At 67.5% G+C, this 211,298-nt stretch carries 203 protein-coding genes, 13 tRNA genes, 3 pseudogenes and 1 riboswitch; of the genes and pseudogenes, 92 read left to right on the top strand and 127 right to left on the bottom strand.

Features of this window, described 5'->3' with window-relative positions; translation table 11 throughout:
* The 14 genes and pseudogenes from WEA29_00255 to WEA29_00320 all read right to left on the bottom strand — a co-directional run.
* A partial coding sequence (locus WEA29_00255; protein MEX2322197.1) for an NADH-quinone oxidoreductase subunit N occupies positions 1 to 1,085 on the bottom strand: 1,085 nt, incomplete at its 3' end.
* Positions 1,086 to 1,167: 82 nt separating this feature from the next.
* A complete protein-coding gene (locus tag WEA29_00260; GenBank protein MEX2322198.1) occupies positions 1,168 to 2,673 on the bottom strand; it encodes an NADH-quinone oxidoreductase subunit M in 1,506 nt (501 codons plus the stop codon).
* 235 nt (positions 2,674 to 2,908) lie between these two features.
* A complete protein-coding gene (gene nuoL, locus WEA29_00265) occupies positions 2,909 to 4,783 on the bottom strand; it encodes an NADH-quinone oxidoreductase subunit L (GenBank protein ID MEX2322199.1) in 1,875 nt (624 codons plus the stop codon).
* Entirely contained in the window at positions 4,780 to 5,082 is a 303-nt protein-coding gene (gene nuoK, locus WEA29_00270; protein MEX2322200.1) for an NADH-quinone oxidoreductase subunit NuoK, read from the bottom strand. Before nuoK ends, nuoL begins: the two co-directional genes overlap by 4 nt.
* A complete protein-coding gene (locus WEA29_00275; protein MEX2322201.1) occupies positions 5,082 to 5,606 on the bottom strand; it encodes an NADH-quinone oxidoreductase subunit J in 525 nt (174 codons plus the stop codon). Before WEA29_00275 ends, nuoK begins: the two co-directional genes overlap by 1 nt.
* A complete protein-coding gene (gene nuoI / locus WEA29_00280; GenBank protein ID MEX2322202.1) occupies positions 5,603 to 6,346 on the bottom strand; it encodes an NADH-quinone oxidoreductase subunit NuoI in 744 nt (247 codons plus the stop codon). Before nuoI ends, WEA29_00275 begins: the two co-directional genes overlap by 4 nt.
* Positions 6,347 to 6,485: 139 nt before the next feature.
* Positions 6,486 to 7,592, bottom strand: a complete 1,107-nt coding sequence (gene nuoH, locus WEA29_00285) for an NADH-quinone oxidoreductase subunit NuoH (GenBank protein MEX2322203.1) — start codon at positions 7,590 to 7,592, stop codon at positions 6,486 to 6,488.
* Positions 7,589 to 9,952 carry an NADH-quinone oxidoreductase subunit NuoG gene (gene nuoG / locus WEA29_00290; GenBank protein ID MEX2322204.1) on the bottom strand — a complete coding sequence of 788 codons (2,364 nt, stop codon included), beginning with the start codon at positions 9,950 to 9,952 and terminating at the stop codon, positions 7,589 to 7,591. Before nuoG ends, nuoH begins: the two co-directional genes overlap by 4 nt.
* Entirely contained in the window at positions 9,945 to 11,231 is a 1,287-nt protein-coding gene (nuoF, locus tag WEA29_00295) for an NADH-quinone oxidoreductase subunit NuoF (GenBank protein MEX2322205.1), read from the bottom strand. The genes nuoG and nuoF overlap by 8 nt, the downstream gene beginning before the upstream one ends.
* Positions 11,228 to 11,842: an NAD(P)H-dependent oxidoreductase subunit E gene (locus WEA29_00300; protein ID MEX2322206.1), complete on the bottom strand. Its 615-nt coding sequence runs from the start codon at positions 11,840 to 11,842 to the stop codon at positions 11,228 to 11,230. Before WEA29_00300 ends, nuoF begins: the two co-directional genes overlap by 4 nt.
* Entirely contained in the window at positions 11,839 to 13,254 is a 1,416-nt protein-coding gene (locus WEA29_00305; GenBank protein ID MEX2322207.1) for an NADH-quinone oxidoreductase subunit D, read from the bottom strand. The genes WEA29_00300 and WEA29_00305 overlap by 4 nt, the downstream gene beginning before the upstream one ends.
* Complete coding sequence (locus WEA29_00310) at positions 13,251 to 13,724, bottom strand: NADH-quinone oxidoreductase subunit C (protein MEX2322208.1); 474 nt, start codon at positions 13,722 to 13,724, stop codon at positions 13,251 to 13,253. The genes WEA29_00305 and WEA29_00310 overlap by 4 nt, the downstream gene beginning before the upstream one ends.
* Positions 13,725 to 13,738: 14 nt before the next feature.
* Positions 13,739 to 14,191, bottom strand: a pseudogene (locus WEA29_00315) (NADH-quinone oxidoreductase subunit B family protein).
* Positions 14,191 to 14,604: an NADH-quinone oxidoreductase subunit A gene (locus tag WEA29_00320; protein ID MEX2322209.1), complete on the bottom strand. Its 414-nt coding sequence runs from the start codon at positions 14,602 to 14,604 to the stop codon at positions 14,191 to 14,193. The pseudogene WEA29_00315 and the gene WEA29_00320 overlap by 1 nt, the downstream one beginning before the upstream one ends.
* A gap of 276 nt (positions 14,605 to 14,880) precedes the next feature.
* Between WEA29_00320 and WEA29_00325 the strand changes: the two genes are divergently transcribed.
* On the top strand, positions 14,881 to 16,116 hold the full coding sequence (locus WEA29_00325; GenBank protein MEX2322210.1) for a geranylgeranyl reductase family protein: 1,236 nt from the start codon (positions 14,881 to 14,883) through the stop codon (positions 16,114 to 16,116).
* Between the two features lie 127 nt (positions 16,117 to 16,243).
* Here the strand turns inward: WEA29_00325 and WEA29_00330 are convergent, their stop codons facing one another.
* Together WEA29_00330 and WEA29_00335 are read right to left on the bottom strand one after the other, a co-directional pair.
* The gene (locus WEA29_00330) at positions 16,244 to 17,458 is read right to left on the bottom strand and encodes a c-type cytochrome (GenBank protein ID MEX2322211.1); all 1,215 of its coding nucleotides are present in this window, start codon (positions 17,456 to 17,458) and stop codon (positions 16,244 to 16,246) included.
* The gene (locus WEA29_00335) at positions 17,455 to 19,386 is read right to left on the bottom strand and encodes a cbb3-type cytochrome c oxidase subunit II (GenBank protein MEX2322212.1); all 1,932 of its coding nucleotides are present in this window, start codon (positions 19,384 to 19,386) and stop codon (positions 17,455 to 17,457) included. Before WEA29_00335 ends, WEA29_00330 begins: the two co-directional genes overlap by 4 nt.
* 150 nt (positions 19,387 to 19,536) lie before the next feature.
* Here WEA29_00335 and WEA29_00340 point away from each other — a divergent pair, with 150 nt between their 5' ends.
* The 7 genes from WEA29_00340 (at position 19,537) to WEA29_00370 (ending at position 24,991) form a co-directional block, all read left to right on the top strand.
* On the top strand, positions 19,537 to 20,151 hold the full coding sequence (locus tag WEA29_00340) for a hypothetical protein (GenBank protein ID MEX2322213.1): 615 nt from the start codon (positions 19,537 to 19,539) through the stop codon (positions 20,149 to 20,151).
* Entirely contained in the window at positions 20,151 to 20,597 is a 447-nt protein-coding gene (locus WEA29_00345) for a 4Fe-4S binding protein (protein ID MEX2322214.1), read from the top strand. The genes WEA29_00340 and WEA29_00345 overlap by 1 nt, the downstream gene beginning before the upstream one ends.
* Before the next feature lie 116 nt (positions 20,598 to 20,713).
* Positions 20,714 to 21,442, top strand: a complete 729-nt coding sequence (extP, locus tag WEA29_00350; GenBank protein MEX2322215.1) for a selenite/tellurite reduction operon b-type cytochrome ExtP — start codon at positions 20,714 to 20,716, stop codon at positions 21,440 to 21,442.
* A gap of 9 nt (positions 21,443 to 21,451) precedes the next feature.
* A complete protein-coding gene (locus WEA29_00355; protein MEX2322216.1) occupies positions 21,452 to 22,141 on the top strand; it encodes a menaquinol-cytochrome c reductase cytochrome b subunit in 690 nt (229 codons plus the stop codon).
* Positions 22,138 to 22,968: a Rieske 2Fe-2S domain-containing protein gene (locus WEA29_00360; GenBank protein MEX2322217.1), complete on the top strand. Its 831-nt coding sequence runs from the start codon at positions 22,138 to 22,140 to the stop codon at positions 22,966 to 22,968. Before WEA29_00355 ends, WEA29_00360 begins: the two co-directional genes overlap by 4 nt.
* 29 nt (positions 22,969 to 22,997) lie before the next feature.
* Positions 22,998 to 24,500, top strand: coding sequence for a cytochrome c (locus WEA29_00365; GenBank protein MEX2322218.1), 1,503 nt, complete (start codon positions 22,998 to 23,000; stop codon positions 24,498 to 24,500).
* Entirely contained in the window at positions 24,497 to 24,991 is a 495-nt protein-coding gene (locus tag WEA29_00370; GenBank protein ID MEX2322219.1) for a hypothetical protein, read from the top strand. The genes WEA29_00365 and WEA29_00370 overlap by 4 nt, the downstream gene beginning before the upstream one ends.
* Before the next feature lie 110 nt (positions 24,992 to 25,101).
* Here WEA29_00370 and WEA29_00375 read toward each other — a convergent pair whose 3' ends face one another.
* From WEA29_00375 to WEA29_00410, 8 genes are all read right to left on the bottom strand, one after another.
* Positions 25,102 to 25,818, bottom strand: a complete 717-nt coding sequence (locus WEA29_00375) for a redox-sensing transcriptional repressor Rex (GenBank protein MEX2322220.1) — start codon at positions 25,816 to 25,818, stop codon at positions 25,102 to 25,104.
* Between the two features lie 189 nt (positions 25,819 to 26,007).
* The gene (locus WEA29_00380; GenBank protein MEX2322221.1) at positions 26,008 to 26,235 is read right to left on the bottom strand and encodes a glutaredoxin family protein; all 228 of its coding nucleotides are present in this window, start codon (positions 26,233 to 26,235) and stop codon (positions 26,008 to 26,010) included.
* Positions 26,236 to 26,330: 95 nt separating this feature from the next.
* Entirely contained in the window at positions 26,331 to 27,167 is an 837-nt protein-coding gene (locus tag WEA29_00385; protein MEX2322222.1) for an SAM-dependent chlorinase/fluorinase, read from the bottom strand.
* A gap of 452 nt (positions 27,168 to 27,619) precedes the next feature.
* Positions 27,620 to 28,051, bottom strand: coding sequence for a type III secretion system chaperone (locus WEA29_00390; GenBank protein MEX2322223.1), 432 nt, complete (start codon positions 28,049 to 28,051; stop codon positions 27,620 to 27,622).
* Entirely contained in the window at positions 28,048 to 29,223 is a 1,176-nt protein-coding gene (locus tag WEA29_00395; protein MEX2322224.1) for a glycosyltransferase, read from the bottom strand. The genes WEA29_00390 and WEA29_00395 overlap by 4 nt, the downstream gene beginning before the upstream one ends.
* Positions 29,220 to 30,104 (bottom strand): GNAT family N-acetyltransferase, encoded by an 885-nt coding sequence (locus WEA29_00400; GenBank protein MEX2322225.1) that lies wholly within the window; start codon positions 30,102 to 30,104, stop codon positions 29,220 to 29,222. Before WEA29_00400 ends, WEA29_00395 begins: the two co-directional genes overlap by 4 nt.
* Positions 30,101 to 31,039 (bottom strand): asparaginase, encoded by a 939-nt coding sequence (locus tag WEA29_00405; protein MEX2322226.1) that lies wholly within the window; start codon positions 31,037 to 31,039, stop codon positions 30,101 to 30,103. The genes WEA29_00400 and WEA29_00405 overlap by 4 nt, the downstream gene beginning before the upstream one ends.
* Positions 31,036 to 31,569, bottom strand: coding sequence for a hypothetical protein (locus WEA29_00410; protein MEX2322227.1), 534 nt, complete (start codon positions 31,567 to 31,569; stop codon positions 31,036 to 31,038). Before WEA29_00410 ends, WEA29_00405 begins: the two co-directional genes overlap by 4 nt.
* A 168-nt stretch (positions 31,570 to 31,737) precedes the next feature.
* On the opposite strand from WEA29_00410, the gene hisC reads away from it, so the two are divergent.
* Complete coding sequence (gene hisC, locus WEA29_00415) at positions 31,738 to 32,817, top strand: histidinol-phosphate transaminase (GenBank protein MEX2322228.1); 1,080 nt, start codon at positions 31,738 to 31,740, stop codon at positions 32,815 to 32,817.
* A 32-nt stretch (positions 32,818 to 32,849) separates the two neighbouring features.
* Here the strand turns inward: hisC and WEA29_00420 are convergent, their stop codons facing one another.
* From WEA29_00420 to WEA29_00435, 4 genes are all read right to left on the bottom strand, one after another.
* Positions 32,850 to 33,830 (bottom strand): MoaD/ThiS family protein, encoded by a 981-nt coding sequence (locus WEA29_00420; GenBank protein ID MEX2322229.1) that lies wholly within the window; start codon positions 33,828 to 33,830, stop codon positions 32,850 to 32,852.
* On the bottom strand, positions 33,830 to 34,660 hold the full coding sequence (locus WEA29_00425; GenBank protein ID MEX2322230.1) for a MaoC/PaaZ C-terminal domain-containing protein: 831 nt from the start codon (positions 34,658 to 34,660) through the stop codon (positions 33,830 to 33,832). Before WEA29_00425 ends, WEA29_00420 begins: the two co-directional genes overlap by 1 nt.
* A gap of 233 nt (positions 34,661 to 34,893) precedes the next feature.
* Entirely contained in the window at positions 34,894 to 36,138 is a 1,245-nt protein-coding gene (gene fahA, locus WEA29_00430; protein MEX2322231.1) for a fumarylacetoacetase, read from the bottom strand.
* Complete coding sequence (locus WEA29_00435; protein ID MEX2322232.1) at positions 36,135 to 37,079, bottom strand: hypothetical protein; 945 nt, start codon at positions 37,077 to 37,079, stop codon at positions 36,135 to 36,137. Before WEA29_00435 ends, fahA begins: the two co-directional genes overlap by 4 nt.
* Positions 37,080 to 37,427: 348 nt before the next feature.
* Between WEA29_00435 and hppD the strand changes: the two genes are divergently transcribed.
* Together hppD and WEA29_00445 are read left to right on the top strand one after the other, a co-directional pair.
* Complete coding sequence (gene hppD, locus WEA29_00440) at positions 37,428 to 38,549, top strand: 4-hydroxyphenylpyruvate dioxygenase (GenBank protein MEX2322233.1); 1,122 nt, start codon at positions 37,428 to 37,430, stop codon at positions 38,547 to 38,549.
* Positions 38,550 to 38,560: 11 nt separating this feature from the next.
* Positions 38,561 to 39,448 (top strand): hydroxymethylglutaryl-CoA lyase, encoded by an 888-nt coding sequence (locus WEA29_00445; GenBank protein MEX2322234.1) that lies wholly within the window; start codon positions 38,561 to 38,563, stop codon positions 39,446 to 39,448.
* Positions 39,449 to 39,564: 116 nt separating this feature from the next.
* Here WEA29_00445 and WEA29_00450 read toward each other — a convergent pair whose 3' ends face one another.
* A complete protein-coding gene (locus WEA29_00450) occupies positions 39,565 to 40,722 on the bottom strand; it encodes a hypothetical protein (protein ID MEX2322235.1) in 1,158 nt (385 codons plus the stop codon).
* Between the two features lie 174 nt (positions 40,723 to 40,896).
* Here WEA29_00450 and WEA29_00455 point away from each other — a divergent pair, with 174 nt between their 5' ends.
* The 4 genes from WEA29_00455 (at position 40,897) to WEA29_00470 (ending at position 43,009) form a co-directional block, all read left to right on the top strand.
* Positions 40,897 to 41,073 (top strand): hypothetical protein, encoded by a 177-nt coding sequence (locus tag WEA29_00455; protein MEX2322236.1) that lies wholly within the window; start codon positions 40,897 to 40,899, stop codon positions 41,071 to 41,073.
* 39 nt (positions 41,074 to 41,112) lie between these two features.
* Positions 41,113 to 41,952: a hypothetical protein gene (locus WEA29_00460; protein MEX2322237.1), complete on the top strand. Its 840-nt coding sequence runs from the start codon at positions 41,113 to 41,115 to the stop codon at positions 41,950 to 41,952.
* A gap of 4 nt (positions 41,953 to 41,956) precedes the next feature.
* Positions 41,957 to 42,232, top strand: coding sequence for a hypothetical protein (locus WEA29_00465; GenBank protein ID MEX2322238.1), 276 nt, complete (start codon positions 41,957 to 41,959; stop codon positions 42,230 to 42,232).
* 66 nt (positions 42,233 to 42,298) lie between these two features.
* Positions 42,299 to 43,009, top strand: coding sequence for a hypothetical protein (locus tag WEA29_00470; protein MEX2322239.1), 711 nt, complete (start codon positions 42,299 to 42,301; stop codon positions 43,007 to 43,009).
* A gap of 95 nt (positions 43,010 to 43,104) precedes the next feature.
* On the opposite strand, the gene WEA29_00475 is transcribed toward WEA29_00470, so the two are convergent.
* Positions 43,105 to 44,319, bottom strand: a complete 1,215-nt coding sequence (locus tag WEA29_00475) for an arginine deiminase (protein MEX2322240.1) — start codon at positions 44,317 to 44,319, stop codon at positions 43,105 to 43,107.
* A 37-nt stretch (positions 44,320 to 44,356) separates the two neighbouring features.
* On the bottom strand, positions 44,357 to 45,949 hold the full coding sequence (locus WEA29_00480) for an amidase family protein (protein ID MEX2322241.1): 1,593 nt from the start codon (positions 45,947 to 45,949) through the stop codon (positions 44,357 to 44,359).
* A gap of 316 nt (positions 45,950 to 46,265) precedes the next feature.
* Here WEA29_00480 and WEA29_00485 point away from each other — a divergent pair, with 316 nt between their 5' ends.
* From WEA29_00485 to WEA29_00495, 3 genes are all read left to right on the top strand, one after another.
* Entirely contained in the window at positions 46,266 to 49,679 is a 3,414-nt protein-coding gene (locus WEA29_00485; protein MEX2322242.1) for a vitamin B12-dependent ribonucleotide reductase, read from the top strand.
* 621 nt (positions 49,680 to 50,300) lie between these two features.
* Positions 50,301 to 50,447 (top strand): hypothetical protein, encoded by a 147-nt coding sequence (locus WEA29_00490; protein ID MEX2322243.1) that lies wholly within the window; start codon positions 50,301 to 50,303, stop codon positions 50,445 to 50,447.
* Between the two features lie 42 nt (positions 50,448 to 50,489).
* A complete protein-coding gene (locus tag WEA29_00495) occupies positions 50,490 to 51,098 on the top strand; it encodes a DNA-3-methyladenine glycosylase 2 family protein (GenBank protein MEX2322244.1) in 609 nt (202 codons plus the stop codon).
* 144 nt (positions 51,099 to 51,242) lie between these two features.
* On the opposite strand, the gene WEA29_00500 is transcribed toward WEA29_00495, so the two are convergent.
* Positions 51,243 to 51,887 (bottom strand): hypothetical protein, encoded by a 645-nt coding sequence (locus tag WEA29_00500; GenBank protein MEX2322245.1) that lies wholly within the window; start codon positions 51,885 to 51,887, stop codon positions 51,243 to 51,245.
* Positions 51,888 to 51,989: 102 nt separating this feature from the next.
* Between WEA29_00500 and WEA29_00505 the strand changes: the two genes are divergently transcribed.
* Together WEA29_00505 and WEA29_00510 are read left to right on the top strand one after the other, a co-directional pair.
* Positions 51,990 to 52,541: a sigma-70 family RNA polymerase sigma factor gene (locus WEA29_00505; GenBank protein ID MEX2322246.1), complete on the top strand. Its 552-nt coding sequence runs from the start codon at positions 51,990 to 51,992 to the stop codon at positions 52,539 to 52,541.
* Positions 52,538 to 53,305, top strand: a complete 768-nt coding sequence (locus WEA29_00510) for a methylated-DNA--[protein]-cysteine S-methyltransferase (GenBank protein MEX2322247.1) — start codon at positions 52,538 to 52,540, stop codon at positions 53,303 to 53,305. The genes WEA29_00505 and WEA29_00510 overlap by 4 nt, the downstream gene beginning before the upstream one ends.
* Before the next feature lie 167 nt (positions 53,306 to 53,472).
* Here WEA29_00510 and WEA29_00515 read toward each other — a convergent pair whose 3' ends face one another.
* Together WEA29_00515 and WEA29_00520 are read right to left on the bottom strand one after the other, a co-directional pair.
* A complete protein-coding gene (locus WEA29_00515) occupies positions 53,473 to 54,594 on the bottom strand; it encodes an AI-2E family transporter (protein MEX2322248.1) in 1,122 nt (373 codons plus the stop codon).
* A 30-nt stretch (positions 54,595 to 54,624) separates the two neighbouring features.
* Positions 54,625 to 55,113: a YbaK/EbsC family protein gene (locus WEA29_00520; GenBank protein ID MEX2322249.1), complete on the bottom strand. Its 489-nt coding sequence runs from the start codon at positions 55,111 to 55,113 to the stop codon at positions 54,625 to 54,627.
* A gap of 92 nt (positions 55,114 to 55,205) precedes the next feature.
* Between WEA29_00520 and WEA29_00525 the strand changes: the two genes are divergently transcribed.
* Positions 55,206 to 56,957, top strand: coding sequence for an acyl-CoA dehydrogenase (locus WEA29_00525; protein MEX2322250.1), 1,752 nt, complete (start codon positions 55,206 to 55,208; stop codon positions 56,955 to 56,957).
* A 357-nt stretch (positions 56,958 to 57,314) separates the two neighbouring features.
* A complete protein-coding gene (locus WEA29_00530; protein ID MEX2322251.1) occupies positions 57,315 to 57,821 on the top strand; it encodes a peptidylprolyl isomerase in 507 nt (168 codons plus the stop codon).
* Between the two features lie 18 nt (positions 57,822 to 57,839).
* On the opposite strand, the gene WEA29_00535 is transcribed toward WEA29_00530, so the two are convergent.
* The 4 genes from WEA29_00535 to WEA29_00550 are packed head-to-tail and all read right to left on the bottom strand — an operon-like array spanning position 57,840 to position 61,113.
* The gene (locus WEA29_00535; protein MEX2322252.1) at positions 57,840 to 58,826 is read right to left on the bottom strand and encodes a lysophospholipid acyltransferase family protein; all 987 of its coding nucleotides are present in this window, start codon (positions 58,824 to 58,826) and stop codon (positions 57,840 to 57,842) included.
* A complete protein-coding gene (locus tag WEA29_00540) occupies positions 58,827 to 59,291 on the bottom strand; it encodes a proteasome activator (GenBank protein ID MEX2322253.1) in 465 nt (154 codons plus the stop codon).
* Positions 59,292 to 59,298: 7 nt separating this feature from the next.
* On the bottom strand, positions 59,299 to 60,096 hold the full coding sequence (locus WEA29_00545; GenBank protein ID MEX2322254.1) for an arginine deiminase family protein: 798 nt from the start codon (positions 60,094 to 60,096) through the stop codon (positions 59,299 to 59,301).
* 3 nt (positions 60,097 to 60,099) lie between these two features.
* Complete coding sequence (locus WEA29_00550) at positions 60,100 to 61,113, bottom strand: NYN domain-containing protein (GenBank protein ID MEX2322255.1); 1,014 nt, start codon at positions 61,111 to 61,113, stop codon at positions 60,100 to 60,102.
* 83 nt (positions 61,114 to 61,196) lie between these two features.
* On the opposite strand from WEA29_00550, the gene WEA29_00555 reads away from it, so the two are divergent.
* From WEA29_00555 to WEA29_00575, 5 genes are all read left to right on the top strand, one after another.
* Positions 61,197 to 62,720 carry a PQQ-binding-like beta-propeller repeat protein gene (locus tag WEA29_00555; GenBank protein MEX2322256.1) on the top strand — a complete coding sequence of 508 codons (1,524 nt, stop codon included), beginning with the start codon at positions 61,197 to 61,199 and terminating at the stop codon, positions 62,718 to 62,720.
* A gap of 99 nt (positions 62,721 to 62,819) precedes the next feature.
* A complete protein-coding gene (locus WEA29_00560) occupies positions 62,820 to 63,617 on the top strand; it encodes an MBL fold metallo-hydrolase (protein ID MEX2322257.1) in 798 nt (265 codons plus the stop codon).
* Positions 63,614 to 64,510: an alpha/beta hydrolase gene (locus WEA29_00565; protein ID MEX2322258.1), complete on the top strand. Its 897-nt coding sequence runs from the start codon at positions 63,614 to 63,616 to the stop codon at positions 64,508 to 64,510. Before WEA29_00560 ends, WEA29_00565 begins: the two co-directional genes overlap by 4 nt.
* An 88-nt stretch (positions 64,511 to 64,598) precedes the next feature.
* Positions 64,599 to 65,273, top strand: a complete 675-nt coding sequence (locus WEA29_00570) for an SOS response-associated peptidase (GenBank protein ID MEX2322259.1) — start codon at positions 64,599 to 64,601, stop codon at positions 65,271 to 65,273.
* A gap of 195 nt (positions 65,274 to 65,468) precedes the next feature.
* Positions 65,469 to 66,884 carry a DHA2 family efflux MFS transporter permease subunit gene (locus WEA29_00575; GenBank protein ID MEX2322260.1) on the top strand — a complete coding sequence of 472 codons (1,416 nt, stop codon included), beginning with the start codon at positions 65,469 to 65,471 and terminating at the stop codon, positions 66,882 to 66,884.
* A gap of 79 nt (positions 66,885 to 66,963) precedes the next feature.
* Here WEA29_00575 and WEA29_00580 read toward each other — a convergent pair whose 3' ends face one another.
* The 3 genes from WEA29_00580 to WEA29_00590 are packed head-to-tail and all read right to left on the bottom strand — an operon-like array spanning position 66,964 to position 69,693.
* Positions 66,964 to 67,809, bottom strand: coding sequence for an ABC transporter permease (locus tag WEA29_00580; GenBank protein MEX2322261.1), 846 nt, complete (start codon positions 67,807 to 67,809; stop codon positions 66,964 to 66,966).
* The gene (locus WEA29_00585) at positions 67,802 to 68,695 is read right to left on the bottom strand and encodes an ABC transporter ATP-binding protein (protein MEX2322262.1); all 894 of its coding nucleotides are present in this window, start codon (positions 68,693 to 68,695) and stop codon (positions 67,802 to 67,804) included. Before WEA29_00585 ends, WEA29_00580 begins: the two co-directional genes overlap by 8 nt.
* 35 nt (positions 68,696 to 68,730) lie before the next feature.
* Positions 68,731 to 69,693, bottom strand: coding sequence for an LLM class F420-dependent oxidoreductase (locus WEA29_00590; protein ID MEX2322263.1), 963 nt, complete (start codon positions 69,691 to 69,693; stop codon positions 68,731 to 68,733).
* A gap of 90 nt (positions 69,694 to 69,783) precedes the next feature.
* Here WEA29_00590 and WEA29_00595 point away from each other — a divergent pair, with 90 nt between their 5' ends.
* Positions 69,784 to 70,638, top strand: coding sequence for an oxygenase MpaB family protein (locus WEA29_00595; GenBank protein MEX2322264.1), 855 nt, complete (start codon positions 69,784 to 69,786; stop codon positions 70,636 to 70,638).
* 52 nt (positions 70,639 to 70,690) lie between these two features.
* Here WEA29_00595 and WEA29_00600 read toward each other — a convergent pair whose 3' ends face one another.
* The gene (locus WEA29_00600) at positions 70,691 to 71,554 is read right to left on the bottom strand and encodes a 5'-3' exonuclease (GenBank protein MEX2322265.1); all 864 of its coding nucleotides are present in this window, start codon (positions 71,552 to 71,554) and stop codon (positions 70,691 to 70,693) included.
* A gap of 65 nt (positions 71,555 to 71,619) precedes the next feature.
* Here WEA29_00600 and WEA29_00605 point away from each other — a divergent pair, with 65 nt between their 5' ends.
* The 3 genes from WEA29_00605 to WEA29_00615 are packed head-to-tail and all read left to right on the top strand — an operon-like array spanning position 71,620 to position 73,396.
* Complete coding sequence (locus WEA29_00605) at positions 71,620 to 72,027, top strand: YbaN family protein (protein ID MEX2322266.1); 408 nt, start codon at positions 71,620 to 71,622, stop codon at positions 72,025 to 72,027.
* A 21-nt stretch (positions 72,028 to 72,048) separates the two neighbouring features.
* A complete protein-coding gene (locus WEA29_00610) occupies positions 72,049 to 72,567 on the top strand; it encodes a hypothetical protein (protein ID MEX2322267.1) in 519 nt (172 codons plus the stop codon).
* The gene (locus WEA29_00615; protein MEX2322268.1) at positions 72,554 to 73,396 is read left to right on the top strand and encodes a sulfurtransferase; all 843 of its coding nucleotides are present in this window, start codon (positions 72,554 to 72,556) and stop codon (positions 73,394 to 73,396) included. The genes WEA29_00610 and WEA29_00615 overlap by 14 nt, the downstream gene beginning before the upstream one ends.
* On the opposite strand, the gene ligD is transcribed toward WEA29_00615, so the two are convergent.
* On the bottom strand, positions 73,393 to 75,204 hold the full coding sequence (gene ligD / locus WEA29_00620; GenBank protein ID MEX2322269.1) for a non-homologous end-joining DNA ligase: 1,812 nt from the start codon (positions 75,202 to 75,204) through the stop codon (positions 73,393 to 73,395). The two genes, WEA29_00615 and ligD, sit on opposite strands and share 4 nt — an antisense overlap.
* 435 nt (positions 75,205 to 75,639) lie before the next feature.
* Positions 75,640 to 75,712 (bottom strand) — tRNA-Lys (locus WEA29_00625).
* 94 nt (positions 75,713 to 75,806) lie between these two features.
* Between WEA29_00625 and WEA29_00630 the strand changes: the two genes are divergently transcribed.
* The 4 genes from WEA29_00630 (at position 75,807) to WEA29_00645 (ending at position 76,548) form a co-directional block, all read left to right on the top strand.
* Positions 75,807 to 76,169: a hypothetical protein gene (locus WEA29_00630; protein MEX2322270.1), complete on the top strand. Its 363-nt coding sequence runs from the start codon at positions 75,807 to 75,809 to the stop codon at positions 76,167 to 76,169.
* Positions 76,170 to 76,306: 137 nt separating this feature from the next.
* A tRNA-Glu gene (locus WEA29_00635) sits at positions 76,307 to 76,379 on the top strand.
* 4 nt (positions 76,380 to 76,383) lie between these two features.
* Positions 76,384 to 76,461, top strand: a tRNA-Asp gene (locus WEA29_00640).
* Between the two features lie 14 nt (positions 76,462 to 76,475).
* Positions 76,476 to 76,548: transfer RNA gene (locus WEA29_00645), tRNA-Phe, on the top strand.
* A 40-nt stretch (positions 76,549 to 76,588) separates the two neighbouring features.
* Here the strand turns inward: WEA29_00645 and WEA29_00650 are convergent.
* Together WEA29_00650 and WEA29_00655 are read right to left on the bottom strand one after the other, a co-directional pair.
* Positions 76,589 to 76,948 (bottom strand): DnaJ family domain-containing protein, encoded by a 360-nt coding sequence (locus tag WEA29_00650; protein MEX2322271.1) that lies wholly within the window; start codon positions 76,946 to 76,948, stop codon positions 76,589 to 76,591.
* Positions 76,938 to 77,705, bottom strand: a complete 768-nt coding sequence (locus WEA29_00655) for a hypothetical protein (GenBank protein MEX2322272.1) — start codon at positions 77,703 to 77,705, stop codon at positions 76,938 to 76,940. Before WEA29_00655 ends, WEA29_00650 begins: the two co-directional genes overlap by 11 nt.
* Positions 77,706 to 77,811: 106 nt before the next feature.
* On the opposite strand from WEA29_00655, the gene WEA29_00660 reads away from it, so the two are divergent.
* From WEA29_00660 to WEA29_00670, 3 genes are all read left to right on the top strand, one after another.
* Positions 77,812 to 78,897, top strand: a complete 1,086-nt coding sequence (locus tag WEA29_00660) for a Glu/Leu/Phe/Val dehydrogenase (protein MEX2322273.1) — start codon at positions 77,812 to 77,814, stop codon at positions 78,895 to 78,897.
* Between the two features lie 7 nt (positions 78,898 to 78,904).
* A complete protein-coding gene (locus WEA29_00665; protein ID MEX2322274.1) occupies positions 78,905 to 80,935 on the top strand; it encodes a thiamine pyrophosphate-dependent enzyme in 2,031 nt (676 codons plus the stop codon).
* Positions 80,936 to 81,018: 83 nt separating this feature from the next.
* Positions 81,019 to 81,888 (top strand): GNAT family N-acetyltransferase, encoded by an 870-nt coding sequence (locus WEA29_00670; protein ID MEX2322275.1) that lies wholly within the window; start codon positions 81,019 to 81,021, stop codon positions 81,886 to 81,888.
* On the opposite strand, the gene WEA29_00675 is transcribed toward WEA29_00670, so the two are convergent.
* Both WEA29_00675 and WEA29_00680 read right to left on the bottom strand, forming a co-directional pair.
* Entirely contained in the window at positions 81,870 to 82,757 is an 888-nt protein-coding gene (locus tag WEA29_00675) for a DMT family transporter (GenBank protein MEX2322276.1), read from the bottom strand. The two genes, WEA29_00670 and WEA29_00675, sit on opposite strands and share 19 nt — an antisense overlap.
* Positions 82,758 to 82,759: 2 nt before the next feature.
* On the bottom strand, positions 82,760 to 83,965 hold the full coding sequence (locus WEA29_00680) for an MFS transporter (GenBank protein ID MEX2322277.1): 1,206 nt from the start codon (positions 83,963 to 83,965) through the stop codon (positions 82,760 to 82,762).
* A gap of 66 nt (positions 83,966 to 84,031) precedes the next feature.
* Here WEA29_00680 and WEA29_00685 point away from each other — a divergent pair, with 66 nt between their 5' ends.
* Positions 84,032 to 87,859 carry an AAA family ATPase gene (locus WEA29_00685; GenBank protein ID MEX2322278.1) on the top strand — a complete coding sequence of 1,276 codons (3,828 nt, stop codon included), beginning with the start codon at positions 84,032 to 84,034 and terminating at the stop codon, positions 87,857 to 87,859.
* 344 nt (positions 87,860 to 88,203) lie between these two features.
* On the opposite strand, the gene WEA29_00690 is transcribed toward WEA29_00685, so the two are convergent.
* Both WEA29_00690 and WEA29_00695 read right to left on the bottom strand, forming a co-directional pair.
* Complete coding sequence (locus WEA29_00690; GenBank protein MEX2322279.1) at positions 88,204 to 89,760, bottom strand: hydantoinase B/oxoprolinase family protein; 1,557 nt, start codon at positions 89,758 to 89,760, stop codon at positions 88,204 to 88,206.
* Complete coding sequence (locus WEA29_00695) at positions 89,754 to 91,691, bottom strand: hydantoinase/oxoprolinase family protein (protein MEX2322280.1); 1,938 nt, start codon at positions 91,689 to 91,691, stop codon at positions 89,754 to 89,756. The genes WEA29_00690 and WEA29_00695 overlap by 7 nt, the downstream gene beginning before the upstream one ends.
* A gap of 44 nt (positions 91,692 to 91,735) precedes the next feature.
* Between WEA29_00695 and WEA29_00700 the strand changes: the two genes are divergently transcribed.
* Positions 91,736 to 91,993: a NifU N-terminal domain-containing protein gene (locus tag WEA29_00700; GenBank protein MEX2322281.1), complete on the top strand. Its 258-nt coding sequence runs from the start codon at positions 91,736 to 91,738 to the stop codon at positions 91,991 to 91,993.
* A 41-nt stretch (positions 91,994 to 92,034) separates the two neighbouring features.
* On the opposite strand, the gene WEA29_00705 is transcribed toward WEA29_00700, so the two are convergent.
* The 6 genes and pseudogenes from WEA29_00705 to WEA29_00730 all read right to left on the bottom strand — a co-directional run bounded on the left by WEA29_00705 (position 92,035) and on the right by WEA29_00730 (position 95,580).
* Positions 92,035 to 92,892 carry a hypothetical protein gene (locus WEA29_00705; GenBank protein ID MEX2322282.1) on the bottom strand — a complete coding sequence of 286 codons (858 nt, stop codon included), beginning with the start codon at positions 92,890 to 92,892 and terminating at the stop codon, positions 92,035 to 92,037.
* Positions 92,885 to 93,121 (bottom strand): hypothetical protein, encoded by a 237-nt coding sequence (locus WEA29_00710; GenBank protein ID MEX2322283.1) that lies wholly within the window; start codon positions 93,119 to 93,121, stop codon positions 92,885 to 92,887. The genes WEA29_00705 and WEA29_00710 overlap by 8 nt, the downstream gene beginning before the upstream one ends.
* A 218-nt stretch (positions 93,122 to 93,339) precedes the next feature.
* Positions 93,340 to 93,918 (bottom strand): GTP cyclohydrolase I FolE, encoded by a 579-nt coding sequence (folE, locus tag WEA29_00715; GenBank protein MEX2322284.1) that lies wholly within the window; start codon positions 93,916 to 93,918, stop codon positions 93,340 to 93,342.
* A 123-nt stretch (positions 93,919 to 94,041) separates the two neighbouring features.
* Positions 94,042 to 94,425: pseudogene (folK, locus tag WEA29_00720) on the bottom strand (2-amino-4-hydroxy-6-hydroxymethyldihydropteridine diphosphokinase).
* Positions 94,422 to 94,793 carry a dihydroneopterin aldolase gene (gene folB / locus WEA29_00725; GenBank protein MEX2322285.1) on the bottom strand — a complete coding sequence of 124 codons (372 nt, stop codon included), beginning with the start codon at positions 94,791 to 94,793 and terminating at the stop codon, positions 94,422 to 94,424. Before folB ends, folK begins: the two are co-directional and overlap by 4 nt.
* A gap of 67 nt (positions 94,794 to 94,860) precedes the next feature.
* Entirely contained in the window at positions 94,861 to 95,580 is a 720-nt protein-coding gene (locus WEA29_00730) for an SDR family oxidoreductase (protein ID MEX2322286.1), read from the bottom strand.
* A gap of 59 nt (positions 95,581 to 95,639) precedes the next feature.
* On the opposite strand from WEA29_00730, the gene WEA29_00735 reads away from it, so the two are divergent.
* Positions 95,640 to 96,302: a hypothetical protein gene (locus tag WEA29_00735; protein ID MEX2322287.1), complete on the top strand. Its 663-nt coding sequence runs from the start codon at positions 95,640 to 95,642 to the stop codon at positions 96,300 to 96,302.
* A gap of 79 nt (positions 96,303 to 96,381) precedes the next feature.
* Here WEA29_00735 and glnA read toward each other — a convergent pair whose 3' ends face one another.
* Positions 96,382 to 97,812, bottom strand: a complete 1,431-nt coding sequence (gene glnA / locus WEA29_00740) for a type I glutamate--ammonia ligase (GenBank protein ID MEX2322288.1) — start codon at positions 97,810 to 97,812, stop codon at positions 96,382 to 96,384.
* A 155-nt stretch (positions 97,813 to 97,967) separates the two neighbouring features.
* Between glnA and WEA29_00745 the strand changes: the two genes are divergently transcribed.
* Together WEA29_00745 and WEA29_00750 are read left to right on the top strand one after the other, a co-directional pair.
* Positions 97,968 to 99,296, top strand: coding sequence for a glutamine synthetase family protein (locus WEA29_00745; GenBank protein MEX2322289.1), 1,329 nt, complete (start codon positions 97,968 to 97,970; stop codon positions 99,294 to 99,296).
* 75 nt (positions 99,297 to 99,371) lie between these two features.
* A complete protein-coding gene (locus WEA29_00750) occupies positions 99,372 to 100,016 on the top strand; it encodes a response regulator transcription factor (protein ID MEX2322290.1) in 645 nt (214 codons plus the stop codon).
* Between the two features lie 27 nt (positions 100,017 to 100,043).
* On the opposite strand, the gene WEA29_00755 is transcribed toward WEA29_00750, so the two are convergent.
* The 5 genes from WEA29_00755 to erpA form a co-directional block, all read right to left on the bottom strand.
* Positions 100,044 to 100,403 (bottom strand): hypothetical protein, encoded by a 360-nt coding sequence (locus WEA29_00755; protein MEX2322291.1) that lies wholly within the window; start codon positions 100,401 to 100,403, stop codon positions 100,044 to 100,046.
* 73 nt (positions 100,404 to 100,476) lie between these two features.
* A complete protein-coding gene (locus tag WEA29_00760) occupies positions 100,477 to 101,481 on the bottom strand; it encodes a L,D-transpeptidase family protein (GenBank protein ID MEX2322292.1) in 1,005 nt (334 codons plus the stop codon).
* A gap of 49 nt (positions 101,482 to 101,530) precedes the next feature.
* Complete coding sequence (locus tag WEA29_00765) at positions 101,531 to 103,051, bottom strand: aldehyde dehydrogenase family protein (GenBank protein MEX2322293.1); 1,521 nt, start codon at positions 103,049 to 103,051, stop codon at positions 101,531 to 101,533.
* 10 nt (positions 103,052 to 103,061) lie between these two features.
* On the bottom strand, positions 103,062 to 103,442 hold the full coding sequence (locus WEA29_00770; GenBank protein ID MEX2322294.1) for a Rid family detoxifying hydrolase: 381 nt from the start codon (positions 103,440 to 103,442) through the stop codon (positions 103,062 to 103,064).
* 97 nt (positions 103,443 to 103,539) lie between these two features.
* Positions 103,540 to 103,902, bottom strand: coding sequence for an iron-sulfur cluster insertion protein ErpA (gene erpA / locus WEA29_00775; protein ID MEX2322295.1), 363 nt, complete (start codon positions 103,900 to 103,902; stop codon positions 103,540 to 103,542).
* 167 nt (positions 103,903 to 104,069) lie between these two features.
* On the opposite strand from erpA, the gene WEA29_00780 reads away from it, so the two are divergent.
* Complete coding sequence (locus WEA29_00780; GenBank protein ID MEX2322296.1) at positions 104,070 to 105,224, top strand: P-loop NTPase; 1,155 nt, start codon at positions 104,070 to 104,072, stop codon at positions 105,222 to 105,224.
* 112 nt (positions 105,225 to 105,336) lie between these two features.
* Here WEA29_00780 and WEA29_00785 read toward each other — a convergent pair whose 3' ends face one another.
* The 6 genes from WEA29_00785 to WEA29_00810 all read right to left on the bottom strand — a co-directional run bounded on the left by WEA29_00785 (position 105,337) and on the right by WEA29_00810 (position 110,845).
* Positions 105,337 to 106,458 (bottom strand): peptidoglycan DD-metalloendopeptidase family protein, encoded by a 1,122-nt coding sequence (locus WEA29_00785; GenBank protein ID MEX2322297.1) that lies wholly within the window; start codon positions 106,456 to 106,458, stop codon positions 105,337 to 105,339.
* Between the two features lie 42 nt (positions 106,459 to 106,500).
* Complete coding sequence (locus WEA29_00790) at positions 106,501 to 107,634, bottom strand: peptidoglycan DD-metalloendopeptidase family protein (protein MEX2322298.1); 1,134 nt, start codon at positions 107,632 to 107,634, stop codon at positions 106,501 to 106,503.
* Positions 107,631 to 108,371, bottom strand: coding sequence for an MBL fold metallo-hydrolase (locus WEA29_00795; protein MEX2322299.1), 741 nt, complete (start codon positions 108,369 to 108,371; stop codon positions 107,631 to 107,633). Before WEA29_00795 ends, WEA29_00790 begins: the two co-directional genes overlap by 4 nt.
* Positions 108,372 to 108,399: 28 nt before the next feature.
* Entirely contained in the window at positions 108,400 to 109,134 is a 735-nt protein-coding gene (locus WEA29_00800; protein ID MEX2322300.1) for a hypothetical protein, read from the bottom strand.
* A 63-nt stretch (positions 109,135 to 109,197) separates the two neighbouring features.
* Positions 109,198 to 109,461 (bottom strand): WhiB family transcriptional regulator, encoded by a 264-nt coding sequence (locus WEA29_00805; GenBank protein MEX2322301.1) that lies wholly within the window; start codon positions 109,459 to 109,461, stop codon positions 109,198 to 109,200.
* Positions 109,462 to 109,588: 127 nt separating this feature from the next.
* Positions 109,589 to 110,845: an NfeD family protein gene (locus WEA29_00810; GenBank protein MEX2322302.1), complete on the bottom strand. Its 1,257-nt coding sequence runs from the start codon at positions 110,843 to 110,845 to the stop codon at positions 109,589 to 109,591.
* 57 nt (positions 110,846 to 110,902) lie between these two features.
* Between WEA29_00810 and WEA29_00815 the strand changes: the two genes are divergently transcribed.
* Together WEA29_00815 and WEA29_00820 are read left to right on the top strand one after the other, a co-directional pair.
* Positions 110,903 to 111,271, top strand: coding sequence for a response regulator (locus WEA29_00815; protein MEX2322303.1), 369 nt, complete (start codon positions 110,903 to 110,905; stop codon positions 111,269 to 111,271).
* A gap of 80 nt (positions 111,272 to 111,351) precedes the next feature.
* A tRNA-Pro gene (locus WEA29_00820) sits at positions 111,352 to 111,425 on the top strand.
* Positions 111,426 to 111,567: 142 nt separating this feature from the next.
* Here WEA29_00820 and WEA29_00825 read toward each other — a convergent pair.
* Together WEA29_00825 and WEA29_00830 are read right to left on the bottom strand one after the other, a co-directional pair.
* Positions 111,568 to 112,578 carry an aspartate-semialdehyde dehydrogenase gene (locus WEA29_00825; GenBank protein ID MEX2322304.1) on the bottom strand — a complete coding sequence of 337 codons (1,011 nt, stop codon included), beginning with the start codon at positions 112,576 to 112,578 and terminating at the stop codon, positions 111,568 to 111,570.
* Positions 112,575 to 113,801, bottom strand: coding sequence for an aspartate kinase (locus WEA29_00830; GenBank protein MEX2322305.1), 1,227 nt, complete (start codon positions 113,799 to 113,801; stop codon positions 112,575 to 112,577). The genes WEA29_00825 and WEA29_00830 overlap by 4 nt, the downstream gene beginning before the upstream one ends.
* A gap of 87 nt (positions 113,802 to 113,888) precedes the next feature.
* On the opposite strand from WEA29_00830, the gene WEA29_00835 reads away from it, so the two are divergent.
* The 3 genes from WEA29_00835 to WEA29_00845 all read left to right on the top strand — a co-directional run bounded on the left by WEA29_00835 (position 113,889) and on the right by WEA29_00845 (position 116,731).
* On the top strand, positions 113,889 to 114,560 hold the full coding sequence (locus WEA29_00835; protein MEX2322306.1) for a peptidylprolyl isomerase: 672 nt from the start codon (positions 113,889 to 113,891) through the stop codon (positions 114,558 to 114,560).
* Positions 114,560 to 115,399, top strand: a complete 840-nt coding sequence (locus WEA29_00840; GenBank protein MEX2322307.1) for a PHP domain-containing protein — start codon at positions 114,560 to 114,562, stop codon at positions 115,397 to 115,399. The genes WEA29_00835 and WEA29_00840 overlap by 1 nt, the downstream gene beginning before the upstream one ends.
* A 126-nt stretch (positions 115,400 to 115,525) precedes the next feature.
* The gene (locus WEA29_00845) at positions 115,526 to 116,731 is read left to right on the top strand and encodes a HAMP domain-containing sensor histidine kinase (GenBank protein ID MEX2322308.1); all 1,206 of its coding nucleotides are present in this window, start codon (positions 115,526 to 115,528) and stop codon (positions 116,729 to 116,731) included.
* A 3-nt stretch (positions 116,732 to 116,734) separates the two neighbouring features.
* Here WEA29_00845 and WEA29_00850 read toward each other — a convergent pair whose 3' ends face one another.
* Entirely contained in the window at positions 116,735 to 116,953 is a 219-nt protein-coding gene (locus tag WEA29_00850) for a hypothetical protein (protein ID MEX2322309.1), read from the bottom strand.
* Complete coding sequence (gene mce / locus WEA29_00855; protein ID MEX2322310.1) at positions 116,950 to 117,357, bottom strand: methylmalonyl-CoA epimerase; 408 nt, start codon at positions 117,355 to 117,357, stop codon at positions 116,950 to 116,952. The genes WEA29_00850 and mce overlap by 4 nt, the downstream gene beginning before the upstream one ends.
* A 124-nt stretch (positions 117,358 to 117,481) precedes the next feature.
* On the opposite strand from mce, the gene WEA29_00860 reads away from it, so the two are divergent.
* Together WEA29_00860 and glpX are read left to right on the top strand one after the other, a co-directional pair.
* Positions 117,482 to 118,651, top strand: coding sequence for an acetyl-CoA C-acyltransferase (locus WEA29_00860; GenBank protein ID MEX2322311.1), 1,170 nt, complete (start codon positions 117,482 to 117,484; stop codon positions 118,649 to 118,651).
* Positions 118,648 to 119,661 carry a class II fructose-bisphosphatase gene (gene glpX, locus WEA29_00865; protein ID MEX2322312.1) on the top strand — a complete coding sequence of 338 codons (1,014 nt, stop codon included), beginning with the start codon at positions 118,648 to 118,650 and terminating at the stop codon, positions 119,659 to 119,661. Before WEA29_00860 ends, glpX begins: the two co-directional genes overlap by 4 nt.
* Here the strand turns inward: glpX and WEA29_00870 are convergent.
* The 3 genes from WEA29_00870 to dnaX form a co-directional block, all read right to left on the bottom strand.
* Complete coding sequence (locus WEA29_00870) at positions 119,625 to 120,737, bottom strand: DUF3524 domain-containing protein (protein ID MEX2322313.1); 1,113 nt, start codon at positions 120,735 to 120,737, stop codon at positions 119,625 to 119,627. The genes glpX and WEA29_00870 overlap by 37 nt on opposite strands.
* On the bottom strand, positions 120,734 to 121,327 hold the full coding sequence (gene recR, locus WEA29_00875) for a recombination mediator RecR (GenBank protein ID MEX2322314.1): 594 nt from the start codon (positions 121,325 to 121,327) through the stop codon (positions 120,734 to 120,736). Before recR ends, WEA29_00870 begins: the two co-directional genes overlap by 4 nt.
* Before the next feature lie 322 nt (positions 121,328 to 121,649).
* Positions 121,650 to 123,401, bottom strand: coding sequence for a DNA polymerase III subunit gamma/tau (gene dnaX / locus WEA29_00880; GenBank protein MEX2322315.1), 1,752 nt, complete (start codon positions 123,399 to 123,401; stop codon positions 121,650 to 121,652).
* 163 nt (positions 123,402 to 123,564) lie between these two features.
* On the opposite strand from dnaX, the gene WEA29_00885 reads away from it, so the two are divergent.
* From WEA29_00885 to WEA29_00910, 6 genes are all read left to right on the top strand, one after another.
* Positions 123,565 to 124,383 carry a basic amino acid ABC transporter substrate-binding protein gene (locus tag WEA29_00885; protein MEX2322316.1) on the top strand — a complete coding sequence of 273 codons (819 nt, stop codon included), beginning with the start codon at positions 123,565 to 123,567 and terminating at the stop codon, positions 124,381 to 124,383.
* A 170-nt stretch (positions 124,384 to 124,553) separates the two neighbouring features.
* Entirely contained in the window at positions 124,554 to 125,675 is a 1,122-nt protein-coding gene (locus WEA29_00890) for a PhnD/SsuA/transferrin family substrate-binding protein (GenBank protein MEX2322317.1), read from the top strand.
* A 151-nt stretch (positions 125,676 to 125,826) separates the two neighbouring features.
* Positions 125,827 to 126,600, top strand: coding sequence for a phosphonate ABC transporter ATP-binding protein (phnC, locus tag WEA29_00895; protein ID MEX2322318.1), 774 nt, complete (start codon positions 125,827 to 125,829; stop codon positions 126,598 to 126,600).
* Positions 126,601 to 126,656: 56 nt separating this feature from the next.
* On the top strand, positions 126,657 to 127,967 hold the full coding sequence (gene phnE / locus WEA29_00900; GenBank protein ID MEX2322319.1) for a phosphonate ABC transporter, permease protein PhnE: 1,311 nt from the start codon (positions 126,657 to 126,659) through the stop codon (positions 127,965 to 127,967).
* Positions 127,964 to 128,920: a phosphonate ABC transporter, permease protein PhnE gene (gene phnE, locus WEA29_00905; GenBank protein MEX2322320.1), complete on the top strand. Its 957-nt coding sequence runs from the start codon at positions 127,964 to 127,966 to the stop codon at positions 128,918 to 128,920. Before phnE (WEA29_00900) ends, phnE (WEA29_00905) begins: the two co-directional genes overlap by 4 nt.
* A gap of 61 nt (positions 128,921 to 128,981) precedes the next feature.
* On the top strand, positions 128,982 to 130,010 hold the full coding sequence (locus WEA29_00910) for a deoxyguanosinetriphosphate triphosphohydrolase (GenBank protein MEX2322321.1): 1,029 nt from the start codon (positions 128,982 to 128,984) through the stop codon (positions 130,008 to 130,010).
* Positions 130,011 to 130,166: 156 nt separating this feature from the next.
* Here the strand turns inward: WEA29_00910 and WEA29_00915 are convergent, their stop codons facing one another.
* Both WEA29_00915 and WEA29_00920 read right to left on the bottom strand, forming a co-directional pair.
* Positions 130,167 to 131,033 carry a hypothetical protein gene (locus WEA29_00915; protein MEX2322322.1) on the bottom strand — a complete coding sequence of 289 codons (867 nt, stop codon included), beginning with the start codon at positions 131,031 to 131,033 and terminating at the stop codon, positions 130,167 to 130,169.
* Positions 131,034 to 131,049: 16 nt separating this feature from the next.
* The gene (locus WEA29_00920) at positions 131,050 to 133,077 is read right to left on the bottom strand and encodes a bifunctional diguanylate cyclase/phosphodiesterase (GenBank protein MEX2322323.1); all 2,028 of its coding nucleotides are present in this window, start codon (positions 133,075 to 133,077) and stop codon (positions 131,050 to 131,052) included.
* A gap of 51 nt (positions 133,078 to 133,128) precedes the next feature.
* Here WEA29_00920 and WEA29_00925 point away from each other — a divergent pair, with 51 nt between their 5' ends.
* Positions 133,129 to 134,061: a diacylglycerol kinase family protein gene (locus WEA29_00925; protein ID MEX2322324.1), complete on the top strand. Its 933-nt coding sequence runs from the start codon at positions 133,129 to 133,131 to the stop codon at positions 134,059 to 134,061.
* On the opposite strand, the gene typA is transcribed toward WEA29_00925, so the two are convergent.
* A complete protein-coding gene (gene typA, locus WEA29_00930) occupies positions 134,024 to 135,847 on the bottom strand; it encodes a translational GTPase TypA (GenBank protein ID MEX2322325.1) in 1,824 nt (607 codons plus the stop codon). The genes WEA29_00925 and typA overlap by 38 nt on opposite strands.
* Positions 135,848 to 135,954: 107 nt before the next feature.
* Here typA and heR point away from each other — a divergent pair, with 107 nt between their 5' ends.
* From heR to WEA29_00955, 5 genes are all read left to right on the top strand, one after another.
* Positions 135,955 to 136,716, top strand: a complete 762-nt coding sequence (gene heR, locus WEA29_00935) for a heliorhodopsin HeR (protein ID MEX2322326.1) — start codon at positions 135,955 to 135,957, stop codon at positions 136,714 to 136,716.
* A gap of 63 nt (positions 136,717 to 136,779) precedes the next feature.
* Complete coding sequence (locus tag WEA29_00940; GenBank protein ID MEX2322327.1) at positions 136,780 to 137,295, top strand: VOC family protein; 516 nt, start codon at positions 136,780 to 136,782, stop codon at positions 137,293 to 137,295.
* Positions 137,296 to 137,346: 51 nt separating this feature from the next.
* The gene (locus WEA29_00945; GenBank protein ID MEX2322328.1) at positions 137,347 to 138,390 is read left to right on the top strand and encodes a GntG family PLP-dependent aldolase; all 1,044 of its coding nucleotides are present in this window, start codon (positions 137,347 to 137,349) and stop codon (positions 138,388 to 138,390) included.
* A gap of 43 nt (positions 138,391 to 138,433) precedes the next feature.
* On the top strand, positions 138,434 to 138,838 hold the full coding sequence (locus WEA29_00950) for a DUF393 domain-containing protein (GenBank protein ID MEX2322329.1): 405 nt from the start codon (positions 138,434 to 138,436) through the stop codon (positions 138,836 to 138,838).
* Positions 138,835 to 139,272, top strand: a complete 438-nt coding sequence (locus WEA29_00955; protein MEX2322330.1) for a nitroreductase/quinone reductase family protein — start codon at positions 138,835 to 138,837, stop codon at positions 139,270 to 139,272. Before WEA29_00950 ends, WEA29_00955 begins: the two co-directional genes overlap by 4 nt.
* Here the strand turns inward: WEA29_00955 and WEA29_00960 are convergent.
* The 4 genes from WEA29_00960 to WEA29_00975 form a co-directional block, all read right to left on the bottom strand.
* Positions 139,247 to 139,864: an isochorismatase family cysteine hydrolase gene (locus WEA29_00960; GenBank protein MEX2322331.1), complete on the bottom strand. Its 618-nt coding sequence runs from the start codon at positions 139,862 to 139,864 to the stop codon at positions 139,247 to 139,249. The genes WEA29_00955 and WEA29_00960 overlap by 26 nt on opposite strands.
* 208 nt (positions 139,865 to 140,072) lie before the next feature.
* Positions 140,073 to 140,399 (bottom strand): hypothetical protein, encoded by a 327-nt coding sequence (locus tag WEA29_00965; GenBank protein ID MEX2322332.1) that lies wholly within the window; start codon positions 140,397 to 140,399, stop codon positions 140,073 to 140,075.
* Positions 140,400 to 140,741: 342 nt separating this feature from the next.
* Positions 140,742 to 143,480: a LuxR C-terminal-related transcriptional regulator gene (locus tag WEA29_00970; GenBank protein MEX2322333.1), complete on the bottom strand. Its 2,739-nt coding sequence runs from the start codon at positions 143,478 to 143,480 to the stop codon at positions 140,742 to 140,744.
* A 334-nt stretch (positions 143,481 to 143,814) separates the two neighbouring features.
* Positions 143,815 to 143,891: transfer RNA gene (locus WEA29_00975), tRNA-Arg, on the bottom strand.
* A 216-nt stretch (positions 143,892 to 144,107) separates the two neighbouring features.
* Here WEA29_00975 and WEA29_00980 point away from each other — a divergent pair.
* Positions 144,108 to 145,397 (top strand): hemolysin family protein, encoded by a 1,290-nt coding sequence (locus WEA29_00980; GenBank protein ID MEX2322334.1) that lies wholly within the window; start codon positions 144,108 to 144,110, stop codon positions 145,395 to 145,397.
* A 3-nt stretch (positions 145,398 to 145,400) separates the two neighbouring features.
* On the opposite strand, the gene WEA29_00985 is transcribed toward WEA29_00980, so the two are convergent.
* On the bottom strand, positions 145,401 to 147,698 hold the full coding sequence (locus WEA29_00985) for a sodium-translocating pyrophosphatase (protein ID MEX2322335.1): 2,298 nt from the start codon (positions 147,696 to 147,698) through the stop codon (positions 145,401 to 145,403).
* A gap of 144 nt (positions 147,699 to 147,842) precedes the next feature.
* On the opposite strand from WEA29_00985, the gene WEA29_00990 reads away from it, so the two are divergent.
* Complete coding sequence (locus tag WEA29_00990) at positions 147,843 to 149,528, top strand: DUF885 domain-containing protein (protein ID MEX2322336.1); 1,686 nt, start codon at positions 147,843 to 147,845, stop codon at positions 149,526 to 149,528.
* A gap of 131 nt (positions 149,529 to 149,659) precedes the next feature.
* Here the strand turns inward: WEA29_00990 and WEA29_00995 are convergent.
* From WEA29_00995 to WEA29_01050, 12 genes are all read right to left on the bottom strand, one after another.
* A tRNA-Ser gene (locus WEA29_00995) sits at positions 149,660 to 149,749 on the bottom strand.
* A 42-nt stretch (positions 149,750 to 149,791) separates the two neighbouring features.
* Positions 149,792 to 151,132 (bottom strand): chromate efflux transporter, encoded by a 1,341-nt coding sequence (chrA, locus tag WEA29_01000; GenBank protein MEX2322337.1) that lies wholly within the window; start codon positions 151,130 to 151,132, stop codon positions 149,792 to 149,794.
* Between the two features lie 52 nt (positions 151,133 to 151,184).
* Positions 151,185 to 151,520 carry a monovalent cation/H(+) antiporter subunit G gene (gene mnhG / locus WEA29_01005; GenBank protein MEX2322338.1) on the bottom strand — a complete coding sequence of 112 codons (336 nt, stop codon included), beginning with the start codon at positions 151,518 to 151,520 and terminating at the stop codon, positions 151,185 to 151,187.
* Complete coding sequence (locus WEA29_01010; GenBank protein MEX2322339.1) at positions 151,517 to 151,780, bottom strand: monovalent cation/H+ antiporter complex subunit F; 264 nt, start codon at positions 151,778 to 151,780, stop codon at positions 151,517 to 151,519. The genes mnhG and WEA29_01010 overlap by 4 nt, the downstream gene beginning before the upstream one ends.
* On the bottom strand, positions 151,773 to 152,270 hold the full coding sequence (locus WEA29_01015; protein MEX2322340.1) for a Na+/H+ antiporter subunit E: 498 nt from the start codon (positions 152,268 to 152,270) through the stop codon (positions 151,773 to 151,775). The genes WEA29_01010 and WEA29_01015 overlap by 8 nt, the downstream gene beginning before the upstream one ends.
* Positions 152,267 to 153,739, bottom strand: coding sequence for a Na+/H+ antiporter subunit D (locus tag WEA29_01020; GenBank protein ID MEX2322341.1), 1,473 nt, complete (start codon positions 153,737 to 153,739; stop codon positions 152,267 to 152,269). The genes WEA29_01015 and WEA29_01020 overlap by 4 nt, the downstream gene beginning before the upstream one ends.
* Complete coding sequence (locus tag WEA29_01025; GenBank protein ID MEX2322342.1) at positions 153,736 to 154,116, bottom strand: Na(+)/H(+) antiporter subunit C; 381 nt, start codon at positions 154,114 to 154,116, stop codon at positions 153,736 to 153,738. The genes WEA29_01020 and WEA29_01025 overlap by 4 nt, the downstream gene beginning before the upstream one ends.
* The gene (locus WEA29_01030; protein ID MEX2322343.1) at positions 154,113 to 154,553 is read right to left on the bottom strand and encodes an MnhB domain-containing protein; all 441 of its coding nucleotides are present in this window, start codon (positions 154,551 to 154,553) and stop codon (positions 154,113 to 154,115) included. The genes WEA29_01025 and WEA29_01030 overlap by 4 nt, the downstream gene beginning before the upstream one ends.
* Positions 154,550 to 156,847, bottom strand: coding sequence for a hydrogen gas-evolving membrane-bound hydrogenase subunit E (mbhE, locus tag WEA29_01035; GenBank protein MEX2322344.1), 2,298 nt, complete (start codon positions 156,845 to 156,847; stop codon positions 154,550 to 154,552). The genes WEA29_01030 and mbhE overlap by 4 nt, the downstream gene beginning before the upstream one ends.
* A gap of 190 nt (positions 156,848 to 157,037) precedes the next feature.
* Positions 157,038 to 157,124, bottom strand: a tRNA-Ser gene (locus WEA29_01040).
* A gap of 104 nt (positions 157,125 to 157,228) precedes the next feature.
* Positions 157,229 to 157,318, bottom strand: a tRNA-Ser gene (locus WEA29_01045).
* Between the two features lie 37 nt (positions 157,319 to 157,355).
* Positions 157,356 to 157,814, bottom strand: a complete 459-nt coding sequence (locus WEA29_01050) for a nucleoside deaminase (GenBank protein MEX2322345.1) — start codon at positions 157,812 to 157,814, stop codon at positions 157,356 to 157,358.
* A gap of 25 nt (positions 157,815 to 157,839) precedes the next feature.
* Here WEA29_01050 and WEA29_01055 point away from each other — a divergent pair.
* Positions 157,840 to 157,930 (top strand) — tRNA-Ser (locus WEA29_01055).
* Between the two features lie 82 nt (positions 157,931 to 158,012).
* On the opposite strand, the gene WEA29_01060 is transcribed toward WEA29_01055, so the two are convergent.
* From WEA29_01060 to WEA29_01080, 5 genes are all read right to left on the bottom strand, one after another.
* Positions 158,013 to 158,639: a class I SAM-dependent methyltransferase gene (locus WEA29_01060; protein MEX2322346.1), complete on the bottom strand. Its 627-nt coding sequence runs from the start codon at positions 158,637 to 158,639 to the stop codon at positions 158,013 to 158,015.
* Positions 158,636 to 159,916 carry a serine--tRNA ligase gene (gene serS, locus WEA29_01065; GenBank protein MEX2322347.1) on the bottom strand — a complete coding sequence of 427 codons (1,281 nt, stop codon included), beginning with the start codon at positions 159,914 to 159,916 and terminating at the stop codon, positions 158,636 to 158,638. Before serS ends, WEA29_01060 begins: the two co-directional genes overlap by 4 nt.
* 74 nt (positions 159,917 to 159,990) lie before the next feature.
* Positions 159,991 to 160,455: a DUF4446 family protein gene (locus tag WEA29_01070; protein MEX2322348.1), complete on the bottom strand. Its 465-nt coding sequence runs from the start codon at positions 160,453 to 160,455 to the stop codon at positions 159,991 to 159,993.
* Positions 160,455 to 161,390, bottom strand: coding sequence for a hypothetical protein (locus tag WEA29_01075; protein MEX2322349.1), 936 nt, complete (start codon positions 161,388 to 161,390; stop codon positions 160,455 to 160,457). The genes WEA29_01070 and WEA29_01075 overlap by 1 nt, the downstream gene beginning before the upstream one ends.
* Before the next feature lie 61 nt (positions 161,391 to 161,451).
* Positions 161,452 to 161,535 (bottom strand) — tRNA-Leu (locus WEA29_01080).
* A gap of 62 nt (positions 161,536 to 161,597) precedes the next feature.
* On the opposite strand from WEA29_01080, the gene WEA29_01085 reads away from it, so the two are divergent.
* The 6 genes from WEA29_01085 to pknB are packed head-to-tail and all read left to right on the top strand — an operon-like array spanning position 161,598 to position 168,754.
* Positions 161,598 to 162,257 carry a DUF3662 and FHA domain-containing protein gene (locus tag WEA29_01085; GenBank protein MEX2322350.1) on the top strand — a complete coding sequence of 220 codons (660 nt, stop codon included), beginning with the start codon at positions 161,598 to 161,600 and terminating at the stop codon, positions 162,255 to 162,257.
* Positions 162,257 to 162,685, top strand: coding sequence for an FHA domain-containing protein (locus WEA29_01090; protein ID MEX2322351.1), 429 nt, complete (start codon positions 162,257 to 162,259; stop codon positions 162,683 to 162,685). Before WEA29_01085 ends, WEA29_01090 begins: the two co-directional genes overlap by 1 nt.
* Positions 162,682 to 163,392, top strand: coding sequence for a PP2C family serine/threonine-protein phosphatase (locus WEA29_01095; GenBank protein ID MEX2322352.1), 711 nt, complete (start codon positions 162,682 to 162,684; stop codon positions 163,390 to 163,392). Before WEA29_01090 ends, WEA29_01095 begins: the two co-directional genes overlap by 4 nt.
* Complete coding sequence (locus WEA29_01100) at positions 163,389 to 164,678, top strand: FtsW/RodA/SpoVE family cell cycle protein (protein ID MEX2322353.1); 1,290 nt, start codon at positions 163,389 to 163,391, stop codon at positions 164,676 to 164,678. Before WEA29_01095 ends, WEA29_01100 begins: the two co-directional genes overlap by 4 nt.
* On the top strand, positions 164,675 to 166,063 hold the full coding sequence (locus tag WEA29_01105; protein MEX2322354.1) for a penicillin-binding transpeptidase domain-containing protein: 1,389 nt from the start codon (positions 164,675 to 164,677) through the stop codon (positions 166,061 to 166,063). Before WEA29_01100 ends, WEA29_01105 begins: the two co-directional genes overlap by 4 nt.
* A gap of 60 nt (positions 166,064 to 166,123) precedes the next feature.
* Positions 166,124 to 168,754: a Stk1 family PASTA domain-containing Ser/Thr kinase gene (gene pknB / locus WEA29_01110; protein ID MEX2322355.1), complete on the top strand. Its 2,631-nt coding sequence runs from the start codon at positions 166,124 to 166,126 to the stop codon at positions 168,752 to 168,754.
* A gap of 30 nt (positions 168,755 to 168,784) precedes the next feature.
* Here the strand turns inward: pknB and WEA29_01115 are convergent, their stop codons facing one another.
* A complete protein-coding gene (locus tag WEA29_01115; GenBank protein MEX2322356.1) occupies positions 168,785 to 169,354 on the bottom strand; it encodes an aminodeoxychorismate/anthranilate synthase component II in 570 nt (189 codons plus the stop codon).
* Between the two features lie 45 nt (positions 169,355 to 169,399).
* Here WEA29_01115 and WEA29_01120 point away from each other — a divergent pair, with 45 nt between their 5' ends.
* Complete coding sequence (locus tag WEA29_01120; GenBank protein ID MEX2322357.1) at positions 169,400 to 169,642, top strand: cell division protein CrgA; 243 nt, start codon at positions 169,400 to 169,402, stop codon at positions 169,640 to 169,642.
* Positions 169,643 to 169,693: 51 nt separating this feature from the next.
* Here the strand turns inward: WEA29_01120 and WEA29_01125 are convergent, their stop codons facing one another.
* From WEA29_01125 to WEA29_01135, 3 genes are all read right to left on the bottom strand, one after another.
* Positions 169,694 to 169,933 carry a hypothetical protein gene (locus tag WEA29_01125; GenBank protein ID MEX2322358.1) on the bottom strand — a complete coding sequence of 80 codons (240 nt, stop codon included), beginning with the start codon at positions 169,931 to 169,933 and terminating at the stop codon, positions 169,694 to 169,696.
* The gene (locus WEA29_01130) at positions 169,930 to 171,087 is read right to left on the bottom strand and encodes a thiolase family protein (protein ID MEX2322359.1); all 1,158 of its coding nucleotides are present in this window, start codon (positions 171,085 to 171,087) and stop codon (positions 169,930 to 169,932) included. The genes WEA29_01125 and WEA29_01130 overlap by 4 nt, the downstream gene beginning before the upstream one ends.
* Before the next feature lie 49 nt (positions 171,088 to 171,136).
* Positions 171,137 to 171,210 (bottom strand) — tRNA-Ala (locus WEA29_01135).
* 71 nt (positions 171,211 to 171,281) lie between these two features.
* Between WEA29_01135 and WEA29_01140 the strand changes: the two genes are divergently transcribed.
* The 3 genes from WEA29_01140 (at position 171,282) to WEA29_01150 (ending at position 172,894) form a co-directional block, all read left to right on the top strand.
* The gene (locus WEA29_01140; GenBank protein MEX2322360.1) at positions 171,282 to 171,428 is read left to right on the top strand and encodes a hypothetical protein; all 147 of its coding nucleotides are present in this window, start codon (positions 171,282 to 171,284) and stop codon (positions 171,426 to 171,428) included.
* A 710-nt stretch (positions 171,429 to 172,138) separates the two neighbouring features.
* A tRNA-Ile gene (locus WEA29_01145) sits at positions 172,139 to 172,213 on the top strand.
* A 249-nt stretch (positions 172,214 to 172,462) separates the two neighbouring features.
* The gene (locus WEA29_01150) at positions 172,463 to 172,894 is read left to right on the top strand and encodes a hypothetical protein (GenBank protein MEX2322361.1); all 432 of its coding nucleotides are present in this window, start codon (positions 172,463 to 172,465) and stop codon (positions 172,892 to 172,894) included.
* A 231-nt stretch (positions 172,895 to 173,125) separates the two neighbouring features.
* Here the strand turns inward: WEA29_01150 and WEA29_01155 are convergent, their stop codons facing one another.
* Positions 173,126 to 174,595: an alpha/beta fold hydrolase gene (locus tag WEA29_01155; GenBank protein MEX2322362.1), complete on the bottom strand. Its 1,470-nt coding sequence runs from the start codon at positions 174,593 to 174,595 to the stop codon at positions 173,126 to 173,128.
* 77 nt (positions 174,596 to 174,672) lie between these two features.
* Between WEA29_01155 and WEA29_01160 the strand changes: the two genes are divergently transcribed.
* Entirely contained in the window at positions 174,673 to 175,665 is a 993-nt protein-coding gene (locus WEA29_01160; protein MEX2322363.1) for a DNA recombination protein RmuC, read from the top strand.
* A gap of 4 nt (positions 175,666 to 175,669) precedes the next feature.
* Here WEA29_01160 and WEA29_01165 read toward each other — a convergent pair whose 3' ends face one another.
* Positions 175,670 to 175,813 (bottom strand): hypothetical protein, encoded by a 144-nt coding sequence (locus tag WEA29_01165; GenBank protein MEX2322364.1) that lies wholly within the window; start codon positions 175,811 to 175,813, stop codon positions 175,670 to 175,672.
* Positions 175,814 to 175,848: 35 nt separating this feature from the next.
* Between WEA29_01165 and surE the strand changes: the two genes are divergently transcribed.
* Positions 175,849 to 176,637, top strand: coding sequence for a 5'/3'-nucleotidase SurE (surE, locus tag WEA29_01170; protein MEX2322365.1), 789 nt, complete (start codon positions 175,849 to 175,851; stop codon positions 176,635 to 176,637).
* Positions 176,638 to 176,639: 2 nt separating this feature from the next.
* On the opposite strand, the gene WEA29_01175 is transcribed toward surE, so the two are convergent.
* From WEA29_01175 to WEA29_01190, 4 genes are read right to left on the bottom strand one after another with little or no spacing between them, the layout of a single operon-like run.
* Positions 176,640 to 177,509, bottom strand: coding sequence for a M23 family metallopeptidase (locus WEA29_01175; GenBank protein MEX2322366.1), 870 nt, complete (start codon positions 177,507 to 177,509; stop codon positions 176,640 to 176,642).
* Between the two features lie 51 nt (positions 177,510 to 177,560).
* Positions 177,561 to 178,337 (bottom strand): ABC transporter ATP-binding protein, encoded by a 777-nt coding sequence (locus WEA29_01180; GenBank protein ID MEX2322367.1) that lies wholly within the window; start codon positions 178,335 to 178,337, stop codon positions 177,561 to 177,563.
* Positions 178,334 to 179,329, bottom strand: coding sequence for an iron ABC transporter permease (locus WEA29_01185; protein ID MEX2322368.1), 996 nt, complete (start codon positions 179,327 to 179,329; stop codon positions 178,334 to 178,336). Before WEA29_01185 ends, WEA29_01180 begins: the two co-directional genes overlap by 4 nt.
* A gap of 41 nt (positions 179,330 to 179,370) precedes the next feature.
* A complete protein-coding gene (locus tag WEA29_01190; protein MEX2322369.1) occupies positions 179,371 to 180,291 on the bottom strand; it encodes an ABC transporter substrate-binding protein in 921 nt (306 codons plus the stop codon).
* A 42-nt stretch (positions 180,292 to 180,333) separates the two neighbouring features.
* Positions 180,334 to 180,475, bottom strand: a riboswitch (adenosylcobalamin (AdoCbl) riboswitch).
* Between the two features lie 396 nt (positions 180,476 to 180,871).
* Between WEA29_01190 and WEA29_01195 the strand changes: the two genes are divergently transcribed.
* Together WEA29_01195 and WEA29_01200 are read left to right on the top strand one after the other, a co-directional pair.
* Entirely contained in the window at positions 180,872 to 180,994 is a 123-nt protein-coding gene (locus WEA29_01195; GenBank protein ID MEX2322370.1) for a hypothetical protein, read from the top strand.
* On the top strand, positions 180,994 to 181,758 hold the full coding sequence (locus WEA29_01200; protein MEX2322371.1) for a hypothetical protein: 765 nt from the start codon (positions 180,994 to 180,996) through the stop codon (positions 181,756 to 181,758). The genes WEA29_01195 and WEA29_01200 overlap by 1 nt, the downstream gene beginning before the upstream one ends.
* 10 nt (positions 181,759 to 181,768) lie before the next feature.
* Here WEA29_01200 and WEA29_01205 read toward each other — a convergent pair whose 3' ends face one another.
* The 7 genes from WEA29_01205 to dnaA form a co-directional block, all read right to left on the bottom strand.
* A complete protein-coding gene (locus tag WEA29_01205) occupies positions 181,769 to 182,305 on the bottom strand; it encodes a DUF3566 domain-containing protein (GenBank protein ID MEX2322372.1) in 537 nt (178 codons plus the stop codon).
* A gap of 89 nt (positions 182,306 to 182,394) precedes the next feature.
* Positions 182,395 to 184,830: a DNA gyrase subunit A gene (gene gyrA / locus WEA29_01210; GenBank protein MEX2322373.1), complete on the bottom strand. Its 2,436-nt coding sequence runs from the start codon at positions 184,828 to 184,830 to the stop codon at positions 182,395 to 182,397.
* Positions 184,831 to 184,865: 35 nt separating this feature from the next.
* Positions 184,866 to 186,782 (bottom strand): DNA topoisomerase (ATP-hydrolyzing) subunit B, encoded by a 1,917-nt coding sequence (gyrB, locus tag WEA29_01215; GenBank protein MEX2322374.1) that lies wholly within the window; start codon positions 186,780 to 186,782, stop codon positions 184,866 to 184,868.
* Positions 186,783 to 186,936: 154 nt separating this feature from the next.
* The gene (locus WEA29_01220; GenBank protein ID MEX2322375.1) at positions 186,937 to 187,260 is read right to left on the bottom strand and encodes a DUF721 domain-containing protein; all 324 of its coding nucleotides are present in this window, start codon (positions 187,258 to 187,260) and stop codon (positions 186,937 to 186,939) included.
* Positions 187,253 to 188,356, bottom strand: a complete 1,104-nt coding sequence (locus tag WEA29_01225; protein MEX2322376.1) for a DNA replication/repair protein RecF — start codon at positions 188,354 to 188,356, stop codon at positions 187,253 to 187,255. The genes WEA29_01220 and WEA29_01225 overlap by 8 nt, the downstream gene beginning before the upstream one ends.
* Positions 188,357 to 188,367: 11 nt before the next feature.
* Positions 188,368 to 189,447 carry a DNA polymerase III subunit beta gene (gene dnaN / locus WEA29_01230; GenBank protein ID MEX2322377.1) on the bottom strand — a complete coding sequence of 360 codons (1,080 nt, stop codon included), beginning with the start codon at positions 189,445 to 189,447 and terminating at the stop codon, positions 188,368 to 188,370.
* 213 nt (positions 189,448 to 189,660) lie between these two features.
* The gene (gene dnaA / locus WEA29_01235) at positions 189,661 to 191,043 is read right to left on the bottom strand and encodes a chromosomal replication initiator protein DnaA (protein ID MEX2322378.1); all 1,383 of its coding nucleotides are present in this window, start codon (positions 191,041 to 191,043) and stop codon (positions 189,661 to 189,663) included.
* Positions 191,044 to 191,512: 469 nt separating this feature from the next.
* On the opposite strand from dnaA, the gene rpmH reads away from it, so the two are divergent.
* From rpmH to WEA29_01275, 8 genes are all read left to right on the top strand, one after another.
* Positions 191,513 to 191,647: a 50S ribosomal protein L34 gene (gene rpmH, locus WEA29_01240; protein MEX2322379.1), complete on the top strand. Its 135-nt coding sequence runs from the start codon at positions 191,513 to 191,515 to the stop codon at positions 191,645 to 191,647.
* 13 nt (positions 191,648 to 191,660) lie between these two features.
* Entirely contained in the window at positions 191,661 to 191,966 is a 306-nt protein-coding gene (locus tag WEA29_01245; protein MEX2322380.1) for a ribonuclease P protein component, read from the top strand.
* Positions 191,963 to 192,244, top strand: coding sequence for a membrane protein insertion efficiency factor YidD (gene yidD, locus WEA29_01250; protein MEX2322381.1), 282 nt, complete (start codon positions 191,963 to 191,965; stop codon positions 192,242 to 192,244). Before WEA29_01245 ends, yidD begins: the two co-directional genes overlap by 4 nt.
* Positions 192,244 to 193,200: a YidC/Oxa1 family membrane protein insertase gene (locus tag WEA29_01255; GenBank protein ID MEX2322382.1), complete on the top strand. Its 957-nt coding sequence runs from the start codon at positions 192,244 to 192,246 to the stop codon at positions 193,198 to 193,200. Before yidD ends, WEA29_01255 begins: the two co-directional genes overlap by 1 nt.
* Positions 193,201 to 194,106, top strand: coding sequence for a R3H domain-containing nucleic acid-binding protein (locus WEA29_01260; protein ID MEX2322383.1), 906 nt, complete (start codon positions 193,201 to 193,203; stop codon positions 194,104 to 194,106).
* Between the two features lie 270 nt (positions 194,107 to 194,376).
* Complete coding sequence (locus tag WEA29_01265; GenBank protein ID MEX2322384.1) at positions 194,377 to 195,033, top strand: RsmG family class I SAM-dependent methyltransferase; 657 nt, start codon at positions 194,377 to 194,379, stop codon at positions 195,031 to 195,033.
* Complete coding sequence (locus WEA29_01270) at positions 195,026 to 195,817, top strand: AAA family ATPase (GenBank protein MEX2322385.1); 792 nt, start codon at positions 195,026 to 195,028, stop codon at positions 195,815 to 195,817. Before WEA29_01265 ends, WEA29_01270 begins: the two co-directional genes overlap by 8 nt.
* Complete coding sequence (locus tag WEA29_01275) at positions 195,801 to 196,691, top strand: ParB/RepB/Spo0J family partition protein (GenBank protein ID MEX2322386.1); 891 nt, start codon at positions 195,801 to 195,803, stop codon at positions 196,689 to 196,691. The genes WEA29_01270 and WEA29_01275 overlap by 17 nt, the downstream gene beginning before the upstream one ends.
* 98 nt (positions 196,692 to 196,789) lie before the next feature.
* On the opposite strand, the gene WEA29_01280 is transcribed toward WEA29_01275, so the two are convergent.
* From WEA29_01280 to WEA29_01310, 7 genes are all read right to left on the bottom strand, one after another.
* A complete protein-coding gene (locus WEA29_01280) occupies positions 196,790 to 197,773 on the bottom strand; it encodes a peptidoglycan-binding protein (GenBank protein MEX2322387.1) in 984 nt (327 codons plus the stop codon).
* 62 nt (positions 197,774 to 197,835) lie between these two features.
* The gene (gene trxA / locus WEA29_01285; GenBank protein MEX2322388.1) at positions 197,836 to 198,159 is read right to left on the bottom strand and encodes a thioredoxin; all 324 of its coding nucleotides are present in this window, start codon (positions 198,157 to 198,159) and stop codon (positions 197,836 to 197,838) included.
* A 37-nt stretch (positions 198,160 to 198,196) separates the two neighbouring features.
* Positions 198,197 to 199,111 carry a thioredoxin-disulfide reductase gene (gene trxB, locus WEA29_01290; GenBank protein ID MEX2322389.1) on the bottom strand — a complete coding sequence of 305 codons (915 nt, stop codon included), beginning with the start codon at positions 199,109 to 199,111 and terminating at the stop codon, positions 198,197 to 198,199.
* A complete protein-coding gene (locus WEA29_01295) occupies positions 199,108 to 199,428 on the bottom strand; it encodes a hypothetical protein (GenBank protein MEX2322390.1) in 321 nt (106 codons plus the stop codon). The genes trxB and WEA29_01295 overlap by 4 nt, the downstream gene beginning before the upstream one ends.
* Before the next feature lie 35 nt (positions 199,429 to 199,463).
* Positions 199,464 to 200,366 (bottom strand): hypothetical protein, encoded by a 903-nt coding sequence (locus tag WEA29_01300; GenBank protein ID MEX2322391.1) that lies wholly within the window; start codon positions 200,364 to 200,366, stop codon positions 199,464 to 199,466.
* On the bottom strand, positions 200,359 to 200,940 hold the full coding sequence (locus WEA29_01305) for a sigma-70 family RNA polymerase sigma factor (GenBank protein MEX2322392.1): 582 nt from the start codon (positions 200,938 to 200,940) through the stop codon (positions 200,359 to 200,361). Before WEA29_01305 ends, WEA29_01300 begins: the two co-directional genes overlap by 8 nt.
* A gap of 57 nt (positions 200,941 to 200,997) precedes the next feature.
* Positions 200,998 to 201,717 carry a GNAT family N-acetyltransferase gene (locus tag WEA29_01310; GenBank protein MEX2322393.1) on the bottom strand — a complete coding sequence of 240 codons (720 nt, stop codon included), beginning with the start codon at positions 201,715 to 201,717 and terminating at the stop codon, positions 200,998 to 201,000.
* 204 nt (positions 201,718 to 201,921) lie between these two features.
* Here WEA29_01310 and WEA29_01315 point away from each other — a divergent pair, with 204 nt between their 5' ends.
* From WEA29_01315 to WEA29_01330, 4 genes are all read left to right on the top strand, one after another.
* Positions 201,922 to 202,929, top strand: coding sequence for a histone deacetylase (locus tag WEA29_01315; protein MEX2322394.1), 1,008 nt, complete (start codon positions 201,922 to 201,924; stop codon positions 202,927 to 202,929).
* A gap of 21 nt (positions 202,930 to 202,950) precedes the next feature.
* The gene (locus WEA29_01320; GenBank protein MEX2322395.1) at positions 202,951 to 204,045 is read left to right on the top strand and encodes a PilT/PilU family type 4a pilus ATPase; all 1,095 of its coding nucleotides are present in this window, start codon (positions 202,951 to 202,953) and stop codon (positions 204,043 to 204,045) included.
* 144 nt (positions 204,046 to 204,189) lie between these two features.
* Positions 204,190 to 205,569, top strand: coding sequence for a CCA tRNA nucleotidyltransferase (locus WEA29_01325; protein MEX2322396.1), 1,380 nt, complete (start codon positions 204,190 to 204,192; stop codon positions 205,567 to 205,569).
* A gap of 97 nt (positions 205,570 to 205,666) precedes the next feature.
* A complete protein-coding gene (locus WEA29_01330) occupies positions 205,667 to 207,613 on the top strand; it encodes a GMC family oxidoreductase N-terminal domain-containing protein (protein MEX2322397.1) in 1,947 nt (648 codons plus the stop codon).
* An 8-nt stretch (positions 207,614 to 207,621) separates the two neighbouring features.
* On the opposite strand, the gene WEA29_01335 is transcribed toward WEA29_01330, so the two are convergent.
* From WEA29_01335 to WEA29_01345, 3 genes and pseudogenes are all read right to left on the bottom strand, one after another.
* Positions 207,622 to 209,274: an MFS transporter gene (locus WEA29_01335; protein ID MEX2322398.1), complete on the bottom strand. Its 1,653-nt coding sequence runs from the start codon at positions 209,272 to 209,274 to the stop codon at positions 207,622 to 207,624.
* Between the two features lie 118 nt (positions 209,275 to 209,392).
* The gene (rimK, locus tag WEA29_01340) at positions 209,393 to 210,307 is read right to left on the bottom strand and encodes a 30S ribosomal protein S6--L-glutamate ligase (protein ID MEX2322399.1); all 915 of its coding nucleotides are present in this window, start codon (positions 210,305 to 210,307) and stop codon (positions 209,393 to 209,395) included.
* A gap of 85 nt (positions 210,308 to 210,392) precedes the next feature.
* A pseudogene (locus tag WEA29_01345) lies at positions 210,393 to 210,731 on the bottom strand (RimK/LysX family protein).
* Between the last annotated feature and the right edge of the window lie 567 nt (positions 210,732 to 211,298).

Below are 211,298 nucleotides of genomic sequence, written 5' to 3' on the forward strand. Positions count from 1 at the left end.
CCCCCCCCCCCCCCCCCCCCCCCCCCCCCCCCCCCCCCCCCCCCCCCCACGACTCCGAAGGCGACGACCACCGAGATGGCGTAGGCGGCGAGATAGAACCACATGGCCTCGATACCGGCACCACTGGCCACCAGGGCGGTCAGTACGAATCCGGCGTGGGTCACCGACGAGTAGGCGAGCATCCGCTTGATGTCGCTCTGGGCAATGGCGAGCAGGGTGCCCACCACCACCGACGCGGCGGCGATCACCGCCAGGGCCGGCACCCAGTCGGCGGCACGGGCATCGAATGCAGTGGTGAGCAGCCGGGCGAGGGCGGCGAATCCGGCGACCTTGGCGGTGGCGGCCATGAAGCCGGTGATCCCCGCCGGCGACCCCTGATACACGTCGGGTGCCCAGGCGTGGAACGGCACCGCCGACACCTTGAAGGCGAGACCCACGATCACCAGCCCGATGCCGACGACGAGGATCCCGGGGCGGAAGATGATCCTCGATCCGAGGAACTCGGCGATGCCGTCGAGGTCGGTGGTGCCGGTCGAGGCGAAGGTGAGCGCCACCCCGTACAGGAAGATGGCCGAGGCGAGCGCCCCGAGCAGGAAGTACTTGAGGGCGGCCTCGTCGGCATCGGGCCGCTCCCGGGTGAAGCCGGCGAGGATGTAAAGGCTGATCGAGAACACCTCGAGGGCGATGAACAGCACGATCAGGTTGCTGGCCGCCGCCATCAGGTGGGCCCCCGCGGCCGCCACCAGCACCAGCGTCACGAACTCGGCGCCGCGCTTGCCCAGCGACCGGGCGAGCGGCCAGGCAGCGACCAGTCCGAGCGCCGACACGGGGAACACGACCAGACCGGCGAATGAAGAGAACCCGTCGATGACGATCATGTCCGTGAAGTAGCGCGCACCGTCGCCGCCGCGGTGGGTGGCCCACTGGAAGGCCGACGCCACGGTCGCCCCACCGAGCCCGATCACCGCGCACGCGGCCCACCAGCGCGGGTTCGGTGTCTTCAGTTGGACGTCGACCATGAGCAGGGCCACCACGGCCACCGTGAGGACGACGACGGGAGCGACCGCGAGGAAGTCCAAGTTCATCGCCGAACCTCCGGTTCGGTGATGAACAGCTTCCAGCTTCCAGCTTCCAGCTTCCAAAAGGGCACGGGTGACGGGTGACGGCTCATCGTCCTGGCTCCGGTTGGCGATAGTCGGTGGTCTGCTCGATGCGCTCGATCAGGTGATCAACCGACGGCTCGATCCGATCGAGCACCGGCTTCGGGTAGAGGCCCATGACCAGCATGAGGATCAGCAGCGGGGCAATGATGAGCCGCTCACGCATGCTCAGATCGCTCAGCCCGCGGTTCTCCTCGACCGTGATCTCGCCGGTGAACATCCGTTGGTACGCCCACAGCAGGTACACGGCGGCGAGCACCACACCGGAGGCACCGACGATGGCGTAGACCGGCAGCGTGAGGAACGAGCCGATGAGCACCATGAACTCGCCGACGAACCCGTTGAGGGCCGGAAGGCCGATCGAGGCGAAAGCGGTGACCAGGAAGGCGGCGGCGTAGAGGGGCATCACAGTGGCCAGCCCGCCGAAGTGGGCGATCTCCCTGGTGTGTCGCCGCTCGTAGATCATCCCGACCAGGAGGAAGAGGGCCCCGGTGGTGATGCCGTGGCTGACCATCAGGATGACCCCACCCTGGAGGCTCGACGTGGTGAGGGCGGCGATGCCGAGCAGCACGAACCCCATGTGGCTCACCGACGAGTAGGCCACCAACCGCTTCACGTCGGGCTGGACGATGGCGACGATGCCGCCGTACACGATGCCGATGACGGCTAGTACGGCCAGCGGCACGACGAACTCCACCGCCGCTTCGGGGAACAGCGTCAGGTTGAAGCGAAGCAAGCCGTAGGTGCCCAGCTTGAGCAACACACCGGCGAGGACCACCGAGCCCGCGGTCGGTGCCTCGACGTGCGCATCGGGGAGCCAGGTGTGGAACGGGAACACCGGCACCTTGATGGCGAACGACAGGCCGAAGGCGGCGAACAGCCACATCTGTGCGGTCCGGGTGATGTCGGCACCGAGCAGCTCGACGAAGTCGAACGAGGGACCGCCCGACCCGCCGACCACGGCCAGGGCGAGGATGCCGGCGAACATCAGCGCCGAGCCCAGCGCCGTGTACAGGACGAACTTGATGGCAGCGTGCACCCGGCGCTCTCCACCCCAGATACCGATGATGAAGTACATCGGGATGAGCATCGCCTCCCAGAACACGAAGAAGACGAGCAGGTCGAGGGACAGGAAGACCCCGAAGATGGCCGCCTGGAGGACCAGCATCGACACCAGGTAGCCGCGCAGCCGGTCGGTGATCGTCGTCGAGGCAGCCAGGGCGATCGGAAACAGCAACCCGGTGAGCACCACCAGGAACAGTGAGATGCCATCGACCCCGAGGTGCCAGGCCACGCCCCACGGTTGGTAGAGGGTCACCCGCTCGACCAGCTGGAACCCACCGTTTCCGGTCTCGAAGGCGACCAGCAACCACACCGTGAGCCCGAACACCACCGTGGTCCCGACCACGGCGGTAGGCAGCAGCAACTGCGGTCGCTGCCGGGGCACCAGCAACACGGCGACGGCCACCACCACCGGCGCCACGACGATCAACGAGAGGAGCGGGAAGTCCATCAGAGCCCACCTCCGGTGGGCGCACCACCTGGGCGCGCGGAGAGGGCTGGGCCAGTCTTCATTTCCTCCCCCGAAGGGGGAGGTGGATCGGCCCGAAGGGCCGAGACGGAGGGGAAGGCCAGACGCGTCGCGAGGCCTCGGGCGCGTTCGCCCTCCCCCCTCCCCTCCGGTCGCTTCGCTCCCTGCGGGAATCCCCCCTTCGGGGGGAGAGAGCGGGTGGCGGGTGTCGGGCGACTCACAACACCCCTCCCCGCACGAGGAACCAGGCGAGCAGAGCAACCGCGCCGAGCACGATGCCTGCCGAGTACGAGCGGACGAATCCGGTCTGGAGGGGGCGCAGCAGCAAGCCGGCGCGGCGGGTGAGCGATCCGGTTCCCTCGACGAGGCGGTCGATGCCACGGGCGTCGAAGCGGAATGCCAGCCAGGCGGCACCCAGCTTGCCGGTACGGGCGAACACCTGGCCGTAGACGTCGTCGACGAAGTAGCCGCGCTCGAGGGTGTGCCACACACCGGTCTTCTCGGCTTGCTCGGTCCGATACCGGGCGATCCCGGCGGCGATGCCGGCGACGGCGACCCCGACGGCGACCGCGGCGAGCACCAACAGCGTCGCCCCCTCCGGGGGATGGGTGAGGTGCACGGCGGCGAACACCGGGGCGAGGAAGTGCTCCAGGCCCAGAAGCCAGGGGGTGTTGATGAGGCCGCCGACCACGGAGAGCACGGCGAGAACGACGAGGGGGATCCTCATGCTCCTCGGCGGATCGTGCGGGTGCACCCCCTCGGCCCAACGCGGCGCCCCGAAGAAGGTTCGCCACATCATCCGGGTCATGTAGAAGGCAGTGAGGAGAGCGGCCAGCATCCCCATCGCCCACAGCACGGTCCAGAGACCCCCGAGTCCGAACACCGAGGCGAGGATCTCGTCCTTCGACCAGAAGCCCGACAACGGTGGGATCCCGGAGATGGCGAGCCACCCCACGGACATCACGGCGAAGGTCACCGGCATCGCCTTGCGCAGTCCACCCATCCGCGCCATGTCCTGCTCCCCGGACATCCCGTGGATGACGGCGCCGGCCCCCAGGAACAGCAGTGCCTTGAAGAAGGCGTGAGTCATGAGATGGAACACCCCGGCGACGTGGGCGGCGGCGCCGACGGCCAGGAACATGAAACCAAGCTGGCTGATGGTCGAGTAGGCGAGCACCCGCTTGATGTCCGACTGGGCGAGGGCGATGGTGGCGGCGAAGAGCGCGGTGGCGGCGCCGACGATGCCGACCGTCGCCGCAGCCACCGGCGCCATCTCGAAAATCACGGCGGTCCGGGCGACCAGGTACACGCCGGCGGTCACCATCGTCGCCGCGTGGATGAGGGCCGACACCGGCGTCGGACCCTCCATGGCGTCGGGGAGCCAGACGAACAGCGGCAGCTGCGCCGACTTGCCGATCGCACCGACCAGGAGCAGCAGGGCGATGGCTGTCGCCGTGCCCGGCGACAGCACCGACGGTGCGGTGTCGAGCACCCCATCGAAGCTGAGCGTGCCGAACGACGAGAACACGAGCATGAGGGCGACGATGAAGCCGACGTCGCCGACCCGGTTGACCACGAACGCCTTCTTGCCGGCGGCGGCCGCCGAGTCGCGCTCGAACCAGAACGAGATGAGCAGGTACGACGACAGACCGACCAGCTCCCAGCCGATGAACATCACGGCGAACCCGTTGGCGAGCACCAGCACGAGCATCGACGTGACGAACAGGTTGAGGTAGGCGAAGAACCGGGGGAACCGGGCGTCGCCGTGCATGTAGCCGATCGAGTAGAGGTGGATGAGTCCGCCGACGCCGGTGACCACCAGCGCCATCAGGGACGACAGCGCATCCCACCGCAGCTCGATGTCGACCCCGAGGGCGGGGAGCCAGGAGAACCAGCGCGCCGTCTCGGCGGTGCCGGTGCCGGTGAAGAAGTCGGCGGACCCGACCAACGCGGCTAGGAATGCGCCGGCAATGCTGAGGGTCCCCACCACCCCGGCAAGCGGTTCTCCCAGGCGACGCCCAAAGGCGAACAGCATCACCGTCCCGGCCAGCGGGAACAGGAGGACCAGCGAGACGAGCAGGTCGGCGCTCATCCGCGCAGCTCCGCCAAGGCATCGACCGAGGCCGTACCCCGGCGTCGGAACACGGCGACGATGATCGCCAGTCCGACCACCACTTCGGCGGCGGCCACCACCATCACGAACAGCACCGAGATCTGGCCCTCGATGACCCGCAGCTCGCGCCCCGCAGCGACGAAAGTTAGGTTGACCGCGTTGAGCATCAGCTCGACCGACATGAACATGACGAGGGCGTTGCGCCGCAGCAGGATGCCCGCCATCCCGATGACGAAGAGCACCGCTCCGAGGGCCATGTACCAGCCGGAAGTGACGATCACGACGACTCCTCCGCCTCGTCGTCACCCCGCCGCCAGAGCGCCAGGGCGACGGTCCCCACCGCGGCGACCACCAGCAGCAGGGCGGTGAGTTCGAACGGCAGCAGCCAGCGCCTGAACAGCGCGTCACCGATCACCTCTGCCGTCCCGGACGGTGCGCCGAGCCCGGGAGGGGCGATCACCCAGGCGGTGCGGCCGGCGAGCAGGATCCCGGCACCGAAAAGGGCGAGGAGCCCGAGGGCCATGGGACGCTGGAGCGGGAGTGTCTCCTCACGACTCACGGCACGATCGACACCGATGAGCATGATGACGAACAGGAACAGCGTCATCACGGCACCGGCGTAGATGATGATCTGGACGGCGGCGATGAAGTGGGCGCCCTGGACCACGTAGAAGATCGCCAGCGAGAACATCGACAGCATCAGCCCGAGGGCCGAGAACACGGGGTTGCGAGCGAGGATCATCACCAGGCCGCCGTACACGGCGGCGGCGCCGAACACGATGAAGAGGGACATCTCGATCATTGTCGGTTACCTGTTTCCCGTTCCCCGTTGCCCGTCCGGCGGCGGCCGGGGAGGGGAAGGCGGTCCAGGAGTCGCCTCAGGCCCTTCGGTTGTGGCTGCGGCTCTTCGAGTTTGGGGAGCAGGGCGCCGGGTTCGGGGTCGGGGTTCTGGCCGGTCTCGGGTGGGCGGGTACCGACCCCTAAGGTCGGGGTCCAGGCGACGACGCCCTCGTACGCCGCCCGTCCTGACGAGGCCGTGGCTCGCATCCAGCCGTCGCCGAGGCGCAGCTCCCCCTTGTCGATGAGGATCGAATCCGGCTGGGGATGCGGGACGGCGCCGTCCTCGTCCATCAGCAGGTCGTCGCGGGTGTAGATGGCGTCACGGCGATTGTCCACCGACATCTCGAAGAGGTGTGTCATGGTGATCGCCTCGGTCGGACAGGCCTCGACGCACAGTGCGCAGAAGATGCAGCGCAGCATGTTGATCTCGTAGACGAACCCGTACCGCTCCCCCGGGCTCACCGGTGCGTCGGGCGGATTGTCCTTGCCGCGAACGTAGATGCATCGGGCCGGGCACACCCCGGCGCACAGCTCGCACCCGATGCATTTCTCCATCCCGTCGGGATACCGGTTGAGCACGTGCCGGCCGTGGAACCGCTGCGGCTTGACCCGCTTCACCTCGGGGTACTGGATGGTCACCTTGCGCTTGAAGATCTGGCGGAAGGTCACACCAAAGCCGGCGAAGGGACCAAGAAGACTCATCGGCGTCCTCTTCGAGGCCGCGGATGGCGGACGGCAGACGGCAGATCGACCATGAGGACACGCCCGCGCGGGGCGACAGTGCCATCTGCCATCCGCCATCCGCCATCGACTGTCTGCCATCTGCGATCTGCCATCTGTCTCAGGACCATGGTGCACCGAACCTTCGCCAGGACTGGAGCAGGGCGAACAACATCAGCCACACCAGGCTGAACGGGATGAGTCGCTTCCAGCCGAACGTCATGAGCCGGTCGTAACGCATCCGGGGAAGCGATGCCCGGATCCACACGAACACGCACACCAGGGCGTAGGTCTTGAGCAGGAACCAGAAGGTTGGCATCGCCCAGGCGATCCACGGCGGGAGCCCGAAGTCCGGCCCCAGCCAGCCACCGAGGAACAGTGTGACCGCGAGGGCGGCGATGTTGAACATGCTGATGTACTCGGCCAGGAAGAACAGGGCGAAACGGACCCCCGAGTACTCCGTGTGGTACCCGCCGACCAGCTCGGACTCGGCCTCGACCATGTCGAACGGTGGGCGGTTGGTCTCGGCCACGCCGGCGATGAAGAACACGATGAACGAGGGAAGCAACCAGAACACGAACCAACCCGGGATCGGCCCGCGGAACGAACCCGCCTGGAGCTCGACGATCGTCGACAGGGACATGGTTCCCACGCCCGCGCTCCCCCCGGCGATCTGAGCCGAGGCGAACAGGACCACCGGTACCAGGGACAGGGCCATCGCCGTCTCGTAGGAGATCATCTGGGCGGTGGCCCGCACTCCGCCGAGCAGCGGGTACTTGGACCCGGAGGCCCAACCGGAGAGCACGATCGAATACACCGCGATCGATGACATGGCGAGGACGAAAAGGATGGCCACGTTGAGGTCGGCCACCTGCATGGTGACCCGGGTCTGACCGATGGTGAACGGCCGGCCGATCGGAATCACCAGGAAGATGAGGAATGCCGGGATGGCTGCGGCGATCGGGGCCAACAGGTACAGACCGAACTCGGCGCGGCGCGGCCGGATGCTCTCCTTGAAGAACAGCTTGACGCCGTCCGCCACGGTCTGGAGCAGCCCGAACGGTCCCGCCCGGTTCGGTCCGATCCGGTTCTGCATCACTGCGATGAGCCGCCGCTCCAACCACACCAGCAGCATCACGGTGACCATGAGCAGGGCGAAGGCCACCACCACCTTGATCACCGCCGTCCAGAAGGTCGAGGCGAACAGACCCTCGAGGAAGTCGATCACGAGACCGCCTCCACCGACACCGCCGGCGACGTACCGAACGACAACCCCAGGTTGGCGGGCACCGCCACCGTCCCGGGCAGGAGCCCGGGGTCGATCCTCACCGGGAGTTCGGCCTCGCCGCCGTCCCCGGTGACGGTCACGCTGGCCCCCTCGACCACACCGAGCCGCTCGGCGTCCTCCGGATGCAGCCGTGCCGTCGGCGCGGGCACCAGCTTCGCCAGTGACGGACCGGCGGCGATCATCGTGCCGGCGCCGTAGAGCACCCGGCCCAGGTGCAAAGCCATGCCGTCGGGTGCGGAGCCATTCACCGCTGCGTCGGGAGCGGGCGACGATGCGCTGACCACCACCCCGTCGCGACCCGGGCCCCATCCCAGCGTCGCCCACGACACCTCGTCGTATCCGGGCACCGTCTCGCGGATCCGATCGGCCATCGCCGCCGCCGTGGCGGGGATCGACCCGCCGAGCCGGGATACGAGGTCGGCGATCGCCTCGACCGCAGGTCGGCTCTGCCCGACGCCGGGGACCAGCCGATTGACCTTCTGGACCCGACCCTCGAGGTTGGTGACGGTGCCCTCCACCTCGGCGAAGGCGTCCACCGGGAAGATCACGTCGGCACCGCGATTCGACTCTGTGACGAAAAGGTCGAACGAGACCACGAACGACGCCTTGTCGATCGCCGCTCGAGCCTTCGCCGAGGACGGATGGTCGGCCGCCGGGTCGGCTCCGAGCAGCACCAAGGCCCCGATCTCGCCCGAGTCGAGCGCCTCCAGGATGCCGGTGGTGTCGCGACCACGGCTCGCCCCGTCGAAGGCAACGCGTCCAGGGCCGGTCACCGGGCTCATCCCCATGTCGATGGCCCCGAACAGGTTGCCGCGGTGCGCGGCCGGGAGCACCCGAGCGTCGGGGAGCCCGGCGGCGAAGGCGGCCACGGCGTTCGCCAGGCCGGGATCCTCGGTCATCCCGGTGCGGCCGACGATGGCGACCACCGGGCCCTCGCCGAGCGCCGCCGTGACCGGCGCGAGCTCGTCGTCGCCACCGGTGAGCCGCGCCAGCAGTCCGGCGCCATCACCGGGGCGGTAGCGCAGCACGTGATCGGCACAATGGTCGAGACCGGTCGGCGCGGGATGGGCGACGATCAGGGTGGCGCCGAGTTCCATGGCGGCCCGCCGGACCCGGAGGTACAGGACCGGCAGGTCCTCCTTGAGGTCTGGGCCCCACACCAGGATGGTTCGGGCGGTCTCCAGGTCACCGATGACCCCGCGGTTGGCGGCGCCGGTCAACAGGAGCGGGTCGGGGGCCTCTCCGACGGCTGCGTCGAGATGCGGGGTGCCGATGATGTCGCGCAGCAGGGTGGCGAAGGCATGGGCCTCCTCGTTGGTGCTGCGGGCGCCGCCGATGCCGGCAACCGCCTCCGGACCCGAGCCATCGATCACCCGGCGCAGGCCCGCCGCCGCGGCGTCGAGCGCCTCCGCCCAGCCGCTCTCGACCAGCTCGCCGTCGTCGTTTCGCACAAGGGGAGCCGACAGGCGGCCCGGCGACCGCAGGTACTCGAACCCGAACCGGCCCCGGTCGCACAGCCACCCGTGGTTGGTGGCTTCGACGTCGACGCCGAGCAGCCGAAGCACCTCGTTGTGACTCGCCTGCACCGACACCCGACAGCCGACCGCGCAGCCGGTGCAGGTGCTCTCGACCGCCTCCAGGTCCCACGGCCGAGCACGGAACCGGTACGGCGTGGCGGTGAGGGCCCCCACCGGACACAGTTGGACCGTGTTGCCGGAGAAGTACGAGGCGAACGGCTCGTCCGGGAAGGTGTTGATCTGGGTGTAGGTGCCGCGATCGAGGAACTCGATGAGCGGGTCACCACTGATCTCGTCGCTGAACCGGGTGCAGCGGGCGCATAGGATGCAGCGCTCCCGGTCGAGGAGGACCAGGTCGCTGATGGCGATCGGCTTCTCGAAGTGCCGCTTCTCCTCGACGAACCGACTCTCGCCGGGCCCGTGGGACAGGGTCTGATCCTGCAGCGGGCACTCGCCGCCGCGGTCGCACACCGGGCAGTCGAGGGGGTGGTTGATCAGCAGGAACTCGAGGACGCCCTCCTGGGCCTTCTTCACGGTGTCCGACCGGGTGTCGACCACCATGCCCTCGGTGCACACCGCGGTGCACGAGGTGGTGAGCATCGGGCCGCGGGGGCCTTCCACCTCCACCAGGCACATGCGGCACATGCCGACCGGCTTCATCCGAGCGTGCCAGCAGAACCGCGGGATGTAGGTGCCGTTCCTCTCGGCCGCCTCGATGAGCAGCGTCCCCGGGTCGACCTCCAACGCCTTGCCGTCGACGGTGATCGTGATCCGTTCAGACATGGGCCGTCCCCGCCATCACCATCTCCTCTACCTCGCCGCGGAAGTGCGTCATGATCGAGGTGATCGGAGACACCGCCGACGGACCCAACGGGCAGATCGTCGTCATCGTCGGTGGCCAGCGCAGTCCGGGGCTGATGTTGTCGGAGATGTCGAGCAGCAGGTCTAGGTCGGTGGGTCGGCCGGCGCCGTGGAGGATGCGATCGAGAATCTGCTCCAACCAGGTCGTGCCCTCCCGACACGGTGTGCACTCCCCGCAGGACTCGTGGGCGAAGAACTTGACGATGCTCAGCGCCGCCGCCACCACGTCGGTGGTCTCGTCCATGACGACGACCGCCCCGGAGCCCAGCATCGAACCGAGGCGCCCCACGTCGTCATTGGTGACGGGTGTGTCCAGGTGAAGTGCCGGCACGAACCACGGTGCCGATGCCCCGCCCGGGATCCAGGCCTTCAGACCGCGCCCGTCGCGCACGCCGCCGCCCACGTCGTAGATGAGCTCTCGCCAGCTCAGGCCCATGACGATCTCGTAGTTCCCGGGGCGCTCGACGTGGCCCGACAGCGAGAACATGCGGGTACCGCGGGACCCCTCGGGGCCGATGGCGTCGTAGGCTGCGCCGCCGTTCGCCACGATCCACGGGATATTGGCCAGGGTCTCCACGTTGTTGACGATGGTTGGCAGGGCGTACAGGCCCTCGACCGCCGGGAACGGCGGCTTGATCCTGGGCTCGCCGCGTCGGCCCTCCAGGCTGTTGAGCAGCGCGGTCTCCTCGCCGCAGATGTAGGCGCCGGCCCCGAGGTGCACGGACACCTCGATGGCGTACCCGCTACCGGCGACGTCGTCTCCCACCAGACCGGCGCCCCGGGCCTCATCGATGGCGGCCTGCATCCGTCGCGCAGGTCGGGGGTACTCGCCGCGGACGTAGACGAACACGCGGTGGACGCCGAGGGCGAAGGCGGAGATGAGGATGCCTTCGAGCACCTGGTGCGGGTCACGCTCGAGCAGCTGTCGGTCCTTGAACGTCCCCGGCTCGGACTCGTCGGCGTTGACCACCAGGTACCGGTCGGCGCCCGGTGCGAGGAAGCCCCACTTGACGCCGGTCGGGAAGCCGGCACCGCCCCGGCCCATCAGGTTGGACGCCTTCACCTGCTCCACGATCTCCTCGGACTTCATGGCCAGAGCGGCGCGCAGTGCGGTGTAGCCCCCCTCGGCCTGGTACCGAGGCAGGGTGTGGCTGTCCGTCGGATGCTCGGTCATCAGGGTGGTGAGGATCCGGTCGGTCATGCGCCACCCGCCGTTCCGTACGGGCCGAAAGCGGGTATCGGCCCTACGGCCTCGGTCTGGTCTTCCGAGCCCCAGTCGAAGGCGGTGCGCCCGCCGAACCGCTCCTGCATGTCGTCGCTGCGAACCGTCCCGGGCGACTCGTCGACGAGCCAGCGGCACAGGGACCGCGCCGCCTCCGGAGTGACCCCCTCGACGAACTCGTAGTCGACCTGAACCGCGACGGCACCGCCACAGGCACCGATGCACTCGACCCCCTCGACCGTTACCGACCCATCGGCGGCGGTGCCTCCGACCGGTACGCCGACCTCGTCGGTAGCCGCGGCCAGCACCTCATCGGCGCCGAGTAGGTGACACGAGATGGAAGTGCACACCGAGACCAGGTGGCGACCCACATGGCGCTTGTACATCGTGTAGAAGGAGGCCACCGCCTTCACCTGCACGGGGGTGATGCCGATTAGGTCGGCCACGACGCGCATGCCGTCGTCGGTGAGCGAACCGCCTTCCTCGCTCATCGCCAGGTACAGCAGCGGCATCACCGCCGATCGTGTCTCGGGGTAGGACGCCACCAGGCTCCGCGCCCGCTCCATCGTCTCGTCACTCCACGCTCTCATCGGTCTACGTCTCCCAGCACCGGGTCCGCCGAGGCGAGTGCGGCGATGGCGTCACCGATCAGGCCATCGGAGAGCATCACCGGCAGCACTTGCACGCTGGCGAACGACGGGCCGCGCACGTGGAGGCGCCAAGGCTTGGCACTGCCGTTGGACACCAGGTACATGCCGAGCTCGCCGCGCGGCGACTCGACCGCCTCGTAGACGGCACCCGGCGGCACCTTGAAGCCTTCGGTGAACAGCTTGAAGTGGTGGATGAGCGCCTCCATCGACTGGTCGATGCGGGCTCGGGGCGGCGGAGTGACCTTGCGGTCCTCGGTGCGGTAGTCGCCCGACGGCATCGTCTCGAGTACCTGACGCACGATGCGCAGCGACTGGCGCATCTCCTCCATGCGGACCAGGTAGCGGTCGTACACGTCGCCATGCCTGCCGAGCGGAACGTCGAAGTCGTACTGCTCGATGCCCGAGTAGGGGAAGGCCTTGCGCAGGTCGAAGTCGACACCGGACGCCCGCAGCATCGGCCCGGTGACGCCGTAGGCGAGGCACTCCTCCGGGGTGAGCACCCCGATGCCCTGGGTGCGATCCAGGAAGATGGGGTTCTGAGTGAGGAGGGCGTCGTACTCGTCGATGCCCTTGGGGAGGGTCTCCAGGAGCCCACCGACCGTGCCCTCCCATCCGTCGGGGAGGTCGGCGGCCACGCCACCGGGACGGATGTAATTGTGGTTCATGCGCAGCCCGGTGGTCTGCTCGAAGAAGGCGAGCACCGACTCGCGCTCGCGCCATCCGTAGATCATCATCGACACCGCCCCGATGTCCATGCCTCCGGTGGCCAGCCAGAGCTGGTGGCTGGAGATCCGGTTGAGCTCGGTCATCAGGACCCGGATCGCCTGCGCCCGCGGCGGGACGTCGACGCCCATGAGGCGTTCCACGGCGAGGGAGAAGCACAGCTCGTTGAAGAACGGCGACAGGTAGTCCATGCGGGTGACGTTGGTGGGGCCCTGCATGTAGGTGAGGACCTCGGCCGTCTGCTCCATGCCCGTGTGCAGGTATCCGATCACCGGCTTGCAGCGGCGGATGACTTCGCCCTCCAACTCCAACTGGAGGCGCAGGACCCCGTGAGTGGCCGGATGCTGTGGCCCGACGTTGAGGATCTGCCGCTCATCGTCCGAGGTGAACGCGCCGATCTCGAAGTCGTCGTCGACGAGGGTGCCCATCTGCTCGGCGAGGACCGCACCCTCCTCGTCGAGGCGCATCTCCTGGGTGCCCTCGGAGGTGAACCGTTCCATGATGCCGGGCGCCTCGGTGCCGGACAGCCACAGTTCCTTGATCACCCGGTCCGAAAGGGCAACGGTGTCGTCGCCGACCCGGGCTGGCCTCTCCAGCTCGCCGGATGGGATGTCGGGCGGGTTGCTCACGTCACCTCCCGCGCATCTTTGAACTGCACGGGCACCGCCCCGACAGGGGTGTCCTTGCGCAGGGGGTGGCCCTCCCAGTCGTCCGGGAGCAGGATCCTGGTCAGGTCGGGATGACCCTCGAACCGAACTCCGAACAGGTCGTAAGCCTCGCGCTCGTAGAAGTTGGCGCCCGGGTACACCGAGGTGAGCGACGGGACCACCGGCGCGTCCGCGTCGGCTCCCGTCACCAGGCGCAACCGGACCGGAGGATCCAGCGACAACAACACGGCGACGACCTCGAACCGCGGCGACCGGTGCAGGTAGTCGACGGCGCACAGGTCGACGAACATGAGGAAGCCCGCATCGCGTGCCGCCATCGCCGCCTCGGCCAGTCGCTCGGTGGGGACGCGCACCTGCGCCTGACCGAACGACTCCTCGAGCTGGGAACCGGGGACCGCATCGGCGACCCTCTGGACCATCTCGTGGATCATCGTGTAGCCGCCTCCGCCCGCACCTTGTCGTGCAGGGTGAGGATGCCGTGCATCAGCGACTGCGGCCCCGGGGGGCACCCCGGCACATAGACGTCCACCGGCACCACCTGATCGACCCCCTGGACGAGGGCGTAGTTGTTGAACATGCCGCCGGTGGACGCACAGGCGCCCATCGAGATCACCCACTTCGGCTCGGCCATCTGGTCATAGACCTGGCGCAGCACCGGAGCCATCTTCTGCGACACCCGGCCTGCGACGATCATCAAGTCTGCCTGTCGCGGCGACCCGCGAAACACCTCCATGCCGAACCGTGACAGGTCGTTGTGGGCTCCACCGGTCGCCATCATCTCCATGGCGCAGCAGGCGAGCCCGAAAGATGCGGGCCACATGGAATGGGTACGGGCCCAGGCGACCGCCTTGTCGAGGGTCGCGACCAGGAAGTTCGACGGAGCGGCCGGGCGCGCCACTACGCCTCCTCCCCACCTGGGGCGACCACCCGGCGATACCGGGCTCGCGACCGCTCACTCCAGTCCAGTGCCCCTCGCTTCCACACGTACACCAGCGTCTCCACCAGCAGCACGGTGAACACGCCGATGGCAGCCATGCCGTACCAACCGAGGTCGTAGAACTCGACGGCCCAGGCGAACAGGAAGATGATCTCGATGTCGAACACGACGAACAGCATCGCCACGACGTAGAAACGCACCGGGAATCGCTCGACCGGTTCATGGATCGGCACGATGCCCGACTCGTAGGGCTCGGATTTCTCCGGTGTCGGTCTCTGCGGTGCCAGCCAGCGCGTCGCGATGATCGACACCCCGCCGAATGCCACCACCAGCAGGAACATGAGACCGATGGGCAGGTAATCGCTCAGAGACATCTCACTCGCGGTTGGTGGGTCGGGGTGAGATTAGGAGTCATGAGCCAGAGGGAAGAAACCGAGCGAAGCGGCTTTGCCGCTTCGCAGCTCATGACTCTTTCACCTTTCCTCCCCCGAGGGGGGAGGTGGCATCGGCCAGAGGCCGATGACGGAGGGGGAGTGTTGACGCGTCGCGAGGCCCCCGTAGCGATCGCCCTCCCCCCTCCCCGCCTTCGGCGGTACTCCCCCCTTCGGGGGGAGAGAGTCGCTACTCGAAGTCTCCTAGCCTCCATCGTCGTGACGAAGATCGACGTGCTCGTGGTCGGTGGTGGGCCGGGAGGATCCGCGGCCGCCTACTGGTTGGCGCGCGATGGGCACCAGGTGCTCCTCGTCGAGAAGCACGAGTACCCGCGGGACAAGACCTGCGGCGACGGCCTCACCCCCAGGTCCATCTACCAGCTCGAACAGATGGGCTTCGACTTCGCCGTTCCCGAGTTCCACCGCATCACCGGGCTGCGTGCCTACTCGTCCGAGCTGGTCATCGAGATGGAGTGGCCCGACCACCCGACGCTGCCCCGGTGGGGCGGGGTGATCAGACGCGCCGACCTCGATCACCAGGTGGCGCGGCTGACCGAGAAGCAGGGCGTCGTGGTTCGACAGCACACCACGGCGATGCCGATCGTCACCGATGGACGGATCACCGGGGTCCGGCTCACCTCCGGGGACGACGTAGAAGTGGTCGAGCCGAGGTTCGTCGTGGTCGCCGACGGGTCGCTGTCCCGATTCGGTCGTGACCTCGGCACCGCACGCGACAAGACCCGCCCGTACGGACTGGCGGCGCGCGCCTACTACGCGAGTCCCATGTCGACCGACGGATTCATGGAGAGCCAACTCGACCTGCGGGATCACAGCGGCGCCAGCGTCCCCGGCTACGGGTGGGTGTTCCCGCTCGGCGACGGGACCGTCAACCTGGGCGTCGGAGTCCTCTCCACCTTCCGTCGATGGAAGGAACTCAACACGACGGTGCTCATGGAAGCGATGGCGGAGTCGGCGCCCGACCATTGGGGACTCACCGATCAGTCCCAGGTCACCGATGCACGCGGCGGCAAGCTCCCGATGTCCTTCTCCGTCGGACCGCTGGTCGGGCCCAACTGGGTGGTCATCGGTGACGCCGCCGGAGCGATCAACCCGTTCAACGGGGAGGGCATCGCCTATGCCTACGAGACCGGTCGCATCGCCGCCCGGCACGTGGGCCGGGCTATCGCCGCCGACGATCACACGATGCTCTGGGGCTATAGGGACGAGATCACCGACACCTACGGCTTGTACTACAAGGTAGCCCGCGCCTTCGTCCACCTGATCGGTCGCCCCGGCGCCATGCGGATCCTGACGCGCACCGGGCTTCGCTCCCGCCCTCTCATGGAGTGGACCCTGAGAGTCATGGCCAATATCCTGAGGCCCGACGAACGCCACATCGGCGAAGAGGTCTACCGGATGATCGAACGCGTGGTGGCGGTCGGGCCGGAGCTTTAGAGGGGCGAGGAGCCAGGGGCGAGGGGCCGGCTATCGGCTACCGGCTACCAGTTGCCAACGCTCAACGCTCAACGCTCAACGCTCAACGCAAGAGCGACGGCGACCGAATGGCGAATAGCGAACGAAGCTAGGGCGCCTCTAAGGTGACCTCGTCGACTTCATCGGCGTCCTCGCCGTCGTCGGTGAGGCCGCAGTCGTCGAGGGCCGCGTCGAGGGTCTCGCCACCGAACTGAACGCGCTCGTACAGCGCAACCGCGGCGAGCTCCGTGTCCGTCAGGTTCGATCCGAACCCGGGCATGACCCCGAAGCCACCGACTTGTTTGTCGTTGGCTCCGTATGTGGGATCGGGCCACCCTGTGGTCCCGAGCCGGATCCACTCAGTGTGCTGGCCACACTGGCCCTCGGGGAAGGTCTCCGGGAGTGCGCCACCGGTGAACGCAGGACCCGAGCCACCACCGCCGCCAGCACCATGGCAACCGGCGCACCCCCACACCTCGAACAACTCGGCACCCATCGCCAGGTAGTCGACGACCACCTCTCCGTAAGCAGAGCCGTCGCACTCGACGGCGACGCCGGTGACCGGATCGATGGCGAGCTGACCTGCATCGCCACAGTTGGGACCGTTGGGAAGGAAGGCGGCGTAGATGATCGCCACGGCCGGGCCGACCACGAACAGGGTCGACAGCCAACGGGGCACACCGGAACCCGCCCCGACCAGCTCCGGCTCGCCCTCCTCGACTGCACGAGAGTCCGGTTCCGCTGCCTCGCCGATGACCTCCACCGCGGCGGGAGCCTCTTCCTCCGGCTCTGCCTCCTCTTGGTCGTCGCCCTCGGCTGTAGCCGCCGCTGGCGCTTCCTCGGCGGCAACCTCGGCAGCCCCCTCGTCCGCCGCCGCCGCCGGTGCCTCCGCAGGCTCTTCGGCGGGAGCGGGCTTCTCCTCGGCGGCAGCCCGGACCTCGGCGACGTCCACGCCTGCCCAGTCGGCGAGGACCTCCTCGTAGGAGCGCCCCTCGACGTCGGCGCGCGCCGCCGCCGACCGCCGGACCATGCTCGCCGGCATCTTCATCGCCTCGGCCGCCATCTCCACGAACTTGTCGATGCCCGTCGCCGCCGGCTTCGGGGCAGGTTCCGGCTTGGCGGCGGGCGCAGCCTCCGCCGCCGCCTCGTCGGGGGCACCACCCTCGCTCGGCGACTCCGGTGCGTCGACGCCCGCCCACTCGGAGAGAACCGTTTCGAGGCTGAGCCCCTCGGCCTTGGCGCGAGCCTCCGCAGATCGGCGGACCATGGCCGCCGGCATACCCATCTTCTCCGCCGCCGCTGCGATCAGGTCGTCCAAGCTCATTCCAGCCCCGAAACGTAGACGGACAGTGCGGTCAGCTCGTCGTCGGTGAGATGGCGGTATGACGGCATCGACGACCACGGCCGCGCCGCGCGGGGGTCGATCAGGTGATCACGAATCCACAGCGGCGAATCGGTGGGGGAACGCGACCCGGCGTGGGCGAGATCCGGTCCGATTCGACTGAACCCGCTGATGCCGGCAGGGTCGAACGCGTAGTCACCGAGATCGGACACGGCGCCCATCCGAGCATCGGTGACGATGGGGCGCACCTCCTGCGTGTGGCAATACACACACCCTTCCGTGACATAGAGCGAGCGCCCCTGGTCGGCGAGCGAGCCCTCGGCGTGCGCCCGTGACCGCTCGGCGAGGATCGACGGCCCGGTGTCGGCGTCGACGGCCGGCAGGTAATACGCCCCGAGTGCCCCGACGGCGAACAGGAGCACCACCGTCCGCCCGACCGTCCGCAACCGGGCGGTGGTCAGGACTGCAGAGGACCGTTCCGCTTCCTCTTCCGAGCGAGCGAACGACCGCAGCAGCACCCAGAGAGCAAACAGGGAGGCCGCGGCCAGCACGACGGCGAGCGACCCGGTGGTCACCCGGTCGAGTCCGCGAACGCCCACGACCGAGGGGGCGAAGTCGTCACCTACAGGAACCCGGCCGTCCTGCACGATCGCCAGCCATGCCAGCCCCTGCTGCAGTCCGGCGATCATCTGACTGCCGGCTGCGACCACGGCACCCCCGAAGGCGGCCAGGCCGACAGCCTGCAGGACGCGGCCCCCGCCAGCCCCCGACCGGTGTTCGTCGACCGCATGAGCCACCGCAGCCATGGCGCAGAGGGTGAACGCACCGATGACGGTGACGATGAACACCCCGGTCTCGAACCTGGTGAACCGCAGGATGGCGGAACCGGATCGAAGGCTCAGGGTCAGCATGAGAACCGGAACCAGACCGAAGAGCAGCGATCCGAGGGCGAACAGGGTCAATGGCGCGTCGGCGGCGACCGCGGCCCACCGACCGCGAAGGGCCATGGCGAAGTCGGCGAGGATGGCGACCACCCCGACGGCCAGTCCCACGCCGAAGACGATCGGAAGCGTCTCGAACCAGTCTCCGGTCGGGCCGTACTGGAAGGCGAGGCCGGTCGTCCACACCCAGGTGAAGGCCAACGAGTAAAAGCCGATACGGCCGAGGTCGCCGTTGAACGCGGCGTCGGGCACGCGCCGAGAAACGAGGTAGTAGCCGACGCCGACAGTGGCCGCGGCGATCCAGAGCCCGATGATCGCGGTGGACGAGAACGCCGCCTGCACCTCGCCGGGGATACCGGTGAGGTCCGGAGCGGCGCCAACGGCGTAGGAGGCCACCAACCACCACGGCGCCGCAATCAGATACCAGCACGACAGCGGCACCGCAGAGCGGTCGGCTCGCCGGGCGGTGAGGGTGACCAACCCGGCCAGGGTCAGGTAGGAGAGGAGCAGCGGGCCGTCGGCGAAGAGCGGCATGGCGGCGAGACCCGCACCTTCGCTCTGTCCGAACCCGATGGCGGCGACACCGTATGCGGTGGCCGCGGCCATGAGGAGCAGGTTGCCGAGGGCGAACGCCGGGAGCGCCAGCGGCACGCCCAGGGTCCGGGGCACCGCGTGGAGGGTGACGCCGGCGAGGCCGATGGTCAGCCACCCGAAGACCAGCGAGCACAGGGCCATCGGCCAGATCCGACCGAACGAGAGCAGTGCGGTGTCGGCAAGCAGGCCGGGCCAGACCAACTTCGCCGTGGCAAGCCCCAGGAGGGCCAGGCCGACGATCAAGAACAGCGACGAGATCAGGAAGTGGCCGCGGATCGCCAGCGACCCGAACGCCGGATTGGTGATCAGCCCGCGGAGTCCGCCCGGCGCATCGGTCGGCTCAGCGGTGTCCATCGTCTCGGTAGCCGAGGTCACGCCCCGAAGCCTCCGTGTCTCGCCATGGTCACGGCGGGAGGTTAGCGAGTAGGCCCGACCTCCCCGCGCGCCACACCGGCTTCTCCGTCGGCTCTGGTGTTGGCACCGGCGCGCGTACAATGACCGCCCGTCGGAACAGGAGCCTCGTCGGTGTCGGATCGACTCAGGAAGCGTCTCGGGATCATCGGCGTCGTCGTCGGTTCGGTCCTGCTCATCGGCGGCACCCTGCTGGCCCACTTCACGGCGCTCCCCCCGACCGACGCCATCGGTCAGCGGATCTACCCGAGCATCCCGAGGTGCCTGTGGTTCGAGGAGGCCGGGTCGTGCTGGATCCTGCCAACCCTCTCGAAGGCGACGGCATTCCTCGGCAGCCAGGTGCTGATTGCGGGCATCGTCGTCGGTTGGATCTTCGATCGGAAGTTGACCTGGGCGCTCGCCACCCTCGGCGCCTTCCTGTTCACCCTCGAGGTCATCATCCTGTTCGGCATCGTCCCCAACGAGATGCTGGCGCTGTTCCAGGGCACCCTCGAGTGGTCGAGCCGCAGGATCTTCCTTACCATCCCGTCGTGGCTCGTGCTCAACAACACCGTCCAGATCAGCTACGACACGCTCAAAGACCTCGTAGTGGCCGGCTACGCCACCACCGTGCTGGTCCTGTTCATGGTGGTGCCATATCAGGTGCAGGAGTGGAGCAAACGGCGCGGTGAGCCCAAGCCGCCGTCCACGTCGCTCTACGGTCGCCCCGTCGTCAAGGGAAGCCGCTGATGGCGAACGAAGCCTGGTTCGAGACCCCTCCCTTTCGGGACGACTACCAGCTGACCCTCGTGGACGGGTCCTATCTGACCGCAGCCGTCAAGCCCAAGCAGTTCCTCCACATCGATCAGGCCGAGTGCATCCTGTGCGAGGGCTGCGTCGACATCTGCCCCTGGAAGTGCATCCACTATCTCTCCCTCGACACGATCGCCGAGGCGACCAACGTCGACGACCCGCGCCAGGACGCCACCAACTACGGGGTGTTCATCGTCGACGAGGACGAGTGCACCCGATGTGCCCTGTGCGTCGACCGGTGCCCGACCAACGTGATCAGCCTCGGCAAGTATGAGGGGTCGCTGGCCGCCCAGGCGGAGGAGCTCGCGGTGAGCGCGCCGTGGGCGGTGGACACGGGGCAGCGAGATCACAAACACGGCTATGCCTACGGCATGCGGTTCTGAGGAACGGCGCAGATTTGACGCTCGGCTCGGCCGGGTAAGAGACTGAGAACACGGAGGACGGGTTGACCAGCGGAAACGGCGACGGGAAGAAGGGCATCGGCACTCGGCTCGCCGAGATGCCCGGCCGCGTGCGCGACAGCGAGGTCTGGGAGTCGATCTTCCGGCCCGGTTCGCCGTTCCGCAAAGGCTACGGCGACAGCCCCCGCAACCGGTCCTACGTGATCATGAACAACGTGCTCTATCACCTCCACCCGGTGAAGGTGAAGCGGCACGCCGTCCGCCTTTCCTACACCCTGTGCCTGGGAGGGCTCTCTTTCTTCCTGTTCATCCTGTTGACCATCACGGGCATCTTCCTCATGTTCTATTACACGCCCGCCTCGCCCGACGCGTACGAGGACATCGCCTCGCTGTCCACGAGCGTCGCCTTCGGGCAGCTGGTGCGCAACATGCACCGATGGGGCGCCCACCTGATGGTGATCACGGTGTTCCTGCACATGACCCGGGTCTTCTATCACGGCGCCTACAAGCCGCCGCGCGAGTTCAACTGGGTGGTCGGCGTCGTCCTGCTCTTTCTCACCCTGTTCCTCTCCTTCACCGGCTACCTGCTCCCTTGGGACCAGCTGGCCCTGTGGGCGGTGACGGTGGGATCCAACATGGGTGGCTACACCCCCGTGTTCGGTGACCAGGTGACGTTCGTACTGCTCGGGGGGCTCCAGGTGGGGGCGGCGACGCTGCTGCGCTTCTACGTGCTCCACGTCCTCGCCTTTCCGTTCCTCATCGTGATCTTCATGGCCGTCCACTTCTGGCGCGTGCGCAAAGACGGCGGCATCTCCGGACCGCTCTAAGGATCGACCATGGCTGACATCCCCGAACATCTCCTCAGACGAGCCGCACAGGCGAGAGCGAAGGCTCGCGGCGTGTCCGTCGACGAGGTGCTCGTCGAGTTCGGCGCCGCGCCCTCAGAGGGCAACGGCGAGTCGGCGGCGCCGGCGGCCACCGTGGCCACCGCGGTCTCGTCGGCCCCCTCCGCTCTAGCCATCCCAGAGGGCGTCCGCACCCAGCGCCTCCTGACCGTGGTCAAGGCTCGAGCCATCCAGCAGGTGAAGAAGGAGCCCACCGACAAGGTGCATGTGTGGCCCCACCTGCTCGGCATGGAGTTCGTGGCGCTGCTGGTGGTCACCGCCCTGCTCACCGTCTTCTCCGTGTTCCAGGACGCCCCGCTCCTCGAGTTCGCCAATCCGAACGACCAGCCGAATCCGTCAAAGGCCCCGTGGTACTTCCTCGGCCTCCAGGAGCTGCTGTCCTACTTCGACGCCCAGGTGGCAGGCGTCCTCATCCCGGGCCTCGGACTGGCCGGGCTCGCCTCCATCCCCTATGTGGACCGCAACCGCTCAACACTGCCTTCGGATCGCAAGTTCGCCATCATGGTGTTCACCTTCTTCGTGATGGCCTCGGCGATCCTCACCATGATCGGATCCTTCTACCGGGGTCCCGGACTCAACTTCTCGTATCCGTGGAGAGACGGGATCTTCTTCGACCTATGAGCGCGCCACAGATCCTCTCACTGGCATTCGCCATCATCGCGATCCTCGCCGTGGTCGCCATCGGCAGCGTGGCCTACCGACGCGGCACCGGGGAAACGGACGAGGGAACCACCGGTCGACTCGACCGCAAGGCCCGCCGTCGTGGCCGCGATGTGGAGAAGCGTCGGCGCTCCCCTGAGCGGGAGCCCATCGCAGCGGAGGCCACGGCCACCGACGAGGAGCCTCCGGTCGACCCCCGGCAACTCCGACCCGAAATCGGCCGCGAGGAGTACGACATCACCCGGCGGCAGTTCTTCAACCGCGGGGTCGGTGCCATCTTCGGTGTGTTCCTCGCCCAGTTCGGCATCGCCTCACTCGCCTTCATGTGGCCGAAGCTCCGGGGCGGCGGCTTCGGAGGCCGCGTGGTCATCGGCACCATCGATGACCTCACCAGAAGCGTCTTCCTCCCCGACGGCCGGGTGCAGCCACTCTTCGCCTCGGCCGCCCAGGCCTACATCGTGCCCTTCCAGGGGAGTACCGACGGGACCAGCTTCGAGGGACTCCCGGTCGTCGCCGGCGGCCTGATGGCGCTGTGGCAACGGTGCGTGCACCTCGGCTGCCGGGTGCCGACCTGCCAGAGCAGCCAGGGCTTCGAATGCCCGTGCCACTCCTCCAAGTACAACTACCACGGCGAATACGAGGACGGACCGGCACCCCGGAACCTCGACCGCTTCGTGGTGTCGCTCGACGACGCCGGCAACTTCATCGTGGACACCGGACAGGTGATCCAGACCTCCCGTTCCCGGGTCAAGAGCACCGAGTACCCGCAAGGACCGTCGTGTCTGTGAGCGACGACCACGAGCGGGGTGGGTGAGCCATGGACCTAGGTGCGGCGGTACTCGCCCTCGCCATCCTCGCCTTCATCGGCTGGCTCACCTACGCCGTGACCCGCGGGCCGGCACGCCCCACCCGCGAGGCGCCGCCACCCAATCTCGAGCCGTACATGACGGACGACGAGCTGGAGTCGAAGCGGCTCAACCGAGTGCTCGGCGCGGCCCTGGTCGCTACCGCCGTCCTCGCCATCGTCATGCCGCTCTATTACCTGAACGAGACCGACCGTCAGGCGGCGGCGGAGTACCGGTTCGGCCAGATCGCCATCGAGCGCGGCCACCACTGGTTCGAGGAGTTCCAGTGCATCGACTGCCACGGTCCCAGCGGGGTCGGCGGCGCAGCGTCGTTCATCGAGTCTCGCAGCGGCATGCCCACGAGCTGGGCGGCTCCGGCACTCGACGACATCTTCCTGCGGTACTCCGTCGACGAGATCAGGTACTGGATCACCTTCGGCCGCCCGGGCACGCCGATGCCGGCGTGGGGCGTGGAAGGCGGCGGACCGCTCACCTACCAGCAGGTGGACGAGCTGATTGCGCTCATCGGGACGATTCAGATCGGCGCCGGGGCCGCCTTCGACGCCGTCGACAGCCGGGTACGGTTCGAACTCACCCGCCTCGACGGCGCCGACGACACGGTGGACGCAGCCATCGCCGCCAAGCAGGCCGAGATCGACTCGATCCTGGCCGCGCCAGACCTGTACGCGCGGGTCCTGACCATGCCTGCGGAACTGGTTGCCATTCTCAGCGCCGACGGCACCTGCACCGCAGCCTCGGCAGAACTCGTGTCGCTCCCCTGCGGCGCCTCCGGGACCGACACCGACCGGGACGGCCTCGCCGACGATGCGGAGACCGAGCTGACCGGCTTCCTCGAACGACTGCTCGCCGTGATTCCCCCGTCCCCCTCGGCCAACGACCTCGCCCGCCTCGTGTTCGATCCAGCCGACGCCTTCAGCAACACCGACAGCGAGGGTCGACCGCTGCGCGATCTCGCCGCTGCCGATGAGGTGATCCTCGACGTGGACCAGGTGGTTCGGGACCTCCGACTGGCCACCCAAAACGGTGACCGGCTCCTCGCCGCCGCCGAGGCGAACCTCGCCTTCCTCATCGAGGCGCGTGAGGCCCGTCGCTACGCCGTCGACTTTGACACCCTCGCCACCGATGCCTTCGGCGGGAATCTCGACGACGCCCGCCGCGCCGTCGGCCTGTACAACGCCTACTGCGCCCGTTGCCACACCGCCGGGTTCTCCGCCGGGATCGCCTTCGCCCAGGAGCCTGGTTCCGGGGCGATGGGGCCCTCCCTCCGTGGCGGTCGGGCGCTGGTCCAGTTTCCGAACCTCGACGACCACATCGCCTTTCTCATCTCCGGCTCGGACGAACTGGTGCCCTACGGGGTCAACGGGCTGGGTAGTGGTCGGATGCCCAGCTTCGGAACATTCCTCAGCGAGCAGGACCTGACCCTCATCGCCAGGTACGAGAGGAGCCTGCCATGATCGCACGGCTCCATCGCGACGAACGCGGGCTCAGCCGTCTCGAGTGGATCGGGATCATCCTCGCCCTGTTCGTTCTGTTGTCGTTCGTTCCCCAGTTCCGGGCGCTGCTCGCCGATGTCTACGACTGGATGGTGGGGCGCCACAACGTCGACGCCGATGGCAACCCGGCGTCGGGCGTCCTCGTCCGTGGCCTCATCGTCGCCATCAGTGCGCTGGCGATCTTCGTGGGCACCGTCTGGCTCATCAACCACACCAACCTGGGTAACCGCCTGGCGTTCCTCATCACCGGAGCCGGCTTCTTCGGGTTCCTGGCCATCGTCGGTCTCCTCTACACGCTGTATGCCCCACGGGGTGTGCGACCGAGGTCGGTCGAGGGCCTCAACGCCTTCGAGATCCGAATCCTCCCCGGGTCGCTGATGGTGGGGTCGGCGATCCTGTTCGTGATGTTCCTCGCCGCCCTCAGCCGCCTGGAAGCCGCGCAAGACGAGTAGATCGTCAGCTGTTAGCTATTGGCTATTAGCGGTTGGCCAGAGGCGCGTCGCGCCAACGGAAGGCGAGGGTCTGGCTAATGGCTAAGAGCTAAAAGCCAATAGCCGATCGCTCAACTCCTGTTGAGGTAATACGCCAGGACTTGCAGCTCCGTCGACAGATCCACGCGACGGACTTCGACGCCCTCCGGAACTTTGATCACGGTCGGTGCGAAGTTGAGGATCGATCGAATCCCGGCGGCGGCCATCGCATCGGCGACCTCCTGCGCTACGGACGCCGGCGTGGTGATGATCCCGATGGACGCTCCCCGATCGGCGACGGCGCCGGCAAGTGCCTCCATCGACTCGACCACCATCGAGTCCACCCGGGTCCCCACCTTGGCCTGATCGCTGTCGAACAAGCCAACGATCTCGAACCGTCGCCTTCCGAATCCGTCGTAGTTCGCCAGTGCACGACCGAGGTTTCCGATGCCGACGATCACCACCGCCCAGTCGCGGGTCAGTCCCAGTTCCATGCTGATCTGAAAGCGGAGATGCTCCGTGTCGTACCCGACCCCCCTCACCCCGTAGGAGCCGAGGTAGGACAGGTCCTTTCGAACCTTGGCGCTGTTGACACCGGCCCGGGTCGCGAGTTCCTCCGACGACACCGAGGTCTGGTCCGGAGGAAGCTCGTCGAGGCACCTGAGGTATACGGGCAGGCGCTGCACCGTGACGGCTGGGACTGTCGACTTCACCGTTGCGAGGTTAGGAGCCTGCTGCGGCAGTAAAACCGCCGCAGGCGGCAGACGGCAGACGGCAGACGGCAGACGGCGGGGAAAGCCCGCGGACAGGGGCCGATCCGTTCTGACTCTCCTCCCCCGTAGGGGGAGGTAGCAGCGGCCGAAGGTCGCTGACGGAGGGGGAGGCCAGACGCGTCGCGAGGCCCACGTAGCGTTCGCCCTCCCCCCTCCCCTCCGGTCGCTCCGCTCCCTACGGGACTCCCCCCTACGGGGGGAGAGCGTCTTGCCGGCGACGGGCCCCTACCTCAGCGCCCGTCTCACGTCTCGTTTGGTGAAGTGGCCGGCGAGGACCGTCGCTCCGTCAGCAATCACTACCGGGAGGCGGTCGCCGTATGGTTGCTCCCAGGCGGTTCCGGCGACGTCGATGATCTCGAGATCGTGGCGACGACGACGACACACCGCCGTGACGATCGGCAATGCAGCCTCACAGAGCGAGCAGTCGGGCCGGGAGAGGAACAGGACCGTCATGCGAGTATCGTCGTCCACCCGATGCGCCCCGCCACCGTCTTCGCCCTCATCGCCCTGCTCCTCCTGATCGCGGCGGCCGGCACCGTGTTCGTCGTTCAGCTCGTCTCACTGGACTGAGCGCCCCCGGCAGCCCCCAGGCCGACCGACAAGCCCTCGCTGATGCTGAGCACCTCGTCGGCGCGCCCACCGGACACGGCGATTGCCATCAGCCCGTATGAGTCGACGTGAACGATCCGGGAACCCTCGGACCCATAGGTGTCGGCCCAGGGCAGTTCGAGACGCTGGCCGCCGATGCGCACCGACAGGGTGTCCCCCGGCCGGGCACCGATGAGGGCGAGGTCGTCAGGTGCGATGTTCGTCTGGGCATTGCCGAAGCCGTCGATCCAGAGCACCTCACCGTCGACGACGCCATCGCCGTGTTCCACCAGCGGCAGCAACAGCGGGGTGAGCGAGTCGGGATCGACGTCGGCGCCCAGGTCGTCGAGCTTCGCTTCACCCGACGCCAGCACGGCGGCCGCCGGCGCAAAGACGTCGCGCCCGTCGAAGGTGACACCACTCCGAGGCAGACGGAACTCCTCGTTGTCCAGCGACACGATCCGGGTGGCCCCGCCGACCATCGCCACCGCCGGGGCGAGTAGTCCGTTGTCGGGACCGACGAAATGCCCCCACGCGGTCTCGGCGGCGATGCCGCGGCGGCCGGTGCCCACGCCCGGGTCGACCACCGCCAGGCACACCCCCGGGGGCAGGTACTGGACGGCCCGCAGCAGCGCCAGGGCCCCCGCCCGGACGTTGCCCCGCTCCACCCCGTGAGTGACGTCGATCACGACGGCATGGGGGTCGATCCGTCGAATCACCCCATGCACGACACCGACGAACTCGTCGGTGAGCCCGTAGTCGGTGAGCAGCGAGATGGGGCGAGAGGAGGCGGCCATAGGCTAGGGAGCGTAACCCAGGGGTCACGGCTTCCAGCTACCAGCTACCAGTGAGCTCATGGCCAGAGGGACGTTTCCGTCATCCGTCATCCGTCGACCGTCGACGGTCGACGAACCCTCTAGCCAACAGCCAAGAGCCAATGGCTAATAGCTGGCGCGAGCGAAGCGAGCGCGAAAGCGCAAGGCCCAACGAACCTCTTCGGCATCTTCCCCGCACTTCCCCAGACGAGGTTTCCAACCGATTCAGCACCTTGGGCCTTGCGTGACCGAACCTACGGATGTCGGGGCGTCGCGTCAACCACCGTGCGCACGCCGAGTTTTCGCGGTCTCGTGCGCGCCATTGCCCTCACCGGATGCTTGTCGCACGCAACCGCGCACTCGATCGAGCTCTTCTCCACATATCCACAGCAATCCACAGGGGCTTGTGCACAAGCGGTGTCGACAACTAGCCCTCATGTATTCTTTTCGCGGGAGAAAGCCAGTCGTACCAACGGTTTGAATGCGACCTCGACGGCCTCGTACACCTCACCGAGGATCAGCTCGAGCTCCTCCTCGGTCACCTCCCCGACCGGAACCCGCCCCGCCAGCACGAGGTCGCCGTCCGGATCCAGGGCGAAGTGCATCCGGCGGGTCGAAAAGCTCCTGACCAGCGCCTGGCGGAACACCGCCTCGCGATTGAACGGCGGTCCGGGTAGCACGTATGCCTCGACGGTCAGCCACCGATCGCCGATGCCGAACCACACGGTGGTGAAGTCGCGCACGGTCTGCCGCATTCGCACACCTCGCCGGCCTTCGTGGTCTCCCGCCCAGACGACATCGCCGTCCGCATCTGCAGCCCAGGCGTCGGTGACGGCGCAAACGAGCCCCCAGGGGGAGTCGTTCACTCGACCATCCCCCGGTACAGCTCTAGGAGCCGATCCACCGTCCCGTCCCACGAGGACGACTCGGCACGCTTGACGGCACCGGCGGCGAGATCGGCCGCCATCTCCGGATCGAACAGGATCCGCCCGAGCGCCGCGGCGTAGTCCGCCGGATCGTGACCGGCGACCAGGAACCCCGACTCGCCATCGATGACCACGTAGGGGAGGCCGCCGACCCGCGAGGCGACCACCGGAGTCCCGGTCGCCTGGGCCTCGAGCGCCACCAGGCCGAACGACTCGGCACGCGACGGCACGATCAACGCGTCGACCGCGCGATAGACCTCGACGACGTCCGCGTGAGCGACCGGGGCGTGGAAGACGACCTGCCCCGGTGCCACTTCGTCGGCCAGGGCACGGAAACCGGCGAGATCGGCATCGCCCTCCGGCCCACTGGGGCCGCCGACCACGAGGAGCCTGACCTCGGGGAGAGCGGCGACTGCCCTGATGGCCACGTCGACGCCCTTCAGCGTCTGGATACGGCCGACGAAGCCGACGATCGGACCGGCCCCCAGTCCGAATCGGTCCCGGGCCGCCCGTCGGTCGCCCGGCGAGAACACGGTGTGATCGACACCGGGTGGCGACACACAGATCCGTTCCGGGTTCGCCTGGTAGTGCTCGATGAGATCGGCGGCATCGGCCGGGGTCGACGCCACCATGCACTCGGCACGGGCGACCACGTCCACCTCGGCGGCGATACGGACCAGCGACTCCCGCGGCTCGGCAGGCGTCCTCGCCGCCTCCTTGACCCGACCGAGGGTGTGGAACGAGATCGCCAGGGGAACGCGCAGGCGTTCCTGGAGCAACGCTCCTGCCCATCCGGACAGCCAGTAATGGCTGTGCACCATGTCGTACCGGATGTGCCTCCCCGCCGCCCAACCCTCGATTCCGTCGGCGAACGCTGCCACCAGCATCGCCAGGTCGTCACCCGAAGCAGGGAGCTCGACGACGGTGTAGCCGGGGCAGACCACCGTCTCCCGCAGCTCGTCGGAGCGGGTGAACACGTCGACGCATATGTCCCGCGAGGCGAGCGTGCGCGCCAGTGCGTCCACGTACACGTTCATGCCGCCGGCGTCGCCCGCGCCCGGAGGGTCCAGCGGCGAGGTGTGGATGCTCACGAGGGCGACCCGCTCGATCACAGGCTTCCCTCAACCAGGAACAGGGGCCGCGGTTCGGCCCCCAGGCGACGCTTGTAGGTCTCGGTGCCCTTGAGGAAGTCGAAGCGGCTCCGGCCCGACTCACCCACCCGCCGGATGAGCCGGTGCAGGAGAACGATCCCCGGCGACACCTCGGCCACGGCAGGGTCGTACGCCGCGTTGTACAGGTAGTAGGCGTCGGCGTCCTCGAAGCCGAAGCCGGCGGCGACCAGGCGATCGTCGCCGGTCACCAGGCAATCCAGCCGTGCACCCGGGAGGACGAGCAGATCCCGGAAGAAGCCCTCCATGTCCCCGGTCATGAACTCGCCCTTGTCGCCCGGTGCCGCCCGATGCAGGGCGACGAACTCACCGAACCGCGTCGCATCGTCGACGAGTAGCGCCTCCCCCAACGCCTCGTCGAAGCGCCGCTGTTTGCGGCGAACTTCGTGGCGCTGCTTGGCATCGAGACCGTCCAGATGGTCACCCCCGTCGAGGGTCAACACCATGGCGTCGGTGAAGTGCGTGGTGGTGGTCCCCACGCCGGCTAATTCGAGGGCCTTGGTCACCGCCTCCGCAGCCTCCACGGGGAGTGAGTCGAATGAGAACCTAGTGCCCGATCCACGGTCGCCGACCACCGATGCGAGGAGCTCGGTCGGGTCACCACCGAGGGGGCTGCGATAGTCGACGAGGTCGGCGGCGCCGGCCGCGGTCACACCTCCGTCCGCCGTGATGAACGCCCACGCCGCCCCGCCCACATCGGTCACTTCCAGGTCTCCGGTCCCGAAGTGCTCCCACCACGCCGACAGAAACCCACCATGCGGAAACGGGCCGACCGACGGAGCCAACGGCCGACGAGCGGCGTCGAGCGCCGACCAGTCGATCACGGCGCCACCAGCTCGTATCGCCCCACCGGAACCCCCCCGCCAAGCACCGGGGCGGAGAACACATCGGCGAGGCGGTCGCGCTGGTGTTCGGGAACGATCCCGACCCGGTCCATCAGGCCGACCAGCGCCACGATGGCGGCGGTGTCGTCACCGGTCCACGCCTTGGCGGCGAATCCCACACCGCCTTCAGACCAGGCGGCGGCGATACACCCGGCGGCTCCCGCCTTGACGAAACCGGGAACCCAACGGGCGATCACCGCCTCGCGGCGGTCGCCGTCCGAGGTCAAGGATGCATACCGTCCGATGGCCTCCAGGATCGGCGCGAAGTCGGTGTCGCCGCTGAGAGAGGCGTATCCCCGAGCCAGGGCGACGGTGTCGGTGCGCAGGGTGGGGACCCCGCAACCGTCGACACCGACGGGGCCGACCGATCGGCCGGTGGCTGTGCTCACTATGTCCATAACCTCCGCGTGGAGTGGGTGGTCGTCATCGGTGTAGTCGAACGACCAGTCGCTGGCCCGGCAGGCGCGCAGCATGGCGGCGTGTTTCCCCGAGCATCCGTGAAACACCCGGAGCGGCTCCAGACTTCCCGACGCGTACCAACGTCGGTCCGCGCCAGCGGTGGATGGGCGCGCCGGCGGACAGCGAAGGTCCGCCTCCGTCAGGTCGGCTTCAGCGAGCATCCGTCGTACGAACGCCACGTGGAGAGGCTGACCACCGTGGCTGGCAGTGGCGATCGCCGTCTGCTCCATGCCGAGATCGGCGCCGGCACGCTGCGACACGAACGTCTGGAACGGCTTGACCACGGACCGCCCGAAGAAGTCGCGATCCAGGTCGGCGCCGAAAGAGGCGAGCACCTTCCCGGTCCCATCGACCGCCGCCGCCGACACCGGGTGCTCGGCCTCGACGAGGCCCGAGCGCACCACCCGGACGATCACGCGTCCGCTTCACCCGAGCTGGGATCGGCGCCGTACCGGCGTGCGAGCTCCGCTTGGATGCGATCGAGCGCCGAGTGGACCCGACGGCGCTGCTGTGACACGTCGACCTCTACCTCGGAGATGAACACCTGAGCCTCCTGGAGCTCTTCGTCGGTGAGCGACGGCAACCTCATCAGGTAGTCGTCGTCGAGGGCCCGATCGACGAGACGCCGGCCCTTCGCCGGAAGCTCGGGCACCTCGATGGGGACCGCCCGCTGCGATGGCCCGCCCTTGGTATAGGCACCTTCGGCGAGGATGCGCGGCAGGGCGTCGATGATGGATTCGGTCTCCTCACCTGCCCTCCGCCGCATCTCGAAGGCGAGCAGGTCCATCCGGCCGTGAAGGAGCCGTCGGTAATAGGAGAGCTCGATGTCCAGGTCGGAACACATCTCGCGCCGGTCCCGCAGCTGGTCGAGGTCCAGCGACTCGAGTCCGGCGGTGAAACCGGGTTCCGAGACGATATCGATGCCGCGCCGGTTTTCTTCCCTCACGCCACAAAGAGTAGAGGATGCAGCGTCACGAACAGACCTCCACGACGGTCGGATACGGGTTGACCGCCATGATCCCGCCCGGGAGAGAGTGTTCTACCCGCTCGCCCTCCAAGGACTAGGTCTGCCAATAGCCAACAGCCAACAGCCAATCGCTAAGGTCCGGCGGCGATGGCACTTCGCGTTCGGCCCGACCTGTCGCGAATCGAGGCGTATCGCCCGGGCCGCGCCATCGCCGAGGTGGCTCGCACCTACGGACTCGACGACGTCGCCAAGCTCGCCTCCAACGAGAGTCCGGAGCCCCCGTGGCCGGAGGTGCAAGCGGCCATCGCCGAGGCTGCGGCCAGCGTCCACCGATATCCGGACAACGATCGCCCGACCCTCACCGCAGCCCTCGCTGAGCATCTCGGGATCGATTCGGATCTCGTCTGGTGCGGCGGTGCCGCCAACGAGCTCACCTTCATCACCGGACTGTGCATGGGAGGGCCGGACACCTCAGCGGTGTACGCCTGGCCCTCGTTCAGCCTCTACCGGATCACGACGCGCACCGCCTTCGGCCGGGATCTCGCCGTTCCCCTCACCCCGGACCACCGCCACGACCTGGACGCCATGCTCGCCGCCGTCGCCGACGACACGACCATCGTCTACGTCTGCAACCCCAACAATCCGTCGAGCACCCATGTCTCCGGCGACGATCTGGAGGCGTTCATCGACGCCATCCCCGAAGACGTGCTGGTGATGGTCGACGAGGCGTACGCCGAGTTCGCTACCGCTGCCGACTATCGCTCGATGATCCCGCTGGCGGTCAGCAGACCGAACGTCATGGTCATTAGGACCTTCTCAAAGGTGTATGCGCTGGCCGGCCTCCGGGTCGGGTACGCCGTGACCGCAGCCTCATCGATCCATGAGTTCAGAAGGGTCCAGCTGCCGTTCTCGGTGACCGGCGTCGCCGAAGCGGCGGCGGTCGAAGCGCTCCGCCACCAGGACCGCGTCTCCACCAGGGTGCTGGCGAACCGGGCTGCCATCGATGGGTTGACCGCCTTTCTCGGCGAACGGGGATTCACCGTGCCCGACAGTCAGGCCAACTTCGTGTACACCGACCTGGGGACCCGGATCGGCGATCCCGTCGAGGGACTGCTGCGCAGAGGACTCATCGTGCGACCGGTGCCGCCCGACGGCTGGGTGAGGATCACCGCCGGCACCCCGGACCAGAACGATCGGCTGATGGCGGCGGTCGACGAGCTGCTCTGATCCTGAGAGCGCGCGCCAATAGGCTCGCGCTCTCAGCCCATGAGCAGCAGCACGGCTCCGTACGAGCCGGCGGCGAGGACCACGCCGTCGAAGTATCCGAGGCTCCCGGGCAGGTCGCTGCCGCCGAAATATCCGCCGGCACGCACCAGCATCCCCACGGTACGACCGGCGACCAGACCGGCGACCGCCGCTACCGATGCTATGACCGAGGTGGACACCGTCGGTGCCCACAGCGCCGACGCGGCGAGCCCGGCGAGCAGGCCGCCGAGGATCATCCCGATCATCGGATCGACGATCGGCATCTCGGACCGATCGGAGAGCCAGGCCACGACGATGGCGGCGAGAGCGATCACCATGAACACGGTCGCTTCATCACGGGACCGCAAGCGAATGAGCATCAGCGACGACGCGCCGATACAACCGGCGAGACCGAGGAGCGCGGTGCCGGCGATGGAGTCCACGTCGCGCAGATGCTCACGCAGAACCCCCCAGATGAGACCGAGCATCACCGTCCCTGCCATGGCGGCGGCCATACCCGGCGCGCCGAACCGGTAGGTGGCGAGCACACCGCCGACCACTCCCAGGTGGATGGGCACCGACCCGACGAAGAGACCCCGACGCTCACCGGTGCCGACGATGTCATACACCCACAGGGTCATGAGAAGCACGGTGACCACGGCGAGCCACTGGATGGAGAGGAAGTTCGCCAGGGTGAGACCGGCGGTGAAGGCGACGACGAGCCCGAACTCGAAGGTCACCGGCGATCGGACCACGAACGCCCCACCGGACACCGGCGGCAGGATCGCCACTTCGGCACCATCGGCGACCTTCGAGTCGGCCGGCACTCGCACCCCGTCCACCCACACCTGGGCGCCCGCCATGGCGGCGGCGAACTCATCGCCGAAGCGGGCGGCAGCGGCATCCCGGATCGACTCGACCGTCGTCCCATCGATCTCGACGCGGTCGGCCCCGGCGATCTCGCGGAGGCGGGCGAACAGACGAACCGCCGCCATCAGGAGATCCCGAGCCGACCGGTCACCACCACGACCCCATCGGGCCGGGCCGTTTCGAAGCCGACGCCTTCACTCTCGGAGTCCCACGCACTCGTGGTGAGGTCGCTGCCCGGCAAGACCATGTCGGTGAAGCGCGCCTCGACGGTTCGGACCCCGGCGGCGTCCCCCTCGAGGACCTCGGTCACGATCCCACCGACCACCAACGACAGGGTGCCCAGACCGTGGTTGATCACGCCGGGGAGCCCGACCGCGGTGGCAACGGCCTCGTCGAGGTGGATCGGATTGTGATCGCCTCCTGCCGCCGCGTACCGCGACGGCATGTCGACGGGCACATGGCGAACGAAGCGAGTGGTGGGCTCCCCGCGTCGGGGTGGAACGGTTGGCGTCGACGACACCCGCTCCGCGCCCGAACCCGCGCCGCGCACGAAGATCGTGGCGAACTGATCGTTGACCGCCTCACCGTCCGGCGTCGCCGCCCGGACCGCGGCGACGAAGATGGCAGACCTCCCCTTGTCCTCCACCGACTCGAGGGAAGGAGTCAGCTCCAGGATGTCGCCTGGCCGGAGCGGACGGTGGTGGATGATGCGCTGCTCGCCGTGGACGATCATCAACGGGTTGTCCACGCCGAGTTCGGGATCGAGGGTCACCGTCGCCATTGCCGCCAGGCCGTACACCACGGGGAACACCGGTGAGGCAATCTGGCGGTTGCCGGAAGTGTGGAGGGGGTTGTCATCACCGGACGCGGCGGCGTACTCGGCGATCTGCTCGGCGGTCACCGAGACCGTCGAGCGGTCATAGGTCTTGCCACCGAGATCGAAGTTGAGCGGCATCGACGCGAGGGTAGCCACGCCCTCTGGGATCATCCTGCGACGAATTCCGCGGATGGTGGAAGGACCCTTCTTCATTCTCCTCCCCGACGGGGGAGGTGGCAGCGGCCGAAGGCCGATGACGGAGAGGGAGGCCAGACGCGTCACGAGGCCTGCGTAGCGTTCGCCCTCCCCCCTCCCCTCCGGTCGCTCCGCTCCCTGCGGGACTCCCCCCTTCGGGGAGAGAGAGGGCTCGCTCAGGACTCCCGAGCGGGCAGCACGACCCCCCGACATTCACCGAAGCCGACCCTGATGCCCTCCGCCTCGCACCAGCCGCGCAGGACGACCTCGTCACCGTCTTCGAGGAAACGGCGTTCGGACCCGTCGGGCAGGGTGATCGGGTCACGCCCGTTCCAGGTGAGCTCGATCAGACTTCCGAACTGCCCGGGCTCGGTGCCGGAGACGGTGCCCGATGCATACAGGTCGCCGGGCAGAACGTTGGCCCCGTTGACCGTGGCATGGGCGAGCTGCTGGGCCATGGTCCAGTACATGTGTTTGAAGTTGGTGCGCGAGATCACCTGCGGGCCGGTCCCTGCCGATCGCATTGCCTCCGACGACAGCGACACCTCCAGTTCGAGGTCGAGGCCCCAGTCACCGGCCGCGTCGAGGTAGTCGAGCGGCGCAGGGTCCTGGGCCGGTGGGCTCACCATGAACGGGGTCAGGGCATCCAGAGGCACCACCCAGGGCGATACGGTGGTGGCGAACGACTTACCGAGGAACGGCCCGAGCGGCTGGTACTCCCACCGCTGGATGTCGCGGGCGCTCCAGTCGTTGACCAGCACCAGGCCGAAGATGTGATCGCCGGCGTCGTCGATGTCGATTGGCGTTCCCAGCGGGTTGCCCGGGCCGGTGACGAAACCGACCTCCAACTCGATGTCCAAGCCCATCGTCGGCTCCAAGGCCGGTGGCACATCGCCACGCACAACCTGCCCGCGAGGCCGGGTGACCGGCGTCCCGCTGACCACGACACTGCTCGACCGGCCGTGATAGCCGACCGGCAGGTGGCGCCAGTTGGGAAGGAGCGGATCACCGTCGGGCCGGAACATGCGGCCCAGGTTCGATGCGTGTTCCAGGGACGAGTAGAAGTCCACGTAGTCGCCCGGCTCGAACGGCAGCAGCAGCGTCTCGTCGTTCACCGATCGGACCGCAGGTGCCGGTATCGAGTCGAAGGCGTCCGTCGTCAGCAGCTCGACCAGTCGGTGCCTCGTCTCCTGCCACACGGGGCGCCCACCTGCGAGAAAGCCGTTGAGGGTGCCGGGCCCGAGCGCCTCTGCAGCCTCAGGCGGCAACAGGCCCGCCCCGGCCAACGCGGTGAGGTCGACGGTGTGGTCGCCGATCCGGACCACAGGATGGCCCGTGCCCTCCCGAGCGGCGACGCCGTACGGCAGGTTGTGAAGCGAGAAGTCACTGCCCGGAGGTACCGGCAGCCGCGACCCGGTCACGGCTCCACCGGGAGGACACCGAGGGCCGTCAGGTCGTCGACCGGCTCCCGGACCGAGCACGACCCGTAGGCCCGCAGCAGCGAGGAGCGGGCCTCGGTCAGGGCGTCGACACCGGCGCGTCGGTCCCGCCAGGTCAAGCCGGCGGGAGTCAGCGAGAAGGCGTCGGCATCGTCGTCGGCGAGGACCGGGATGAGGTCGTCGAGGGCGGCGCCGTCGACGGCGAACGCAGCAGCGGCGAGGAGGTTCAGGAATCCGTGATGCACGAACCCGGTGGCCGCATCACGGTGCCGAACCGGGTGGTGGAGCCCGGCAGTGGCTTTGAGCGGGAGGCCGAGGTCACGACAGGCGATCAGGAATCCGGCGACCGCCTCGGGTGGAGGGAAGGCAGCCTCGGTGACGCCACCGGTCCGGATCTTGGCGCCGAGCGACCGGCCGGCAGCCTCACGAGCGGCAGCCAGAGACTGCAACGATCGTTCCAACTCGGGATCGGACCAGGGAACCTCGTAGGAAACGAACCGACCGAAGGAGCGGGAGGCGGCCGCGACGTCGTCGGGCCGGACGCCACCCGCGGCGACCGGCCGCTCCACCACCTCGACGACGGCTCCACCGGACATCGCGACTTCGAACCCTCGGACCCGAGCGGCGTCGGCATCCACCGCCGATAGCCAGTCACCGGACCCGTCATCGGCCACGGCCACGAGCCGCCAGGGCGCGTCACCCGTCCTGAGTGCCGCCATCAGGTGGCCGGCGAGCTCTTCGAGTCGCGACACCGGGCAGATGAAGCGATCCACCAGCCAGGCGTGGTCGCCCTCGAGCGCCTCGCGGTACCCGGCGACGGCGCCGGCCATGTCCAGGGACTCAGGGGGGAATAGCCCGGCGTAATCGATCAGCCCGGACAGGCCGGCGAGACGGGCGTCCCTGCGGGTGACTTCCAAAGGCACATAGGGAGCGTAGACAGCTACCAGCTACCAGCTACCAGCCAACAGCCCACCACAACAGAAGATGCGTTTCTGGCTGTGAGCTGTGAGCTCCTCTGGCTGGCCACTGGCCACTCGCCACTCGCTACTCGCTTATGCTTGGCTTGTCCACCAAACAGGAGGGCAATCCTATGGCGACCAAGGACAAGGGCGGACGAGCCGACAAGAAGGCTCCCGCCAGGGACCTCAAAGAGAAGCGGGCGGCCAAGAAGGCCAAGAAGGCAAAGGACTGAGCGGCCGCCTCGAATCCGACCGAGCGACCGTGGCCCGATATCCTTTGGGGCCCGTGCGCAGTATTCGGAGGTGCATGTGATGACGACCGACTCGGACACCCTGGAGAGAGCGGCGGCGCTGGCCGCCCGGGACGACATGCCACTCAAGGGCTTCTCGCATCTCGAGTGGTGGGTCGGCAACGCCTATCAGACCGCCCAGTTCTTCCGCCAGGTCCTCGGCTTCTCGATCACCGGGTACCGGGGCCCCGAGACGGGCAGCCGGGAGACTGCCTCCTACCTACTCGAGCAGGGCGACATCCGTTACCTCGTCACCGGCTCCATGACCCCGGACCATCCGCTCAGCCAGCATGTCACGCTCCACGGACCCGGCGTCCACGACGTGGCCATCGACGTACCGGATGCCGAAGCGGCGTTCGAAGTGGCGATGGAGCGAGGGGCCGAGGCTGCGACCAAGCCGCACGTCATCGAGGACGACCACGGCCGCATGGTCGTGTCGGCGATCCAGATCTACGGCGACACCATCCATTCGTTCGTCCAGCGGGACGGCGGCTTCCCGGGGTTCGAACCGCGAGTCGACGAGATCGCCCGACCCATCGGCCTCCAGTTCATCGACCACGTGGTCGCCAACGTCGAGCTCGGCAAGATGGACTACTGGGTGGAGTTCTATGAGCGGGTGTTCGGCTTCACCATGCTCAAGCACTTCGATGACGACGCCATCAGCACCAAGTACACCGCGCTGATGTCGAAGGTGATGTGGGACGGCACCGGGATCATCAAGCTGCCGATCAACGAGCCCGCCGAGGGGCTCAAGAAGTCGCAGATCGACGAGTACATCCAGTTCTATCGGGGTGCCGGGGTGCAGCACATCGCCCAGCACACCGAGGATCTGATCCACACCGTATCGGAGACGCGCCGGCGGGGGCTCGAGACCCTCTCGGTACCTGCGACCTACTACGAGGATGTCTGGACCCGGATGCCCGACATCGACATCGACCGGGCCAAGGTGGAGGAGCTCGACATCCTGGTCGACCAGGACGACGGCGGATATCTGCTCCAGATCTTCACCCGGATGCTCCAGGACCGTCCGACGGTCTTCTTCGAGTTCATCGAACGGCGTGGCGCCACTGGCTTCGGCAAGGGCAACTTCAAGGCCCTGTTCGAGGCCATCGAGCGCGAGCAGGCCAAGCGAGGCAATCTCTGACCTCCGTCGGCATCGTCGAGGTCGGCCCCCGGGACGGTCTCCAGGGTGAGTCGGTTCTACCCGTGGCGGCCCGGGTGGCGCTGATCCGGCGGTTGGAAGGTGCGGGGGCGCGACGCGTCGAGACAGTGTCGTTCGCCAACCCCTCCCTGCTCCCCCAGATGGCGGGCGCCGAGGAGATCTGTGAGGCGCTCGGCGACCGGTCGTTCGCCGCGATCGGCCTGGTCCTCAACGAGCGGGGGATGGAGCGAGCCCTCGCCTGCGACCTCGACGAGATCAACCTCGTCGCCTACGCCTCCGACGGCTACGCCACGAAGAACACCAACGCCACCGCGGCCACCCGCAACGACGAGGTGGCCGACCTGATCGCCGCGTCGCGCGATGCCGGGAGGCCGGCAACCGTCACCATCACCGTCGCCTTCGGGGACCCGGTCGAGGGCCGGGTACCTATGGAGCGGGTGGCCGACATCGCCCAACGCATGGAGGAGGCGGGCGCGGACGAGATCGCCCTCGGTGACACCATCGGCGCCGGCGTGCCGACGACGGTGCGTCAGGTGCTCGATGCGGTGGCGACAGCCGTGGGAGACACGCCACTGCGCTGTCACTTCCACAACACCCGCAACACCGGGTACGCCAATGCGGTGGCCGCCCTCGACCGCGGGGTGGCAACCCTCGACTCGGCGGTGGGCGGATACGGCGGCAGTCCGTTCTCGCCCGGCGCCGGTGGCAACCTGGCCACCGAAGACCTCACCGCCATGCTCACCGAGATGGGCGTCAGCCACGGTGTCGACACCAGCGCGATGACCGAGACCGGGCTCTGGCTGGCTGAGAAACTGGGCCACGACCATCCCCCGGCAATGCTCGGACGTGCGGCCGGGTGGCCGCCCGCAGCTCACAGCTGACAGCCAGGAGAGCTCACAGCTCACAGCTGACAGCTCACAGCCCGAAGAGCATCTTCTGTTGGTAGTTGGCTGTTGGCTGGTAGCTGGTAGCTGGTAGCTGTAGGCAGCGCAGCTGCCTACTGAACCGTCAGCCTGAAGGTTGCTTGTGCTGGTTCGCCGCCTACCTCGACCAGGGCGATCCCATCCCCGGCCGAGAGCTCGCCATTCCCATCGAGGTCCACCCACAGGCGTACCCAGAGCGTCGCCGAGGACGTCTGGTTGGTGGTGAGGTCGATCTCCACGTCCTCGTGCGAGCCCGCATCGAGGAGGTCCGACACGCCGATCCTCGTGTCGGGTTCGCCATCGTCGTCGGTCAGGACCTCGATGAAGCCGGCGTACGGCAGTTCGACCGATGCCACTTCCACGCTCCCACCGTTTCCGGACTGATCGGACACCTCCACCATGGCAGGCACCCGGGCGGGCACGGTGAGCGTCACCGGGACGATCGCCAGCGAACCGTCGTCCCACACGCCAACCTGGTCGGCATCCTCGCCGGGCCCGAACTCGAGGTTGGCGTTGCGATCGATGTAGACGACGACGTGAACGACCCCGGTGAGCGCCAGCGGGGGTTCCAGCGCAACCTCGATGCCGTCGGACCCCCCGGCGGGGATCAGCGTGCTGAATCCGAGCACCGGCCCGAGGGATCCGCCCTCGTCGGCGTGCACCACGACGAACCCCGGAGCGGGCAGCACCACGGCGATGTCCCCCACGAGCGTCCCATCGGTGGCCTGGTCGTCGACGAATATCTCGGTGGGAGTGAGCGGCGGCAGCAGGCTGATCAGGGCACGATCCGAAGCCGGCTCACCGCTGTCACGCACCGCTAGCTCGTCGATGAACGAGTCCGGAGGCTGGTAGGTGAACCTGCCGTCGCGGTCCACGTCGACGTGAACGCTGACATGCACCGGCGTGTCTTCGCTGATCGGGATGAAGAACGGGACCGCCACCCGCTCGATGACGCCGATCGACAGCAGCTCGCTGATCCCGATGACGTCGCCCGGTGCGCCTGCCTCGTCGACCCGCGCCACCACCCATCCGGCAGCAGGCATCGACACCATGTCGACGACGAAGAACGACCCGTCGACGCGCTGATCCGAGATCTCGATGTCGGCCGGACCGAGCGCCGGCGGCACGTCCTCGGGCTCGACGAAGGTGGTCGTGGTGGTACCCGACGACTCGTAGGCGCACGCCGAAGCGGCGAGCGCCAATGCAATGAGGATCAGAGAGGTTCTACGCACGGGACGCAAGGCTAGAGGGGAGTAGCGAGTAGCGAGAGGACGAGAGGACGCTCAACGCTCAACGCTCAACGCTCAACGCAGGATGGTTTGCTCTCTGGCGTTGAGCGTTAAGCGTTATGCGTTGTCCGCCATTAGGCCCTAGGCACTCGCGACGACTCTCCCTACTCTGGCTTTATGGACATACCGACCGAGATCACCTGTGTCGAGTGCGGTGGCACGGCGGGACTCCTCTCGGCTCCGCCCCCGGACGACGTCTTTCACCCCGGGGACGTCGTCGCCTACGTCTGCGCCGACTGCGGACACCGATTCGACATCGTCCTCGACGAGGTGGAACCTCCCGACGAGTTCTGATTCTCGGGAGTAGCATCGGCCCCGACCAGAAGGGGACCCATGACCGTGCGTCGAGCAATCCGCTTCACAACCGCCTGTGCTCTGCTCCTGCTCGTCACTGCCCCGGCCGCCCTGGCCGGCACCGAGGAGCAGATCGACCTGATGGACTTCATCCCGGCTCAGTTCCAGGGTGACTTCGTAGACATCAACGGAGACGGGATCCCCGATCTCGGCCAGCTGCCACCTGATGGAGTCGCCGGCATCTGGGACAACAAGATCGGCGCGATCACCGACGAGGAGTTCCTCGGCGCGGTGTCCGGAGACTTCGACGCGACCGACGACGGTTCCAGCCTGTTCGGCGCCTGCAAGGGCGTCGTCATCTCCTACGACCAGGACGGACTCTCCGTGGACGCCTTCGTGGACGCCGGCGGCGACGCCCCACCGGTAGACATCTTCGGGAATCAGGCGCTCACCCGCTCCAACCCCTTCGAAGTCGACACCCGGGGCGTGCTCGTCTACTTCGGCTCGAGCCAGCCCCAGACCTTCCACTCCCATCGATGGTTCCTGAAGGCCGAAGGCGTGTTCCAGGACGACGGTGGTGACCCCAACGGTCTCGACAAAAACCGCAATGCGGGATCGGTGGACTTCGGCAACCTCCTCCCCTTCCCGTTCACCGCCCTGATCAAGGCCAAGGGTGCCTGGGTGGACAACTGGGGTCCATTGGAGCTCCCCGAGATGGAGAGTTATCCCGAGCCGAATTGCCACGGCGAGGGGTGGGTCAAGTTCGTAGGTCCGAACCCGCTCTTGACCCCGCCCGGGATCCTGGCGTCGCTGCTGGCTGCTGCCGGCTTCTCCGGGGTCCTGTTCAACGCACGTCCGGCCCTGTCGTGGAGGGAGTGATCACATGACGACGCAGACGCTGAAGCGGCACCCGATCAGGGGCTTCATCTGGGGCCTGATCTTCGGCCTGGGGCTCGGTCTGCTCCTGATGGTGCTGAGCATCGTCCCCCTGTCGATCCCGACCCTCGCCATGTACACCGGTGTGACCGCCGTGCTGGGCGTGGTCTGGGGCATGGTCGGCCCGGCCAAGAAGCCCAAGGGCCCGGCACCCGCCAGTACGCCGCTGGCTCCGCCCCCTGCAGAGCCCATGGCCGGCGACTCCGCACCCGAATACGACTGACGCCACACCGCTGAGTCGCCGATCGACCGGGGCGCGGTAGCCTCGCCTCATGGGGTGTTTCGTATCGTGAGGTTCGCCGCTGTCCTGCTCGGAGTCGTCGCCGCGCTCGCCAGCGCCGTCGTGAGCGCGATCACGATCGGGGAGACCGGCGCCATCGTCGTATTCCTCCTCCTCGTCGGGACCGCCGTGCTCGCCGCCGTCGCTGGATCTCGCGTCTTCGTGACCCGCTACGTCGCCACCGCCGGCGTGCTCGTAGTCGGCAGCATCGCCTTCGTCGCCTGGCAGGCTGCGCTCATCATGAGGGCTCTGACCACGACGGAAGGGACCGCGGCTCCGGCCGACCCGACTGCCCTCGCCTCGGCGCAGGTCGCCATCGCGGCGCTCCTCTTCCCCGGGCCCTTCACCCTGACCCTGCAAGACGACGAGATAGAAGCCGTGATCCAGGAGGGACTGAGCGACGACTCCCCGGTGGAGCGCGTGCAGGTCGACTCGATCGCCGGAATCGGAAGAGACCCGGGAACGCTGCGCATGGTCGTCCACTTCAAGAGCGGATCGATGACCGCCTACGTGGTCGCCACGATCGAAGTAGCCGACGGTTCGGCGGAGGTCGTGATCACCCGGATGAGCATGGGCCTGGTGTCGGTCCCGGCGAGTCTCCGCGACGAACTCTCCGAGCCGCTCGACGACCTCAACGAAGTCCTCGGAGGTGACGGGGGGTTCGTCGAGCGGGTGACCGTCGGCAACGGCCGGGTGGTCGTCGAGGGTTATCGGCCCTGAGGGGGTGAGCGAATAGGTCGCTGGCTTCATCAGCTTTCGGCTTGTGGCAAGCCGAAAGCTGATCCCGGGGCGAGCCTATTCGCTCACCCCCTGAGTCAGAGTCCAGCGCGCTCGATCGGCTGCGTCAGGCACCTGCTTCCGCCACGGCCCCTGACGAGCTCCGAGGCATCGAGTTCGAGGACCTCGATGCCCTCGTCGCGTAGCCGCTGGTTGGTTTCGGTGTTGCGGGCGTAGGCGAGAACCACCCCGGGTTCGAGGGCCAGTGTGTTGTTGCCGTCGTTCCACTGTTCGCGCAACTGACCGATGTCGTCACCCCCGGTGGCGATGATGCGCATCTTGCGGTCCAGAGCATCTTCGATCGTCTCGACCAGCCCCGAACGCTCGTCCACAGCCACCCGGTCACCGCCGATCGGCGTCACCACGTAGGTACGCACCGCGTCGATCACCGGCGGGAACAGGTTGAGCGCGTCGTGGTCCACCATGGTGAGCACGGTGTCGAGGTGCATGAACGACCGATCGTGTGGGAACGAGGCAACGATCACCCGATCGACCGCATCGGCGGCGAACAGTCGGCTCGCCAGCAGCTCGATGGCGGCGTGCGACGTCCGCTCGCCGCTCCCCACGAGGACGGTCCGCTCGTCGAGGACGAGCACATCGCCTCCCTCGATGGTCGCCGGGTAGGCGTCGAAGGGTCCGCCCCCGAACCACACCGGGAAGTCGTCGTCACGAAACCGCGGGTGGTGGCTGTAGATGGTGGAGAGGATGAACGGCTCCGGGCGGCGGATCGGGCGGCTCGGCGCGCCCAACACGAGGCCGCGTCCCACCCAGGCGGCGTTGTCTCGAGTGAACATCATGTTGGGCAACGGTCGAATGACGGTGAGCGAGGGGTCGGACCCGACGTCCGAGAAGACGGGATCGATGCCCCAGTCCTGCATCTCAGCGGCGATGATCCCCCCGAAGACGACGTCGAGCGCTCGCTCCATCTCGCACTCATGCAGCGCGGCGCGCAGCTGGTCCGAGATCCAGGCGCCCGCCGTCGCTGGCGTCACGACCTGGTCGACCACCCGGCGACGCACATCCTCGTCGGCGAAGACCTCCTCCAGGAGATCGCGCACGTACAGCACCTCGACCCCGCGGTCCCGCATGAGGCCGGTCATGCGATCGTGCTCCTCCTGGGCGCGCTGCACCCACAGGATGTCGTCGTAGAGGAGCTGCTCCTTGTTCTGCGGGGTCAGCCGGGCGAGTTCGATCCCGGGGCGATGAACCAGGACGGTGCGCAGGGGACCGATTTCGGAGAAGACGGCGGGCATGCCAGGGAGGTTACCGACCGGGCAGGGGGGCGGGAGGTCACTGACCGGGGCCGGGGGGCACGCGGTGAGACCCCGACGCCTCATAGCCCGCGGCGATGGCGATCAGGGTGAGCTCGGCGAACGGCCTGCCCATGAGCTCGAGGCCGATCGGTACACCGGCGGCAGTGCCTGCCGGCACCACGATCGCCGGCATCCCCCCAACCGAGGCAGTGCCACAGTTGGTCCCGCCCTGTGATTGGCCGATCGCTGCCGCCGGCTGGCGGATCGTCGGGTAGGCGAGGGCGTCCAGGTCGTTGGCATCCATGAAAGCAGTGAGCTCGGAGCGCACCACGTCGCGCCTGGCCAGCGCCTGGCGATACTCGGTGGTGTCGAGGGTGGTCACTGCGATGGCCCGCCGTAGTTGCTCGTCGACCGCCGGGTGATGCACGCCGAGCGCCACCAGTTCGGCGAGGGACGACACCGGCGCTTGCTGATACCCGGCGAGGTACTCATCGAAGGCGAAGCGGAACTCCCTCAGGAAAACCGTGGCGGCGTTGCCGCGGAGCGCATCGAAGCCGGGGATGGTGACCGGCACGATGGTGGCACCGGCGGCGGCCATGTCGTCGAGCGCCGCCCGCACTGACGCCGCCACCTCGGGATGCGCACCGGCGAACAGGCCGTCGACCACGCCGATGCGACGCCCGATGAGCCCGTTCGGGTCGACGGCTTCGACGGCCCCCTGGAACGGTGTCGGCGACAGATCGGCGCGATGGTTGATGGCCGCGATGACATCGAGGACGATGGCCAGGTCGATGACCGACCGGGTGAGCGGACCCACCGTGTCCTCGGTGAGGGTGAGCGGGATGACTCCCCGCGACGACGACCACTCCCAGGTGGGGCGCAGCCCGTACAACCCGTTGTAGGCCGAAGGGATCCTGACCGAACCACAGGTGTCGGTACCCAACCCGGCGACGGCGAAGTTCATCGTGACCGCAACCGCGGTGCCACCACTCGACCCACCGGGGTTCCGGGAAGGGTCGTACGGGTTGCGGGTCTGCCCGCCGAGGGACGACACGTTGGTGATGTCGCGTGCCAGCTCGTGCATGTTCGTCTTGGCGAGGATGATCGCCCCGGCCTCGCGCAGCGCCGCCACCTGAGCCGAGTCGTCCCCCGGACGGAAGTCGGCGAGCGCCACCGACCCCGCCGTGGTCGGCATGTCGAAGGTGTTGAGGTTGTCCTTGAGCACCACCGGGATCCCGTGCAGCGGCCCGCGCGCTCCGACGGCGGCGCGCTCGGAATCGAGTGCGGCTGCCTCCTCGCGCGCATTCGGATTGACCGCGAGGATGGCGCCGAGGTCGCCGTCGTGGGCATCGATCCGGTCGAGGTAGTAGTCGACGAGCTCCAGGGCACTCAGCCGCCCTTCGTCCATCGCCGTCTGGAGTTCCGGGATCGTCGCCTCGAACGGATCGAACGGCTCGGGCGGCAGCGTGCTGGTCGTCGTGCTCGTCGTCGTCGTCGACGCCGCCGTGGTCGTGGTGACGACGGTCGTGGAGGGGATCAGCGTCGTGCTGGCGGTCGTCCCCGCGGTCCCCCCAGCGCAAGCGCTGGCCACAAGCGAGATCATGAGGACACGGCCAGCCAGGCGATCCATCCCCACAGCATCGCAGACGGTCGTCCTGCGTTGAGCGTTGAGCGTCGGCGCCGCCTCGCGAAACACTCCTACCCCTCCAGCTTGACCACCGCACGGTCACGGGGCTACAACTCCGTCACCGGCCCTTCCCCGCCGGTGCTTCCCCTGCTTGTCGAGTTCTTTCGCGAACTCCTTGACGGAACCACACGGTTGTAATTACACTCGTGTCCCCTCTACCCGTAGTGGTCGGCGCATCCTCCGCCACTACATGTAGTGGGTGTGGATAAGTCGGGTCCCACCCTCCCCGGGCGGACCCCCGATGCGGAAAGGGAGCATCATGGGCGACGGACTGCGGATCGATCGGTACTTCACTCGTAACGGGGAGGATCCGCTCGAATCCGTCGACTGGGTGCGACGCGACTCGCGCATCACCAACCCGGATGGGTCGGTGGTCTTCGAGATGAAGGATGCCGAGGTTCCCGCCGCCTGGTCGCAGGTCGCCGCCGACATCATGGTGTCGAAGTACTTCCGCAAGGCCGGTGTCCCCCAGCACGGCGAGCACGGCGAGGTGCTCTTCGACGACGACGGGCAGCCCGTCCTCGGCGCCGAGGAGAGCGCCAAGCAGGTCTTCACCCGCCTCGCCGCCACCTGGCGCCTCTGGGGCGAGCGGGGCGGCTACTTCGCCTCGGACGCCGACGCCCACGCGTTCCAGGACGAGCTGGTCTACATGCTCGCCAATCAGATCGCCGCTCCCAACAGCCCGCAGTGGTTCAACACCGGGCTCAATCACATGTACGGACTCACCGGACCGGCACAGGGCTTCTGGTTCATCGACGAAAAGACCGAGCAGCTGACCGAGTCGACCGACTCGTACACCCGCCCCTCCCCCCACGCCTGCTTCATCCAGTCGGTGAGCGACGACCTGGTCGGCGACGGCGGCATCATGGATCTGTGGACCCGCGAGGCGCGCCTGTTCAAGTTCGGTTCCGGCACCGGTACCAACTTCTCGACGCTGCGCGCCGAGAACGAGCCGCTCTCGGGCGGCGGCAAGTCGTCCGGCGTCATGTCGTTCCTCAAGATCGGCGACCGCGCCGCCGGCGCCATCAAGTCGGGTGGCACCACCCGCCGCGCCGCCAAGATGGTGATCCTCGACGTCGACCACCCCGACATCGAGACCTTCGTCGACTGGAAGAAGGTCGAGGAGGACAAGGTCCGCGCCCTCATCGCCGCCGGCTACCCGTCGGACTTCAACGGCGAGGCGTACCAGACGGTGTCCGGCCAGAACTCAAACAACTCGGTGCGGGTGACCGAGGACTTCATCCGGGCCGTCGCCGAGGACGGCGACTGGGAACTGACCGCCCGCACGACGCCCGGTCTGGTCATGAAGACGGTCAAGGCTCGCGACCTGTGGCGGCGGATCGCCGAGGCCGCCTGGGCCTGTGCCGATCCCGGCCTCCAGTTCGACACGACGATCAACCAGTGGCACACCTGCCCGGCCGACGGCCCCATCCGGGGGTCAAATCCTTGTAGCGAATACATGTTCATCGACAACACGGCGTGCAACCTGGCCAGCCTCAACCTGGTGACGTTCTATGACGACGACACCGGCGAGTTCGACCTGGTCGGCTACAAGCACGCCATCCGTCTGTGGACCATGGTGCTGGAGATCTCGGTGCTCATGGCCCACTTCCCGTCGCAGGAGATCGCCCAGGGGTCGTACGACTATCGAACGCTCGGCCTCGGCTACGCCAACCTCGGCTCACTGCTCATGCGCAAGGGCCTCCCCTACGACTCCGATGAGGGGCGGGCGGTCGCCGGAGCGCTGACCGCGGTCCTCACCGGTGACGCCTATGCGGCATCCGCGGAGATGGCGGTGGCGCTCGGGCCGTTCCCGCGCTTCTCGCAGAACCGGGAGTCGATGCTGCGGGTGATGCGCAACCACCGGCTGGCCGCATACAACGCTCCCGCCGGGGAGTACGACGGCATCACCCACTTCGTCATGGGCATCGATCCCGACCTGTGCCCGCCCGACCTGCTGACCGCGGCCCGCGAGTCGTGGGACAACGCGGTCGCCATGGGCGAGGCCCACGGATACCGCAACGCCCAGGCGACGGTGCTGGCGCCGACGGGGACCATCGGCCTGCTCATGGACTGCGACACCACAGGCGTCGAGCCCGACTTCGCCCTGGTCAAGTTCAAGAAGCTCGCCGGCGGCGGTTACTTCAAGATCGCCAACCAGTCGATCGACCCGGCGCTGCGAAACCTCGGCTACGACGATGCCCAGCGGCTCGAGATCGTCCAGCACGTGATCGGAACGATGTCGCTCGACGGCGCTCCGCACGTGAATCGTGAGTCGCTCGCCGACAAGGGATTCGCCGAGGACGAGATCGATGCGATCGAGCGCACGCTGCCCGGCGTGTTCGAGCTGCGCCACGCGTTCAACGTGTTCGTGGTCGGTGAGGAAGCCCTCCAGCGGCTCGGCTTCACCGAGGACCAGTACACCTCGTTCGACTTCGATCTGCTCGGGTCGCTCGGCTTCAGCCGTTCGCAGGTGGAGGAGGCGAACCGAATCATCTGCGGCACGCAGACCATCGAGGGCGTCCCGTACCTGGCCGACGAGCACCTGCCGGTGTTCGACTGCGCCAACCGCAACGGCAAGCTCGGTGTGCGGTTCATTCACCACACCGGTCACATCCGGATGATGGCGGCGGCTCAGCCGTTCATCTCGGGGGCGATCTCGAAGACGATCAACATGCCCAACGAGGTGACCATCGCCGACATCGAGGACTCGTACGCCTTGTCCGCCGAGCTGGGCCTCAAGGCGATGGCCCTTTACCGGGACGGGTCGAAGGCGAGTCAGCCGCTGTCGTCGAGCACCGGTGAGGGCGATACCAACGACGACGAGGATGAGGGGCTCGCCGAGGCCATCGACAGTGTGGCCCGGATGGTGACGGGCGTGTTCGCCCCGGGGGTCAGCCCCTCACAGGCGTACCACGGGGTCAACCGGCCCAGGTTCCTGCTGCCCTCCCGGCGTACCGGCTGGACCCAGGAGGCGAAGGTGGGGGGCCACAAGGTGTTCCTCCGCACCGGCGAGTACGACGACGGCACGCTCGGCGAGCTGTTCATCGACCTGGCCAAGGAGGGAGCCACGCTGCGCGGCATCCTCGGGTGCTTCGCCATCGCCGTCTCCAAGGGCCTCCAGTACGGGGTGCCGCTCGAGGAGTTTGTCGAGTCGTTCACCTTCCAGACGTTCGAGCCCAGGGGCATGGTCGAAGGCCACCCGAACATCAAGATGTCGACGTCGATCATCGACTACGTGTTCCGTTCCCTCGGCCTCGAGTACCTGGGTCGGGCCGATCTGGTCCAGGTGCCGCCGCAGGAAGTCGGCGAGCTGCCGGAGCCGCCGAGCGGTCTCGCCGTCGACGCCGGCGTCCAGTTGGAGCTCGACGAGGACATCACCCGCATGGCGCCGGTGCACCACCCGGCGGTGGCCGACCGGAAGCCGCTTCCCGTCACCGGGAACGGCAAGGGCAACGGCCACAGCAACGGGAACGGTCACGGCAAGAAGGCCACGGTCACGCTGACCGCGAAGCCAGCGACGGCCGCCGCCAGCCAGACGGTGTCCGTGCAGGCGGCCCTGAGCGAGATGATGGGCGACGCCCCGATGTGTGGCGTCTGCGGCCACATCACGATCCGCAGCGGATCGTGCTACAAGTGCCTCAACTGCGGCAACACAACGGGCTGCTCGTAAGCAACAGCCATACCGACCAGGCTTCAGGCCCCAGACCGGGGGCCTGAGGCCGTGGGACCCGATCAGCCCCTCGGCTCAACCACCAGGCAGTGTTCGCCATGTCCCAGATGGTGTTGCCGGACGGGACATACCCGGACCCGGCCGCACCAGAACGGGTTGTGGGTGACCTGGCGGTGGGTCAGCGGTACACCCCTGCCGCGTCGATGAGCATCTACTCGGCGGCACGCATCAGCTCTCAGGAGTCCCTCCAGGTTTCGGTCTATGATCGCGCTCAAGGCAAGTATCGCTGGGGGTCGACCCGCCTTTACTCCACTTTCCTGCGGCTCCGTGCCTCGCGACCGCTCGCTCGGTCGGCTTACTAGGAGGCGGGAATTGTCGAACAGTCGCACGCGAGGACCTGTGGAAAGAAGTCGAGTCAGCCAGATCCTCAGACAAGCGTGGTGGGTTCCGCTCGTAGGAGTTCTGGCAGCCGCGCAACTATGGGTGGCCCTAGCGTTCGTTTATGGAAACGGCACTTCGAACATCCTCGACGCCGAGAGCACAGCCGCGGGTGTCAGCCTCGGTACCGGGGGCGCGGCCGCGCTCGTTGCTGGGCTCTGGATCCGCCCCCAACGTCGATCGATGGGGGATGTGCTCATCACGGTTGGTGCCTTGCTCGGCGGCATATGGTTCTGGACCGTGGTCATGACGCCCATCGCGATCGTGGTGATCATCGGCGTCGCGATCAGTTACCTGCGCTCGCCGGTCCCAGCCGCCGATACCCCGTGAACTGGGCACTCGACTAACGAAGCTCGCCAGAATGCGGTCTCCATGGACCGCCTCGGCACGATCACTAGCGACGTTCGCTACCTGGCGCGACAGGACCCCCGGCTGGCGAGTCCGGTCGGTGTTCCACCGATCGAGTTGCACGAGCCGGGCTTCCACCGCCTAGTCCACTTGATCCTCGGTCAGCAGGTGTCGATCGAGTCGGCAGGTGCCATGTACGCCAATCTGGTCACCACCCTTGGCGCGGTCACCCCGGAAGCGCTGCTCCGACTCGACGACGACATGATGCGGCGGTGCGGCTTCACCCGGATGAAAGCCGGGTACGCGCGGGGCATCGCCGAGGCGATCCTCGACGGGTTCGACCTCTCCGCCCTAGACGCCATGGGACCCGACGCTGCAGTGGCCACCCTCACCACACTGCGCGGTGTGGGTGTGTGGACCGCCGAGTGCTACCTCCTGTTCGCCGTCGGCCACCGCGACATCTTCCCTGCCGGCGACCTGGCGCTGAGAGTGGGATGGCAGGAGATTGCCGCGCTGGAGGCGCCGCCGAGCGAACAGGCGCTGAGAGCGATAGCGGAGCAGTGGGCACCGCGGCGCACAGCGGCGGCACACCTGGTCTGGGACGCGTACCTGAGGCGGAGGGGAAGGCGATGAGCCAGGCGCCAGGCACCGGGCTCCAGACAGACCGCGCTGAGAGGTATACGTAGCGTTCGCCCTCCCCCCTCCCCGCCTTCGGCGGTACTCCCCCCCTTCGGGGGGAGAGAGAAGACGTTCTGGCGAATAGCGAATCGCGAATTGCTAATCGCGCCCTCTCTCCCACACCTTCCACTCCCAGACCGCGGTGCGGCCCGAGTCGACCTCGGTGAAACCGGCGCCCTCGATCCGTTGTGCCATCTCCCCCGGGTCGTGGGCAAAGACGCGGAAGGTGGTCCGGCGGAGCCAGAGGAAGGCGTTCACCCCGCGGAGGCCGATGCGGACCAGCCAGCGGCGACGGGGATATGACATTGCCAGCAGACGACCGGAGCGCTGCGTTGCCCGATCGACCATCGCAGGCATGTTGGGGAAACAGCACACCACCCGGTTGAGGAAGACGATGTCGGCTGGTGCTCCAGCGTGGGTCACGAAGTCGGCGGTATGCCACTCCACACGGCCGGTCATCCGGTGCTCCTCGAGCAGTTCAGCGGCAACCGACTCGTACCCCGGCGACAACTCGTAGGCGATACCTCTCTCGGCGCCGGAGCCGAGCAGGGCCACCTGGGCGGAGCCGATGCCGGCGCCTGCCTCGATCACCGTCGCCCCCTCCAGGCGGCGACGAGCCAGGGCGCCGATCATCGGACCGGCGGTGGAGTCGAGGCCGCGCTTGCGGAACCCTCGCAGTGAGTGACGCGCCATTCGCTCGTCGAAGACGCCGCCGTAGTCCTTCGGATCACAGCACACGGGCATGAGGCAACGGTATACCGCTCGGGATCAGCCGGTGCCGTGGATTCGGCTACGGCCGCTGCAACGCCGGAGCGGTCCGCGGTGTTATCAGGCACGATGGTGACGATGACCGACCTCGACGACCTGGCCGTGCGGCTATCAAAGGATCTCGACGCCGTGTTTCCCGAGGTCGTGCAGGCGCTGAGCCCCGGTCTCTACTCCGGGGCGCTTCGCATGCTGGGACACCGCCAGGACGCCGAGGACGTCACCCAGGACGCGCTGATCAGGGCCTACCGGGCGCTCGACGAGTACCCGGCGGAGCGGATCGCCACCCTCCGGCTGTCCGGATGGCTGTGGACCATCGCAGCCAACCTGTGCCGCAACCGGCTGCGCCAGCGATCCCGCAAACCAACGCTGCCACTCGACGGACCGGAACCGACCGACGGCGGTGCCGGGCCAGACGAGAGGGCCGAGCAGGCCGATCTGGGCGACCGACTCACCGGCCACCTGCTCACCCTGTCGTGGCCGATGCGAAGCGCCGTCGTCCTGCGTCACGTCGTCGGCCTCACCACCGACGAAATCGCAACCGCCCTGGACCGCCCAACGGCGACCGTCAGATCCGACATCCACCGGGGCCTGGAACGGCTCCGCCACCTGCTCGATGAGGAGACGCCATGACCATCGAAGACCGACTGCAGCAGCTCACCGCCACCCCTCCCGATGATGTCGGCAACCGGGTCCTCGTCGGTGTCGGGCTCGCCGACGAGTTCGTCGAGTGGCCCAGCATCGTCGGGCGCCTGTTCATCGCCTTCAACGGTCGTGGCGTGTCCACCGTGTCGGCCGACGCCGACGCCGGGCGATTCGAGGCGTACTTCCAGCGGCGCCACCGCCGCCCGCTGCGGCCGGCCACGGCCGTGCCCGAGGCCATTGAGCGGCACCTCGCCGAAGCCCTCGATCGTGGTCGGCCGGGGAGGCTGCCCGTGGACCTTCGCGGGGTCACGCCCTTCCAGCGCGACGTCCTGTTGACGGCGGCGACGATCCCCCGCGGTGAGGTCCGCCCGTATGGCTGGATCGCCAAGGAGCTGGGCAACCCCGGGGCGGTGCGGGCGGTGGGATCGGCTCTGGCCACCAACCCGATCCCCCTGATCCTCCCCTGTCACCGGGTGGTCCGATCCGACGGGTCACTTGGCCGCTACTCACTCGGCTCCGACGACAACAAGCCGCGGCTCCTCGCCGCCGAGGGCCTCGACGTGGCCGAATACCAGCGGATGGCTCGGACCGGCACACGGTTCGTCGGAAGCGAGACGACCCGGATCTACTGCCATCCGACCTGTCGAGCGGCGCGCACGATCGCCGGCTCCCACCGCGTCGAACTCCACAGCACGAGTGAGGCTGCGGACCGTGGGTTTCGGGCCTGCAAACTGTGCCGGCCCGCGGCCTGACCGGTCTTGTTGTCGGCGGCGACGACAGAAACGGTATGCATTCGCCGTCCGGGGTCGACACGACTCCGTCGGCGCCGATGCCTCCGGCACGAGCATCGAGGCCGACCTTCGCGAAATGAATGGGCACGCGCTGCGCGCGGTAAACCGGGCGACGGCCCGGGTCTGAATCACTCCTCGGGGGTGTCGTCCGAGTCGTATGGAGCATCCGAGGTCAGGTTGTCGTAGACCACCTCGTGGCGCTCCATGAAGGTCCCAACGAACGCCTGCACCGTCGCCGCAAACGGCAACGCCATCAGGGCACCGGGGACACCCATCAGCGTGCCGCCGGCAATGGCGGCGCCGAAAGCCACCGCAGGGTGGAGTGCCATGGTGCGGGCGGTGATTCGTGGCGTCAGCAGATAGTTCTCGAACTGCTGATACACCACGACGAATACCACGACGACGATCGCCTTCGCCGGGCTCTCGAGGAGGGCGATGACCAGCGGCAACGCGCCCCCCAGGTACGTCCCGACCACGGGAACGAACTGGGAGAGCACCCCCATCCAGAGGGCGAGGGCGATCGCAAATGGGATGCCGGTGATGGCGAACACAGCCCAGGCCACCAGCGCCCCTATACCGGCGAGGAGTGCCCGCGAGTAGAAGTAGCCGCCCGTCTTGTCGATGGCGATCTCCCATGCCCGGAGCACCTTCACCTGGCGCTCCGGCCGCATGATCGAACACACCGCCCGCCGCATCTTCGGACCTTCGGCCGCCATGTAGAAGGTGAACAGCCCGATGGTGAGCAACTGAAGCAGGGTGTTGAGTAGCCGCTGTCCGACGCCGAAGACGGTCCCGGCGAGATCGTCGGCCAGGCCGCCGAGATCCGGGTCGAGTCCTGACACCGCGTCGCTGAGCCGCTTCCCGGACACGTCGACACCGAGTCGGTCCAGGAAGCCGTAGAACTGGTCCACGTACCCGGGAAGCCGCTCGACGAGGCGGGACACCTGGTCGACGACCAGCGGCACCATCATCCCGATGAACAGGCCGAGCGACAGGATCACCGACAAGAACATCGCCCAGGTGGCCGGACCGCGCCGCCATCCCCTGCGGGCCAGGAAGTTGACCCCGGGTTCGATGGCGATCGACAGGAACAGGCTGATCAGCAGGATGACGATCAGCCCGCGCAACCTCCCCAGAACGTGATAGGCGGTGAAGACCCCGACCATGATGGCGACGATCATGCCGAGAAGCCGGGGCACCCAGGGAGGCATCCCGTTTCGATCCTTGACGGGGGCGTCCTTGGTGGTCACGCGGCGCAGGCTACCAATCCGACGGGTGGTTCACCCGGGATGGCGAGCCAGATCGTCGACGATCGCCACACCGTCCATCCGTCCGAACACCTCCGGGTCGAGGTGGATCTTGATCGACCGGCTTCCACCCCCCACGATGCACCGGCCGGCACCCATCACCGCGGCGTCGACCAGTACCGGCACCCCATCGGGAAGGCCAAACGGGGTCACCCCGCCGATCTCCATGTCCGTGAGTAGTCGCGTGGTGCCCGCATCGGCGAACGACACCTTCTGCACGCCCAGCAGTGTGCGCACCCGGCGATTGACGTCGAGGCGCATCGTGGCGAGCACCACGCACACCGCGTGATGGCCCTCGGGTCGCCGGGAGGCGACCAGGATCGCATTTGCCGACTCGGCGAGGGTGTAGCCGTATGCGGCGCAGAAGGCGGCCGTGTCGGCGAGGTCGGGATCGATGTCGATGACCTCGTAATCGGCACCGAGGGCATTGAGATGGGCGAGAACGCGAGAGGCGATGGTCATGGGGAAGAGGCTAGGAGACGCTCAACGCTCAACGCTCAACGCCCGATGCCTTCAGCGGCTGAGGTTCGGTGTGGCTCACTAGCCTTCGCTTCATGACCGACTATCGCCCGCCCGTCACCGACATCCGATGGGTGCTGGAGAACGTCGCCGGTCTCGGCGAGATCTCGACGATCGAACGATTCGCCCACGCGGACTCCGATGCGACCGCCGGCATCCTCGACGAGGCGGGACGCTTCATGGCCGAGGTGATCGCGCCGCTCGCTCGGACCGGTGACACCGTCGGGAGTCGCCGCAACGACGATGGGACCGTCACCACTCCCCCTGGTTACCGCGAGGCATATCGACGCTTCGTCGACGCCGGCTGGCCGGCGGCGGCGTTCCCCGAGGAGTGGGGCGGAGGCGGCCTTCCCACCGTGGTCGGGATCGCCCTCCAGGAGCTGCTCACCACCGCAGACGTGGCGTTCTCACTCTGCCCGATGCTGACCTGTTCGGCCAACGAACTGCTGCTGGCCCACGGCAGCGAGGAGCAGCAGGGCCTCTACCTGGAGAAGCTGATAAGCGGCGAGTGGACCGGGACCATGGCGCTCACCGAGCCCCACGCCGGATCCGACGTCGGGGCCCTCTCCACCCGCGCCGTTCCCGCCGACGACGGGACCTGGCGCATCACCGGGACGAAGATCTTCATCACCTGGGGCGAGCACGACATGACCGACAACACCATCCACATGGTCCTGGCCCGAACGCCGGATGCTCCACCCGGGACCGCTGGCGTGTCCTGCTTCATCGTCCCCAAGGTGCTCGTGCAGCCCGACGGCACGCTCGGGGAGCGCAACGACGTCTCCTGCGTCTCGATCGAGCACAAGCTCGGCATCCATGCCAGCCCCACTTGTGTCCTCTCCTTCGGGGACCGGGGAAACGGTGCCATCGGCTATCTGGTCGGCGAGGCGAATTCGGGCATGCGCTACATGTTCACCATGATGAACCTGGCCCGACTCATGGTCGGCGTCGAGGGTCTCGCCGTCGCCGAGCGGGCATATCAGCAGGCGGCGGCTTACGCCCTCGAGCGTCGACAGGGACGAGCGGTAGGCGACGAGGGCGGACCGTCGCCGATCGTCCGGCATCCCGACGTACGCCGCATGCTGATGCTCATGCGCTCCGGCACCGAGGCGATGCGGTGCCTCATGTACCGCAACGCGGCGGCCATCGACCTGGGCGAGCACCATCCGGATCCAGACGTCCGTGAACGCGAGACCGCCCTCGCCGGTCTGTTGACTCCTCTGTCCAAGGCATGGGGGACGGACCTGGGCACGGAACTCGCCTCGCTGGGCATCCAGGTGCATGGCGGTGCCGGGTTCATCGAGGAGACCGGCGCCGCCCAGTGGTGGCGCGACTCCCGGATCGCCCCCATCTACGAGGGCACCAACGGGATCCAGGCGATCGATCTGGTGAGTCGCAAGGTGGCCGGCGACGGCGGCGCAGCGGTTCGGTGGCTCCTCGACCACCTCGACGAGGGCACGGACGCCGCCGAGGAGCCCGTTCGCACTCCCCTGTCCGAGGCCATCGAAGCATGTCGACGCGCCACCGACTGGCTGCTCAGCGCCGATCGCCCGGACGCGCTGGCGGCCGCCACCGGGTACTGCCGGATGCTGGCGACGACGGTCGCCGGCGGGCTGCTGGCCTCGGCGACCCGGGGAACCGGCTTTTCCGACGAGTTCCTGTCAGACAAGGCCGCCACGACCGCCTTCTTCGCCGAACAGGTGGTGAGCGGCGTCCCGGGCATGCTCCCGAGCGTGCTCGCCGGGGCCAAATCGCTCTTCGGAGTCCCCGAAGAGCGTCTCGTCTGACAGGATCCAGGAGTTCTTACGCGCGCCAGCGCGCGTAAGACGATTATGTCATTCGCGACCGCGTCGAACGCGGGCGCAATTCGCAATTCGCAAGACGGGGTCGGCCCCTTCTGACTCTCCTCCCCCGACGGGGGAGGTGGCAGCGGCCGAAGGCCGATGACGGAGGGGGAGGCCAGACGCGTCGCGAGGCCCACGTAGCGTTCGCCCTCCCCCCTCCCCTCCGGTCGCTGCGCTCCCTGCGGGACTCCCCCCTTCGGGGGGAGAGAGCCTTGAGGGTCGGCCCCTATCCGCAAGTCCGGGTGACGGATGACGGGCCGGTTAGCCTCCCCCATTCCCGACGAACGGAGCGTCTCCCGCATGGCCCGCTACTCATCCCCGCCGGATCTCGAAATCGAGCTCGACGGCACCTACACCGCCACCCTGCACACCTCGTTGGGAGACATCACGATCGAGTTCCTCGCCGACGAGGCACTGGTGACGGTCAACAACTTCCTCTTCCTCGCTCGTGACGGCTTCTACGACGGGGTGATCTTCCATCGCATCGTCCCCGGCTTCGTGATCCAGGGCGGCGACCCGACCGGCACGGGCAGCGGCGGCCCCGGTTACCAGTTCCGCGACGAGCTGGACGGGTCGGGACGCTACGCCCGTGGGACGGTGGCCATGGCCAACGCCGGCCCAAGCACCAACGGATCACAGTTTTTCGTGTGCCTCGGCGACCTCGGACTGCCCCACCAGTACTCGATCTTCGGGCGGGTCACCGACGGCATGGACGTCGTCGACGCCATCGCCGCTCTCCGCACCGGGGCCCAGGACCGGCCGGACGATCCCCCGACGATCGACTCGGTCACCGTCACCGGCTTCTGAGCGCAGCCTCGTAGGTGCTCACCGGTCGAGCCACCGGTCGACCTCCTCCCAGCGGTCGTAGAGCCAGGAGAGCTGGGCCCGCCTATCGACCGGCACGGTTGCGGCGTCATGCCTCCATGCCCTCACCCGGAGCTTCGAACCGATGATCCGGCCCGACCAGGTGTCGGGGATGGATGCCAGCGGCTCGAGGCCGGTGTGGGCGACGATCACGATGTCGTAACCCGACCGCAGCAGGGCGAGAGTCCCCCCGGGCCGCGGCGGCAGCACCCGTTTGAGTCCCTTCATGCGGGCGAGGAGCGGATCGGCGTCGTCGGTGGCGCGCTCCAGGATCTGACGCCGCTTAGCCTCGGAGAATCGGGTCCCCTCCGGGTAGATCAGCACGCCCTCCGTCGCCGTGAGTCCGTCGGCCAGCCTGGCCACTGCGGTCACCTCGGCCCGCGAGTCGCCGCTGCGATCAACGAAGTGATTGATCAGCCTGTTGCCGCCGATGTCGAGAGCGGGGTCGGCGAGCAGCTCGCGCTTGAGGACGTACCGAAGCCGAAGACCGGCACCGGTCGTGAGGAGAACGTTGGGGAGCAGGGTGTCGATGATGCTGGCGTGCCGCATCATCACGATCACCGGCCCTGGCGCTACGGCGTCGAGCCCCTCCACCTCCAGGTCGAGGCGGAACAGGCGACGCACGGCGCCGAACAGCCAGCGCGCCCACCACTCCTGCACCCGAGCCGCGCCCTCCAGCAGCCGCTGACGAAACCGGCCGAACCCCGCCCCGATCCACTGGCCGAACAGCACGACGAGCGCCAGCGTGCCGGTGGCTACGTACACCCAGCCGAAGAGCACGATGCGGACTCCGACGAGAGGAACACCACGGGCGATCCGTCGAATGAAATCGGCCACCAGGGCAAGGATCACCAGGAGGGGAAGGAGGGCCGTCGCCACCAGGAACAGGACGAGGTAGCTGGGGACCGTGCGGAGCCGGCGGAGCGTTCGACGCCGCCTCGTCTCCACCTAGAGGTACTGCCCCGGGGCCTCGCCGCCACGGGTTCCCGCTTCGATCGCCCGCATCCGCACCTGCTGCAGCTGGTCGGCCGCGGCGGCATGCTGGCTCCACACCGATGCCTGAATCCCGGCAAAGAGGCCCTCGAGCCATCCGACCAGCTGAGCCTGGGCCACCCGCAACTCCGGCTCGGTCACCGACCCCTCCTGAAGGGGGAGAAACAGCTCGTTGAACTCGTCGCGGAGGGCCTCAGGGAGCATCTCGTCGAGCTCGGCGAGCGACTGGCGGTGGATCTCCACGAGCCGACGGCGTCCGCCCTCGTCCAACGGCGCCTGTCGGATCTCATCCAGCATGGCTCGCGTCATCGAGGCGATGCGGATGAGTTTCGGGGTCTGCTCCATCGTGATCCGATCGGCATCGGCGCGAGGCACGATCGCCGTCTTGTCGGTGGCTGCGTCTTTCGATTCCGGGCTCATGAGCAACTCAGGATAGGAGCGGAGGGGAGGCCGTCCACTTCCGCAGCCGAATCGACAGGCAAGTGAGACCGCCGTCGGCACGGGCGATCTCGGACACGTCGACCGTGGACACCCGGTGACCCAGTGACTCCAACCGGTCGGCGGTCCCGGGAAAGGCCGAGGAGGCGAGCAGGGTGCCGTCGGGAAGGCGAACCACGTTGGCCGCCTCCGGATCGTCGTCGACGACCGGCACCGTTCGGATGCCAGAGAACGCATCGGTCTCGACGGAGGCTGGATGTACGAGCACGGTCTCGTCGTCGAGCGCGGTCGCCGCCGACTTGAGATGCAGCACCCCGGAGGTGTGCACCGGTACGACGCGCCGGCCGCGAACTACGGCGAACCGCGCGAGCGCGGCGATGCCGTCGGCGTTGGTTCGACTCCCGACGCCAACGAACACCGTGGAGCCCACCTGAAGGACGTCGCCACCGTCGAGGGTCGCCGGCGCCGCCATCCGCTCGACGGCGACGAATCGCTCCAGGGCACCCCCCACGGAGGCCGTCTCCCGACGCCGGTTCGGGTGACCCGGCACGGTGAGGAGCGCGGCATCGTCGATCACGACCGCCGTGTCCTCGACGAAGCAGCCGTCGGGGAGGTCCGGAGCCGGTGTCACCCACTCCACGGTGAAGCCATGGTCGGCGAGAGCCGCGGTGTAGGCGGCATGCTGGCGCCGGGCCACACCGGCGTCGAGCGGTGGCGAGGGTGGGTTCGCGGTGACGCAGTCGACGAATGCCGCCGACACCTCACGGACCAGAGCAATCGGCCCCATCGGTCAGCCCGGTAGACCGACCAGGTAGTCCTCGGCCTCGTCGGACCACTCCAACTCGACGAAGCCCTTGGCCGAGGCCGCCCGAGCGAACTGGAGGAACCCGCCGTAGCCATAGGACCGCTCGTTGAACTCGGCGTCGGCCTTGCGCATGCCGTCCTTGAGCCCCGACAAAGGCCGCTGCTTACCGCGAGCGTTTCCGACGACCGTGGCGAGGAGACGAAACGCTTCCTCCTCCTGGCCACCCTTCTGGCTGAAGGTCACCTCGGGGTCGCCGCGTGCCGGCCCCTCGGACAGCTCGATCACTCCACGATCCGCCAGGCTTCTCAAGAGCTCTCGGAAACCCCTGAACCCGTATTCGGGCTCACTGAAGGTCGGGTCCTTGCGCAGGATCGCTCGCTTGAGGCCCGAGGCGAGCACCACCCCGTCGCTCGACCGCTGGAGACCGGAGAGCGTCTGGGTTACCAGCTCGTCGATGCTCGACGGCGGCTCAGGACTCGCTGCCCGCGTCCGCGAAGTGATTCGGCGATCACGCTTGGGAGCCTCTACGCCCTCGAGAGACTCGTAGAACAGGAACTCGTCGCACGCCGGAGGAAGCAGCGCCGATGTGGAGGCCCGCACCCCGATGCCCACGACCCGCCGGTTGAGCTCGCGCAGCTTGTGGACGAGTGGAGTGAAGTCGCTGTCGCCCGTGGCGAGGACGAAGGTGGTGATGTAGTCGCGCTCGAAGCTGAGTTCGATGGCGTCGACGGCCATCTTGATGTCGGCGGCGTTCTTGCGGGTGGCACCGATCCTCTGCGGTATCTCGATCATCTCCACGTGGTTTTCGGTGAGCGTCCGCCGAAACTCCTCGAAGAGGTTCCAGTCGGCGTAGGCCCGGCGCACCACGACCCGACCGCGTGACGCCAGGGCATCCGCAATCGGTTTGAAATCCAGGGCGCCCCCGAGCGCCTCGCGGGCGCCGATCGCCAGGTTCTCGAAGTCCATGAACAGTGCGATCCGCTCTTCACTGCGATCCATGCCGCGAGGGTACAGGTGCCCGGGCGGTGGTGTGGGATAGCCCCGACCGGCGTTTACGCTCGGCTCGACCTCAGGAGTGCCCGATGCCCCGGCGGCGCGAATACGTGAGCTTCTTCAGGGACGTCCGTGGTGGGCGGCGTCGGGAGTTCTCCGCGTTCGAGGGGCGGCGTGGCATCGCCGCGTTCCTGCTGCCCCTGCTCGTCCTCACCGTCCTCGGTGTCTCAATCTGGTGGTACGCCGTCCGCGACGACGGCGGCGGTGCCAGCGACGACATCACGCTCGAGGATGTCAACGTGCCCAACGTGCTTTTCCCTCTCGAGGATGCGGAACTTCCGATCACGGCCGGCGGCGAGGTGCGCTGCACGGTCGAGAGCACCGAATGGTCCACGTTCCAGGGCAACCGCCAGCGGACCGGATGCACCACGGTGCGCGCCATCGCCAGTCCGATCATCCTGTGGGAGGAGGAGGTCGGCGTCCAGGGGTGGCTGAACAGCCCGATCGTCGTCGAGGTCACCGAGAACAACCAGCCCGTGCGGCGCGTCATCGTGGGCAGTGCGGGCACCGGCCAGGGGTCGCGGGACAACAGCGACGGCGTCTACGCCCTCGACCTGGCAACCGGGCAGCGGAAGTGGTTCTTCGGAGCCGAGCTCGACGTCAACGGTGTCGGGTACGCGGATGGGACGGTCGTCGCCACCGGTGACGAGGGACGGGTATGGGCACTGAGCGCCAACGACGGCCGGGTGGTGTGGAGCGCCGACCTCGAGGCGGCCACGTTCGGCAACCCGCTCACCATCGGCGGTCTGGCGGTGATCGGAGACGCCGATGGCAGGGTCACCGCCTTCGACATTCGCACCGGAGCCGAGCGCTGGCAGGTGCTCCTCGATGGACCGGTGCGGGCGGGTCCTTCGTCCGATGGCGAGGTGATCCTCGTCCACAGCGAGCTGCGGGACGTGATGGCGCTCTCGCTGGACGGATCGGAGCTGTGGCGAACCCGGATCAGGGGCAGCGAGCCTCGAGCGGAGAACTCCCGACTGTGGGCGGCGTCGACGATCATCGGCAACCTGGCCGTGTTCGGGATCCTGCGCGACGACGTGTACGTCGAGCCGGCCGTGATCGCCCTCGACATCACCGACGGATCCGTCGTATGGGAAGCGAGCGACGCTGCCGGCCTGTCCACCCAGTGGGGGAATGTACGAGCGTCGGTCGCCGCCGTGGAAGGCCTGCTGCTCTTCGCGCCGGCGTACAGCGATCAGCTCTTCGCCCTCGACACCGCCACCGGCGAAACCCTGTGGTCGGTCACGGCTGGCCTCTACTGCTTCAACCACTGGCCGTCGCCCGCCGTCGTGGGGGACCTGGCGATCGTCCCGCGGCAGGATGGTGGGCTCTACGCGATCTCGATCGTGAACCAGGTGGTCCAATGGAAGATCTACCTGGGCAACCGCGATACGGGCGGACGGTTCCCCGAGGACTTCGAGGGGGACTACTGCAACTCGCTACCCGAGGACGCCTCGGCCATCCAGGCCTCCCCGGCCGTCGCTTCCGATGGCACCATCATCGTCGGCACCCTCGACGGCCGCCTGATCGCCATCACCGACAGGGATTGGTGAGGCAGGCGCGATTCGCAATTCGCAATTCGCAAGTCAAGAGAAGAGTCTTGGCTCTTGAAGGCAACTGGCAACCGGCGACCGGCCCCCTAGTCTCCGCTGGTGGCCTCTTGGACCGAGCACGCTGAGGGAGTGTTCTCGAAGCGGTACGCATCTCTCGACCTGAACATCGGACTCGTCGTGTGTCCCGACGGGCTGCTGCTCGTCGACACCAGGGCGACCCGTGTCCAAGCGAGACAGCTGAAGGAGGACATCCGGGAGGTGTCCCGCCTTCCCATTCGCTGGGTGGTCAACACCCACCACCACTGGGACCACACCTTCGGCAACGGCGAGTTCCCCGACACCGCCATCTGGGGGCATGCCCGGTGCGGCCCGACGCTCACCGAGAACGCCGAGCGGATGCGCGTGGAGGTGAAGCGGATGGCCCCCGACCATGCCGCCGACCTGGACGAGGTCACGATCGTGCCCCCTCACCACACCTTCACCGATGAGATCACCATCGCTTTCGGCGGACGAACAGTGCAGCTGCGCCACTTCGGGCCGGCGCATACCGACAACGACACGGTGGTGATCGTGCCCGATGCCGACGTGGTGTTCGCTGGCGACCTCGTCGAGGAGAGCGCGCCTCCCGGCTTCGGGGATTCCTACCCGTTCCAGTGGCCGACCGTCGATCGGATGCTCGCGTCGAGCGCCGGCGGGGTCGTGGTCCCGGGCCATGGCGCTCCGGTCGATGCCGCCTTCGTGCTCGCCCAGGCCGGGGAGCTCGCCGAGGTGGCGCAGATCGCCAGCGACCGCCACGCAGTCGGCATGACGCCCGAAGAGGCGGCTGCGGCAGGTGGGCCCTATCCGGAACGGACCTTGATCGATGCCTTCACCCGCGCCTGGGAGCAGGTCCCGTGACGGACACGGCGGCCGGGGCGCCGCGGTGGTTCCGGGATGCACTCGCCGGCGAGGCACCGGGGCGTCGCGTCACCGTCGACGGCGCCGAAGTGCACTTCCTCGAGTGGGGCGACCAGGGTGATCCCGGCCTGGTGTTGGTCCACGGCGGCGCCGCCCACGCCCGCTGGTGGTCGCACCTCGCTCCCCTGTTCACCCATCACTATCACGTCGCCGCGCTGGACCTCACCGGCCACGGTGACAGCGACCGCCGGGAGCGTTACTCCCACGACCTGTGGGCCGCCGAGATCATGGCGGTCGCTGCCGAAGCGGGCTTCCCCGGGCCGCCGGTGGTCGTGGGCCATTCCCTTGGCGGGCTGGTCACGATTCAAACGGCGGCGACCTACGGGGACGCGCTCGCCGGGGCGGTGATCGTCGATTCCCCGGTGCGGCGCCCCGACCCCGAGACGGAGGAGGGTCGCGGAGGGCGCGCCTTTCGCTCCCCGGGCGTGTATCCCGACCTCGAGACCGCCCTCGACCACTTCCATCTCATCCCGCCGCAACCCGATCCCGAGCCGTGGATCCTCGACCACGTCGCCCGCCACTCGCTTCGCGAGACGCCGGACGGATGGACGTGGAAGTTCGACACCAACCTGTTCACCCACACGATGGTGCCGATGAACGCCCAACTCGCATCGGTCGAGTGTCGGGTCGCGGTGCTCCGCGGCGAGCACAGCGTGGTGGTCCCCGAGGACACGGCCAGGTACATGTACGAGCTGATGGGGAGGGTTTCTCCCGTCGTGACCATCCCCGAGGCACACCACCACCTCATCCTCGACCAGCCGTTGTCGTTCGTCTCGGCGCTGCGCACCCTCCTCGCCGACTGGGAGCACTCCGTTCCGTACCAACGGGACTGAGGCTTGGGGCTCGGCGATGCCCAGCCCCAGTACCAGGTACCAAGTACCGCAGCGGAACGTCAACCGTCCGCGTGCCATCATCCGCTGCATGTGTGGTCGGTTCGTTCAGGCTCACTCGGCCGAGGAGTATGCCCTCCACTTCGGTGCTGCCGAGGTCCTCGCCGATCCGCAGGCGCCGTCGTGGAACGTGGCACCGACGGATCGCGTGTACGCGGTGGCCTCTCACGATGGGCGGAGATCGCTGGGTAGCTACCGGTGGGGTCTGGTCCCGTGGTTTGCCGACAGCCCCAAGGTGGCTTCACGACACATCAACGCCCGTGCCGAGACGGCTGCGACGAGTCCGGTGTTCAAGGACTCGTTCCAGCGGAAGCGGTGCCTGATCCCGGCCGATGGCTTCTACGAGTGGAAACGCATGGACCAGGGCGGAAAGTTGGCGCACTTCGTGCACGCCACCGACGGATCCCCGCTCGCCCTCGCCGGCCTGTGGGCGTCTTGGAAGGACCCTGAAGGAGAGCGCTTGACCACCTGCACCATCATCACGACCACGCCGAACGAGGTCGTCGCACCGATCCACGATCGGATGCCCGCCGTGCTCTCGGCCGATGCCTGGGACCGGTGGCTCGACCCGGACAACGCCGACACGGAGGGGTTGCGAGCCCTGTTGGGGCCAGCACCCGACGGCATCCTGACCCACCATCCCGTCTCCAGCCTGGTCAACAGCGTCAAGAACAACCTGCCGGAGTTGATCGAACCGCTGAGATAGGCGGGCTTGGACTCTCTCCCCCCGTAGGGGGGAGTACCGCCGAAGGCGGGGAGGGGGGAGGGCGATCACTGCGGAGGCCTCGCGACGCGTCTGGCCTCCCCCTCCGTCATCGGCCTACGGCCGATGGCACCTCCCCCTTCGGGGGAGGAGAGTCGGGGAGTCGGCCGCCGACCCGACCCGGTACCCTCCCTCCCCATGTCCTCCCCTGCCCAACTGCGTCTCGGCACGCCCGCCGCTCGATGGGTGCTGGTCGTCACCATCCTCGCCAGCGGGATCGCCTTCCTCGACGGCTTCGTGGTCAACGTGTCGCTGGAGGCGATCCGCGACGACTTCGGAGCGTCGTTCTCGTGGCAACAGTGGGTCGTCGCCTCCTACGCGCTGACCCTCGGGGCCTTTCTGCTGCTGGGAGGCTCCCTCGGTGATCACCTAGGGCGGAGGACCGTGTTCCTCGCCGGGCTGGTCGTCTTCGGCGTGGCCTCGCTCGCCTGTGGCGCCGCCCCATCGTTGCAGCTGCTGGTCGTCTTCCGTGCGATCCAGGGCATCGGGGCAGCCCTCCTGGTCCCATCCAGCCTCGCCATCATCCAGAGCACCTTCGTCAAGGAGGACCGCGGCCAGGCCATCGGGATCTGGTCGGGCGTCTCCGGCCTGGCGATCATCATCGGCCCATTCCTGGGTGGCCTCCTCACCGACCTCTTCTCCTGGCGACTGGTGTTCTTGATCAACCCTCCGATCATCGCGTTCACCGTGTGGGCGACACGACGCCATGTGCCCGAACCGAGGGTCGAGAGGAGGGGCCGCCTCGACATCGCCGGCGCCGTACTCATCGCCGTGGCACTCGCTGGCATCGTCTACGTCCTCATAGAGGGCAGCCGCATCGGGTGGTCTTCGCCGCTTGCGGTCGGGAGTCTCACGGTCGGGCTCGTCGCCCTCGTCGCCTTCTTCGTGGTGGAAGCCAGGACCAGCCATCCGATGCTGCCCCTCGACCTGTTCCGCATACGACAGTTCAGCGGAGCCAACCTCGCCACCCTGCTGATCTACTTCGCCCTCAGCGGCGTGTCGTTCTTCACCGTGCTCCAGTTCCTCGGCGCCCACGGGTACTCGTCACTCCAAGCCGGTGCGGCGCTGGCGCCAATCACGGTGCTGCTCTTCCTCATGTCACCGCAGATGGGGAAGCTGGCGTCGGCCATCGGGCCGAGAATCCCGATGACCGTGGGACCGATCGTGGCCGGTGTCGGTACCTTCATGCTCACCTGGATCACCGAGCCGGGGCCCTACCTGACATCCGCTCTCCCGGGTCTGGTCGTCTTCGGGATAGGCCTGGGTATCACGGTGGCCCCGCTCACCGCAGCCGCCCTCTCCGCCCTCGACGAAGACCGGGCCGGAACCGCGTCAGGTGTCAACAACGCGGTGGCACGCATCGCCGGCCTGCTGGCGCCCGTGCTGCTCCCCTTCGCGGCCGGGATCGCCGGGATCGACGCCCCGACTGACCCCGCGTTCGCCGTCGGATTCGAAAAGGCCATGTGGATCGGCGGTGCCCTGCTGATCGCCGGCGGCCTCGTGTCGTGGGCGATGATCCGAAGGGACGAGGAGCGAGGGGCGAGGGGCGAGTAGCGAGTAGCGAGATCGCACCGAGCTGCTCCTCGCGTCTGGTCGCGTCTAGCCAATAGCCGATAGCCAATAGCCAGGCGAACTACTCGGCGCCAATCTCCGAGGACCGGCCCCGGCGGCCCTTCGCGCCTTCCCGGCCCTCCTTGGGATCCCAGCTGAAGAACTTCAGCGCGAGCGCCGCTCCGACCACGCCCCAGGCGAGCAGGATGCCCCACCGTCCCCAGCTGAACGCCGAGCCCGACACCGCCGGATTGAAGGCGTCCTGGAAAGCTCGGGCAAAGTGCTTGAGCGGCAGCACGTCGCCGACCCTCTGTAGCCACGCAGGGGCGTCGGCCGTGACGATGAAGACCTCAGAGACGAACGCCATCGGCAGGATCGTCGCGTTGGTGATCGCAGGAGCGCTGTCGCCCGACGGGGCGAGCGCGGCGACCAGCAGGCCCAGCGCCGAGAAGGCAAGGGTGCCGATGATGAAGGTGATCAAGGCGGCGGGCAGCCTCGCCGCATAAACGGGCACGCCGAACACGAAGTGCCCGACCGCCATCATCAGCGTGATGGCGATGGCGGCGATCCAGATGGCCGACCCGACCTTGCCGACGATGTAGAGCGAACGCGGCAGGGGCGTCCCGAGGAACCGCTTGAGGATGCCCTCGTCGCGGGCGATCGCACCGGCGATACCGAGGTTCGTGTAGGTGGCCGACGCCGCGGCGAAGGCTCCGAGCGTCGGTGCGAAGAACTGGGCCACCGTGAACGAACCCCTTGGTCCCAGGTCGATGTCCTCTCCCCCGAAGATGAGGGAGAAAAGGAAGAGGAACATGAGCGGGAAGAGGATCGTGAAGAAGGCGGCGACGGGGGACCGCCAGAACAGGCGGTTCTCGTAGCGGATCTGCGACCAGATGAGCGCCGGGGTGCTGGCGCGGGAATCAGCCATCGCCGTCGCCGGTGAGAGACAGGTACACGTCCTCCAGTGATGACCGGGTGACGGCGAGCCCGTGCAGTGGAGTGCCCGAGGCGAGCGCCCATCCGGTGAGTTCGTTGAGCAGAGCCACCGGATCGGCGGCCTCGACCCGCACCCGTCCGTCGGGACCCGGCTGGAAGGCGACAGGCAGGCCGGTCGTCCCCGGAGGGACGGAGAACTCGATGATGGTGGCGGCGTCGGCGCGCCCGCCGAGGGTCTCGGGAGTGCCCTCGGCGACGATCCGTCCGGCGGCGATCACGGCCACCCGGTCGGCGAGGTACTGCGCCTCGTCCATGTAGTGGGTGGTGAGCAGGATCGTCTTGCCCAGGGCCTTGAGGTCATCGACCAGCGACCAGGAGCGGCGGCGGGCCGATGGATCGAAACCCGTGGTGGGTTCGTCCAGGAAGATCAGATCGGGATCGCCGATGATCCCCAGGGCCAGGTCGAGCCTCCGCTGCTGACCGCCCGACAGCGTCTTCACCCTGGCGTCGGCCTTCTCGCCCAATCCGACGAGGTCGATCACGTCGTCAACCGGGAGCGACCTGGTGTACATCGGGGCGAAAAACCGCAGGGTCTCGCGCACCGTGAGCTCCTTGTTGACACCGGACGACTGGAGGACGATGCCGATGCGGTCGCGGAATTCGCGCCCGCCCGACCCGGGATCGACACCGAGGACACGAACCTGGCCGTCGGTCGGAGTGAGGAATCCCTCGAGCACCTCGACCGTGGTGGTCTTGCCGGCCCCGTTGGGACCGAGGAGAGCGAACACCTCGCCGATTTCGACGGTGAGATCGATGCCGCGAACCGCCTCGACAGTGCCGTAGTGCTTGACCAGACCTCGGATCTCGATGGCGGGCATCGGCGGGAGCCTACCGATACCCTGTCGGATCCGAATCAGCGCAGGTGCGGCACTACCTCCTCGGCGAAGACCTCCAAGCCGTCTCCCCAGAGGGTGTCGGGCAGATAGGCAATCACGTACACACAGCCCTCCTCCTGGAACTCGGCGAGGCGCTCGGTCACCTGCGCCGCCGTCCCCGCCAACACGATGGGGCTCCTCAGGTAGGCGTCCACGGGACGACCGCCCTGGGCGGCAGCCCGCTCGAGCTTGGCTTGCAACGACGCCTCGTCGCTGGCCACGACCAGGATCGTGTGCATCGTGCGACCGATCTCCGCCGGATCACGGCCGATCTCGGCGCAGTGACGGTCGAGGATCTCGCCCTTCCTGCGGAAGGTTTCCAGGTTCCCGGCGTAGTTGGAGAAGTCGGCGTGCTCGGCCACGACGCGCAGCGTCATCTCCTCGCCGCCGCCGGCGATCCAGATCGGAGGGTGCGGCTGCTGGATGGGTCGGGGGTGGTTGATGGCCCCGTCGATGCGATAGTGCTTGCCCTGGAAGGTCGCCTCGTCCTGCGACCACATGGCCTTGACGATCCGCACCGCCTCGTCGAGCTGGCGGATGCGAGTGGAACCCTTGGGGAAGGGATACCCGTACGCCAGGTACTCCTCCTCGTACCAGCCGGCCCCGATGGCGAACTCGAGCCGACCACCAGAAATGACATCGATGGTGCTGGCCACCTTGGCGAGGTACGACGGCGGGCGGTAGGAGTTGCAGGTACACATCTGTCCGAGCCGGACCCGTTCGGTGGCCACGGCGAGAGATGCCATGAGAGTCCAGGCCTCGAAGGTCGATTCCTGGGTCGGTTCGGGGACCGTGTGGAAGTGGTCGTACACCCACAGGGAGTCGTAGCCGAGTGCTTCCGTTCGAGACGCCACGTCGAGGATCGCCGGCCACTGTTCGTCGACCGGAACCCCGACGAGATCCATCCTCCAACCCTGCGGTACGAAGACGCCGAACTGCATACCGAGACCCTAGTGAGGCTAGCCAGACCCCCGAGGGGCGGCTCACCTCACTCCGTCGGGATAGCGACGGGAACGGGCGACAATCGGCTCATGGCGAGCACCGACGATCAGGGCGTCGACCGCGGGTTCTTCGGACCCGACAGCATGACCTGGCGCATCAATCAGGAGCTCACGGTGCTGTTCGGTGGGGTCCGGGCGCTGCTCATGCATGCCGCCCACCCGCTGGTGGCCGCCGGCGCCCGCCAGACCGCCACCTACCGGCGCGATCCCTGGGCGCGTCTCCTACGCACCCTGAGCCTCCAACTGCTGCTCCCGTTCGGCACCCGGGTCGAAGCGACCGAGGCGGCCGGTCGGCTCAACCGCCTCCACAAAGTCATCAACGGCACCGATGAGGTCACCGGGGAGTACTACGACGCCCTCGACCCGGACCTGCTCCTGTGGGTCCATGCGTGCCTGGAGCAGAGCAGCGTCCTGCTCTACGAGCTCACCGTGGGTCCCCTCACCGATGCCGAGAAGGGGCGCTTCCACCAGGAGAATCTGAAGGCAGCCGAGCTGGTCCTGCTTGACCGTGACCGGGTGCCCGCCACCTACACCGACCTCGAGGCATACATCGACGGGGTGGTCGCCTCCGACCGCCTCCTCCTCACCGACGTGGCGACCGAACTCGCCGACCTGGTACGCGGCGGTCCGGTGCCCCTGCACCTCAAGCCGATCTGGCGTTTCATCGCCTTCGCCGCCGTCGGCACGCTGCCGCCCCGAGTGCGTGATTTGTACGGCTACCGATGGGGCCGGGTACGCGGGGTGCTGCTCTGGGCAAGCCTGGGGTTCCTCAGACTCGTGCGGCCGATCCTCCCGGCTCGGATCCGCCTCGTCCTCCCGGCCCGGGTGGCCCTGAAACGGCTCAACGGTGAGGACGTCCCGATGCCGAGGCCGACGACGCGGTAGCCCGGGCACCTCTCACCCCAGACCGCTACCGACAGTCGGCTCGTCAGCGGTCTCACGCCCAGCTCTTCGGGCGGCCCTTTAGCGTCTCGAAGCCAAACCGGTCCATCACCTCGATGAACCGATCCCGGGGCACACCCTTCCACCGAAGGTCCTCTACATCCTCCGTCAACGGAACATCCCGGCGAAGCCTGGCGAGGAAGCGAAACAGCAGTGCGTCGCTCATCGACGTTCTGAGCGACTCGACCAGCCGGGCAGCACCCCGGACTTCAGGCTTCCACAGGTGCGCCTCCAGTGGGATGCCTTCGATGTGCCGGTACTCGGCGAGCACCGTGGACGCCGACTTGGCTCCCCACCCCCTGACACCGGGGAAGCCGTCGGCATTGTCACCGACGAGGCCGAGATAGTCCGGGATCGAGTCCGGCGACACGCCGAACTTGGCGACCACGCCTGCCTCGTCGACAAAGGCCCTCTGCCGTCGGTCAAAGGTGACCACCCGGTCCCCCTGAACGCACTGGGCGAGATCCTTGTCCGGGGACATGATCACCACCTGCTCGAAGGCGGAGGCATACCGCTCGACCGCCGAGGCGATGGCGTCGTCCGCCTCGTACTCGCGCATCCCCCAGACGGTCACGCCGAGCGAGGCCACGGCGTCCTCGGCCCAGGGGAACTGGGCGAGCAGCTCCTCGGGCACGCCTTCTCCGGTCTTGTATCCGGGGTACAGGTCGTTTCGGAACGAGGAGATGACCGTGTCGAACGCCACACCCACGTGGGTGGCCCCGTCCTCGAGGAGCGCCAGCGTCGAGGCGACGATGCCGTGCACCGCCGAGACCGCCGCGCCAGACGGATCGCGGCGCGGCGGGGCACCGAAGAACGACCGGAACAGCTCGAAGGTGCCGTCTATGAGGTGCAGCCGCATGACCTGAGAGTACGCGGCCCTATCCGAGTGCGTGTCGGCAACCCCGGTCGGTACCGTCAACCGCCATGAGCGAAGTGGGGTCCGGACGGACGCGACCCTGGCTGCGACCCGTGTATGCGGTCGCCGGCATCCTGTGTACGGGGGTCGGAATCGTCGGCATGTTCCTTCCCCTCATACCGACAACACGGCCGCTGCTTCTCGCCACCTTCTTCTTCGCCCGCTCATCCCCACGCCTCCACACCTGGTTGGTGACCCACAAGCGGTTCGGGCGATTCATCTCCGACTTCCACGAGGGCCGTGGCATCCCGCTGCGAGGCAAGATCGTCGCCACCATCGCCATGACCGTGGCCTTCTCGTACACGATCTACTTCAGGCTGCCGAGCCGCTGGCTCCAGGTGGTCGCCGCCGCGATTGGGGGTTGGGCGCTCTGGTTCGTCCACAAGTACCCGACGGCGCCGCGCGAACGGGTCTGACACTCCGGTACGCTCGCCACGATGACTCAAACGGTTCGGCCCGAACTCGTCGGGCCGCATGCGTTCCGAAGCGGCCTGTTCTCGAACGACTGGATGCTCTTCGACCGTGACGGCAAGGAAGTGGCCCGCGCCCGGCGCATCCCGAGCCGGCACACCTCGCATGTCACGTTTCCCGACGGCGGCACTCTGGAGCTCCGACCCGAGGGATGGGGGACGGTCGTGGCGGTGGGCGACCAGGAGGGAGCCCGGATCGACCGCGAGTCGTGGTGGGGCGGCCGCTGGCGGGTGAGCGGCAAGGGCTTCGAGTACGAGCTGACCAGCGACCACCTGCCGCGCCGATGGACCCTCCGGGTCGGCGGACACCCGGTGGCGCGCTTCGCCGGCACCCTGTGGTCGTACAACCGGGTGGCGGTCGAGCCCGACTTCGCTCTGCCGGTGCACGCCGTTCTCCTCTGCTGGCACGTGCTGGCGAGACCCTGGGAGGCGACGGCCGCGCCGAGGGTCCTCGTCCCGCGGCGCGACGACGATGCCGACGACTGAGCCGCTGACCACGGTCGGGGCGCTCTCCGACCGACTCGACGATCCACTGCTGCGCATCGCCGACGTCCGCTGGTACCTGAACGAACCCGATCGGGGGCGGGAGGAGTTCGACGCCGGCCACATCCCCGGGGCGGTGTTCGTCGACCTGGACTCGCACCTCAGTGCTCGGTCGGGTCCGGGTCGTCATCCCCTACCCGACCGCGCCACCTTCGCCGCCACCCTCGGGGCGCTCGGCTTCGGAGACGACCATCACATCGTCGCCTACGACGACTCGGGCGGCGCCGTGGCCGCGCGTCTGTGGTGGATGCTGCGCTGGATCGGGCACGAGGCATGCAGCGTCCTTGACGGGGGATTGGCGGCGTGGAAGTGGGCGGGCCTCGACCTGGAGATGGGCACCAGCGCATGCCCACCGGCGACACTCAGCGTCGGCGAATCCCTCACCCGCACCATCGACCGCGACAGGCTGGCCGGCGCACTCGACGACTTCACGATCATCGACGCCCGGGCTCGGGAGCGCTTCCGGGGCGACACGGAGCCGGTCGACGCCAAGGCGGGTCACATTCCCTCAGCGCGCAACATCCCCTACGCCGAGAACCTGGCCGCCGACGGGCGCTTCCTCCCGCCGACCCTGTTGTCTGCTCGCTACCGGGCCGAAGCGGCTGGCCGAGACACCGTGGTCTACTGCGGCAGCGGGGTCAACGCCTGCCACGCCGCTCTGACGATGACCGTGGCAGGCCTCGACGAGCCGACCCTCTACCCGGGCTCGTGGAGCGACTGGAGCAGCACCGACCTGCCGATCGCGACCGGCGACGCTGAACCGAGGCCCTAGAGCCCCAGAACCGCCTCGGCAGCGTCGAGGGTCTGACCGCCCGTCAGCACCGGAGCGAACAAGTCGCCGTGTCGGGCGAGCCGATCCCATACGGTGCCGATCGTGAACGCCGACGGATCCACCGAGTCGAGCTCATCCCACAGGATCGGCGTAGACACCGGTGCCCCCGCTCGCGGGCGGACCGAGTAGACCGAGGCGATCGTCTTGCCACCGACGTTTTGATTGACGTCGACGAACACCTTCCCGTGACGCTTCGGGATGTCGCGCTCCAGCGTGACCAGCGAGGGGTCGGTGCTCACCAGCAGCCTTGCCACCGCATCGATGAAGCGCCGCGCCCGGGCATACTCGTGCACCGGATCGAGTGGCACGTAGATGTGGATCCCCGTCGAACCCGATGTCTTCGGGTAACCCACCAGGCCGAGCCGATCCAAAGCGACCCGGATCATCTCGGCGACGGCGACCACCTGATCCCAGGTCGACCCGTCGGCCGGATCGAGGTCGAAGACGGCGAAGTCCGGCCGGTCGAAGGTGTTCACCCGGCTCAACCATGGATGGATCTCGATCGCCCCCAGGTTGGTGATCCACATCAGACTCTCGGCGTCACCGGCGGTGACGAAGTCGATGTCGTCACCGCGATGCTCCGACCACAGCGACACGGTCGGCAACCACTCCGGCTTGTGCGACGGAGCCTGCTTCTCGTAGAACCAGTCGCCGTCGGCACCGTCGGGGAATCGGGCGAGCACGATGGCACGGTCCTTCAGGTGCGGCACCAGCACCGGCGCGACCGCCGCGTAGTACCCGATGAGGTCGCCCTTGGTGTAGCCGTCGGAGAAGAACGGCTTGTCGATGTTGGTGAGCCGCAGGGGCGGAGCCGCCGTCGTCGGGACCCACCCGTCCCCATCGGCCCGGACCCGCACTGTGGGCGGCAGGGTCACCAGACCCGACTCGACGATACGGGCATCGTCGTCGACCGGCACACCGGCTTGATCCGAGGCCGCTTCGAGCGCCTCCGCCTGGATGGCGTCGTGACTGGCATCGTCGTGCGCCTCTGAGATGAGAGTGAGTGACATGCCAGCCGCCCGCGCCGCCTCCACCATCGGACCCACCCGAAGGGTCCCGGCGCCGTACGGAACATGTCGGATCTCCCCCGCGGAGCCGAATTCGTTGTCGGTGAACTGGGAGTGCAAGGGGTCGACAGTCCACGACGGGAAGTTGGCGCGGAGGAAGTCGAACACGCCGGCGAAGGCGCTCACGCTGACCAGCGCGCCCTTCGACATGGCGTGAAGGTGCGCCCAGTCGACGACCGGATGGACGAACGAGTACTCCCCGGCGATCAGCGCGATGTCGCCCAGCGTCCCGAAAGCACGGCTCGAGCCGCCGACCTCCAACCCGAGGGCAACGCCGAGATCGCGAACCTTCGGGGCGATCACCGCCAGGCTCTCGGCGACCAACTCGTGGAGCGCCTCAGGGGTCCGCCCGCGGGTGTAGCCGGTGTGCGCCACGATCACCCGCGCCCCGAGAGCGGCCCCGATCTTCATCGAGTGCTCGACGGCGCTGCGGGTCAGCTTCGCCTTGTCCGGATCGTCAGACGTGAGCACCGCGAAGTAGGGGGCGTGGATGGATAGCGAGATGCCGCGCTCGGCGGCGGCGGCCCCAAACGCACGACACCGCTTCTCCTTCCACGGAAACCCCTGAGTGAAAGACAGCTCGTGCGCCGTGTGCCCCCGTGCGACCAGAGCATCGAGGTACGCCCCGTCGTCAGCGCTCTCCGGAGGCGGAGCGGAAATACCGAAGGAGATCGTGGTCACGGCTGAGTGAGGTGTTCGAGGAGAGGCACGCGACCCGGCTGCCGGCTGCCAGCTGCCAGCTGCCAGCAGGGTTGAGGCTCGAGGCTCCGGGCTCCAGACAGGCGGGGCCCGACGCGTGGCGAGGCCCCCTTAGGGTTCGCCCTCCCCCCTCCCCTGACGGCTTCGCCGTCAGGTACTCCCCCCTTCAGGGGGAGGAACCGAGAAACGGAGGCGGACAAAGCAAACCGGGACCGTCCCGCGGTTCCCTCCCGCGAAGGGGGAGGTGGCAGCGACCGCAAGGTCGCTGACGGAGGGGGAGGCCAGACGCGTCGCGAGGCCCACGTAGCGTTTGCCCTCCCCCCTCCCCGCCTTCGGCGGTACTCCCCCCTTCGGGGGGAGAGAGTGCCTGTCAGTTGGGAACAGGCAACTGGTAACCGGAAACGGGCAACGGCCACGTGGGCCGGGTGGGGATCGAACCCACAACCTTCGGGTTAAAAGCCCGCTGCTCTGCCAGTTGAGCTACCGGCCCGACGCAAAGGTAGCGGGCGTCGGAGATCAGCTCACGCGGCCCGTAGTCGGCCGATATCATTGGACTGCCTACTACGTGGGGAGGACTACAGGGCATGGACAGTAAGAATTCGTCGATGATGCTGATGGTCGGAGGAGCGCTGCTCGCCATCGGGTCATTCATGGCCTGGGCGACCGCCTTCGGCATCTCCGTAAGCGGGATGGACGGCGGCGATGGATGGTTCACGCTGCTCGCCGGTGTTGCACTGCTCGCCCTCGGCTTCATGTCGTACAGCGGCAAGGCCTACCCGTCGTGGCTGGCGTGGGTGGCCCTCGCCGTCGGCGCGGCAGTCGCGCTGATCAACTTCTTCGACATCATGGGCACCGAGCTCATCGAGGTGGGCATCGGCATGTGGCTGATGGTCGCCGGTGTCGTGGTGGCCGTGCTCGGACTCGTCATGGGACGCAAGTCGGCCTGAACGATTCGACGGGACACAACTGCCGAGAGGGGTGGGCTTCGGTCCGCCCCTCTTTGCGTACCGTCGCCGTCCCCTATACTCGCGCCGCCCTCTGGGCCGGTGGGGGAGAGGTCGGGTGTATGCTCGCCCGGCATCCAGCCCCCATCGTCTAGCGGCCTAGGACGCTGGCCTTTCAAGCCGGTAGCACGGGTTCGAATCCCGTTGGGGGCACCTTGGGGGCGTGGTGAAGCCTGGAGTTCACGCCGGCCTGTCAAGCCGGAGATCGCGGGTTCAAATCCCGTCGTCCCCGCCAACGATCCGCGCCAGGGTCAGGTAGCTCAGTTGGGAGAGCGCCGGTCTGAAAAACCGGAGGTCGCCAGTTCGATCCTGGCCCTGACCACTTCAAAAGCTCATGGCTCATAGCTCACAGCCAGAGCCGACTAGAGGTCGACGGAGGGGATCTGCTCCCCTGGCGAAAGACCCTGGTTGACCTCGTCGACGAGGCGGTTCAGGGTGTCAACGCGGCTCCTGGCCGCGGTCCGATCACGCATCGTCCGCAGCCGGGGTACCTCGTCGCGAATCACCCGTCGCAGCTCGTCGGCGTCGATGGACTTCCGCTGTCGTTCGACCCATCGCTGCGCCCACCAGCCAGGGTGATATTCACGATCGATGTCGGGGAGCGGTCTGCCCATCCCGGGCAGGTCATCCCATGATCCGTCGGCCATCGCCTCCATGATCTTCTGCTCGACAGGATCGCTAAGGACCGGCGGCGCCACCTCGTCGAGAGGGTCAGTTGGCATAGGCAAGGGCGTGGGCATGCGCCCAGCGGCCGGCAGCGGTGGCGTACAGCTCGCCGGCCGCCTCGAAATCGCCCCGTTCGAGGGCGTCGATGCTGGCGACCACGTCGGCGGCGGACTCGTCGAGGACGAGTTCCGCGTCCGAGAACAGCGAGGCCACGCCGGCGTAGTCCAACTCGAGGATCCCCTCACTCGGGAAGGGCCGCATCCAGTCGAGGACATCGGCCACCTGCTCCACAATCACCTCGTCGAATCCCGCCTCCTCGAGCACTGCGACGGTGTGCCGCAGCCGGACCGTCGCCCGGCTCACGCGGGTTCGATATCTGATGGACGTCGAACCCTCGAAATCGAACAGTTCTCGCTCCGACGATTCAAAGGCGGCGAACCAACGCAACGGCACATAGAACGGTGAGGTGAGGATGTGGCTTCGAGCGTCCGGGTGGCGCTGATAGATCCTGTCCAGCTCGGCGGCGGCGCGCTCGGCGATCGCCTCCGGCACCAGCGTGGAGGCAGTGGACGGGTCGTAGGCGTTGCGGAAGGCGAGCAACCCCTCGAGCATCCTCAGCCTGGGATGGCGTGGACAGACGAAGCGGCGTCCGTCGACGTCCATGACGAAGGCGTCATCCCGGGACGACTCGGACGAGAGGCCGAACTCTCCCCGGGTCAACACCGGTGCCGCCGTCGGTCCCGAGACGTGCTCGAGGGCGGCTCGGCCTCGACGCTCCGGCAAGTAGATGCGCAGATAGGCAGCCTGAGGCATTGGCCACCATCCTACCGACCACCGGTGACTGGACCCCCCGGGACCGGTGCGGGCGGGTAGGGCTACACTCTCGCGCCTACCGAGTCACCCGAGAGGAGCAGCAACCGTGGGCGTATTCGAGGTACTCGGAGACCGGGGTCACGAGGAAGTCGTATACGGCTCCGACACCTCCTCCGGCCTCAAGTCCATCATCGCCATCCATTCGACGGCACTCGGTCCCGCTCTCGGCGGGACCCGTTTTTATCCCTATGAGTCGGAGCAGCAGGCCCTCATCGACGTGCTGCGACTCGCGGAAGCGATGTCCCTCAAGGCGGCCGCGGCGGGACTCGACCTCGGAGGCGGCAAGGCGGTCATCATCGGCGACCCCCAGAAACTGCGCTCGGAGCGTCTGTGGCGTGCCTACGGCCGGGTCATCGACTCGCTCCGGGGTCGCTACATCACCGCCGAGGACGTCGGGACATCGGCCCTCGACATGGACGTCATCCGCCGCGAGACTCGTTGGGTGTGTGGGACGCCCGTCGAGGAAGGCGGGTCGGGTGATCCGTCGCCTGCAACCGCACGCGGTCTCATCGCCGCCATGCGGGCGTCACTCCAGTTCGTCCACGGGGACCAATCGTTCTCCGGCCGCAAAGTGGCCGTGCTCGGGGTCGGCAAGGTGGGCTCGGATCTGGTACGGCGCCTCGACGAGCTCGGCGCTTCGGTCGTCGTCGCCGACGTCTACCCACCGGCCATCGACATCGTGCTACAGCGCCACGCCGGGGTAGAGGTCGTCGACTGCGACGACCTCTACGAAGTGGAGTGCGACATCTTCGCCCCATGCTCCCTCGGAGGCGTTCTCGACGAGCACACCATCCCCCGGCTCCGTAGCGACATGGTGGTCGGCTCGGCCAACAACCAACTGGCGACGCCGGAGGACGCCGACCGGCTCGCCGCACGCGACATCCTGTTCGCCCCCGATTTCGTCGTGAACGCCGGCGGGCTCATCAACGTGAGCGAGGAGCTGCGGGGCTACAGCCTGGACCGCGCCGCCGCCCGAGTGGACAAGATCTTCGACAGCACGCTGCGGGTGCTGGAGGCGTCGCGGGAACGAGGAGTGACTCCTAACGTCGCCGCGGTAACGGTTGCCAGGGAGCGCATCCACGAGATCGGCAACCTGCGCCTGTTCCGCCGCAGCGGCGACGACCACAACTGAGAAACCGATGACGATCGACACCCGTACCGCACACCAGCACCGCGACCTCGGCCTGAGCGACGAGGCGGTACTTCACATGTATCGCTTGATGGTGCTCGCCCGGCGGGTGGACGATCGGATGTGGGCGCTCAACCGCCAGGGCCGCGCCCCGTTCGTGGTTTCGTCGTCGGGCCATGAGGCAGCCCAGGTGGGCACGGCCCTCGCTCTCGACCAGGACCGGGACTGGGCACTCCCCTACTACCGCGACGTGGCGGCAGCGCTCGCCATCGGCATGACCGCAGAAGAGCTCTTCCTCGGGGTGTTCTCCAAGGCCGCCGACCCGAACAGCGGCGGACGCCAGATGCCCAACCACTGGTCCCATCGGGAGCTGCGGATGTTCAGTCACTCCTCGGTGATCGCCACCCAGTACCCCCACGCCGCCGGCATCGCCTACGAGCTCCAGCGACGCGGCGAACCCGCCGTGTGCATGGTCTGGGGCGGCGAGGGCTCCACCTCCGAAGGCGACTTCCACGAGGCGCTCAACTTTGCGGTGATTCGGCGCCTCCCGGTGGTATTCGTCATCGAGAACAACCAGTACGCCATCTCGGTCCCCGTCGCCGAGGAGGTTGCAGGAAGCCTGGCGGACCGGGCAGGGGCCTACGGGATGCCGGCGGAGAGCATCGACGGCAACGACGTCTTCGAGGTGTACCGGAGCGCTTCGTCGGCTGTCGAGCGGGCGCGCACCGGAGGGGGCCCGTCGTTCATCGAGGCCAGCACCTACCGCCACTATGCCCACACGTCCGACGACGACGACAAGCTGTACCGATCCGCCGAGGAAGTGGAGCACTGGAGGCGACGCGACCCGATCGGCATCCTCAAGCAGTACCTGATCGAGCAGCGACTCCTCGATCAGGAGACCGAGGAGCGCCTCGAAGGCGAGGTCACCGCCGAGGTGTCCAAGGCCGTAGAGGTCGCCGAGGCCGCCGACGACCCGACCGACCCGTTCTCCTGGGTGTATGCCAACCCGATCGAGAACGATTCGCCCGCCGAGTCCGTCGAGGCGGCACCATCGGGCGACGAGGTGAACATGATCACCGCAGTCAATCAGACCCTCCACGAGATCATGAAGGCGCACCCGAACGCCACCGTGTTCGGCGAGGACGTGGCCGATCCGAAGGGCGGCGTGTTCAAGGCCACCGTGGGACTATCGGAGGCGTTCGGAGCCGACCGATCCTTCAACATGCCGCTCGCCGAGTCGCTCATCATCGGTACCGCCATCGGGATAGCCGCAGCAGGTGGCCACCCCCTCCCGGAGATCCAGTTCGCCGACTTCATCCATCCAGCGTGGGACCAGATCGTGTCCGAGGCGGCACGGCTCCACTATCGGACCGCCGGGGACTGGAACTGCCCGATCACCATCCGCGTCCCGTACGGCGGCGGCATCCATGGCGCCCTCTATCACAGTCAGTCGATCGAGGCGTTCTACGGACATGTGCCCGGCCTCAAGGTGGTCATCCCGTCCACCCCGGCCGACCTCAAGGGCCTGCTGTGGTCGGCGTTCGAGGATCCCGACCCGGTCATGTTCCTCGAGCCCAAGAAGCTCTATCGACTGGCCCGCGGACCCATGCCGTCGGGGAACCACAGAGTGCCGATCGGCAAAGCGGCGCTGCGACGCATGGGCCGCGACCTGACGATCATCGCCTACGGCACCATGTCCCACTTCGCCGTCGAGGCCGCCGAGATGCTCGCCGCCGAGGGCGTGGACGCCGAGGTGCTCGATCTGCGGACGATCCGTCCCCTCGACTGGGTGTCGATCGAGGCGGCCGTCAAGCGGACCTCGAAAGTACTCATAGTTCACGAGGACAACGAGTTCCTCGGAATGGGTGCCGAGGTGTCGGCCCAGATCACCGAGAAGGCGTTCGAGTGGCTCGATGCCCCGGTCATGCGCTACGCCTCACCCGAGATCCCGGCGTTCCCGTTCGCTGGCGGCCTGGAGGCCCAGGTGATGCCGTCGGTCGACGGCATCGTGGAGCGCGCCACCCGCCTCGCGGAGTATTGAAAGACGCTTAACGCTTAACGCGGAACGCAAGAACCGTCCTGCGTTGAGCGTCGAGCGTTGAGCGTCTCCCTACCCTTTGACTCGTGGACCCTGTGATCCGAGAGGCCCAGCAGTCGGATATCCCCGGAATCGCTTCGTGGACGTCGGACACGTTCCAGTGGGGCGACTACGTAGCCGACGCGCTCCCGAAGTGGATCGCCGATCCGACCGGGACGGTGCTGGTGGCCGAGGTGGACGATGCTGTGGCGGCCATGGCACGGGTGTCCATGGTCTCGTCATCGGAGGCATGGGCGCAAGGCGCCCGGGTGCACCCCGATCATCGGCGCACCGGCCTGGGAAGCGCCCTCACCGACCGGATCGCCGCATGGGCCCGAGAGCGCGGGGCGCTCGTCCTGCGCCTCGCCGTCGAGCACGACAACGAGACGGCCCAGCGTCACGTCGAGAGCCTCGGATTCAGGCCCGTGTCCGACTGGTGGCACGCGTCGCGGCTACTCGGTGAAGGCTCACCGGTTCCCGAGGGCAACGGAGGACGCAGGGTGCAGGCGGCCGAGCGCCTCCAGGAGGCCCACTCGGCGGAAGCCGAACCCGCCTTCCTCTCCTGGTCGGCGGGCGAGTTGGCCATCGCCGCTCGCGGGCTGTTCCCGATCAACTGGATCTGGCGGAAGCTCACCCTCGACCACCTCGACTTCGCCGCCCGCAACCACGCCTTGTGGGAGGGCAGGCCCGGCTGGGCGATGCTCCACATCGACCACGACGGCGACCTCGCTGTGTACTGGCTCGAAACCGCCGAGGCAGACGCACGAGCCATGGTGCGAGCGCTCATCGACTGCGGCGTCGGGCGGCGTGCGCGCCAGATGGACATGCTGGTACCGGACGTCGGGTGGCTGCGCGAGGCCCTCGTGGCGAGCGCCTTCGACCTCCGAGGCTCACGGGTCTACGCGCTGCCGCTCTGAGGCGGAGACAGTGGTTGCCGTGTAAGGACGACGACACCGATCACGATCAGCATGCCGCCGGCGAGCGTGGACCACCGCAGCACCTCCCCGAGGACGGCGACGCCGAGCATCGCCGCGGTGAGAGGCTCCGCAAGTGACAGGGTGGCGGCGCTGGCCACCGGGATCCTGGCGAGGGCCGAGGCGAACAGCGTGTGTGCCAGTCCAGTCCCGACGAGGGCGAGCCAGAGGGAGACCGCCAGCCCCCGGGGTGTCGTCATCCAGGTCAGGTCGGAGGTGAGGAACCACGGCGCCAACAGCACGCTGGCTCCGGTGAAGACGACACCGGACACGAACACCGCCGGGTGTCGCTCGAACAGTCCCTTCGCCGCCACCAAGTAGGTCGCCCACGCGACTCCCGAGCCGAGTGCGAACAACAGCCCGGTCGGGTCGACACCGGCGGCCTCCCCTCCCGCCACGAGGAGCACGGCGCCACCGATCGACAGCGCCGTGGCAACCACCCAGCGCATCCCCACCCGGTCGCCCCGGACGATCCACGCCAGCAGGCCGGCGAGAATGGGACCGCTGCCAATGGTCACGATGGTGCCGACCCCGACCCCGGTCCGGGCGACGCCCGAGAAGAACAGCGGCTGCGACGCCGCCATGGCCATCGTGGCGATGAGCAGCGGCCATCCCATGATCGAGCGAAGCGGTGCGCCCATGCGGCGAGCGAACGCGTAGACGACCAGGAGTCCGCCCCCCGCCATCCGCAGCGCCGACACCGCCACCGGAGTGATCCCGTCCGGACCGAGCGCCTGCGCCGTACCGGTCGTCCCCCACAGCGTCGCAGCCAGCAAGACGGTTAGCGCCCCCGAGACTTCGCGCCGGGGCATCGTCAATCACGCCTTGCCACGAGCCGCCGCGCCACATGCCGCGCCGGTCGCCAGGTGCCGGCGACCACCGCCATCAGGGCGGCTCCGACCAGGTAGGCGGTGCGCTCCCCATACGACGAGGCCACTGCCGTACCGGCGGACGGGCCGACGAACTGACCGACACGGTTCGCCGATACCCAGGTACCGACGAGGATGCCGCGGTAACGATCGGGTCCTGCCGAGGCGCCGTAGTCCTGAAGCATCGGGAAGATCGAGCCGGTTCCGGCGCCGAGCAGGATGAGGCCCACGGGTAGCACCACCAATGACGGCGCCGTGGCGACGACGAGGAAGCCCGCCACCATGAACCCGAACCCGGCAGTCAACACCTGGCGCGGCACGAACCGGGCACCGATCCGTCCCGACAGGATCGACGCCGTGCTACTCGAGGCCGACAGGATCGCCTGGATCATCCCCCGCCGCGACACCGACAGCCCGAACTCGGTCTCCAGGTAGAGGGGGAGCACCGTGAGGCCGAGCCCGAGGAAGATCCCGAGGGTGAGAAACGACATCGGCAACATCCCGAGAAAGTCGGCCAGGGTGCCCCGGGCGCGGAGGTGCCCCAGTGCGTCGCGCAGGTGTGCCGTGGCCGACGAAGGCTTTACGTCCACGGTCACGTCCGGCAGGTGCCGCGCCATCACGAACACCGGGAAGGCGATCACGAACACGAGGAACGGGCGAAAAGCACCACCCTCGGCCAGGAATCCGCCAACGATCGGAGCCAGCGTCGTCACCATTGTCAGTGCGGCGAGGTTGACGCCCATCGCCCAGCGCCGACGGGTCCCGGTGAAGGCGTCCCCGATCACCACCACACCGAGCCCCAGCAGGGCGCTGGTCCCGAGGCCCTGGATCAGCCTGGCGGCGACGAGCAGCCAGTACGACCGTGCGAAGAAGCAGGCGAGGCCAGCGACCCCGAAGATGATGAGGCTGATCCTGATGACCCGTCGCCGCCCGATGCTGTCGGCGAGGAATCCGATGTAGCCGGCAAGGAAGATCCCCGGGAAGGCGATGGCGCCCTGGACGAGGCCGATTGCTCCCCTCGACACCCCGAGCTCGGCCGCCAACTCCGGGAGGGCCGGCGAGATGATGGCGAAGCCGAGCACCCCAAGGCCGGTGATGGTGGCGATCAGGGGTAGCAGCCGGCGCGTGTCTCGAGCTTCGGGGGTGTTCAAGGGTGTCTTCCGGCGGGACACGCTAGCCAGGCCGTGGAAGAGCCCCCGACTACCGTTTACCGAACCATGGCAAGGCTGGAGATTCGACTACTCGGTGGCTTCTCGATAAGCCTTGATGGTCGCCGCCTCGACCACCTCCCCCTGAGGGCGGCCAGATCTCTGCTGGCCTTCCTGGTGATGAACCGCGATCGGGCCCACACCCGCGACCTGCTCTCCGGGATGTTCTGGCCCGACTTCGACGAGCCCAAGGCGCGCCGACGGCTCAGCCAGGCGTTGTGGCAGATCCAGTCGGTGATCGGTGACGAAGACGGTGGGCGCCCGTACCTCGTCGGCACCGCCGACACCGTGCGCTTCGACCCCGAAGCCGACTTCACCCTCGATGTCGACGTCTTCGACCGGGCCCTCGGTTCACTGACCGCCACCGAGACCGCCGACCGCGACCTCGCCGCGGCTCTGAAGGTCGTAGCCCTGTACACCGGTGACCTCCTGGCCGGCTTCTACGACGACTGGCTGTTTGCCGACCAGGACCGGCTGCGCAGCGGACTCCTGACCGCCCTGCGCACCGTCGTCGACCTGGCCATGGCGAAAGGCGACCTCGAAACCGCCCTCGTCAACGCACGCCGCCTCGCCCAGGAGGACGAGTTCGACGAAGAGGCCCACCGAACCGTGATGAGGATCGCGGTGCTGCTCGGCCGCCACAACGAGGCGATCCGTCAGTTCGAGGAGTGCCGCCGAATCATGGAGCAGGAGCTGGGTGCCTCACCGTCCCCGGACACCGTTGCGCTGTACGAAGCGACGCTGACGGACCGGGCGACCACCGCGGCGCGCCCCACCCCGAACGCGGAGGAGTCCCCGCTGTTCGGAACCGTCGACCGCGTGCCCTTCGTGGGACGCGATGCCGAGCGCAGCCGGATCGCGGCCATGCTCGACGCCGCCCTCGACGGGAACAGCAGCATCGTCCTCGTAGAGGGCGAGTCGGGTGTCGGCAAGACCCGACTGCTCACCGAGATCGCCGAGGACGCCAGGTGGCGCGGCATGGACGTGCTGTGGGGCCGGTCGCCACCGAGCGGCGGCCGTCCCTTCGCTCCGATCGCCGAAACCCTGGGATCTATCACGGGTCTCCGGGCTCGGCAGCTCGCGGCACGCCTCGATCCGCCCTGGCTCGACGCCCTGGAACCCCTCATCCCGACACTCGACTCCGGGGCTCAGGAGCGTCGGCACGACCATCCTCGACGCGCCGACGACCGCGATCGGATGCAGGAGGCGATCACCGTGGCCTTCAAGGCGATGGCGGCAGTCGCCCCGACGCTCGTGGTGCTCGAGGACGTGCACTGGGCGGACGAGGACACCCTCCAAGCGCTCGACCACCTTGCCGAGCGTGTCGACGGGGATCGCATGGTGGTGGCCATCACCTACCGCCACGGCGAGGCCCGAGACCGCAGCGACGTCTGGAAGCTGGTGCGCGCCATCGACCGTCACGAGCACTGCGAGCGCGTCTCACTCACTCCCTACTCCCCGGCACAGACCGAGGAGCTGATCAAGCGGAGCCTTTCCATCCCCGAGGTCGCCCAGGACTTCTCGGAACGAGTCCACCGAGATACCGGCGGCATCCCCCTGTTCATCGTCGAAACACTGCGCGCTCTCTATGAGAAGGACGACCTGGCCGAAGCCGAGGCGGACGCCGAGGAGGCCCCGGCGGTCAGGGATCGCCTCCCGGTGACACCCACCATGCACGCCCTCATTCGCCACCGCCTGGAGGGCCTCGATCCGGAGTCACGAGACACGCTCGAACTGATCGCCACCCACGATGGGGAGCTGCTCCTCGAGGAGGTGCTCGCAGCCTCGGCGCTGAACGACACCGGGGCCCTCGGTGCTGTGGACGATCTCCTCGGGCGCCGGCTCCTCGTGGGCGGGGGGGGATCGTTCCAGGTGGAACACGAGCTGATGCGCCGGGTGGTCTACGACGACCTGCCGCTGTCCCGCCGGCTCGACCTGCATCGCCGCATCGCCGGGGCGATCGAGGAGCGACGACCCCATGAGGTCGAACTGCTCGCCCATCACTTCGGAACGGCTCGCATCCCGGACCGCGCCGCCGACTACCTGGAGCGCGCCGCCGAGCACGCCCTGGTGGTACACGCCTACGACACCGCGGCGCTTCACCTCGGTCGGGCGGTCGACGCCCTCGCCGAGATCGGCGCACCGGCCGAGCGGCAGTTCGCCACCGCCGCCCTCCTGGAGGAGGTTCTCGACGTCCTGGGGCGACGCGACGAGCAGGAGCATGCACTCGGGACGATGGAACGCCACGCCGGGCCCGCCGCGGAGACCGACGTGCATCGGCGGAGGGCGTGGTGGCTGGCGCATCAGGATCGGTTCCAAGAGGCCGAGGAGTCGGCTCGCCTGGCTCTCGATACGGCACAGCGGGAGGGCGATGGTGGACGAACGATCGCCGCCCTCACGACCGCCGGGATGATCGCCTGCTTCGCCGGCCGGGCGTCGGACGGCGTGCGGCTGCTGGAGGAGGCGGCCGAAGTACACGGGGCCGACGAGCGTCAGGAGGCCGACGCCCGCAACGCCCTCGGACAGAACCTGATCGACCTCCAACGGTTCGGTGAGGCAGAGTCACAACTGCTGTCTGCGCTGACGCTGTATGAATCGCTGGGCGATGCGAGGGGACAGGCGGAGGTGCTCGGCATGCTCGGCACCTTGCGGATGGAACGGGGGGAGCCGGAGAGTGCGGAGTCGGCGTTCGAGCGGGCCATCGATATGGCCCGGCGCATCGGCTACCGACACGGTGAGGCGGTCTGCCAGATGAACCTGGCGATCCTGCGGGTCATCACCAACCGTCTCGGCGACGCACTAGAAGCGTTCGATGGTGCCGCCGAAACCTACCGGGCGATGGGCAACCGCCGCGGCCTCGCCCTCGTCCAATCGAACGCGGCGTGGATGCGCTACAGCCGACTCGGGCGATCCGACGAGGCGCGGATCGAGATCGGGGAGGCCCTCGCTGTTTACCGCGAGATCGGCGACACGCGTGGTGAAGCGCAGTGCCTCGGGATGCTCGGGAGCATCGCAAGCTCGAGCCAGCACCACGATGAGGCACGATCCCTCTACACCGACGCTCTTGGCCTAGCTCAGGCGGCTCAGGACCTGTGGCTGTCTGCCCAGATCCTTCGCGAGTTCGGAGTGTCCGAGCTTCTGGCCGGATTCCCTGACGAGGCCCTCAGGTACGCAACGGATGCCGAGGGCATCTGCACTGACGCAGGAATGGAGGACCTGGCTATCGGCGTCCGAGCCCTCAAAGGTAGAGCCCTCCTCGCCTTGGACCGCCCAGAGGAGGCACTCCACGAAACCAGCAAGGCGTACAAGATGCTGCGGCCGGGAATCGAACTCGCCCACATCGTCCATTACTCGCACGCCCTTGCCCTGACTGCCAATAGCGATCCCTTAGCGGCTGAAGTACAACTCGATCGCGCCCACGCGCTTCTTATTGCGAGTGTCAAAGGCCTTGACGCAGGGGACTGTGACCGGGTGCTCAATGCCCCTGACAACAAGGCAATCATCGAAGGCTGGTCCAGGTCGAAGCCACAGACGGCGATCTTTCGTCTCGCGTCGTCGGGCGCGCCAGCTGGCCGCCCTCTCAGGGATGCCGACTATGTCGATGTGGCGTGGACCATCGTCACCCCTGATGATCTCGGTGAGCCGGACAAGATGCGGAGACGTCAGCAACAGCTCGTTCGCCTCTCCGAGGAAGCCCTAGCTCAAGGCGGCGCCCCTACGATCGAAGATCTCGCACAGGCGGTTTCGGCCAGCCCCGCGACCGTCAGACGCGATGTACGTGCGCTTCGGGAAACTGGCCACAATCTCACTACGCGGGGTAGTCGTACTACTACGTAGCGTGGTATGAGCGGAAGGTCAGCGCTGCGCCTATTCGCGCTTTAGATACTGGCGAGACATGCCGAAAGCATTCTCCTCACAACAGCAGAGGAGACACACATGCGCCAGCGCATCACCGTCATCGCACTCACCACGGCCACGATGGTCGCACTCTGGGCCCAGCCGGCCCTCGCGATCCTTCGTCCTGGTCACTGAACGACACACAGATTTCCGACCCGTAGGGGTCGGTTTGTAGGGAGGGACTCGGGTCCAGAGTGAGTCCCCCTGACAACCAAGGCCGGTAAACATACGCCCAGGGGAACGCCCGGCCGCCCCAACCGTGATGGTCCCCGGTTTGCCGGGGATCATCCGCGTCCGGCCCGACCCCAGCCACCGCCCCCGGGCGTCAACACCCGGATCCGATCCCCGGCCGACACGTCGAGAGTCACCTTGCCGGGGAGTCGCTCTTCCCCACCGTCCGAACGAGTCAACCAGTCCTCGCCGCAGGACCCGGGCTCCCCGCCCAGCAGACCCCAAGGCCGGTTCCGGCGCCGCTCCCCGATGAGGGAGAGCACGGCATCCTCCTGGAACTCGATCTCCCGCACGATGCCCTCGCCACCACGGTGCTGGCCCCCTCCACCCGACCCAGCGCGCAGCGACGTGGTCGTCACCCGGAATGGATAGTGCGCTTCCAGGGACTCGATCGGCGTGTTCTTCGTGTTGGTCATCCCCGTGTGTATCCCGGACTGTCCCGGCCGACGAGGGGTCCCACCTTCGCCACCGGCCACCGTCTCGTAATAGACCGTCGACCCGGAACCGATCAAGATGTTGTTCATCGTTCCCTGCGACGCGGCCCCCACGCGATCCGGCGCGCACTGAGCGAGCGCCCCGAGAAGCACGTCTGCGATCCGCTGGCTGGTCTCGACGTTCCCGGCGGCCACCGCCACTCCATCGCGGGCCGAAATCAACGAGCCCGGTTCGGTCACGAGGGTGAGAGGGCGGTAGCACCCGCCATTGGCCGGGATGGTCGGATCGGCGGCCACCCGTACCGCATAGTACAGGCACGATCGGGTGACGGCCTCCACCGCATTGATGTTGCCCTCAATCTGCGGGGAGGTGCCCGTAAAGTCGGCGACGAGCTCGCCGTCGGCTACACCGATGCTCACCCTGATGGGGAGGTCCCGATCTCCCCACTCCATGAGATCCTCGAAGCGGTACTCCCCGTCAGGAAGGCCGCGCAGCGCCGCCCGCATCCGCTCCTCCCCGTAGTCGAGGAGCGCCTCGGTCACCGATCGCCACCCGTCGCCGTGGGCGTCGAGAGCCTCCACCAGTCGCCGCGCACCCGCCTCGTTGGCACCGAGCTGTGCCGACAGGTCCCCGACGCGCTCATCCGGCGTCCTCGTCGCCTCCACGAAGGCATCAAAGAACCCGCGGTCCCACTCGCCGTTGACACAGGCGACGGTGGGGGCAACCACATGACCCTCCTCGGTGAGCCGGGTGGCACTGGCCGGCATCGAACCCGGTGCCGTGCCACCGACATCGGCATGATGGGCCCGGTTGGCGACCCAGCCGACGAGTTCCCCGCGGTGGTGCACCGGCCGGACGAGGGTCAGGTCGTTGAGGTGGGTGCCACCGTGGAACGGATCGTTGACCGCGAACTGCATACCGGGAGGCACGTCCAGCCCGAACACCTCGAAGACCGCCCGCACCGACTCGGGCATCGACCCGAGGTGGACCGGAATGTGCTCGGCCTGGGCGAGCATCTCGCCATCGGCGGTGAAAATCGCCGCCGAGCAGTCCATCCGCTCCTTGATGTTCGGCGAGTAGGCGGTGCGCTTCAGGACGGCGCCCATCTCCTCCGCCACCGAGGCGAACCGATTCCGCGCCACCTCCAGGGTCGTCGGGTCGATCGCCCTCACCATGTGATCTCCAGGGTTCCGTCGTCGAGGGCCACCGCTCGCTCACCGGCGCCGACGAACGTGGTCGACGACGGATCCTCGACCACGGCCGGACCCGCGATCTCGGTCCCGGCCGCCAATCCGGATCGCCACCAGATCGCCGCCTCCACAGGGCCCGATTCCGTCGCCACCTGGCGGCTTCCGCGCCGTGCCTCCCCCTGCTGCGGGGCCGGAGCAGGGAGGTCGGACCAGCGGGCCGCAGGGGTGCCAGCCACCTCGGCGCGCACGGTGACCACCTCCACGTCATCACCCGGGCGGGCAAAGCCGTTGCGGGCACGGTGGATCGTCTCGAACCGCTCCACCAGGCGCTTCCATCCTTCACCAGGTCGATACGGCACCGGCGTCTCGTGGGATTGGCCCCGGTAGCGCACGTCGAAGATCACTTCCTCGGCGGCAGGCTTCCCACCGAGGGCCCGACGGGCCGATGTCAGGATCTCGTCGGCGGCGGCGTCGAGGCCGTCCGGTGCGACGCGCCTGCTCATGGCGGCGTCCGCTCGCGGGGCGGAGAGGAGAAGACCCAGCGCCGAAAACACACCGGCGTACGGGGGCACCAGCACGCGTTCCATCTCCAGGGTGCGAGCGAGCGCGCTGGCATGGAGTCCCCCCGCCCCGCCAAAGGCCACCAGGGATGACTGCCGGGGATCGGCGCCCTCCTCCACCGACACCCTGCGAATGGCGCGTGCCATGTGCGCTTCGACCACCGCGACCACGCCCAGGGCGGCCGCCCCGGCGGTGAGGCCGGCAGCGTCACCAAGCCGCTCCAGCGCTTCGGCCGCCGCACCCGCGTCGAGAGCCACGGAGCCTCCCAGAGAGGTGTCGCCGCCGAGTCGCCCCAGCAGGAGGTTGGCGTCGGTGACGGTGGCGTCGCGTCCGCCGTGACCGTACGCCGCCGGGCCAGGATCCGCCCCGGCGCTCTGTGGCCCCACCCGCAGCGCCCCACCGGCGTCGACCCAGGCGATGCTCCCCCCTCCGGCACCGACGGTATGGACCGCCACCGAGGGCATGCGACAGGGGAGGCCGTCGATGGCACGCTCATAGGCGAGCTCTGGTCTGCCTCCCTCGATGCGGCACACATCCGTCGAGGTTCCGCCCATGTCGAACGAGATCACCGATGACGCCCCCACGGCGTCACCGAGCGCCGCCGCCGCTACCACCCCTGCTGCCGGACCCGACAGAAGGGTGGCAACCGGTAGTGCCGCCGCCTCCCGAATCCCCAGCAGACCGCCGGAGCTGCGCATGACAGAGGTCCGCTCGACCCGTCCCCCGTCCCCAACCGCTTCCTCCAACCTCCGCAGGTATCCGGCGACTACGGGACGCAGATAGGCGTCGAGCACGGTGGTCGACATCCGTTCGAACTCGCGGAACTCGGGGGCGACCCGGGACGAGAGCGAAACCTGCACCGAGGGCAAGGAGGCGCCGATGGCCGCGGCGGCTGCCTCCTCCTGCCTCGGGTCAGCGTATCCGTATAGCCCGACGATGGCCACGGCCTCTGCGCCGGTCGCTCGCAATGCGTCCACCAGTGCCACGGCGTCGATCTCCTCGGCAGCGTCGCGGTGCAGAGCGCCGATCCGGTGCGGCCCCGGCACCAACGGTTCGGGACGGACGACTGTCTGGTCGTAGAGACTCGGCCGATCCTGGCGACCGATCTCCAACAGGTCCTCGAACCCGGCGTCACAGATCAGTGCCGTTCGAGCACCCGCCCGCTCCAGGACCGCGTTGGTGGCGACGGTCGTGCCGTGGAGCAGCTCGGCGGAGACGGCACCCAGCTCGTCCAGGGCCGCGATCACGCCGCCGCTCTGATCGTGCTGGGTGGGGACCTTGCAGGAGACGATGCGGTCCCCGTCCCAGACGACGCCGTCGGTGAAAGTGCCGCCGACGTCGATCCCGACCTTCACCCATGCCTCGCTACGATGCGCGCCCGACCCGACGAGAACCAGCCATGCCGATAATGATCAGCCAGACGCCGAACCCGAACGCCCTCAAGTTCACGGTCCCGGACACCTTCGACGCCCCGCAGAGCCATGTCGCCGGCTCCGACACCGACGACCCGGTGGCCCGAGCCCTCCTCGACCTGCCCGGCGTCACCAGCGTGTTCATGTCCGCCGACTTCGTCACCGTCTCGAAGGTCCCCGATGTCTACTGGGACGAGATCGCTTCGGCGGCGAGCGCCATCCTCGAAGCGCATTACGCCGATTGAGGCTCCCACTCCGGACACCGGCCGAGGCTACCCGGCCCGGATCACACCTCGCCCACTCGCACCGCCAGCGGCCAGCGGTTGCCGGCACCGTCGGCCACGGTGACCACGACCCGCCAATCGCCCACCATGCGGTACGCCGAGACCACCCTCGGTTCGGCACCCCAAACGGCCGCCTTCAGGAGGGCGGCATCGAGCACTGACTGTGGGACGGCCGAGTCGGCCTCGGGGAGGTCCAGGTGCGCCGGCCCGGTGGGCAACGTCGTTGGAGCCGGTAGGTCGAGCACCGTGGCTCCGCCGCCCGGAAGGACGCCGATCGGGACCTGGACGGCGCGCACCGGATGCCGGGTGAACCCGCGATCAGCTGGCGCCGCCATCGCCCGGTAGGCCACCGACACCAGGTAGGACCCATCGGCCATAGCCTCGATGGCGAACGCTCGAGCCCACTCGACGTACGAGATGCCCTCCATTGAGTCCCGCGGGTGTGGTGCTGCGATCGCTCCCTCAGGCAAGGCGGCACGGAGATCCGACGAGCCGACGGGATCCAGATCGGCGGTGAAGTAGTCCATGACGAACCACTCGGCCCGCACCATCGCCTCCCGCTCGGCCGGGTCGGTCGGGTACGCCATGAGGTCGGCCTCTGAGTACAACGGCGGTGACTCGACCTCGGGGAGGGCGATGTCCTCACCAATCTCCTCGTCTTCGAGGACCGCCTCGCCCGGTGCGGTCGGCACCGGCGGGGCACCGGCGGTCCACCACATCCTGGCCACCATGATGCCCACCAGCATGGCTCCGATCAGCCCGGCGCCCAGGTACATGGCGCGCCGGCGCGTGTCCTCCGGTTCGGCTTCGACGAGCAGGTCCTGCCACGGCACCTGCTCCATGTCTTCACGATCATCCATGTACAAGCTCCTCGAAGGTGAGGGGTTCCATCCCGTACCGCAGCGGAACCCGCCGTTCGTACACCGCCGTCGGCTCCCACACCGGACGGTCGAACAGGATCGCCAGCCTCCACGGTGGAGGAAGGAAGGTCGCCTGCGCCGGGGAAGCAAGCCCGATGACGAGCACGGCTGAAGCGAGCAAGGAGCGAGTCGTGGGGAAGCCAACCCGCCTGCGACTGACGGCTGACACAGGGGAGAACCTATGGGGTCAGAGGGGCAGGTTCAAGAGGGGTGGGGCGAGGGGCGAGGGGCGAGGGGCGAGGGGCAAGGGACGAGGTCCGCTGCGCGTTTGGCCTCCCCCTCCGTCACCGGCCTACGGCCGGCGCCACCTCCCCCTGCGGGGGAGGAGAGTCCCATGCGAATCGCGAATTGCGATCTGGCCAATAGCCAATAGCTAATAGCCAATAGCTAATCGCGAATAAGGCTCATGAACTCGGCGCGGGAGGCGGGGTTGTCGCAGAAGCCGCCGCGCATCGCAGAGGTGATCATCGACGAGCCCTGCTTCTGGACGCCGCGCATCATCATGCAGAAGTGACTGGCCTCCAGGACGACGGCGACACCGTGCGGTTGGAGAATCTGCTCCATGGCGTCGGCGATCTGGTTGGTGAGGCGTTCCTGCACCTGGAGGCGCCGGGCGAAAACGTCGACGATTCGGGCGACCTTGCTGAGGCCCACGATCTTGTCGTTCGGGGTGTACGCCACATGGGCCTTCCCGAAGAAGGGGAGGATGTGGTGCTCGCATAGCGAGTAGAACTCGACGTCCTTGACCAGAACCATTTCCTCGTGGTCGATCTCGAAGATGGCGCTGTTGACCACCTCGTCGGGTGTCCTGCCATACCCACTGGTGAGGAAGCCCATCGCCTTGGCCACCCGCAGCGGCGTGCGGGCCAGCCCCTCTCGCTCGGGGTCTTCCCCGATGAGTTCGAGCATCCGGGTGACGACGGCCTCGAACTCGGGGTCGAAGGTCTCGTCGGTGAGCGCCTCCATGCCCTGCTCGGTGGCATAGCGCTGACTGTGATCGCTCATGATCGGTTCGATGTCCTCTCGTGGGAGTGCGGCCGCGATGTCCTTCATGCTCCGCCCGCCGACCACCCAGTCCGGTGCGACGTCCGCCACCGGAATGGCGATATGACCGTAGCGGTCCAGAGACGGATCGGGGACGGCGGTCCCGCCGACCTCCCCTTCGAAACCTTCCACCAGCACGATGTCGAGATCGAGGGTCCTGGGCGCGTTGGGGTCGTCGGTGCGCTCCCGCCCGAGGCCGTCCTCGATCCCGCGGAGGGCGTCACGCAACGCCTCTGGATCGAGTTTCGTGTCGACGAGGACGGCGGCGTTGACGAAGTCCGGGTAGTCGCCCCCCACGGCCCGGGTCCGGTAGAGGGAGGAGGTCCTAAGCACCTGCAGCGACCGATGGGTCTGGAGGAGCCGCAACGCGGCCGCAACGTTGCGACCCGAATCGATGTTACTGCCCACGGCCACCACGGCCCGGGTCACGAGAGCGAGCCCTCCCCGCGCTGGCGTTCGATGATGACGCCCACCGAGTCTGCGAAGCGCAGCGCACCTGGCTTGCGGACCGCAACCTCCACCTTGCCGATCCGGTCGTCCACACCGAGGCAGAGGTCGGCGATCTCAGCGACGAGACGCTCGACGAGCATCGGCTCCCCGCCCTCGACGTGCTCGATGATGCGCTTGGTGACGGTGCGATAGTTGACGGCGTCGGCGATGTCGTCGCTCGCCGCGGCCGGCCGGGTGTCGGCCCACATGGTCACGTCGACGCGGATGTCCTGGCGGTTGGTGCGCTCATCGGGGTTGATCCCGACGATCCCCTGCAGCAACAGCCCCTCGATCACGATGCGATCCATGACGGGAAGTCTACGGGGAGGCTGCCGGCAGACGGGCAACCGGCAACCGGCAACCGGCAACGGCTCGCTACACCAAGTGCGCCCCGCCGTCGACCTTGAGGATCTCCCCGGTGATGAACTCGTTGCGAACCAGGGCGAGCACCGCCTCCACCACCGGCTCGGTACCCCCGGTGCGCTGGAGGGGAATCCCGGTGGCGAGGCGCCGCAGGTAATCGGCATCGCGGCCCGGCGGGGGGAGGATGGCGCCCAGGGCCACCGCATTGACCCGAATCGCTGGAGCCAGCGCCACCGCTGCTGCCCTGGTGAAGGTGTCCAGGGCACCCTTGCTGATCGTGTACGAGAAGTGCTCCTGGTACGGGCGCTCGGTGCGCCAGTCCGTGACATTGACCACCACCCCGCCCTCGTCCCCTACCTGGGCGGCGAAGTCTCGGGTCAGCACCACCGGCGCCAGGGCGTTGACCGTCATCGTCTGCTGCCACGCCTCCACGGAGACCGCGGCGAGCGTATCCATCGGGAAGACCGCCGCAGAGTTCACCAGGATGCGAATCGGGCCGAGATCGGCCGCGGCCGCGAGGACGGACTCGGCTTCGGAGGCCAGGTCGGCCTGGATGACGGTCGCCTCCACCCCCAGGTCCCGCGCCTTCGCTGCGGTCTCCTCGGCCTCATCCGGCGACGAGCCATGGTGGATGACCACGTTGCAGCCCGCGGAGGCGAGGCCAAGAACTATCGCCCTCCCGACGCGGCGCGCCCCACCGGTAACCAGCGCGGTCCAGCCGTCGGGATCCATCGCCAGCGAGGGTAGTGGTTCGAGGAGAACAGCCCCCGATAGCGACTACCGTTTCCGCCATGGTGTACTCCGACCCGCGCCCCGGACGCTGGATCCTGCCGCTGATGATCGTCGGCATGGTCGTGCTGACCTACACCTTCGTGAACAGCCTGGAACCGGCCGAGGATCCTACCGGGGCACCGGTGGACCCGCCGTTCACCACAGACCCGATCCAGCCGACCGTGACTCTGCCCCCGGCGATCCAGCAGTTCATGGTGACGCTCGACATCTTCGAGAGCCAACTCAACAGCTTCGCCAACGAGGTCGCCCAGACCAACAGCCGCTGGGACAACCGCGATACCACCGGTCAGACCTTCGCCGAGACCCGCACCCAGTTCATTCAGTTGCAGCAGCAGCTCCGCAACTTCGAAACCGACGTGACCCAGGCTCCGAACGTCCCAGCCGACTTGGCCGCTGGCCACGTCGAACTCATGGTCGAGGTCGGGCACCTGCACCTGAAGGTTCAGGAGGTCATCGTCGGCCTGGACGCTCCCGACGACGGGACCGCCCGCCGGACCGCCGTCGCCGAGTTCCAGGTGGAAGTCCAGCAAGTCCTCGACGTCATCGAGTCGATCCGGCGCACCGCCCATGGTGAGCCCGACTCGACCACCGACACCACCGACACCACCGGCGACGAGGGCGACACGGAGACCACGACGACGATAGAGGGCGTCGAAGGCTGAGTCAGTTCAGCAGGCTCCAGGCAAACCATCCGCGACGCTGTCTGGCCAATTGCCAATAGCCAATGGCTAACTGCTCATCTCAACAGTCGTACGTCAGCCTGAACTCCCAGGGGTGTGGGCGGAGGCGAACCGGGTCGATCTCGTGGAGCCGCTTGTAGGTGGTCCACGCACGGATGACGTCCTCGGTGAAGACGTCGCCGGCAAGCAGGAACTCGTAGTCGGCTTCGAGGGCCTGCAGCGAGCCTTCGAGCGAGTTGGGGACGGACGGGACATTGGCCGCTTCCTCCGGTGGGAGGTCGTACAGGTCCTTGTCGACCGGGCCCCCCGGATCGATCTTGCGGGCGATGCCGTCGAGTCCGGCCATCAGCATCGCTGCGAAGGCCAGGTACGGGTTGGCGGACGGATCCGGACACCGGAACTCGAGTCGCTTGAGGCCTGGCTTCTTGCTGTAGGTAGGAATCCGGATCGCCGCCGAGCGGTTCCGCTGGCTGTAGACCAGATTAACCGGGGCCTCGTACCCGGGCACCAACCGACGATACGAGTTGGTGGTCGGCGCGGCGAACGCCATCAGGGCTGGGGCGTGGTGGAGCAGGCCGCCGATGTAGTACCGGGCCATGTCCGACAACCCGGCATACCCGGTCTCGTCGTAAAACAGCGGCTTGCCGTCCAGCCACAGGCTCTGGTGGGTGTGCATGCCCGAGCCGTTGTCCTGGAACAGCGGCTTGGGCATGAAGGTCACGGTCTTGCCGTACTCCCATGCGGTGTTCTTCACGATGTACTTGAACAGCGTCACCCGATCGGCCGTCTGCAGCAGCGTCCCGTAGTGGATGTCGATCTCGGCCTGGCCGGCCGTACCCACCTCGTGGTGCTGCACCTCGACAGGGATTCCGGCCTGTATGAGCCGAGCCGCCATCTCCGACCGCAGGTCCTGGAAGTGGTCCGACGGCGGAACCGGGAAGTAGCCCTCTTTGAATCCCGGCTTGTAGCCGAGGTTTCCGCCGGGCTCGTCGGTGCCGGTGTTCCACGCACCCTCCACCGAGTCGATCTCGTAGAAACCTGCGAACTGGTTCTGATCGAATCGCACCGAGTCGAAGATGTAGAACTCGGCCTCGGGGCCCCAGTAGGAGGTATCGGCGAGGCCGGTTCCCTTCAGGTAGGCCTCGGCCTTCTGGGCGATGTACCGGGGATCCTTGCCGTACGGCTGACCGGTGATCGGGTCCTTGATGTGGCAGTAGAGCAGCAGGGTCGGACGGTCCCGGAACGGGTCGACGACAGCCATCGCCGGGTCGGGGGTGAGGAGCATGTCCGACTCCTGGATCGCCTGGAAGCCCCGGATGGACGACCCGTCGAAGCCGAACCCCTCCTCGAACGACTCCTCGGTCAGTTCGGAGGCGGGCACGCTGAAGTGCTGCATCTGCCCGGGGAGGTCGCAGAAACGCAGGTCGATGAACTCGATCCCGCCGTCTCGCACCATCGCCACGACGCCCTTCGGGTCGAGCACCCCTGCCATGTCGTTCTCCTCTCTCGGCCGATCGCTCCAACGAGTGCTTTCTACACAACCCCGGTTTCCCCCCTATTGCGGAAGTGTGAACACTGTGTTTCCAGACGGCACCGCCACTTCTCACCCCGGCGACCCCGCCGTAGGATGCCCGCCCGGAGGTCCCCATGGCCAAACAGCACGAGTACGTCCTGCGCACCGTTGAAGAACGCGGCATCCGGCTCGTCCGGCTGTGGTTCACCGACGTTCTCGGCTACCTCAAGTCGTTCGCCATCACGCCCGCCGAACTCGAGACGGCCTTCTCCGAGGGCATGCAGTTCGACGGTTCGGCGATCGATGGGTTCTCCCGGGTCCAGGAGGCGGACATGCTCGCCCACCCGGACCCGACCACCTTTCAGATCCTCCCCTGGCGCGACGACCAGGCCGGTGTCGGTCGGATGTTCTGCGGTCTCACCACTCCGGATGGGGAGCCCTTCGAGGGCGATCCGCGCTCCGTCCTGCAACGGAACCTGGCGCGGGCCGCCGACCTCGGATACACGTTCATGGTCGGGCCCGAGGTCGAATACTTCTACTTCGCCGATGCCGGGCCCGAGCCGCAGCTCCTCGACCGCGGTGGGTACTTCGACCTGACCCCGCTCGACGTCGCCCAGGAGTACCGCCGCCGCACCATCATGGCCCTGGAGAGCCTCGGCATCCCCGTCGAGGCGTCCCACCACGAGGTGGCGCCGAGCCAGCACGAGATCGATCTGCGCTACACCGATGCCCTGACGATGGCCGACGCCCTGATGACCACGCGGCTCGCCGTCAAGGAGGTGGCCATGGAGCAGGGCATCTACGCCACCTTCATGCCCAAGCCGGTGGAAGGCATCGACGGCAGCGGGCTGCACCTGCACCTGTCGCTGTTCGAGGGTGACCGCAACGCGTTCCACGAGGCGGGCGCCGAGTACGGGCTGTCCCCGGTGGCCCGGGGCTTCGTCGCCGGCCTGCTGCACCACGGCCGGGAGATCACCGCGATCACCAACCAGTGGGTCAACTCGTACAAGCGCCTGGTCAGCGGGTTCGACGCTCCAGTGTGGATCACCTGGGCGCGCAACAACCAGTCGGCACTGATCAGGGTTCCGACGCCAAAGAAGGGGAAGCCGGCGAGCACACGCATCGAATACCGCTCCCCGGATCCGGCCTGCAACCCCTACCTCGCCCTGTCGGTGATCCTCGCCGCCGGCCTGGCCGGGATCGAGGGCGGGTACGAGCTGCCGCCCGAAATCGCCACCGACGTAAACGGGCTCTCACCCGAGGAACTGATGGCGCACGGGATCGACCGCATCCCCGGCAACCTGGCGGCGGCCCTCGACGCCATGGAGGAGTCCGAGTTGGTGGCGACCGCCCTCGGCGAGCATCTGTTCGAGTGGTTCCTGCGCAACAAGCGCGCCGAGTGGGACCGCTATCAGCGCCATGTGAGCCGCTACGAGCTCGAGGAGTACCTGCCGATCCTGTGATCGCCGGGCGTCACGGATCGGCGGTGACGATCCGGTTGAAGGGCCGATCCAGCGGCATCGCACTACCGTCTCCGCATGCGGATCGCCATCCATCCCGAGGAGCCGTCCGAGGCGCTGTCGGAAGCATTGACCACGGCTCGCCTCACCCCGGTCGGAGTCGCCGACGTCCTCGCCCTCTCCGAAGGGGAGCACGACGAGGGTTGGGATCTGGTGATCGTCGAGCTGGGAGACTCGCCGACGACTCGCCTGGCGTTTGCCCGCCGGGTCAAGGAGGCGGACCTGGCTCGCATCCTCGTCGTCGCCGCCGCGACCGATCACGCCGAACTCGTCGACGCTCCCTGCGACGACTTCGTGCTGACCCCCGTGTCACCGGTCGAACTCGCCGTCAGGGCGCTGCGACTGATCGAGCCGAGCAACGCCGAGACGGAGGAGTCCCTCCACTTCAAGGACCTGACCCTGGACCTGGCCACCTACCAGGCACGGGTCGGCTCCACTCCGATCGATCTCACCTACATGGAGTACGAGCTGCTCAGGTTTTTCGTCACCAACCAGGGTCGTGTCTGGTCCAGGGAACAGCTCCTGTCGCGAGTGTGGGGCTACGACTACTTCGGGGGAGCCCGCACCGTCGACGTCCACGTTCGCCGTTTGCGCTCCAAGCTCGGCGAAGAGCGGGCGTCGTGGATCACCACCGTCCGAAGCGTGGGCTACCGGTTCGGGTAGCGACCAGGATCCGTCGTGCGGGTTGCCTCAGGAAGCCGCGGCAAACAGGACCGCTACCGCCACTCCGATGACGAGCAGTGCCAGTGCGGCAAAGACCGCAGCCCGCAGTCGCACCGGTGTGTCGTCGCGATCGAAGGGATCGTCCTTCGGGTCATAGGAGCTCGGAACCCGCCGCTCGACGGGTTGCGGCCGTCGCGGCCGGCCCGTGTCGAGCCTGGGCATGGGCTCCGGGTACCGCTCCGCCACCGGGACAGCAACCTCGAGGTCCTCGAGATCCGACACGATCTTGTCGATCTCGCTGTTCTCGACGGCGTCGCTGAGATCGTGCTTCGCCCGGCGAATCATCTCGGAACTGGAGAGGGCGTCGCGGTCCTGTGAATCAGTCATCACTCAGAACCCTACCGGCCCCGCGTTCCTCTCTGAAGACTGGGAACTGGCAACCGGTAACCGAAAACCCCGATCACGCATCCCATACGTGGATCGGCATCCCCACATAGACCCTGGCCTCCTCGGCGTAAATGGTCCGATCGTCGACGCCGTCGACGAGCTCGAACGGGCGTAGGAAGTCCATGTCCCAGATCGTCACCCGGATGCAGCCGTGTGAGGCCGGGTACGAGGGAACGCTGCGGTACCCGTGGATGCCGTAGTTCCACTCGCCGTACTGGCCCACATAGAAGATGCCCTTGTAGACAGACCAAGCCCGCGGGCGGGGGGACCATCCGCCCCCGTACTCGTGCTCGTAGTTGAACTGAGACCCGTTCGCCATCCGGGCGGTCCGCGGGGTCACACTCACCCCGCAACTGTCGTTCCGGCACGCGACGGTCCCGTACCCCCTCCCCGTACTCACCGGCATGATCGCCGCCACCTGGTGGTCCTCGATCAGGTAGAGGACCTGGTGACCGATGTCGACCTCGATGCGATCCCGCTGACCGCGGCGGTGCTTCGGCGGCTGAGGATCGAACGCCTCGAGCATCAGCCAGTCGGATGCGCTCCAGTCGTTGGGCGGCGGATCGGCGAGCCACTCCTCGACGGCGCTGTACGGGTCGGTGTGAGCGGGCCCGATGAGCTTGTGAAAGGAGACCACGGCGTGTCGGGTCGCGTCGTCGTAAACGCCGGTCAGTTCGGCGCGAAACAGCTTCCTGCTGGCGAGCAGCCACTGCAGTCGCAGAACGTCCTCACCATCGTCCCCGGGGCACAGGTGGGGATACGACTGAAACGGCTCCTCCGGGGGCCGGATGCTACCCGTCGGACCGCACAGGTCGGACCGCGCCGACCAGTTCATCGGGAGAACGAAGCCGGCCAGGGTCGCACCCGGCTCGAGGCCGCTGGTGTGCACATACGGAACGTCCGACTGGGGATGCCCGAGCAAGCGAAGGTCGGCGGATGCGCCAGCCGACGCCGGGGCCACGAGCGTTGCAGCGACGGCGACGACCACCGCTCGTCTGAACACCCGGCGGTACCTCATCGGAAGGACCATACCGCCCCGATAAGCGCCGGAGCGAGCATGCCGGGATTCAACCGAATTCGATGCCCTGCGCCAACGGGAGGTCGCCACCCCAGTTGATCGTGTTCGTCTGACGCCTCATGTACGCCTTCCATGCGTCCGATCCCGCCTCGCGACCACCGCCGGTCTCCTTCTCGCCGCCAAAGGCCCCGCCGATCTCGGCGCCCGAGGTACCGATGTTGACGTTGGCGATGCCGCAGTCGGAGCCCTCAGCAGACAGGAACAGCTCGGCGGCGCGCAGGCTGTTGGTGAAGATCGCCGACGACAGGCCTTGAGGAACCGCGTTCTGCAGCACGATGGCGTCCTGGATGTCACGAGCCTCGGTCACGTACAGGATCGGAGCGAACGTCTCGATGTCGATGATCGGTGCGTCACGGTCGATCTCGATGATCGTCGGCTCGACGAAGTGACCGGCGAGGCCCACCTCGGCACGCTTACCACCGGTGAGGACCTTGCCGCCCTGCTGCTGGGCGACCTCGATGGCCGCCATCATCTCGTCGACGGCGGAGGCGTTCACCAGCGGTCCCATCAGCGTCGCCGGATCCAGCGGATCGCCGATGCGGACCTGCCGGTAAGCATCGACCAGACGCTTGAGCACGTCTCCCTTGATGCCGGACTCGATGATCATGCGCCGCACCGAGGTGCACCGCTGTCCGGCGGTCCCGACGGCGCCGAACAGCACCGCCCGGGTCACCAGGTCGGGATCGGCGTCGTCGAGGACGATGACCGCGTTGTTGCCGCCGAGTTCAAGGATCGACCGCCCGAAGCGCTTGGCCACGGCGACGCCGACCTTCTCCCCGACGGCACAGGACCCAGTCGCGGAGACGAGCGGCACGCTCTTGTCGTTGATCATCCGGTCGCCGACCTCGGAGCCGCGCCCGACGACGAGGTTGAAGACGCCCTCGAACCCGGTGTCGGCCATCACCTCGTCACAGATGCGGGTGACGGCGACCGCGGTCAGCGGCGTCTGCGACGACGGCTTCCAGACGATCGTGTCACCGCACACGGCGGCGATGAAGGCGTTCCACGACCATACGGCCACCGGGAAGTTGAAGGCCGAGATCACGCCGACGGGGCCCAGCGGATGCCACTGCTCGTACATCCGATGGCGGGGCCTCTCCGACGCCATACTGAGGCCGTAGAGCTGCCGGGAGAGCCCGACGGCGAAGTCGGCCATGTCGATCATCTCCTGGACCTCACCCTGACCCTCGGCGACGATCTTCCCCATCTCCAGGGACACCAGGGCGCCGAGAGCCTCCTTCCTGTCGCGAAGCGCGTTTCCGATCAGCCGCACGTACTCGCCGCGCTTGGGTGCGGGCAGCATTCGCCACTCGGCGAAGGTCTCCCGGCTGGAGCGCAGAACCGCGTCGTAGTCGTCGGCGCTCGCTTGCGTCACCGAGCCGATGGTCTCGGTCGTGGTCGGGTTCTCCACGGCGAGATCGGAGCCTCCGGTCTGCAACCAACCCCCGGCGTAGGCCCCTGGGCTGGTATCGGTGAGGCCGAGCGCCTCGAAGATGTCGTCACGATTCATGGGCGCTCCTTCAGCGTGCGGCGATGACTTCGATCTCGACGAGGTAGCCGCCGGGGAGGGCACCCGCCTGGACCGTCGATCGAGCGGGTGGGTCGGTGTCGAAGTATCGGGCGTACACCGCGTTGACCGCGGCGAAGTCGTCGATGTCGGCGAGGAACACCGATGCCTTCACCACGTCCGGGAACCCCAGGCCGAGGTCGCCCAGGATGGCAGCGATGTTGTCGAGAACCCGCTCCGCCTGAGCGGCTACGTCGCCATCGACCTTCTGACCGGTGGCCGGCTCGAGGGCGACCTGACCGGCGAGGAACACGAACCCGTTGGCCTCTGCAGCCATCGAGTACGGGCCGAGCGCCTTCGGTCCACTGGGCGTCTCAGGCAGCGACTTGGGCATGTGATGAGGCTCCTCGGGTGTCAGACGTGGAAGGGTAGCCCCGCACTCAACCGGCAACGGATGCCGGGCGATCAGCGCTCAGCGAATTGCGAGTCCCCTACGAGAACGAGTTGCCACACCCACACGAACGGGTCACGTTCGGGTTGTTGATGTGGAAACCGGCACCGGACAGTCCGTCCTTGTAGTCAACCTCGGCGCCGTTGAGCATGTCGAGGCTCTGCGTGTCGACGATCAACTTGACGCCACCGTCGTAGTCGCTGATCACATCGCCCTCGTCGACCGCCGCGTCGAAGTACATCTCGTACGAGAACCCGGAACAGCCGCCGGGGCGGACCCCGATGCGGAGGGCGAGACCCTCCTCGTCCTCACGGGCCATCAGCTCGGCGACCTTGGCCACCGCCGACGCAGTCAGCGTCACCTTGGGCTCAGCCCCGCGCGGCGTGATCGAAATAGTCTGCATGGGGCGAGTATACGTGCACCCCGGTTGGGGGCCAGCCCGGGGCCGCAATTCGCTATTCGCTATTCGCGATTCGCAGAACCGCCGCTTGGGCCGTCCGACGTGTTCCGGGGCGCTTGCGAATTGCGAATCGCGAATTGCGTATCGCTCACAAGCACTACCTTGCTCGTGTGACCACCACTCGCACCGTCGAAGACATAGAGGCGGCGCTGCGCGGCGTCGTCGACCCGGAACTGGGGGGCGACGTCGTAGAACTCGGCATGGTCCGCGACATCTCGGTGGACGGCGGTGTCGCCACCATCTCGATCGCCCTCACCATCGCCGCCTGCCCAATGCGGGACCAGATCGAGAACGACGTCATCCGTAAGGTGAGGGCACTCGATGCGATCGACGAGGTTGTGGTGCAGGTGACGGCGATGACCCAGAGGCAGCGTTCCGAGCTGATGTCGGTGGCCCGACGCAAGGCTCGTGAGGGCGCTACACCGACCATGGTGTCGCCCACGACCCGGGTGATCGCCGTCGGATCGGGCAAAGGCGGTGTCGGCAAGTCGTCGATCGCGGTCAACCTGGCGGTGGCCCTGCGCGGCGCCGGCTTCCGGGTCGGGCTGCTCGACGCCGACATCTGGGGATTCTCCGTGCCCCGAATGCTCGGCGCCACCGGCCGGATTCAGGCCAACGACGACGGAAAGATGCTGCCCGAGGAAGCCCACGGCGTACAGCTGGTTTCCACCGGGCTGCTCGTCGACCGGGAGGAAACCGCCCTCATGTGGCGGGGTCTCATGCTCTCCAAGGCACTCGAGCAGTTCCTCACCGATGTCGCCTGGGACCGCGACCTCGACTACCTGGTCCTCGACATGCCGCCCGGCACCGGGGACATCCAGATGGCGCTGTCCCGGCTCCTCCCACAGGCGGAAATGGTGGTGGTGACCACCCCGCAGAAGGCGGCGCAGAAAGTGGCGGCCAGGGTCGCCGACATGGCACGCCGCTCATACATGCCGGTGGTCGGAGTCATCGAGAACATGTCCGGCTTCACCGCCGACGACGGGCGGACCTACGACCTGTTCGGATCCGGCGGTGGGCAGGAACTCGCCGACAACCTCGGCGTGCCCCTGATCAGCCGGGTGCCACTCGACCCCTTCGTCGTCGAAGGCGGCGACGGCGGGAACCCGGTAGTAGTCGCCCATCCGGATGCTCCGTCGGCCCAGGCGATCATCGCCGCCGCTGCGCGAATCGTGGAACTCGTCCCCCCCGCCGCCGAAGAAACCTGCACCGCAAGGATCGCGGTCCTGATGGAACAGCTGGGGCGAGTAGCGAGCAGCGAGTAGCCAGAGCGCTACCGGCTACCGGCTACCGGCTACCGGCAAGAACCAGCAGGCAAGGCTCGGCGCGTCTGGCTGGTAGCTGGCAGCTGGTAGCCCGAGTCGGCCGAAGGCCGACTCACCTACACAGCTTCAGTAGCAGCTGATATGGGTTGGTCAACGGACCGCCGCCCGGCTGGAGGCCCAGGTGCAGGTGCGGCATGCTGGAGGCACCGGTGCTGCCGACGTACCCGATGATCTGGGTGACACCGACGCGACTCCCGGACGATATCCCCGGAGCGAACCCATGCAAGTGGGCGTAGTAGTAGACGTCGCCGCTGTCTCCCCGAAGGTACAACTGATTGCCCCCGGCCCAGTGCCAGGAGGGGCTCCCATTGACGATGGTGCCGTTCTCCATGGCCACCAGGGGCGTCCCGGTCGCAGCCACGATGTCGGTCCCGTGATGGACACCGTTTCGATACGGGCGGGGCTCGAGCCATGAGTCGCGGAACGTGTTGCCGTATCCGGGCGGCACCGGACACGTCCTCCCGCTCGGGTCGATGTGGGCGCTGGTGGCGAAACCACCCCTGGCGGCGGCCGCACGCTGAGCCGCCTCTTGCGCCGCCCGGCGCGCCCGCTCCCGCACCGCCTCCTCCCGCTCCCACTGCTCGGCGAGCGCCCGGTACTCAGTGTTGATCACTTCGAGATCATCGAGCAGAGCGTTCATCTGCACCTGGACTTCCGCTGCCTGTTCCGCCTGTACCACCAACAGCTGTTCGAGCTCATCGGTGAGGCGTGACCGATCCTCCTGAAGCGAGACGAGCAGGTTGACCGCGTCGAGATCCTCGTCGACCAGAGCATCGAGATAGGCGCTGCGGGCACCGAGGATGCCGATCGACTCGGGGCTCATCGCGGAGATCGCCGACGTGCTCGAGCCGAAGTTGAGGTACATGTCGAGCGCCCGCTCCTTGGCGGCCAGCTCGGCGAGGGCGATCTCGCGGTCACGATTGGCGATGTCGGCCTCGATCCGCCCGATCCGCGCCAGGGTGTGGTCCTGCTGCAAGGCGATGAAGTCCAGTTGGGCGAGGCGCTCATCCACCTCGGACTGCTTGGCGTTGACGCGGCCACGCGCCTCGTCGAGTTGGGCGCGGGTCACCTCGGCGGAAGCGGCAATGGTCTGGCCGATCACCGCGGTGAGAACCACGGTGACAATGGCGAACCGTCGCCAGGACGAGAGAGGGGCAGGAGCCAACTCGGCCATACGCACGGCGAGGTTACCCACGCAGGGAAATTGCGAGACAGATCAACAGACGGACACGAGGATCGAATACGGGTTGGCGAGGGCACCGAAGAGCGAGCCACCCGGGTACCACCCGAAGTGGAGGTGGGGCGTGCTCGCATTGCCGGTGGCACCCACGTACCCGACCCGCTGCCCCGCCTCGACCCTGGAACCCGTCGACACGGTCGCCGCTGACGCCAGGTGCGCGTAGTACCACAGCCCGCCACTGTCGCCCAGGATGTACAACTGGTTGCCGCCGGAGCCGTGCCAGTTGACCTGATACACCTGTCCGGCCTCGATGGCGACCAGCGGGGTCCCGTTGGGTGCCATCAGGTCCTGGCCGGAGTGGGTGCGCCCTCCATCCCGGGGGGCACCCCAGGTGTCGGTGAATGAGTGAGCGCCGTCCACCGGACATACCCGGGTCCCGGCCGGCTGGGACGGTACCGAAGGTGGAGGGGCCACGGTCGTGGGAGGAGCGCCCGTGGTAGGCGGCGTGCCACCGGAGGGGGGCGTGGTGGTGGTGGTCGTCGCCAGGGCCAGAAGCTCCTGCCGGCGACGCTCCTCCTCCTCCCGCCGGATGCGCTCGGCTTCCTGCGCGTCCCACGCCGACTTGACCGTCTGATAGCGATCGTTGGCGTCCTCCAGGCGTGTGTAGATCTCGTCGATGAGCGCCTCCATCTCGACGAGCAACTCGGCCTGCTCGGCGAGCGATGCGTCGACGAGTTCACGTTGCTGTTCGTAGTCGCGCCGCGAGGCCTCGAGGGTGTTCACCGCCTGCCGGTCGGTGGTGGCCACCGAGTCGTAGTAGACAAGCCGGGCAGGGAACGCCCCGACGTCGGCGACCGACACCAGAACCGAGCGGGTGGCTCCGGCCGTCATGTACATCTCGGCCGCGTGATCGAGGGCATCCCGCCGCGCCCGATCCAGATCCCGCTCTCTGGCGGTCAGCTCCACCAACATCCGGTCGAGGCGGTCGCGCAGCACCGCCTCCCGAGCCACCGCCGCGTCGTACTGAGCGGTCTGACTCTGCAGCATGTCGGACACACTCCGCAGCTCCCGACGCGCCGAGTCGACCTCAGCCGGTGTGACCTCGGCTCCGACCGGAATCACCGGCAGTCCGACGAGCAGGACGACGGCGATCGGCAGCCAGCGCCTCATGGCAGGTCCTCGTAGAGGGCTGGCGAGTACCCATCGATCACGGTCGCATCGGCGCGACCATCCGCCACGAGCGCGCGGAGGTGGGCCGCCACCGAGACGGCAGCGACCGGATGGAGCGCCGGGTCGACGTCCTGATAAACCATGGTCACGATCCCATCGACCGATGTCGCCCCATCATGAAGCGCTCTCACGATCTGACGTTCCCGGTCGAGTCGGTGGGCCAGGTAGGCGGCCAGCACGTCGTCGGGCTGGTCGATCACCGGGCCATGACCCGGGTACAGCCGACGTAACCCGGTGCCGAGGAGCCGCTCGAGAGAGGCCATGTAGGCGCCCATGTCTTCGACCACGACCGTCGATCCACCCATCACGTGGTCCCCGGTGAACAGGTCGTCGCCGAGCCGGAAACAGATCGAGTCGGGGGTGTGACCCGGCGTCTCCACCACGCGCAGCGACAGATCACCCACGGCGATCTCATCGCCATCGGTCACCGTCCGATCGGCGGCGAAGTCCGGGCCGTCCCCGAATCCGACGGCCGGGATCCCGAACTCCTCGGCGAGCGGGTTCGCAGCCGGTGCGTGGTCGGGGTGGGTATGGGTGACCAGCACCGCCACCGGACGGGAGCCCGCCACCGCGGCGCGGATGGCATCGCCGTGCTCGTCCGAGCGAGGCCCCGGATCGACGATGGCCGACTCTCCTCCATCATCCACGATCCACGTGTTGGTTCCCGGACCTGTCATCAGGCCCGGATTCGGCGCGAGGATGCGTTCAACGGCCACGGACGGTCTCGGATCGCGAGGGTGACCCCGGCACGACGACACGAACGGCGCCATCCGGGTCTGACACGAGCACCGGTTCGATGGGATGCGGTTCCGCCGCTGCCGCGTGGGCCAGGATCGCTTCCACATCGCCCAGATCGGCCAGCAACTCCAGGTGGACACGGGTGGGAAGCTCGATCAGCCACTCGCCGGCAGCGGCGCGATCGAGGGCGAGTAATGGCCTCACCCACTCGGGTTCGAACACTTCGATGTCATCGGTACGCGCCGTGGCATCGGCCGGGACCGCAGCGACGAAGAACCGGGTGTCGAATCGCTTGGGGAGGCCTGCAGGGGTGATCCAATTGCTCAGGTAGTGCAACCGCTCCGCATCGAGCATCGCCCCACGCTCGGCGAGGGCGGCGAACAGTGCCTCTCCCCCGGGTAGGGGCTCGTCAACCCCCGGCCGCGTCAGGGCGAGCCCGGCCTCTTCACACAACTCGCGTAACGCGGCGGCCCTCCACGGGAGCTCCTCGGCGTCCCCGCTCCAGCGCACGACCCCTGCCGCAGCGGCACCGCGATCGGCGTCGTCCACGGATCCACCGGGAAACACCCTCGCCCCGGCCATGAAGCGGGCAGACCGATCCCGCCGCACCAGCAGGGTCTGCACGCCGTCGGCAGCGGGACGAACCGCGATGACGGTTGAAGCCGGGCGTGGACGAACGACGGCGGAGCCTGCGGGGGACACAAGCCGAATATAGGTCGGTTCCCGGGTTGTGAACACCCCCGACAGCTGCGGGAGTGTGTCGACCTATTCGGCGGAGGTAGCAGCGAGGCGACGCGACACCACCTGCCGGCGCTCCAATTCGGTGAGGCCGCCCCAGATGCCGTAGGGCTCGCGGATCTCCACCGCGAACTCGAGGCACGGCCCCTGGACGGGACAGACCCGGCAGATCGCCTTGGCCCGTTCCTCACGACGCTCCCGATCATCCTTGCGTTCCACCGTGCTCGGTGGGAAGAACAAGTACGAATGGTTGCCCCTACACAGACCGTTCACCTGCCATGAACGATCCATCGCACCGATTTCGAGCACTACCGCCTCCTCGATCCCCGCAGCCGCCAGCGGCGGCGACGCTAGCAGGGGGTGCTCGTAAGGGCCAGGGAAAAGATGCCTGGGCCCTTCTCGGCACGACGTTGTCAGGTCAGTTCGGATCGACGAGGAGCACCACCCCGCGAACCGCGACCACCGTCACCCGATCGCCGTTACCGATGCCTGCCGCCCTGGTGGCTCGGGCCTTCCAGCGGGCGCCATCGAGATCCACCAGACCCTCAGGATCGAGAGCACCCAGCGCCGTGCCAGTCCGACCGATCAGGTGGTCCCGGCCGATGGTCTGGGTGGCGAAGCGGGTTCGGGCGACCGTCGTCAGGGCGATCCCGAAGAAGGCGACGGTGGCGAGGACTATCAACACCACGGTCCACCAGGACGGGGTGAGGGTCTCGTCGCCGCCGACGAAGCGAAAGCCGGCGAACCCGAGCAGGAGCGTGCCGAGGACGCTCTTCCAACCCAGATCGTTGCGTTGAAACTCGACGACGTAGAGCACCACCGCCAGGACCGCGGCGCCGACGGCCGGCCACCACACCGGCAGGGTCGCCATCCCGTGTCCGGCGAGGAGCAACATGCTCGCCGCGATGGCGGCGACGATGCCCGGACCGGCTGCGTAGAACTCGAAGACGATGAGGGCGAGCCCGAAGACGAGGAAGGCGAACACGGTCGCCGGTTGGGTTCCAACGGCGAGCACTCGATCGACCAGACCGGGTTCGATGAACCGCACCTGATGGAGCGGCACGATCGACGCCACACCATCCACCACCTCGGTACGGGCCGTCTCGAGGGTCACCGTCTCGCCGGCCACGACGACCTCCATGCCGTGGAGTCCGACCACGAACTGACCTATCGAAGGGGCAACGAGATCGACCAGGCTGACGATCGGGCTCTCACCCACCACCACCTGACCACCTCGGACTTCCGATGGCAAGGAAGGAGCGAACTCGTCGACCATCGTGTCGTCGTCGCCGCCGGCCACGACCGGCAGGGCCGGCCCGATGACCGTACCGGGGGCGGCGCCAGTGACCGGAGCCGCCGCCATCACCAGAGCCGCGCCCCCGCGTGCCGACGCCGGTGCCGGCCCCAACCACACGGCGAGAGGTACCGGCGGATCGGACACGACCTGGAGCAGGCCGGCGATGTCATCGGACAACACCACGCCCGGATCCATCTGCAGGACGACGAGGTGGGCATCGGATTCGAGCACCGCACCCACCACGAAGTCGATCGCCCGAGCATCGAGGTTGCCACGGACCACGATCACATCGACCCTCGAGTCGGTGCCCGCGCTTGCCGAGACGGTGAGCAGGCCGACAGCACACACGACGATGAACAGGAGCAGCCGACGCAGCATGCCCCCATGGTACGAGCGATGTCGAGCGGCGAAGGCGGGCCGCTAGCCTGACCTCCGATGCCGTCCATCCTCCTCGTCGCCGATACCCCGTGGATCGTCAACGACGTGCTGGCGAGCCTTGCCGACCGGTCGTATGAGATCACCCATCTGGACGACCCCCGCCAGATCACAGACCGGCTCGCCGCCGACAGACCTGACGCCGTCCTGGTCGACCTTCAGATCGGTTCGATGGGCGGCATGGCCGTGTGTCGCGAGGTCAGGGCCACGGGCGACGACGCACCGCCGGTGATCCTGTTGCTCGACCGCGACGCCGACTCGTTCCTGGCAGGGCGCTCCGGAGCGGTCGCCGCAGTCCGCAAACCCTTCTCGTCAGACGCGCTCCGCGCCGCCATCAACGCCGCCGTTGGCGCCGGCACTCCCGCCTAGCTCACCGGCAGGCGCCCCCGTCGTCAACACACGCGACGTGAGCGGAACAGCCGTTGGGAAGCACTACGCTTCCGCCCCTACGGGACGTGGCGCAGCTTGGTAGCGCGCATCGTTCGGGACGATGAGGTCGCCGGTTCAAATCCGGCCGTCCCGACCTCAGGAGGCGCGATTCGCAATTCGCGGTTCGCAATTCGCAAGACGAAGAAGAGAGGTCACGGCGGCGATCAACCCCTGATCGCCCGTCCGGTGTTCCGGCGAATCGCGAATTGCGCATCGCGAATCGCGGCCAATAGCTCTTAGCTATTGGCCAACTCGACTATTTGCACCGCGTTGAGGGCTGCGCCTTTGCGCAGGTTGTCCCCGACGGCCCACAGCGACACGCCGCCCGGACGACCCAGGGTGGCCCGGACCCGGCCGATGAGCACCTCGTCGATCCCTGCTGCATCCAGAGGGGTCGGCACCTTGTCGTGCCACACTTCGACCCCGGCGACGGCGGCCATCAGGCCGACCGCCTCCACGGGATCTACGGACCGTGAGAACCAGGCCGTGGCCGCCACCCCGTGACCGGCGACCACGGGAACGCGAACACACGTTGGCTCTACCAGCACGGACGGCGCATCGAGGATCTTGCGGGTCTCGTTCACCAGCTTCATCTCCTCGTCGGTGTAACCGCCTTCGACCGCTCCGCCGGCGAACGGCACCACGTTCCAGCCGATCGGCCGCGGATACACGCCCTCGGGCGGCTCGGTCCAACTCCCTGTCCGAAGAGCATCCGGATCGGCGCCGAGGTGGGCGGCCTGCTCGAGGAGCGTGTCCACGCCCTTCTGCCCCGACCCCGACACCGACTGGTACGAGGTCGCCACCAACTCCTCGAGGCCCGCGGCGCGGTGCAGGGGCGCCACCGCCATCAGCAGCACCATCGTCGTGCAATTGGGGTTGGCGATGATCCCCTGATGGGTGGCGATCGCACCGTCGTTGACGCCGGCGACGACCAGGGGAACACCCGGGTCCATCCGCCATGCCGAGGAGTTGTCGACCACCAACGCGCCGGCCTCGGCGAACCGACGCGCATGGAGGCGCGACCGATCGGCGCCCGCTGAGAAGAGAGCAACCTCCAACCCGGCGGGATCGGCGTCGGCGAGATCCTCCACCACGACCGGACCCCATGCAGTGTGGACGGTGCTACCGGCCGATCGCTCCGAGGCCATCAGACGGAGTCGGTCCACGGGGAAGGCGCGCCGCTCGAGGGTGGCGAGCATCTCCCGGCCGACCGCGCCCGTGGCTCCGACGACGGCGACCGTGGTCATGATGCGGTGGCCATCGTCGGCGGCTGGAATGCGTCGTGGAGCAGACGGACCGCTTTGGGAGCGTCGTCCTCGTCGATCAGACACGACACCCTGATCGACGACGTCGTGATCATGTCGATGTTGATACCGGCGTCACCGAGGATGCGGAACATGTCGGCGACCACCTGCGGATGGGAACGCATCCCGGCGCCGACGATGGACACCTTGGCGACCCGGTCGTCGACCTCCACGCCCGTCGACGAGATCTCGGTGGCGACGCCGTCGAGGAGCGGCCGGATGGTCGCCACTTCGCCGCGCGCCACGGTGAACGAGATGTCCGTCACTCCCGCACTCGACTGGTTCTGCACGATCGTGTCCACCGAAATCCCGGCACCCGCCAGGGCACCGAACAGAATGGCGGCGACCCCGGGCGTGTCAGGCACGGCGCGCAGCGTCACCTTCGACAGGGAGGTGTCGTGCGCCACCGCGCTCACCAACGCCTGTTCCATGGTCATCTCCTTGACCCACGTCCCCTCGCCCTCGTCGAAGGACGACCTGACGTGGATGGGAACGGAGTACCTCATGCCGAACTCTACGGACCTCCCCATCAGTACCTGGGCACCGGCTGCGGCCAACTCGAGCATCTCCTCGTACGAGATCTCATCGAGCTTGCGAGCCTCGGGGATCAACCGGGGATCGGCGGTAAACACACCGGCAACGTCGGTAAGGATCTCGCACTCGTCGGCTCCGAGAGCAGCGGCGAAGGCAACCGCGGTAGCGTCGGAGCCCCCTCGCCCCAGCGTGGTGATCTCCTTGGTGTCGGGATTCACCCCCTGGAAACCAGCGACGATCATCACCTTTCCGGCGGCGAGCCCCTCTTCGACGCGAAACGGCCGGATGTCCTTGATCCTCGCCTGCCCGTGCGACATGTCGGTGAGGATGCCCGCCTGCGAGCCGGTCAGGCTCAGCGCTTCGACGCCCTGATCCCGGATCGCCATCTCGAGCAGCGCCATCGAGATCCGCTCCCCGGCCGTGAGCAGCATGTCGAGGGCCCGCGGGTGTGGGCTGTCGCTCACCTGGCGGGCCATGGCGAGCAGTTCGTCGGTGGTGTGCCCCATGGCCGACACGATGACGACCACGGAGTCGCCGGAGCGCCGTCGATCCGCCACCCTGCGGGCGACGGCACGGATCCGGTCGGGGTCACCGACCGAGGTACCGCCGTATTTCTGAACGACGAGAGCCATCGGCGCGAGCGTACCGGCGCCACCCCGCTAGCCCGGTGCAACCGCCGACGCGATCGATGGGCACCGAGCGCCGGTAACCTCGTCCCCGTGTTGCGCCGTACCGTCAGCCTCCTCGCCCTGGTCACCGTCGTCGCCGTCTCGTGCGGCGGCGACTCGGGTGGCCCACCGGTCACCTCGGCCGAGTACACGGCCTTCCGGAACCAGCCCACCGCCTGTGGAGCCACGGCTCCGCCCGAAGCGCGGGCCATGGAGTTCGACGCCCCCGAAGACCAGGGCCTGACGGGAACCGTTCGGGTGCGGCTCGATACGTCTTGTGGACCGATCACCCTCGACCTGTTCCCCGACGTGGCCCCGCAGGCGGTGAACAGCTTCGTGTTCCTCGCCCGAGCCGGGTACTTCGACGGCACGGTGTTCCACCGCATCGTCCCGGGATTCGTGATTCAGGGCGGTGACCCGACCGCGGCCGGGACCGGCAACCCTGGCTATCGCCTGCCCGACGAACTGCCCCCGGAAGGATTCGCCTACGGCCCCGGCGTGGTGGCGATGGCCAACTCCGGTCCCGACTCGGCAGGAAGTCAGTTCTTCATCGTGGTCGCCGACATCCAACTACCGGCCGCCTACACCGTGTTCGGCGGCTTCGTCGACGGAGCCGATGCCATCGCCGCGATCCTCGCCGTACCGCTGGCGGTGAACTCCCGCGGCGAGCGCAGCGTCCCCCTCGAGACGGTCTACATCGAATCGCTGACCGTCGAGGGCTGATGGCCGTCGACCTGCACACGCACTCGGACTACTCGGACGGCTCCGACACCCCGTCGAGGATCGTCGAACTCGCCGTGGCCGCCCGCCTCACCGCGGTCGCCCTCACCGACCACGACGGCATCGACGGCAACGCCGAGGCGATAGCGGCGGGAGAGGGTCGCATCGAGGTGATCGCCGGGGTGGAGCTGTCGGTGGCGTGGGGCGACCGGGCCGTCCACCTCCTCGGCTACTGGATCGAGCCCGACACCCCCATCGCCGAGCTCCTCGCCGACATCCGGGGCAACCGGGATGAACGGAACCGGGCGATGGTCGCCGCGCTCGTCGACCTCGGTGTCGACATCACCGAGGACGACATCGCCATCGAAGGGGGCCGGGGTTCGGTGGGACGGCCCCATATCGCCGCGGTCCTCGTCCAGAAGGGCGTCGTCGCCACCATCGCCGACGCCTTCGACCAGTACCTCGCCGCCGGCAGACCCGCCTATCGGGGACGACTGCGCCTGGATCTTCCGGAGGCAGTCGACCTGATCCACCGGTCGGGCGGCGTGGCCGCAGTAGCCCACCCGCACACCATCGCCGATCGAGAGATCGAGTTCCTCGACCTCTTCGAACGACTCACCGGTCTCGGCGTCGACGGTGTCGAGTGCCACTACGGGGAGTACGCCCCCGACCTCAGGGACCGCCTGGATCGTCATGCCCGTTCCCTGGGCCTCGTCCCCACCGGGGGCAGCGACTACCACGGCACGTATAAGCCCGGGCTCGCCGTGGGCACCGGAAGAGGCGATCTGACAGTCCCCGACACGGCCGTCACCGAGCTCCTGGAGCGTCGAACTACGGGCTAAGGAGGGCGCCGGAAGCTGCCGATAGGGGATGTCTTGGCTAACAACACATCCCCCCGGCCCCGCAAGAGGGAAGGACCGGTCGATTACCGGTCTGCCCGCCTTGCCTTCCAGCGCTCCCGCGCTGCGATGGCGTTCGCCCTCCTCGGCGTCGCCGCCTTCGGCATCGTGCGCCAGGTCCCGGGCAGTGTTCTCAAGGCTTTGGTCATCGGGTTCGTGGTTGTCGACGCCCTGGTTCGGGCCCACAGCAAAGGTGGCCCGCTGACTCCGCTGGCGGTAGATGCCCTGGCCGCAGGAGCGGTCCTCGGTGTGGGCACCCAGGGTGGCATCGCCTTGGTCGCCTTCGGCGCCTACGCCGTCGCCGCCGCCATCACCTTCACCGGCATCCGCGGCCTCCTCGTCGTCGGCGTGGCGTCGGCGGTCGGTGTCGCCATCCGCTTCGCCATCGGCACCGCAGCGGTGATCACGCCAACGACCACCGCGATCCAGTGGACGGAGGCGTCACTCTGCCTCGGAGCCCTGGCGCTGACCCTCATGGCAGGCACCCGCCGCATGGAGGCGGCCCGTGCCCGCCAGCAGGCGGTGATCAACGCCGAGCGCCGCGCATCGGAGATGAAGAACGAGTTCGTGGCCATGGTCACCCACGAACTGCGCACGCCACTCACCACCATCGCCGGGTTCGCCATGACCATGAAGGACGGATGGCGTGACCTGGACCCAGACGAGGTCGATGAATTCCTGCGCATCGTCGTCGGTGAGGCCGAGCACCTGGGCAACCTCGTGGAAGACGTCCTCGCCATCCCGCGCCTGGAAGCGGGAAACCTGCTGCTCGACGCCACCGACTTCCAACTGCGTCCGGCGGTCTACAAGATCGTCGACCTCCTGTACCCGGCCGGCGGCGAACGGTCGGCTGCGGTGACCATCGGCGGCAACGTCAACGTCTGTGCCGATCCGAACCGGGTCGAGCAGGTGCTGCGCAACCTCCTGGAGAACGCCCGTAAGTACGGTGGCGACCAGGTGAGCATCGAAGCGACACCGACCGGCGACGACTATCAGATCGTCATCGCCGACAACGGCTTCGGTGTCTCGGTGGAGGACCGCGACCGGATCTTCGGAACTTTCGAACAGGCGCGACAGGGACACTCCCGAACCCAGTCGGGATTCGGGCTCGGGTTGGCGGTGGCGAAGCACCTGATCGAGGCGATGGGTGGGCGGATCTGGTACGAGCCGGGATTCCCAGTCGGCGCTCGATTCTGCTTCACCCTCCCACGGGCCGTCGCCGACGCCGAGCCGCAGCCACAAGCGGCGAGCGGCAAGGAGTCGTCCGACGCGTAGGGGTCAGGTGGGTGGCGCCGGAGACCGCCGCAGACCGTCGATCTCGTCGGCGAACGGCGAGGTCACCTCTCGGGGACGGCCCGACATCACCCAGGCGCTCTGAACCGGTCGAGGTGCTGGCACCGACCGCGTCGCGGTCAGCTCCTCCTCGAAGACGGCGAGGGCGGCGAGCACCGCAGCGGCCTCGAGGGAGCCCACCCCACCGTCGAAGTCGAAACTCATGCGCTCACCTCCACGAGCTCGACGAGAGTACCGCCGAACGCATGGGGATGGACGAAGGCGATCCGATGCCCGCCGCCACCGACGCGCGGCTGCTCGTCGACCAGCTCGGCTCCCTGGGAACGGAGGTCGTCGAGAGCCCCGTCGATGTCGGCCACCTGAATCGCCACGTGGTGGAGTCCCTCACCGCGCTTGGCGACGAAGCGCCCGACGGGACCGTCAGGCGAGAGCGGCATCAGGAGCTGAAGATACGAGCCGCCCAGCGGGATCATGGCCTCCTCGACATCCTGACTCTGCACAATCTCGCGATACAGCGGTTCCACGCCAAAGAAGGCGCGAAACCGCTCGATCGCCGCATCGAGATCTCGCACAGCAATTGCGGTGTGGTGCAGATTGAGAGGGAGCATGGGGAAAGGAGGCTACCGGCTACCGGCTACCGGCTGCCCGGATGACGGGTGACGGGTGACGGGCAACAGGCAACAGGCAACAGGTCACGGGAAACTGGCCACCGGCAACCGGTAACGTCTCCTCATGCCCACTGTCATCGCTTCGGCCGTTCGCACACCGATCGGACGCTTTGGGGGAGCCTTCAAGGACATGAGCGCCGTCGACCTCGGCAGCGCTGCCATCGCCGCCGCGCTGGACCGCTCCGGGGTGGATCCGGCACGGCTCGACGAGGTCCTGTTCGGACACGTCCTCCAGGCCGGTGCGGGTCAGATCACCTCGCGTCAGGCAGCGGTCGGCGCCGGGGTTCCGATGACCGTGCCCGCCACGACCATCAACAAGGTGTGCCTGAGCGGCATGTCGGCGATCGCCATCGCCGATCGCGCCATCCGACTCGGCGAGGCATCCCTCGCCGTCGCCGGCGGGATGGAGTCGATGAGTACTGCCCCATATGTGCTGCCGACCGCCCGGTGGGGAGCCCGCATGGGTGACACCACCCTCGTCGACGTGATGACCCACGACGGCCTGTGGTGTGCCTTCGACAAATGCACCATGGGCGAGTCGTCCGACCTCCGCAACGCTACCCTCGGCATCGGGCGCGAGGAGCAGGACGAGTGGTCGGCGGCCAGCCACGCCCGGGCCGCCGCCGCCGACACCACCGCCGAGGTCGTCCCGGTTCAGGTCCCCCAGCGCAGGGGCGACCCGGTGACCGTCACCAACGACGAGGGGATCCGCCAGGAGGCCAACCTCACCTCGCTGAGCGCCCTCCGGCCGGCCTTCGCCCCCGACGGCTCCATCACGGCCGGCAACGCCTCACAGATCTCCGACGGGGCCGCGGCTCTGGTACTCGCCGACGCCGATGCGGCCGCCGCCGCCGATCTCCCGATACTGGCCAGGGTGATTGCGTACGGTCAGGTGGCGGGCCCGGACGCGACCCTGCACGAGCGACCTGCCGAGGCGATCCAGGTGGCGCTCAAGAGGGCGGGGATGGCGGTCTCGGACCTCGATCTCGTCGAGATCAACGAGGCGTTCGCCGCCGTCGCTCTATGGTCGACGCGCCTGCTTGGGCTCGACCACGACCGGGTCAACGTCCACGGAGGTGCCGTCGCTCTCGGCCATCCGCTCGGAGCGACCGGCGCCCGCATCGTGGTCACGCTCATCAACGCATTGCGCCTCAGAGGTGGCGGCGTCGGCGTCGCCGCGCTGTGCGGTGGCGGGGGCCAGGGCGATGCGCTCGTGGTCGAGGTCGCCGGATGACCGATCTCCCCGCCGACAGGAATCTCGCCCTCGATCTGGCCAGGGTCACCGAGGCCGCGGCGATGGCCTCTGCCCGGTACCAGGGGCGCGGCGACAAGGAGCGGGTCGACCAGGCTGCCGTCGACGCAATGCGCGCCGTCCTCGAGACCGTCGACATGGACGGTGTGGTCGTCATCGGCGAGGGTGAGAAGGACCACGCCCCGATGCTCTACAACGGCGAGCGAATCGGCAACGGAAACCCACCGCAGGTGGACATCGCCGTCGACCCGGTGGACGGCACCGAACTCACCGCCAACGGCGGACCGGGGGCACTGGCAGTGATGGCACTGGCCGAGCGCGGAACGATGTATGCCCCGGGACAACTCGTATACATGGACAAGATCGCGGTAGGTGAGGAAGCCAGGGGGTCCATCGACCTCGAGGCACCGGTCGAGGAGAACCTGCGAAGCATCGCCCGGGCACTCGGGAAGGACGTCGACGACCTGACCGCCATCATCCTCGACCGGCCTCGCAACGAACGGCACATCGCGGCCGTCCGTGCCGCCGGGGCACGCATCCGGCTGATCCCGGACGGAGACATCTCCGCGGCTACCGCCACTGCCTTCCCCGAGTCGGGGATCGACGTGCTCCTCGGCATCGGCGGATCCCCCGAGGCAGTCATCGCCGCTTGCGCGCTCGTGTGCATGGGGGGCGAGATGCAGTGCCGGCTGTGGCCCCGGGACGACTCGGAGCGTCGCTACGCCGCCGAGGCCGGGCTCGACCTCGATGAGATCATCGACCTGCGGGGCCTCGTGTCGGGAGAGGACGTGTTCTTCGCCGCCACCGGCGTCACCGATGGCGAACTCCTCGACGGCGTTCGTTACACCCCGGGGGGTGCCCGCACGCACAGTGTGGTGATGCGGTCGAAGACGGGGACGATCCGCTTCATGGAGGCAGAGCACCGTTTCGATCGGCTCGGCGAGGTGACCAGCGCCTACGAGCCGATCATCGACTCGATCCAGTCGTCGTAGCGCGGGGCCACCTCTCCCCAGTCGAACCGGCCGGTGATCGCGCGCAGCCCCTCGGCGACGCGTCGGGTGCCTTCGATGTCCTCCACCGCCGCCCTCAAGAGCTCGACGGCGTGAGCGGGCCCCCGATACAACGCGCGGTCATGGAGTTCGATCGGGACGCGCTCGGGGTACACCAGGCGGTCGGGGAGCACCGGGAAGGCCCCGGCATGCATCGCCTCGACCACCGACACCCCGAAGAACTCCTGATGGGCCGTGCTGACCACGATGTCGGCGGTGACGAGCAGCCGGTCGTACTCGTCGCGGGTGAGGAACCGGTCGACGACGACCCGATCGCCGAGTCGGTCGATGAGTGGGCGGTACTCGTCGCCCTGGCCGACGAACCGTTCGCCGGCGAGCGCCACGCGATAGTCGACGCTCTCTGCAAGATCGAGACACAGGTCGAGGAACGCCTCGGGAGCCTTGTCGGGGTCCCAGCGGTGGTTCCACACCAGCAGTGGCGGCGACCCGTGGTCCGGACGGTGGGAGTCGAGCCGCCTCAGGTCGATTCCCACCGGGAGCACCTCCGACCTGGCTGCCACCGATTCGATGAGGTGATGCTGGCGTCGGTCGGGGAAGGAGTTGAGGAACCCGGGCAGGGCGGCGAACAGCGAGTCCCGGTGGAACGCCGAGTTGAAGGCCACCCGATCGGCAGCGAGCAGCGAAGTCCAGGCGATCAACCCGAGTCGCTGCTCCGTGGTGGTCCGACCGCTCGTCGGGTAGGTGATCTGGTTCTCGTGCAGGTAGAGCCCGCACGGCGCATCGACCTGGCGGCGAACCAGCCCGAGGAGCCCGGCCACGTCGGTCATCGAGGTGGCGAGGATCGCGTCCGGCGCCCCGTGCTCGGCGATGTGATCGACCACGGCCTCGGCGAGGGTGGGCGCCGAGCCACTCAGCCGCCACTTCCAGAACTGCCCCTCGTGACTGACGATGTGCACCCGGTGGCGAGAGGCGGCGGCATAGCCCGACGCCCACTGGGCGTGCGATCCCGAGTGATACGGAGAGACGAGCAGGACCGAACGGCCCGACGACTCGGTCACATCTCGCGACGACCGCTGAGTGCCCTTCCGAGTGTGATCTCGTCGGCGTAGTCGAGGTCGCCGCCGACGGGAAGGCCGGCGGCGAGCCGGGTCACCAGGACACCGAGCGGCTTGAGCAGCTTGGCCAGGTAGAGGGCGGTGGTGTCACCCTCCACGGTCGGATTGGTGGCGACGATCACCTCCTTGACCTCCTCCTGCTCGATCCGTGCCACCAACTCGCGGACCTTGAGCTGCTCGGGACCAACGCCCTCGATCGGCGAGATAGCGCCGCCGAGGACGTGATACCGACCCCGGAACTCCTGGGTGCGCTCCACGACGACAATGTCCTGGGCGCGCTCGACGACGCATATTCCGGAGGTGTCGCGACGCGGGTCACGACAGATGGTGCACTCCTCGACGTCGGTGACGTTGAAGCATCGGGAGCACGGCCGCACCGTCTCTCGCATCGAGACGACCGCTTCGGCGAGGCGGCGAGCGTCGGCCTCCTCCGTATTGAGGAGATGGAAGGCGAGCCGCTGCGCCGACCGCTGGCCGATGCCGGGTAGTCGCGCCAGCTCGTCGATGAGTCGCTGCACCGGAGCCTCGAACATTCCGGTCAGGGTACTTCAGAGCCAATAGCTCAGAGCAGACATAAGTACTTGGTATTTGGTACTTGGACACCGCGCGGATCAGGGCCGGCCCGTTCTGACTCTCCTCCCCCGCAGGGGGAGGTGGCAGCGGCCGGAGGCCGATGACGGAGGGGGAGGCCAAACGCGTCGCGAGGCCCACGTAGGACCACCCTCCCCCCTCCCCTCCGGTCGCTGCGCTCCCTACGGGACTCCCCCCTTCGGGGGGAGAAAGTTTTCCCGCCCATACCCACCCGCACTCGCGCCGGCTACCAAATACCAAGTACGGCGCCGGAGGCGCCTGCTACTACTCGACCACTTCGCCGCCGAGGAGGTCGAGCACTAAGGCCGTGGGGTCGATGGCTCCTTCATCGGACTCCACGAGGTCGCCTTTGTCGGGGGCCCGCTCCTCGACCGTCGGTACGACCGGTGCCGCTGCCGGGGCATTGCCATCGGCCTCGTAGGTGAACCCCACCTTGCCACCGGCGACCTCGGCGAGCGCGGCGGTCACGACATCGGCAAGGCCACGGTCCTCGATCAGCTGGTCACGATGGAACGGGCCGGGCACCGTGATCACGAGCTTCGAGCCGTCCACTCGCACGGGCCTGGCGTCGCGAAAGACGGCGAAGCGCCGCGGCCCCGCCGCCTCCCGCACCCGGGTGACCACCATCGGCCACTTCTCGATGAACGCGGCCAGGTCCAGATCCGTCGCCGGTGCCGCCTCGGGCTCGGCAGACGGCGCCGCGTCGACCAGGTCTTCAGCGGCCTCGGACCCGTCATCGTCCGCGGCGACTTCCGAGACCTCGGCCTCCGCGGGACTCGCAATCGGCTCAGCGTCGGACCCGGACACAGCCGCTGCGGAGGGCTTGGGTCGGTCCGGTTGCACCGTCGGCGGAACACCGCGCTTCACTCTCTCCTCGAGACGGTCCAGTCTGCTGATCAAGGACGGAACGTCAGGGGACGTCTCCGGACGGCTCATCTTGAGGAGAGTGAGTTCGACGATCAGGCGTTCCTCACGGCCGTCGCGCAGATCCGACAGGGCGGCGCCGAGCAGGTCGATGCAGCGGAGCACGTCGGCGGCACCGACCTTCGTAGACAGCGATCGCCACTCGGCGACGACGTCGGCAGGCTCGTCGACGATCTCCTCGACGTTCGGGGCGTACTGGACCAGGAAGAGCCCCCGGAACTGCTCGAGCAGCTCGGCGGTGAATCTCCGCAGGTCCGCACCCACCGAGGCGACCTCCGACACGAGGGTCAGCGCGGCCGCCGCGTCCTGAGCCGCCACCGCGGCCACGACGCGACCGAACACCTCCGAGTCGGCGAGACCCAGCGCTCGTGCCACCTTCTTCGGCGCGACCGCGCCCTCGCCCATGGCGGCTACCTGCTCCAGCAGGCTCAACGCATCTCGGGCGCTGCCCGTGGCATGACGAACGATCAGGGCGAGACCGTCCGTGGACGCCTCTATCCCCTCGGCGCCGGCGACTGCCGCCAGATGGGTGACCAGCGCCTCCGACCCGATGGCGTGGAAGTCGAACCGCTGTGCTCGGCTCCGAATCGTGTCGGGGAGCTTGTACGGCTCGGTGGTGGCCAGGACGAAGTGGGCGTGCTCGGGCGGCTCCTCGAGTGTCTTGAGCAGCGCGTTCGACGCGGCTCGCGACAGCATGTGCGCCTCGTCCAGGATGTAGACCCGTCGCGCCCCCCCGACACTCGCCACAGTGCCGACGTTGACCCGGATCTCGCGTACGTCCTCGACCTTGTTGTGTGAGGCCGCGTCGAGCTCGACCACATCCATCGACGTGCCGGCGGTGATGCTCACGCAGGAGTTGCACACGTTGCAGGGCTCACCGCCGGGCTGGAGATCGGCACAGTTGATCGCCTTGGCGAGGATGCGGGCCGTCGTCGTCTTCCCGGTGCCCCGCGGCCCAGCGAACAGGTAGGCGTGGGCGACCTTGCCGGCGATGACCTCCCCGGCGAGCGTCTCGGTGACGTGAGCCTGGCCGACGACCTCGGAGAAGAGCTGGGGTCGGTACTTGCGGTACAACGCCTGATAGTCGCTCACGGCGCTGAGGGTACAGCGGGCAGGCGACAGACGGCAGACAGCAGAGCAAGCTCAACGCTCAACGCTGAACGCCAGAGGGCTGCCGGCTACCGGCTACCGGCTGCCTGGGTAGTACCATCTGGCTCGTGCCTTCCGGCACATTCCCCTTTAGGAGAACACACATATGCGGATGAGAAACCTGTTGGCCGTCGCGGCCATGGTCTCGCTCATCGCCGCCGCCTGTGGCGACGACGAGGGCACGACCACCACCGCGGCCGCCGACCTGACACAGACGGCGGGGGTGCTGACCGTAGGGTCGGACATCCCCTGGGAACCCTTCGAGTTCTATGGCGACGACGGCGAGCTGACCGGCTTCGACGTCGAGCTGATCGAGGAGATCGCCAGCCGCCTCGACCTCGAGGTCGAGTGGGTGGAGACCGCCTTCGACACGATCTTCACCCAGCTGGCCACCGGTACGTTCGACGTCGTCGCCTCCGGCGCGACGATCACTCCGGAGCGTGCCCAGCAGGTGGACTTCACCAACCCCTACTACCGAGCCGAGCAGGCGCTGACCATCAACACCGCGCTCACCCCCGACATCTCGTCGGTGGACGATCTCGGTGAAGGCGACCGGGTGGCGGTGCAGACCGGCACCACCGGTGAGGCGTGGGCCGAGGACAACCTGGCCACGCGCGGCGTGGAAGTCGTCTCCTACGAGGAGGCAGCCGACACCTACATCGCCCTCGAGGGCGGTCAGGTGCAGGGTGTGATCTTCGACGAGCCCTCGGCTGCAGCCGAGACGGCCAACCGTCCGACGCTGGCCATCGCCGATGTCATCTCCACCAACGAGGAGTATGGCTTCGGTGTCGATCCGGCCCGGAATGCTCTGCTCGAGGCGATGAACCAGGCGTTTGCCGACATGCTCGCCGACGGCACCTATCAGGCCATCTACGACAAGTGGTTCCCCGAGGCCCCAGCAGGAAGCGTCCTGTACAGCGGCTGAGTGAGCCGACAGAGATGACGTGGAGGGTCGCCATGGGGCGGCCCTCCACTCCGTTGCGGACCGGATGATCACCTTTCGCGACCCTCATCGGCGGCCGGACCTAGGTCACAGCACACCGCTAAGATCGGCACCGGCCTTAATAGCCATACACAACTAGGGAGTTAAAAACAATGCGACGACTGCGAACAACGTTCGCCTTGGTCATTGCGTTCGCGCTCGTAGCCGCCGCCTGCGGCGACGACACGGGCGGTACGACCACGACGGGGGCGCCCGGCACGACCGCAGCGCCCGCCACCACCACCACTGAAGGCGATCCGGATCCACGGGCGGGTTGGCCCGACTCGCTGATCTTCGGCTTCGTGCCTTCTCGTGAGGCGGAGGAGCTCCAGGACAACGTCGACGTGCTCGCCGGCATCCTGGCCGACGCCCTCGACATGGAAGTGTCGGGCATCGTCACCTCGGACTACACCGCTCTCGGTGTCGCCCTGGGTACCGGTGAGGCACAGATCGGTGCGTTCGCGCCCGCCAACTACGTGCTGGCGAGCCGGATCTACCCGAACATCGAGCTGCTGGCGCAGTCCGTGCGCTTCGGTTCGGCCACCTACCACGCCCAGTACTTCACCAACGATGCGGCTGTCTGCGGTGCAGACACTCCGCCCATCGAGGGTGCGTACGGGTACGACGGGTTCGGCAACGTGGTCGCGGCAGGTCCGACCGACACGCCTGCGCTGCAGGTCGGTTGGAATGGTGACGGCACCCGGGACGAGAGCGTCTCGGCTGGCCTCATCTGCCCGTCGCCGGTCGATGTCAGCGTGATCGCTGGCGGAAACATGGCGTTCGGTACTGAGACCTCGACCTCGGGATACATCTTCCCGGTGCTCGAGCTCGAGGATGCTGGCCTGGAACAGGACGTCGACTACGAGTCGTTCTACTCGGGCAGCCACGACAACTCGGTGCTGGCTGTCTACAGCGGTGACGCCGACTTCGGTGTCTCGTTCGACGACGCCCGCCGCAACGTGCGCCAGGCAAACCCGGACGTGGGTGAGAAGGTGATCGTGTTCAACATCTCGGCACCGATCTCAAACGACGTCATCGCCGTGGATGCCGCTCTTCCGGCCAGCCTGAAGGATGCCATCTACAAGGCGATCGCCGACGTGTTCGAGACCGAGGAGGGCCTGGCCCTCATGGACGCCATCTACTCGTGGACGGACGTTCGCCGTGCCGATGCGTCGACCGTGGCTTCGTTCGTGCTCATCGAGGCAGCCATCGACCGGCTCGGCTTCGGTTCGTAACCGACACCGAACAGACCAACCGAGTGAAGCCGCCCGTGAGGGCGGCTTCACTCGGTTGTGGAGCGCCACGGCCTCCCTGTGTTCTGCCATGCGACGCCATCGGTCGACTCACTAGGCTCGCCCTCGCCCGACCAGGAGAGACGAGCCACCGATGATCGAGTTCACCAACGTCGAGGTCACCTACCCCGGTGGGCTCAAAGCCCTCAAGGACGTGAGCGTCACCATCGACAGCGGCGAACTCGTCGTGATCGTCGGTCTGTCCGGCGCCGGCAAGTCGACCTTCCTGAGGGCCATCAACGGTTTCGTCCCGATCACCAACGGTTCCGTCAGGGTCAACGGGGTCGAGGTGCGCGGCGCCAGGAGCAGCGCCCTTCGGGAGTTGCGCTCCGAGATCGGCATGATTTACCAGACGTTCAACCTGGTGAACCGAACCACCGTGATCAACAACGTCCTCATGGGACGCCTGGCCAAGGTTGGTTTCATGCGGGCCATGCTCGGCCTGTGGCCCGCCGCCGACAAGGAGCTCGCCCTCCAGGCTCTCGAACGGGTCGACATCATCGAGAAGGCGTACGTGCGGGCCAGCAATCTCTCCGGAGGCCAGCAGCAGCGGGTCGGAATCGCCCGGGCGCTCGCTCAGGCGCCCAAGGTGGTGCTGGCCGACGAGCCGGTGGCGAGCCTCGACCCGGTGACCTCCCACACCGTGATGCAAGACCTTCGCCGGATCAACCGCGACCTCGGTATCACCACGATCATCAACCTCCACTTCCTCGACCTCGCCCGCCAGTATGGCAAGCGCCTAATCGGGCTGCGTGACGGTGAGCTGGTTTACGACGGCGACATCGCCGATGTGACCGAGACGACATTCCGCGACATCTACGGGCGATCGGTCACCCCCGACGATCTGCTGGAAGGCGCCGACCTGTGACCGTGGAGGGGGCGGTCGCGCAGGCGCGCCCCGAGGCTCCACGGCGGGCCTCATCGATGGCCCTCTCTCTCGTCGTGGCCACCACAGCCCTCCTCGTGGGAAGCCTCTCGGGCTTCGTGGCGTACGGCATCGCCTGGGGGCTGATCGCGGCCGCTGGCCTCCTCCTCGCCCTCAGCATGGGAGGAGTCGAGACCGACCTGGCCCAGCGCGTCGTGCTGGCGGCTGGATTTATGGCCTCCACCGTCGCCGCGACCAGGGTCCTTCCCGATACCCCCGAGACGATCGATGTTCTCCTGTGCCTTCAGTTCGCCGCCGCCTGGATACCGGCGGGCATCGCCTGCGCATGGGTGGCCAGACGCCATGGAGCACGGCCGGCGTCGTCGATGAACACGGTGCTCGTCTGGATCCTGGGCGGTGCCTTCGCCATCCCGGCCGCTCAGACCCTTGGTGTGCTCAGGCCGATCGACTCGCTGCGGCGAGGCCTGGAACCGGAGTTCGGACGCGGCGACTACGCCATCATCGCCCTCGTCGTCGCCGCCGTGGGTCTGGCCGCCTTCCTCGCCGCGGTGACCCACCTTCCCGGTCTGGCCACCGGGAGCGCCGTCATCCTGTTCACGGCGTTCGCCGGTGCCAGCGTGGGATTCACCATCCCCGGCCTCATCGCCAAGATCGCCAACATCGTCAACCTGCCGAACTTCTGGCCCCCCGACTTCGGATGGGCGATCGGTGAGGGTTCCTGGTGGTGGTTGCCGTCGTGGGAGTTCGGGGCTCCCCTCCGGGAGAATCCGATCATCGAAACCCTCCGCATCGGCATCACGGCCACGGTGGTCGGGTGCCTCGCCGCATTGCCCGTGGCCTTCATGGCATCGACACTGACCTCGCCCAACAAGACCACCTACTTGGTCGACAAGGGGTTCATGAATGTCACCAGGACCATCCCCGACCTGTTCTGGGCGGCGATCTTCGTGGCCTCGGTCGGAGCCGGTGCGTTCGCCGGCACCCTCGCTCTCACCATCTTCTGCATGGCGATCATGGCGAAGTTGCTCTCCGAGACCATCGACGCCGCCAGTCCGGGACCCCTCGAGGCGGCGAAGGCCGCAGGCTCCCGCCACTTCCCGGCGGTCCGCACCGCAGTACTGCCCCAGGTCCTCCCCAACTACGTCGCCTACTCGCTCTACATCTTCGAACTGAGCATCCGGGCCTCGTTCGTGATCGGACTCGTCGGCGGCGGCGGTATCGGCCGCGTCCTCGAAGCCCAACGGGTCTTCTACAAGTTCGACCGCATCCTCGCCATCGTCATCGTGATCGGCATCGTCGTGTTCATCCTCGAGCAGATCAGCGTCGCCCTGCGGAGGCGCCTCGTATGAACCTCGAGACCCACGAAGCCATGGCGAGCGGCGCGTTGCGTCCCAGGGAGCCTCGCGGCCCCAAGATCTTTCGGTGGGTGATCGGCATCGCCATCGTGGTGCCATTCCTGTGGTCGGCGGCCGGACTCAACGTGTCGATCGATCGCCTGCTGTCCGCCCCGGCCGACATCTGGAACATCGTCCACCGCATGTTCCCCCCGGACCTGAGTCCCGAGACGGTCCAGCGCGCCCTGCCGAAGGTCATGGAGTCGCTGTTCATCGCCTGGGTCGGGACGATGATGGCGGCCGTGATCTCGCTCCCGCTGTCCTTCCTCGCGGCAAGGAATGTGACGTCGCGGACCACCAGCGCCATCGTCCGACAGATCTTCATCATGATCAGGTCGGTCCCCGAGGTCCTCCTGGCGATGGTCCTCATCCCGGTGACCGGTCTGGGAGCGTGGACCGGAACTCTCGCCATCGGCCTGCACTCCATCGGCACCCTTGGAAAGCTCTCGTCAGAAGTCGTAGAAGGCATCGAGCCCGGACCGGTGGAGGCCGTCGCAGGAGTCGGCGGCACCAAACTCGCTCAGGTCAGGTTCGGCATCGTGCCTCAGGTGATGCCGGCGATCATGGCCTACTGGCTCTATCGCTTCGAGATCAACATCCGCGCCTCAGCAGTCCTCGGCGTCGTCGGGGCCGGCGGAATCGGGCTCGAGTTGGTGAACCAGCTGGCCTTCCACAACTACGCCCGGGTGGGCACCGTCCTGCTCCTCACCATCGTCGTGGTTCTGGTGATCGACACCATCTCGGCGAAACTGCGCCGCCGCATCATCACCGGCGAGCGTGAGCCGGGTCCCGTGGCGATGTTCCTCGGCGCCGGTCGTACCCAGCGGCTGGCGATGATCACCTTTGCGGTTCTGGCGACCTGGTTCATCGTGTTCATGCTCATCCAGATGCAGAGCACCCCGGCCTAGGTTCGAGTGAGGCCGGCCACCCGATAGGCTCGACATGGCCGTCGCGACTGGGAACTGGTGAATGGTGACCGGTGATTCGAAACTGATCCGCCGCACCCGTACCGACATCGAGGCGTGGGAGGCGACGAACCTCTCCCCCGCCGCCACCCGAGCCGCCGACTCCCGGGGCAGGGCGGAACCAGAGCCTCTCGACCCGGTGCGCACGGTGTTCCAGCGCGACCGGGATCGCATCCTGCACTCGAAGGCCTTCCGGCGCCTGAAGCACAAGACCCAGGTGTTCATGAACCCCGACGGTGACCACTTCGTCACCCGGCTCACCCACACCCTCCAGGTCACGCAGATCGGGCGCTCCCTGGCCGTGGGACTCGGCCTCAACGAAGCCCTCACCGAGGCCATCTGTCTCGGTCACGATGTCGGCCACTCCCCGTTCGGTCATACGGGCGAGGACGCGCTCACCCCCTACGTCAAGGGCGAGTGGCATCACGCCGCGCAGAGCGTTCGCATCCTCGATCGGCTCGAACCGATCAATCTCACCTGGGAGGTCCGTGACGGGATCCGCGCCCACTCGTGGAAGATCGACCCTCCGCCGGCGACCCAGGAAGGCATGGTGTGTCGATTCGCCGACCGGATCGCCTATCTCACCCACGACGTGGATGACGCCGTCCGGGCCGGCGTGATCGGGTACCACCACCTGCCCGACGGTCCCCGACGGGTGTTCGGTGAGCCCGGATCCGAGTGGATCTCGGTCATGATCGACGCGGTGATCACCGAGTCGGTGGCCCAGGGCACGGTGTCGATGACCGAGCCGGTGCTCGAGGCGATGCACGACATCAGGGCGTTCATGTTCGAACGCGTGTACCTGCGTCCTGAGGCCGAAGCCGAACGGGAACAGGCGATCGAGATCATCCAGAGCCTCGTCGAGCACTACCGCAAGCATCCCGATGCGATCCCCGACAGCTACCGCGACGAGACCGACCCCACGCTCGCCGCCATCGACTACGTGGCCGGGATGACCGACCGGTTCGCCATTCGCGACTTCGAGCGACTCGGCGGCGTGATGAAGACCGACCTGGCCGGCTCGACGCCCTGAGTCGCTGGGCCTCACCTGGCTGCTCGAGATCTTCGACGTGCTCGATGTATCGATTTCCGCCCCGTAGGGGGAGGTGGCTCGGACCGCAGGGCCGAGACGAAGGGGAGGCCAAGCGCGTCGCGAGGCTCTCGGAGCGTCCGGGTCCACGGCGCCCGCCTACCGGTTTCCTCCCCAACCGCCGCGAAGGCGCCGGGCAACGGACCACGTCGCCGTCACGGCGAGGACGACGCCCACGGGCGCCATCGAAGCCATCCCGACAGGTCCGCGCCACACCACGGCGATCACACACGCCGTGCCAGCCCAACCGGTGGCCGCCCGTACCCGCCTGGTGTCGATCGGAACGGGCCGACGATCCGCGGTGGACTCGACCCGAACGAGTAGCGCTGCGCTGGTGGAAAGAGCCACGGCCACCAGCCACCAACCCGAGTGGGCGGTCCATGCCTCCGGCAGACCAAGCGTGCCCGCTGCCCGGGCCGCGGCGAGGGAAACGGCCGTCGCCAGGCCGGCACCTACGAGCACGGTGCGACGGCTCCTCGCGTCGAACACCGTCGATGAGGCGATGGCAACGAGGGCCAGCAGCGCCAGCGCCAGGCCCCCCTCGCTGGTGCTCGCCCAGATGGTGAAGGCGCCGACCACGATCATGTCGACGGCGTAGGGGGCGGCCCCGGTCGTGCCGGCCACCACTCGGACTGCCAACAGCCACACGGCAACCACGGCGAGGGATGGCGATCCGAAGACGGTCGCCCACGGCGCTGCGACCGCGGCCAGCGATGCTGCCACCGGATGATCGGGATTCAGCTCCCGGGTCACCGCCCAGGCGAGGAACGACGATCCTCCCGCAGCGATCCCGGCCCGGACGGCATCGGCCAGGCCGCCGCCGGTGAGAAGGCTCCCGATGCCGGCTACCGACCCGGCCGCCAGGGGAAGGGCGATCGACAGCCGGTTCGACAGAAGCCGAAAGTCCATCGGACGGCCCAGCCCACTGCGGAGTGACCTGTGGGGCCGGGGGGCACGCTCGCTCATCCGACGACCATAGGCGTCAGGTGTCGCGATCCTCGGCGGTGTCGAGTTCTTCGGTGGTCAGACGGGCCTGAGTCAGCCAGGCGCTCAGGTCGGTGAACGGCATCGGTCGGGCCAGGTAGTAGCCCTGAACCAGGTCGCATCCGGCGTATCGGAGTTGATCCCAGGTAGCGCGATCCTCGACCCCCTCGGCGACGACGCGCATGTCAAGGGCATGGACCAGGGCGATCGTGGAACGCACGATCGCCGCCGACCGAGCGTCGGAGCTCATGCCCATGACGAACGAGCGGTCGATCTTGACCTCGTCCACGGGAAGCGACGACAGGTAGGACAGGGACGAGTACCCGGTGCCGAAGTCGTCGATGCTGAGCTCCACGCCCAATTCGTCCAGGCTCTCCAGCACCTGGCGCGCCTTGGCAGAGTCAGCCATCATCGTCGACTCGGTCACCTCGAGGATCACGGCGCTCGGGTCGATGCCGCTCTCCCCGATGATCTCGGCGAGCATCCCGGGAAAGGCCGAGTCATTCAGCGACGACGGGGCGATGTTCACCGCGATCGACAACCCGTCGCGATCCGCCCCGAGGCGGACGCCGTCGGCGAGTGCGGTGCGGAGAACCAACTCGGTGAGCGGACGGATCAAGCCGGTGCGCTCGGCGAGTCCGATGAACTCGTCGGGCGGGATCGAACCGTGGCGAGCGTGCGTCCACCGCGCCAGCGCCTCGAAGCCCGTCACCCTGCCATCGGCCAGATCCGCCTTCGGCTGATAGTGGACGCCGAGACCACCGCTGTCGATGGCGGCGCGGAGTTCTGCCGCCAGCGCCAGACGACGCGTGCTGTACCGATCGTGCTGTGTGTCGTACACCTCGATGGCGGCGACCGTCCGCTTGGCCTCGTACATCGCCACCTCGGCGCGACGCAGCAGCGCCGTGCCCTCGGTTCCGTGTTCCGGTGCCAGCGCGATCCCGATGCTCGCCGTCACCTGAAGGGTCAGCCCTTCGGTGATCAGCGGTCGCTGAACGGCATCGGCGAAACGACGCGCTTCGGCGGCCGCTCCGGTGAACCCGTCGACGCCACGAATGACCACTCCGAACTCGTCGCCACCAAGACGCGCCACGTGCTCCCCGGGACGCGCCGCCTCGGTGAGCCGGCTCGCCATCTCGCGCAGCACGACATCACCCCGTTGGTGTCCCAGGGTCTCGTTGATCTCCTTGAACAGGTCCAGGTCGATGAGGAGCACGGCGACTGTCTCCGAATTCCCCCTAGCGGTACGGATGGCATCCTCGGTGACGATCGAGAACTGGAGCCGGTTGGGGAGTCCGGTGAGGCCATCGTGGAGCACCTGGTGGTCCTTCTGGCTGATCTCGCGCTGCAGTCGCTCCATGAGCCGCACACGCTCGAAGGCGATGCGCGCCCGCCCCGCCAACTCTCCCAACTGACCGAGGTCTGCGGTCGAGACGGTCCTGCCTTCCGCCAGGCCGACGACGATGGTGGTGTCGCTACCGCCGCCGCCTCGCAGGATCACCAGCATCCCGTCTCGAACGCCGGCCTCGCCGTAGTGAGCGACCACGTCGGCCGGCGCCTCGACGAGTGGGATCGGTATGTCGACACGCTCTGCGCCGCCCAAGGCGGCCAGCAGCCTCGGCGTCGCCGGGCGTCGAGTGGGAGACCCTTCACCTGAACGGCGCGCGGTCGCCGTCGATCCGACCCCGCGCGCCATGACGACCTCGGCCACATCCGCCCCGAATACCTCAAGGCAGGTGTCGATGGTGGCGACGACGAGCTCGTCGGTGGTGTCGGCGATCTCACACACCGCGGCGAATCGATGGGTGACCTCGAGATCGTCGAGCCGGCGAGCAACCGTTCGGTGGGACCGCCATGACCCCCACGCCAGCATGGCGGCTAGGCCGGACAGGACCCCGCCCGCGGCTGCACCGATCGCTCCCCAGGGTCGGAGTGCCAGCAGGGCACCCGCTCCTGCGGCGATCACGACGGCCGTGAACGGCCGACCACGGTTCCAACGACGCTGGTGAGGCATGCCCTGTTCCATCGGCAAAACCTAGCGATACTCAAGCCCGGGCCACCTGAGTACCCTGCGGCGGTGCCTGCGCCACGCGTGGCCCTCATCATCAACGAGCACGCCGGACGGGGCCGGATTGCCCGTCAGATTCCTGTAGTCGCCAACGCACTCCGGGCGCACGACATCGAGCCGACGATCCTGCCGACCCGAGGACCCCTCGACGCCATGCGACTGGCACGCCAGGCGGCCGAGGAGCGTTTCTCCACTGTCGTCGCCGTCGGTGGCGACGGCACGGTCAACGAAGTGGCCAACGGTCTGATGGCAGGGCCCGGGGACAGACCGAGCCTCGGTATGGTCGCCGCCGGTTCAGGCTGCGACTTTGCAAGGAGCTTCGGTCTCCCCAAGCGGTTCGACGGCAGCCTCCGCGGTATCGTCGGTCCAACGGTGTCCATCGACGTGGGACGGATCGAGTGCCAGGGACCAGACGGATCCATCGTCCGTCACTTCGTCAACGTGGCGGGGGCCGGGATGGCCGCAGCGACGGCGGGCCTGGCTGCCCGGCTTCCGCGGTGGGTAGGACGAGCCCGGTATCTGCTCGCCTTCTGGCCGACGCTCGCTTCCTATCGGCCCACGGCGATCACCGTGGCCGTCGCCGGGGAAGTCCATAGCGGAGTGGCGCACAACGCTCTGGTCGCCAACGGGAGGTATTTCGGCGGTGGCATGCTCATCTCGCCCCACTCCGACCCCGGCGATGGGCTCTTCGACGTCCAGGTGAGCATCGGGCCGAAGCGGCAGGCGTTGACGCTCATCCCCCGCATCTACCGCGGATCCCACTTACCGAACCGACGGATCGTCCAGTTCGAAGGCGACCATGTGACCATCGCATCCGACTCACCGATCCCGGTCGAAGCCGACGGCGAGCCGGTGGGATCGACCCCGGCGACCTTCACGATCGTGCCCGGAGCCCTCGACGTCGTCAGCGCATCTTCAGACGCTTGCGCTCACCCTCGGTGAGATGCCGCTTCCGGATTCGGATCGACTCCGGCGTGATCTCGACGAGCTCGTCGTCCTGGATCCACTCGATCGCCATTTCCAATGTCATCCGCCTCGGAGGCTCCAGGTGAACGGCCTCGTCATGACTGTGAGTGCGGATGTTGGTCAGCTGCTTGGCCTTGGTGGGGTTGACCTGCATCTCCTCGGGCCGCGACGACTCGCCGATCACCATGCCCTCGTAGACCTCGTCTCCCGGTCCGATGAACAGCTCACCACGCTTCTGCAGGTTGTCGAGGGCATGCGGCGTCGCCGCCCCACCCCGATCGGCCACCACCGCCCCACCCTGTCGGGTGGGGAGTTCTCCGACCCACGGGACCCAGCCGTCGTGATGCTGGTGGACGAGCGCCGTGCCCCGGGTGGACGTCATGAGTAGCGATCGAAACCCGAGCAGCCCCCGCGCCGGCGCGGTGACGGTGACGATGGTGCGACCCGTGTCGCCCGGCCGGAGATCGACGACCTGACCCCTGCGGGGCGCCACCGCCTGAGTGACCGCTCCGACGTACTCGTCGGGCACGTCGACGACGGCCCGCTCGAAGGGCTCGTGAGGCGCGCCGCCTATCTCACGGATGATCACCTCGGGCCGACTCACCTGGAGCTCGTACCCCTCACGACGCATCGACTCGATGAGGACCGCTAGCTGCAGTTCTCCCCTTCCGGCCACCTCCATCACGTCGGCGCTCGCCGTTGGCCCCAGGCGGATCGACACGTTGCCGAGGACCTCGCGTCGCAGGCGGTCCTGGATCTGACGGGAGGTGAGGAACTTGCCGTCCTTGCCGGACAGAGGTGAGGTGTTGACCCCGAAAGTCATGCGAAGCACCGGTTCGTCGATCTCCAGGCGGGGAAGGGCGACCGGGTTATCGGGATCGGCGATGGTGTCGCCGATCTCCACCTCGGGAAAACCAGCGAGCACGAAGAGGTCGCCGGCAGCGCGCTCGGGCACGTCGCGGCGATCGAGCCCCACAAACCCGAGCAACTGCGTGAGCTTGCGGCGCAGCGGTGGCTCGTCCTCGGAGGCGTGACACAGGGCGACGGTCTCACCAGAGCGCATCGTCCCGCTCACCACCCGTCCGATGGCGAGACGGCCAAGGTAGTCGGAGGCATCGAGGTTGGTCACCAGTGCCTGGAGGGAGGCGTCCGGGTCGCCCGCAGGTGCCGGAATGCCGGAGAGGATCGCATCGAACAACGCACCGAGGTCGTCGCCGTCCCCGGGCACCCCGATTCCAGTGATACTCCGACCCACCCGGGCGATCGTGGACACGATGGGGAACTCGATGAAACGGTCGGCTGCATCGAGGTCGAAGAACAGTTGGTACACCTCGTCGACCACCTCGGTGGCCCGAGCATCGGGTCGGTCGACCTTGTTGACCACGAGGACGGCAGGAAGCCCGAGAGCCAAGGCCTTCGACAGCACGTACCGGGTCTGTGGCATCGGCCCTTCGGCTGCGTCGACGAGGAGGAGGATCCCGTCGACCATGGCGAGGGCCCGCTCGACCTCGCCGCCGAAGTCGGCGTGACCGGGTGTGTCCACGAGGTTGATACGGGTTCCCTGCCACTCCACCGACGCGGCCTTGGCCAGGATGGTGATGCCACGCTCGCGTTCCTGATCGCCGCTGTCCATGACGCGGTCAACCCGCTCCTCGTGGGAGGCGAACACGCCACCAGCGCCGAGCATGGCGTCGACCAGGGTCGTCTTACCGTGATCGACGTGCGCGACCAGCGCGACGTTGCGGAGGGGGAGTTCAGGCACGGAGCGCGCGATGGTACAAGAGGGCTATCGGCTACCAGCTACCAGCTACCAGCTACCAGCCAGAGCCCAGCAGCCGGGTGACCATCGGTCGGCGGTACCGTTCGCTCATGACTTCCGCCGCCAGGCCCACCCCTGACCGCCTGCGTCTCACCAACATCGCCCTGGCCATCCTCCATGCGGCTCAGGCTGTCGTGGTCGTCGCCCTGGCCAACGACTTCGCTCTCCCGGTCACTGCAACCTTCATGGATGGACCTCCCGGTGGTCCGCCTCCCGCCCTCTCGAGCCTGTTCGAGGTCCGGGTCGCATGGGGGGTCGCTGCATTCCTGCTCATGTCGGCCGCGGCGCACGCCACCATCGCCCTTCCCGGGGTGAACGGCTGGTACCGCCGGCACCTTGCCCAGGGTCGCAACTACGCGCGCTGGATCGAGTACTCGTTCAGCTCGACCGTCATGATCGTGCTCATCGCGATGATCACTGGCATCACCGACGTGGCAGCACTGGTCGGACTGGCCGGCGCCAACGCCGCCATGATCCTCTTCGGCCTGATCCAGGAGCGCTACGAGACGCCCGGGGCACCCAGCTGGCTCCCCTTCGGCCTCGGTTCGCTGATCGGCGTGCTCCCTTGGGTCGCCATCGGGGTGTACCTGTTCGCCCCGGGCGTCGACGCCAGCCCACCGGGGTTCGTGTACGCGATCTACGTCTCGCTGTTCGCCTTCTTCAACGTGTTCGCCTTGAACATGGTCCTGCAGTACCGCGCCCGCGGGAGGTGGGCCGACTACCTGTTCGGCGAGCGGGTCTACATGCTCCTGAGCCTCACGGCCAAGTCGGCGCTCGCCTGGCAGGTCTTCGCCAGCACCCTCGCCGTCTGACCGGCGGGAATAGCCGGGACCGAAGACCGTGTTCTCTGAGGTATCCCCTCCGAGAGGTCATCCATGACAGGCATCCGCCGCCTGAACCATGCCGTCCTGTTCGTCTCGGACCTCGACCGGGCCGTCGCCTTCTACACGGACGTGCTCGGCTTCGGGGTGATGGAGCGACTCGAGGGGCGCATGAACGCTGCCTTCCTGCGCGCCGCGGACTCGCAGAACCATCACGATCTCGGACTCTTCGGCCTCGGCGCGGGCACGCCCCGAGCGCCCCGTGGGACGACGGGCCTGTACCACCTGGCGTGGCAGGTGGACACCATCGATCAGCTCGTGACCATCCGCGACGCTCTCATCGCGTCGGGAGCGTTCACCGGTGAGTCGTCGCACGGCGCCACCTTGAGCCTCTACGGGGCCGACCCCGACGGCAACGAGTTCGAGGTGCAATGGATGCTGCCGCGCGACGCATGGGGCGAGTACGCCACCAAGGGAGTGGTGGAACACCTCGACCTCACCGCCGAGGTGGCCAGGTGGACCGGGGTGGGAACCGCCGACGAGCTGGGGGCCCCGGTCCGGGTCGACTGACCGCGACAGAGGCGCCGGTCCGTCCGGCACGGCGATACCTAGGATCGTCCCATGGACGACAAGATCGACCTGCGCTCAGACACCGTCACCGTCCCGTCCGTGGCGATGCGGCGCGCCATGGCTGAGGCCGAGGTGGGTGACGACCAGTACGGCGAGGACCCCTCTGTCATCCGCCTCCAGGATGAGACCGCCGATGTCCTGGGAACGGAGGCGGCGCTCTTTCTTCCTTCGGGGACGATGACCAACCAGGTGGCGCTGCGCACGCTGACTCGGCCGGGCGACGACGTGTTGGTGCCGACAGAACCGCACATCGTCATGCACGAGACGGGCGCAGCCGCCGCCAATGCCGGCGTTCAGTTCACCACCGTGGGAAGCGGCGGCACCTACACCGCCGACCAGGTGCGGGAGGCGATCAAGCCCGCCGGCCACATCGTGTATCCGCCGACGACGCTGCTCGTTGCCGAGAACACCCACAACCGGGCGGGTGGAATCGTGTTCCCGGAGGACCTGCTCGGCGCTGCGGTGGGCGTGGCCCGGGAGCACGGGCTGGCCACCTACTTGGACGGGGCACGCATCCTCAACGCGGCGGTGGCGTCTGGAGTCGAACCGGCGCGGCTCACCCGAGGGTTCGACCTGATCGGCATGTCGCTGTCGAAGGGCCTCGGCGCGCCGGTCGGCTCGATGCTCGCCGGGTCGAAGGAGCTCATCGGGATGGCCCACCGATACCGCCGGATGGCAGGTGGGGCGATGCGCCAGGCGGGCATCATTGCCGCCGCAGGGTCGTACGCCCTGGCCAACAACGTGGCCCGGCTCGCCGAGGATCACGCCAATGCGCGGCTCATCGCCGAGGTGCTGGCGGAGAGCGACCACATCGCCCTGGACCTTTCCACCGTCCAGACCAACATCATCGTGTTCTCCCTCGCCGACGAGTCGGAAGTGCCCGACGCCGCAACCTTCGTCGAGCGGTGTGGGGAGCGCGGCGTGCTGGTGAGTGCGTTCGGGCGACGGGTGGTTCGGGCGGTCACCCACCTGAACGTCGATGCCGAGGAGTGCCTGCGGGCGGCCGATGCGATGCGCCGAGCCGCGGCCAGTTGAAACCCGGCGCCGTCGCATTCGGAACGACTCCTATCGTGGGCTGGTGAACCGCAGCAATCGTCACACGGTTCTGTACGACGCCTCCTGCCCGCTGTGCGGCCGCAGCCGTCGCGGCATCCAGCGTCTCGACTGGCTCCGCCGCTTCCGCTTCGTCGACGCCAACGACCACGAGGCGGCGGCCGGGCTGGTGCCAGGAGCAACCCATGACGACCTCCTCGAACGGATGCACCTCGTCCGATCCGACGGAACGGTCTTCACCGGGTTCGAGGCGTTCCGTGCCATGGCACCGTCGCTGCCGTTGGCGTGGCCGTTGGTGCCGTTGCTCTGGATCCCCGGTGTCCGATGGCTCGGAGAGAGGATCTACGACCGGATCGCCCGCAACCGCTATCGCTTCGGATCGTGCCCCAACGACTCGTGCCGGGCCAAGCGATCGGGTGGCGTGTTGTGACGTCACTGTCCGAGCGAGACCTAGAGCGCCTCGCCGCCCTGCGGACCATCGACCTGACCACCTACGGCCGCAGGTCGGGCCTGCCACGGCGGATCGAGATCTGGTGGTTTCACGTCGACGGCCGCTTCATCGTCACCGGGACGCCGGGGAAACGCGACTGGCTGGCGAACGTCACGGCCCGCCCCGAGGTGATCATCCACGCTGGCGGGATGGACACACCGGCAACCGTGCGGCCGATAGGCCACTGGCGCCTTCTTCGAGGACGACTCGACCACCACCGAATGGGGCTTCTACATCGGCGTTCCCGTGTTCGCCCTTGGGTTGGCATGGGCTGGATACACGGTGTGGAAAGGAAGCGACTCCCGAGCTTGAATGCGGAAGGCGGGGGTGGCGTTCTAGGCGTTCTCGTCAGGGCGCCTCGAGAGGGGCGATGACGTCATCGGCCGCGCAAATAGTGGCTATATCGGGAAGCACCTTTTCGATGGCAAACAGGTGCATCTCTACCGTGATGCTCGCCGAGCAGTCTTCGGGGACGATCACTCGATAACCGAGATCGGCGGCATCCATCGCGCTCGTTTCGACTACCCAGTTGGTAGCTATCCCGCAGAGGATGACGGTGGTCACTCCACGAAGGCGCAGTAACCGATCCAACTCGGTGCCAATGAATGCACCTATCCCACGCTTGGTAACGACGAGCTCGTCGCCTTGTGGTGCTACTGGCTCGTAGAAGTCGGCATCCCACGTGCCCTCAACCGCCCGGTCGGGACCCCGGGCGAATACCGGTACAGCCATATTCATCTCGGGACTCCCCGGGCGCCATGCCGCCCTCACGTGAACGATGAGAAGCCCGGCAGCGCGGGCCGCTGCGAGCAATCGAGCAAGGTTCGCGACGGCGAGATATGCCCCTGCGGGGAACTCACGCAGACCCTGGCGGGCCCAATAGCCGTCTGGGTGGAGACCATAGTTCTGGAAGTCCATCGGAACCAGAGCCGAGGTGGCAGGGTCGAAGTCGTGTAGTCGTGTCACGAACTCCCAACTTGGCTCCCGGCGAGGGCGCCGCCCGGCATCATATCGCCGCCCGGCATTATATAGCAGACGAGGCGGCTCGTCGAACAGATATCAATGTACGAGCGGCCATCAACCAGATCGCGGCCGACCGGACAGGGCCCGACCTTTCGAGCCAAGGACGAGGGGGGGCCCGGGCCTTACGGCCAGGGCCCCCCCTCGGTCTCGTCTAGCGGATCACCGGGTTCTCAACGTCCTGACCGGGTGGCACTCCGCCGGTGGTCTGATAGCAGCCATCGGCCTTCCCCGGCTTGCCGGCGTCCGGCCCATGGTGGGCCGTCTCCATCCCGTAGGCCGCTGGATCGCCCCCGCATGACACTCCGTTGACGAATGGGCCGTGGAGCTGGCCGTTGGCCAGTTTCACGTCCCCCGCGTCAATCACGCCGTTCTGGTTGGTATCGATCTGGTGTGGGTGCGCCCATGCCGGCGCCGCCGTCAGGCTCATCCCGGCCATCACCAGTAGCACGGCGGCGGTTCTCGTCAGCCGTCTCCTCATCCCTGTCTCCTTTGTCTCGAGTAATTACCCCCACCTGGACGACCGGGTGGAACACGGTGACATCGGAGACGCCGGTGGTGAGGATTTCTACACACCTCTGACCGGACGCATCAACGTCGAATGCCCAACCTTGCAGCACTAGCGCCACCCTGCCGGGAGCCTCGAGGGCGGTGAGGCTGGTGATCCCGAGACGGCCGAGCTTGCGCAGGGCCTCAGCCTCTGCCCAACCCCCGGCCTCGCCGGTCACCACCAAGAGCATCGCCATCCCTTTGCCCCATGTCGCGTGTGGGGTTCAGGTCAATTGTTGCCACGTCGTCGCCGACCTTTCATCGGGGAATACCCTCATTGATCGGCCGCCTTCTTCGCCAGCAGCCCGGCCAGCTCGACCCGGTTCCTGACACCCGCCTTGGCCAGGATGTTCGACACGTGACGCTCCACGGTCTTCGTGGAGAGAAAGAGCGATTCGGCGATTTCTCGATTCGACGATCCAGCGGCCGCCATCTGGGCAACCTCCAGCTCCCTCCGGGTGAGACCGAGGATTTCCCCGGAGTCGGTAGTACGACGCCAAGTGCGGGCCCCGAGGCCCCGGAGGCCCTTCTCGGCGAGCAGCTGAAGCGTCACTGCCCCCATCTGCTCCGCCTCTCCCGCCACCTCACGAAATGTGTCGGCGGCTTGCGGCCGACCCGGCTGAGCGGCCCTGGCCGCGGCAAGGTCGAGCCCGATCCAGAGCCGCTCGACCTGATAACCCATGTCCGAGAAGCGATCCCTAGCCAGCTGGAGTGGCGTGAGACCGCGGTCGATCAACGCCCTCGTGAGCTGCAGACCCGCTTCGATCAAAGGGTTGGAGGGGACCCGGGTCTCGCGGAACCGGTCCAGCCACCGCTCCGAGTCGTCCGACATCCCGGCCCTGGCCGACGCCTCGGCAGCAGCCAGGGCGAACTCCGAGGTGCACCGAGCACACCTGGCAAGCCCGGCGTCCTCCCAACCCGCATCCAGAACCCGGCTTACATCAGACGAAGAGCGCGCACCCATCGTCCGGCTGAGATAAGTCGCCACTCTTTGCCACTGGGTCAGCCGGTAGTGCGGATCCTCCTCCCCCTCCACACTGGCCCTCATCGCATCGAGGCCCCCACGCCAATCCCCACTGACTAGCGTCGAGAGCTCCGTAGTCGCTCGGGCGAAGTAGACGGACCGGGGAAAGCCGTGACGCTCGGCGAGAGGGATAACCTCGGCGGCTACTCTTGCCGCATCTGCGAGGCGTCCCGTCTCGAAGAGGCTCATTGCGTAGGCGGGGCCGAACCGGACGATCATCGTGACCAGGGCCATCTCGTGAGACTGCTGCCAGAGGGACTCGAGGATCGACCGGGCATCGGCCAGCCTGCCCACCCTTATCAGTGCCCTGCCCTGTTGGCCGAGCGCCACCAGTCTCTCCATCTCGGAGCGCGCCGCGTCCACCATTAAAAGGGCAACCTCCAGGGATCTCAGCTGATCGGCCGAGATCATGGCGGAGTCGTACGCAGCCTGGAGCACGTCGACTCTCACCGCAGGCGCTCTCTCCAACCGGTCTTCGCCCGTCTCCTCTCCGAGCATCAGACCCAGCTCTCGTGCCTGCGCCATCGCACCCTGGGCGATGGCGTGGCCATCCTGCTGGCGCCGTTCGCTCTGCATGAGAAGCCCAGCCTCGAGGGTCGCCATCTCGATCCGGTTGAGTTGGTCGGTATCCGGGATGGCTCTCGCCATGTCCAGCCATGTGCGGCTCTCGGCAAAAGCATCGGAGCGGAGGGCGATGCGAGACATCTGGCATGCAGCCCAAACCCGCTCGACAGGGTCTCCTGATTGCTCGAAGACGAGGAGCCACCGACGCGAGGCAATGCCTGCCGCTCCGATATCGGTGGCGAGCTGCGCCACACCTCGCCTGAGGAGAGCCGCCTCCTCGTCGTCGAGCCCTGGCTGGTCGGCGGCTCGGGAGAGATTGGCGAGACCACCCTCGCCGAGCAATCGCCGGCGCGGAGACCCCAGCAGGGCGAGCGCCTGTGACCGAGCAGGGGCACCTGCCTCAAGCCGATGGTACAAGGCCTCGAGCAGGATCTCGGTCCGTGGGTGCTCGATGGTCTCTAGGTATCGGGCGATGCCAGCGTGAGCCCTCTGCCGCGACTCCTCGCCGGCCTGCGCTATGGCTTCCTCCCGGATGAGATCATGGACGAGCGACACCTGGTCGAGTCGCCGTCGTATCAAGCCCCGGGTCTCGAGGTCGTGCACCGCCTCCTCCACCCGCGCGGCGCCCCAGTCGAGCATCGCTCCGAGCCTCTCGACAGGTACCGGTCGTCCCAGGACTGCCATGTGTACCAAGAAAGAAATGACGTCTGAGCCGGCGCCGCGGAGCCGTGAAGCGAGCAGCTCGTCCGATGAGTCCTGCTCACGGTCCCCGGAGAGGGCGATCAGCCAATAGGGGAGCCCGCCGGCACGCTCCCAGATCGAGCGCGCCGCCTCCCGGGAGAGGGCGGGGCTCATGCTCATGGTCAGCTCGATCCCATGGGCCTCTTCCAACGGGCCAACCTCGAGGACGATTGGATTCACCTCCGCCTTCCTCACCTCTTCGATGAAGGAGCTGGCGCCCACTCCAGAGCGTGAGGCGGCGACCAAGTGTGACGGCTCTCGGGCGTTCTTCAGCAGATAGAGGATCAGGCCCAGGCTCAGATCGTCCAGCCACTGGACGTCGTCGATCAGAAGCGACCCGCTCTGGCCTTCGAGAAGACGGCGGGTGGCCTCGAACAGCTGGATGGGCACGACCCGGGCTCCCGGATCCTCGTCGAGGATCCGGCTCAAGAGGTTCTCCTCTTCCCTCTCTTCGGCGAGCCGGTTGAGCATGCCCATCGAGGCGGCCAACTCGACATGCCGCAGGGCTTCCATTCCTCCCACGCTCAGCACCAAACCGGGCGCCCTGGCCGCCGCAAACTCGAGAAGGGCGCTCTTCCCACTTCCCGGGTCGCCGCGAAGCAGCATCAGCCGATGCTCGCCCGAGCGGTCTGCTAAGAACGCCTCCAGGGAGGCTTTCTCCTGGTCACGGCCGAAGAGCCTCATGCAGGGCAGGCTATCGGCCAACCGGGAAGAGGCAGGGAGCCATCGACCGGAAACAAGACATTCGACCTGATTCGGTCGAGCACCCATCTAGGAGGAAGCGCCTACCCATATGGCGTCTGGCACCAACCTATGCCGGGTAAATCTGCTGAGCGCGAGGCAACAGGCGCAACAGGTCATTCCAGCTCGGCAGCTCTCCGCTTTGGAAGGCACCAACAGCAGAGCAGTGATTGGGGCTGAACCTCCCAGTGGCTGCGGAATGTGATCAGGTCCTGATCAGCCGTCCATGCCTAGATACATCGGATGGCGCAGAAACGGCCATCTACCAGGCCTTATGTGGCGCGCCCGGAGGAACTCGAATCCCCAACCTCCTGATCCGTAGTCAGACGCTCTGTCCAATTGAGCTACGGGCGCAGCGAGGGCATCGTAGTAGCCGCTCCCCGCAGAACCACCGGTGCGGTCGAGCCCGTCGGCGGGTACACTCCCCCGTCCACCTTGATGCACGATCGCTCGGAACCTCCCAGTACCGGGCCGTCGGCCCCCAAGCCGGCGGCACCCTTCGCTCCCCTCCAGGGGGAGTCCCAGACCACGCCCGCGTCCCGACGCGGGCTGAGCCGTTAGCGGGCGCCGATGGACAACATCGCACTCCAGCTCACTCTGATCGGCATCCTGATCCTGATCAACGCCGCCTTCGCCGGCACGGAGATCGCCCTCATCTCGCTACGGGAAGGTCAGCTGAGGCGCCTGGAGGAGTCACCTGGCTCCGGCCGGGCCCTCGCCCGATTGGCCCGCGACCCCAACCGCTTCCTCGCCACGATCCAGATCGCGATCACGCTCTCGGGATTCCTGGCATCCGCCTACGCGGCGATTTCACTCGCCGAACCGGTGGCTCGCCAGCTGGACTTCTTCGGCAACGCGGCGGTTCCGGTGTCGATCATCGTCGTCACCTTGGGGATCTCCTTCGTGAGCCTGGTGTTCGGCGAGCTCGCCCCCAAGCGCCTCGCCATGCAGAGTGCCGAACGCTGGGGGATGGTGACGGCTCGCCCGCTCACCGTGCTGGCGTCCATCGCATCGCCGCTCGTGTGGCTCCTCTCCAAGTCGACCAACATCGTGGTCCGACTGCTCGGCGGGGATCCGAACCGTCAGGGTGAGGCGCTCACCGAAAGGGAACTGCGCGACCTGATGGCGAGCCAAACCACCTTCAGCCTGCTGCAGCGCGAGATCATCAGCGGCGCCTTCGACATATCGGAGAGACGCCTCCGCGAGATCCTCATCCCGAGGCGCGACGTGCTGGTGCTGGACACCTCACTCTCCGCGCCAGATGCGCTCGCCACCCTCCTCGAATCAGGTCACTCGCGGGCGCCGATCGCCCCCGAGGGCAATCTCGACCTGTCGACCGGCATCGTCCACCTACGGGACCTCATCGGCACCACCGACCCGCTCGAGAAGCTGGCCAGCCCACCCATGGTCTTCCCCGAGACCGCCAAGGCCCTCGACGTGCTGCGCGAGATGAAACACGCCCGTCAGCACCTGGCGATCGTGGTCAGTGAGCACGGCTCCGGCGAGGGGATCATCACCATCGAAGACCTCATCGAGGAGTTGGTCGGTGAGATCTACGACGAGTCGGACAAGGACCTGATCCGCGTCGAACGGCTCCCGGACGGAAGTCTGGAGCTCCCGGGCAACTTCCCCATGCACGACCTGGAGGACCTCGGCGTCGCCCTCCCCGAAGGCGAGTACACCACTGTCGCCGGCGCCGTCCTCGACTCGTTGGGCCGACTGCCGAAGGAACCCGGCGATGTGGTGAGCATCGATGGATGGCAGCTGCGGGTGCTCGCCGTCGAGGACCGCGCCATCACCCGCGTGCGGCTCCAGAAACTTGACAAGAACGTCGACGAGTCGCCGGAGCCGCCGCGCTGAGCGTCAGTTCGTGAAGCCGAGGTCCACTGGCTTCTGCAGCTTCGACCAGGTGATCGCCGCGCCGAGCACCAGGGTGGCCGCGCCGGCGATGACGAAGCGCATCCCGGAGTCCCGCATGAGGATCACCGCAGGCAGGATGAGCAGCGAGATCAGGTTCATCACCTTGATCAGCGGGTTGAGTGCCGGACCAGCGGTGTCCTTGAAGGGGTCTCCGATGGTGTCACCGATCACCGCTGCCATATGGGACTCCGAACCCTTGCCACCCATGTGGCCCTCCTCGATGTACTTCTTGGCGTTGTCCCACGCCCCGCCCGAGTTGGACAGGAAGTTGGCCATCAGCTGGCCGGTGAGGATCGTCGCTGCCAGGAAGGCGCCGAGGGCGAAGTAGTTGATGCCGAAGCCGATGATCACCGGCGTGAGCACCGCCAGGAGGGCCGGGGTGAGCAGCTCACGGAGCGACGCCCGCGTGCAGATGTCGATCACCGGCCCGTAGTCGGGGCGGCGCTCGCCGCGCATGATCGCCCCGTCGGCGAACTGCCGGCGAACCTCCTGCACCACGACCGACGCCGAACGGCCCACCGCTCTGATCGCCAGGCCGGAGAACATGAAGGCGATCGAACCACCGATGAGCAGCCCGATGAACGTCGCCGGGTCGGCCACGTTGATCGAGGTCTCGAACTGGGTGAACAGCTCCGACCCGGTGGCCTCCAGACCGAGCTCACCGGAGATCGTCTCGATGAACGAGGCGAACAGCGCGACGGCGGCGATGACTGCCGACCCGATGGCGAAGCCCTTGGTGACCGCCTTGGTGGTGTTGCCGACGGCGTCGAGGCCGACGAGTACGGCGCGCCCCTCACCGTGGAACTCACCGGACATCTCGGCGATACCGGCGGCATTGTCCGCCACCGGGCCGAAGGTGTCCTCGGAGACGACGACCCCGGTGGTCGCCAGCATGCCCATGCCGGTGAGAGCCACCAGGTACAGCGAGAACATGATGTTGCCGCCGCCGAGGCCGATCGCCACCCCGATGGCGCCGGAGATGGCGACGATCGCCCACACCGACGACTCCAGACCGGAAGACACACCGGCGAGCACGGTCGTCGCCGGGCCGGTGCGGGTCGCCTCGGCGATCTCGCGGACCGGCTTGTTCTCGGTCGACGTGAAGTACTCGGTGAGGCGGCTCACCACCTGGGCGAGCACCAATCCGGTGACCACGGCGCCGAACACCTTCCAACCCTCGTTGCCGTTGTCGTTGCCCACGTAGAGCAGGGCCACAGCGAGGGTGCCCGCCACGGTGAGCAGGCCGGCGGTGAGGAAACCGCGGTTGATCGGCGCCATCGCCGAGCGGTCACGCTTGGTGGCGCGCACCTGGAAGATTCCGATGATCGACGCCACCACGCCGATGGCCCGCACCACGACCGGGAAGATCAGCCCGAGCGCCGGGTTGGCGCCGATCGAGGAGAAGGCGGCCACACCGAGGATGATCGACGCCACCAGCGTCACCTCGTACGACTCGAAGAGGTCCGAGGCCATACCGGCACAGTCACCCACGTTGTCACCGACGTTGTCGGCGATGGTCGCCGGGTTGCGGGCATCGTCCTCGGGGATGCCCTGTTCGATCTTGCCCACCAGGTCGGCGCCCACGTCCGCCGCCTTGGTGAAGATCCCGCCACCGACCCGCAGGAAGAGGGCGATGAGAGAACCACCGAATCCGAAGCCGATGAGGATCGCCGACGAGGTGTTCTGGAACACCATGATGATGACGGTGGCACCGAGGAGCCCCAGGCCGACCGTGTACATGCCGGCGACGCCACCGGTGCGGAAGGCGACCTTGAGCGCCGCAGCCAGCGAGCCGGATCGGGCGGCCGAAGCCGTACGCACGTTGCCTCTCACCGCCAGGCTCATCCCGACGAAGCCGGTGAGGCCCGAAAGGAAGGCTCCGGCGACGAAGGCGAGTGTCCGGAACAGGCCCGACTCGAAGAAGCTCAGCGCCGCGGAGCCATCAGCAGGTCGGATGACCGCGGTCGAGGTGAAGAACACCACCGCCGACAAGGGGATGAGGATGATGAGGATGGTCCTGAACTGGCGCCGCAGGTAGGCCATGGCGCCTTCCTGAATGGCGAGGGCCACCTCCTGCATTTTCTCGGTGCCGGCATCTGCACGCAGGACTCCCCGGGTGAGCACCGCGCCAACGATGAGGGCGAGCACGGCCGTCCCTGCCGCGATCCACAGCCACAGCCAATCGGTCGAGCCGAGGGTGAACTCTTGCCAGCCGCCCTCACCGGCGGCCATGATCAGCATGTCCAAAACCAACCTCCATGTCGCGACGCAACCAGAACCGGTCGCCAGAATGCCGTGAGGATAGGCGGATCGAGCGGCCCGGCGGTCGCCGGGCACGGTCCGGCCTCATTCCCGTAGTGTGATCGTGCCGACACGGGAGGATCGATGCACCAGCCCCTCGCCGACCTGTCCGACCGATACTGGGAGGCCAGCCTCGCCCATCACCCCACAACGGCTTCGCTGATCGGCGACCACCGCTTCGACGCCCGGCTCGAAGACGCCTCCCGTGAGGCAGAGGACGCTTTCATCGCCGAGCTCGAGGATCTCGCCTCCGCCGCAACCGACATCGACCCCTCCGAACTCCAACCGGCGGAACGCATCAGCCGCGCCGTTCTGGCCTTCGAGGCACGGGCACAGGCCGAGACTCTCCGAAGCCGCCTCGCCGAACTGGCGGTCGACCCGATGAACGGGGTGCACATCTCGCTGATCCAGGGGATCGGCCAGCTACGCGCCCGGGACCGATCGCAGGCTGAGGCCTTCGTCGCCAAGGCCTCCAAAGTGGGGCGGCTCTTCGACCAGATGATCGAACGCCACCGTCAGGGTGTCGCAGGCGGGAGGACGCCGCCACGCGTCCTGGTGGAGAAGGTGATGGGACAGATCGACGCCTACCTGGCGGCACCGGCCGACGCTGATTCGTTCCTGCACATACCCGCACCCGTTTCGATGAGTCCGGGGGAGGTCGACACCTGGCGTGCCGAGCTGCGACGACAGGTGGACTCGGTGATCCGGCCCGCCTTCGAACGGTATCGACAGGTGATCGCCGACGAGGTCCTCCCGGTGAGTCGCCCCCCGGAACGCTCCGGGGTCAGCTGGCTGCCCGACGGAGAGGAGGTCTACGGACGCGCCGTGGCCCGATACACGACGACCGACCTCGCTCCCGACGAGATCCACCAACTCGGTCTCGACGACATCACCGCACTGGAGGACGAGTACCGCAGCCTCGGCACAGTGGCACTGGACACCTCGGACGTCCCCACCATCTATGAGCGGCTTCGCACCGACCCGGCACTTCGCTTCGAGGACGCAGACCAGGTGCGGGCCGCCGCGGAGGATGCCCTGGCACGAGCGAATGCAGCCGTTCCACAGTGGTTCGGGCGGCTACCGAAGGCCCCGTGCGTGGTGGAACCGATTCCCGAGGTCGGTGCCGGTGACTCGACCATCGCCTACTACCTGATGCCGTCCGAGGATGGCGCCCGACCCGGCATCTACTTCATCAACCTCACCGAGCCCACCACCCGGACCCGATACGAGGCCGAGGCGCTCGCCTTCCACGAGAGCGTGCCCGGGCACCACCTCCAACTCTCCATCGCCCAGGAGCTCGACGGGGTGCCCGCCTTCCAGCGCCACTCCTTCGGGGGCACCGCCTACATCGAGGGGTGGGGCCTGTACACCGAGCGGCTGGCCGACGAGATGGGCCTGTACTCGGGCGACCTGGAGCGGCTCGGGATGCTGTCGTTCGATTCGTGGCGCGCCTGCCGCCTCGTCGTCGACACCGGCATGCACGCCAAAGGCTGGTCCCGCCAGCAGGCGATCGACTACATGCTGGCCAACTCACCGCAGGCTCCGAACAACGTCGTCAACGAAGTGGACCGCTACATCGGATGGCCCGGCCAGGCACTCGCCTACAAGATCGGCCAGCACCGCATCATGGACCTACGCGGGGAAGCGCAACGAACGCTCGGCGACAGTTTCGACATCAAGGCATTCCACGACGTGGTCCTCGGCTCAGGCCCGGTCCCCCTCGACGTCCTCAGCGAGATGGTGGGCGCGTGGGTGGTGAGTAGCGGGTAGCGAGGAGTGAGTAGCGAAGGAGCGAGGGGCCAGTGGGTCGAGGAGCCAAGTCGGCTGTCGAGCACGCTCAACGCTCAACGCCTAACGCAAGACCGATCCCGCGTTGAGCGTTGAGCGTTGAGCGTTCTTCGCGGAGAGGGAGGGATTTGAACCCTCGAAGGGGCTTAAAACCCCTTACTCGCTTAGCAGGCGAGCGCCTTCGACCACTCGGCCACCTCTCCCGAGTCCTGCATTGTGGCAGCGGTGGACGGCGACCATACCGCTCACGCCAGCGCGTGGACCACGGCACCTGCCACTGCCAGCACGGCGATGACACGAAGCAGCGGCCAGCGAAGCACGGTGAGTGCCACGACACCTGCCACCGCGAGACTCGCGGCGAGCAGGTCGATGCTCGACCAGCGCGGAACCAACAGGCGCATCGGTCCGACAGTCCTCTCGGCGAGTTCTCCGAACAGCGTGTGGAGCGCGAACCAGGCAGCCAGGTTGGCGATCACTCCTACGACCGTCGCGGTGATCGCCGAGAGTGTTGTCGTGAGGGACGGATGGTCCCGGACCCGGTCGACGTACGGGCCGCCCACGAAGATCCACAGAAAGCACGGGACGAACGTGACCCAGGTCACGAGTGCAGCGCCGAGGATGGCGGCCATCATCGGATCCTGACCGGCGAGTCGGTACGCCCCGATGAATCCGACAAACTGCACCACCTGGATCGCAGGGCCAGGGGTCGACTCGGCCATCCCCAGTCCGTCCACCATCTCCCCCGGCATGAGCCACCCGTACACCTGAACCGCCTGCTGAGCGACGAAGCTGAGCACTGCGTACGCACCTCCGAACGTGATCACGGCAGCCACCGCGAAGAAGGCACCCATCTCGAACCACACGGAACTCGAACCGGCGACGACGCCAGCAGCCCCAACCGGGAGCAGCCAGAGCACCAGCCCGACGACGGCCACCCGTACGGCCCGGCGGGGATCCGTCGGTGTCGAGACGCCGTCGTCGATCAAGGTGGGCAGATCGGGCGCATGCTCACCATCGGATCCCACGAACCATGCGGGCCGCAGCCGACCCACCAGGAAGCCGACGCCACCCGCCGTCACGATCACGAAAGGAAAGGGCACATCGAAGAAGAAGATCATGATGAACCCGAGCACCGCCGTCGCGGCGAGCGCTCCACTACGAACCGCCCTCCGGCCCAGCCGGACCACAGCGGTGACGACGATGGCCAGCACCGCCGGCTTGATACCGTAAAACAGCGCTTCGACCAGGCGCGTGTCACCGAAGGTGACGTACACGATGCTGAGTCCCAGGATGGCGACGAAGCCCGGGAGTATGAAGAGCCCGCCAGCGACGAGTCCGCCCCTGATTCCGTGGAGCAACCAGCCGATGTAGGTCGCCAGCTGCTGCGCCTCGGGCCCGGGGAGGAGCATCGTGAAGTTGACGCCGTGGAGGAAGCGGCCCTCAGAAATCCACCGGCGCTCCTCGACGAGCATCCGGTGCATCATCGGGATCTGCGCGCCAGGACCCCCGAAGCTGTTGAGCCCGACCAACCACCACACGCGAGACGCCTGCCGAAGGGTCACGTCCTCGGCCCGTGGTCCGCTCACCGTCGCCTCCACCGGTCGCTGCCCCTGACCGGTCAGCCTAGGTGGTGGTTACTCAGGTTCGGCCCGACCGACGCCGCGACTCGTCGTCGAGATGGGTCCGTTCGGCCAACGGTGACCTGGACCAGAACACGGCTCGCCCGATCAGATGTGCCCCTACCGGCGCGGTGATGAACTGCAGCAGCGCCACCAGCGCCAGCTTTGCCACCTGCACCGCACCCGGATGGACGAGGGCGGCGCCGGTGAGGATGAGGAGCAGGCCCGCCGTGGCCGGCTTGGTCGCGGCGTGCATGCGGGTGAGCACGTCCGGGAAGCGCAGGAGGCCAACCGCGGCGATCAGGGTCAGGGCGGCACCCAGCACCAGCAGCACGGAGGCGGTCGCTTCGATCATCGGTCCCTCCGTCCGACGAATCGGGCGACGAGCGCCGTTCCCAGGAAGGCGAGCAGCGCAGCGACCACCATGACGTCGAGGTAGGCGGCCTCGCCGGTGCGTGCGGCATGTACGGCAACACCTGCCACCACCGACAGCAACAGCGCGTCGAGGGCGATGATCCGGTCCGCCAGGGTGGGACTGACCACCACCCGGAACACGAAGAGGAGCGACGCCAGGGCGAGGAGGGTGAACGCGACCGTCGTGGCCATCTCAACCATCACCGGCCTCCCCCCGCAGGGGCACCGCCGCCACCAGGTACCGCTCGAGCATGGCGACATCGGCGCGGGTCCGGGCGGCCGACTCGAAGTGGAGTACGTGGATGAAGAGTGTCGTCGGTTCCGTGGCGACGTCGATGGTGACGGTCCCGGGAGTCAGCGTCACCATGTTGGCCACGCCGGCGATGATGCTCGGATGGGTCGCGGCAAGCGGCACCGACACGATCGCCGGTCGAGTGCGGTCCCCCGGGGTCACGATCTCCCAGGCGACGATCACGGTGGCGACGGCGAGCCGCCACAGGAAGTACCCGATCAGCCGGACCGCTTGGATCGGCCGGAAACCCAACCCGCCGGACCGCTGGCGGGACGGGAGGATCCAGATCGCCACCGTCGCCGCGCCCAGGCCGCCGAGGAGGTTCGCCCAGGACAAGCTTCCCCACAGGGCGAACCAGACCAGGGTGAGTGCGACCACAGACAGCAGAGGACGCCTCATCCGCCTCTCACCGCCGTCACGTAGACCGAAGGATCGATCAGGCCCCGGGCGGCGACCTCGCCGAGTTCGTAGAGCGGAGCGGCGGCCGCCACGAAGGCGAGGCTGGCGACGACCAGGCAGGCGGTGGCGCCGACCATCAGCGGGGGCATACGGCGCGGCTCGATCGTGTCGCTTTCCATCGGGTCCCCCCAGAAGGCGCCGGCCCAGATCTTCGTCATCGAGAAGAGGGTGAGGGCGCTGACGAGGAGCGACACCCCGACCGTGACCTGTGCCCCGGCGTCGAACCCGGCCTGGATCAGAGCGAGCTTCGCCACGAAGCCTGAGAACGGCGGGACCCCGGCGAGGCTGAGCGCGGGCAGCAGGAACAGCACGGCGAGCACCGGCGCCGTGTGCATCAGCCCGCTGAGGCGCCGTAAGGCACCGGTACCGGCCCGCTCCTCCATCAGCCCGGCGACGAGGAACAGGGTGGTCTTCACGATGATGTGATGGACGATGTAGAAAACGGCGGCGGCGAGTCCGGCCAGGGTGAACAGCGCCAGGCCGAAAATCATGTACCCGATCTGGCTGACGATGTGAAAGCTCAGGATCCGCTTGACGTCGTCCTGGGCGACGGCACCGAGTACGCCGATCAGCATCGTCAGTGCCGCCACCACCAGCAGCAGACGGGACGGCTGGCCATGACTGAACAGCAGCGTGTGGCTGCGGATGATGGCGTAGACGCCGATCTTGGTGAGCAGCCCGGCGAAGATCGCGGTGACCGGTGAGGGTGCCACCGGATACGAGTCCGGGAGCCAGAAGAAGAGCGGAAAGATCGCCGCCTTGATGCCGAACACCACCAGGAAGAGCAGTCCCAGCCCGCTGCGCAGCGCGGGCGTGACTTCGCCCAACTTGCCGGACAGGTCGGCCATGTTGACCGTGCCGGTGGAGGCGTAGACGAGGGCGATCGCGGTGAGGAACAGCACGGAGGCGACGAGGCTGATGACGATGTAGGTGACGCCGTGGCGCACCTGCAGCCGATCCCCCCCGAAGGTGATCAGGACGTACGAGGCGGTGAGCGTCACCTCGAAGGCGACGAACAGGTTGAACAGGTCGCCGGTGAGGAACGACAGTGACACACCGGCAGCGAGGATCAGATACACCGGGTGAAAGAACCCGGTCTCGTCGCGGGTCTTGGGGCTCCCGATGGCGTACACCAGCACGACGAGCAGCATCAGCGACGAGACCACGACCATGATCGCCGCCAGCGGATCGGCGACCAGGGTGATCCCCAACGGCCACGGCCATCCTCCGACGTGGCCCACCACCACCGACCCGTCGGACACGGACAGGAGCAGGTCCACCGCCGCCGCCGTCGTAGCGAGCAGCGTGCCGACGCCGATCACGCGACGGGCAGCGGGGAAGCGACCGAGCATCGCCGACACCGCCGCCGCGGCGAGCGGGAGAGCGACCGGAATGACGAGATCGGTCATCGGCGCTCCCCCCCTTCGCCCGGGGGCGAATTCAGGTGCGCCGCGATCCGACGGTCCTCGATGTCGTCTTCGACGATGTCCGAACTGGTGAGCAGCCAACTGCGGTAGGCGATGGCGAGCAGGTACGCGGTCACCCCGAAGGTGATCACGATGGCGGTGAGGGCCAGTGCCTGGGGCAGCGGATCGGCGAACGCGGCCGCATCCGTTCCCGCGATCGGCGGAGCCCCGGCCCGCCCTCCGGCGACCAACAGCAGCAGGTTGGCGCCGTGAGCGATGACGGCGAGACCGATGATGATCCGCGTCAGATTGCGCTGGAGGATGAGGTAGACCCCGCACCCGTAGAGGACCCCGATGGCGACGACCAGCACCGCGATCATCGGAGGTCCTCGTCCCACGCGCTGCCGAGCGAGTCGAGAAGCGCCGCCACCAGCCCGACGACCACGGCGAACACACCGATGTCGAACCCGAGCGCCGATGTGAGCTTCATCGTCCCGAGCACCGGGAGCGTGACGCTCACCACCGCCTGGTCGAAGAAGCCGCCACCCCAGGCCCATCCGGCCACGCCGACGCCGACCGCGATCGCCAGACCCCACCCGAGCAGCGGCCGTGGTGTCACGCGATGCAGCGAGCCACGCCCTTCCCGAGACCGGAGGGCGATGTGGTCGAGTACCAGACACGCGCCGGCGACCAGCCCGGCGATGAAGCCCCCACCGGGGGCGTTGTGGCCGGCGTACAGCAGGTACAGGGCGAACACGATGCCGGTGCGCAGCACCACGTTGGCGGCGACGTCGAGGATCGGGGAGTACCAGCTCATGTCCCGACCTCCGAAGGGTCGGGGTCCTCGGTGGGCATCGGGGCGCGGATGAGGGCGAGGGCCCCGAGTGCCGCCACCACGAGGACGGTGATCTCACCGAGCGTGTCGAGGGCCCGGAAGTCGGTGAGGATGACGTTCACCACGTTGCGGCCGCCCCCTTCGGGCTCGGCACGGGCGATGAACTCGGCTGCGAGTGACGGCGCGGTCCTCTCCGATGCAGCCCACAGGGCGAATGCCATGGTGGCCAGGCCCACCACCGAGGCGACCACCACCCGGATCGCCTGGCCCCCGGCGTCGGGGAACACCTCGAAACGCAACGGCAACCGGCTGAGGACCATCACGAAGAAGGCGAGAGCGAGTGTCTCCACCAGCAGCTGGGTCAGCGCCAGGTCGGGGGCCCCCTGGATGATGAACAACACGGCGACGCCGTATCCGATCGCACCCAGGCAGAGCACCGCGGCGAGCCGACGGCGAACCAGGGTGACGGCGACGGCGGCGGCAACCACGACCAGCACCGCGACCATCTGCAGCGGAGACTCGGCAAAGGCGATCTCGGGCAGCGACCGCCAGTGGCGGACCATCAGGACCCCCGGGGCGACCACCGCGACGGTGACGATCACCGACAGGTACACGGGAAGAGAACCGCTCTGCATCGTCGACACGACCCGGTCGGCGGCGCGGTTGAGACCGATCAGCGAGTCCCCGTAGACCCGCGTCGCCTCAGGAGTCCGCGAGGTGAACCTTCGCAGCACGGGGAGTGGCCATTTCCAGAGAAGCCACCCGCCGAGGAGGGCGACGACCGAGAGCACCACGGGTGGGCCGAAACCGTGCCACAGCGCCAGTTGGAAGCCGGAACTGAGGGCATCGACGGACCGCGCCGCAGCCGCCACCAACGCGTCAGGGAGCCCCACCACCACTCCGCCGATGACACTCCCCACGGTCAGAACGGCGACGGGGATGAGGAGTCCGACCGTCGAGCGATGTCCATGCTGCTCTGGCACAGGTGCCACCCCGGGCTTGGTGGCGAACGTCCCCCAGAGGAAGCGGAGGCCGTAGGCGACGGTCAGCATGGAGCCGACAACGACCGTGGCGGTGACCTGCCAGGGGGTATCGGCGACAAGTCCCCCGAGAGCGAACTCCTTGGTCGCGTATCCGAGGAAGGGGGGCACTCCGGCCATGGCGGCAACCGCCACGACAGACATCCACAACGCCCACGGCAGCTCCCGGGCGACCCCGGAGAGTCGTCGGAGATCACGGGTGTGGGCATGGTGCTCGACGGCGCCGGCGATCATGAACAGGGCGCCCTTGAACAGGCCGTGGGCGACCAGCATCGCCATCCCGGCGTAGGTCATCTCGGGCGTACCCCAGCCGACCAGGACCATCATGAAGCCGAGCTGGGACACCGTGCCGTGGGCGAGCAGCAGCTTGAGATCGCTCTGGGCCAACGCTCGCCAGCCACCGAGCAGCATGGTCGCCAGACCCATTAGGACGATCGTCGGCCGCCACCACGCCACCAGCACGGCGAACACCGGGGCAAACCGGGCGACGACGTAGATGCCGGCCTTGACCATGGTCGCCGAGTGCAGGTAGGTGCTCACCGGGGTCGGAGCGGCCATGGCACCGGGAAGCCAGAAGTGGAACGGGACCTGGGCCGACTTGGTGACCGCGCCGACCAGGACCAGGGCGAGGCCGACACCGCTGGCGGTCCCCGAGGGTGGTGCCGCCAGGACCCCCGACAGCGAGTAGGTACCGGCAGCGCTGCCCAGCAGCACCACGCCGGCGAGCATGGCGAGCCCTCCGATCGTGGTCACCAGCAGTGCCTGCAGTGCGCTCGCCCGAGCAATCGCCGAGTCGTCCTGGAAGCCGATGAGCAGGTACGACGTGATCGAGGTCAGTTCCCAGAACACCACCAGGAGCAGCAGGTTGTCGGCGGTGACGATGCCGAACATCGAGCCGGCGAAGACCACGAGGATGGCGGCGAAGCGGGCCAGGCCGGTGCGCTCGGCGAAGTAGGACCAGGAGTACAGGAAAACGAGCACACCGACCACGCCGATCAGGCCCGCCATGAGTACCGAGAATCCGTCGAAACGGAAGTCGAGTTCCAGGCCGAGCGCGGGGAGCCAGGACACGGTGGCGGTCAGGGCGTCGGCGTCGCTGGTCGCCAGCTGCCAGAAGGCGAATGCGATGCTCGCCGGGGCGATCGCACCGACCAGGAGCACCCGCCGGCCCAGCCGCTCACCACCGATGAGACACACCAGGGCGACCACAGCGTGGACGACGAAGACGAGGATCATCGGCTCACGCGGCGCAGGGTGGGGGTGTCAGCACACATCAGGCGGCTCCAGTTGCAGTGCCGACCAGACTTCCCGGCGCGCCGTGTTGTGAGGAGAGGGTAGCGAAGGGCGAGGGGCGAGACCCATCGCTGCCAGCTGCCAGCTGCCAGCAGAACGGAGGCGCCGCTCTGCGGCACCGCAGTTCTGTTTGCGGAGGGGGTGGGATTCGAACCCACGGGACCCGAACGGGCCCAGCAGTTTTCAAGACTGCCGCCTTCGTCCACTCGGCCACCCCTCCCGAAATCAGCGTGCTGCATGCAGCCTGCAGACCTGAAGGCCGCCAGCTGCCGGCTGCCAGCTGCCAGCAGAACGGAGGCGCCGTCCGGCGCCGCAGTTCATGCGCGGAGAGGGTGGGATTTGAACCCACGGGACCGGATAACCCGGCCCAACAGTTTTCGAGACTGCCGCCTTCGTCCACTCGGCCACCTCTCCCGAACAAGGCTGCATTGTGGCACCGCGGCCGCGGTCCTCACCGCCTCGATGAGAAGAAGTCGTCGAGCACCGCGGCGCATTCCCCGGATAGAACGCCGGCCACGATCTCGCATCGGTGATTGAGCCGATCGTCCTGCGGGATGTTGTACAGGCTCCACGCGGCGCCGGCTTTGGGGTCGGCTGCGCCGTAGACGATCCGGTCGACCCGAGCCCACACTGCCGCCATGGCGCACATGGCGCACGGCTCGAGCGTGACCACCAGGGTCAAGCCCGACAGTCTCCAGTCGCCGCGCGCTCGGCCGGCCGCCGCCAGCACCAGCATCTCGGCGTGGGCCGTCGGGTCGGCCAGCTCTTCGCGACGGTTCCGGTCGGCGGCGACCACCGACCCCTCACCATCTACCAGCACCGCCCCCACGGGGACGTCACCCGTCGCCGCCGCGGCTCGGGCCTCGGTGAGCGCTATCGCCATCGCATCGTCGAACGAACGGTCCGTCATGCCCTACCTACACTCCGATGTCCCTGGAGGGATCGCATAGTCTGGCCGAGTGCGCACGCCTGGAAAGCGTGTTGGCGGCGAAAGCCGCCACGAGGGTTCAAATCCCTCTCCCTCCGCAAACAACGCTCAACGCCTAACGCTCGACGCGGGACTTGCGTTGAGCGTTAAGCGTTGAGCGTCCTCCATTCCCCTCGCCCCTCACTCCTTCCTCATCACCACCCCATAAACAAACCCGAACGGTCCCATCCGCCAGATCCTCTCCACCTTGAGCGGTGCGTTCGCGAACAACTGACTCGGCTGGGGGAGGCTGTCGAGGCTGCGGTGCAGGTAGCGGTACTCACCCGGGGCTCCCACCGACAGACCGACCAGCGGGAGGATCACCGCGGTCCCGGCGCGGTGGAGGGCTCGTTTCCACGCCGACTCGGGGCGCCCCAGGTCGACGATGGAGGCGACGCCTCCCGGACGCAGCACCCTTCTGATCTCGCTGAGCGTGTCGGGAACCGAGGTGAGATTGCGGAACACGTACGCCGAGAAGACCCCGTCGAACGTGCCGTCGGCGAAGGGCAACCGCTCACCGGCGGCAGCGACCCTCAAGTCGGCGTCATCGAGCGTCAACATCGACACCGCCGGGTCGAGTCCCACGATCTCGCGGTCGCCGAGATCCGGGTTGGCGGCGCCGGTGCCGGCCCCCAGGTCGAGGACCCGGCCCGGTGGAAGGTGGGCGATGGCGGTGCGACGCCAATGGCCATCGCGGCCAAGTGAGAGCAGGCGGTTGACCCGGTCGTAGCGGCGGGCGATCCGGGAGAAGACCTCCCGCCCGCTCACGGTGTGAGGGCGTCCAGGCCCACGAAGGGACGCAGCACCTCGGGGACCACGACCGTGCCGTCAACTCGCTGGTTGTTCTCGAGGATGGAGATGAGGAACCGACCGCTGATCGCCGTCCCGTTGAGCGTGTGGACCGGTGCCGTCCCATTGTCGGTGCGGTACCGCGTGCGGAGGCGCCGCGCCTGAAAGTCAGTGGCATTGGAACACGACGTGATCTCCCGGTAGGCCGACTGGCCGGGGAACCACGCTTCGATGTCGTACTTCTTGGCGTAGGGATCACCCAGTTCGCCCGCGCACACGTTCACCACGCGATACGGGATGCCCAGCGCCTGGACGAGTGACTCCTCAGTGGCCAGCAGCCGGTCGTGCTCATCCCACGATTGGTCGGCATCGACGAACGAGAACATCTCCAGTTTCTCGAACTGGTGGACGCGGAACATCCCCCGCGTGTCCTTGCCATAGGTGCCGGCCTCTCGACGAAAGCAGGAGGAGTAGCCCGTGTATCGCAGCGGAAAGGGACCCTCGAGGATCTCGTCACCGTGCATCGCCGCCAGCGGGACCTCTGACGTGCCGACGAGGAAGAGATCGTCCGGTTCGATGCTGTCGGTCCCCTCCTGGCTGACGCCGACGGCATATGCCTGCTCACGCCCCGACGGCAGGAAACCGGTGCCATAGAGCGCCGCCTCACGGACGAGCACCGGAGGCAGTACCGGAATGAATCCCTCGCTCACCAGCTTGCCCATTGCCCACTGGATGAGGCCGAAGTGGAGCAGCACTAGTTGGCCCTTCAAGTAGGCGAATCTGGAGCCAGACACCTTGGCCGCCCGCTCGGTGTCGATGATCCCGAGTGCCTCCCCGATCGCCAGGTGATCCAGGGGATCAAAGTCGAAAGCCGTCGGCTCTCCCCAGCGGCGGACCTCCTCGTTGTCGGCGTCGTCGCGGCCCACCGGAACCGACTCGTGGGGAAGATTCGGGAGCCGACTCCACTCGGCATCGAAGCGGGCGTCGAGCTCGTCGGCTTCGGTGAGGGCGGCTTTGTAACGCTCCGCTAGGTCGGCCATAGCCGCCACCGCCGCCTGCTTCTCGTCACCGGCGAGTCCGGCGATCTCCTTGCCGCGGCGGTTCTGCTCGGCGCGCAGTTTCTCCGCAGCGGCTCGCGCCTGCCTTCGTTCAGCGTCGCTCTCGGCCAAAGCGCGGATGTCCACCGCGATACCGCGCCGCTCCATGGCGGCGGCGAGTCCGTCAGGGTCGTTCCTCAGCAGTGAAACATCGAGCACGCCCCGGATGGTAGGAGAGCAGCAGGCAGCAGGCAGCAGGCAGCAGGCAGCAAGCTCAAGCTGCAAGCTGCAAGCTATTTCCCCAGCGCTCGCTCCACGGCGGTGCGCTCCTCGGGGGACAGCGGCTCTGTCCCCTCACCCCCTCGGATCATCTTGGTGAAGAACAGTGTCTGTCGGCTGCCCACCAGGAGGGTGATGACGAGACCGTCGCGGCGCTCGTTGAGGAGGGCGATGGACCGCGACAGGTGGCCGGTGCGCTCCTCGCTGGCGTCGAACGTGACCACGGCGGCATACCGCAGGGCGCCGGGGAGCCGCTCCGACAGCGAAGCCACCTGCGCCAGCACGGAGGCGACCTGGGGCTGGAAACGAGACACGGCGATCTCGACATTGCTCAGGTCCTCGTCGAGCTGCCGAACCGTTTCGAGAAGATCTCCGCCCCGCGTCTCGGAGACCTTTCGACTCTGACTGCTCACCATCCACAGCGCGGAGAAGCCCAGGACGAGGGCCGTGACCGCTATGGCGAGAGTGACCGTTTCCATCAGCCTGCAACGTTGACGACGAAGATCATCGAGACCGTATCGTTCTCGGGCTGCGCATCGCCACCGGGCACAGAGATGGTGATCTCGTAGTTGATCCCTGGTTCAACCGGCAGCGGTGCGAAGGTCACCGTCGTCGCCCGACCCGCCTCCAGCACCTCGATAATCCTGGTCTGCTCATGGAGCGCTCCGGTACTCGAGCGCAGACGCAGGGTGACATTGATCGCGATCTGATCGAGGTTGCCGCGATTGGACACGGTCGCCTCGGCGTTCAGGGTCTCGGTAGCCGGTACCACCGGGAGCCCGCCCTGGACCCCGAGCGGAGGAGGATCGAGCCTGATATCGGCAACGGCCAGATCGATCACCACACCCAGGTCGGGAGCCAGCAACATCCGTCGGGCGATCTCCCGTGGGTCGTACGCAGCTTCCTCGCCGGTCGGGATGAAGACGAGAGTCGGCAGTGGCTCCCCGTGCAGGCTCGTATCCAGATCGGCCACCTCGGAGAGGAAGCCGCGATAGGCGCGGTCCCCGACGCGCAGGTCGATGAACCCCCGCTGCAGGCCGGCGAGTCCCTCCTCGTCGACCGGATTCGCCGAGAGCAGGACCAAGCCCGACTTCACTTCGCTCAGGCCCGCCCTCCAGCTGCTGATGGCGATGCGCAGATAGAGGTCGGCGGCGACGAGCGACTCGGGTACCTCCGCCTCGATCAGCCGATCGAAGCCCGCGACACCAAGTGCCTCGAGATCGTTCATGGTCTGGACCATGCGCGCCCGGCTGAAGGTCTCGATCGTCGCGATCATGTCGGTGAACCCCTCGGCCATAGCCGATTCCTCGGTGACGACCTCGAACACGACATCCAGATAGCTCCGGGTGACGGCGCGCTCGCTCGCGGTCCGCGTCACCCCGAACGCCACTGCGACAAGGGTCAAGACCGTCACGGACACGATGATGGTGCGGCGGCGCCGGAGGCGCCTGCCGGTCGGGCTGTAAGACACGGGGTGGGCGAGGGGGGAGTTGAACCCCCACGAGCGTTAGCCCACAGGAACCTGAATCCTGCGCGTCTGCCAATTCCGCCACTCGCCCCGAGGGCGGCGCATCGTACCACGGCCCCAAATACAGCCCCCGGGCGCCGGTACCCTGACGGCATGGGAGTTGCGCGCGGCCTCGAACGGCGTCTGGAACGCCTCGTGGATGGCCTCGCGGCGCGTCTGTTTCGCGGCCGAATGCATCCGGTGGAGCTCGGTTCGATGCTGGTGCGGGAGGCCGACCTCGCCCTCGTCGACGGTCCGGCGGGTCCGTCGGCGCCCAATCGATACCGGATCACGATGGGAGGCGACCCGGTCGATACCGAAGTCCTGGAGTCGGTGACCGAGGAACTCGAGGCGTTCGTCGAGGACGCCGCAGCCGACCGGGGATGGCGCCTCGAGGGCAGGGCCACGGTGACGCTGCGCGTCTCCCCCGAGATGCGCGCCGGTGAAGTAACCATCGACACCGCCTTCGCAGCCGGACCACTGGAGCCATGGGCCGTACTGCACCCGCTGGATCCTCACGGGGAGCCCCGCATCCTTGCCCCCATCCGATGCCTGGTCGGACGCTCCAAGGACACCGACGTGCAGGTCGTGTCGGACACGGTGTCCAGGACACACGCCCTCCTCTGGCAGGAGGCAGGGGCGGCGTGGATCGCCGACCTCGACTCTTCGAACGGCACCTATCTCAACGGAACCCGCATCTCCGACCCTGCCGCCATCGTGAGCGGGGACGTCGTCACCTTCGGCGACGTCGCCTTCACGGTACGGGAGCCCTGATGTCGGCACTGTGGATCAACGCCTTCAAGGTGGCGTTCGTTCTGGGCCTCTATCTGTTCCTCTGGCAGGTCACCCGCGCCGTACGGACGCATCTGAGCGACCAGCCGACCCGCCGGGCCAGCGGGGACCTGCCGACGATCGCCGAGTCGCGGGTCATCGCCATCACCACCGGGAACGGCGGTCCCGTACGGCACATCGAGGTCCGCAATCCGCTGGTCGTGGGTCGCGGCGCCGTCGACGTCGTCATCGACGACCCGTTCGCCTCGGACCGCCACCTTCGACTGTCGATCGATTCTGGTCGCCTCCTCGTGGAGGATCTCGGCTCCACCAACGGCACCCTGGTCAACGATCGCCGGATCGACACACCGACCGCCTTGTCCCGCGGCGACAGCATCCGGGTCGGCACCACCACCATGGAGGTTCGATGAGCCTGCACTGGGCGTCACTGACCGACGTGGGTCGGGTCCGCGATCACAACGAGGACTCTGTCTGGCCCGAAGCCGGCACCGGGACCACGGATAGGCGACTGGTGGCGGGGGTCGCCGACGGAATGGGCGGCCACGCCGGAGGCGAGATTGCCAGCAAGACCGCCATCGAATCCGCCACGGGCATGGGGGGCAGCGCCTCGGTGCGGGTGCAGGCAGCCAACCTGGCCGTCATCGACACGGCGGCGCGACAGTCCCGGCTCGCCGGCATGGGGACCACCCTCACCCTGGCGATCATCTCGGAGGACGGGACCGCTGACATCGCCCATGTGGGCGACAGCCGGGCCTACCGGGTTCACGACGGTCGTCTCGAACAGATCACGACCGATCACTCCTACGTCGCCGAGATGATCGAGGCCGGGCGGCTTACGCCCGAGGAGGCTTCCGTACACCCCTACCGGAGCGTCGTCACCCGGGCGATCGGTCTCGACCCCGGGGTCGAGGTTGACACGCACCAGGTGCTCCTGGAGGCGGGAGACCGGCTGATTCTCTGTTCCGACGGGCTCACGTCGATGCTCGATGATGCCGCCGTCGCCGAAGTACTCGCCGGTCACGACGAACCCGGTGCGGCAGTCGCCGCACTCGTCGAGGCGGCGAACCTCGCCGGCGGGGCCGACAACATCTCCGTCGTGGTCGTGGACCGCGGGTGACCCGGCGCCGCCAAGCCGCCCTCATCGTCTTCAGCGCGGTCATCGCCGGTGCCGGTACGGCAGCGACCGCCATCACCCTGGGTCGCGAGGTCGTTTCGGACACGATCGGTGCGGTACTCACCCAACTTGGAGCCTTCGGCGCCGTGCTCTGGGCGATCACCCGCTGGGCTCCGTCGGCGAGCCGGCTGCTCCTGGCGCCGGCGGCCTTCATCACCGCGATCGGATGCATCGAGATCTACCGGATCGATCGTGACCTGGGTCGCATCCAACGGTGGTGGCTGGTCATCGCCGCCGTGGTCGGGGCAGCGGTCCTGTATCTCCTGCGCGACCGCGGGGTCCTCGTGCTGCGGCGCTTTCGCAACCTGTTCCTCTTTGCCGCCGTCGGCCTGCTGCTGCTCCCGCTCCTTCCCGACGGTCTGCCGCTCGCCGGAGCCGAGGTCAACGGATCGCGGCTGTGGGTCCGACTCGACCTCGGGGAGCGATCGATCAGCTTCCAACCCGGTGAAGCCGCCAAGCTGCTCATCGTGGTGTTCCTGGCCTCGTACCTGGCCGATCGGTGGCGCGCCCTGGCCGAGATGCCGCGACGGTTCCGAGCGCTGCGAATGCCGGAGCCCCGGCAACTGGCCCCCATCCTCATGGCGTTCGGCATCGCCGTCGTCGTCCTGGTGTACCAACGCGACCTGGGCGCCTCACTCCACCTGTTCGTCGTGTTTGTCGTCATGCTGTACCTGGGCACCTCGCGCCCCAGTTACCTCGTCGCCGGCGGAACCCTGGCCGCCGGTGGGATGTACGCCGCAACAACCACGTTCAGCCACGTGCAAGTGCGGGTGGAGGCATGGCTACGACCCTTCGACGACTACACCGGCTCTGGCTACCAGGCCGCCCAGGCCGTGTTCTCACTTGGGAATGGCGGTGTGTTCGGTACCGGACTCGGGTACGGCTCGCCCCATCTCGTTCCTGCCGCGGCCACCGACTACGTGTTCGTCGCCATCGTCGAGGAGTTGGGTTTGGCAGGGGGCCTTGCGGTGGTCGCCGCCTACGCGCTGCTGGTCACCGCCGGATTCGGGATCGCCCTGCGCAGCACCGACCGGTTCCGCAGCCTGCTGGCCGCCGGCCTGACGGTCACCATCGCCGCCCAGACCTTCATCATCCTCGCCGGTGTGCTGCGAATCCTCCCCCTCACGGGGATCACCCTCCCCTTCTCCTCATACGGCGGCTCCTCGCTCCTGTCCAACATGGCCCTGATCGCGCTGCTCGCCCGGATCTCGCACGAGGAGCGAGCGTGAAGGGCTCGATCCGCGGTGTGGCCGCCACCTTCCTCGCCCTGTTGGGCCTCACCGCGGTGTGGCTCACCGTCGGATCGACGTATGCCGGGAGCAGGTATGGCGACGACCCGCGCAACACGCGCACCGCCGTCGACTTGGACGGACCGCGGGGCCGGATACTGACCGCAGACGGCGTCGTCCTGGCTGAGGACGACGGCTCCCGCCGCTCCTACCCGCGGTCGAGCGGGTACGCGCACCTCGTCGGATATGACGACGGTGAGATAAGGACGGGCCTGGAGAGCACCCGCATCCGCGAGATGCTCACCCGGGACGACGGATCCCTCGAGGCCCTCCTGGTCAGCCTGACCGGCGGCGACCTGGGACCGCCCGACCTGCACCTGACGGTTGTCGATGCCCTCCAGAGAGCGGCCATCGACGCCCTGGGTGGACGGACCGGAGCCGTGGTGGCGATGGATCCGACGACGGGGGCGATCCTTGCCTACGTTTCCAGCCCGTCATTCGACCCGAACACGGTGGCTTCGGGCGCCCGGCACCGCGACGACCTCGATGCAACGACCGCCATCGATCGGGTGGCACATCGGCTCCTCCCGCCAGGGTCCACCTTCAAGACGATCGTCGCCGCCGCGGCGCTCGACCGGGGTGCCGACCTGGACACGCTGTTCGACGATGCCGCCGACTACACCCCACCAGGTGGTATCCCCATCAACAACGCCGTCGTCGGCCCTTGCCGCAACGGGACGATCACCCTGTTGGACGCCTTCGTCGTCTCCTGCAACACGGTCTTCGCCGAACTCGCGGTGGACCTCGGAGCCGGCCCGATCGTCGCCGCAGCGGCCAGATTCGGATTCAACGCCCGGATCCCGTGGGAACTCGGCAATGAACCCGGAGTCGTCCCTGCCGCCGCCGACCTCGACGCCGACACGCCGGCGCTCGCCCAGAGCGGCATCGGCGAGCGGGACGTGCGCGCCACCCCGCTGCTCATGGCCATGGTCGCCGCCGCGATAGCCAACGACGGGGTGGCCATGGCGCCGCATGTGGTAGCCACCCGCACCGCCCCGGACGGGACCGTGATCTCGCGGTACTCCCCGCAGTCATTGGGACGGGTCATTCCATCGGCAACCGCGGCACAGCTCGTCGAGATGATGCGCGCGGTGGTCGTCAGCGGCACCGGCACCGGTGCCACCGTCGGAGACGTGGCAGTGGCTGGCAAGACGGGCACCGCAGAAGGCGGCGGAGGTCCTCACGCGTGGTTCATCGGGTTCGGCCCGACCGACGATCCGAGAATCGCGGTCGCCGTCGTCGTGGAGGGCGGCGGAGGCGGCGGCAGGGTCGCGGCTCCGATAGCCGCACGGGTGATCGCCGCCTGGCGCGACTCGATGGGCTGACCTCCGCCTGAGCGGCCCGTACTGATGCTTGAAATCGGGCCGCCAGTACCATCCGTCGTCGTGGAGCTGCCCCGCGTCCTATCGGACCGTTACGTCCTCATCTCCCATCTCGCCCGCGGCGGGATGGCCGATGTCTACGTGGCCGAGGATCGCCGCCTCGGTCGCCGGGTGGCGGTCAAGATCCTGCACGATCAGTACGCCAACAGCGACGCCTTCGTGGAGAGGTTCCGACGGGAGGCACAGGCGGCCGCCGGACTCACCCACAAGGGCGTCGTGTCGGTCTACGACTGGGGAGAGGACGAGGGCGTCTACTTCATGGTCATGGAGCTGGTGCAGGGCCGCAACCTACGCGACGTCCTCAAGGCCGAGGGTGCCTTGCTGCCGCGCCGGGCCGCCGAGATCGGTCTGGAGGTGGCCTCGGCACTCAGCGCTGCCCATGCGTTGGGCATCGTGCACCGCGACGTCAAGCCCGCCAACATCCTGCTGGCACCCGACGGTTCGGTGAAGGTGGCCGACTTCGGCATCGCCCGCGCCTTCGACGACAGCGACCAGCTCACTCGCACCGGGGCGGTGATCGGGACCGCCACGTATTTCAGTCCCGAGCAGGCACAGGGCCAGTCGGCCGACTTCCGTAGCGACATCTACAGCCTCGGCGTCGTCCTGTACGAGCTGCTCACCGACCAGCCCCCCTTCGCCGGCGAGAGCCCCGTAGCCGTGGCCTATCAGCATGTCGAAAAGACACCGCCGAAGCCGACCGACATCGACCCGGCGATCCCACGGGGCCTCGAGGCCGTCGTGTTGAAGGCGATGGCCAAGAATCCGGCCGAGCGCTACCAGACCGCCGACGACCTGCGCCGCGACCTGCGGCGGCTCCTCGAGGGACAGGTTCCCGCGATCGCCACCGACGACGCCCCGACCCGCCTCATGGCGGCAGCGCTGGGCACCCCGCTCGCAGCGCCGCCCATGGCGCCGGAGCCGTTAGACACCGAGGCCGCCTATCGCGAACCGGGGCGCCTCGAACCCAGCACCATCGCCATCGGCGCGCTCGCGGCGGCGGCCCTGCTGGGGCTCGGGATCATGCTGCTGGTCCGCCTCCTCGGTCCCAGTGACGGGGGCATAGAGATCCCGGATATCCGTGGCCAGACGGAGGCGGTCGCCACGGCCAACTTGGAGGATCTCGGCTTCATCGTGACCCCCAAAACGGTCGCCGACGACGAACTCCCTGCGGGGATCGCCACCGGCACCGACCCGGCTGCGGGCGAGAGGCTGGAACGCGGCGACGAGATCACCCTGCTCGTCTCCGGAGGCCCGGCGAACATCCCGGTGCCCGACGTTCGCGACAGGACCCTTTCGGATGCCGAGGCTCTGATCCGCAGCGCCGGTCTGGAGGTGGGCACGATCCGCTACGAAGCGTCTGATGAAGTGCCTGCGGACACCGTCATCAGCCAGGACCCGCGCGCCGGAGACCTGGTCACGGCCTCCACCCCGGTCGACCTGGTCGTGTCGGGCGGGGCCGATGCCCTCATCGTCCCCGATGTGGCCAACCGATCCGAGGAGGACGCGCTGTTCGCCCTCCAGGAGGCCGGATTCGGCGCCGGACAGGTCCTGGTCGAGCGCCGTCCGCACGGCACCGTCGTAGAGGGATTTGTCATCGAGACCGTCCCCGGTCCGGGCGAGACGGTCCCCATCACCGGAACGGTCACCGTGTTCGTCAGCGAGGGTGCCGTGCCCACCGTGGTACCGAGTTCCGTGGGACTCACGCAGGAGGAGGCGACGACCCTCCTCGAAGAGTGGGGCTTCGTCGCCGTCCTCGGTTCGGAGGTCGGCATCGCATGGAACGACCCCAACGACGGCCGGGTCGCCGAGCAGTCGCCGCAGGCCGGTCAGATACAGGAGTTCGGTTCGGACGTGACCATTCGGATCGGTCGCGCCGCCACCGAAAACACGGTGCCGTCGGTCACCGGGAAGACCGAGGCCGATGCCAGGACCGACATCGAGGCGGCCGGCTTCGTGTTTGCCAAGGGTGCCGACACGCCCCTGGCTCCGGGTGACCCCAACATCGGCCGCGTCGCTTCGCAGAACCCCTCGGGCGGCAGTAGCAGCACCATCGGTTCCACCGTCACCGTGTCGATCGGCATCGAGGGGGCCGTGGTGCCCAACCTGTTCACCGGTGGTGCTGGCTCATGCACGATTGCGGTGACGCAGACCGTCGCACAGCAGCGAATCACCAACGCACAACTCACGATGAACGCATCGACGCTGCCCCCGGCACAGGATGAGTACTTCCTCAGGTGGGATACCACGGCCGCTCCCCCCAAATACGATCTGTCGTCGCGGCCGGACTGCGAGGGACGCACGGTGAGCCAGTCGCCCGCACCGGGCACCGTGGTCACCAAGAACTCTACGGTGCAGGTCTCGTTCGACCCGGTGCTAGCGCCGGCGGCCAAGGACATCTACGGTCGGACGATCACCGAAGTAAACGACGCCTACCAGCAGGCGATCGTATGGCTGGTCGGCACCACCAACGGAGGCGAGTGTCACGACGCCGTCAACCCGTCAGGACAGATCCGGCTGATCGATCCGGCACCCACCCAGGTGGTCCCGTTCAACCAGGCGCAGAGCCGGTACGAGGCGTTCTACTGGGTATCGGTCAACAACCCGGTGCGCCCGGCCTGCCCACCGCTGCCGTGACCCGGGGCAACCGGCAATCGGCAACCGCCCCTACACCCTCCCGACCAGGAAGTTCGCCAGCAGCTTCTTCCCCTCGGTCGTCATGATGCTCTCGGGGTGGAACTGCACGCCGATGACCGGGTGAGCTCGGTGGCGGACTGCCTGGACCACGCCCTCCTCGCTGGTGGCGGCGACCTCGAGATCCGATGGAAGCGTCACCGCCGCCAGCGAGTGATACCTGGTCGCGGTGAACGGGTTCTCGGTGCCGGTGAACAGACCCTTGCCGTCGTGGGTCACCTGTGAGGTCTTGCCGTGCCTCGGTTCGGGGGCAGTGGCGACCGACCCCCCATAGGCGACGACGATCGCCTGATGACCGAGGCATACCCCGAGCGTGGGGATCCTGTCCCCCAGCGTCTTTACGAAGTCGACCGAGTACCCGGCCGCCTCGGGGATGCCCGGGCCGGGTGACACCACAAGGGCCTCGGGTCGGTACTCGGCGAACGCCTCCTCCGGTCCGGCGACGTCGTTCCGGATCACGATGGGGTCGGCACCGAGTTCCCCCAGGTACTGCACCAGGTTGAAGGTGAAAGAGTCGTAGTTGTCGAGGACGAGCACCCGCATGGTCACCATCCCGGGACGGCCTGGTCGAACGCTACCCTCTGTCCCATGCCCAAGTCGAAAGGCCGGCGCAAGCCGAAGCGCCTCCACACCCCGCCCCCCGTGGCGAAGGAGGAGAAGGTGTCACCGCGCTGGTACCTGATCCTCATGTTCACGCTCATGGGGATCGGCGTCATCACGATCATCTTCAACTACCTGGGCCTCCTGCCCGGTGGTCAGCGCGGCCTGTTCCTGTATTCAGGGCTTGGCGCCATCGCCGCCGGCTTCGTGATGACGCTCAATTATTACTGAGAGCGCAATTCGCAATTCGCAATTCGCAGGAGGCGCAATCCTCGCCCCTCGCTACTCCTCATCCATCTCCTCGCGGCAGTGGCGGGGGGCCTTGGGGTCCGTGTCGGCTGCGTGGGTGACGACGAGGCGCAGCCCGCAGATCGAGCAGCGGTAGGCGACCGACACCTCCATCACTTCGTCGGGGTCGGGAGTCGGCTCCTGCGGGGTGGCGAGAAGCCGAACCGCCCACAGTCCGAGACGCCAGATGGCCAGCCCCCCGATGATCGCCAGGATGACCTCCACCCACCTCACGATGTGGCCAGCAGCTCCAGGATGGTCCCGTTGGCCATGCCGCCGCCTTCACACATCGCCTGAAGACCCCAGCGGGTGCCGGTGCGGCGCATCTCATGCACCAGGGTGGTCATGAGGCGTGCGCCGGAGCAGCCGAGCGGGTGGCCGAGGGCGATGGCGCCGCCATTGACGTTGACGCGGTCCCATGAAGCACCCGTCTCGTCGAGCCAGGCGGCGATCACGGAGGCGAACGCCTCGTTGATCTCGAAGAGCCCGACATCGTCCATGGTCAACCCACCCCGCTCCAGCACCTTGGTGGTGGCGGGAATCGGTCCGGTGAGCATCATCACCGGGTCGGTGCCGGCGAGGGAGAAGGCGTGGAACCGGGCCATCGGCTCGAGACCCAACTGCTCGGCGGTGTCCTGACCCATGATGAGCATGGCGGCGGCACCGTCGGAGATCTGAGACGAGTTGCCCGCCGTTATCCGGCCGTCGCTCTTGAACGCCGGCTTGAGGCCGGCGAGGGTCTCGGGTGAGCTGTCAGCGCGGATGCCCTCGTCTTGGTCCAGGACGCCGTCGGCGTGCTCGACGGGGACGATCTGACCGGCGAACCGACCCCCGGCAGTGGCCGTAGCGGCGCGCCGGTGGGAGTCGACGGCGATAGAGTCGAGGCGTTCGCGCGATGCCCCCCACTTCTCGGCGATCATCTCGGCCGAGATGCCCTGAGGTACGAGCCCGTGGCTGTAGCGGTCGAGCATCTTCGGACCGAATGGCATGCCCGGACCCTGTGATGCGGTGATCCCCATGGGCACCCGGCTCATCGATTCGACACCGCCGGCGATCACCACGTCGTAGGCACCGGCCATCACACCCTGTGCGGCGAAGTGAGCCGCCTGCTGGCCCGAACCGCACTGGCGGTCGACGGTGGTGCCGACCACCTCTTCCGGGAACCCGGCGGCGAGAGCCGCATTACGGGCCACGTTGAACGCCTGCTCACCGGTCTGGCTGACACAACCCAGGATGACATCCTCGACGAGTGATGGATCGACCCCGGTCCGCTCGACGAGAGCCCTCAGCGGAATCGACGCCAAATCAACCGGATGGATCCCCGCCAGCGATCCGTTGCGCCTCCCTACCGGCGTCCGAACCGCATCGACGATGACAGCGTTTCGCATGAGAAAGCCTCCATAGAGTCCACAGCTGCGACGCCTACGGCGCCGCCCGTGGAGATGAGGGGATTCGAACCCCTGACCCCCTGGATGCAAACCAGGTGCTCTGCCGGGCTGAGCTACATCCCCGAGGCACCCAATGTTACGGGTCTTTTCCCAGCAGCTGTCGATGTCGTCAGTCGCGCCGGTGCTCAGGGCCGATGCCTGGTTGGCCCTCGGGGGCTGCGCTCGCCCTGGGTGACACCGCGACAGCGGCCCAGGCGGCGGGCGAGGCCGCCGCGTACTACGAGGCGAAGGGGTACTCCGCAGGCGTCGAGCGAGCACACCGGCTGGTCGGCTTCGCTTGAGCCACTGATACTCCGCGAACCTTCTCGGGCCCATGTCTCAGCCCGGTTGCGACCGCGTCAGACTGCTTCCGCGATCGACCTCACGGAGGTAAGACCGGCGGACGATATCGGCCACCTCTTCTCCGTGCTTGTCTCTGAATCCGTCGACGACCCGAACCAAGTCGAATCTCGCCATTGCAGACTGCAGAATCAGACCTCCGGGGTGGTCGGGGTGGCGCGATCCGTAGCTCATAGCCACCCATCCTCCGAATGAGTGACCGAGCACGACCGGCTGGCTGATCTCTAGGGCTTCACAGAAGGCGCGAACCAGATCCCCCGCCCACTCAAAGGTCCAATCCTCGACTGGCCCCCAGTCGGAGCGGCCATGTCCGGGGCAGATCCAGGTAGACGACCTGAGCAAGCTCAGTCAGACGGGTGAAATCAGGCTTGAGGTACGAGTGGTCAAACCCTCCCGGGCCCCCGTGCAAGAGGACCACCGTTGGCCTGGTTCGCATCGTCCGCTGCTGGGAAACCAGGCCGGGACCGTCGATGTCGAACCAGAGACGGGTGCCCTCGACCCTCATGGCGAGATGTACCAAGATCACCGCGCACGACACGGGGCAGCCATCACAGCATCAGATGGATGCCACCAGCCGTCGCACGCAACCCTGCCCGGTCCCAGCGAGGAGGGCCCGACCCTCAGAGACCCTTGTACACTCTGCGCTTCTTCGGGGCCCATAGCTCAGCTCGGTTAGAGCGCATCCCTGATAAGGATGAGGTCCCTGGTTCAAATCCAGGTGGGCCCACAAGACCAGCTACCAGCCGACACACCGAAAAACCGCCTCTGAAAAGGGGAAACACTCCACATTCGCATCTCGCGTGGCCTCACGACGCTTGTTGCGGGTTGCACCCGTTTTCAGTAGTCTTGTGACACATACGTGACACAGACGGAGCCGAGCTGATCTCGGCGCGTAACGCACCGTTCGGAAAGCGATCAGGAACGGCACGTCATGACCGTTCGATCCCATGCCAGGGGCGGCACCTAGGATCCCTTGATGCGTTGGTCCAATCGTCTCGCCACATACGGCCTTGTGTTCTTCGGCTACGGCGTGCTCGCTGCGGTAGTCACGATCGTGGCCCGTTGGCCCGCGCAGTTCGGAGGTCCCGGTGATCCCGCGAACGTTGCCCAAGAGTTCATCTCTCGAGGCACGGCGGCTGCTCCCCCCTTGATTCCATTGCTCCTTCTTGGCGGAGCCGCTCTTCTCGTGCGCCATCGTGGCCGGTTGGGGATCGCCGCTGCCATCCTCCTACTTCTGTTAGGAGTCGTCTTCGTCATAGGCGGTTTCGGTGAAATCTTCGCTCCAGACCCGGCGACCGCGCCTCGTGTGGTGCTTGTCGTCGGAGGTCTGATCGCCGCTATCGGCGGTATCGCATTGGCGAGTCTCGGTGTCGCGGCACTTGTGGAGCGATTCAGGCGCGGTGCTTGATCAACGCAGTCGAGCAAGGCTCTCTCGGTTGAGCCTCTACTACAGATCACCCGATCTCGGACGAAACTGCCCATATCTGAGACCGCACCCGATCGGCACCTCGGCGCTCGCGTGCGGTCCCACATCGTATCGCTCACCGAGTCCCAGGCGATCGAGATGAACAGGCGTATCACCGGCCACACCTCGGAGTCGATCCTCGAGACCTGGGTCTGACAAGCCAGCGTGGCCACATCACTGGACGGAAGAGGCCAGCCAAAGGCTCGAACGGATGGCCGCGTGGTTTACCGTTAGGCTTCGCTGGTGCCCAACCTCGCTGAAATGAATCTCGAGCAACTCCATCGAGAGTGGATTGAGACCAAGATGAGGGTGTACACCCTCCGACCCGGTGTAGAGACACCGCTCTACACCGACGAGACAGCAGCCCGACACACCGCGGCAGAGCGTGAGCTGCTTCGGCGGGGATGCACTCAACAGGCTTCCGACTGGTGGGTTGGGCCCGACGGCCAGCCACTCTAAGACATCGGCGATCGGGTCCATCCTCCGCGCACGAAAGACGGAGCGCTCGACAACTTGATGTGCGCAAGTGTGCGCAGACCCAACCCAACCGATCCACGATTCCCCCCGTGATACCAACGGATCCCGGCGCTCGCGAGACCTCTCAGCGCATCCCTGATAAGGATGAGGTCCGTGGTTCAAATCCACGTGGGCCCACCAGGCAAACCCCCCAGAAACGGGGGGTGTTCCGTTGCGGGTCAAGGGATACGGTACCCAGCGGTCGATGGTCGGCATGGGCCATCGTTTGGATGGTTCTGCACTGTTTTCCCTGCAGGTGACAGGGGTGACACCGGTCGCCGACACCGTGGACAGCTGTTCCAGCCGATCCCCTAACGGGGCGTGAGAGCGTCGAGGAACTCCAGCAGCGCCTCCGTGAAGCGGTCGGGCTGCTCCCAGGTTGGGGAGGTGGGAACAGCCCTCAAAGACCTCCAGGCGGCCTCCCACCCGATCGGCGAGAACCCCACACGAATCCACCGTTGCCGGCTCGTCGAGGTCGCCGACGACCACCAGGGTCGGAACGCTCAGGCCATCGAGGCGGTCGACCGCGGGCGGCTTCAACGGCTGCGGAGTCCCCTCTTCCTTCTCGGCTCGGTAGTTGTCCAGGATCCACTGGTGGACCAGTGTGCGAAGCTCCGCGTCGACCCGGTCCTCGGGTTGGCCCGGTCCGTCGACCCACCACCGGGTCTCGAAGTCGGCGAGCCAATCCCACTCCTTCGCCTCCCACTTCTGCTCGACTTCCTCCCACATCTCGTCCTCACCCACGGCGGCCGGCGACTGATAGCCACCGATGCCACCGTCGACGACGACGAGCGCATCGACGCGATCGGGGCTCTCCAGGGCAAGGTCGAGGGCGATCATCCCGCCGCGCGACGAGCCGACGACGGTTGCGCTCGAGACACCTAGGTGGTCGAGGACGGCGATGGCATCGGCCCGGTTGGAGAACTCGACGGCCTCTGACTCGGTTCGTCCGAAACCCCGGGTGTCGTAGCGGATCACCCGGTGGGAAGCGGCGAGGGCGGGTACCTGGGGATCCCACATCCTCAGGTTGGCGATCCCGGCGTGGATCAAGAGCAGCGGGGGACCGTCGCCGTCGACCTCGTAATACAGCGAACCGCCGGGGACGGCGACGAAACCCGAGTCGGTCATGGCCGCGATGCTACCGCGGCGCAATCTGTCACACCCGGCCCGTACGGTTCCCACACCGGCAACCGGAGGACACCACCATGAACATCGTCGTAGCCATCATCTCGGCCACCATCGTCGGATTCGTCGTCGCTGCGGTGGTCGTCACCGCCATGCGTCGCCACACCCCGGCCGGTGCCGACCCGACCGATGAACTGCGCGACCTGCGCCACCGTCTCGGCGGTCTGGAAGGGTTGGTTCGGGCGGGCATCGATCAGGCGTCGACCGACCAGCGTTCGGTGCGTTCGGTCCTCGACCTGCTCACCCAGAACACGGGACGGCGTGGCTCGTGGGGTGAGGTCACGCTCCGCCGGCTCCTGGAGAACTCGGGGCTGGTCCACCTGGTCGACTTCGACACGCAGAAGCGCCTGCCCAACGGGTCCCGCCCCGACGTCGTCGTCGACCTCGGCGGTGGGGGTCGCGTCGTCATCGATGCGAAGGCACCGCTCGACGACCTCAAGGCGGCGTTCGAGGCGGACACCGACGCCACGCGCCAGGATGCCATCAAGCGCCATGTCGCCACGGTGCGCCGGCACGCCACCGACCTGGCGACCCGGGACTATGCCGCTGCCCTCGACGCGGCCTTCACCCCGGTCGTCATGTACCTGCCGGTCGACGGCGCCTGGGAGGCGGCCATCGACCACAGCCCCGACCTGGCTGCCGACCTGCACCGCCTCGGTATCCATCCCGCCTCGCCGTCCACTCTCGGTCTGGTCCTGGCCATCGTCAAGCAGCATGCCCTCGACAGCAACCGTCACGAGGCGATGCTCGACATTCTCGGCGACACCAAGCGGCTGCTCGACACCCTTGGCAAGCACACCGACCACCTGTCGAAGATGGGACGGGCCCTGGAGACCGCGGTCCGGGCCTACAACGAGGGGGTCGGGAACTTCAGCACCCGGGTTCTCCCGGCCACCGCTCGCATGTCCGCCCACCTCTCACTCGCCGAGCCCGAGTCGCCCGAGTCGGTCGAGTCGACGCCGTCGGTCGAGCGGGTCCCGGTAGACGACGGCCAGATCGGCCGGGTGGCCTGACCGTTCAGTCGTCGAAGGCGATGCGGTGCTGGAGTTCGAGGTCGGCCAGGGCGTTCCCCCTCCTGACTCGCTCCTGAGAGAGTCCACAGCGCCTCGCCGATGACGAGCGACCGGCGAGGCTCGAGTACTGTTCGGTAGGACGCAGCACCCGAGCATCCCGGTTCCCATTACCGTCCCGCTGCAATGTCTCGAATCCTGCTCACCAACGACGACGGCATCGACGCCCCCGGGCTGCTGCACTTCGCCCGCAGCCTCTCCGACATCGCCGAGGTGCGAGTCGTGATCCCCGACCGCGAGCGATCGTGGGTGGGCAAGGCGATCACCAGGTACGAGACGGTGACCGTGGAGCGCGTCGACCGCGACGGGGTCGCCATGTACGCCTGCTCCGGATATCCGGCCGACTGCGTGCAGTTGGGCATCCACACGCTGTTTCCCGACCAGCCCGACCTCGTGGTGTCGGGAATCAACGTCGGCTACAACCACGGGGCCGCCTACCTGCAGTCGAGCGGCACCGCTGGCGCCGCCCTCGAGGCCGGTGTGGCACTGGTGCCCGCCATCGCCTTCTCGGCCGGATCCATGGTGACGCCCTGGAACGACTGGAAGCACGACGCGCTCTCCCCGTCGGCGGCTCCCATGTGGCAGCGACTGGCCGCGGTCGCCACCGCCATCGCCCAGCGGGCACTCACCGCCGCCCGGCCGGGGGACGTCCTCAACGTCGGACTCCCCGACACGGCCTCGGCGGGGACGGAGCGCCGGATCACCACCGTGGCACCCGTGCGCTACCGGAGCCTGTTCGCCGGGGACGGTAACGGATCGTTCATCCACGCCCACGGGGGCCTCGACTTCGACGGGGCGTCTCTGGAGGGCACGGACATAGGGGCCGCCCACGACGAAGTGATCTCGATCACCCCAATCGCCGGAGCAGGACACGGATCGGCGTCACCCGGGCTCCTCGAAGCTGTCTCCGGCTGAGGTCAGACGCAGAGTTCGACGAGCAGCCGGTACGGGTTCTGCAGGTTGTCAAGATCGATCGACCGGGAACCCGGCATCCACCCGAGGTGCAGGTGCGCCGTGGTGGCGTTACCCGACCCACCGAGCGTTCCGATCACCTCACCCCCCTCGACCCGGGTGCCGGTCCAGATCCACTCCTCCCAGGAATCGAGGTGGGCGTAGTAGTAGACGTCACCGGTCGAGTCGGCACGGATGTAGATCTGGCGGCCTCCGGCCCAATGCCAGCTCGCCTGGATCACCGTGCCCGCTTCGATCGCCGCCAGTGGGGTGCCGAGTGGTGCGTGGAAGTCGGTTCCCTTGTGGACCCTGCCCCACGGCCGGGCATCGTGCCAGTCGTCCTCGAAGTCCCATCCCCCGGGGACCGGGCACACCCGAACCGGGGCACGGTCGGCGACCAGCGCCTGCAATTCTCCGAGCAATGCCACCACCCGGGACCACTCGCCGATCACCTCGTCCACGGTTCGGGATCGACTCGACCCGGGTGTCACCAGGTCGAGGATCACCGAAGGGCCCGACGCCACGAGTGCGTGGGTCGAGAATAGGGGGACCGTCGGCAGGCTGAGCGCGACACGCTGGGCCGCCGCCACCCGGCTCGAGCCGACGAAGCCGTCGATGCGGGCCACCAACCACTCGACTCGCGCCGCCCCATCCTCGTCGGGCAGCGTGGAGGTCTGCGCAACGGCGTCGATCATCCACCGAACCCCCTCGACCAGCTCGGCCAGATGAGGGGGATCCGGAGCGGGCTCTTCCTCGTCGTGGGCCAGCGCCGCACCCGGGGTCAGCAAGGAGATCACCGCGAGCAGGGCAACGAGTCGTCGGAAGGGCTTCAGCACGAACAGGGAGCCTAGGTCAACCCGTCCACAACCCGCCCTGTCGGGGCCGACTCAGGAGCGGCGGCGGGGCGCCACGATGACCTCGCCGCCGGGTCCGTCGACCACGGTCACCCTCGCCCCGGAGAAGCGCATCAAGATCTCCTCGGTCAGCACCGATCGCGGCGGGCCGTCGGCGACCACGATGCCCGCATCCATGCACACCAGCCGGTCCGAGTACTGCCCGGCCATGGTCAAGTCGTGAATCGCGGCGAGCACGGATATACCCCGCTCGATGCGCAGGTCCTCCACCAGATCGAACACCTGCTGGGCGTGGCCCACGTCCAGGGAGGTCGTGGGTTCGTCGAGGAGCAGCACCTCGGGTTGCTGCACCAGGGCGCGTGCCAGCACCACGCGCTGCCACTCGCCGCCCGACAGGGTGCCGAGACGCCGGTCGGCGAGGTCGGTGGCGTCGAGACGCTGCAGCACCCCGGTGACCAGGTCACGGTCGGCGTCGGTCTCGACCGCGAGATACGACAGGTGGGGGCTCCGCCCGAGGAGTGCGTAGTCGGCGACACGCATCCCGTCGGGTCGTTCGGGATGCTGTGGGACCACCGCCACCATCTGGGCCACCTGGCGCCGCCGCAGCGACGACAGCTCGCTGTCTCCGATCCGAATGGACCCCTGGTGCGGGATCACACCGGCCAGCGCCCGGAGCAGCGAACTCTTGCCAGCACCGTTGGGACCGATGATCGTGACCCACTCCCCCGCCGCCACCTCGAGATCGACCCCGCGCACCGCGGTCCTCCCGTTGTAACGCACCACCACACCCCGCGCCGTGAGACGACTCATCGGAAGCCCACCCGCGAAGTCCGCAGCACGATCAGGAAGAACGGGCCGCCGACGAAGGCCGTGACCACTCCGATCGGAATCTCCGATCCCGAGAGAGCAGTGCGCGCGATCACATCGGCGATGACCAGGAAGGCAGCGCCGATGAGCAACGACAGGGGGAGGATCGCCCGATAGGACACACCCACGAGAAGCCGCACCGCGTGCGGCACGACGATCCCGACGAACCCTATGAGCCCGCTCACCGACACCGCGGCTGCGGTCCCCATCGTGGCGGCAATCACCACCGCCGTCCGGACCCGCTCCGGACGGACCCCGAGGGCACGCGCCTCCTCCTCTCCGACCGACAGGACGTCGAGCAGCCGCCGGTGGGCGAGGAGCACGACCGCCGAAACCACCGCATACGGGAGGATCGACAGCACCTCGCCCCACCCGGCGGTTACCAAGCGACCAAGCAGCCACGAGTAGACCTCTCGGATCACGTCGGTATTGCGCTGCTGGACGAACGTCTGGATGGCGGTGAAAAACGAGGCGACGGCGACACCGGCCAGGATCAAATGCAGGCCGGTGCGGCGCCCCCCGGCGGCCGAACCCAGGGCGTAGGCAGCCACGACGGCCGCGCATCCACCGGCGAAGGCAGCGAGTGGTACCACGGGCGAGCTCGAGCCCACCGAAACGATCGCCATCGTCGCTCCCAAGCCGGCCCCGGCGGCGACGCCGAGCAGGTATGGGTCGGCCAGCGGGTTGCGGAACACCCCCTGGTAGGCCGCCCCCGCCACCGACAGCATCGCACCGACCAGGGCACCGAGCACCACGCGGGGCATGCGCAGCTCCCAGATGATCGCCGTCTGCCGGGCATTGAGGCCCGAGTCGAAGTCGAGGAACGGTAGGCGCCCGAACACCTCGGCCAGCACCGGACCCGCATCGATGCGGGCGGGGCCGATGAGGACACCGACGATGGCCGCACCGATCAGGACCACACCGGCGACGACCACCGCCAGCGGGCCGACCGACCGTCCCGGATTCTTGTCGGCGGTCAGGGGACAGCCACCGCGAGAACGACGTCGGCGATGGAGCGCATGTACTCGACGATGCGCGGACCCCAGCGCGACGACAGACCTTCATCCACGGCCACCACCCGGCCGCCCAGGACGGCTGAGAGCGACTCCCAACCCGGGCGCTGTGCCACCGCGTCGGGCGAATCCCCCGACCAGGTCGTGTGAGCCAGGAAGACGAAGTCGGGATTCGAATCGATCACGAACTCGGGAGACAGCTGCGGGTACCCGCTCTCACCTGTCCCGTCGGCGATGCTCGTCAGCCCGAGCACCCCGTACACGCTGCCGAGAAACGTATCGGACGTGACGCTGTAGAACGACGGGTCCAGCTCGTGGTAGTAGGTCGACTCACGCAGGGTCTGCGGCAGCGAGGCAATGATGTCATCGATCTCGCTCCGCATCTCGGTGATCAGGGTGGCAGCCTCATCGACCCGATCGATGGCGACGGCGATGTCGGAGTACTGGGCGAACACGCCATCGAGATCTGTCGGAGCGTCGAGCACCAGCACCGGGATGTCGAGGGCGGCCAGACCGTCGACGACACCGGGATCGAAGGTGAGGATCACCAGATCCGGGTCCAGGTCGGCGATCGCCTCGACGCTGGCCTCGAAAGCGTCGAAGCGCGGGAGGTCGGCTATCTCCGCCGGAAAGTCGGACCACAGGTCGACGGCGGCGACCTGATCGCCGGCGCCGAGGGCGAACAGGATCTCGGTGTGGGTCGCCGACCCCGACAGGATCCGCTCCGGACGAGCCGGGATGGTGACGCCGGCTACCTCGACGGGATACGCCGGAGCCGCGCTCGTCGAACCAACCGTCGTGATGGTCGTGTCGGCCCCGGTGCCGCCACCGCAGGCGGCGACGACCAGAGCGAGCGTGAGTGGGAGCGCAATGCGCCTGAACATGAAGACCTCCTCGAGTTTCGAGGAGGAAGCCGTGGAGCCGGTGAGGGCTGGCCACCCTTCCTCCGAAGGCGTCCAAACCGACGCTCCGGCAGGCGACCCGACTCGTCCCCGAAGGGCTTCACGGTTGCGGGACAGTGCCGGATTCCAACCGGCTTCGCTATCCGAAGCATCACCGGTGCAAACACCGGCAAGGGGGAGAGTAGCGAGTAGCGAGTAGCGAGGGGCCAGGAGCCAGGGACGAGGGATGAGGGGCCAGGGGCAACGGGCCAGGGACGAGGGCGGTGGGAGGGCGGGCCTGCCACAGACTCTCTCCCCCCGAAGGGGGGAGTACCGCCACAGGCGGGGAGGGGGGAGGACGAACACTACGCAGGCCTCGCGACGCGTCAGCCCTCCCCCTCCGTCAGCGGCCTGCGGCCGCTGCCACCTCCCCCGTAGGGGGAAAGAGTCAGAGGGGGCCGGCCCCGATCCGCGCTGTCCAAGTACCAAGTACCCGCGTCTTCTCTGGCTGTTAGCTGTTAGCTGTTAGCTGTCTGCTCTCGACCCAGGCTGCCTTCCCCGACGCTCTGGTTACCCTCTTGGGATGCCCCGCCGCGTGATCACCACCGTCCTCGCCTTCCTCGTCGCGGCCGGTGTGGGTATGGGAGCGGCTCTCCGCGTCCGACGGCGGGTGTCACGCCGCCCGGGGACCTGGGAGCCACTCTGATGCGGATAGCGCTCAACGCGGTGACCGAAGTGGGAACCCGCGCCGGCAAGATCCTGCTGGCAGAGAGGGGACTGGACGCCCTCGGCCTGTATGGAAACGAGAGCGCGGGACGCGGTGCCGACCGCAAGGTGATGGCGATCCGGGACGTCGCCGGCTTCGATGTCCTGGTGAGCGATGACACCGCTATCACCTCGGCGCTGGCTGGCATCGCCGCCGAAGACGGATTGGCCTTCGTCACCACCGACGATCACATCGACGAGGACGTCCTGGATCGATTCGCTGCCGCCGGAACCACCCTCCTGATCGGCGCCAACGTCGCCACCGGTCTCGCACCAGCCCTCGCATCTCACGAGTCGACCCGCGTCGACACCGTGCTGCGCACCACTGTCGCCTGGACGATTCCGGGCACCCCGCGTCGCCGCGGGGTGGTGGTTCCTTTCCCCGAGCCGATAGGGCCCCGCTGGGCAGCCTCCCGCAGGCGACAGCGCCGGGCGGCGCATCGACGGCACGAGGTGCCCATTCGAGGCGACTGGGCGGGGGCAACGGTGATCGTCGACGGAATCGACCAGGGCCGGGAAGTGGAACGCGTCATCGGCGTCGCCGACCACAAGGAGCATCTCGCGGCCCTCTGTCTCGCTGCTGCGGTGATAGCCGTCGCCGAAGGGTCGTACGGACCCGGACTGCATCGTCCGGCCGATCGACCGGCGGATTACCTGTCGGCGGCGCTCAGGGTGGGACTCGGGGTGGCCACCTACACCGAGTGAGCTGCCCGGCTCACTCCTCTGCTGAGGTCGCGTCCGCCTCGTCTTCTGGTGGCACGGTCGGCTCCGGGCGGCCCGGGCTCATCGCCGGCGGTCCTCCGGCCTTTTCCGGTCCGTCGCGACGCAATGGGGGCAAGATCCCCCGGCGCCGGGCCGAGGCAAGTGGCACCGACACCGTTGAACGGTCGCTCACCGGTGTCGAGTCCTCGAGGACGGTGATTTCGATACCGCCCACGATGTCGGTGATCAGGTTGTAGACCACCACGCCGAGAGTCATGAACCCGGTCATGAAGATCATCCCGAGGATGGCGAGTAGGAGCACGATCCGGAAGTAGACGGCGCCCTGCAGGTTGAGGCCATTCTCCAGGCCGATGAGAAGAGCCATCTCGTTGATCCGCTCCGGTATGCCGGCGTTGACGAAGATCGCCCAGAACACGACCGCTCCGAGGACGAACACCACGGCCATGACCGCGTTGAACACCAGAGCGACCTTGAGGACCGACCAGGGGTCGATCTTTCTGATGACGCGCCGTACGCGGTGGACGGGCATGGTGTAGATCTCCGCTCGTTACTCGCCACCGGAACGATACCGGTCGTCCCGTACTTGATCGGGCGTCTCGGCCCCTCACCCAGGCTGGCTCAGTCGCCATTCTCCTGGGGAACCAACGCGAACGCCGACACCTCGCCGCCGTCGCTCAGGTTCATCACCTTGACTCCGGAAGCGTCACGCTTCTGTCTGCTGATCGTGTCGACGGCGGTTCGGATGACCACGCCGTTGCTCGAGGTGACGAAGATCTCCGATCCGGTACCCACGGCCCGTGCAGCTACCAGACGACCCCGCACCCTGGTGAGCTTCATCGCCTTGAGTCCCAGCCCACCCCTCAGCTGGCGTCGGAACTCGCTGACCTTGGTGCGCTTGCCGTATCCGCCGCTGGTGAGCATGAGGATGTCCGCACCTTCTTCGTTGCTCGCGGCCGAAACCACCCGGTCGCCCTCGCGCAGCCGGATGCCGTGCACCCCCATCGTGTCGCGGCCCATCGGGCGGATCTCGCTCTCCTTGAACCGGATGCCCTGGCCCATCTCGGTGAACAGCATCAGGTCGTGCTCGCCCATGGTGGTGCGGACGGCCACAACCTCATCACCCTCCTGGAGCTTGATGGCGATGAGTGTGCTGTTGCGGCTGTCGTACTCCCTGAACTTCGTCTTCTTGACCTGTCCCAGGCGGGTGGCGATCACCATGTACTTCGACGTCTCGTAGTCCCTGGTGTCGACGACCGCCTCGATGCGTTCGTCGGGCTCGAGAGGGAGCACCGATTGAGCAAGCACACCCTTGGCGGTTCGATCCTTGCGAGGCAACTCGTGGGCCTTGATGCGATACACCTTGCCCCGGTTGGTGAAGAAGAGCAGAAACGCATGTGCTGTGGTGTGCACCAGGTGCGTCGTGACATCGTCCTCGCGTAGGTTCTCCGCCTTGACCCCACGCCCGCCGCGGCCCTGGGGGCGATAGACACTGGCGTTGACCGCCTTGACGTACCCGTTGGCGGTGACGCTCACCACGATCTCCTCGTCGGCGATCAGGTCCTCCAGCGACAGGTCTCCCTCATCGGGGATGATCCGGGACCGCCGCTTGTCCGCGTACTTCTCGCGGACCTCCTCGAGTTCGGTGGCGATCAGCTTGCGTCGTCGAGCCGGACTCTTGAGGAGGGCTTCGAGATCGGCGATCGTCTTCATGAGCTGATCGTGTTCCTCGCGCAGCTTGCCCGTCTCGAGCGCGGTGAGCCGCCGTAGCGGCATGTCGAGGATGTGGGTGGTCTGCACCTCGCTGAGCTCGAAGCGCTTCATCAGCGTGGTCTTGGCCTCGTCGCTATCGGCCGAGCCCCGGATGATCGCCACGACCTCGTCGATGTTGTCCAGGGCGATGAGCAGGCCCTCGACGATGTGCGTCCTGGCCTTGGCCTTGTCGAGGCGGAACCGGGTGCGCCGCTCGATCACCTCCATCTGGTGATCGATGTAGTAGCCGATCAGCTCGGCCACGTTGAGAGTGCGGGGAACACCGTCGACCAGGGCCACGGTGTTCACCCCGAAGGTCTCCTGCAGTTGGGTGAGCTTGTAGAGCTGGTTGAGGACGACCTGGGGATTGGCGTCCCGCTTGAGTTCGACCACCATCCGGGTACCGTTGCGGTCGCTTTCGTCCCGCAGCTCGGCGATGCCGGTGATCTTCTTCTCCCGGACCAGCTCGGCGATCCGCTCCATGATTCGGTCACGCGACACCTGATAGGGAATCTCGGTGACGACGATGCCGACCCGACCCTTGCGGATCTCCTCCACCTCGGCCACGGCCCGCATTTTCACTGAACCGCGCCCGGTGAGCAGGGCATCGCGCACGCCCTTGTTGCCGAGGATGTAGGCCCCGGTCGGGAAGTCAGGACCCTTGACGAACTGGAGCAGGTCCTCGGCGGTGGCTTCGGGGTTGTCGAGCACATGGATGGTGGCGTCGACCACCTCTCCCAAATTGTGCGGCGGGATGTTGGTTGCCATGCCCACGGCGATCCCGGTGGAACCGTTGACCAGCAGATTGGGGAACCGGGCGGGAAGCACCGAGGGCTCCTGGCGCTCGCCGGAATAGTTGTCCACGAAGTCGACGGTCTCCTCGTCGATGCCGTCGAGCAGGTTCATGGCGAGCGTCGCCAGGCGGGCCTCGGTGTAACGCATGGCTGCGGGCGGATCGTCTACCGAACCGAAGTTCCCCTGCGGGTCGATGAGCGGGTACCGGCTGGAGAAGTGCTGCCCGAGCCGGACCATGGCGTCGTAGATGGCGTCGTTGGAGTGGGGATGGAACCAACCCATCACGTCACCCACGACGCGAGCGCTCTTGCGATACGGGCTCCCCGGGCGGATGCCCGCGTCGTACATCGAGAACAGGATCCGGCGATGAACCGGCTTGAGCCCGTCACGCGCATCGGGGAGAGCGCGCGACACGATCACCGACATCGCGTACTCGAGGAAGGAGGCCTTCACCTCCTGCTCGATGTCGATCAGTTCGACCCTGGCTGAGTCGTCTCTTCCGTCGGTCACTCGCTACTCGTCCCTCGCTACTCGCTACTCGCTACTCAGAAGTCAAGGAAACGGACGTCCTTGGCGTTCTGCTGGATGAAGGTGCGACGGGCCTCGACGTCGTCGCCCATCAGGGTCTGGAAGATCTCGTCCGCAAGGGCTATGTCCTCCATGGTCACGTTGAGCAGAACTCGCTGATCTGGATCCATGGTCGTCTCCCACAACTGGTCGGCGTTCATCTCGCCGAGACCCTTGTACCGCTGCGCCGACTGCTTCCTACCGCCGATCCGCTCACGCAGCTCCTCGAGTTCATCGTCGGAGTACGCGTAATGGATCGCTTTTCCCGAACGGAGGGAGTACAGGGGCGGCTGAGCGATGTAGACATACCCGGCCTCGATCAGGTCCCGCATGTGACGGAAGAAGAACGTCAGGAGCAGCGTCCGGATATGGGCGCCGTCGACGTCGGCGTCGGTGAGGATGACGATCCGGTTGTACCGGGCCTTGCTGAGGTCGAACTCGTCGCCGATCCCGGTACCGATGGCGGTGATGAGGGCCTGGATCTCGTTGTTCTGGAGTACGCGGGGCAGACGCGCCTTCTCCACGTTGATGATCTTGCCGCGGATCGGAAGGATCGCCTGGAACTCGCTGTCGCGAGCCTGCTTCGCCGAACCCCCGGCCGAGTCACCCTCGACGATGAAAATCTCACTCTTCTCAGGGTCCCCGGACGAGCAGTCCGCCAACTTGCCTGGCAGACCCGTCGACTCCAGGAGGCTCTTGCGTCGAGTCAGGTCGCGCGCCGCCCGGGCGGCCATGCGGGCTCGCGCCGCGGTCATGCACTTGTCGATGATCTGGCGCGCCTCGCCAGGGTTCCGGTTGAGCCACTCGGGCAGCATCCTGTTGAGGGCGACCTCCACGAACGACCTGATCTCGGTGTTGCCCAGCTTGGTCTTGGTCTGACCCTCGAACTGCGGTTGGCGGACCTTAACCGAGATGACCGCGGTGAGTCCCTCGCGGGCGTCCTCCCCCGAGAGATTCTCTTCCTTCTCTTTGAGAATGCCGCGATCGCGGGCGAAGTCGTTGATCGCCCTGGTCAGGGCTCGCCGGAAACCTTCCTCGTGGGTACCGCCCTCGACCGTGTTGATGTTGTTGGCGAAGGAGAGCACGTTCTCGGTGTACCCGCTGGTCCACTGCATGGCGATGTCGACCTCCGACTCTTCCTCCACCTCCTCGAGGTTGATCACATGGGCATGGAGTGGTTCGCGCTTGGCGTTGAGATACTTGACGAAGTCGATGAGGCCACCGGTGTATCTGAAGGTATCTTCGACCGGCTTGTCCTCGCGCTCGTCGGCGAGATGAATCTCGAGGCCCTTGTTGAGGAAGGCCATCTCCCGCAGCCGCGACGCCACCGTCGCGTAGTCGTAGGTGACGGTCTCCTTGAAGGTATCAGGGGAGGCGAGGAATTCGATAGTGGTCCCTGTTCGCTTGGCCGGCTTGCCCTTCTTGACCGGCGCCGTCGGGGCTCCGTGCTCGAACCGCTGGGTCCAGGTGAAGCCATCCCTGACCACCGTGGCCTCCAGCCACGCGGAGAGGGCGTTGACCACCGACACACCGACCCCGTGGAGACCGCCGGACACGGTGTAGGCGCCAGCTTCGAACTTCCCTCCGGCGTGCAGGGTGGTGAGCACCGTGGTGAGCGCGGACAACTTGGTCTTTGTGACCTTGTCCACCGGGATGCCGCGCCCGTTGTCCTTGACGGTGACCGACCCAACCTTGTTGAGCGTGACGTCGATCCGGGTGGCATGACCGGCCATCGCCTCGTCCACCGAGTTGTCGACGACCTCCCAGATGAGGTGGTGGAGGCCCCTCGGACCCGTGGACCCGATGTACATGGCCGGACGCTTGCGGACTGCCTCGAGACCCTCGAGGACGGTGATGTCCTTCGCCTCATACGAGGCCGCGTTCTTAGCCGTCACGGGGCTCCTTCTCCTGGCGGACGGGCGCTTCGTCGGGATGGTGCCGACCGTTCGAGCGCTCGATCGTGCGTCGGCGCCACGCGCTGACGACACAAGTGTGATTATAGCCATCCCGGAGCCGTATCCCAGCCCTTCGCACCCTCCTAAAACCTCATCACCGCTTGGTTTTCGGCCTCCCGACCACGATCCGGACCGAGGTGACCCCGCCCTTGCCGAAGTGCTCGTCGAGGCGCTCTATCAGTTCGCCGACCCGGTACTTGAGGAGAGATGCCGCGGTGCCGTCGGAGACGCTCAGCACGAGCTCGCCATCGCGATACCCGGCCGGCGACGACATGCTTCCGAAGGGGTCTCCGACTATCTGGGGCCAGTCCTCCACGAGGGTGGACAGGTCGAGATCGGCGGGGATGCCGAGGCGGGTGAGGATGTCGGACAACCCATCGGAGATAGGGCGCAGGCCGGGGTGGAGGGGCTCAGTCATCCGCCCTCACCTCGCCGGGAAGCACCGACCACCGGCGCCCGACGAGGGGTACGTCCTCGGCACGGGCCGAGGTGACGAACACCTGTCCACTCGGGAGTTGTCGCACCAGTCGATCGCTTCGGTCGGGATCCAGCTCCGAGAATACGTCGTCGAGGAGCAGGATCGGGGCCTCTTCGCGCCGGTCCGCCAGTGCCCGATAAAGCGACACCCGCAACGCCAGGGCTACCGACCGCTGCTCACCCTGACTCGCTCTCGTCCTGGCGTCGCGATCGCCCACCATGAGCGTCACGTCGTCTCGGTGGGGGCCGATCGTGGTGGTGCGGCGGTCCTTGTCGAGTCCGCGGGCGGCCCGCATCCGCTCCAGCGTCCTCTCGGACAGGTCATCCCGGGAGTCCGTATCGGACGCAACGGCACCATTGCTGTCGTATGCCCATGAGAGGTTCTCGGCGGCGTCACTCAGTTCGCGATAGACCTGTCCCACCGCTTCTCCCAACAGGGACATAGCCGCCAGTCGTCGCGTCAGCACATCGGCCGCCCGTGACGCCACGAGTTCGTCGAGGGCGTCGAGTGAGGCGTCACTGGCGTACCTTCCCTCCGTCCGCAGCAGCGCGTTGCGCTGGCGGAGGGATCGGTCAAACTCCCGCTGCTCCACGGCCGACGACGGCCAGAGTTGCACACACGCATCGTCGATGAACTCCCGTCGCAGGGCCGGGCCTCGCTTGACCAGGTCGAGGTCGTCGGGAAGGAAAGCGACGAGTGACACTCCCTCGGCGATGTCGGCCCGCGATCTCACCGGTTTACCGCCGACGCGGACCCGACGTCGACCCTGGTGCGGGATCTCGACTTCGATTGTCACATCGCGGCGTTCACCGGTGAAGCCGCCCCGGACCACGCTGGCCTCACTGCCCACCGTGACCAGGCTGGCGTCAGGGGCACGGCGAAACGACCGCAGCATCACCAGGTACCCGATGGCCTCCAGCAGACTCGTCTTGCCGGAGCCGTTCGGTCCCACCAGGACGTTGACTGCCGGGTCTGGCTCGAAGCACACCAACCGGTGTGACCGGAAGTCTTTCAGGGACACCCACTCGAGGCGCATCGGCGCCGTCTTCAGAGACGAACCGGCATGAGGAGGTAGAGGAAGTCGTCCGCTCCCTCGCCTCGCAGCACACCCGGCTTGAGCGGGTCCACCACGCCAAGGGTCACCGTGTCGGCCTCGATGGCCCCCACCCCATCGTTGAGGTATCGGCTGTTGAAGGCGATCGTCATCTCTTCGCCGCTGTAGTCGGCCTCGACGTGCTCGACCTCGCCGCCGACGTCCTGGCGGGTCACGCTGAGCTCGACCCCACCGACTTGCAAGGTCATCCGGATGGGAATGTGATCCTCGGCCACGAGGGAGGCGCGGTCGATGGCGTCGAGCAGTGCCGACTTGTCGACCGTCAGCATGTTCGGGGTCTTCTCCGGGATCACCTGGCGATAGTTCGGGAAGGTGCCTTCGATGAGCCGCACCGACACCGTTCCTCGGCTCGACGAGAAGGCCGCCTCACGCTCACCGATGGCTACGGTGAGTTGGTCGTCGCCGATCGTCCGGCCCAGCTCGCGCAGGGCCTTGACCGGGACGAGGCCGGAGAGCGCCTCAGTCACAGCCGGTACCTCACGCACGGCGAGACGATACGAGTCGGTGGCGACCAGGCGGAGCGCCCCGTCAACGTGCTCGAAGAACACCCCGGTGAGCAACGGCCTAGCATCGTCCGTGGACGCGGCCACCGAGACCTGCCCGATCGCCGAGGTGAACGCCTTCCCGTCCACCTCGACGCCGGCCGACATATCGGGTGGGTCCAGCCGCGGGAAGTCATCCACGGCGAACTCCCGGAATCGGAACCTCGGGCCACCCCCCGTGATGACGACCTCGCCCTCCGTCGCCTCGAAGGTCACGGCCCCGGGGGGCAGCTTGTGCACCGCCTCGGTCGCCAGCCGTGCCGGGACCACGGTCCGCCCCTCCTCCATGACCTCCACCTCGAGGCTGGTCCTAATCGTCAGGTCACGATCCGTCCCGAGCACCCGCAGCGTCTTGCCGGTCACCTCGACGAGTACGCCCTGAAGGATCGGCAGGGTGGAACGCGTCCCGACGGCGCGACCGGCTCGACTGAGCACATCGAACAGATCGTCGCGCTCGGCTCTTATACGCACAGCGAGGCACCTTTCATCTGTTGCTTCTTCTTTGTATGAATCATGGAGTAGGAGTAGTAGGCGCTGTGGATTGTGGATGAAGTGCCAGATCCGTTGCAACCCGGTCGTTCCCGTCTCCACAGGCCTGTTGATGAATGCCGGGGCGCGTCCACATGCCGGTCGAGGGCCTGTGGAGTGGTGTGTACAACGCGGTGGTTCGTCCACATGGTCGACCTACGTAGTCCTCAGGCCCTGGAGGAGGGCCGTGACCCGGTCGAACAGGGTCTCGTCGGTGGTGATCAGGTTGCCCACCGTGTTCACCCCGTGCATAACCGTGGTGTGGTCTCTCCCGCCGAAGAGCTTGCCGATTTTGGGGAGGGACAGGTCGGTCAGTTCTCGACAGACGTACATCGCCACCTGACGGGCCCGAGCGAGGGGCTGGCGACGACTCGGTCCCTCCAGATCGGCGATACTGAAACCAAAGGCCTCAGCGGTGGCCGCCAGGATCCGCCCCGGGCTGACCGGAGCCGAGCCTTGCTGCGGTTGGAGGTCCTGGAGGACGTCCTCGGCCATCTCGAGGTCGATCGGTTGGTGAGTCAAAGCGGCGTACGCGGTCACCCGGGTCAGGGCACCCTCTAACTCTCGAATGTTGTCGATGACGCGACTGGCGATGAACTCGAGCACCACCTCCGGGACGGTCTGAGGGGCGAACGCCGCGTTGCGACGCAGGATGGCGAGCCGGGTCTCGATGTCCGGCGGCTGGATGTCCGTGGTCAGCCCCCACTCGAAGCGGCTTCGGATGCGGTCCTCGAGACTCATCAGGCTCTTCGGTGGTCGATCCGAGGAGAACACGAGTTGCTTACCGGCCTCGTAGAGATCGTTGAAGGTATGGAAGAACTCCTCGAGGACGGCTTCCTTCCCCTCGAGAAACTGGACGTCGTCGAGCAGCAGCATGTCGACGTTGCGGAACCGTGCCTTGAACTCATCCATGTGCTTGCGTCTAATGCCATCGATGAAGGCGTTGAAGAACGCCTCGGAGGTGACGTAGCACGTGCGCAGGGACGGGTCGAGATCCGATGCGTGGTTGGCGATGGCGTGGAGCAGGTGGGTCTTGCCCAGGCCCGCCCCGCCATAGACGAACAGTGGGTTGTAGTTGCCGCCGGGCTGCTCGGCGATGGCGAGTGCGGCGGCGTGGGCGAAACGGTTCGACGATCCGACCACGAAGGTCTCGAACGAGTACTTTGGCAGGATGCGCTGGACTTCCGACTCCCCCGCCTTGCCGTTGGGAGCGCTGGGTGGTGTCTGAGGTTCGGGCTCGTCTTCATCCTCGACGAGCGGATCGAAGCTCGGCTGCGCCGAGGCCTCCATCGTGACGGAGACCTCGGACCCGAAAACGATGGCCGTCACTTCCTCGATGAGCGGGCGATAACGCTCGTTGATCCACCGGAGGTGGAACTCGCTCGGCGCCACGACCGTGATGATGTTGTCTTCGTGTTCTCGAATCGTCAGTGCTTCGAGCCACGTCCTCCAGGTGACCGGGGTGACCCGCCCGCGCAAGACCTGACGGAATTCATCCCACGAGCCCGATTCCGGATGAGCTTCCACGTCCTCCCTCATATTCGCTGAGCGTTCTCCACAGTCGTATCCACAGCTGTGGAGAACGGTGTACTCCGTGTCGTACCCCACATCGACGACGACCCGACGTACCGCTTCTCGGCGGTTGGGAAGCTGACCGGCGGGGCCTCCGGTGACCGGCGAGTATATGGACGAGTCGGAGGGTCCCACAAGAACGACAAAACGCGCCTTATCCACGGATCGGCACGCATGGATGAGGTCCGATATCTATTGTGCGCCAACGGATCCCGTCATCCGGTTTTCGCGCTTTCCACAGCCCGAAGGCGCATCTGTGGACGTTTTGTGGTGGAAGCAAAGTTTCGCGACTCAAGAGGAAGCTTCGCGACTCGCCCGGCGGGAGCCGCCAGCGGCTCGCTCTCGGGGTCCCAGCGCCGCGAACCTGCTTTGACATCCACCTCCGCCGTTCGTAACCTTCCCGCCGACGCATCCTCTCCTCTTCTGGACGTCCCTCATGAAGCGCACGTATCAGCCGAAAACTCGGCGCCGCAAGAAGGTCCACGGTTTCCGGGTCCGCATGAGGACCCGCGCCGGTCGCGCCGTCATCAAGCGGCGTCGGCAAAAGGGCCGTCACCGTCTCACCGCGTAGGGCGCGCCCCTACGTGTCCCTGCGCAGGGGTTCCGATGTGGGGAGGGTTCGCCGGACGGGGGTAGCGCGACGCGCCGACGGACTGACCGTCATCGTCGCTCCAGGTCCAGCGGGACCTGCGCGGATTGCGTTTGTGGCCGGCCGGGCTGTCGGGTCGGCAGTCGACCGCAATCGGGCCAAGCGCCGCCTCCGCGAGGCTGCTGCCCGGGTTCACCTCCGGGCGGGACACGACTACGTCGTCGTGGCGTCCCCACGGGTGATGGAGATGTCGTTCGACGAACTCGTCGAGGGAATGCGACGAGTTATGGAAGGGAGATGAGGACGGTGGACCAACTCGAGAGCCGCCTGCGGCCATATCAGCCGGGGTGGTGGTTGCAGCGGCTCATCCTGGGATACCGGGCATTGCTGTCGCCCCTCTTCGGGCAGCGGTGCCGGTTCGAGCCATCGTGCTCGGCCTACGCTTTCGGCTCGATCGATGAGTGGGGCGCAGCGCGTGGTACCTGGTTCGCCCTGCGTCGGGTAGGCCGCTGCCACCCGTGGAACGAAGGCGGCTTCGATCCGGTCCGCCTCCGTGACGACGCGAAGGCAGGTGTCTGATGGGCGGACTCTGGGACGGCCTACAGAGCCTCATCGGATCCACGCTTGCATTCTTTTACGGGCTGGTGCCCAACTTCGGCGTGGCCATCAGCCTGCTCACGGTTCTCATCGGGGTGATTCTCTTCCCGCTGACGCTCAAACAGACCCGTTCGATGAAGGCGATGCAGGAGATCCAACCCGAGGTCAAGAAGCTGCAGCGCGAGCTCAAGCACGACAAGCAGGCTCAGCAGCAGGCGCTCATGGCCCTGTACCGGGAGCGCGGCGTGAATCCAGCAGCCGGGTGTCTCCCACTGGTGCTCCAGATGCCGGTGTGGTTCGCCCTGTTCTCAGTGCTCCGGTCGTTCGCCGAGGGCATCGCCGACAACGCGGTTCGGTTCATTCCCGAAGGGGGCGAACTGGAGGGCGCCGTTCGGTCCGCGGTGGCGGGCGAGGGCACCCTCGACTTCCTGTGGATGGACCTCCGCATCTCGCCGAGCAACGTGGTGAGTGGCTACACGGCGATAGTGGATGGTCGCGAGACCGAGATCGCCGGCAACTTCATCGGGTTCATTCCCTACCTGATCACGATCGGCATCGTCATGTTCACCGCCTACTGGCAGCAGAAGCAGATCATGGCGAAGCAGCAGAGTCAGAATCAGCAACAAGTACCGGGCCAGGCTATTATGAAGATATTCCCATTCCTGTTCGGGTTCATCTCCTTCAGCCTGCCGGCGGGACTCGTCGTCTACTTCGCGGCGAGCCAGATCTTCCGAATCGGGCAGCAGGCGCTCATTCTGGGCATGGACGACAAGAAGTCCGCTCCCGAGCCGAAGGGGAAGCCGAAGGCGACCCATCAGACACCACCACCCTCGACACCGAGCTCCAACGGGGACACCACTCCCCCAGCGGCAGGAGGCAAGCCGAAGCCTCGCCCACAGGGCTCGAAGAAGCGAGGAAAAAAGCGGAGGAGGAGATAGGTGAGCGGTACTGAGTGGCTCGAACTCGAGGCCCCATCAGCCGAAACGGCCATGGCCGCGGCCATGGAGCATCTCGGTCTCGATTCGAGCGAAAACCTGGACATCGAAGTGATGAAGGAGCCCGTGCGGGGCTTCCTCGGACGGGTCTCCGAGAAGGGGCTCTACCGGGTGACCCAACGGACCGATGGTCCTCGCCGCCGTGGCAAGCGGGGCAATGGGTCCGTGGGTCGCAGCGCAGCCGAGGGGGCCGCCGCGGGCCAGAAGACGGGGGGGACAGAGGGATCGCAGAGGCCTGGAGGGGGTACTGGTGCTGGCAATTTCGGTGGCGACGGTCGACCCAAGCAGAGCGGAGGCGGTCGTGGACGCGAGCAGCGCGGGCAGAAGCGCCCGGAGCGCCCACCGCGACAGGATCGACCCAAGGAAGAAGATGATCGGAGCGACATGACCATCGAGGATCAGGCCAAGGAGATCGGACGCTTCCTCGAAGGGTTGCTCGCCGCCTTCGGGCTGGATGGTGAGGTCGAGATGCGCATCGACGACGGAGTGATCTATGCCGATGTCGTCGGGGAGCAGACCGAGGCTCTGGTGGGAACGAAGGGAGCCACGATGCAGGCGACCCTCGAGCTGTGCCGGACGATCATCCAGCGGCGCGTGCAGGCAGGCGCCAAAATTCGCCTCGACATCGCGGGCTACAACGAGAGGCGACGGGAGGCGCTGAGGATTTATGCCGGCCGACTGGCCTCCAAGGTCCTCGAGGACGGCGGGGAGGTCATGCTGGAGCCGATGAATTCAGCCGAGCGCAAGGTGGTCCACGACGCCATCGGCGAGATCGAGGGCGTTCGTTCGTACAGCGAAGGCGAGGAGCCACGGCGGTCGGTGGTGGTCGCGAAGGAAGAGACAGAGTAACGCAATTTGCGATTCGCGATTAGCGATTCGCAAACAGAAAGAACCCCGGATACCCGGGGTTCTTTCTGTATCTTCGATCCGAAGAACCTTGTTTCACGTGAAACGATGAGCCCTGTGTTCCACGTGAAACACAGTTGCTCTTGCGAATCGCTAATAGCGCCTCCACTAGTCTCACCCTCCGTGACCCTCCAGATTTGTTTCACATGAAACACGGTTCTTGGGAATTGGGAATTGCGAATTGCGAATTGCGCTTCCGCTAATCTCACCCTCATGACCTCCGACTCCCCTGCCATCGCCAAACGGACGCTCGACTGGCTCGGTATCACCGCCCTACCCGAGACCATGGAGCTCCTCGAACGGTATGCCGCCTGGCTCGTGGAGGAGGCGATCCCCGCCGGAGGTCTCGGACCCCGCGAAGGCGACCGGGTGTGGAGGCGCCACGTGGCCGACTCCCTATCGTTCGCAGTCGGGTGGCGGGACTCGGCACCCCCGCCGGACCTCCTGGATGTGGGGACCGGAGTCGGACTTCCAGGGATCCCGCTGGCGATCGTCTGGCCGGAGACTCATGTCGTCCTTCTCGACCGGGGCGGTCGCCGGACCCGATTGCTCGAGCGTGCGGTTCGGGTCCTGGGGTTGGAGAACGTGGTGGTGAGCCAGGGCGACGCCTTCGCCGTCGCCGATGAGTGGACGGCAGTCACCTTTCGCGGGTCCGTCAAGGCACCGGAGGCTGTTGGTTTGGCGGCCCGGCTCCTCGACGTGCCCGGCACCGCGGTCCTCGGCCTGAGCCGGCGGACCGAGCCCCCGGACCGAACCCGGGACCTCATGGGAGTCGCCACGGCGTTGAGCCTGGAGCCCGAATTGGTTGGGGTCCCGGCGGAAATCCTTGACGGCCCGGCGTGGCTCCTTATGATGCGGTTTAATGCGTAAGTCCTCCCGCCGCCACACGGTCGTCGCCTTTGCCAACCAGAAGGGTGGCGTGGGCAAATCGACGACGGCCATCAACCTTGCCGCCGCCCTCACGTCGGCCGGCGACAAGGTACTTCTCATCGACGGCGATCCACAGTCGAACGCCACGAGTGGCCTCGGCATCGATCGGAGCGCGGTCGAGACGTCCATGTACGAAGTCATGCTCGGCGACGCCGACCTCGACGATGTCATCGTGCCCACGTCGACGGAGGGGCTGTTCCTGGCCCCGTCGTCGATCGACCTGGCAGCCATCGAGATCGAACTGGTTTCCCGCATGTCGCGGGAACGCCAGCTAGGCAACGCCATCGGGAAGATGAGCCGTCGGGTCGACTACGTGTTCATCGACTGCCCGCCGAGCTTGGGGCTGATCACGGTCAACGCCCTCGCGGCGGCCGACGAGGTGATCATCCCGATCCAGGCGGAGTACTACGCCCTCGAAGGACTCACCCAATTACTTCGTTCAATAGACGCAATTCAGAACAACCTTAACCCTACACTCAAGATAGAGGGTGCAGTCATCACCATGTACGACCGGCGAACCACGCTGGCGGCCGAGGTGGCCGAGCAAGTGCGTGCGCACTTCGGTGCGCGCGCGTACGAGACGGTGATACCGCGGGCGGTTCGGCTCGCAGAGGCACCGGGGTTCGGGGAGCCGATCGAGTCGTTCGATCCGACCAGCGCCGGGGCCGAGGCCTACCGGTCGCTGGCCGCAGAGTTCAGGAGGAGACATGGCCGTCGCTCGTAAGTCGGGACTGGGACGGGGACTTGACGCCTTGCTCGCCGTGGCTCCGGAGGAGGCGGCTCGCGAGGGGTATGCCGTCGTGGCCATCGGGGTGATCGTCCCCAACCCGCGCCAGCCCAGGACCCGTTTCGACGACGACGCGCTCGAGAGCCTCGCCGCCTCGATCGCCCGGGTAGGGATGCTGCAGCCGTTGGTGGTGTCCCCGGGTGAAGCGGACGGAACCTATCGTCTGGTGGCGGGGGAGCGGCGCCTCAGGGCCTCAAGGCTCGCCGGCCTCTCCGAGGTGCCGGTCATCATTCGCGAGAGCGACGATGAGTCGAGCCTGGCCGACGCCCTCATCGAGAACATCCAGCGTGAGGACCTCGACATCCTCGAGGAAGCTGCCGCCTACGTATCCTTACTGGAAGATTTCGACATGACTCACGACGCCGTCGCCGAGCGGGTCGGAAAGAGTCGGTCGGCGGTCACCAACACGATTCGGTTGCTCAAACTGCCCGCCGCGATCCAGTCACTCCTCGTATCGGGTGATCTGGCCCCGGGTGCAGCCCGAGCGCTTCTCGGACTCGATGACGAGGCCGCCGCCATCAGGATCGGGGAGCGGGCGGCGTCGGAGGGTTGGCCGGTTCGCCGGGTCGAAGACGCCGTGCGCGCCGCCCGTGAGGTGCCAGAGTCTGCCATGCCGTCCACGGCATCTGTCGAGCCGAAGCTACGACCCGCGCAGATCGTCGCCCTCGAGGAGAGGCTCGCCGGTGTGCTCGGGACTCCCGTCGCCATCACGTACGGCCGGGGCGGGGGAGGGCGGTTGACCGTCCGCTTCGGCTCGGTCGACGATCTCGAGCGGATATACCGAGCGATGATCGGATCACCCCCGGCCTGAGGGGGTGCGCGAATAGGCTCGCCTCGGGATCAGGTTTCGGCTTGCCACAAGCCGAAACCTGATGAAGCCAGCGACCTATTCGCGCACCCCCTGAGGCGTCAGTCGGCGCCAACCACGGCGTCTCGGTCGCTCTCCAGCCACACCTCGATGGCCCGAGCCACGGCGCGTCCCACCGCGGGGTCGAGATGAGGCAGCACCACCACCACCGCTGGCGCCCGGGTCTCTCGCAACAGAGGTGTGCTCCGACCGACCGAACTGACGCCGAGCGCGGTGGCCACGGCCCGGCCGATCGCCGATCCCGCTCGCGAGATGGTCAGCGCCGAGGCGAAGTGGTGGACTCCCGCTTCGGCGGCATCGTCGGACAGCGAGAACCCGATCACCATGTCGGCGGCGAGTTCGTTGGCGTGACGAGCCCGAAGGCGCTCGGCTGGCCGGGTGTCCGCGGACCTGGAGAGCAGCGGCTGGGCACCCGATTCGCGCAACGCGGCGGCCGCCGCCGCAGCTGCACTCCAGGCGCTGGTGGCCTCGTGGTCGCTCCGACAGAACGGATCGAGGAAGAGCCGCTGCCCGGCAACCGTTCGGGGAAGTTCCGCCAGCCACACCCGGTCCCGGACCATCTCGCGACCTACCTTGTCGGTGGCTCGAACCATCAGGGTCAGGTCGCCGACCACCTCCGGACCGACGATCCCGTCCTCGGCCATCTCCCGGTTGTGCTGGAACTCGAGCACGGCGCGCAGGGTGGCCGGCCCGAAGATCCCATCGATGTTGCCGGCCTCGAAGCCGAGTGAGTTGAGGCGTCGTTGCAGATCGGCGACGTCGTGACCATGGAGCATCGGCATCCGGTAGTAGAGGACGCGATCGCCGAGCCCGAAGCCGGCGTCGACCAGGGTCCGCCAGGTCTCACGACCCACCATTCCGTCCGGCGTGATGTGGTTGGCTTGCTGGAACTCGGTGGTCGCTCGAACCGTGCCCGCCTCGAACGTGCCGGGCTGGTCCGGGTCGACGGGGTAGCCGAGACGACTCAGTCGCTCCTGGATGTCGCGAACGGCGTCACCCGTGTCGCCGGACTTGTACAGCGCCATGGCGCGAGGCTACCGGCGCCAGCGGACTCGGCGACCGGCAGAGCCAGGTCCCGGAGCGCGGGTCAGACGAAGTCGGCGAGTTCGGAGACCAGGGCCTGCTTGGGCCGGGCGCCGACGATGCGCTTCTTCTCGACTCCGTCCTTGAACACGATGAGCGTCGGGATGCCCATGACGTCGTACTGCATGGCGGTCTTGGGGTTTTCATCGACGTTGAGCTTGGCGACGCGGAGCGAGCCTGCGTAGTCGGTGGCGATCTCGTCGACGATCGGACCTACGACCCGGCAGGGACCGCACCACTCGGCCCAGAAGTCGACGAGTACCGGGATCTCGTCGGCGATGAGGTCACCGAAAGCGTCGTCGGTGGCGGTGATGGTGTGTTCGTTCATGATCTAGTTGGCCGGGGGGCCTTCCTCCTTCTCTGTGTCAGCGTGCGTCGAGCCAGCGTTCCGCATCCATCGCAGCCTGGCAGCCCATGCCAGCGGCGGTGATGGCCTGTCGGTACGTGTGGTCGACGACGTCTCCGGCGCCGAAGACTCCCGGGACCGACGTCGCCGTCGACCCGAAGGAGAGCAGGTATCCCTGGTCGTCGAGTTCCAGCTGGCCCTTGAACAGACTCGTGTTGGGGTCGTGACCAATGGCGACGAACACCCCGTCCACCGCCAATTCCTCGACGGCATCGTCGGGAAGGTGCCGGAGGCGAGCGGCAGAGACGGTCCCGTCGCCGAGGATCTCTTCGACCACCGTGTTCCAACGGATGGCTATCTTTGGATGCTCCATCACCCGGCCGGCCATGATCTTGGAAGCACGGAACTCGTCCCGCCGGTGGACCACGGTCACCTTGGAGGCGAACTTGGTGAGGAACAGGGCCTCCTCCATAGCGGAGTCCCCTCCGCCGACGACGATGAGCTCGCGATCCCGGAAGAAGAACCCGTCACAGGTGGCACACGACGACACACCGTGACCCCGAAGTGCCTCCTCGCCGGGTACCTCCAGCCACCTGGCCGAAGCTCCGGTGGCCACGACCACGGCCTCGGTACGAAACTCCTCGTCCTCGGTGGCGACGAGAAAGGGCTTGCTGGCGAGATCGACCCTGGTGGCGTCGGTGGGGATGAGGCGAGCGCCGAAACGTTCCGCCTGGTCCCGGAACAGCTGCATGAGCTCTGGACCCATGACGCCCCCGGGGAAGCCGGGATAGTTCTCGACTTCGGTGGTGAGCATCAGTTGACCGCCCGACACGGTGCCTTCGATGACGACCGGTGCCAGGTCGGCCCGGGCCGCGTAGATGGCTGCGGTGTATCCGGCCGGACCTGATCCGATGATGACGAGCTGTTCTGTCACGAAGAGGTCTCCGAGTCGCGGCGGCGGGTACGTCTCGACCATAAGAACAGCGCGAGCAGCAGGATTAGTCCCCCGATGAACCCGTAGGCGATCTCCATCGATTGGTCGCAGTCACAGACCTTGGCCGCCAGTTCGCCGGTGATCCGAAGGGCGCCGACGAACAGGAATATGAACGCCAGCGAGATCGCGGTGAGAGCGACCAGGCCGAGGGTCACCCACTTGATGGCCTGGGCGGCACGGTCGACCGTCATCGCGCGTACGCGGCTGGTGAACGCTTCGAGGAGGTCGGCGATCCGCGTCGGGAAGTCGTCGAGCATGAGGCGAGGTTAGCGGGCGCCCGCTGCCGGCCCTCTCAGCCGCGAACGGCGAGAGGCTCGCAGCCGTCTGGATCGAGAACGGCGAGTCGATCGACGACACCCTCGTCGTCGACGCCGAAGAAGACCAGCAGCGTCGGCGCGTCGTCTCGCTCGTAGGCGAACACGAACACCCGCTCGTCGGTGCCCGTCGGCAGGACCTCGGCCGCGGTCTCGATACAGGCGGTCTCCTCGTCGGCGAGCATCGCCGAGTCGAATCGGTTGGACGGCGTCTGCATCTCGTCGTCGAGTTCATCGAGGAGGGCGAGGTCGCCCATCTCCGTGTTCTGTGCCACGGTGGTCGTCGTCGCTGTGGGCTGGGCCGTCGGCTCGGTGATGGTGGTGATCGGTGCTTCCGTCGTGTCCTCGGTCGCCGGGGCTGCCTCGACGACGGTGCTGCGGGCCGACTGCTGCCCGTCGGCGAACAGCGGCTCCGCATCCGCCTCCAGGTCACCACCGAAGGAGAGGACCGGGTCGGATTCGGTCAGGTCCTGCGCGTCGTCGGCGACCGACGCGCCGGTCCTGGCGGTCATCTCGAATGCGGAGTCCCCGTCGCCCTGGAGGTCACCGAGAATCGGAACGATGGCGAGCAGGGCTACGAGGACCGCAGCCGATCCGGCCAACGCGGGCCACAGGGAGCGTCGGGACGGGCGCGCCACGCCGGCCGTTTCGGTGACCCGGAGGCCGATGGCGCCGGCAACGGCGTCGCGCACCGACTGGCGCTCCTCGAGTGACATGTGGACGACCTCGGTGTCGCGGATGGCGGCGAGGGCGCGTCGATGATCGGCGAGGGCTGCGACCGCATCAGGGTGGCGCGCGAGGGCCGCCTCGGCCTCCCGGGCGGCAGCATCGTCGAGGCTTCCCTCGGCGAGAGCAGCGATGAGTTCTTCAAAGTCAGGCATGATGTTCTTCACTTTGAGGGTCGGAAGGGTCCGCGAGGTTCCCGAGTGCTTCGGCCAGGAGCCTTCTGCCGCGGAAGACGCGCGACTTGACGGTGCCCACGGGCACGCTCAATGTGTCGGCGACGGTCTGCAGTCCGAGGCCCTCCACGTCGGCGAGTACCACGGCGGCGCGGAACTCCTCGGGGAGGGCGGCCAGCGCCGCCTCCAGGTCAGGGCGCAACTCGACGGCGGTGAATCGGTCTTCTCCCGTCGGGTCGACCGGGTCACGACCTTCCGGGAGTGTTTCTACCTTGTGCCGTTTCGCCCGTCGTGCATGGTCGTAGCACGTGTTGATGGCGACCCGGTAGAGCCAGGTACTGAACGCCGATTTGCCGGCAAAGCTCGACGCCTTGCGGAAGACGGTGATAAAGGTGTCCTGGGTGGCGTCGAGCGCGGCCTCGCGGTCGCGCAGCATGCGCAGGCAGATGCCGAAGACGCGGTCCTCGTGGTGGCGCATCAACTCGTCGAACGCCTCGGCATCGCCCGCCAGATACCGCTGCAAGAGTTCGGCGTCTGCGGAGGCCCGGTCGGTCACGGCGGGAACGCTACCCGTTTGTCTGGTTCTACCTTCCCGGTCGCCCGCGGCGCCCGATCAGGTGCTGACCAGCACCGCGAGAGGCTCGGGGAGGGTGACGAACCCCTCCGACTCGTACAGGCACGTGGCCGGTGCGTTGCCAGCAGGCGTGTTGAGCATGAGCACCCGGGCTCCCTGGCGACGGGCCCACAGTGCGGCCGTTCGCACCAGTGATCGACCGATCCCGTTGCCCTGGGCGACCGGGTCGACGGCGACCCTCTGCAGGTATGCCATGGAGCTGCCGACACCGCTCACCGAGTAGCCGCACAGCCCGCCCGACTCGTTGCGCACCACATGGAAAATCGACCGGGGCGTCGCCGAGATCGCTTCCATGAAGGCCTGGCGGTCGAACTGCCAAAAGTCGTTGAAGGCGGCGGCATCGACGCGAAGAGCCTCCTCGTAGTCGTCCTCGTCTCCGACGATGACCAGGTGGTCGGGTGCTCCGATCCGATCGAGAGACTTGCGCATGAGTGCCAGGTCCTGGTGGTGCTCGAATGAAGCGTCATGCCATATCTGCTGGGCGGCGCGGGGCAGGGGTGGTGACAGGACCCGGCTGTGGGCGATCTCGTCGATCGCCTCGACGCAGTCGACGATGAACCCGGCTCCACCACCGCGCACCGGTCGGAGATGGGCCATCGGAACGACGCCGTTCCAGGGGCGCGAGTCGGCCTTCGACCAGCCCTTACGGAGTGTGATCGGTCCGGGCCAGGAGCCCTCGACGCGCATGCCGACTATCACGCCGCGGATGGTAGAGACGCGCGAGAGGTGGTCCGAATCGGTAACCACCGGATACCAACTACCCGCTCAACGCTCAACGCTCAACGCACAGACCTGAACTCTCTGGCGTTAAGCGTTAAGCGTTAAGCGTTGAGCGTCATCTTTCAGCGTTCAGCGTCGTCGGACGAAGCGTTGAGCGTTGAGCGATCCGTACCATCTCCTCTCATGGCCGTTCTCCTGTACCACCACCAGTCGATGATGGATCACGACACCGGGCATGGTCATCCCGAGCGGTCGGCGCGGCTCGATGCGGTGCTGCGTGGGGCGCGGCGTGTTCCCGGTGTGGTGGAGAGACAGGCGCCGCTCGCCGATGGGTCCGACCTGCACCTGGTCCACGAAGCCCCTTACGTGGACGCGATCGAGCGGTTCTGTGCCGACGGTGGGGGGCAGGCCGACCCGGACACGGTGGCCTCGACGGGATCGTGGGAGGCGGCGCTGCGAGCAGCCGGGTCCGGCGTCGCCGCCATCGCCGCCATCGGTGCCCAGGAGGCGAGGGATGCCTTTCTGGCGGTGCGACCTCCCGGACACCACGCTCTGGCCGCTCGGGCGATGGGATTCTGCTTCTTCAACAACGCGGCGGTGGCCGCGGCCCGCCTGCGGCGCGACGGTCGGAGGGTGGCGATTGTGGACTGGGATGTTCACCACGGCAATGGAACCCAGGACACGTTCTACGCGGATGACGGCGTGCTCTACCTGTCGTTGCACCAATCACCGTTCTATCCCGGGACCGGATCGGTGTCCGAGGTCGGTGTGGGGGCGGCTGCGGGAGTCACGGTCAACATCCCGCTGCCCGCTGGCACCGACGGGGCCGGGTATGCCACCGCCTGGAGTCGCATCGTGGATCCGGTCCTCGACGAGTTCTCCCCGGACTGGCTGATCGTCAGTGCCGGGTACGACGCCCATCGCAACGATCCGCTGGCCGGCATGCTCCTGGAGGCCGCCGACTACGGGTGGATGGCGTCGCGGTTAGCTCAACGCGACCTGCCGACGCTTGTCTTCCTGGAGGGCGGCTACGACCTGACCGCCCTCGAGGATTCGGTGGAGGCGACGCTGCTCGGGCTCGGCGACACCGCCTTCACTCCGGAGACCGGTGGGGCACTCATCCCCGAGGCCGCCATTGACCGTGCCGCCGCTGCCGCATCAGTGAGGTGGGAGACCGTTCAAGGGCCCTGAGGATCGTGCCGATGGGTGAGCATGATGTCTTTTGCCCCACCATCCTCCATGAACGAGCTGATCGCCGCCGCCACCGCGGCCGGTGCCTCCGACCTCCACATCAAAGCTGGCCGACCCCCGATGGTGCGGATAGAAGGCGAACTCTCCCCGATCGGCGATGCGGCCTTCACCGACGAGCGGACCGAGGCCCTGCTGTGGAGCATCCTGCCCGACCGGCTCCACCTGGAGTTCAAGGAGCACAACGAGGCCGACTTTGCCTTCGGAACCGATGAGGGTGAGCGCATTCGCGTCAACGCCTTCCGTCAACAGGGGAGGGTGAGCATCGCCGTCCGCATCCTCCGGCGCGCCACCATGGATTTCGAGAGCCTGGGTCTTCCGTCGGTGATCGGCAATGTCATCGAGGAGCGCAACGGCCTCATCCTGGTCACCGGGCCCACCGGCACCGGGAAGTCCACGACGCTGGCGGCCATGATCGATGCGATCAACACGAGGCGCGCCGTCAACATCATCACGGTGGAGGATCCGGTCGAGTTCCTCCACACCGACAAGAAGGCGATGATCCACCAACGTGAGGTGGGGATGGACACCTCCGGGTTCGCCGAGGCGATGCGCCGGGTGCTGCGACAGGATCCCGACGTCATCCTGATCGGCGAAATGCGCGACATGGAGACCATCAGCGCCGCCCTGAAGGCAGCCGAGACCGGCCACCTCGTGCTGTCCACGCTGCACACGATCGACGCCGCCGAGACGATCAACCGGATCCTCGACGTGTTCCCCGGGGACCATCAGCGTCAGGTCCGCCTCATGCTCGCCGGGGCGCTGCGCGCGATCATCAGCCAGCGTCTCATCCCCACGGTGAGCGGTAAGCGGCTTCCCGCGGTCGAGGTGCTGATCAACACCGATCGTGTCAAGGAGCGGATCGCCGATCCGGCGCTGACCCATGAGATCCCCGACGTGATCGCCGAAGGCGGTTACTACGGGATGGAAACCTTCGATCAGTCGATCCTGCGCATGATCTCATCGGGTGCGGTGTCGCTGGACAAGGGGATGCGATACGCCAGCAACCCCGCCGACCTCAAGATCCGCGCCCAGCAGCTGGGGATCATTCCGACTTAGCGAGCCTTCGGCCGCTAAGTCCGCGATTCGCAATTCGCGGTTCGCTATTCGCCAGACGGCGCTAGGCCCCCGCGAGTGATCCAGTGCGTCCTGCGAATTGCTAATTGCTAATTGCGAATTGCTCATCTTTGTACCATCCGTCCCATGTTTCCCCCACGGCTGGCTTCGCTCGTCGACGCGTCCGGGGTGCCGATGCAGGTTGCCCGACGCTTCGCCGATCGTGGCATCGAGGTGTTTCTCGTCGGGGGCAGTATTCGCGACGCGCTGCTCGGTCTGCCTGTCGTCGAGTTCGACTTCGCCACACCGGCGCCACCGGACGAGGTCCACGAAGCGCTCACGGGATGGGCGGGCTCGGTGGTGACCATCGGTCAGGAGTTCGGGACCATCGGGTGTCGCGTCGATGGCGCCAGCGTCGAGGTCACCACGTTCCGGTCGGAGCGCTACCGCGACGACAGTCGCAAGCCCTTGGTCGAGTTCTCCGACGACCTCGAGTCCGACCTTTCCCGGCGTGACTTCACCGTCAATGCGCTCGCCCTCCGGCTGCTACCGGAACCGGACATGGTGGACCCGCACGGGGGGCTCTTGGATCTGGGCGCCGGGGTACTACGGACCCCGCTCGACCCTGAGATCTCGTTCGGGGACGATCCGCTGCGGATGCTGCGCCTGTTCCGATTCGTCTCCACCATCGGCTTCGCTCCCGAGGGAGCGACCCTCGCCGCGGCCACGGCGATGGTGGATCGGATCGAGATCGTGAGCGCCGAGCGGGTCCGCGAGGAATTCGATCGCCTCATCTGCGGTCCGAACGCCGAGGCGGCACTGTGGGGGCTCGTCGAATCGGGACTCGCCGGCCACATCGTCCCCGAGGTGGCCGCTCTCGGTGAGGAGCACGATCCGCTTCACCGACACAAGGACGTCCTGGCGCACACCATCGCCGTGGTGGCCAAGTGCCCCGCCGATGATCGGATCGTCCGGCTCGCCGCCCTGTTCCACGACATCGGCAAGCCGGACACACGGGTCATCGAGGGCCGGACGGTGTCTTTCCATCACCACGAGGTGGTCGGCGCCCGGATGACGAAGGCGCGGATGCGTGCGATGCGCTATTCGAACGAGGACATCTCCGACGTATCCTCGCTGGTGTATCTGCACATGCGGCCGCACACCTTCAAGATGGGATGGTCCGACCGGGCGGTTCGCCGATACGTGCGCGATGCCGGAGACCTTCTCGACAGTCTCAACACCCTGGTTCGCTGCGACGTGACCACGGCCAACGAGAAGAAGGTCCGCCAAATCCAGCGGGGTATCGACGAGCTGGAGACCCGCATCGCCGACCTGCGCGAGCGTGAGGAGCTCGAGTCGATCCGTCCTCCGCTCGACGGGAACCAGGTGATGGCGTACCTGGACCTCCCCCCGGGTCCCCTGGTCGGCAAGGCTCTCGACATGCTCCTCGAGCATCGACTCGATCACGGCCCCTTTTCGGAGGAGGAGGCGTATCGGCTTCTCGACGGGTGGGAAAGTGGCGAGTAGCGAGTAGCGAGGGGCCAGTGACCACTGGCCAGCTACCAGCTACCGGCCAGACCGAAAGACGGTTGACGGTTGACTCTTGACGGTCGACCATGCCCCCATGCATCCCCGTGCCACTCGCAGCCTGGCCGCCCTTGCTGAGACGCTGTTTCCCGGCTCCTCGGTCATGCCCGGCTCGGTCGGTCTACGCGTGGTCGAACGGTATGACGGCGAGATCCTCGACTGGCTCCCCGATCCGACCGCCCGACGGGATCTCATCCGATTCCTGCGCCTCCTCGACACGCGGCTCGGGGTGCTGTTCCACGGCCGCCTTCGTCCCTTCGCCGACCTCGACCCGGCAGGGAGGGAGGCCGCGGTTCGTCGGATGGCGCGGTCGCCAATCGGTCAAGTCCGGCTGGCCATCAAGGCTCTGAAAGGAACGCTCGGGTCGCTCTACATGAACCCGCCGCCGGGCCACGACGGCGACTGGGCTCCTTGGCAGGCGATCGGGTATCACCCGGGGCAGCCGGTGCCAGTTCCCACCCATGACCGGCTATCGGTCACCGGGGTTGAGGCGGAGGCTGTGTGGACCACGGACGTCGTGGTGGTCGGTTCCGGGGCCGGGGGTGGCACCGCCGCCGCGGTGCTTGCCGGGGCTGGCCTCGGGGTCGTCCTGATAGAGAAGGGTGACTATCTGGACCGGGCGGATTTTCCTCGCCGGGAGGGCGATGCTCTGCGGGCCATGTATCTGGACGCCGCCCTCGGGACGACGACCGATGGGGGGATCACACTGCTCGCCGGCGCCACCGTGGGTGGGGGGACGGTGGTCAACTACTCGACCGCCTTCCCGACCCCCGATCGGCTAAGAAAGCAGTGGGATGACGAGGCCGGGTTCCATGGGGTGTTCACCGGCGACGCCTTCGACCGTGCACTCGAGGCCGTACAACGCCGGGTCGGGGTCACCTGGGACGAGAGCTTGCCGTCGCGTCGCGACACGCTCCTCGAGAGCGGGCTGCGTGCCCGCGGCTGGCATGTGGACCGCCTTCCCCGAAACGTGCGGGGGTGTGAACCATCGGAGTGCGGCAACTGCAGCATGGGATGTCGCCTCGGCGCGAAGCAGTCCGGTCTGGAGACCTGGCTCCGGGATGCGGTGGCCTCGGGGGCGACCATGGTGCCGGGCGCGGAGGCCACGCGGATCCTCGTCGAGGGCGGCCGGGCGGTCGGTGTCGTGGTGCGGTCGGCGGCCGGATCGATGATCATCCGGGCGCGAGCCGTCATCCTCGCCGCCGGAGCCCTACATACGCCGGCGCTCATGGTGCGCAGTGGCATCACCGGTGCTGCGGTCGGCCGCCACCTGACCCTGCACCCGGTGACCGCGGTGTGGGGGCGGTACCCGGAACCGGTGGACCAATGGACGGGGATCCTCCAGGCGAGATACTCGGACGAGTTCGCCGACCTCGACGGCGAGGGGTACGGGTTCAAGTTCGAGACCACCGCGGTCCATCAGTCGTTCCCACCATTGCTGTTCGGCTTCGAGTCTGGTGCCTCGCTCATGCACGATCTCGCCCGGCTCCGGTACTGGTACCCCATCGGGATCCTGTTGCGGGATCGTGGCACAGGCCGGATGACGATCGGCCGGGATGGAACGGCGCGCTGGCGATATCGGTTCGACCGGACTGATTTGCGGCATCTCGGGGTGGCTGTCGAGAAGGCCGCAGCGGTCCACGCGGCTGCCGGCGCCGAGGAGGTGCTGTCGTCGACGCTGCAGCCGGTGCGCTGGACTCCGACGAGCGGGGGGACCGAGTCGGGCTTCGCCTCCCAGGTGGCCGCCGCCGGACTCGGTGCCAACCGCACGGTGTATGTGTCGTTCCACCAGATGTCGTCGGCCCGAATGGGTTCAAACCCGGACGAGTCGGTCGTCGGTCTCTGGAACGAGGCCCACGCCGTGCCGGGACTGTTCGTGATGGATGGCTCGGCCTTCCCGACGGCCTCCGGTGTCAATCCCGCGCTGACCATCCAGGCGGTGGCCCATCGGGCAGCCACCATGCTGGCAGAGCGCCTCGCCTGAGTGGCTGCTCAGACGTGCTTGACGTACCTGGTGGCCACGGCGTTCGCCGTCTGCAGCGCCGCGCCGTGGCCGGTCACGGCCGTCAGGAAGGCATCGCGTTCGATCGTGCGAACGGTGAGGGGAGCGGTAGCGGTGACCGTCGCCGTTCGCGGGATGTCGGTCAGGAGGGCGATCTCGCCGAAGAAGTCCCCCGGACCCAGTTCGTGCACCGGGCGTCCATCGATCGACACCGAGGCGGAGCCGGACTCGATGACGTAGAACCGGTCGCCCTGATCTCCTTTGCGAAACACGATGGTGCCGTCGGCGAGGGTGAGGGTCTCCGACTCCCGGGCGAGGGTCTCCATGACACGGTGCCTGAGCGGTGTGAAGAAGGACACACCGGAGAGCAGGCGGAGTCCCTCCGGGGCCAGCGCCACCGAGTCGATCCGTCGGAGACCGGCGAGGGCGAGGATGGTGACGCCGGTCACGAAGCCACCGATGATCGCCAGTCCGGCCCGTAGTCCCACCGTTTCCATGAGCAGCGGCATCGCCAGCGAACCGAGGGCCATGCTGGCGATGAGGGCGCTCTCCATCGCGCCGAACACCCGGCCCATCACCTCGTCGGGCACCAGGCGCTGCAAGATGGTGTAGGCGTTGACGTCGACGATCGAGTTGGCCAGGCCGATCATGACCATGGCAGCGATGGCGGCGGTCAGGTTCGGCCAGATGGCGATGAGGAGGAGCGGGGCCGACCACAGGATCACGCCCAGTCCGAAGTCTCCGGCGAGGCGTCCCCTGGTGGCGAGGAGCAGGGCGACGAACCCGCCGAGCAGGCCTCCCACCCCGAGGACCGAGTCGAGGAGACCAACGCCCGATTCACCGATCTCGAGCATGTCGAGGGCGATGGCCACACCGAACACGAGGGAGGCCCCGGCGACGATCGTCTGCGCGGCATAGACCCCGACCAGGATGCGCAGGTCGCGGCTCGAGAGGATCAACCGACACCCGGCGAGCACGCTCTCGTCCTTTGGTTCTTGATCCTCGTCGCCGTCGGTGCCGTCGATCACCCGGTCGGGAACCCTCAGCCGGATCACCATGGCGAGGGACCAGGCGAAGGTGAGCACGTTGAACAGGTACACCGTCGAGAGGTCGGTTACCGCGAGGAGCAGGCCGGCGATCGCCGGGCCCAGGAAGAAGCCAAGGCTCTCGATCGTGCTCGAGGCGACGTTGGCGGCCGACAACTCTCCCGGGTGGGTAGCGAGACGGGGGAGGAGCGCGGCCTGCGCCGGGCGAAACGGCGTGGAGGCCAACGAGGTCATGATCACGAGGGCGTAAACCACCATCGGGGGACCGTCGAGGCGGATGACGACGGCGGCGATCGCCACCAGGACCATCCGGACGGCATCGGAAACGATGAGGACGCGGCGGCGATCGAACCGGTCGGCGAATGAGGAGGCGTAGGGCAGGACCAGCGCCACCAGGATGAGTCGGATGACGCCGAACACTCCCACCGCGGTGGCTCCGCCACGCTGGTAGATGTAGATGGAGAGGGCGACGGCGTACGCCCAGTCCCCGATGACCGAACCCCCGAGCGCGAGATTGAGCTTGCGGAGTCCCGGGTTGCGAAAGACCTCACGCAGCGATCGACCCGACTCGGCGAGCCGCTCCCGAAACACCCCCACCGGCACCCCTCTATGTCGCGTGACGGAGCGAAGCTAGCAAGGGGAGGAGCGAGGGCGAGGGACGAGGGGCGTACCAAGTACCAAGTACCAAGTACCAAGTCTGGCTAAGAGCTATGAGCTATGAGCTCGGATCGCCAGTCCGAGAGTGGATCTCACCCAGGGCTTCTTTGCGCTGCTCCAGGAACTCGATGATCGCCCCGGCCACGTCCACGCCGCTGGCGCGTTCGATGCCTTCGAGGCCGGGGGAGGCGTTGACCTCGATGATGAGCGGGCCTTCGTCGGACCTCAACAGGTCGACTCCGGCGACGTCCAGCCCAAGAGTGTGGCTGGCGGCGATGGACGAGTCCACTTCCTCTGCGGTGAGGTCGACGGGGTGGGCGGTGCCGCCCCGGTGCAGGTTTGCCCGGAACTCGCCCTCGGCGGCGACGCGCTCCATGGCGGCGACCACCCTGCCGCCGACCACGAAGACCCGGACGTCATTGCCCCTTGCCTCCTTGACGAACCGCTGGACCAGGATGTTGGCGTCGAGCAGCCTGAAGGCAGCGATCACGGACTCTGCCGCCTTGCGCGTCTCGGCAAGCACCACCCCTACACCCTGGGTTCCTTCGAGCAACTTGATGATGTAGGGGGGCTTGCCCACGATCTCGAGGAGACCTCCGATGTCGCGGATGCTGTGTGCGAAACTGGTCACCGGCAGGCCGAGTCCCGCCCTGGAGAGCAATTGGAGGGATCGCAGCTTGTCCCGGGCGCGGGCGATGGCCTGGGACTCGTTGGCGGTGGGGACGCGCATCATCTCGAACTGCCGTACTACCGCGGTGCCGTAGAAGGTGTAGGTGGCGCCGATGCGGGGCACGATGGCATCGAAGTGGAGTTCTTCGCCGGCGAAGAGCACCCGGGGCCGTTTCGAGGTGATGTTCATGTAGCAGCGCAGGTAGTCGACGACGGCCGCCTCGTGCCCGCGTTGGGTGGCGGCCTCCACGAGGCGCGCCGTCGAGTAGATCGTGCTGCGGCGACTCAGCACCCCGACGCGCATCAGGGCCGTCCCAGCAGGTAGGCGCCCCCGGGTCGACCACCGCCCGGTCAGCCAGGGCTTCACGACCCAACAGCATGCGGTAGGTCATCCGCGTTCGGCGAGCCAGGTTCACCTCGATGGGCCAGCGCCGTCCGGCGATCGCCAGGTGGGTCTTGATGACGATGCGTTCCTCCTCGCGACCGCCTCGACCCGGGTTGCGAACGGTCCGGATGTCCACGATCGGAGCCTCCGCCGATACGGTTCTACGCCGGTCGAAACGTATCTGAAACTGGACCCGGTCGGGGCCGTCGTTCTCGATGATGAGGACCTCGCGGACATCGATCGACGACGAGCGTGCTCCGGTGTCGATCTTCGCCTCGATGAGGGGGATCCCCAGGTCGGGGAGTCCCACCCACTCGCGCCATCCGACCGTCGGTCGCTCCATCGGGGAGAGAGTAATGAGTGGCGAGTAGCGAGTAGCGAGGGGCGAGTGGGTCAGTGGCCAGTGGCCAGCTCGACGCCCGACACGTCGGTCGTCGGTGGATGTCTGGCCGTGAGCTATGAGCTATGAGCCATGGCTAGATGGAGCCTGGAGGCTGCCGAGTAGGCTCCATCCATGGCCGGTAAGAAGAAGTGGTTCGGGCTCGCTGCGCTCGCCGCGGCGTTCGTCGCTCTCGTGACGCGCAAGAAGCGTTCCGACAAGGGCGGCGGCGGCGCCGTCTGAACCAGAGCATCAGCCGAATGGTGGTCGCGTTCCCTCGAGAGTTGGCCCCACCGCGACCCGAGTACCGAAGGCTTCGCGATGCGTCTGGCCTCCCCCTCCGTCATCGGCCTTCGGCCGGTGCCACCTCCCCCTACAGGGGAGGGGACCGCGTGATGAGGTCCTTTTGTGGTCCCTCCCCCCGAAGGGGGGAGTACCTGGCGGCGAAGCCGTCAGGGGAGGGGGGAGGGCGATCGCTACGAGGGCTTCGCGACGCGTCTGGCCTCCCCCTCCGTCATCGGCCTTCGGCCG

The sequence above is a fragment of the Acidimicrobiia bacterium genome, assembly GCA_040902765.1.
Classification (GTDB): domain Bacteria; phylum Actinomycetota; class Acidimicrobiia; order Spongiisociales; family UBA11373; genus DATKBG01.

Excerpts from the sequence above, each read along its gene's own strand:
- WEA29_00310 (MEX2322208.1), bottom strand. The coding sequence starts at position 13,724 with ATGATCCACGAGATGGTCCAGAGGGTCGCCGATGCGGTCCCCGGTTCC.
- WEA29_00590 (MEX2322263.1), bottom strand. The coding sequence starts at position 69,693 with ATGCAGTTCGGCGTCTTCGTACCGCAGGGTTGGAGGATGGATCTCGTC.
- WEA29_00890 (MEX2322317.1), top strand. The coding sequence starts at position 124,554 with ATGCGACGACTGCGAACAACGTTCGCCTTGGTCATTGCGTTCGCGCTC.
- WEA29_00570 (MEX2322259.1), top strand. The coding sequence starts at position 64,599 with ATGTGTGGTCGGTTCGTTCAGGCTCACTCGGCCGAGGAGTATGCCCTC.
- WEA29_00885 (MEX2322316.1), top strand. The coding sequence starts at position 123,565 with ATGCGGATGAGAAACCTGTTGGCCGTCGCGGCCATGGTCTCGCTCATC.
- WEA29_01275 (MEX2322386.1), top strand. The coding sequence starts at position 195,801 with ATGGCCGTCGCTCGTAAGTCGGGACTGGGACGGGGACTTGACGCCTTG.
- recR (MEX2322314.1), bottom strand. The coding sequence starts at position 121,327 with ATGTTCGAGGCTCCGGTGCAGCGACTCATCGACGAGCTGGCGCGACTA.
- WEA29_00860 (MEX2322311.1), top strand. The coding sequence starts at position 117,482 with ATGCCCACTGTCATCGCTTCGGCCGTTCGCACACCGATCGGACGCTTT.
- nuoI (MEX2322202.1), bottom strand. The coding sequence starts at position 6,346 with ATGAGTCTTCTTGGTCCCTTCGCCGGCTTTGGTGTGACCTTCCGCCAG.
- WEA29_00330 (MEX2322211.1), bottom strand. The coding sequence starts at position 17,458 with ATGAGCTTGGACGACCTGATCGCAGCGGCGGCGGAGAAGATGGGTATG.
- WEA29_00970 (MEX2322333.1), bottom strand. The coding sequence starts at position 143,480 with ATGAGGCTCTTCGGCCGTGACCAGGAGAAAGCCTCCCTGGAGGCGTTC.
- WEA29_00355 (MEX2322216.1), top strand. The coding sequence starts at position 21,452 with ATGGCTGACATCCCCGAACATCTCCTCAGACGAGCCGCACAGGCGAGA.
- WEA29_01270 (MEX2322385.1), top strand. The coding sequence starts at position 195,026 with ATGCGTAAGTCCTCCCGCCGCCACACGGTCGTCGCCTTTGCCAACCAG.
- WEA29_00495 (MEX2322244.1), top strand. The coding sequence starts at position 50,490 with ATGGACCGCCTCGGCACGATCACTAGCGACGTTCGCTACCTGGCGCGA.
- WEA29_01220 (MEX2322375.1), bottom strand. The coding sequence starts at position 187,260 with ATGACTGAGCCCCTCCACCCCGGCCTGCGCCCTATCTCCGATGGGTTG.
- WEA29_00465 (MEX2322238.1), top strand. The coding sequence starts at position 41,957 with ATGACGACGCAGACGCTGAAGCGGCACCCGATCAGGGGCTTCATCTGG.
- WEA29_00675 (MEX2322276.1), bottom strand. The coding sequence starts at position 82,757 with ATGCCCCGGCGCGAAGTCTCGGGGGCGCTAACCGTCTTGCTGGCTGCG.
- phnE (MEX2322320.1), top strand. The coding sequence starts at position 127,964 with ATGAACCTCGAGACCCACGAAGCCATGGCGAGCGGCGCGTTGCGTCCC.
- WEA29_01025 (MEX2322342.1), bottom strand. The coding sequence starts at position 154,116 with ATGATCGCGGTGCTGGTCGTCGCCATCGGGGTCCTCTACGGGTGCGGG.
- WEA29_01090 (MEX2322351.1), top strand. The coding sequence starts at position 162,257 with ATGTCGGCACTGTGGATCAACGCCTTCAAGGTGGCGTTCGTTCTGGGC.
- WEA29_00690 (MEX2322279.1), bottom strand. The coding sequence starts at position 89,760 with ATGGTGAGGGCGATCGACCCGACGACCCTGGAGGTGGCGCGGAATCGG.
- WEA29_00940 (MEX2322327.1), top strand. The coding sequence starts at position 136,780 with ATGACAGGCATCCGCCGCCTGAACCATGCCGTCCTGTTCGTCTCGGAC.
- WEA29_01155 (MEX2322362.1), bottom strand. The coding sequence starts at position 174,595 with ATGACCGACTCGGGTTTCGTCGCCGTCCCCGGCGGTTCGCTGTATTAC.
- WEA29_01150 (MEX2322361.1), top strand. The coding sequence starts at position 172,463 with ATGCGTTGGTCCAATCGTCTCGCCACATACGGCCTTGTGTTCTTCGGC.
- WEA29_00785 (MEX2322297.1), bottom strand. The coding sequence starts at position 106,458 with ATGGCCGAGTTGGCTCCTGCCCCTCTCTCGTCCTGGCGACGGTTCGCC.
- WEA29_01195 (MEX2322370.1), top strand. The coding sequence starts at position 180,872 with ATGCCCCGCCGCGTGATCACCACCGTCCTCGCCTTCCTCGTCGCGGCC.
- WEA29_01255 (MEX2322382.1), top strand. The coding sequence starts at position 192,244 with ATGGGCGGACTCTGGGACGGCCTACAGAGCCTCATCGGATCCACGCTT.
- hisC (MEX2322228.1), top strand. The coding sequence starts at position 31,738 with ATGGCACTTCGCGTTCGGCCCGACCTGTCGCGAATCGAGGCGTATCGC.
- WEA29_00700 (MEX2322281.1), top strand. The coding sequence starts at position 91,736 with ATGCCGATAATGATCAGCCAGACGCCGAACCCGAACGCCCTCAAGTTC.
- WEA29_00475 (MEX2322240.1), bottom strand. The coding sequence starts at position 44,319 with ATGCCCGCCGTCTTCTCCGAAATCGGTCCCCTGCGCACCGTCCTGGTT.
- folB (MEX2322285.1), bottom strand. The coding sequence starts at position 94,793 with ATGGATCGCATCGTGATCGAGGGGCTGTTGCTGCAGGGGATCGTCGGG.
- WEA29_00575 (MEX2322260.1), top strand. The coding sequence starts at position 65,469 with ATGTCCTCCCCTGCCCAACTGCGTCTCGGCACGCCCGCCGCTCGATGG.
- WEA29_00745 (MEX2322289.1), top strand. The coding sequence starts at position 97,968 with ATGGCCAAACAGCACGAGTACGTCCTGCGCACCGTTGAAGAACGCGGC.
- WEA29_00655 (MEX2322272.1), bottom strand. The coding sequence starts at position 77,705 with ATGCCTCAGGCTGCCTATCTGCGCATCTACTTGCCGGAGCGTCGAGGC.
- extP (MEX2322215.1), top strand. The coding sequence starts at position 20,714 with ATGCCCGGCCGCGTGCGCGACAGCGAGGTCTGGGAGTCGATCTTCCGG.
- WEA29_00455 (MEX2322236.1), top strand. The coding sequence starts at position 40,897 with ATGGACATACCGACCGAGATCACCTGTGTCGAGTGCGGTGGCACGGCG.
- WEA29_00985 (MEX2322335.1), bottom strand. The coding sequence starts at position 147,698 with ATGCTGATCATGGCCGCCGGTGAGGGCGGCTGGCAAGAGTTCACCCTC.
- WEA29_00320 (MEX2322209.1), bottom strand. The coding sequence starts at position 14,604 with ATGTCTCTGAGCGATTACCTGCCCATCGGTCTCATGTTCCTGCTGGTG.
- WEA29_00630 (MEX2322270.1), top strand. The coding sequence starts at position 75,807 with ATGGACAGTAAGAATTCGTCGATGATGCTGATGGTCGGAGGAGCGCTG.
- WEA29_01010 (MEX2322339.1), bottom strand. The coding sequence starts at position 151,780 with ATGGTTGAGATGGCCACGACGGTCGCGTTCACCCTCCTCGCCCTGGCG.
- WEA29_00965 (MEX2322332.1), bottom strand. The coding sequence starts at position 140,399 with ATGAGGAGACGGCTGACGAGAACCGCCGCCGTGCTACTGGTGATGGCC.
- WEA29_00665 (MEX2322274.1), top strand. The coding sequence starts at position 78,905 with ATGACGATCGACACCCGTACCGCACACCAGCACCGCGACCTCGGCCTG.
- yidD (MEX2322381.1), top strand. The coding sequence starts at position 191,963 with ATGAGGACGGTGGACCAACTCGAGAGCCGCCTGCGGCCATATCAGCCG.
- WEA29_00260 (MEX2322198.1), bottom strand. The coding sequence starts at position 2,673 with ATGGACTTCCCGCTCCTCTCGTTGATCGTCGTGGCGCCGGTGGTGGTG.
- WEA29_01130 (MEX2322359.1), bottom strand. The coding sequence starts at position 171,087 with ATGCGAAACGCTGTCATCGTCGATGCGGTTCGGACGCCGGTAGGGAGG.
- WEA29_00585 (MEX2322262.1), bottom strand. The coding sequence starts at position 68,695 with ATGCCCGCCATCGAGATCCGAGGTCTGGTCAAGCACTACGGCACTGTC.
- WEA29_00910 (MEX2322321.1), top strand. The coding sequence starts at position 128,982 with ATGGTGACCGGTGATTCGAAACTGATCCGCCGCACCCGTACCGACATC.
- WEA29_01020 (MEX2322341.1), bottom strand. The coding sequence starts at position 153,739 with ATGACCGATCTCGTCATTCCGGTCGCTCTCCCGCTCGCCGCGGCGGCG.
- WEA29_01070 (MEX2322348.1), bottom strand. The coding sequence starts at position 160,455 with ATGGAAACGGTCACTCTCGCCATAGCGGTCACGGCCCTCGTCCTGGGC.
- WEA29_01205 (MEX2322372.1), bottom strand. The coding sequence starts at position 182,305 with ATGCCCGTCCACCGCGTACGGCGCGTCATCAGAAAGATCGACCCCTGG.
- WEA29_00510 (MEX2322247.1), top strand. The coding sequence starts at position 52,538 with ATGACCATCGAAGACCGACTGCAGCAGCTCACCGCCACCCCTCCCGAT.
- WEA29_00760 (MEX2322292.1), bottom strand. The coding sequence starts at position 101,481 with ATGAGGTACCGCCGGGTGTTCAGACGAGCGGTGGTCGTCGCCGTCGCT.
- WEA29_00345 (MEX2322214.1), top strand. The coding sequence starts at position 20,151 with ATGGCGAACGAAGCCTGGTTCGAGACCCCTCCCTTTCGGGACGACTAC.
- WEA29_00370 (MEX2322219.1), top strand. The coding sequence starts at position 24,497 with ATGATCGCACGGCTCCATCGCGACGAACGCGGGCTCAGCCGTCTCGAG.
- WEA29_00505 (MEX2322246.1), top strand. The coding sequence starts at position 51,990 with ATGACCGACCTCGACGACCTGGCCGTGCGGCTATCAAAGGATCTCGAC.
- glnA (MEX2322288.1), bottom strand. The coding sequence starts at position 97,812 with ATGGCAGGGGTGCTCGACCCGAAGGGCGTCGTGGCGATGGTGCGAGAC.
- WEA29_00425 (MEX2322230.1), bottom strand. The coding sequence starts at position 34,660 with ATGCCGCTCAACTTCGATCTCGGTGGCAAGACCTATGACCGCTCGACG.
- WEA29_01190 (MEX2322369.1), bottom strand. The coding sequence starts at position 180,291 with ATGTTCAGGCGCATTGCGCTCCCACTCACGCTCGCTCTGGTCGTCGCC.
- WEA29_00850 (MEX2322309.1), bottom strand. The coding sequence starts at position 116,953 with ATGAGTTTCGACTTCGACGGTGGGGTGGGCTCCCTCGAGGCCGCTGCG.
- WEA29_00605 (MEX2322266.1), top strand. The coding sequence starts at position 71,620 with ATGAGCGAAGTGGGGTCCGGACGGACGCGACCCTGGCTGCGACCCGTG.
- WEA29_00830 (MEX2322305.1), bottom strand. The coding sequence starts at position 113,801 with ATGGCTCTCGTCGTTCAGAAATACGGCGGTACCTCGGTCGGTGACCCC.
- glpX (MEX2322312.1), top strand. The coding sequence starts at position 118,648 with ATGACCGATCTCCCCGCCGACAGGAATCTCGCCCTCGATCTGGCCAGG.
- WEA29_00765 (MEX2322293.1), bottom strand. The coding sequence starts at position 103,051 with ATGAATCGTGACGACATCTTCGAGGCGCTCGGCCTCACCGATACCAGC.
- WEA29_01325 (MEX2322396.1), top strand. The coding sequence starts at position 204,190 with ATGTTTCCCCCACGGCTGGCTTCGCTCGTCGACGCGTCCGGGGTGCCG.
- WEA29_01050 (MEX2322345.1), bottom strand. The coding sequence starts at position 157,814 with ATGACGGACCGTTCGTTCGACGATGCGATGGCGATAGCGCTCACCGAG.
- WEA29_00595 (MEX2322264.1), top strand. The coding sequence starts at position 69,784 with ATGGCGAGCACCGACGATCAGGGCGTCGACCGCGGGTTCTTCGGACCC.
- WEA29_01225 (MEX2322376.1), bottom strand. The coding sequence starts at position 188,356 with ATGCGCCTCGAGTGGGTGTCCCTGAAAGACTTCCGGTCACACCGGTTG.
- rpmH (MEX2322379.1), top strand. The coding sequence starts at position 191,513 with ATGAAGCGCACGTATCAGCCGAAAACTCGGCGCCGCAAGAAGGTCCAC.
- WEA29_00610 (MEX2322267.1), top strand. The coding sequence starts at position 72,049 with ATGACTCAAACGGTTCGGCCCGAACTCGTCGGGCCGCATGCGTTCCGA.
- folE (MEX2322284.1), bottom strand. The coding sequence starts at position 93,918 with ATGGAGGCGCTCACCGACGAGACCTTCGACCCCGAGTTCGAGGCCGTC.
- dnaA (MEX2322378.1), bottom strand. The coding sequence starts at position 191,043 with ATGAGGGAGGACGTGGAAGCTCATCCGGAATCGGGCTCGTGGGATGAA.
- WEA29_00990 (MEX2322336.1), top strand. The coding sequence starts at position 147,843 with ATGCACCAGCCCCTCGCCGACCTGTCCGACCGATACTGGGAGGCCAGC.
- WEA29_00275 (MEX2322201.1), bottom strand. The coding sequence starts at position 5,606 with ATGATCGAGATGTCCCTCTTCATCGTGTTCGGCGCCGCCGCCGTGTAC.
- WEA29_00810 (MEX2322302.1), bottom strand. The coding sequence starts at position 110,845 with ATGCTGCGTCGGCTGCTCCTGTTCATCGTCGTGTGTGCTGTCGGCCTG.
- WEA29_00300 (MEX2322206.1), bottom strand. The coding sequence starts at position 11,842 with ATGAGAGCGTGGAGTGACGAGACGATGGAGCGGGCGCGGAGCCTGGTG.
- WEA29_00735 (MEX2322287.1), top strand. The coding sequence starts at position 95,640 with ATGGTGTACTCCGACCCGCGCCCCGGACGCTGGATCCTGCCGCTGATG.
- WEA29_00555 (MEX2322256.1), top strand. The coding sequence starts at position 61,197 with ATGCCCCGGCGGCGCGAATACGTGAGCTTCTTCAGGGACGTCCGTGGT.
- WEA29_00840 (MEX2322307.1), top strand. The coding sequence starts at position 114,560 with ATGGCCGTCGACCTGCACACGCACTCGGACTACTCGGACGGCTCCGAC.
- trxA (MEX2322388.1), bottom strand. The coding sequence starts at position 198,159 with ATGAACGAACACACCATCACCGCCACCGACGACGCTTTCGGTGACCTC.
- WEA29_00805 (MEX2322301.1), bottom strand. The coding sequence starts at position 109,461 with ATGGATCGTTCATGGCAGGTGAACGGTCTGTGTAGGGGCAACCATTCG.
- WEA29_01030 (MEX2322343.1), bottom strand. The coding sequence starts at position 154,553 with ATGAGCTGGTACTCCCCGATCCTCGACGTCGCCGCCAACGTGGTGCTG.
- WEA29_00600 (MEX2322265.1), bottom strand. The coding sequence starts at position 71,554 with ATGCGGCTGCACCTCATAGACGGCACCTTCGAGCTGTTCCGGTCGTTC.
- WEA29_00525 (MEX2322250.1), top strand. The coding sequence starts at position 55,206 with ATGACCGACTATCGCCCGCCCGTCACCGACATCCGATGGGTGCTGGAG.
- WEA29_00550 (MEX2322255.1), bottom strand. The coding sequence starts at position 61,113 with ATGGATCGCAGTGAAGAGCGGATCGCACTGTTCATGGACTTCGAGAAC.
- nuoG (MEX2322204.1), bottom strand. The coding sequence starts at position 9,952 with ATGTCTGAACGGATCACGATCACCGTCGACGGCAAGGCGTTGGAGGTC.
- WEA29_00365 (MEX2322218.1), top strand. The coding sequence starts at position 22,998 with ATGGACCTAGGTGCGGCGGTACTCGCCCTCGCCATCCTCGCCTTCATC.
- mce (MEX2322310.1), bottom strand. The coding sequence starts at position 117,357 with ATGCTCCCTCTCAATCTGCACCACACCGCAATTGCTGTGCGAGATCTC.
- WEA29_00755 (MEX2322291.1), bottom strand. The coding sequence starts at position 100,403 with ATGACTGATTCACAGGACCGCGACGCCCTCTCCAGTTCCGAGATGATT.
- WEA29_01265 (MEX2322384.1), top strand. The coding sequence starts at position 194,377 with ATGACCTCCGACTCCCCTGCCATCGCCAAACGGACGCTCGACTGGCTC.
- heR (MEX2322326.1), top strand. The coding sequence starts at position 135,955 with ATGACTTCCGCCGCCAGGCCCACCCCTGACCGCCTGCGTCTCACCAAC.
- WEA29_00615 (MEX2322268.1), top strand. The coding sequence starts at position 72,554 with ATGCCGACGACTGAGCCGCTGACCACGGTCGGGGCGCTCTCCGACCGA.
- WEA29_00545 (MEX2322254.1), bottom strand. The coding sequence starts at position 60,096 with ATGGGGCCGATTGCTCTGGTCCGTGAGGTGTCGGCGGCATTCGTCGAC.
- WEA29_00945 (MEX2322328.1), top strand. The coding sequence starts at position 137,347 with ATGGACGACAAGATCGACCTGCGCTCAGACACCGTCACCGTCCCGTCC.
- mnhG (MEX2322338.1), bottom strand. The coding sequence starts at position 151,520 with ATGATCGAAGCGACCGCCTCCGTGCTGCTGGTGCTGGGTGCCGCCCTG.
- WEA29_00685 (MEX2322278.1), top strand. The coding sequence starts at position 84,032 with ATGGCAAGGCTGGAGATTCGACTACTCGGTGGCTTCTCGATAAGCCTT.
- WEA29_01295 (MEX2322390.1), bottom strand. The coding sequence starts at position 199,428 with ATGCTCGACGACTTCCCGACGCGGATCGCCGACCTCCTCGAAGCGTTC.
- WEA29_00485 (MEX2322242.1), top strand. The coding sequence starts at position 46,266 with ATGGGCGACGGACTGCGGATCGATCGGTACTTCACTCGTAACGGGGAG.
- WEA29_01140 (MEX2322360.1), top strand. The coding sequence starts at position 171,282 with ATGCCTGGTTGGCCCTCGGGGGCTGCGCTCGCCCTGGGTGACACCGCG.
- WEA29_00920 (MEX2322323.1), bottom strand. The coding sequence starts at position 133,077 with ATGGAACAGGGCATGCCTCACCAGCGTCGTTGGAACCGTGGTCGGCCG.
- WEA29_00380 (MEX2322221.1), bottom strand. The coding sequence starts at position 26,235 with ATGACGGTCCTGTTCCTCTCCCGGCCCGACTGCTCGCTCTGTGAGGCT.
- surE (MEX2322365.1), top strand. The coding sequence starts at position 175,849 with ATGTCTCGAATCCTGCTCACCAACGACGACGGCATCGACGCCCCCGGG.
- WEA29_00790 (MEX2322298.1), bottom strand. The coding sequence starts at position 107,634 with ATGAGGCGCTGGCTGCCGATCGCCGTCGTCCTGCTCGTCGGACTGCCG.
- WEA29_00460 (MEX2322237.1), top strand. The coding sequence starts at position 41,113 with ATGACCGTGCGTCGAGCAATCCGCTTCACAACCGCCTGTGCTCTGCTC.
- mbhE (MEX2322344.1), bottom strand. The coding sequence starts at position 156,847 with ATGATCCTCGTCTTCGTCGTCCACGCTGTGGTCGCCCTGGTGTGTCTC.
- WEA29_01180 (MEX2322367.1), bottom strand. The coding sequence starts at position 178,337 with ATGAGTCGTCTCACGGCGCGGGGTGTGGTGGTGCGTTACAACGGGAGG.
- WEA29_00915 (MEX2322322.1), bottom strand. The coding sequence starts at position 131,033 with ATGAGCGAGCGTGCCCCCCGGCCCCACAGGTCACTCCGCAGTGGGCTG.
- WEA29_00815 (MEX2322303.1), top strand. The coding sequence starts at position 110,903 with ATGCCGTCCATCCTCCTCGTCGCCGATACCCCGTGGATCGTCAACGAC.
- WEA29_01315 (MEX2322394.1), top strand. The coding sequence starts at position 201,922 with ATGGCCGTTCTCCTGTACCACCACCAGTCGATGATGGATCACGACACC.
- WEA29_01160 (MEX2322363.1), top strand. The coding sequence starts at position 174,673 with ATGAACATCGTCGTAGCCATCATCTCGGCCACCATCGTCGGATTCGTC.
- phnC (MEX2322318.1), top strand. The coding sequence starts at position 125,827 with ATGATCGAGTTCACCAACGTCGAGGTCACCTACCCCGGTGGGCTCAAA.
- WEA29_00845 (MEX2322308.1), top strand. The coding sequence starts at position 115,526 with ATGGCGTTCGCCCTCCTCGGCGTCGCCGCCTTCGGCATCGTGCGCCAG.
- phnE (MEX2322319.1), top strand. The coding sequence starts at position 126,657 with ATGGCCCTCTCTCTCGTCGTGGCCACCACAGCCCTCCTCGTGGGAAGC.
- WEA29_00730 (MEX2322286.1), bottom strand. The coding sequence starts at position 95,580 with ATGGATCCCGACGGCTGGACCGCGCTGGTTACCGGTGGGGCGCGCCGC.
- erpA (MEX2322295.1), bottom strand. The coding sequence starts at position 103,902 with ATGCAGACTATTTCGATCACGCCGCGCGGGGCTGAGCCCAAGGTGACG.
- WEA29_01320 (MEX2322395.1), top strand. The coding sequence starts at position 202,951 with ATGATGTCTTTTGCCCCACCATCCTCCATGAACGAGCTGATCGCCGCC.
- nuoL (MEX2322199.1), bottom strand. The coding sequence starts at position 4,783 with ATGAGCGCCGACCTGCTCGTCTCGCTGGTCCTCCTGTTCCCGCTGGCC.
- WEA29_01085 (MEX2322350.1), top strand. The coding sequence starts at position 161,598 with ATGGGAGTTGCGCGCGGCCTCGAACGGCGTCTGGAACGCCTCGTGGAT.
- WEA29_01115 (MEX2322356.1), bottom strand. The coding sequence starts at position 169,354 with ATGCGGGTGCTCGTCCTCGACAACTACGACTCTTTCACCTTCAACCTG.
- WEA29_01280 (MEX2322387.1), bottom strand. The coding sequence starts at position 197,773 with ATGGCGCTGTACAAGTCCGGCGACACGGGTGACGCCGTTCGCGACATC.
- WEA29_00530 (MEX2322251.1), top strand. The coding sequence starts at position 57,315 with ATGGCCCGCTACTCATCCCCGCCGGATCTCGAAATCGAGCTCGACGGC.
- WEA29_00520 (MEX2322249.1), bottom strand. The coding sequence starts at position 55,113 with ATGACCATCGCCTCTCGCGTTCTCGCCCATCTCAATGCCCTCGGTGCC.
- WEA29_00770 (MEX2322294.1), bottom strand. The coding sequence starts at position 103,442 with ATGCCCAAGTCGCTGCCTGAGACGCCCAGTGGACCGAAGGCGCTCGGC.
- nuoF (MEX2322205.1), bottom strand. The coding sequence starts at position 11,231 with ATGACCGACCGGATCCTCACCACCCTGATGACCGAGCATCCGACGGAC.
- WEA29_00360 (MEX2322217.1), top strand. The coding sequence starts at position 22,138 with ATGAGCGCGCCACAGATCCTCTCACTGGCATTCGCCATCATCGCGATC.
- WEA29_01095 (MEX2322352.1), top strand. The coding sequence starts at position 162,682 with ATGAGCCTGCACTGGGCGTCACTGACCGACGTGGGTCGGGTCCGCGAT.
- WEA29_00500 (MEX2322245.1), bottom strand. The coding sequence starts at position 51,887 with ATGCCCGTGTGCTGTGATCCGAAGGACTACGGCGGCGTCTTCGACGAG.
- WEA29_01200 (MEX2322371.1), top strand. The coding sequence starts at position 180,994 with ATGCGGATAGCGCTCAACGCGGTGACCGAAGTGGGAACCCGCGCCGGC.
- WEA29_00795 (MEX2322299.1), bottom strand. The coding sequence starts at position 108,371 with ATGACAGGTCCGGGAACCAACACGTGGATCGTGGATGATGGAGGAGAG.
- WEA29_00490 (MEX2322243.1), top strand. The coding sequence starts at position 50,301 with ATGGGGGATGTGCTCATCACGGTTGGTGCCTTGCTCGGCGGCATATGG.
- hppD (MEX2322233.1), top strand. The coding sequence starts at position 37,428 with ATGACGACCGACTCGGACACCCTGGAGAGAGCGGCGGCGCTGGCCGCC.
- WEA29_01300 (MEX2322391.1), bottom strand. The coding sequence starts at position 200,366 with ATGCCTGACTTTGAAGAACTCATCGCTGCTCTCGCCGAGGGAAGCCTC.
- WEA29_00540 (MEX2322253.1), bottom strand. The coding sequence starts at position 59,291 with ATGAGCCCGGAATCGAAAGACGCAGCCACCGACAAGACGGCGATCGTG.
- WEA29_00705 (MEX2322282.1), bottom strand. The coding sequence starts at position 92,892 with ATGGATGATCGTGAAGACATGGAGCAGGTGCCGTGGCAGGACCTGCTC.
- WEA29_00385 (MEX2322222.1), bottom strand. The coding sequence starts at position 27,167 with ATGGCCGCCTCCTCTCGCCCCATCTCGCTGCTCACCGACTACGGGCTC.
- WEA29_00980 (MEX2322334.1), top strand. The coding sequence starts at position 144,108 with ATGGACAACATCGCACTCCAGCTCACTCTGATCGGCATCCTGATCCTG.
- WEA29_00650 (MEX2322271.1), bottom strand. The coding sequence starts at position 76,948 with ATGCCAACTGACCCTCTCGACGAGGTGGCGCCGCCGGTCCTTAGCGAT.
- WEA29_00580 (MEX2322261.1), bottom strand. The coding sequence starts at position 67,809 with ATGGCTGATTCCCGCGCCAGCACCCCGGCGCTCATCTGGTCGCAGATC.
- WEA29_00480 (MEX2322241.1), bottom strand. The coding sequence starts at position 45,949 with ATGGATCGCCTGGCTGGCCGTGTCCTCATGATCTCGCTTGTGGCCAGC.
- rimK (MEX2322399.1), bottom strand. The coding sequence starts at position 210,307 with ATGCGCGTCGGGGTGCTGAGTCGCCGCAGCACGATCTACTCGACGGCG.
- WEA29_00825 (MEX2322304.1), bottom strand. The coding sequence starts at position 112,578 with ATGACCACGGTCGCCGTCGTCGGAGCCACGGGCGCGGTCGGCCGGGAG.
- WEA29_01330 (MEX2322397.1), top strand. The coding sequence starts at position 205,667 with ATGCATCCCCGTGCCACTCGCAGCCTGGCCGCCCTTGCTGAGACGCTG.
- WEA29_01120 (MEX2322357.1), top strand. The coding sequence starts at position 169,400 with ATGCCCAAGTCGAAAGGCCGGCGCAAGCCGAAGCGCCTCCACACCCCG.
- WEA29_00750 (MEX2322290.1), top strand. The coding sequence starts at position 99,372 with ATGCGGATCGCCATCCATCCCGAGGAGCCGTCCGAGGCGCTGTCGGAA.
- WEA29_01015 (MEX2322340.1), bottom strand. The coding sequence starts at position 152,270 with ATGAGGCGTCCTCTGCTGTCTGTGGTCGCACTCACCCTGGTCTGGTTC.
- WEA29_00420 (MEX2322229.1), bottom strand. The coding sequence starts at position 33,830 with ATGGCGGCGGTTCGTCTGTTCGCCCGCCTCCGCGAGATCGCCGGGGCC.